This window comes from Sulfurospirillum sp. E15m (assembly GCF_059415145.1).
This window is the reverse complement of sequence record NZ_JCAHZS010000001.1, coordinates 1-230,686: the sequence shown is the minus strand read 5'-3', so window position 1 is coordinate 230,686 and position 230,686 is coordinate 1. Positions and strand designations below refer to the sequence as shown.

Sequence of the window (230,686 nt, the reverse complement as noted above, 5' to 3'; positions counted from 1 at the left end):
CTCCCATATAACAAGTGTCCCAGATTGATTATTTTCTAAATTTTGAACAAGAGGATAATGTTTATATTCTGAATACTCTGGTGTTAACAACTTCCATTCATTTTGCAATGATATATATTCTAAATCCCATTGTTTTATGTTGATCTCATTGTTTTTTTTGGAAATTAATGTTAATTTCATACATTGAGAAAAAGAAGCGGTTTTTAAACCCAAGCCAAATCTACCTAAATCATGCTTGTCTCTTTTTAAATCAGGATCTTTAGTTGCTAATCTCATAGCTTCCACAAGTTCTAATTCTGTCATACCGCAACCATTGTCTAACATACAAAATAATAACTCAGGTTGAGCGATTGCGTGTATATCAATTTGAGTTGCTCCTGCAGATATACTATTATCTAATACGTCTGCAACGGCTATTTCGAATGTATATCCTACATCCCGAAGTGATTTTATAAAATTATTTAAATTTGGACGAACAATAGTTGTTTTCATTTAAAACTTTACCAATTTCTTGTGCAATCTTTTCTACCATAGGGACGACAACAGAATTGCCAGCTTGTTTATACAAACTTGCACGTGAAATATTAGAAGGAAGTAAAAAAGTCTTTGGAAACCCTTGTAAGTTAAAACATTCTTTTGGAGTAAGTCGGCGAGGCATACCATCATCTAAAATAATCGGAATATTATGTCCTCCTCCACCCATATTTGCAGTTAAAGTTGGGCATACAGCTGATTTATTTGCGCGAACATAATAGCGTCTATATTGATAAACTATTTTTGAATTATTTACTGCTTCTTGAACTTTCTGATGAATAGGATTAGATAAGTCATTATAAAAGTCTGATTCTAAGATGGTTGTTTTATCTAAAAATTCGTGAACTTCTTTTCTCGGTCGCATTTCCTTCTTAGGGATAACAAATGAAGATGAGAATGGAGCATAGAGTGAAAGATCAAGTTGTATGTTTTCTTTAACAGGCTTTTTAAAACTGTAATCAGGCTCATCTCTGAATCCAACAATATAAATTCTTTCTCTACCTTGTGGGATATCAGTATGTTCTGCTGCATTCAAAATAAATGGTATAAATGAGTATCCAACTTCTTTCAATTTATCTCTAATAATGGCAAATGTTTTTCCATTATTGTGAGTTGCCAAAGTTTTGACATTTTCTAAAAAGTATGCTTGTGGCTTCAGATCATCTAAAAACCGTATAACCTCAAAAAAAAGTTTTCCTCGTTCATCATCAAAGCCTTTTCCATGACCAGCTTGAGAAAATGGTTGACAAGGAAATCCTGCTGTTAAAACATCAATTGGAGATAGTGTCTTCGTATTTAAACTTTGCACATCATGCTCAAATAAAAGAGTATCATTGTGATTAAGTTTATATGTAATACATGCTTTATTATCAAATTCGTTTGACCATAAAATATTAAAAGAAGCGTTTTTAAAAGCTTGGCATACACCTCCAACGCCCGCAAATAAACTTCCTACTGAATAAGTGTTCATACTATATAACTTTATTAAAAATATTTTTTATTATTATAGTAGCTTTGTTGCTCCATAGCAATAAAAAAATTTGTAATAAAAAATTTTTACTCAAAACATCCCTTTTCATCTAAAATTCTTAAAAACATAGCAGAGATAGACATTCTGGGATAGTGTTGATCTCTAAATAGCTCTATCTTCTCTTTTTCCGCCTTAGTAAGCGATAAAGAGAGCTTGGCATAACGTTTCGTCTCGGTATTATGATTGGCTGGATTTAAGCCCTTATATCTATCATTGCTTCGATTTTTGCGAATAAATTCTGTATCTTGGAGTGATAATGTAGGTTCTTCTTTTTTCGTTTTTGCTTTTTCCATTGTTCGTTTTCCTATGGTTTTGAAGTGATAGCTTTGTTTTTGTTGCGCTTTAAGGATTTTTCTTTTGCTTCTTGATATACTCCCAAGGCACTTAACAGTAGGTACATGTCATGAATGGCTGACTTTGAGAACCTAATATTTTCTTGGTGTAAATTTTTTTGCACAATCCAATCATTGATTTTGTCTTCTTGTGTCGCATAGATTTTCTTCTTATATTTTTGATTGATGGGTTTATCATTTTGATTTTTTCTCTTGTAGGAGCGCTTTTGAGTCTGCTCGTTATCATACAATTTAATTTTCTCTTTTAGCTCTTCAAAGATTTCTTCGTTTTGAAAAATAGGCTCAAAATCATACGCTTTATTTTTATACAAATTCTCATAAAACATTTTGAGATAAACAGGATGCTCAATATCTTGTAAATCATACTTGTATCTTTCAAAAAACTCATTTTCTCTTTTAAAAAAGCTGTCCATAAAAAAATGTCCTTGATTCACATTGCGATAATAAACAAGGCTTGTGCGGATATATAGAAATGTAATGTTTAGATCTTCAATCGTTTGTAAAATAAGTTTTTTAGACACATCGGTGTATTTTTTCTCTCTATCAGCAGTTCCCATTTGTAAGCGATTAAAAACAACAAATACAGGGATAGTCTTATCTTCAAGTGCGTCATTAATTTTTTGGAGTGCGGCGATGGTTTTCAAAATATCAATATGGCTATTGTTGGTTAATACCATAATGGCACTTGCTTGATTTAACAAAGGCTTGTAAATTCTTTTTATGTCAAAGATGGCTGTTTCATTGCTTTCTACTTTTTTGTCACTTTCAAATTCATACTCATCAAAATACCTGACGGTATATCGAGATGGGTTTAAGATTTTTTTTAAATAATAGACCAAATCATCTTTTTGTTCTTGATAAAAATGTAACCTTAATAGCCTTGCTAATTGATACGCTATAGTTGAACTACCAACACCATTAATTAAAGAATAGAACACAATCTTATGCGGTATATCAACAAACATCTTTTTTCCTCAAATTGTAGTGTAATCGAGTGCATTATACTATATAAAAACTTTTGTTCAAAACTCCCACAATTAATGGGTTTTCAACTTTCATTTAAACTTATTCCCAAATTTTAGCCCTTTCAAACTTTTTATAAAGACCACCTAAATATAGCCATTTTTCTCAATTTCTCTCTTTTTTTTAGCCAGAAATTCGACCTATATACTGTCACTATCAAAACAAAATAAGGAGTCTATATGAAACCAAACTACATCAACGAAGTTATCTTACAAGACCTTGCAAAGCGCTACGACAAATCAGCCCTTACAAAAAAGGAGTTAGCCAAAGAACTTAGTGTGTCATTGAGCGCAATTAACAACTGCATTGTTAAAGGTTATGGCATTCCAGAATACATAAAACTTGGGCATCAAAGTAATGCCAGAGTGGTATTTCCAGTTGCCTGCGTGGCTCAGTTTTTAAGCAACACCGTTAAAGTCGCATAGATTTTACGTGAGTGCTCTAAGAGTCTTGACATAAAAATCTAAAAAACATAGGGAGAATACAATGAGAAACGGAACAATGAATAGAGGAACAAATAGAGGTCAAGGTAGTAGAAAAAGAGCCCATATCAGAATCGAGCATGAGAGAAATTTAGGTCATAGAGTGATTCATATTCGTGCAACAATCATTCATAAAGATCAATTTGATTTGAAAACCATGGATACAAAGCAACGCGTGAAATATTGTCTTTACTTCTCTACATTTGCATCAAATAACGTCATATATACCAATCCTAAACCAACCACACCTACCCTTCGTGTAGGAACGACATTTTCTGGTATTGGTGCTCCTGAATGGGCACTAAAACAGTTGGGAATTGAGCATACCAATGAGTTTATGGTGGAGATTGATAAAAACGCTCGAAAATCTTACCTTGCCAACTTCACCCCAAAACAAACATTTGAGGACATCACAAAAATTAACTACGAAGCAATGAATGACATCGATATCTTTTTCTTTGGTAGCCCTTGTCAAAGTTTTTCAATGCAAGGAAAACGTGGCGGGTTAGAAGACACTCGTGGCACCTTAGTCTATAATGGATTACAGGTTATCAAAGCAAAGCAACCTAAATACTTCGTTTATGAAAATGTGAAAGGGATGTTGAGTCACGATGGAGGAAATACGTTTAAAGTCATCAAAGAAGCATTTGATGAACTCAATTACAACATTCAATATAAGGTCTTAAATGCCAAACATTATGGTTCTCCCCAAAATAGAGAGCGTTTATTTATTGTAGGTATTCGCAAAAATATCAACCAAACTTTTGAATTTCCCAAGCCATTGCCTTATATTCCATGTGTAAATGATGTGATGAAAGAAGGTGAAGATTATTCGACCCTTTTATTAAGCACCAAAAACCTTGTCAAAAAAGTACCAAACCCACAAACAGACATCAAAATCGTAGCGGAATACTCACATCTAAACTACGCAAGTGACAAGCGCATTTGCTCAACCCAAGGAATTAGCCCATGCCTCACCAAAGGTGGCTCAAAAACTCGCTTCTTTGATACAAAGAATAATGTCTATCGTCGCCTTTCAGAAAAAGAACTCTCACGTATTCAAGGTTTCGGTGACGAATACATTTTTCCTGTTGCAAACACTCATATCAAACAGCAGCTTGGAAATAGTATGGCGGTGCAAGTGATGAAGTCTTTATTGAAAAACCTTGTGCCTAACTTATTGCCAAAAACACAAGAAGAGACCTTAATCCAAGCCGCATAGGTGTCTCTTTAAGTGCTCTTGGAGCATTTAAAGAAGTGTCTATATACATAAAAAAGGAGAAACAATGACGTAATTCTTGGATGAAAATATTTGGCAAACAGCAAGTGAGATTAATTGTTTAACCAAAACCAGAAGACAAAACAACAAGGAGTTTAAAAATGAAAACAAATCGAGAAAAAATTGCAAGTGTGTATATTGGTGGTGATGAGTATGTAGATTTTAAAAAAGAAACATATTTAATATTTAAAAAAAATGTTTTAGATGGTATCGAAAAAGCTAAAAAGAACCATGAAGATTTAAATGAGATAGCAATTGTAAGTTCTATGGGGCATGTGATCATTTTAAGTTATGCAAAATATATGGTTCAATATTTAGATGATTTTTATCAACACAAAAATTGAAATTTTTTAAAGGCTTGTACCCTTTAAAAAATTAATCTTGTAAATTATACTTATAATCCAATCATGCACTTTAAAAACACAACAAGGAGACCCTTATGAACATTACAACCCTATACATTATTTTAACAATTCTGGCAGTTGGAATTGTTTATGCAATCTACCAAATCAGTACTATGCAACAGTATTTAGTTCTCGTAGATAAAGCATTTGAATCTTATGATAAACAAATCACATCCCACCAAAAAGCCATAAAAACATTAGCTGATAAGCTTAGTGAATATGAAAAAAACCTCTCCACACTGAGACATACTATCACTTTCCAAGAAGCTGACTTCAAAGAAAAGCTTGCCCTTATAGATGAAAGATGGTCAATTATTGCGGATGATAGAATCACGTCTATTCCAAAAAATAACAAAGAGTGGTATGAAGCCAAGCTCATTATCCAACAACCTATTCAAAAGACTTGGAAAGCCCCAAAGAATTCTCAAACCAAACAATCATTGGTTAAAGCTTCGCATGAAAGTAATGATGAAGAGGATGACGATGGTGATGGCACTAACCAAGAATTTACAGAAATAGACAACCAACAGTTTGAAGAGATACTCAACACTAAAAGCCATGGCAAAAACGTCTATTATCACCCTTCTAAATTCTCTAATACTCCTCACTAATTCTTCTTTTTTGCTTCGCTCTTAGTCTCGTAAGAGCCTGCAATTTTCATCTTTCTAAAAGTGAAAATGTAAAGCAGGTTTTACACTTCATGAGTAAATAACCGCTTTAAAGTTCGAAAAAAAATATTTGTTTGATTTCGCTTATACTCCAATAAACGAGGTAAGGAGGCACATATGACAGCAGTAATGAGAATTGAGACCATCAATTTTGCTACCATGAAACGAGGCACTAAGGAGGTAAGAGGCATTGAGGATGGCGGAATGCTTGGATTACTCAAACACAATCAACGAAAACTTTACAATAAAACCCATGAGGTGAAATCCAAACAAGCCACCAATATTGATAAGATGCGAAGCCATCTGAACCACTATTTTAAAATAATGAGTGAAAGCGATATTGAAGCCTTAAAAGCGATACCCCATAGAACCAACCAAGTAGGAGCCTTTCAGATGGTCTTTGATTTTCAAGATTTAACAGAAGAGGATTTAGAGAAGTTTCATGATAAAAATTATGCTACCAAGCACGCTAAAATGATTTTATCCTATCTTAAAGAGCAAGGCATTTTAGAGCATTTTGAACTGTTGGAGTTGGTGTGTCACAATGATGAAAAGAACCCACATTTTCACCTCACTTTTTCAGCCTACGATAGCCTATCCAAGGAGTGGGGCTATAATGAATTTTTCTCTCCTATTGTAGGAAGTGAGCCTGTTAGAAAAAATGGTGAAGTAGTCTATCAAATTGAAAACCGTGGAAAAAATAAAGGCAAACCAAAGCTCGATGAAAATGGTAATAGAGTTCCAAAGACACAAGTGGTGCGTCAATCAATCTTGCAAACATTACAAGATAATTGGAATGATTTCTTAATCAAACACCATCAGCCTTATCGCAACAAGAAAGAATTTTCTTCATTGCTTCAATACACCAAAAGTATTTGGAGGGCATTTAGCCCAGAACTGAAAGAAAAAATCTATGCCATCAGAAAAAAAGAGACCGAACTCAATAAAGCATTGATGCTCAATAAAAGCACTTATTCGAAGTTAAAAAATGAGCTTGTATTGATGTTTAACGACATCCAAGAAAAAACAGATGCCATTAAAAAGAAGCTCTTTCACCAGCACATTCACTAAGCCACTTTGGGGGCATGGTGTTTAAAGCGCCCCATCTTTTTATCCTCCTTTTGAACTTGTGTGTTCTTGTTTGCTAAATGCGATATATAGGAAGCACTTTTAGAAGCGTGTGTGGAAACCGAAAAGAGGATATAAGGCTTTTCTTTTAACATTTTAACCCAATGGTTCATATATTCAGCATGAGCTGTATTTTTCATTGAGATAGTGTGTTTAGCACATAAAAAGGCACTTGATAATTCTGCAATCAGTTCTTCAAAGGCATAGACATCATCATACTTCTTTACATGGTTAGCTCTGTTTAATCTTGTCTCGTGCCCACTCCAATGCGATAATTCATGAAAAAGTGTGGAGTAGTAATTCTCTTTATCCACAAACTCGTCAATATGGGGCATAAAAATAGCATCGTCTTTGGGTGAATATGCCGGTGAGCCCCTGTATATTTGAGCTTTGGTGGCAGCTATCATTTTTTCCACTTCATCAATCTTTTCATTTTTAGAAAGTGGTAGCTCTTCTTCAAAGTTAATGCCTTCAACTTGGTCAATGTTATAAACCTTGTAATTTTTTAAGACCGTGTGTTTCTCATCCATCTCTTTTTCTTCCCCACTCTCTTCATCTTCTTTAGTGATGGTTTTTACAATGTTTTTTAAAAAGAAAATATCACGGGCATTATCTAACTCTTCTTTTTTAATAGTGCCTCCAAGTTGCTCTACTTGCTTAGCGGTGATCCATTGGTTGCTTTGGAATTTGTGTCTCATAAGCGATAAGATATTAATACCACTATACTCACCACCTGATACTGCACTTCGTGGCATTCCATTGTTTAGTTTCCATGATTGCTTCCAAGGCTGAACACCTTGTTCTAATTCAGCAATAAAGTTCTCTACTAATTGCTTATAGTTATTGTATGGATTTGTGGTTTGGGGTTTAATTTCTTCATTCATGCTATCACCTCGCTGTTTGGATATATAATTCATTATAATAAAAAATTATCAAACGCAGGATTATTTTGCGAAACAAATGAAAAATAGTGCATCTTTTTTTGAAGCCTAAAATACGTTAAAAACAAAGGATAAAAAAAAGAAAAACCACATGATGATTCAGAGATATTTTTAGGATAAAACCACCCAAGAGAGGTAATATACTATCCCAGCAGAGGGTAAAACTTAGCCTGATAGGGGTAATGAAGAGCTTTGAAACCCTTATGGTGTGGGGCTAAGATTTTCTATACTTTATACTTATACTCTCAAAGGAGCGTCTATCACGCTCCCCTTGGGTAACAAGGGAGGGTTAAGAGGTTAGTTGTTTTTTAGAAACCAGAAGGGTGGGGGTTGTGGTGTTTCCTAAGATAAGGGTGTATTCACTATTATCATTTAAACTTTTAATGGCACTTCTAAGTTTAGAGCTTTGGTTATAGAGGGTTCGTTGTGAGGTAGATGGTAAGAAAAGTTGCTCTCTTAATTCATTAAATCCCATGGTAAAATTTTTATGAGCCATGGAAGCAAACTTGTACTGTATCTTGGTATATAAGAGTTGCTCTAAATCACTTCGCTCTTTAAAATAATGGGTATTATCAATCTGGTAATAGGGTTGCTTGTATTTGAAGAGATTTGTCTCATTGTTAGTTGTGAATTGAAAACTCATCACACATGGATGCACTTGAAAGGTAAGCATGGCTTCATTTTTAGCATAGATGAGTAATGGGGCTGTAATGATTTTACTCTTGTTCTTGGTGTAAAAAGACAAAGTAGTGGATGCTAAGCGTTGTAAGCTTTTAAATATTTTTCCAAAAATATCATTACTGGATCGGTTGTGGCTTTGGTTGTTGAGCAAGGTGTAAAAATTGGCAAGGCTAAGGGTTGCTTGGTTGCTATACACTTGCCTCTCAATGGGCAAATATTCCTCATTGGGGCTTTTTGCACTAATGGCAATAAAGGGTTCCTCATTTTGTTTTTGGAGGGCTTGGAGAATGGATCGAAGGATTTTTTGATCATAAGCACATAGGTATTGCCCGCTTATTTCCACATAATCAAACCCTGTAAGATTTCTATCAAGTGGTTTCTTGAATGTTTGGGAAGATTGTTTTTTCACACGGATAGTGTTATCCTCTAATTTTTCTTCCTTCTCAATGTAATAAGAAGAAGGTACAGCTTTAAAAAAGTGAAACAACATCTCAATGCTTGCCATGCGGCTCTCTTTAAAATAATTTATACAAGAAGGCATCTTATTCTCCATCTAAAAATAAGACACCTTTATACAGCCTTGAATAAGTCGTTGGCTTGATAGAGGTAAAGTTCATCTTAATGGCTTCACACACAACATGAATATCATCTTGTTTTTTTAATGAAATCACCCATCTGCTATTATCCACTATGGCACTTGCTCCTCTTGAATTGGTTTGAGAGGTAGCATTTTCAGAATTGATGGCAGCTTTATTGGTATGGTGGAGTAATAAAATAGAACAGTTGTGTTCCATGGCTAATTCATTGAAGAAGCTTAATACCTTTGCCATGTCTGGGTTGGAGTTTTCTTCATAACCTTCATAACACTTAATAAGTGTGTCAAGAATGACTAAATCGGGTTTAGAGGTAGTAATTCTTTCTTTGAGGCTTTGCCAAAGGGGATTCTCTTTTTGAGGAATGTGTTTTGAGATAAGGCGTTGCGAACCTTTATAAGCAATGATTTCAAAATTGTTCTCATGCTTTTGAATGTCACTTTCCATAATCAAATTGCCCATCATATAAGCATGTAATCTTCGTTGTATATCTTCTAATCTATCCTCCAAGGATAGATATAAAATGCGTATTGGTTTTACAATCAGATGGTTTTTCACAACAGCATTGCAGGAAGCTAAAAGCATATTCAAAACAAAAAATGACTTGCCAGTAGCTCCGGGAGCTACCAATACTCCAACCTCTCCACGAGGTAATCCTTTTAGGGTTTCATCTAATTCTTGGGGTTGGGTGAAGATATCAAATTTTGTGAGGGTTTTTTCAAAATAGTTCATGGTCTTATTCTCCTTAGTAATTTTTAAAGGATTGATTATCCTTTGGAAGGAGTATAAGAATTAAAACGAGATTTCACGGGAATTTTTGAATTTGTTGAAAGATTTGGTGATTTTTACGATTACTTAGTAAAGTTGCATTCGCGAAAGATAAGAATTTTTAAAAGTATAAGCTATGTTACTTCCAATAAGTTGTTGGAAGTAACTTGTACTGTAAAAATAAAAAGTGCTAAAATTCACCTATGGATTCAATAGAAGAGATTACCGGAAATAAGGCTATTTAGCCACATAATAGTAGCAATTCGATGGAAACCAGCCTAAAAAATTTCTCTTGTTGGAAGTTGGTTGGAAGTAACTTTATTTTTGAAACTTTAAATATGATTTAAAATTGCTTGAAAGTCCATATTTTAGGGGAATAAAGAGTGGCTCCGAATGCTGGATTCGAACCAGCGACCAAGTGATTAACAGTCACCTACTCTACCGCTGAGCTAATTCGGAACACCAATGAATGAGGTCGAAATTATAGTGAAAAAAAAATCTATTGTCAAGGTATATTTTAACAATAATACAAAAAAAGTTTTTATTCACTCTATTTTAAGAGTAACATAAATTCAAAGCTCTCGTGCAGAATCATTCAAGGAAAAGTAAGAAGAAAGGTTGTAGGATAATATGACATTTACATCTTAAGGAGTTAGTATGCATAAAAAACTTGCTACATTGGCACTTGCTGGGGCATTAACTGTTCCTATGTTCGCTGCTGAATTTATCACGATTGGTACGGGCGGTGTTACAGGAACATATTATCCAACAGGTGGCGCTATCTGTCAAATGGTCAATAAAAACAAAAAAGAGACCAATATTCGTTGTTCAGTCGAATCAACAGGTGGTTCAGTTTACAATGTCAATACCATCAAAGCAGGCGAGCTTGATTTTGGTATTTCACAAAGTGATACAGCATATCAAGCTTATAAAGGTGAAGGAAAGTTCAAGGAATCTCCCGTTCCTGAGTTAAGAAGTGCTATTGCTATTTATCCAGAATTACTTGCGCTTGTTGTGAGTAAAAAATCTGGCATTGAAAAAATCACAGACCTTAAAGGCAAAAGAATCAATATGGATTCTCCAGGTTCAGGCACAAGTATGACAGCAGATGTTGTATTTGAAGCATTTGGCATCAAACGTTCAGATTTAGCGTTGGCAAATGAACTCAAATCAAGTGAAGGACCAACATTACTCCAAGACAATAACGTAGATGGTTATTTCTTTGTTGCAGGTCATCCAACAGCAAATATCAAAGATGCAGCAAACTCTGTAGATATCAACATCGTTCCTATTGCTGGACCACAAATCGATGCATTAATCGCAAAATACCCATACTATGCAAAAGGTACTATTTCAGGTACATTCTACAAAGGTGTTCCCAATGATGTTCCAAGTATTGGTGTTAAAGCCGTTCTTGTAACCAGTTCAAAAGTAAAAGATGAAGTGGTTTACCAAGTTGTAAAAACCATTTTAGACAATTTTGACAAATTTAAAGAACTACACCCTGCCTATAAAACAATTACAAAAGAGAGCCTACTTGAAGGTTTAAGCGTACCTCAACATCCTGGTGCGATTAGAGCATTTAAAGAAGCAGGTCTTCTAAAATAATTTTACACGTAAAGCTCCAAAAGGTTTGGAGCTTTACTTCCATTTCTACACAAAGGGACTTATTTGAAAACACTCGTTGAACGTTTAGATGATGAAAAGCTCATCAATGAATTTGAAGGACAAAGAGACTTTGAAAAAGGAAGTTGGCAGTATTGGTTTGTTTCTATTATTGCTTTTTCATGGTCGCTCTATCAACTCTATATTGTTCTAGACCCTAGCAATAGCGCTTATATTCGCTCTATTCACCTTGCATTTGCAATGCTTTTAGCTTTTTCAATGTATCCTATATACAAAAGTAACAAACTCAAATCCGTTATTACGTGGTACGATTTATTTTTTGCCGCTATCGCCGTTACGGCGGTTCTTTATCAATGGTATGCTTATACTGATCTTGCAATGCACTCTGGTAACTGGACGAAGCTTGATGTTATCGTTGGTGTTGTAACTATTATTGCTGTTTTAGAAGCTTCAAGACGCGTTATGGGCTTGCCGCTCATGTGTGTTGCTATTGTTTTTTTAGCTTATGACCATTTTGGTCCTTATCTTCCAGATATTATTGCCCATAAAGGCGCAAGTCTTAATAAAATTGTCGGCCAAATGGTACTCACTACCGAAGGTATTTTTGGCGTTCCATTAGGCGTTAGTGCTAGTTTTGTCTTTTTATTCGTCTTATTTGGCTCTTTATTAGATAAAGCAGGAGCAGGTGAGTATTTTATTCGCCTTGCTTATACCATTGTTGGACGTTATGACGGTGGCCCTGCAAAAGCAGCAGTAGCGGCTTCAGGAATGATGGGAATGATTTCAGGCTCTTCTATCGCCAATTCTGTTACTGTCGGAACATTTACGATTCCTTTGATGAAACGTTTGGGTTTTAGTGCGCATAAAGCGGCGGCAGTCGAAACAGCAGCTTCCGTTAATGGGCAGTTAATGCCTCCAATTATGGGTGCAGCAGCATTTATCATGGCAGAATTTTTGGGATTGGATTATACCGATATTATTTTTGCAGCATTTATCCCAGCATTTACATGTTATATCGCATTGTTCTATATTGTCCATCTCGAAGCTAAAAAGCAAGGACTAAAAGGAGAAGACCCCGATAAACTTGGTCGTGTCTGGGATATGTTTATCAAAGGTATTCACTATTTTATTCCTATTATCTTTTTGATGTACACGTTAATCGTCCTTCGCCAATCAGCCCAAAGTGCGGCATTTAGCGCCATAGCGTTTATGATGTTAATTATGGTTGTTCAAAAACCAATTAAAGCGATGATTCACAAAGAGAAAGTCACACTAGACCTCATTGTGTCTGGCTTTGCAGATATTGGAAATGGCATGATTGCAGGTGCCAAAAATATGGTCTCTGTAGCAGTCGCAACATCCGTTGCAGGTATTATTGTAGGGTCCGTAACCTTGACAGGTGTTGGGTTAATCTTAGCAGAAGTCATCGATAATTTATCCGGTGGATACATTTTAGCCGTTTTATTTTTAACGATGTTTGTTTCGCTTATTTTAGGTATGGGGCTTCCAACAACAGCAAACTATATCGTTATGGCGGCACTTACTGCTCCAGTCATTATGGATTTAGCTGGTAATAATGGTTATATTATCCCTACTATCGCGGCACATATGTTTGTCTTCTATTTTGGTATTTTAGCGGATGATACGCCACCCGTTGGTATGGCGGCTTATGCCTCGGCGGCTATTGCAAAAAGTGATCCGATTGTCACGGGTATTCAAGCATTTATTTATGATATTCGAACAGCACTTTTACCGTTTATGTTCTTTTTCAACAATGAACTTCTTCTCATTGGTGGCGTCGATCCGGCTGATCCAAATGATGCGAAAAGCTGGGTTTGGATTACCAATCCTTTTGAAATTGCCATTATTTTCGGGGGAGCGATTTTAGGTATGTTTGCCTTCACTTCAGCAACGCAAAGCTTTGTACTGACTAGAATCAATACCATTGAACGCATTATGCTCATAGCCGTCATCCCTTTTATGATGCTTCCGAAAATTGTCGCAGCAAAATTAGGACTTCCTAGCCATTATCTCTCTTATGTCATTGGCTTAATCATTTATGGCATTGTCTATTTTGGACAAAGAGTCAAATATAAAAAACAACAGCTTGCACACGTAGCAGCGTAACCAGTGGGATTTCCCACTGGTTTTTTACTGATTTGTTTTATAAAAATCCACCCCTGCAATTTTTTTTACATGTAAAACTTTTTGTTTCAAAAGTTTTTGTAAATTTTGTAGACTTTGAGCATCGAAACACAACTCAATATCTTCAAAGCTTTGAGGTCGTCGCTTTAAAAGCTCAAGGATTTCTGCTTCATTAAAAGAGCGTTTTTCGGGAATGTAATTTTTTTTGTAAGCAATAGCAACGGGCAAATTTTCCAAATAGTGTGAAAGCTCCACTAAGGTATCGATACTCACACCTTTCACATCATAAGCAGGAGGACGGTCAATCGTTCCTACATCAATCCGATCAGGCTTAATTGCTTGTAAGACTTCATTTAACAACTTAAACTCCTCAAAAGTATCGTTTAAGCCTTCCACCACTAATATCTCAACAATCAGCTCACCATGGTATCGTTTTCGAAACGTTTTCATACCTTCAATAATCGAATCAATGCGAATGTCTTTATGTGCGCGATCCAAGCGCTTAAAGCACTTTTCACTGACACAATCCAGTGAAAGTTTAACGATATCTAAATGGCTTAAACTCTCTTGTATAGAAGGTTGCATAATCGTAGAACCATTGGAGAGAATCAATAGTTTTGGGTGGTTTTTAATCTCGTGAATTTTGTGAATCAGCTCATCAAGATTTGGGTAAAGTGTGGGTTCTCCATTAGCCGTTAGTGTCACGACATCAAGATGGTGGTACTTGTCTAATGCTTGCTTGAGTTCATGAATAATATCATCCACAGGAGGCGTATTGTGTGCTTGATTGACCGTTTTTGCACCTTTAAGCTCACAATAAAGACAATCAAAATTACACTGTTTTGAAGAGGGACTAAGGTCGATGCCAAGAGATTGCCCAAAACGCCGTGACGTAATAGGTCCAAAAATAATCTGGCTGATAGGAAATCCTTTTACATGTAAAGCAGTTTGCCCTTATAAGAAGGACAAACTATGAGATTTTCGTGCGAGTTTGAACTTGTTTGATGAAATACTGTGCGTTTTCAACTGGAATGTCAGGCAAGATACCATGTCCCAAATTGAAAACATGACGTTTATTTTGCATGACAGAGACAATATGAGAAATTCCATCATCAATTGCCGTTTTACTGTAAAGACGTGTCGGTTCCATATTGCCTTGAAGCACATATTTGTCACCTAATTTCTCTTTAGCCAATTCAATCGGTGTGGACCAATCCACGCCAAATACATCAAAATCACCATCAATTTTATCAAGGTAACCACTAATACCTTTTGGGAACAAAATCACAGGCACATGAGGATATTTCGCTTTTAAATACGCACTAATCTCTTTCATATACGCCCAACTAAATTCAAAATAGGCACTCTCTTCAAGAGCCGCTGCCCAAGAATCAAAAACCATAACAACATTGGCACCATTTTGAATTTGGCGTTCCATATAGCCTTTAATCACTTCTGTCACTTTTTTCAAGAGAGCGTGCATAAAGGAAGGCTCAGAATAAATGAGCTTTTTGACTAAGGCATATGTTTTTGTACCTTGCCCTTCAATCATATATGTCGCAAGCGTCCAAGGAGCACCACAAAAACCAATGAGTGCTTTATCGGCTGCTAATTTGCCTCGAATCAATCGAATCGCCTCATACACATACTCTAAGCCATCAATCGCTTTTTGAACATCCAATTTATCAAGGTCTGCTTGATTTTTAATGGGGTGTGAAAAAACAGGACCTTCACCTTTTAAAAACTGAAGCTCCATACCCATTTCTAAAGGCACGACTAAAATATCGCTAAATAAAATTGCCGCATCAACCCCTAAAATATCAACCGGTTGAAGCGTGACTTCACACGCTTTTTCAGGGTCTTTACACAAGGACAAAAAATCGCCTGCTTTAGCTCTTACTTCCATATATTCAGGCAAGTAACGCCCCGCTTGACGCATCATCCACACAGGTGTATACGGCGTTTTTTTGCCGAAACAAGCATCTACAAAAATCATCAGTGATTTCCACCTTTATGTAACAAATATAAGCCTGAGGCAAGCGCTAAAATTGAAATTGAAAGATATAACATCTCTAATGCGCCTTGGTATTCTGCATGAAGTACGCGCTGAAAAAAGCTGACAATCAACACCATAACAATCACTTTTCCAATTTTATCTTTCAGCTCGTCCAATGAACTAACGTATAAAATCTTATTGCTTCCTGAGCCTTTAGCAACGTCTATTTCAGAGATAAAAAGCTCATAAATACCAAAGCCAAAAATCAATAAAACAACCGCAATCAAGTAAAGATCAATCGCGCCAATAATATTGGCAACAATATCTTCATGAAAATTGGCAGGATGCACAGCTGTAAAAAAATACTGGTACGTTGAAACCAAGACATAATATAAATCAGAACTGGCGACACAGAACAATGCAAATGCCGCCAAGATACTAAATATTACAGCAGTTAATGTGATAAATCGACTTGACCATAATGCTGATTCAAACAATTTTTCAATCATTAGGCTTCTTCTCTTTTAATCCATTTTTGAGCAATTCTAACCGCATTGGTTGCAGCACCGACACGAATTTGGTCAGCAACACACCACAAATGAAGTACATTATCACGGTTCAAATCTTTTCTAATTCTTCCTACATAAGTCTCATTCGTATCTGTTGAAATAATTGGCATCGGATACTCTTTTTTAGCCGGCTCATCTATGACAACAACATTTTCTGCATTTTTCAACGCTTCGACTGCCTTTTCAACATTCACATCTTTTTCAAAATGAATGGTAATGGCTTCTGAATGGCTTCTCATGACGGGAACTCGAACACATGTTGCACTGATTTCCATTGTTTTACCCAAGATTTTTTGGGTTTCATTGACCATTTTCATCTCTTCTTTTGTGTAATCATTATCCATGAACACATCAATATGCGGGATAACATTGAGTGCAATTTGATACGGGAATGTTTTAGGTTCACATTGGTCTAATTTAAAAGCAAAAAAGTCTTGCATTTGATTGACGAGTTCTTCCATTCCACCTTTGCCTGCACCACTGACCGCTTGGTAGGTTGCTACATCGACACGTGTAATATTAAATAACTCATCCAACGGTTTTAAAACTTGTACCATTTGAATCGTTGAACAGTTTGGATTTGCGATAATACCTCTGTTTTGCCATTGGTCAATATCATTCGGATTGCACTCCGGAACCACAAGAGGAACTTCTGGATCCATTCTAAAGTGGCTGGTATTATCGATAACAACAGCGCCAGCCTCTGCTGCAAACGGTGCAAAATACGCAGAGATATCTCCACCTGCACTGAAAAAGGCAATCTCAACATCATTCTCTTCAAAAGCTTTTTCTGTGAGTTCTAATACTTTGTATGTTTTACCTTTAAATTCTATCTCGATACCAACACTTTTGCTACTCGCTAAAGGGACAAGATTATTCACAGGAAAATCAACTTCTTCAAGAACTCTAAAAAGTTCTTCACCTACCGCACCAGTAGCGCCTACGATTGCTACATTGTACTTTTTCATTACTATTTACCTTTTTATAATGTGAGACTTTTTTAATAACCCAATAAAACCGTATTAAGTTATCAAAAAAGTCTATTTTTTATGAATATTATGAACTAAACCAATTACGACTCTCTAAGAAAAGGTCCTCTTTACTGATTGCTTCACTGTCACTTAAAATGACTGCGCGTTCTACGACGGAAATCAACTCTCTAATATTACCTGGCCAGCGATAATACATCAACGATTCAATCGCTTCCTCAGAGAAATAGCGTTTTTCAAGTCCGTATTTTTTAATGACACGGGCTAAAACAACTTCACAAATCGGCAAAATTTCCTCTTTCCTTTGACGCAAGGGGGGAATTTCAACAGGAATCGTATTGAGTCTATAATAAAGGTCTTCTCGAAACAGACCCTCTTTAATACTTTTTTTAATATCGGCATTCGTTGCCGATACAATGCGTACATCAATAGGAATCTCTTTTGTACCACCCACTCTCACCATAACACGCTCTTGAATCACTCGTAAGAGCTTTGCTTGCAACGTAATAGGCATCTCACCAATTTCATCTAGAAAAAGTGTTCCACCATGTGCCACTTCAAAATAGCCTTTTTTCTCACTGGTTGCATCCGTAAAAGCGCCTTTTTCATATCCGAACAATTCACTTTCTAGGAGATTTTCAGGGATGGCAGCCATATTAATTGCAACAAAAGGATTTTTAGCCCTTGGAGAGTTTTTATGCACGTAGTTGGCAAAGAGCTCTTTTCCAACGCCACTCTCACCTAAAAGCAGTACACTCACATCTGTTTTTGCAGCTTTTCTGGCAATATTGAGTGCTTTATCTAGCTCTGGAGAAGTCGCTATAAAATCACCGTTGTCTTCTTTGGCACTCTCAATTTTTTCAAAGCTTTCTTTCACTTTGGTACGAATTTTATCATGACGTTTAATCGCTTCAACCAATGTCTCAATTTCAAAGGGTTTGGTTAAAAAGTCTTTAACGCCCAGGCGGACAGATTCAATTGCACGACTGAGTGTTGCATTGCCTGTTATTACGATAATATCGTATGCACCATCAAGTTTTTTAATAAACTCTATACCATCCATTCCGGGCATATTAATATCGGTCACAATTAAATCAACACTTGTGTCAATCTTTTTTAATGCATCAAGCGCACTTTTGTAAGTAGATATTTTAAATTCTTCATATTCCCCTAGAGCAATCTCTAAGGATTTTCGCATATTAATATCGTCTTCAACAATCGCAACGTGCATGCTTTTCGTGTCCTAGCAAAAAATTTACCTAACGGCATTTATAGTAGCGAATTCATCTTTAAAATCTACTGTGAAGCGTACAGGTTCAATGATGAGCTCAATCCTGTCATTGCCATTTTTCAAATACTGTTCATTGCGAGAAAGAAGGTGCGTTGATAGAGAATAAAAGCAAGGTAAAATCGTATCAAAGTGCTGTTTGAGAAACTGATGAACCGTTATGGTATCAGGCTTGTGAAGTGACAGTTTGCAGAGTTGTTGTGATGTCCCTTCAAAGGGAATCATCACAGGTGTAATATTCTTTTCTTCAAAGATAACAACACTATTTGCAGTGACGATTTTGTATGAAAACCAAAAAAGTTCACTGCAAAATAGCGATTGCAATAGTCCTAAAATGATTAGTAGGCGAAAAGCTCTTGCCACCTACGTCCGCTCATTGAGATTTCCATTCTAACGCTATACAAGCCGTCTTTAAATGTTGCATCCGTTATGGCAGCATCTTTAATTAAAGCATTTACTTGTGCAGTCACACGAGAATCTTTCAACATGGCATCTTTAACAGTCTCTGTTGAGTTAATTTTTACGCCATAGAGTTTTTCTCCAAGTTGGCGATACCCGTCTGTAATAGCTGCTCGTTTAGCAAGCGCAATCGCTTGTGCAGGAGAAACTGTATGCATTGGTGCAATACCTTCACCATACACAACAAATGATTTTTCATTGCTGAAATCATACATTGCTGCTTTTGGATCTTTAGGTGGCTCATCTTTTTTTGCGGAACATCCTAAAACCATAAACATTAATCCTAAACTTGCTAAAAGTACTACAAATTTTTTATTCATAGTGACACCTTAATGTAATTTTTATATTTCAAAGCAACTACTATTCCAACTCTTCGCCAGACGGTGTTTCATCAACAATAAGTGATGATTCAGAGGCTGGTGTATTTTCACCTTCTTCTAATCCTTCAATTTCTGGCTCTTCCTCTTCTTCTTTAGGGCAACGAGCGAGACTTTGTACGACATCTTTACCATCGACAGAAACCACTTTAACACCACTGGTATTACGTCCTGCTTTACGGATGGTCTCCATATCAACACGAATCATTTTACCACTACTGGTGAGCGCCATCAGGTCTTTATCTTCATCGACAATAACAACACCGACTAAATCGGCAGTTTTTGGAGTAAGTTTCATAGCGATAACTCCTTTACCACCACGATTTTGTAAACGATACTCTTCTGCAGTGGTTCGTTTACCGATACCTTTTTCCGTTACCGTTAAAAGCTCTTCTTGGTCATTATAAATAACAGCAGCGCCTACTACTCTATCGTTTTCTTCTTTAAAACGAATACCGGTGACACCCCGTGCCGTTCTTCCGATCTCTCTTGCATCGCCTACTTCAAAACGGATACACATACCTTTTTTCGTAACGATAAAGAGATATTTTGTGTCATGTGTGACGACTTTTGCTGTGACTAATTCATCATCTTCATCCAGTGTAATTGCTCTGACGCCAACGGAGCGAATATTTTTAAATTCACTGAGGTTCGTACGTTTAATAACACCGTTTTTAGTAAAGAATGCCAGCGATTTTGTTTCATCAAAATCCGTTGTTGGGATAATTGCCATAATCTTTTCATCGGCTTGCAACTGGATGAGATTCACAACTGCTTTCCCTTTAGCGGTACGACTTCCTTCAGGAATTCTGTACACTTTTAACCAGTAAAGCTGTCCACGATCTGTTACAAACATCAGTGTATCATGGGTATCGGAGACGAAGAAACTTTCAATAAAATCATCATCGTATGTTGTGACTGCAATTTTACCTTTACCGCCACGTTTTTGTTTTTCATACTGTTTTACGGGAACACGTTTAATATAACCACGGTGTGTAATGGTCACAACCATTGGCTCATTCGCAATCAAATCTTCCACATCAATATCATCATAATCATCTACAATTTCAGTGATACGTTTTGATTTAAATTTATCTTTTAGCTCGACTAATTCTTCTTTAATTAAATTATTGAGTAATGCTTCGCTACGCAAGATATCGCTTAAGCGTTGAATCTCTTTTAAGAGTTCAGCTAACTCATTTTCAATCTTATCGCGTTCTAGTCCTGTTAAACGTTGTAAACGCATATCCAAGATTGCCCCAGCTTGGACTTCAGAGAGACTAAAGCGCTCCATCAAACCGTCTTTAGCTGTCTTGGTATCGGCACTGCCTTTAATAAGCGCAATAATCTCATCGATATTATCAAGCGCTATTTTAAGACCCTCTAAAATATGTGCTTTTGCTTTTGCTTTTTCAAGGTCAAAAATCGTACGACGAATAATAACGGTCTTTCTGTGACGTAAGAAAAGCTGTAAAAGTTCAATCAACGTAAATATTTTGGGTTCTTTATTGTGGATAGCCAGCAAAATAACACCAAAGGTTACTTCTAGGTTTGTCGATTTGTAAAGATTATTTAAAACAATATCGCTCATCGCTTCACGTTTAAGTTCAATCACAAGACGAATACCATCACGGTCACTCTCGTCACGAATTTCGCTGATACCTTCAATCATCTTTTCTTTAACAAGACCAACAATTTGTTCGATTAAACGTACTTTATTGACTTGGTATGGAAGTTCATCAATAACAATGATATCTTTATTGCCTTTTTTCTCGATATGCACTTTTGAGCGAATTCTAACGCGTCCACGCCCTGTTCGATATGCTTCTAATATCCCTTTTTTACCAAAGATAATACCGCTGGTTGGGAAATCTGGACCTTTGATAAACTCCATCACTTCATCAAGTGTTGCTTCTGGATTATCAATCAACAAAAGTAGAGCATCTAAAAGCTCATCCAAACAGTGTGGAGGAATGTTCGTTGCCATACCAACCGCGATACCGCTTGAACCATTTAAAAGCAAGTTTGGTACACGACTTGGTAAAACATCAGGCTCAATCATACTATCATCATAGTTAGGCACAAAATCAACGGTGTCCTTATCTAAATCACGAAGAAGCTCTTCTGCTAAAACAGTCATACGAGCTTCCGTATAACGCATCGCTGCCGCGCTATCGCCATCAATCGAACCAAAGTTTCCTTGACCATCGACCATTGGGATACGCATTGAAAACGGTTGCGCCATACGGACAAGCGCATCATAAACGGCTGTATCACCATGAGGGTGGTACTTACCGATAACATCACCGACAATACGAGCAGATTTTTTATAGGGGCTGCGTGAAGAGACCGCAAGGTCATTCATCGCATACAAAATTCTTCGATGAACGGGTTTAAGTCCATCTCTAGCATCAGGAAGCGCACGACCAATAATAACACTCATTGAGTAGTCAAGATAACTGGTCTTGATCGACTCTTCAATGCTTATTGATTTAATGTCTTGGTTAGAATCAAAAATATTATCCATCAATTAACCTTACAAATGTAAATTATTTCATTATACTTTAGTTTTCTTTTGTATCAGCTTAGTCCTCTAAAAGGGGTCAGGGCTAAACTTTTAACTTTTTGAGTATTTTACTTACACCAGCAACGCTTAGAGAAAGTTCTCTTGCAATATCACTTTTCGTATGACCACCGATATACGCTTTTTGTATGGCATCATTTCGTTCTGATTTGTTTTTTACATGTAAAAAAAGGTGCGATAGTTTTTCTTGATGCAAAGGCACTATTTGCCCATCTTCTTGCTTGTACTTTGTTTTATGAAATGTGTCTATCTGTAAACACTCTGTGGCACTTAAAGGCACATTTAAACACTCTAGTAACTCTTTCATATTGTAGTCTCGTAGAACAAATGCGTTTTGAAGAAACGGGGGTACGGCATCTTTTAATATACTGTATGTTGCGCAGTAAAGATACTCGCCAATTTTGTGGGTTATTTTAGCTTTGATAGGGTTGGATTCAATGTATTTAAAAAGAGTTAAGAGATACTTCTCATCTAAAACATACCATGACTTAAACCTATCTTGCCATAGATGCCCTACTCTGCAATGGCGTTTATTGAAGTAACTGGCGTATTGTGCACCCAGTTGGCGCATCCCTGATGAGAGGTTTTCACGCGTATTTTGGACTAAAATGTGATAGTGGTTATCCATCAGGCAGAATGCATGAATGTTAAATTTGAACTCTTTCGCGACACTTGCCATCAGTTCTATAAACTTTGCTTTATCTTTTTCATCTTCAAAGACAGTGCTTTTTGCAACACCTCTATTATAAACATGATGATAGCCCAAATGTTCAATGCGTAATCTTCGTGGCATACTTACCATCTTTTTTTGCTAGAATTATAGCATAGAAGGTTAAAAAGTTAAAAGTTTAGCCCTGACCCCTTTTGAAGGAATTTTTGTGTTTGCACGTTTTAATGAAACCATTTTAAAAGTCATAATTATTATAGCAATCCTTGTGATGTTCATTGTTCTTTATACGACAGGTATCGCTTTTGTATTGGGTATTCATACCCATTTTATTTTCATTTTGCATAAGCTTTCTGCGCTTATTATTATTGGGCTTTTAGGCGTCCATGCATGGTTGAGAAGGTGTACGATTCGAAGACTTCTACAAGAATGTGTTGCGATTATTTCAAACAAGCATATTCACCATGAAGACAACATCGAATTTTTAATTCATAACACTAAAAATCAATCTTTCCAAGAGTTATGTAGCTTGCTTAACTTTGACGCTTCTTTTCTTCAAGCAAAGCTACTGGAAAATCATGTGAACGTTGAAAAGAATGAAGATACTTTAAAAACGATTGCTAAATATAACGACAAAGACATGTATGAAATACTGTTATTGATGATGAAATTACATGTAGAAAAGAACAGTGCCTCTCCTGTTTATATCAATTCGTGTCGAAACGCGTAGATGGAGTTTGATTTTTAGTTTTCTTTCGCATCTGCCAAAACAAGTGCAAACACAACATTTACATTCTGCTCTTTTAGTAGATGATGTGCTTCTTCTAACGTGCTTCCCGTTGTGATTATATCGTCAATTAAAATGACATCTATTTTACGTTTACATGTAAAAGTAAAATCACGTTTATTGGCTTGCCTATAAGCTCTGCTTTTCCCCGAATAGCTCTCATGATTTTTCGCTCTTAAACTTCCGTACAATGGCGTTAAAAATGGCTGTGTGGCTTTGGCTAAAATGGCACTGTGTGAATAGCCGTGTCTCACATGATCGTCAATGGGAATGGCACAAACGCCTTTGGGAAGTTCAAAGGTTTTTAAAAATTCAAAAAATGTGTGTTTCCCAAGCTGTGCGAAAATCTTTGCGCCGATGTAGGTGTGTTTAGTGTGAAGCAGTGGCGCTATGTCAGTGTAGTTGTAAAACGAGTAGACTTTTAACCCGCTCTCTAACACTCTAAAAGCAGGCGTTGGCGCTAAAATGGTTTGCAGACAGGTTTTGCAAAGTGGTTGCCAACTAAGGTTTAAACAAAGATGGCAACGCATTTACATGTAAAGATTAGTCGATTTTGAGAATGGTGAGAAACGCCTCTTGCGGCAGTTGCACTTTACCGATAGATTTCATCCGTTTCTTACCCTCTTTTTGTTTATCAAGCAGTTTTCGTTTTCTGGTAATATCGCCACCGTAACACTTCGCGGTGACGTTTTTACCCATGGATTTGACCGTTTCTCTTGCAATGACTTTGGTACCGATGCTCGCTTGAATCGCCACTTCAAAAAGCTGACGTGGAACGATTTCTTTCATCGCTTTCACAAAGTCGCGTCCTCTTGTTTGCGCACTCACACGAGGCACAATGATGGAAAGTGCATCCACAGGCTCGCCTGCGACTAACAAATCAAGTTTAACCAAATCACCCACTTGATACCCAATCGGTTCGTAATCAAAGCTTGCGTAGCCTTTGCTGACCGATTTTAGCTTGTCGTAAAAGTCCATCACGATTTCATTGAGGGGAATCTCATACTCTAACAGTACGCGCTCTGGGCTTAAATAGTCCATCTTTTTTTGAATACCGCGTTTGTTATTCATCAAAATGATAATGTTGCCCAAAAATTCAGTCGGCGTTAAAACCGTCGCTTTAACGTAGGGTTCTTGAATCTCTTCAAATTCATTGACTGGAGGCAGTTGGCTTGGATTTTGAATGTCCAAAACCGTTCCTTTGGTCGTTTTGACTTTATAGGTAACCGTTGGTGCTGTTGCAATGAGGTCCAAGTCAAACTCTCTCTCCAACCGCTCTTTAATGACTTCCATATGTAAAAGCCCTAGGAAACCAACCCTAAAACCAAAACCAAGGGCAGCGGATGTTTCTGGCTCATACGAAATACTTGAATCATTTAATCTTAATTTGTCCAAAGCATCACGAAGTTCTTCAAATTTATCGGTTTCTATTGGGTAAAGTCCTGCAAAAACAAACTGTTTTACTTCTTTAAAACCACCGACTGCTTCAGCTGTTTTGTTACGAGCATCCGTAATCGTGTCACCAACTCTGACATCTCCCACGTTTTTAAGACCTAAAACGACAATGCCCACTTCACCTGTTTTAATCATAGGGGTTTTTTCTAAAACGAGTGGATGTGGATACATAAGGTTTAAAACTTCATGTTTCTTGCCTGTACCCATAACGTAAACTTCTTGCCCTTTTTTAATTGCGCCATCATAGACTCGAACCAGTGCAAGTGCGCCTAAATAATTATCGAACCAACTATCGTAAATAAGTGCTTTGGTTGGAGCATTTTCATCACCTTTGGGTGGAGGGATTTTATCGACAAGGGTATCAAGAAGTTCTCGGATACCGATACCACTTTTAGCGCTAACATTCAGAGCCTCCGAACAATCCAATCCAATCGTATGCTCAATCTCATCTTTCACGCGCTCAGGATCAGCGGCAGGAAGGTCAATTTTATTAATAACAGGAATAATTTCTAAATTATTTTCTAACGCGATATAGACGTTTGCAATCGTTTGTGCTTCAACACCTTGGCTTGCATCAACAACCAATAATGCTCCATCACTGGAAGCCAAAGAACGGCTCACTTCATACGAAAAGTCCACGTGACCTGGAGTGTCAATAAGGTTGAGAATATAAGGCTGTCCATCTTTAACGTAGGTTAAACGGACACTTTGTGCTTTAATAGTAATGCCACGTTCTTTTTCGATGTCCATGGTGTCCATCATTTGCGTGGTCATTTCACGTTCACTAACAGCGCCACACTCTTGGATCAAACGATCTGCTAGCGTGCTTTTACCATGGTCAATATGGGCGATGATTGAAAAGTTACGAATATTTTTCTGCATGCGTTATACAAATAACCCATTAACACTTTCATTGTGATAAACACGACGAATGACTTCTGCAAACACAGGAGCAACACTGAGCACTTTAATTTTATCGCTAGTCTCTTTCAAAGGAATGGTATCTGTGACGATTAATTCATCCAATTCACCTTTAGCAAGGCGCTCATAGGCTGGACCACTTAAAACAGCGTGTGTACAACATGCCATAACGCTGGTTGCACCTTTTTTCTTCAAGACTTCAGCCGCTTTAACAATCGTACCTGCGGTATCAATCATGTCATCGACTAAGATAACATCTTTGCCATTCACATCACCAATGATATTCATCACTTCAGACTCATTGGCTTTTTCACGGCGTTTATCAACAATAACCATATCCACGCCAAGGAGTTTTGCGAAGCTTCTTGCACGAGCCACACCACCGATATCGGGACTTGCAATAATTGGGTTTTTGAGATTTTTTGCTTTGACATAGTCGTTAAAGATAATAGAACCATAGAGGTTATCTACGGGGATATCAAAGAAACCTTGAATTTGACCAGCATGAAGATCAATCGTCACAACACGATCAACACCGGCTGTTTGAATCATATTGGCAACGAGTTTAGCAGTAATTGGAACGCGAGGTGCTGCCTTTCTATCTTGCCTTGCATAACCAAAATAAGGCATAACAGCGGTAATACTATTTGCCGAACTTCGTCTAAGTGCATCGGTTAAAATAAGTAATTCCATTAAATTTATATTTGCGGGTGCACACGTTGATTGGATGATAAACACATCTTTTCCACGAACACTTTCACTGACTTGAACACTGATTTCTCCATCACTAAAGCGCTTGATTTCAGCCGCCGATAGAGGAAGAGAAAGATGTTTTGCAACACGTTTAGCAAACTCTGGATTTGCTGTTCCTGCAAAGACTTTATAGCCTCTCATATTCTATATCCTTTAACATCAAAAAGTTCTCTATTTTAGCGCAAAGGGACTTAAGATAGCGTTAAGATTATAAAATGCATCGCCTCTTTGGGAGCTCTACTTGCCCTCCTCTAATATTCATTCTTAACACTCCTTTAACACTTAAGTGTCATAATACGTTTAATTATAGTTAATATTGAGGTGGCTTATGAATAGTTTACGTCGTTTTACATCATTGTGTATCGGCTTTTCATTTTTAGTGATGAGTTATACAGGCATTTTACTGTTTATTGCCCCCAAAGGAAGAGTTGCTAATTGGACGAATTGGGAACTTTTGGGATTAGATAAAACACAATACACTAATTTACATGTCAGTTTTATGGTTCTTTTTTTAGTGGGAATGATTGTGCATATTTATCTTAATTGGAATATTCTAATCAATTATCTTAAAAATAAAACACGCGCTTTTTCACTACTGACCAAAGAGTTTCTTTTGGCCTTTGGCTTTAACCTTCTCTTTTTAATTGGCACGCTCTATTACTGGTCTCCTTTTGATGAATTTCTTAATTTTGAAGATGATATTAAGAGTTCATGGGAGAACAAAACCCTGTCAAAGGCACCTTACGGACATGCAGAACTCTCAACCCTTCAAGAATTCGCACTGCGTACTAACACTGATATTAAGACGCTGATGCAAAAACTATCCTCTGCAAAATTACAAGGAGTGCAAGAAGATCAGACTATTGCTGAAATTGCTAAACTCAACCATTATTCACCGGCTCAAATGTTTGATATTATGAATGCTCAACCAACAACACCTACCTTAAAAGAGGGAGGAGGCTATGGAAGAATGACACTAAAAGATGCATCTAGCACGTATGCCTTTTCTTATGAAATAGCTGTAAAATCGCTTCAAGAAAAAGGCTATAATGCAACAGAAACTTCGACATTGCGAGACATTGCTGATGCTTTACATGTAAAGCCTATTGATCTATTAGAATCGTTAAAATCATCCACGACAAAGGAGTAAAGATGAAACGAATGTTATGCTTTTTAGCATTGATATCCAGTGTGAGTTTGGGACTATACGCTACGGATTTACCAGCGCGCGGACCTTTAACATTTGAAGCATACGATAAAAACAAAGATGGCGTTATTACCGAAGATGAATTTAATAGCGTTAAAAGCGAACGCATGAGTGCTATGGCAAATGCGGGCATGCCAATGCGAAATGCCGCTAATTCACCCGATTTTTCGTATTTTGATGCCAATAAAGACGGAAAAGTAACCAAAGATGAGTTCCAACAAGGGCAACTCAAACGTATGCAAGAAAACAGACAAGGCAGAGGAAGAATGCAATAGTCTTAAGAGGCGACCAAGTCGCCTCTTTCTATCCTCTGCTCGAGATAAAAATACCCAGTACAATCAGTGCTAGTCCGAAAATTTTATAAAGCGTTACACTCTCACTAAACAGATAAACCGATGAAATAAAAACAACAACAAAGGTTAATCCCATAAACGGATAAGCATAGCTTAGCTCAAATTTTGTCATTGCCGCCATCCAACACAAAGATGCCACAAACGCAGAGACAAATCCACTTAAGATAAACGGATCTAAAAAGAGTTTCAATAAAAAGATGAGTTTCTCAGCAGATGCGTCAGGTAAATGACCATGAAAAGGGATACGCCATTTAATAACAAGTTGTCCGTATACCGTAAAAAAAATCGTTCCAAAGATATATAAATGTGCCATTAACATTCGCTCCATTTCATTAAAACTTCACAGACTTCATCCACTTCTTCTAGCGTGATACCATAATACATTGGCAAGCGCACTAAGCGTTCACTCTCTTTTGTGGTATAGATATCTTCTTGAAACATATGTCCGTATTTAAGGCCTGCTGGTGCACTGTGCAAGGGGATATAATGAAAAACGGCACCAATACTTGCCTCTTTGAATTTTTCTAAAAGGGCTGTTCGCTCTTCTAAATTTTTTACTTTGAGATAGAACATATGTGCGTTATGAACGCATTCATTTGGAATCGTTGCTAGTTCCAAAAGACCTTTCTTCGCCAAAGGTTCTAATCGTTCAAAATAGGCTTTCCAGGTATTGAGTCTATGGGTTTGAATGGCATCGACCATCTCCAAATTTCCCCATAAATAGGCTGCTTGAAGTTCACTTGGCAAGTAGCTACTGCCTATATCCATCCAACCGTATTTATCGACCATGCCTCTAAAAAATTGACTACGATTGGTTCCTTTTTCACGAATAATTTCAGCTCTTTGAGAAAAACGCTCATCATTAATCAAGAGCAATCCGCCTTCACCACCGCTAGTGATATTTTTAGTCTCGTGGAAACTAAACGCACCTAAATGTCCTATCGTACCAAGCGGTCTTCCTTTATAGGTTGCTTCAAACCCTTGTGCAGCGTCTTCAACAACATAAAGATTGTGACGTGTTGCAATATCCATAATCGTATCCATATCGCATCCCACACCTGCATAGTGAACAGGAACAATGGCTTTTGTTTTAAGTGTAATTGCCGCTTCAATCAGACGCTCGTCGATATTCATGGTATCTGCTCTTACATCCACAAAAATAATTTTAGCCCCACGCAAGGCAAATGCATCAGCTGTGCTTACAAAGGTGTAGCTAGGCATAATGACTTCATCGCCCGCTTGAATATCTAAAAGAAGGGCCGCCATCTCTAATGCATGCGTACACGAAGGCGTTAAAAGTGTTTTACAACAGTGATATCGCTCTTCAAACCATTTTTGACAGCGTTTACCAAAAGGGCCGTCCCCTGACATTTTAAGGCTATTCATGGCTTCTAAAACATATTTTTCTTCATTACCGGTTCTTGGAGGTTTATTAAAATGAATCATCTTGATGTTCTCTTCATCTAATTTATAGAGCTTTTTAAACTCTTAGGCTACGTTCAAAACACTGTTTTAAACGTAGCATTGACGCTTGGCTTCTTATCGAAATTTGCGCACCTTGATAGTTATTTTACTGTTTTACATGTCAATTTAAAAAAGCGGATTAACGTATCGTACTTTTGAGGAAATTTTTGGCATTTTCACCCTCATTTAAAATCACATCAATAACACTCACGCCATGTTCAAACGGTGGAAAAAGCTGATGATACTCGTGATATCCACTATAATCCATCCATTCTACATCAATTCCCGCCGCTTTGAAAATGGATTCATCCAAATAATCTCGTGCCGCAGGGCCGCTTAGATACGTCGTTGCCCCTAAATCTTGACATAACGCTAAAAGACGTTCACTTTTCCCTTCCGCTAAAACGAACTCTCTGGAATCTCGAATGATGGTTTTAATTCCGAGCATTCCGCAGATTGCGTCAATAAAATGGCGGTTAATCTCGCTGATGTATTCTGAGGTAGCGTTAAGATATAAGGCTTCAAATTGCTCTTTATAGGCCTTAAAATGCGGTGCTTTTGCATAATTTTGAGCGATACTTTTCCAATGGTTCACGTTCCATTTGGTATCTGTGATCTTTGTTTCATTAATCTTCTGATGCAAACTCTCTTGGCGCACAGGGATACTTAACCATTGAAGCCCATTTTGTGTTTTGATTTTATTGCGATTACGCCAATCATTTTTGGTATACTGCATATCATCATAAAGCACAAATTCATCGACACTGCCGATGATATCAAAATACCCTTTCCAAGGTATATAATTAGACTGTAAAATAGCGATTTTTTTCATAAATTAATCATCTCTTGAATAATATAAAGTGGCCTTCGTTTAACTTCATCAAAGATTTTTCCAATATATAAACCGGTAATGCCAATAATGGCAAATAAGAGACCGAACATAAAAAACATTGATACCATTAAACTGGTCCAACCCTCAGCAGGGGTGTGAAAGAAAAAGTAACGAATCACAAGCCATCCAGCAAAAATCAAGCTTATAAAAGCGATACCAAAGCCAAGTTGAATCGATAAACGAAGGGGTTTGTTGGAATGCGAAATAATCGAATCTGTCGCAAGACGAATCAATTTTGAAAGATTGTAGGAGGATTGTCCATACGCTCGCGGTGCGTGCTCAATATCAATTTCCGTTTTCTTAAAACCGACCATTTTCGCGAACAACAAGAAATCACGACTGTGTTCACGGTAACGATTGATAGTTGCTATCACTTTATGGGCATAAATCCCAAAGTTAGCAATACTGTTATCATGCTTATTGTCTGTGAAATATTCTAAGACACGATTAAAAGCACGTGAACCTAAACGCTTAAAAAAGCTATCTTGTCTTTGTGCACGTCTTCCAAAAACAATGTCATAACCTTCGATTGCTTTATTATAAAGTTTAATAATCTCCTCAGGGCGATCTTGTAAATCGCAGTCCATGACGACGACCCATTCGCCTTTGGCATGATCAAGTCCTGCCGTAATAGCATAATGCTGTCCAAAATTCCGAGAAAGGTTAATGCCTTTGACTCTTTCATCCCGTGCACACAACATCACAATTCGCTCCCACGAGCCTTGTGGGCACGCATCGTTTACTAAAATAATTTCAAACTGTTCTGTAATTTGAGAAAGCGTTTTGACTAAACGTTCATACAGCTCAAACAAGCACTCTTTACAGCCATAAATTGGAGAAACCACACTGATCTTAACAGACTCCACGCACGACCTTTACATGTAATTTAAGGAGCGGTCATTATACGCTTTTTCTTCCTTGCTTCCGCTTTAGTTTTTTTCTCATAAAGTGGGTTTTTTTCAAAAACAACAACACTGTATTCACCGATATAAAACTGATCAATCGGATCAGGCATATTCATATGTTTCATCGCTGAATAGAAGTCATCTATATCTTCAGGTTTTAGCATAAAAAAGACTTTTCCATCGGTTGAATCTTTCTGATACCACCTATCACTCGAAAGCCATTTTTCCAGCGTTACATTCTCATCGCTAATTTCTATTGGACGAATATCAATATCGCCATCACTAAAAACGGTGTAAATGTGTGAATCCCAATACTCTGCATAACCAAAATGAAGTCCCTTACTTTTGAGCTCTTCAACTAAGGCGATTCGCTTATCGACAATCGCTCTCCAACCATCTGGTGAGACATAATTCCATGACAAACCCATTGCCATTACGAGTGACAAAGAGAGAAGCAATTTAATAAACAAAGAGAAGAATCGCCACATAATCACATTACAGATTAAAATCATCATCAAAAATGGTGAAATATAGCGTATATTATTGCGCGCTGCCCATGCATTTTCATGCAAAGAGGTTGTCGCATACAAAGTAAAAATAAGCGCAAATCCCACATAGGAAAATAAGACGAACAGTCGTTCCGTCGCACTCATTTGATAATATGCTCTTTTGATATACAAAGCTGGTACAATCAATACAAAAGGGAAAAGCCCAAATTTTAAAAGGGAAACCACCCCTTCAAGAGAAGAGATACGCACATTGGCATTCCATTCTGCCCCTATAAAATTGAGTAACCCTAAGAGGGCATGGATGGCATGCACGGGCAAATCTTCCAAGGGCACCAACACAGCATTGTTTGCACCGCCTGCAAAATGTAACCGCTCAAAAAGATTATAGTGGGTCACTGTTCCAATTGCCATAATAATACAAGCAAATGCAAAAATGACCATTCTTTTGACCGTAAGCATACGTAACAGCGTCGCTTTAAACGTTTTAAGACTATCGCGTGCAAAATAGATCATCAATGCTAACGCCCCAAAGAAAGGAGTAATATAATAAACAAAAAAGCGAATAGGGTTGGCTAAAACGAGCAAGTAGAGTAAAATCATAAAGAAAATAAAGGCTTTAATTTGTGTGCTTTTACTAATGACGTGAGGACTGAGTTTTCGAAAAATAAACATAAAAGCTATCATAAAAATAAAGTACCATGTATAAGCAGCTTCACCGTACAATTCTCTTAAATACATCGGTGAATAGGCAATACAAACGACCACACCGCCCATAATAGATGAAGCGCGTGAAAGCATTAATGAACGTAAAAACCAGTAAATAAAAACGACCATAAATATACTAACTTCAAATACCGTAAACGCATGCGCAAAATAACCATTTTTATCGGCTAAAACCCAAGGAATAACTAAAAGTTGTTTATAAAAAACCCATAAATCATTATTGACGTACCACCAATGACTTGGGAAGAATGTTCCTGCTAATACGATCTCTTCTGCTAAAATGTTTGCAATGGCAGCATCAGAACTGAAGAATGCGCGATAGGTTTTAAAAATATAAAAACTGATTTCGTACAAAACAACGCTTAGAAGCAACAAAGCGCCTAAAAGAGGAAGGTGCTTTTTGAGGAGGTATTTGAAATGCATCTTTTTTGTCATGCTTACTCTCGGTTAGATAAGAATTCAATCGCTTTTTGGTAGTAACGGCTATGTTCTAACCCTTCTGCTTTTAACTCATTAATATATAAAACCAATCGTTCATCGATTTTCGTGACGATTTCATCTAAATCATCGGTCAATGTAATCAGTTCTATATCTTCAGGGCGAATTGTATGATGCTCTACCATCGTCGTTTTGATAAAATCATAGAGTTTTTCCCAATAGCATTTACCGTACAAGAAAATACTAATTTTTGTAATTTTTCCTGTTTGTGTTAATGTTAAGGCTTCAAAAAGCTCATCGAGCGTACCAAAACCACCCGGAAAGATAACATAAGAAAGTGAATATTTTATTAACATCACTTTGCGAACAAAAAAATAATCGAAGCTAAGATGTTTCGTTGTATAAGCATTACCCGATTGTTCATGCGGAAGATTGATATTTAAACCGATGGATTCACATTTTTGGGTATCAAAGGCTCCTTTATTCGCTGCTTCCATGATACCATGTGAGCCACCGGTGACGATAGAATACCCTCTTTGCCCTAATCGATTAGCAAGGGCATACGCTTCTTTATAATAATGGTTGTTAGGGTGGAAACGCGCACTGCCAAAAAAAGTAACAGAAGGACCTAAGTCTTGAAGCTCATCAAACCCTTTCACGAAGTCTGACATAATACGTAGCACACTCCATTCATTGGTATGTGCTGTGTCCTTAATACGCTTAAATTGCTCCATGCGATGTTATCGAAGCTTTTCTAAACGTTCACGTTTAGTGCCAATTTCTCCGATTTGAACACCAAAGTTTCCATCCACTATCACAACTTCGCCCATAGCAATGACTTTATCACCGACTAAAATTTCAAGGGGATCATTTGCCAATTGGTCCAGCTCAATAACAGAGCCAATGTCCATACTGAGCACATCTTTAAGGAGCATTTTTTTTGAACCAATTCGTACACGAATAGGCAGTTTAACATCTTTAATAAGTTCAATATTGCTTAATTCTTCTGGACTCATATTGGTCGTTGTTTTACGAGGTTCTTCAACCATGATTTCTGGAACAGACACGGATGGACTTGATGCCATAACGGTAGGCTCTTCACCGATAAGTGGGACTAATTCATGGGTAATTGCAAACGAGATAACATCATGGGAATGATGAATAGCAAGATGATAAATAAAGAGTTTTTCATACCCTTTAAAATCAACTTCGCTGTTTGCATCAATATACTCAACACTGTTGATTTCAAACTCTAATTTTGGCATATTTTTTTGACTGCCAAGGGAACGTGAAAAAGCACTTAAAATATTAGAAATAATCTCTTTGATGGCATCTAAATCTTCAGAATCCATCTCCTCTTTTTCATTACCTTCTCCCCCAAGCATCATATCGCCTATTGCTGTCGCGATAGATGTTGCTACCGTAACCCGCATGCGCCCGTTCATTTGTCCGCCAACGGTAACATCGAGCTTGGCTAGAGGAGGGCTGAGTTTGAGCTTACTCTCTCCACTCTCTTCTTTATTTAATTCAACAGTAGGTGCGACACCCGTTAATCCCTCAATGGTTGAGACAATTTCTTGTTCTAATAATTGTACAAATGTATTATTCACACCTTACCCCTGTTGTTGTATATCAAAGGATGAAATTTTTGACATTCTCACTTGTTCAAGTTTTTCAAGTGCGCTTTTAACTTCATCTTTATCCGTTTTAACGAGTTCTTCAATTTTTATAGATTTTCGAAATCGATGCAAACCAATTTCTGCTAAAAAGAGCTCTTTTTTATCAATCATTACGATTGCTTTATCATCGGCGGCACGATCCAGTCTAATAATGTCACCTTTTTTCAAATCCAATAAGTCACCTACACTAAGCTCTGCTCTACCGATAATAGCTTCATTAAAGACTTCCGCACGTGAGATGAGGGTATTAAGCTCTTTATTTCGGCTTTTTTTCGCACTGGTTTCACCCAACATAATATCACGATTTGCCAAACGTGACAAGATAGGTTCCAAATAGATAACCGGATAACATAAGTTAATCATCCCGCTAGAATTTCCAATGATAATCTCCATAACGACCATAATAACAATCTCATTTTGAGAAACAATCTGTACAACGTTAGGGCTGGATTCTTTGGTTTCTACCGTTGGATACATATCAGTAATGGGTGCCCAACCTTCCTTAAGACGCTGCATAATAATACGTAAAATGGCATCCAGAAGATTAAGTTCAATATCGGTAAGTTCACGCGTTGCTTCGTAGGCCTCACCCATACCGCCTAAAAGTCTATCAATCATTGGAAACGCGATGGAAGGGTTAATCTCGATAATACAATTGCCATCCAACGGTTTAATAGAGAAGACGTTAAAACTAGTAGGGCTAGGAAGTGACATCAAAAATTCGCCATACGTCATCTGATCGACTGAATGGAGTTGGATTTCAACGATACTACGCATAATAGAGGAGATTTGCGACGCAAGATTTCTCGCCATTTTATCGTGAATACCTTTAACCGCACGAAGCTGCTCTTTTGAAACACGATTGGGGCGTTTAAAATCATAAAGGATTACTTGTCGTGTGTCATTGCCTTCGCTTTCGCTAACAAGCGTATCGCCCTCTTCTTCAACAACTTCTAATAATGCGTCAATCTCTTCTTGACTTAGAATATCAGCCATTGTATAGTCCCAACTGTTCTTTTATCTTCGTTAAAAGTTTTTTATGGATTTGAGAAATTCTCGACTCACTTATCTCTAATATTTCACTGATTTCTTTTAAATTCAACTCTTCAAAATAGTAAAGCTGAATAATCATCTGCTCTCGTTCGCTAAAGGTTGATAAGATGGCATGAATCATCTCCAACAATTCATCTTTTTCAACTTTTTGAGCGGTGTCTTCACCGGAAAGAATAGTAACTTGTTCGTTTAATGACATCACGGAAACAATCATCGAGCTGTTTCTAGCTTCTGCTACTTTTTCGATATCTTCGCCTAAAACTTTTGCTAAATAAGCATCGTCAGGCTCATTACCATGCTCACTTAAATACGCCGTAATTTCTTGATCAACCATTTTAATGAGGCGTCTATTTGACCGACTCATCGTATCCAAAGAGCGTAAAAAATCAAGCATTGAGCCGTAAACACGTTTTTTACCGTATCCCCAAAAAGAGTCATTTTGGTCTTTGTCATAACGGCGGGACAGTTTAATCATCTCTTCCGTGCCAATAGAGATAAGATCATTGACATCCACAGAAGCAGGAAGCCTTTCACGTAAACGATAGGCCATCGCTCTTACAGCAGGTAAATACTGAAGAACAAGTTCATCCTGCTCTTTTTTAAGATTTTGGCTATAAGGATTAGGCTGCTTTTTTAACGTAGGATTCATTACTCTCTGTTGAGCCTTTCATTAACTTTTCATAGTGCTGGTTCATATTTTCAATACTGCTTAAAAGATTTTCCATCACTTTTTCTCTGTTTTCAAGTTCATGGATAAAATAATCACCAATATTTTCATGCTCTTTTTTGTTAAAGATAAATGTACTCATACGCTCTAAGTCAAAGAAGTTCATGATAGCCAAATGGATGATCAAATAAAAAACCAACGTAATCTCTAATGTATAAAAGAGAATCTCTTCTGGCTCAGAAAAATTCAATATGGAAAACGCCAACCCTATAAAAAAACCACTAATGGTAAAAAAATAGATAAAATTTTCTGATTTGACCATACAATATACCTTTGTGAAATGTATCTAAAATTGTTCAATAATACGCTTAAAAAAGCTCCCGAAGCTCTTTCCTGTATCACTTTTAAGCACTTTTCGTTCCAATTTATACACAAGGTTGTTCACAATTCGCTTCATATCCAAGGATGCCATAGAATTTGGGGCATCATTGGTAAAGAGCGTTCGCTGTTTGATACTCTTTGAAACCACTTTATCTTCAGGTAATTTTCCGATTAAATTCAGTTTCAATCCATTGCCAATGTTTGCTTGCGCTACTTTATTAATTTTATCAAAAATGAGCTGCGCCTCTTTTTCGCTTTTGGTCATATTGAGAATAAGATGAATGTTAGACTGTGTTTTACTGGTGATTTTAATCGTTGCATACGCATCCGTAATCGCCGCTGGGTCAGGGACAGTCACAACAATCACTTCATCCGCCGCTTCTAAGAACAGTTGAATATGCTCTCCAATACCTGCCCCCGTATCAATAATCATAAAATCTAAATCATCAAGCACTTTTGTCTCTTCCAAAAAGCGTTCAAATAAAAACTGCTCAGAGTATTTTAATATCTCATCACCGCTTTCACCCGGAATAAGCAGTAAATTCTTTTTAATAGGGACGATGACATCTTTTAGGGAACATTCTCCTTTTAAAACATGGAGAATATTTTTATCGATGCGGACATTAAGGATGACATCAAGATTGGCAAGTCCAATATCTGCATCAAATAACGCCACCTTGTAGCCATTATTGGACAAGATATTTGCCATATTTGCACTAATGGTGCTTTTACCAACGCCACCTTTACCGCTGGTAATAGCAATGAACTTCGTACTACTGTGTTCTTTATTGGACGCCCCGACCAATTCTTGAAGTTTATTCGCCTGTGTTTCCATGTTCACCTCTTTTTTTCTCAAAACCATCAAGAATACATTCAACCAAAAAGTCACTGGACGCTGGAACAATATCATCAGGGACTTCTTGACCGATGGAAAAATAGCTCACGGGTTTATCGGTATCATAAATTAAAGAAAATATCGTTCCAAAAACCTTGGTCTCATCAAATTTTGTAAAAATAAGCGTATCGATATTTAAAAATGAGAAGTTTTTGAAAACCTCTTTTAAATCTTCTAGTTTACTTCCTGCCGATAAAACCAAATTGACATCGATTTGAAAATTGCTACTTTGGATAAACTTATTGAGTTTAATCAATTTCTCTTTGTCGTATTGTGAACTTCCTACGGTATCGATTAAAATCACATCGCAATGCGCTAAAGAAGAGAGCGCGTTATTAAAATCACTTGGTTCAACCACATCTTCAATAGGTAAACGCATCATTTTTGCGTACTGAAACAGCTGTTCAACCGCGCCAATACGATACGTATCGAGGGTAATAATGCCCACTTTAGAACGTTTTTCTTGAATGTACGAGTAACGTGCCGCCAACTTTGCAATCGTTGTCGTTTTACCCACTCCCGTAGGTCCTACAAACATCATTACCCGTTTGGAGCCTTTGGAAAGTTCTTCCTCCATCCTGACAGGAATAAGTTTGCGAAGTAACACTTGGAAATAGCGTTTAATGGTCTCACTGCTGTTTTTCATACGACTAGGCATGTGCTCTAGCGTTAAGTTCATAATATTTTCAAGATGATCTTCGCCCATACCGCTGGTTTTTGCCAGTTTATAAATTTCGGCAAATTCAGAAGGAATCGCTAAATGATTACGGTGGTGCGCTTTTTCTTCCCAAAACATCTCTTGAATCAACTTAATTTTATCAGCGAGCTTATTAATTTCACACTTAATCTCGCCCATACTTTCATTGTTCTGATTGCGCTCTGCTTGCCTAAGTGTCGTATTGGTACTGCCACCTATATCACTTGTCGCTTGCGCAATTTGAGAGATTTGTTTGGCAGCTTCGGAAAGGCTAAAGAGAACATCTTCGCCGCTTTTGTATTTAGGCTCAACTCTACTAGGCTCCATTTTGGGTGCAATCGGCGGCGTAGGTTGATCTTCTTCAATCGCAACAACCACTTCATACAGCGCTGATGTGCTGATTGTTTTTTTGCGAATTTGTTTGGTACTAATCACCAAAGCATTTTCACCACACTCATGTTGAGCGAGTTTCAGTGCTTCTGCTGGTGTTTCTCCACTAAACGTATGAAATTTCACCCATTATCCTTTGAAACTTTTTAGCATAAAAAGTGGAACGACAACGGACAAACGCTCACTCCACTTGGGGTGTGGAACGATTAAGTTGTGTTGATTGCGTTTGAGATTATCGAAAAATATTATATCTAAATCAAGCGTTCTTGGTCCATTTTTAAAGAGCCTCACACGCCCAAATTGATCTTCTACATGTAAAAGTATTTTGAGCAATGCTTTTACATGTAAAGATGTCTCCAAGACCATCACGGCATTGTGAAAGTCATTTTGCTCGGTATAGCCAAAAGCTGGGTTTTGCAAAATGGGTGATGTTTCACGTACATGAAACCGTCTGTCATTAAGTAACCGACGATACAATGCAACAAATCGCTTTTTAACATCGCCCTCATTGCCACCAAGACCAATCACCGCTTCATAACGAAATGCCTTGGCATGACATTTACGAACAGGAAAAAAAGAAATTTTTTCTAATTTCACCCCATAACCTCAGCGCCATGACTTCGTACGACAATCGTATCTTCGATGCGAACGCCAAATTGCTCTGGCAAATAAATTCCCGGCTCAATGGTGAAAACCATATTTTCTTCGATAATGGTTTCACTTCGTGCGCCAATCACAGGAAGTTCGTGAATATCAAGTCCCACGCCATGCCCTGTTGAGTGAATAAAAAATGCTCCAAAACCTGCGTGTTCAATCACATCGCGTGCCGCTTTATCAATCTCTTTGGCTTTGACACCCACTTTAACGGCATTTAGTGCTGCTTCTTGCGCTCGCAAAACCGTATCATACACTTTTTGCTGGAAGGTATTTTTGAAGTATTGCTCTTTACTAAAATTAAAGTGTTCATCAAAAGAGCTTGTGCGTGTTCTATCAGAACAGTAGCGTGCATACTTAACCCCAGCATCCAAAAGCACCAATTCGCCGTGTTGTAAGACTTTTGATGTTGGAAGCGCATGTGGTTTAGCAGCATTTTCACCCAAGGCTACAATGGGAGAAAAGCTAAGGTCCAAAGCACCTTTGTATTTAAAAATCGACTCTGCTTCAAAATGAGCCATCTTTTCATCCAGCCCTAAACCGCTCTCTTTTAAAAATTCCCCAAAGCGTGTAAATGCATCTCGGCCAAACAACGCGGCTTTTTTCAGTATTTGAAGTTCCGCTTCGCTTTTAATCATACGTTTTTTTTGTGAAAAATTGGGTTTTTCTTGAAAATGGATACTAAGCTTATCACTGAGTCTTGCATAAGCATCCACACTCCATTCACTAGGATTGTACGCCAAGGATTTAATACCGCTTTTACGAATAAGCAAACGTGCTGTTTTAAGCAAATCACGTCTGTCGCCTTCAATCACAGAAGCACCGTGAATCACTTCAGAAGCCTCTGTGGTATAACGTGGATCGGTAATAAAAAATGCTTCGCTTCCTAGTTTCAAAAAAACGGCATTATCGCATGAAAAACCACACTCAAAATAGAGCGCATTTTCATCTTTGAGGATATAATTCACGTTATGCTTTTGCTTGTTGTTGTGCCGCTTGTGCTTTACGAATCGCATCGATTTCGCCAAGCATTTGCATCATGGAAATCATCGCCAAGTGGTAACCAAATGGTCCAAAACCGCTAATTTGTCCTGTACAAACAGGTGCAATCATACTTTTTTGGCGGAACTCTTCACGTCTGTAAATATTGCTGATATGTACTTCAATTGCAGGTAATGATACCGCACTAATGGCATCACGAATCGCGATAGACGTATGTGTGTACGCGGCTGGATTGATGATGATACCATCTGCGTCACCTAAGCATTCTTGGATTTTATCAACCATTTCACCCTCTAAATTGGATTGGAAAAATTCGATTTCGAAATCATTTTGTTTTGCAACCGCTTCCATTTGAGAATGAATCTCTTCAAGTTTCATCGCACCATAGACGCTTTGTTCACGGTGACCGAGCATATTAAGATTTGGACCTTGAATGACAACTATTTTCATCTTTTACCTTTTGTTTAAAATTTAGTCTTATTATATCAATAGACTTCTTGCATAACCCTTGAAGCAATAAGGAGTTAGTTCAAAAAGTGATGTACTATAAGCGATACTCTTTTTTTTAATGCGTTTATAAAAGGAGTCTCAAGTTTAGTTTAGGATATAATCACGGCATCATTTATCCTTTTTCAAACGTCAATTATTGAAAAAAAACGCTATCAACTTTGCCTGTAAATCTCCCGCAAGTATTGAGACACGCTCTATCTCAAAAGCTCTCTTTTGTGCATGACAGTCTTAATCTATAATATGCAATTTTTACATCATGTTAGCGGATATCGCATTATTTTAAAGGAGAATCGTGAAACTTTTAATCGCTGATTTTGTCCTCGTGTGCAATGACACATTTGAAATCATTGAACACGGTGGCGTTTTATTTGACACAACCATCGTTGAAGTGGGTAACGGTGAAGATTTACGTGCCAAGCACCCTACCGCAACCCTTATTACTACACCTAAGAACAGCGTTATTCTGCCTGGACTCATTAACACGCACGTTCATTTAGAGTTTAGCGCCAACCAGAGTATGCTTCACTATGGCGACTTCATTCCTTGGCTTCAATCAGTCATCAAACACCGTGAAGAACTTAGCGCACTTGCCACAACAGAACTGATTACATGTAAACTTCAAGAGATGCTCCAAAGCGGTACCACAACCCTTGGCGCGATTAGTAGTTTTGGAGCTGATTTAGAAGCGTGTACGCAAACACCGCAACGTGTCGTTTATTTTAATGAAGTGTTAGGTTCAGTTCCAAGCGCGGTAGATGCAATGTACAATGATTTTGTAGGACGCTTAGAGGCTTCAAAAGAATTGACATCTCATCGCTTTATCCCTGCGATTTCGGTGCATTCACCCTACTCAACGCATCCAATTTTGGCAAAAAAAGCTCTGCAATTAGCACGTGATGAAGGATGTGTGGTTTCAACGCATTTTATGGAGAGCCCAGCAGAGCGACGTTGGTTAGATGAAGGTGCGGGAGATTTTCAGACATTTTTTAATGCGTTTAATCCTCATGCTAAACCCATGTGCAGTGCGATGGAGTATTTAGCGCTTTTTGAACACAACGACACACTTTTTACGCACGGTGTTCAAGCATCTGAGCAGGAGTTAAATGTCATCGCAACACAAAAAGCGACTTTGACGCATTGCCCTGTTTCCAACCGACTTTTAGGTGTGGGGAAACTAGCCCTTGCAACGGTTAAAGAACAGAACATCAACCTTACCATTGGTACCGATGGTCTGAGTTCGAACATCTCTTTGAACCTTTGGGATGAATTACGATGCGCTTTAATGATGCATACGCAAGAAGAACTTTCAACGCTTGCCATCACGCTGTTACGAAGTATTACATGTAATGCTGCAAAGGCACTCAAACTTCCATGTGGAGCACTTCACACAGGCAATTATGCCGATATCATCGTCGCAACGTTGCCACAACCTTGTGAAATAAAAGACGTGGCATTACAGCTTATTTTACAAACAAAACAAACGCATATGACGTTTATTGATGGAGAAAAACTATGTTAGATTTGATTAAAAAACCGTTTCTTTGGGTGGGCGCACTTTTAAATTACATCCAAAATCATTTTAAAGCACTGCTTTTTATTTTGATTGTCGTACTGATTTATGGTTCTCAAGAAGAGCTTAAAACGCCTAATCTTGCTGTCGTTAAAATCGAAGGGGAAATCACACAAATTGATGACATCTTAGAGACAATTAACAAAGCAGATAAAGACGAGCATATCAAAGGGGTGCTTTTACATGTAAACTCTCCCGGAGGAGCGCTAGCACCGTCTATTGAGCTTTCGATGGCTATCAAACGTTTGGCACTGCACAAGCCTGTTGTTGCTTATGCCGCAGGCAGTATGACCAGCGGTAGCTATTACGCATCCATTTGGTCCAATTATATCGTGGCAAATCCGGGTGCGTTTATTGGCTCTATCGGTGTTCTTTTTCAAGCACCCAATGTCGCTGAATTGGCTAAAAAACTGGGAATTTCTGAGCAAATTATCACCGCAGGCGATTACAAACAGATGGGAACGTTTACGCGTGAATGGACGCCAAAAGAGCGAGGTGCTTTAAAGGGTCTCATTGATGATGCGTATGGTTTGTTTGTCCATGACGTAGCCACAGCACGTGGTCTTGATGAAACCAAACCCAATGAGTTTGCAAATGCACAAGTTTTCATCGCTAGTAAAGCATTACATGTAAAACTGATTGACGAGGTTGGCTCAATCAATGAGGCTAAAGAGAAAGTTGAAGAACTTGCGCAAGTCAAACAACCCATCTGGCAAAAACCAGACCCGATGGACAAGTGGATGAAAAAACTTGAAAGCAGCAGTCAATTGCCCATTTTTAATTTGATGGGATATTTAAAATAAATGAAAAAATCAACGCTTTCGCTTCAGCTTTTACAATCGTTTTATGTGCTTCTAGGCACGATGTCAATGGCATTTGCCGTTGTTTGCTTTCTCTCTCCTAATAACATGGTGACAGGTGGTGGCATCGGCATTGCTCTAATTTTGCATTTTTTTATGACAAAATTAACGCTTGGAACGTTACTTGTTATCGTCAGTGCGCCTTTTGTTCTTTTGGGATTTATCTATTTTGGAAAACTTTATACGATGAAAACCTTTATGGCGCTTCTTGCAACATCGTTTTTTACTGACCTTTTTCGAGAGTTTTTACATCTTAAACCACTCACCGATGATATTTTATTGGCCGCTATTTTTGGGGGTATTTTTATAGGACTTGGTGTTGGACTGGTCATTAAAGGTCGCTCTTCCACAGGTAGCACCTCCGTCGTCGGCGAAATTGTTGCGATGAAGACAAAACTAAAAGCCGCTGAAGTTTTGCTCATCATTGATGTCACCATTATGGTTGTCTATATTTTTGCCTATGGCGACATGAAAAAAGCACTCTACAGTATGCTTGGCGTGTATGTGACATCCAAAGTTATTGATATGATTCTAACAGGACGACCTTCTAAAAAAGTCGTCAATATTGTTTCCAATAATGTCGAAGCCTTAACCGAACAAATTCGTGAACGTATCGAAGAGCATGGTACCATTTTTACAGGTGTTGGCTTGCATCATCAAAAGCAGATAAAAACGGTTATTTTGCTCTCGGTTGAAACCTCTAAAATTCAACTGTTAAAAGATATTATCAGGGAGTATGACCCAGAAGCGTTTCTCATTATTTCAGAGGCTTCTGAGTTTTTAGGAAGAGATTAAGCACACACGAGAAAGCCTAAAAAGCTTTCTCATGTTTAAACCATCAACGAGAGTTTCACAATATAAAATCCACCAAATATCAACCATAAAAATAGAATTGCCGCTAAATAAATAGGCTTCATCCCTACATTTTTGAACTTACTCGTACTGGTTTCCATACCAAGCGCTGTCATTGCCATCGTGAGCATAAAGGTATCAATGGCATTGATATCTGCAACAACTACAGAAGGCAAAAGATGCAATGAATTAAATCCAGCCACGACAATAAAGAAGACCGCAAACCAAGGAATCGTAATTTTTGTTTTGGTTTTAGAAAGCGTACTTTTTGAACTACGCATCAACCAAAAGCCCAAAATCACTAAAAAAGGCGCTAAAAGCATCACACGAATCATTTTAACGATAACCGCACTTTGCGCCGTCTCTTGGTCGATGGCATTACCAGCAGCCACGACATGTGCGACCTCATGAATCGTACCTCCGATATATATACCCATTTCAGAAGGTGTTAAAGGGACCAACCCTAATTTATATAAAAAAGGATACAAAAACATCGCAATGGTTCCAAACACCACAACCGTTGAAACGGCGACTGTACTTTTATACGCTTCCGCATTGACGACAGGTTCAGTGGCAAGTACCGCCGCCGCACCACAAATAGAACTACCCGCTGCCGTTAAAATCGTTGTCTCTTTGTCGAGTTTCAGTACTTTTGTTCCTACAATATAACCAATAATAAAGGTTAAACTAACAACAGCAACACTGGTTATAATGCCAGCAAGCCCCACTTCCTCGATATTTTGAAACGTTAGTCTAAACCCATACAGCACAATGCCTGCTCGTAAAATCGTTTTGGTGGAAAAAAAGATACCCGGAACCCACTCTTTAGGCAACTTTTGACGTAAGGTATTGGCATACACCATACCCAAGAGAATGCCGATAATCAAAGGGCTAATGCCAAGATGCTTAAACACTGCAAATTCACCAATATACGTCGCACTGGTTGCAAATAGTGCCACGAAGAGAATTCCGCTTAACGTGTTGTGTCTATTTTCTTTTTGAAACATACACATCCTTCAAATTTTTAGCGTATTATAAAACTCTCAACATAATAAGTAAAATAAATTATATTTGCTATAATCATAAATATTACTCATCAAAGGAAGTGCATGACCCTAAAAGAATTGAACATTTTTTACCACTTGTGCGATGATGCGCATCTTTCAAATTTAGCTCAAAAACTTGGTATCACTCAGTCTGCCATCTCATTAGCCATCAAATCTTTAGAGCAAAAAATTGGTGAGCCATTGTTTGATCGTATCGGAAAAAAATTTGTTTTGAATGAAACAGGACGGCTTTTTAAAGAGAGAACGTATCTTCATTTTATGGCACTCAATGACGCACAAAATTTTTTTATTAGCAATACCTTATCGGGTATTTTAAAAATTGCTTCGAGTAAAACCATCGGTAACTTCGTAACTTCCAAAATAATTTTTGATTTTTTACAGCACAATGAACGCGTTCAAATTCAAAAAGAGAGTCACAACTCCGCACAGATTATTCATATGGTAAAAAATGCTATTATCGATGTTGGATTTATTGAATCGACATGCGATGACCCAGATATTATGAAAGAAGCCATCGGAAATGATGAGCTTATTGTCGTCACAAGTGATAAAAGCCTTGCCAATAAAACCGTTTATGTTGATGAGTTGTTCTCAAAAAAGTGGATTTTACGCGAAAAAGGCTCTGGAACGCGGGAAGTTTTTTTAGAAGCATTAGGCGACATTGCTCAAAACATACACCTGTGCATGGAATTTAGTGAATTTGAAGAGGCAAAAATACTTCTACACGCTTACCCACAAGCTATTACATGTGTTTCACGCGTTGTGGTAAAAGAAGAGTTGGAGCGAGGAGAACTGTTTGAAGTGAGGCTCAAAAATTTAACCATTAAGCGTACATTTCACCTTATCTATCATAAAAATAAATACCCCAGTAAACTCTTTAGCGAATTTAAACAGTTTGTCCTGCAACACACACACCACTAGAGCAGTGTCACCTCTGCTTTGAGGTAACACTGTACTCTTTAGAGGGTGTGTTCTTTGCGATATGCGATAATTTCATCAATACTGACAATCGGTAAATTGTGTTTTTGGGCAAATTTTACAATTTGCTCACCTTTACTCATCGTCCCATCAGGATTGGTGAGTTCACACAAAACGCCATAAGGAGAAAGACCTGCAAGACGCATTAAATCCACCGTCGCTTCGGTATGCCCATCGCGTTCTAAAACACCATTGGCTTTGGCGCGCAAAGGAAACACATGCCCGGGAGAGACTATTTTCATTTTACCCTCAGGGTGAATCGCCGCATGAACGGTGGTACGTCTGTCTTTAGCACTCACTCCTGTAGTGACACCCTCTTTAGCTTCAATGGAAATGGTAAAACCTGTTTGAAACTTGGACTGATTGTGGGTTACCATCATGGGAAGTTCAAGTGCATCCGCTTTTTCAGGAGGCAAGCACAAACAGACAATCCCACTGCATTCACGAATCAGTAGTGCCATTTGTTCGGTAGTCAGAGACTCTGCATGGAAGATGATATCGGCTTCGTTTTCACGATCATGGTTATCCATCACGATAACACCGTTTTGAGTTTGTAATGCGCGCAAAGCTTGCATTACGGAGCTGTTGAGCGAAGAATTCGCACAGATTTGATTCATGGGTTACTCCTAAAAATTGAGTAAACTTACCAGAATCAGGGCATCTTTAAATATAGACACACGATTTTGTCATCAACAATGGCAATATGCACTACATTCTCTCTCATCCGGACTTTAACCGTTGGTTTTGGAATCACACCAAATCTGCTGACCTTTTACATGTAATAGACTTCTTACATGTAAAAGCGCTCGCGGACTCTCTTTGTTACAAGATTACCGCCAGTAGGGAATCACACCCTGCCCTGAGAAATAAGTTTCACAAAAATTATACTGCAATATTCTTAAAAAATAAAATTACTTTAGGAAATACGTACTAAATTTTGTTTCATGAGTTTAATATCTAAAGATGGTGCGTTTCCAAACACTCTGGAATATTCTCTGCTAAATTGCGAAGGGCTCTCGTATCCCACTAAAAAAGCGGCTTCCCCTATTTCATTCACTTCGCCAAGGAGCAACTGGCGTGCTTGCTGAAGCCGCAATAGCTTTTGATACTGTATCGGACTCATAGTGGTTATAGTTTTAAAATGCCTATGAAACGATGCCACACTCATTCCCACTTTTTTACACAACACATCCACGCGCAAAGGAGCTGCGACATCGTTATTGATAGACTCGATCGATTTTGCAATACGATACGCATTGCTACCGCGTAAGACAAACTGATGCAACATCGCGCCATATTCACCTTGCAACACGCGATACAGCATCTCTTTGATGATTAAAGAAGCAAGGGCAGGTATCTCTTCTGGTTGATTCCATAGGCGTATGAGACGCCGTGCAGCATCCAAAAGCTCAACAGTGGTATATCCAACCCCTATACTGTGAGCTTCATGCTTCGCCTGCGTTTGCAAAACCGTCGCATACTGCATCATCTCAATCATCTGCTCTGGCTCGAACATCAGTTGCAGTGATAAAAAAGGCTTTTGTGCAGACGCTTCAATAATCTGCCCTGTAACGGGCAAATGCAAAGAAGAGACTAAATACGATGTTGCATCATACGCATACGTATGTGGCCCTAACATCACCACTTTAGCCCCTTGAAGGATGATGAATAAAGAGGGCTCATAGACCGTGTGCAACATCTGGGAAAGTGAGGATGCTTTAAACACATTCATGTGTGCAATCGGTGTTGAATTAAGTCCTTCATGCAATTTCTTTTGCGATAACAGCATGACCAACTCGTCTATTAAGCCTTCTTTACTGACTGGCATCATTACTCCTTTTATAATCGCATACCGCCTGAGACTTCAATGCGTTGTCCGTTAATCCATGAGGCATCATCACTGACCAGCAAAGAGACCGCCGCACCAATATCTTCAGGCAATCCCACGCGCCCTAAGGCAATTTGAGAAGCGATGTATTCGTTAATCTTGGGATTATCCCGATTGACACCCCCTGCAAAATCCGTTTCAATGGCACCAGGGGCTACCACATTCACACTGATACGACGTTTTCCAAGTTCCAATGCCAAATAATGCGTCAAAACCTCAATACCCCCTTTCATCATGGCATACGCGGCATACCCAGGGATACTAAAGCGTGTCAGCCCCGTTGAAATATTGAGAATTTTACCGCCATCTGCGATGAGAGGCAATAATGTTTGTGTCAGAAAAAAAGGACCTTTTAGATGAATATTCATCAAGGTATCAAACGCTTCCACACTCGTTTGTTCAAAAGATTGGTTGATACCAATACCCGCATTATTAATGAGAATATCAAACTGCTCTTTGTGCCAAACGGTATCTAAAAGCAATGTCAGCTCTTCGCTAAATGTTGAAAAAGTGTCGCTTTTTGAGACATCCAAGGATAGTGCTGCCGATTGACGTCCGTAGTGTTTGATTTCTTCCACAACCTTCAGTGCTTCTTGCTCAGACGTTTGATAGGTAATGATCACGTCAAATCCCTTTTGTGCGAGAAACAACGCCATACTTTTGCCTAAACCTCTACTACCACCAGTGATAAGCACTGTTTTCATATCTTTTTCCTTTGAAGTTATTTGATATGAAAGTCTATAATGAATTGTATCTTTTAGGTTAGCACAAAATGCTTATAGATTTGCCTATTTCTATCAATTAACGTTTTTTAAGGCTATTGGCAAGTCCAGAGGAGACAATGAGCGCAAGCCCGATAAAGTAAACCGGTAAAATGGGTTCATCAAAGACAATAATAATCGATGTTGCCGATAAAATAGGTGTGATAAAAATAAATGGCGCAACAAACGAAGCATCTCCATTTTGCAGTGCTTTAATCCAAAAGAGATAGGAAATGCCATTGAGAAAAATACCATTGATGAGAATATAAAACCACTCACGCGCACTTGGTAAAACAAACGAAGAGAATGTTTGCATGGAGATGAACGAGTAAATAATGGCAGTGAAAAAGTAAAGAGTGACCGCATTGGAAAGCGTGATACTCACTTTCTTACTCAAAACAGAAAACAACGCAAACGAGAGTGCGCCTATTAAAACCATCGCAATGACACGGATATTGGAAAAATCAATCGATGCAAAATTACCCTTGGTGATGACGATAGTAACCCCTAAAAAACCTAAAATGAGTGATGCCGCTTTGTTTGCGGTGAGTTTTTCTTTGAGAATGACTAAGGAGAGTAGGACAATAAAAATTGGCCATGTGTATTGCATCACTAACACTTCTAAGCCATTGGATTTTTCATACCCAAAATAGAGCATAAGGTAGTAAAAAAAGTCTAGAAACCCAAGGACAATTAAAGAGCCATACATTTTAGCCGAGTATTTGAAAAGTTCGTGAGTTTTTTTCGTGTAAAGAGCCACAGCCAAAAGCGAAAGAAACGAGACGACACTGGAGTAGAAAAGATACTGATGGTGATCCAAGCTCGATTGCCCCAATTTGGCAAAAACGGGAATTAATGACCACAAAACAATACACAGTGCGACATAAAAAATACTTTGTACCTTTTTAGAAAACCGTTGCATCACCACCCTTTTGAAAAGACTATTATAACCCATTTTCAATCTTTGCTATAATTTCACAAAAAGTAGACTTATGAAAGAACTCATCGCCAAGCTCCCCAAAACTGAATTGCACCTTCATATTGAAGGAACGTTAGAACCTGAACTCATGTTTGCGTTGGCTCAAAAAAACAACATCGCCATTCCCTACAAAAATGTCGAAGAGGTTAAAAACGCCTATAATTTTACCTCGCTTCAATCGTTTTTAGATATTTACTATGCAGGGGCGAATGTGCTCGTCACTGAGTCTGATTTTTTCGATCTGACGTGGGCCTACCTTCTTACATGTAAAGCGCAAAATGTTGTGCATGTGGAGATTTTTTTCGACCCTCAAACCCATACAAAGCGTGGCATTGCATTTGAAACCGTTCTGAATGGCATTTGCAAAGCACTTGAGAAAGGCGAAACAGAGCTTGGTATTAGCTCGTTTCTCATTATGAGCTTTTTACGCCATCTTAGCGAAGCAGAGGCATTTGAAACGTTGGAGCAATCCTTACCGTTTAAAGAGAAAATTATCGGGGTCGGGCTTGATTCAAGTGAAGTCGGACATCCACCTTCCAAATTTGAACGCGTCTTTGCAGCCAGCGCCAAAGAAGGGTATAAAATCGTTGCGCATGCGGGCGAAGAAGGCGATAGTTCGTACATTTGGGAAGCGATTAACCTTTTACATGTAAACCGCATTGACCATGGCATTGCTTGTGATGAAGATGCCAAACTGGTGCAGTTTCTCATTGAAAAACAGATTCCTTTGACCGTTTGCCCACTCTCCAATGTCAAGCTCAAAGCGGTCAAATGCATGCAAGAACACAACATCGCAGCACTTCTGCGCCAAGGTGTTTTAGTCACCGTCAATTCCGATGACCCTGCTTATTTTGGAGGGTATGTCAATGAGAATTATGAAGCCATTGTGGACGCTTTATCACTAAGCGAAGCGGAGCTAAAAGAGCTTGTTAAAAACTCTTTTAAAGCATCCTTCTTAAGTGCAGAACAAAAAGAAAATTATATCGCTTCTCTTTAAATAGAGCGTTTTGCAAGACCTCCTAGCGAGGTCTCTTTATAATTGGTGTTCATATCGCGCCCTGTTTCAACCATGGTTTTAATGACTTCATCAAAACTGACTCGATGACTTCCATCCGTATAGGAAGCATATTCTGCCGCACTGATAGCACGAATCGCCGCTATTGCGTTACGTTCAATGCAAGGTACTTGCACATACCCACCAATGGGATCACACGTCATACCAAGATGGTGCTCTAGCCCCATCTCAGCGGCATAATCTATTTGCTGAAGATTACCGCCAAAGATATACGCCGCCATACCTGCGGCCATCGAGCACGCTACGCCAACTTCGCCTTGACAGCCCACTTCTGCGCCTGAGATGGAGCCGTTAAACTTCACTAAATTTCCCAGTAAACCTGCAATGGCAAGCGCGCGCAAACACTCTGTTTCATCTAAATCATATGCTTCTTTGAGGTAACGTAGTACGGAGGGAACAACACCCGAAGCCCCACAGGTAGGTGCGGTGACCACGACGTGCCCACTGGCATTCTCTTCACTGACCGCTAAAGCGTAAGCAAACATTAAACCGTGTGCTTTTTTATCTTCTTTGCGCGCTTTGGAAAAAAACATTTTTGCTTTTCGGGGATACTGCAAGGTTCCAGGTAAAACGCCTGTTTGTTTGAGTCCTCGCTCAATCGTCTCTTGCATGGTATCCCAGACCTCTTTGAGGTAAGGCCAAAGGGTTTCATCTTCGTAACGTTCAACGTATTGCCAGAGTTCTTGATGCTCATTTTCACACCACGCCATAATCTCTTTCATAGACGTAAGTGGATAAATGGACGCTTTTGTGAGAGCTTCACCCTCTTCTTTAAGCGCACTTCCACCTACACTATACACTTCCCAAGACTCTTTACATGTAAAATGTTCATCCAAGGCTTCAAAGAGCATTCCGTTGGAGTGAAAAGGTTTCATAATATCCATCCGAAAGACGACTTCAGTGGGTGTTGGCGCTAAAGTTTCGATAATAGTCACATCGGTTAAGTGTCCTTTGCCTGTTAAGGCTAAAGAGCCATACAACGTTACACGATAGGAAATAGCATCCGGAGTTTTTTGTTTAAATTGAAGGGCTGCTTTTTGAGGACCCATCGTATGACTCGAAGAGGGCCCATGCCCTATGCAGAAAAGTTCTTTAATCGAGTCCATGAGATTCCTTATGGGAAGAGTTCAAAGTATTTACAACTTTTCGTCTTAAAGTATGTGTTCTATTTTTCATATTAAAAAGACTCTCATGTAAAGACATATCAACAGGTGAACTTTGCCAATTTACGGGTGATGAAGTACCTTTTTTTGATAATGTTGGTTTCATCGATAACCTTTTCTAGAAATTTGGCACGTATTGTATTGAATCTGAACTTAGAAGTATGCAACGTGAAACTACCGTTAAGAAAGAGAGTCTTTTTCGTAAAACTGTATCGTATTTTTTCCAGCGCTTTTGGCTTTATACATGGCTTTATCAGCTTTTTTCAAGAGCTCATCCTTGGAATCATTATCGCTCTTAAACAATGCAATACCAATACTTGTCGTACAATAATGCTCAATAATGGTGCTTTTAGACTCAGAGAGTGTATGTCTGAGTCGATACGGCTCTGATAAAGAGATTCGAATGGTCTCTGCGATACTTTTTACTTGATGTTTCACATGATTTCTATCTTCAGCAAGGTCTTGGAGAATAACCACAAATTCATCACCTCCAAAACGTGACACCGTATCTATCTCCCTAATGCATCCTATCAATCTACTAGCGACTTCAACCAAAAGGACATCGCCCATACTATGTCCATAGGTATCATTTAAAGACTTAAAATTATCGAGGTCAAGGAATAACAAGGCACAATATTTATTGCTACGCTTACTGCTTGCCATAGAAAGGGTAAGTCGTTCCGATAATAAAAGCCGGTTGGGCAATTTGGTTAAAACATCGTAAAAAGCTAATTGTTCAACATTGGCTTGCATCATTTTTCGCGAAGTAATTTCTCTCGTGACACCGTGATAACCTATAATTTCGCCTTTTTTATTGCGCTCAGGCTTGGATATAATTTCACCCCAAAGGAGTCTTCCATCTTTGCAACGATGTTCCATCTCAAAGGCAATAAATTCATTATAAATGCCTCTGCTCTCCTCTTCTTGTCGCTGCTTTAATTTTTCTACAATAATTTTCACCCCCTCAGGTGTAAACATTTCAAAAACACTGTGTCCTATCACTTCAGAAGCTTTATAGCCTCGCAATCGCTCATCCGCCGGGCTAATATAGGTGATGTTTAAATCTTTATCTGTTCTCCAGATAACATCTCGTACCTCTTCTGTCAAGTGCCTATAAAGCTCTTCGCTCTCCTTAAGTTTTGTCGTAACAATGCTCTTTTCAATGGCGATACTGGTAAGATTGGCAGATTGTTCTATAACGGCAATATCTGTTTTTACAGGAGCTAATGCACAGGCATGATAAATCGCAAATGTTCCTAAGACATCCCCATTGGATGAAAAAATTGGTTCTGACCAACACGATTTAAGCCCTGCTTTAAAGGCTAACGCTTTATAGGGTTGCCAGTAAGGATGGGTATCGATACTTTCAGCCACAACACGCTTTTTTAGATACGCAGCACTTCCACAAGAACCCACACTTTCACCGATACAAAGACCTTTGACAGCATCATTGTAAAAGGCAGGCAAGCTAGGAGCAATCACCTGTGAAAAAGATTTACCCTCAGAATCGAGTAAAAGGATACTGCAAAGCATTTTTGGATTTTGTTCTTCCACATTTTTGACAATGGATTCAAGAATGGTCGGTAAAGGAAGCATTTTAGCGATCATTTCGAGAATATCGTTACGATGACGTTCACGCATCTCAGCCGCTTCTCGATTTTTAATCTCCCGTCCCAAGCGATAATACCAATACACAAACAGGATAAACAAACAGACAATACCCACACTGTATTGCAGAATGGTTTTTGCTTGAATTCCTTGCTCAATTCGCATCCCAATCCACCGATTAAAAATTGTATCGGATTCCTCTTTGGAGATGGATGCCATTGCTTTTGTCATGATGGAAGCTAATTCTGTATGGTTTTTTGGAAAAGCAAAACGATGCTGGCTTGAAAATTCGGTTTGCCCTGAGATACGAAGTTTTTCAAGGCCATTGTTTTTAATCGTATAGTTTATGGCACTCATATCACCGACATAAGCATCTGCTTTTCCTTCCATCACAAAAGTTAAAGCTTCTAAAATATTATTAGCCAAGACCAAATGAATGTTTGGATATTTTGTTGCGAGCATCTCTTGCGTAAAATAACTTTTTTCGACGGCAACACGTTTCTTTGATAAACGATCTAAACTCCCTATAAATTGCCCTTCTCCATTATCAACGATCATCGTCTGAGTGTCGCGATACGGCTCAGAAAAGGAAAAATATTTTAAGCGCTCTGGGGTTTTAACAATGCTGGTTAAGACATCTATGTCACCTTTTTTAGCCAGCTCAACCAATTCAGACCACGATTTTCCTTTCATAATTTCAAACGTAACACCTAATTTTTGCTCTAAAAGACGCAGATAGTCCACTGCCATACCCACGTAGGTTCCATTTTTATTGAGCCATTCATAAGGAGCATATTCAGAGTCCATTCCAACCCGAATGGAAGGATGAGAAAGAAGCCACGCTTTTTCGTTATCGGTCAGATTGAGTGTTGGTTGAGAAAGAGAAGGAGGTTCTGCAAAAATCAATACGGGATTGAGCAGAAAAAGAAAGAAATAAAAAAGAAAAAAACATCTGTTTTTTTGAGTCTTTATGGAAGGCTCCTTATTCAAAATAAATACACCTATTTTTCATTCCCATTTGATTAATTGTACTTGTCAAATAATTTAATAAACCTGAATTTAAATGCACCATCTTTGAAAGCCCTATTCGTCGCTGTATTCTCCTTCATCCAACTTTTTATGACACAAGGAATACTCCTTGCATCTGCAACAATAATGTCACGCAAGGAGAACGCACTATGGATGAAAAAGAACTTAAAAAAGAGTTAGCAAGATTAAAACGTTTAGCCGTTGAAATCGCAGGCGAAATTCACGATATCGTTGAAGATACCTTATGGGTAAAGTACAACGAATTACCCATACTTTCAGCCAAAGTCGTAGAAGCCGTTAAAGAAGCAGAGCGCTTTAAAGCCCAACACAATCTTTAATGACGCACTATCCAATCAGAAATTTTTGAAACAATCTCTTGCTCAACACCATTATATCCATGGTAAGCAAACGCTAAGCACGGCTCGCCTTTACTTTGACCGCCATGAATGAGCATCAGCTCTTTTGCAGAACTTAAAGTGAGCTTTTCCATCAACAAAGGAGCAAGCGCACCATGCCATGATGCTAAAGAAGAGCATCATCGTAAGAGATTTCATACAATTTCTCGCTTACTCACGGCTTTTGCAGTTAAAATGGTATGCGGTGTTTGCAGCTCGAACATATCGTCTATTTTAATTTTTTCCAGAGCAATTTTTTTACCCTCTTTGACAATTTGAGCATAACACTCTTTTTGTTCCAGACTCGGCTCTTTAGCATTTAAAGTGTTGAGATACGTTTTTAGTAATTGCTCTTTGGATGCTAGATTTTGGCGTGTTTGAAAAATAATTTGCTCACGAAAAGAGGTAATGAGATAGGTTTTATCACGAAAAAGTCTTTGTAAACGCTCGTTAAATTGTGACTCAAGTAAACCAATCTCACTTTTCCATAACGCGATTTTTTGGTCCATCGAGCGTTGAGAAAAGGCACGTTTTAGATGCACCAAGCCCTCCTCTTTGCTGTGAATGATTCGGCGTGCAAGAAGATGACAGTTCTCCATCATCGTATCAAGGCGCTGAAGCATTTCAAATTGGTCTGGCAAAAGCATTTCTATCGCAGCAGAGGGCGTTGGAGCGCGCAAATCCGCAACAAAATCGCTAATCACATAGTCGATTTCATGCCCAACCGCAGAGATGATGGGCGTTTTACATGTAAAAATAGCATCGGCAACGATTTCCTCGTTAAATGCCCATAAATCTTCAATACTTCCACCACCTCGTCCTACAATAATCGCATCGGCTTTTAGACTATCGGCTCGAGCGATATTAGCGGCAATGGCAAACTTAGCATTCTCACCTTGCACTAAAGTATCTAGCAGTGTAATCTCAACCAACGGCCAGCGTTTTTGCGCCACACGAAGCATGTCTTGTAGCGCGGCTCCCGTGCCTGATGTGATGATAGCAAGATGACGAATAAATTTAGGCAGGCTTTTTTTATGAGCCACCTCAAAATAACCTTTTGCGCCAAGTTTTGTTTTGAGTTGCTCGTACGCTTTGGCTAACGCACCGCTCCCTGAGGGCTCCATGCTCAAACAGTTAATCTGATAGGTTCCACGAGGAGAAAAAACGGAGATAGAACCATGGATAATGACTGCCATGCCCTCTTCAACTTGGAATTTTAACGATTTTGTATTGCCTTTAAACATCACGCACGAGATAGAAGAGTCGGCATCTTTGAGCGTAAAATACAGATGCCCGGAGCTGTGATACGTGGGTCTGGAAACCTCCCCTTCGACACTGACATGTAAAAAGGTAGTCTCCAGTAGAGATTTAATTTGATTGTTTAAACTCGAAACACTTAATGTTTGACTCATCGTTTTCGAGCAATCACCAGTGTGGAGATGTCCATGGAGAAGCTTTTGCAAAATTCTGTCTCGAGACCTGCGGCATCCAACTCTTTTTGAAGCATTGACGCCGTTAAAAATCCTTCAATAGAATTTGGTAAATATTCATACGCTTCTTTGTTTTTAGAGATGATCCCACCTAAAATAGGTAAAACTTTATTCAAATAAAAATCTTTAATCGCAAAGAAAAGACCTTTTTTATCATCTTTGGTGAATTCTAAAATAACAACATATCCGCCTTGTTTGAGAACACGCGCAAACTCGCGAAACGCCTCTTGACGTTTAACGACATTGCGAATACCATAACTAATACTCAATACATCCGCACTCTCATCGGGTAAAGGAAGCTCCGTTGCTTCTGAGATCACAAACTCAAATTCCGGGAACTTTTGTTTGCCCACATTGGTCATGCCCACAGAAGGGTCAATACCTAAGATTTTGCCGATATCGCGTCCCGCTTTTTTAGCCTGCTTTGCCCAATAGCCCATCATATCGCCGGTACCGCAAGCGACGTCCACGATAAGTTCTATCGGTTTGTTATAACGTGCAAAGGTTTCATCGCACGCTGTTTTACGCCATTGGATATCAATGCCCATACTTAAAACGCGATTGGCCGTATCGTATGTTCCAGCGATGTCATCAAACATCTGAACAATTTTTTGTTGCTTGTTGTCGTTATTCTCCAAAACAATTCCTAACTTGTAAAATATTTTGCCCGAAAATGAGACAAATTCTATAAACATAATGTCTAAAAAATATTTCTGCCTCACAAGAGGCAAACTTTAGTACCTAGTGTAACGTAGTACCAAAAGCTTTGCCCTTGGTGCGTGTAAAAAATTAAAACAATCCTGCGATTTGTTGTGCAATTTTATCTTCTAAAATAGGTGTAGCCTCAGAAAGTGTTAAATCCATTTTAGTCGCTTCAGCAAACATCATTGTTTTATGTTCAATAAAATCACTCTCATAAGATTGGCTACTGTTATTATAGGTATTGGAGTTTATTCTTCCTGTAGTATCATCTCGGACAGGTCCACCAAAGCTATTTTGGAAACCACTTTTTTGACCATCTCTAATATAAGCTTGTCCTCCAACACTTCCTGTACTTGCCATAACTTTACCTTTGGCTTTCTCACGAATCACAATATCCACTTGCATTTGATAGATAGTATCTTCGGTTGCTTTACCGATTAAACCACCCACAACTGCACCAGCTAGACCAGCAGCTGCCATACTTCTTCCGTTACTTCCAGAGTTAGCAATCGCACCGGCTGCACCACCCATTAAAGCACCACTGGCAACATTGTTTTCGCTTTTTTTGTTGCAGAATAAAATGTTGGTCATTAAGACATACGTTGCCATTTCAGGATCATCCACAATCGTATATCCTTTTGCATACAATGCTTGAACGATACGGTTTTCAAGATTGATTGGAGCGCCACTGGTGTTTTTAGTCGAAACAAAAACGGTTCGCTTCTCTTTGGCAACAGGATTAATAAAAACGCTTTGTGTCATACGTGCACTGGTTTGTAATTGTGATGTTGCACAACCACTCATCAAAACTAAAGCAGCACTAAGCGCTAATCCTACTTGTAAAGTTTTTTTCATCGTAAATCCTTTATTCGCTTGTAAATTAAGTGTGTTATTGTACCCAATTATGTTAAATTCTTTGTAACAATGGCTTTGTAGACGTCTTTAATACTGTCTTAAACTATCTCGTCTCAACTCAATTTCTTAAGCATCAATCGAATGATTTCTTGAGTTTTTGAGCAATTTTAAAATCTTCTTTTTTAAGCTCTTTTTTCACAAAAAACAAGATGGGCATCTCACTTTTTTTGAGCAGGTAAAAACCGCTCTCTTCCATTAAAAAAAAGTGCATATCCAACAAAAGCGTTTGATAAGAAGAGCTTTGCACGAATTTAAGAAGCTTTTCTCTGTCTTTGCAAAGAAGAGGATGGAGTGCTTGCGTCAATGCCGCGAGCATAGTATTATCAAAAATAGATTGACTGCATCGTAGCAAAGAGATACTATTGTGCACTATCTTAAAAATGGTTTTAGGAGCGCTTGCCCCATCTTCCAATAAATCCGCAACCGCTCTTTCAAAACAGAGCATCTCATAATAGAACAAAACCTTAAGAACTTTTTGAGTGCTCATACCGCCAAGCAAGGAAAGCTCTAATTCATCGGTTGTCAATTTATCGCATTTGGCAAAGACCTCTTTCAACGAGAAATCATAATTTTGAGGTAATCCAAATAATGAGAGGTATCGATTTTTATACCGTTTGTCTTGACTCACGTCTAAGAGGATAAACGATGCCAAATCTTTTTCAAAAGCATCTTGTTCTTGAATGGATGTAAATCGTACGCTCACAACACCAAACCGTTCAGAAACGGCTTGCTCATTTTCAATGTAGAGCTGATGAAGCGTTTTTTTATAAAAAGGAAAGGTGGTAAGGATACACTTTACCACCTCTTTAGGAGCAAGAATCAGATACCGTCTTTTAATTGTGCTTTTTTTCACACTAAGACTTTTAAAATTGCTTTTCCATGACAGGAATGACCTGTTTTTTACGGCTTAACACGCCATCTACCCACATTTCGTGGTTGGTTAATTTTTGATTGAAAGCATTTTCAATTTTGCTTTCATCATCACTAACAACTAAAAATTGAGAACCCTCAATCATGATATCGGTTAAAAGAAGCATGACAGTGTGACGGCCACCCTCTTCTTTGTACGCTTTCATATCGGCAAATAACGCCTCTTTCATCGTATCGAAAACTTTTAAGTCTACGACTTCAAGCTGACCGATACCGATTTTATTGCCGCCCATTTCAAAGTCTTTGTAATCACGAAGTAAGAGTGTACGCGGGCTTGCACCAATCACGGCTGATTTTACTAAGAACATCTCCATACCAAGGGCTTTAAAATCTTCCACGCCTGCTATTTTTGCTAGTTCTTTGACCGCTTTTGTATCTGCTTTTGTACACGTTGGCGATTTGAATAAAACCGTGTCACTTAAAATAGCAAGCATCATTGCACCCGCAATATTTTTAGGGATTTCAATTTTGTAATGGTCATACATCTCTTTAACAATCGTATTGGTACAACCCACAGGGCGTATCCAACACTCAAGAGGTGTCGTCGTTGTGATATCTCCTAATTTATGGTGATCGACAATCCCTAAAATTGTCGTCTCTTTGAGATTGTGAGGCGCTTGAGCAAGGTCTGAATAATCGGTGATATAAAGATTATCTCCTGAAAAATCATTTTTAAGCATCGGCTTTTCAAGACCAAACGTTTTTAAAATAAATTCTGTCTCTGGACTCAGCTCACCTTGACGTGCAGGAGTACAAGGCTCTCCCAATTGTGTTTTGAGATACGAGAGTGAAATGGCTGAACAAATAGAGTCAGAATCGGGATTAATATGTCCGCAAGCATAGGTTTGCATTAAAATTCCTTATGTGTTTTTACATGTAATTATAGCCGATTGTTCCTCATTTTGAAATACCCTATCATTAAAAGTATCTCTTCATTTTTTTAATACAAATTTAACACTCCTTTGCAAAAATCGCTTCTTAGAGTCTTTTATATGATAGTCATGTTTATTTTTTCAAAGGTTTTCAATGATACCCATTGCTTTACTACAAAACATCGTTGATTACGGTGTGATTGGCTTATTAGGCATCATGAGTTTTATCACACTCTTTTTTTGGATTGAGCGGTTGTTATTTTACCGCTCTTTAAACATTCAAGCGTATTCGTGTAAAGAAAAACTCGAAATGGATGTGAGCAATCACATCCACATTCTCTCTACATTTGGCTCAAATGCTCCATACATTGGGCTTTTAGGAACAGTCTGTGGCATTATTATCACGTTTTATACGATGGGACAAAGCGGACAGATTGATGTAAAGATTATTATGTCTTCACTGGCACTTGCCCTCAAAGCGACGGCAATGGGTCTAGTCGTAGCCATTCCTGCAATTTTTTTCTATAACCATTTGGTGCGAAAAATTGAGAAAATTTTAATGCTTTGGGACATACACGCGCATGAAAATACATCGCTTTGAAACCATCAATGTCGTGCCTTTTATCGACATTATGCTTGTTCTGCTTGTGATTGTTTTGACCACAGCCTCTTTTGTGGCGAAGGGAATTATACCGGTGGATTTAAGCCAAGCAAAATCTGCGCAACCTTTTACGCCCAAAGAGGAGCTTATTGTCACAATTGATGCACACAATCAATTTTATTTTAACGATAAAGCTATTGAAAAATCAGAAATTGAAGCAGAACTTTCACACTTTGAGCCAACATTGCCTATTCTTATCAATGTCGATAAACAGATTGCCTTTGAGCATTTTGTCTTTTTTTTAGACCTGCTGAAACAGCATCACTATGAGCATATTGGGATTATGGCAAAAGAATGAGACGTTATGGCACCGCTTTCATTCTCTCTTGTAGTGTTTATGCTTTGATAGGATGTGCATTTTTCTACCAACACACGCACTGCTTTGTACCACAAAAAAGCACCGCACCTTCTTTCATGGCCATGACACTTTATGCACCACTTAAAAAAGAAGTTCCTCAGACAGTGAATTCTGTTAAAGAGCTTGAAAAAAAGGTGGAGCCTTTGAAACCTCAGCCAGAAGTTCACCCAAAAAAGCCGCGTATAAAAGAGAGTAGTGTTCCAAAACGTGTTGTGCCAAAAGAACCTCTCAACCAAAGTTTAGACGAAGTTTCAAAAACCGAGTCAATCGTCGCGTCAGAGGAAATATCTCATAAAGAAGAGAATACGGCTACATCGGTGAGCGAAGAGCCTTTACATGTAAAACAAAAAGCGTATTTAGAAGCATTAATCAAGCGCATTAATGCGCACAAAATTTACCCCAAAGCAGCGCAAAAAGGGCAAATAGAAGGGGATGTACTGGTCGAATTTACGATATCGCCTAAAGGAGAACTCATCTCTTGTGTCATCCTAGAGGGAAAAAATATCTTTTCTAAAGCGACAGAAAAAGCTATTTATCAAAGCTTTCCCTACACATCTGACGAGACTCTTTTCACCTCGAATATGACATTTCAAATCACATTAAAGTATTCATTGCTTTAATGTGATTTTTTCCCGTGTTCTTTCTCTGGCTTTTTGTCGTTATCGTGATGTTTAATGTCTTTGTCATCAAAATCACGTAAATCATGACCATTTTTTAATGCTTTAAAATCATTGGAACCTGGTTTAATTCCTAAGTTTTTAGCCATCACACCCCAACCTTGTCCATGCGAGCGTTGATACTCTTTGAGAACAAAATTGGGTGATTTATGAGACATCTCAGACAAACGTAAAATCATGTAAGCATCTGCAGGTGCAGCAACACTTTTGAAAATCACATCTAACTGCGCTTGAGGCGTATTAAAACGTGACACCAGACGGGATTGATACGTTTGTGGGTCTATATTTGAACGAAGGTTTAACGTTGCCATCCAATCAAAATCGGCACCGATTAATAAGGACCCACTTAAAACCATCATCATTACTATTAACTTCTTTCGCATGCGCGCTCCTTCAATTTTTAATGTCTGTCTCTATCATTATTGTCTCTATCGTCTCTGTGTGAGTCGTGTTTTTGGTCATACCGTTTCGTGTTTGGGGAGACGTTTCTATTATCTGGCTGTGATGGTGGATACGGTTGTTTTTGAGTAACCGTATGGCTTTGAGTATGTTGTTGTTCTTGCCTTGGTTCAACGATCACATGCTTTTCCGGATACACTTTATGGTGTGGCTCTACATAATGATGCTCTTCATAACGTACTTGTGGTTTTTTACGATAGACAATATCATGATGATAATGAAGTTCTCGATAGGATGGCCTATCCCGAATTCCCAGAAAAAATGCGTAATCATCCCAATACACAAAGCGTCGCTCACGATATAAGCCCAAAATATACTCTGGTGGGCGATTGGATAGTTCAGCTAAGCGAAAAATCATATACGCATCCGCAGGTTCCCTCACGCTGTCTAAAATATAAATGACTTCAGATTCTCTGTATCCAAAACGGTCTATTAACCCGTAGCGATAACTGTAAGGATCAGAATGCGAACGAAGATTTAAGCTTACCATCCAATCAAAATCCGAGGCAATAAGTGCTGATGATGTAAAAAGTGTACTCAGTGTTAAAAAAGTCATCATGCTTTGTTTTAATTTCATGCTATACTCCCTTTATTTTGGAATTAAAGCATTATTATCCATAAAAGTGGATTGATTGTGAAGAATCCCCCTCATTTTCTCACATTTGATGTGTATAATTTTCGAGTTACCAAATATTTACATAAAAATTACATTTATTTTTTATAATTTTAAAATAAGATATATATAAAGAAAGGTTAATGATGCGCTATCAACAATCAAAAATTATCACAAGCGCTGCAAGTTATTTTATGCACCACTATACGAAACACTATCTCAATGTTACAGACCCCTCCTTAGGCTTGCCTCCCCCTCCAGAGGCAAAGCCTTATTTACTTTATATTCATGTGCCTTTTTGCTCCATGTTTTGTCCTTATTGCTCTTTCAATAAATTTACCTACACCAAAGAGGCGGCAACGATTTATTTTAAACGCTTACGCGAAGAGATTTTACATGTAAAAGCATTGGGCTATTCGTTTGATTATCTGGTCATTGGAGGCGGTACGCCTTTAATAGATGAAGAAGAGCTTATCAAAACCATAGAATTGGTTAAAAAACACTTCAAAATTGAGCATGTTTCATGCGAGACAGACCCCAACCATATTCAGCCGCAAACCATTGAAAAACTCAAAGGACTCGTCGATAGACTCTCCATTGGAGTGCAAACGTTTGACGATACTCTGCTCAAAAAACTAGGTCGTTATGAAAAATTTGGCTCAAGTGAAGTGGTATATGAGAAAATTGCCTCGATGATTGGACTCCTTCCTATCACCAGTGTTGATTTGATTTTCAATTTTCCAACCCAAAAAGAGGCAGGGTTAATTCGTGATTTAGAGCTGTTAAAACAATTATCGCCTGAACAAACCAGCGTCTATCCACTCATGACCTCTTCGTTAGTCAAAAACAGTGTGAAAAAAAGCTTGGGCGAATTTAGTATGACCAATGAATTTAACTTTTTTTCTCTTATCAAAGAGAGCCTCAAAGAGAGATACCCATCACGTCACGGTTGGTCATTTTCTAAAGAACACAACATCATTATTGATGAGTATATTATCGACCACGAAGAGTATGTCGGTGTGGGTTCGGGTTCATTTAGTTTTCTCAAAGACACCCTTTACCTCAACGATTTTGCGCTCGATAGTTATGACTCTTTAATTCAAGAGAAGCGAACAGCAGTCATTAAGCAACGAACATTTCCTGCGAATAGCCAGATGTACTATCGTTTAATGGTTGATTTATTTAATGGAAGTTTGTCTAAAAAACACTTTGAAACAATGTTTAATACGCCTATCGAAAGCGCGTTAGGCAAAGAGTTGATGTTATTGCGTTTTGCCAAAGCCATAGAAGAGCATACAGAGAAAATCACCACCACAGAATTTGGCGATTATCTCTTTTTAGTGTTAATGAAAGAGTTTTATATGGGAATGGACCGTATTCGTAATGAAGCGCGAAAGCACCTTAGCCTTTAAAAGAGGCTAAGGAGAGGCTCTCGCTCCATGTCAAGACAAAAAACCCAATGTGCTCGCCGTTAATATCAATAATAGGTGTGTACAAGACATACTGATCCCCTCGCTTAAGATACCCCGTACCTTGAAAATTAACCTCTTTGATAAAATGAAGTCCATTCATCTTCTGGTTGATAATCGTATAATTATCCAACATCAGCTTCGGGTCATATTGAACAGCATTGGCTATTGTGCGGTATTCATTTTTCATCAAAACATACAACACAACCCCGTCTTTTTCAAAATAGGTACTCAGTGCTTTAAAATCAACAACCGTTTCAATCGTACCAAGGTACGTCTCTTTATCGAACACAGGCGAAATTGCACGCATAAACATTCCATGGCGACCTATCTCAATCCCTTTAATTGGATGTTTGGTGCTTTTTACTTTTTCGAGGGCATGACGAAAACCGCTTAAGTCATCATTGCTCTGATTATGATAATCCCACAAACGCATAAAACTTTTAAACTCTTTTGTATGCAAGTGCAACCGTGCATTTTCAAAAACATTGGCGAGTGCCATCGCGTTTTTGATACTTAAAAGATAATCCACGCACAATGCCCGATCTTGTTTTCCCAAACAATCAACCACATAAGGGCTTTTGGCTAAAATAACCGAACTAGCAAGCGAAACACGCGTCGTCTCTTCGATTTTATTGTGCAACGTTAGCAATAACGCATCCATCTGTTTTTTAAGAGTTTCTTCTTCTTCAAATGAGATTGATTTATTGTACAAAAACAGAATAATAAGTCCAAAAGAGAGCATGATGACTGCACTAAAGAAAAAACGTCTCTCTTTCATTGCACACCTTCTTCGTGGTCATTTTCAACGTTATCCAAAAGCTTTTTCTTATCCAATTTGAAAATATACGTAAACCGTGACCCTTTATCTTCATACGACTCTATGTCAATATCAATATCATTTTTATTGCAAATATTTTGCACAATATTTAACCCCAAACCAAATCCTCCTTGAACTCCATCTTCTCGTTCAAACCGTTCAAATACTTTATACAAATCTTTAATACCTTGTCCATGATCGATAAAACTCAATACGCAGCTACTCTCATCTTTTTGCTGAAGCGATATTTCCACAATGCCTTGAAAATAAGAGTACTTAATCGCATTAGAGAGCGTATTGTCAATAATACGTTGTAATTCCACTTTGTTCACATATATTTGCATATTCTCTTCAATATGGGATTGAAGCGTAATGGCTTTTGAAATCGCAATATCCTCAAAAAATGAGACCCGCAATCCTAAATATTCTGAAAGATTGATAGGCTCTTTAGCATACATCACTTTGTTATGCTTGATATAATACTCCACATCTTCATACGTCATTTGCATCTGTTTAGTAGCAGCTTTAATGCGTTGAAGATGTTTAGAAGAGGTCACATAATGAGAAAGCAGTTCCACATTGATGTTGATAACCCCCAGTGGTGTTTTGAGCTCATGCATTGAATCATTAAAAAAATCATTCATATATCGTTGCATTTTTTTATAAGGATAGATGCTTGAATTGACAAAAACATTACTCATCAAATAGACCAAAAAAAGGACAATAAAAAACAGCATTGTTGTCACAAAAATAATTTTTGCGTAATTGAGTCTTACTTGTACCACAATATAAAAAAGACGGCTATCGCTTGTCTTAACCTCTTTTTGATAATACAAATAAGGATAAACCACCAAGACTTTAAAATAGAGTTTTTCTAAATGATGTTCAATTCCTTCGTATAAAAGGGTATGCTGATTATCATAGATATTAAGGTGAAACCTCACACTGCGAGGAATATCAAACTCTTCTTTGGAAAAAATACTTTTTTCATGAGCATCGACCCATTCAAAAAGCTCTTGGGAGGCTTTATACTTCTCTTCGGTAATCGTACTTTGAATCGCAAAATAACTTGGCACGCAAAACAGTGCCATGACAATTAGGGTATAGGCTAAAACAGAACGAAGAGGATTAAGCGATAACATCGATTTTATACCCGAGTCCGCGTGAAGATTTGATAAAATCCTCTTCGCCTACTTTGAGTCTTATTTTTCGTATGTACATTCTAATATCGGCATAACTAATCTCTTTGCCTTCCCAAACATTCTCACGAATCATCTCAATATCGCAAAATGTATTTTTACGGCGTATCAAGAATCGTACCAATTCTTGCTCTTTGGAGGTTAAGATGATGTTTTCATCTGCCTTTTTGAGTTCGCCCGTTTCAAAATTAAACAAACAGCCGCAACTGAGTTTAAATGCACCTTCCATGGACGTTTGATAATGCTTTTTAATCAACTCTTTGACACGAAGTTCTAACTCTTTCAGCTCAAAAGGCTTTTTCAAATAATCATTACAACCAAGCTCATACCCAATGGCAATATTATCAATATCCACCAATGATGTAGTGATAATAATCGGCGTTGTAATATTGGCCTCTTTAATATACTTGATGAGTTCGTGTCCATTGAGTTTGGGTACTTTGACATCCAATAAAAAAAGATAATAACACTTTTGCATAATAGCATCCAGCGCACTCTCTCCATCAAAAAAGGCATCGACTTCGTATCCCAAGAGCTCTAAATACTCTTTGATACTTTCATTATAGTTGTAATCATCTTCCAACAATAAAATTTTCATACCTTTCCTTATCCTAAATAAATCTGACCCGCATAAATAATATAATAGCGTAGCATTAATACCCCTAAAAGAACTACCGCTGCATTGGTAATAATATAAACAACCCGGTAAATATGGTTCCTAAGTGCCAAAATAACCGTTACGAGAGGTAGTAGCAGTCCTAGTCCAATGACGCCACCCCAAAAAATAAGCGCTAACCCACCGCTACTCAGTGCTGCTTTAGCCGCCATAGGCGCATCACCGCCTGCGTAAAAGAGTCCAATAAAAAAGATACCTAGCAAAGGAAGTTCTGTCAAAATAACCCGTAAGTCGAGCACTAAAAGATACTTAATGCTCTCTTCATTGAGTGTGCTTTTAAAAAACAAAAGTCCAATTAAAATATTCACAGCAATACCCGATGAGACACTGGAAGTTAAAAATAAAATAGGCAGTACGGGGCTATTCCACAAAGGAATGGCATACAATGCCGAGAGTAAAAATCCAGTGTAAGAACCAATGCATAACGCTGCGATTAATAAAAAATATTCAATCATTTTTGCATAAGAATGAAGCCCTTTTACCCATCCAATTAGCCCCTCAAGCGGTGCAAGCCATGCATATTTTAAAAGGCTTCTCTCAAAAACCAGTAATGTAAACACTAAAACGATAGGGGTATAAATAAATAAAAAAAGTACGCCCAAACTCATCACCGAACTTGGATTGTAACGTATTAAGAGCCAATAAAAGGAGAGAGGTCTTCCTAAGTCTGCCACAAGAAGTAAAAGCCCCAAAATAATTGAAATGGGAGCCACGACAACGCCTGATTTAATCATGGCATCCCAAATAGAAGAGTTACTACGTTCATGCCTGTTCCATTTCACCAATAAGGCGACAATGATAGAACCCGAACTAAGCCCTGCTAAAAAAAGATATACTGCAACAGCCCACGACCAATGAATGGCACTATACTGCTCAACACTTCCCCACATTGGACTCATGCTTTTATCCCTTTTCGGTTGGGCACAAACGCCACTTTAGGCTTTGTTCCTAAATGCTCTTTTGGAAAAACCAGCACCTCTTGCAGTGATTTTTGATACACATCAGAATGCGTTTGCTTCATATCGCCAAAGCTTAATGCCTCAGTGGCGCAAATACTGACACACGCGGGCAATAGCTCTTTAGAAACCCTATTTTCATAACAAAACGTACACTTTTCTACGACGTTTTTAAGGGGGTTTACAAAACGTGCATGGTAAGGACACGCCAAAATACAATATTTACATGTAATGCACACTTTTTCATTGATGTGTACTAAGCCATCTTTACTCTGAAAAGAGGCATTGGTTGGACAAACCTTCACACAAGGTGGATTTTCGCACATCATACACGAAAGCCTTTCAAACTGCATGCCAAGATTGGGGAAAATGCCTTTGGTTGCCACATGAACTTGTAACCGAAACAAATCATCAGGAACATTGTTTTCCAAACGACACGCCACACTGCATGCTTGACATCCGATACACAGGTTTTCATCATAAATCAAACGGTATTTTTTTGACATCGGATTCTACGCTTTCACAATCGATACACCCGTATTGGTGATCATGGCACCACAAATGGGAGCATTCTTTAAAGAGAGTAACATGGAAGGGTTGAGCCCAATGTGATGCGCACGATGCATTAAAGGAGCTTCTCTTCCAAATCCCATATACGCGAATAAGGTATCTGGGCGAATCCCTTCTGTGATAAATACATGGACTTTTTCTTTGGAAATATGATTTTGTAAATAACACGCATCGCCTTGTTTTAAACCGTGTTTTTGTGCCGTACTAGGATGCATCCAGACTGGATTATCAGGCATTAGCATGTGTAAATAGGGCACATTATGCGTATGTCCGTTTGTATGAATAGCACTTTTTCCGCTAATGAGTGTGTAAGGAAATTGAGCATTGACGTTCATATCCATTTTACTTGGAACACCAAATCCTTTAAAGTGAGATTCTACTGTTTCGCTGAACAATTCAATTTTACCCGAAGGTGTTTTTAGATGCTCTAGCATGAAACTCATGACTCCTTTTTCATCCACAAATGTTTTTGAGCGAGAATAACGCTCACAAAAACGCTCTACCGATGCTGTTTCAAGTGCAAATAACGAAGGAATTTCATACGAAACGTAACCGCGTTTGAGTAAATTTTCTAAAAATTCTCCATTACCTTTTGCTTGATACGCTCTTAATTGTGTCATTGTTTTCCACGCATACACTTTGCCAAACCCCATACGTTCAGCCAAGTTTCGTAAAATCTCAAAACTACTTTGCGTATTATTAATAGGAGCAACGGCGCGATTACGCATTGCATATGAGGGCGTAGAGGAAGCATAAAGCGAAATGCCTTCGTCCCGTTCTAGATACGTTGCTTCAGGCAAGATAACATCAGCCATCATCGCTGTATCACTGACATAGATATCATTGACCACAATAAAATCTAACGTCTCCATAGCTTCTTTCATCTTTTTAGGATTAGCCACCGTCACAAGAGGATTATGACGAGAAATAAACCATCCGTGAATAGCATACGGTTTTTTTGTTAAGATAGCCTCTGGTATGGCGGTTAAAACACCGTGTTTTTTAAAGACAAGAGCATTGTCTCCTTCTTCCCCTGCACCATCAACACGCGGGATGGATAATGAAGGAGTTGGGAAAGGGTCATTTAAAAGAGGAATAATGTTCTCGTGTACAAGCGTATTAATACGTGTAGGAGTTTTAGCAAAATAGATACCACCCTCTTTTTCAACATTGCCCATTAAAACATTAGCGATAATAATTGAGCGTGAACGTTGATACTCCGCAGGTGAAGTGGTTGCCTTATGCCCCCAATCTAATAGGCATTTTGGAGCGGCACGGTACAACTCATCGGCAATGCGTTCTACCACGTGTGCGTCAATGCCCGTATAGGGCTGTTGCCACTGCGGTGTTGTCTCTTTGGTTGATTTTTTAAGAGCATCTAATCCTATACAATAGCGCTCAACAAAAGGTTTATTGTATTTTCCATCGCGAAGCCATATATGAATGAGGCTTAACACAAATGCCAAATCACTGCCCGGTTTAATGGGATACCACTCATTGGCTTTGGACGCAATCAGTGAAAAACGCGGGTCAAACACGACAAGCTTTTTGGAAGTATTTGCCGCAAACTGTGCCATGGATTTTGTAAGCGCTATATCCAACCCTTCAAAAAGATTATGACCAAAATTGACAATGTAGTTGGTATTTTCAAAATCGCGGTGTAATTTTTCCCCAAAAGTGTGTTCAAAAGCACTTTCAATGGCAATAGGGCAAGAGCTCCAATGCGAAAAAACATTGGGTGAACCAAAGTTCGCCGCAAAAGAACGTAAGAAATTATAATGCATTCCCGTTTTAGAAGAAAAAATAACACTCTGTGCGCCATAACGTTTTTTCAGTTCATTCAATTTAGTAGCAATAAGCTCTTGTGCTTCATCATAACTGGCTTCGCGCCACTTATTTTCGCCGCGTTTTCCAACGCGAATCAATGGTGTGACAAGCCTGTCTTTATCATACAGTTGTGATACACCTGCCACACCTCGTGCACACAAACTACTGCCTATCTCTTTCGCGTAGGCATTGCCTTGTAACCAAACGGGTTTACCATTGACCACACGCACTTCAATGGGACACCTACTACTGCACATTTCGCAGATAGAACGTACAAATTTATCTTCTAAAGGCAAAGTAAAATTCTCCAAAGCGCCAAGGCTACCAGGAATAAAAAATGATGCACCTGCAACAACAGCGCTTTGTTTTAAAAACTCTCTTCGCTCTTGGCTACATGCCATTGTATGACCTTTTGAAAACATTAATGCTCTATACTGGCACTTGGCTTACTAAAAAGATAGCCTTGTGAAAAATCCACATGCAATCGTTCAAGTTTTTTTTGAACGCTTGGTTTATCAACAAATTCTGCAACAATTTCGTAATTCATTTTATGTGCAAACGAGATAATTGTCTCGACGGTCATAGACGTTGTACGATTGGTATCAATCTCTTTGATGAGGGAACCATCTATCTTGATAAAATCAACCAATAATTGCGCAAGATACGCAAAATTAGAATACCCTGTTCCAAAATCATCAATAGCGATTTTACAGCCTAAACGTTTTACCTCTTTGATAAACGCTGCAATCTCCTCAAAATTTTCAATGCCTTCTGATTCTACAATTTCTAAAATCACGCGATGTCCGCATTGGTATTTTCGAATATTTTCATACAAGCACTCTTTGACGGAATTAGAGAGAATATCACCTTTGGTGAGGTTAATCGAAAAATCATAAGGCTTGTCTTGAAAATATGCAAATGATTTCATGATGATAATTTTGGTGAGTTTTTCATACAAACGTGTCTTTTTGGCCTGTTCTAAAAAGTAATAAGGCGCAAGATAACTGCCGTCTTCCTCTTGTAAACGCATCAATACTTCATATTTAGTGATTTTTTGAAGCTTATTATTATAAATGCCTTGGAAAAAAGGAATAATGCGATCATTTTCAATCGCTTGCTTAATTTTTTGAATAATCTGAATATTATGTTCCGTTTGTGTTTTGAGCGCTTCTGTATCGTCATAAGAGACCATGATTTGATTGCTTCTTTTTGCCTCTTTAAGCGCTACGTGTGATTGCATGTAAATATCATCTAAACATCCTTGTGCCACCCCGACATTAAACCGCACGGCAACTTCATAACCTTTAATATTAAAAATATACTTCTCAAGATACTGGATAATACGTTGGACTTTTTCATAGACCAATTTTTTCCAAGCAGTATCGTTTTCTTTCAATAACAACGCAAATTCATCCCCGTTGATGCGAAATGCAACTTGATGGTTTTCATCAAAACTGTGCGACAACAACGCTCCGATTTGTTTTAACAATTCATCACCAACATCGTAACCCAAATAGTCATTAATCTCCGAAAACCCCACTAAATTGATCAGAACTAAAAGCTTTTCTCTATTATCAAGGCGAATTTCATGAAAAAGGGCTTGACGGTTTCCTAAACCTGTTAGTTCATCTAACCACTGTTCTTGTATAATTTTGTCTTTTAAAATGACCTCTGTAATATCCATACTACTGGAAATATATTCGAGTAAAGCGCCCTCTTCATCAAAAAGAGGCATCACCATGCTTTTGATGTAGAACTTTTCACCGCTCTTGTTCCTATAAGGTAAGATGCCTCGCCAAATCTTGTTCGCATGAAGGCTTTTCCAAACAGCCATATAGGTTTGAGTATCCACATCTAGTGCTCTAAACATGCTGTGCTTTGAACCGATAATCTCTTCGCGTGGGTATCCCGTAATCGTACAAAATGCATCATTGACATACGTGATGGTTCCGTCTTTATCCATTTTTGAAAAAATGGCACTTTGATCCATTGCGATTTTGTATTGATTTAAAAAATTGATACTTTCATCTAACTCATCTTGTGTCGTATTGACAAGATGGGTAAGTGATTTTAAAACGGACGTATGCACGGGATGAGGCAGTATCGTCAGTTGTTTCGGCTCTTGCAAAGATTCACTTAAGCAGAGTGTAGTCGTTGTGACATTGAGCAAGTGATTTTGCGCATTAGAGTGAAAAAATTCTCCATAGGTAAAAAAGCCAACAGTAGGTGCGATTTCCTCTAACAGTTTAAATTCATACTGCAAATGCTCTTTGAGAAAGAGATTTCTAACACTGCACGAATAGATAAAAACAGCTTCGGGAACATAGCGATGGACTGTGCGTTGCAGTGTGTTTGCCGTTTGCATAATCTCTTCGATATTGCCAATGGCAAAACGCACTTTATCCCCTTCTTGAAAATGCCCTGCAAAGACAAATGAATGGTCGGGATTGACCGCAATCATCGAACGGCACACTTCGGTATAATCACACACATTTACCAACGGAAACGCAATCGTACTGGTGGGTAAGTTTTGCAAAATTTCTTCGCCAAAATAGTGCTTATAGACATCAATGATCGGCACCCCATCTAGCGCATAAATCGTATTGTTGTCGCATTTACTCACACGCATTTCTTTGCCAATTTGCGTCCACCCAAAAGAATAATCGTGGTGGACCTGTAATACGTTACTTTGAATCGTTGCGATGACAATACCTTCATTTTCAATGGAGTTCCCGTGAATAATCAATGTCTTAGTAAACGTAAAATCATCTCCCGCGTTTCCCCCAGCGACAATCAAATGTGGCGCAACGGTATTAAACGCTTTTAAAAACGATTCGCTATCACCTCCACGCAATGCCTCTGCAAAAGCAATACACACTTTTGTATTTTTTTTAACAATTTCATGAGCAACGCTTTTACCACTTTTGGCATCTACCACAGGGAAATAATAGACGTGTGCTTGGCTTTTTTCAAGAACACAAAAAGAGAGAACAATGCTTTGATGCTGGATATGGCTTTGATAAATTTCGCCCGCGGTTGTTGAGCCGATGATGACACTATTGGGTAAGGTGTGGTGAAGGTAATCAAGAATCGTTTGAATTTTATTCGGATTAATCTCACCACAAAAGAGTTGAATAAGCATATGTTCTTTACATGTAAACGTCTCTTGAACAAACGTTTCAAGCCCTTTTTGGCTCTCATACAAATAGTTAAATAGCTTCACGACCTATGCCTTGCTATCGATTTGATCTTTTTTACATGTAAATACATTAAAAGGCTTTTCATACCATAAACGATTTTATCAAGCTCATTTTTACAGTGTTATGGATGTAAGGATAACGCGTAATGCTCTTTTATGGTTCTAAGGTTTTATTGACATCATCGCGCGCATTTTTGACTTGCCACTTTAAACGACGATAGCGCAACCTACTACGAATGCGTTTAATGCGCTCAATATCTTCCATATTGACACTAATTGGCGTGTGTTCAATATCGGCACCCTCTCCAATATTGATTTTTTCCGCTTTTTTGAGCGCTAGTTTTTGCGACTGGAAGACACTTCGGTGTCCTGTAATCAAAAAGGCAATCACAACACTTAAAGCCGCATAATTGGCCATGTGTACCCCAAAAAGTTCTACCGCCATAATAATCGACGCTATCGGCGAATTCGTGGTTCCTGCAAGAACACTCACAAAACCAAGAGCAGCAAAAAGAGCGACATGCTCACCCATCATATGTCCAAAAGTTACGCCGCTGGTTGCTCCTACGAAAAAGATAGGCGTAATCACACCACCACTGCCTCCAACGCCAAGCGTAATAGAGGTGAAAAGCGTCTTCATGATAAAGTCATACCAATGAATACTTTGTGAGCCATAGGCCACAGGGTCAAGGGCACTGCTAATGGTATTAAGTCCCAAACCTAAATATTTAGGCGTAAGTATCAATGAAAAAGCAATCATAATCATACCGCCAACAAAGGCTTTAAGATAGCGGTTGTAGGGAACGTGTTTAATCCACGTTTCTATTTTATTGACAATGGTAATAAAGCTATCGGAGACGATACCAAAGAAAATTCCCGCGATAACCACTTGCCCAATTAAAACCAAATCTAAATTCAGCGTGCGGTAAAAATTGATGTCATAATACACATACTTCACGCCTAAAAACTGAGCGGTTGTAAATGCCGCAAACCCAGCAATAAAGGAAGGTAGTAAAACATCGTACATAATAACGCCGATAATAAGCACTTCAATTCCAAAGATGGCTCCTGCGATTGGTGTTCCAAACACCGAAGCAAATCCCGCGCTAATACCGCAAATAACAAGTTTTTTACGATCTTCTTTTGAGAAACGAAGCAATGTAGCGATAAAAGAAGCTGCTCCCGCACCAATTTGTGCACCAGGACCTTCTTTTCCCACAGAACCACCTGAAAAGATGGTCAAAACCGTTGCAACCAGTTTGACAGGAATGACTTTAACGTTAATAAGCCCTTCATTTTTATGAACAGCCTCAATGACTTTTTCCGTTCCATGTCCTGTTGCGCTTTTATCAAATGTTCGAACAATCCAAATGGTTAGCATCAATCCTAATGGCAGTGTAAAATAATAAGCAAAGGGCAAGTCTGAACGACTTTGTTCAGCATAGAATAAAATTTTGATAAACCCTGAGATTAAACACCCAATGATAATTCCCACACTGGATGAGAGCACCAACCATTTAGAGACACTAAAGAAGATAATCATCTGTTCTGCAATATGTTTTCGCATTCTTGTTCTTTCGATTTAAGCTGGTTTTTATTATAACCCTTTTCTCTTAAATGGCTATTACAAAATCCCTATATTGCGCATATTTTAACAAAAAAATTTAACAATTGGTGAGAAAACCTAAGAGTCTTTTTTCAAAGACTCTTAGGCAGCCTTTTAACTGACGAATGTTTGTCCAGCATAAAGCATATAATAACGCAGTGCTAATACGCCAATAAGTACCATAAGCGCATTAAAAATCACAAAGCCTTGTGAGTGTTTGACACCGTGCGGTAATGCAAAATTGAGTCCGACAGGAAGGACTAAACCCAACCCCACAACGCCAATCCATAGAAGGCTTGCTAACCCACCACTACTGAGAGCTTCTTTTGCAACATGGGCTGTTACACCGCCTTGGTACATCATGCCTACGAAGAGGATGAATAAGAAGAAAAGTTCCGCAAAAATGACTTTCACATCAAGCCCATGCAAGTAACTGATGTTCTCGCCTTTGACACTGCTATTGAAAAATAAAAGCCCAACTACTAAGTTGGCAGAAATACCCGCTGAGACACCAGAAGCCAAGAAAAGCGCTGGTAAAACAGGTGTATTTAGAAGTGGAAAACTGTTCATTGCTGAAAGTAAGAACCCTGTATACGCTCCCACGCCCACTGCTAAAATGAGTGTAATCACTTCTAAAGCTTTCGCATAATCCAAGGCAATATTGGCAAAAACACTCAAAAATTTAAACGGCCCTTCGTCGATTAACTCTTTTTTAAACACACCGAGTAAGAAGAGTAAGACAACAGGGAAATACGCGAACAACGCCAAAACACCTATGGTCATAACAGAGCCAAAGTTATAATGAATCAACAATCTCCAAAAAACAAGCGGACGAGTTAAATCTGTAATTAATAAGAGCAAACCCGCACCGATGGTAACCGGCGCTAAAATAGCACCTGCTTTAATGATTCCATCCCATGGCGTGACTTCGTTTCCTTTCATCCATTTAATCACAATTGCCGAAATGATAGCACCTGCAGATAATCCTGCAAGGAACAGATAGACCGCTATTGGCCAATGCCATACGACTGTGTTATATTGCTCCATTGAGCCCCATATTTGATTCATGATTTGATCCCCCCTTTATGGTTAGGTACAATAAACATTTTTGGATTCGTTCCAAGTCTCTCTTTTGGACGATACGTTGGTCGCTCTGAGAGCACTTGATTGATTTTACTTTTTGGATCGTTTAAATCGCCAAAAACCAATGCGTCTGTTGGACATACGGTGACACAAGCTGGTTCTTCACCTCTACCTAAGCGCGATTCATGACAAAATGTACATTTATCAGGTGCTTTGGTGACAGGATGAACGTAACGTGCTTGATAAGGACATGCCGCAACACAGTATAAACAGCCGACACATAAGTTGTTATCAACTAAAACGATACCATCGTCATTCACATACGATGCTTGTGTAGGACAGACACTCACACAAGGCGTATTTTCACAATGCACACATGACTGACGGTGATATTCATACCCTAAACTTCCGTTAGGATACTCTTCTTGTTTGACCCATACTTGTAAGCGGTAAACGGATTCTGGTATTTTATTTTCAGACCTGCACGCAACATTGCACGCTTGACAGCCGATGCACAAGTTGTTATCGTGGATCATTGCATATTTTTTTGACATGGTTTTTCCCTCCCCTTACGCTTTTTTGACTTTGACGCCAATAACATGCAGATTCATACCGCAGTTAGCTGACACATGCGGTGAATAAAGCGCATTACTATGTACACCTTTGCCATAAGCACGTTTGAGAGCTTTACTCACATGCCCAAATCCAAAGTATGCAAACACCGTATCTTCTCTCACACCTTTGGTGACAAGGGCTTTGCCTTTTTGAGTGCTGTATTTATTATAGACTTCAATGTTATCACCGTTTTTAATGCCAAGACGTTCTGCCGTTTTTGGATGAATCCAGACTGCTGCATCATCTAAAAGATTGTTAAGCCATGCATTGTTACCGTTATGACCGTTCGTACGAACAGCAGATTTTCCATTGATAAAATAGAGTTCATCTGCTTCTTTGTATTTAAACGACTCATAACTTAAGCCACCTTTTTTAGAAACGGCTTCGAGTTCTGGGCTAAAGAGTTTAATTTTATGTGGGAAATCAAACAAGCCCTCATCATTAACTTTACTGGCCGCACTTGGGAATTTTTTGACAAATGCCGCAACGCTTTTTTTATCTTGTAACAATAGCGGTACACCAAAACTAGCACTACCGGTAGCTTTGAGTTTTGCAAGTAAATCTAGATTATCTCCCACTTGTTGTAAACGATAATCTTCGATATCTTTGTAAGGGAAATACGCTTCCAATCCCATTTTAGCGGCTAACTCTTTTGCGATTCTCCAACCTGGGCGTGACTCGCCAATTGGTTCAACCACTTTTTGACGTCCAACACCGTAACTTGGATTTTTACTGCCACCTGCGGTAAACTCCTCGTCTCTCTCAAGATACGTTGTATCAGGAAGGACAATATCTGCAAACCATGCAGTATCAGAAACTTGAATATCCACAACCACAACCAAATCCATCGCTTTAATCGCTTTAATGACATGTTCCATATTCGATTGTGTCATCACTGGATTGTTACGGGCAATAAACCAACCGTGGAGTTTATAAGGTACGCCTGGTAATTCGTTCAATGCCGCATGTGGAATCAACGTAACGACACCTTGACCTTTTTTGACTAAGAAAAATTCGCTGTCTTTTTCGCCGATACGATCAATCCTTGGCACATCAACTTTCGGATAAGCTGGAATTTTTGGTTTTTTAAGGGTTGGGGCTTTTGGATCACCCTCACCGATAAATTTATTGTAAAAACCTGCATTTTTATTGAAGTAATAACCACCTTCTTGCTCGATTGCTCCGACTAAAACGTTACACATCATAATCGCACGGCGAAGTTCAAGTTCTTGTGGTGTTAGCGCTACCCTGTGGCAAAAATCAAAAATCGCTTTAGGGGCCGCTTTGGCAAACTCATGTGCCATACGTTTAATCACATCAGCGGAAATATCACATTCAACGGCCATTTTCTCAGGAGTATATGAAGCGATACTGGCTTTTAACTCTTCAAAACCTTCACAATGTTTTTCAACAAATTTTTTATTATAAAGGTTGTCGTTAATTAAAACATGCATAAAACCAAGAACAAACGCTAAATCGTGACCCGGTTTAATCGGATGCCACTCTGTCGCTTTAGCTGCCATGGTTGAAAAACGTGGGTCAAGAGAGACAACTTTCGCACCATGAGCCATTGCATCCATGTATTGACGGGCATAAGAGATAACAATACCTTCAAAAACGTTATGGCTTGGGTTAATGATGTATTTTGCTTTGGCAAAATCACGTGTGACGCCATTTTCAAACACATCATCCATGGCTAAGTCATACGCTAATGGACAGGTTGCTTCGTGTCCAAAGATGTTGTTTGAACCATACGCTTGCGCTAAATTGTGAAACCATGTTTTATTCCAACCACTACGCGCCGTAAAAGCAACCGTATGTGCGCCGTATTTTTGTTTGATTTCACCCAATTTTGTAGCAATGAAAGTGTATGCTTCGTCCCAACTGACCTCTTTCCACTTTCCTTCACCACGCTCACCTACACGCATAATCGGCTTGACTAAACGTTGTGGATCATACAATTGATTGAAACCTGAGCTTCCTCTTGCGCATACTTTACCACCACGACTTTTATCGGCTGGATTACCTCTGATAAACACACCTTTTCCATCTTCCACACGTGCTTCAATGGTACACGAACTGGTACACATTTCGCAAATGCTCGGTGTAAACTTCGTGTTGCCTTTGTATTGCTTTTTACTTTCATCCATGGCCCCTAAGGTTCCAGGGATGCTAGAAAATCCAGCAATAGCCGCAGCAGTTGAAGAGAGTTTTAAAAAGCCCCTTCTGCTAAGCATTTGAGTCATCTTTCATCCTTTTTCTAAGATTTCTATGCGAGTATCTTAGAAAACGTATGTAAATTTTATGTAAATATTTAGATTAATTTGCAGTTTAGTTTGACGATTTTTGATGAAGTGTTTCAATTGTCTTATCGTTATATACACCGTATATATCACGATAAGGCTTCCCAATCTCTTTTGGCGCCGACGAAGAAATGGTAGCCACTAATCCTTTGATATCGCTCGTATCGTCATTGGCTAGCGTTATTTCAAAGCCAGCAAGGTTTAAAGCACTTTGAACGGCAAGGAGTGACGTTGAAGCTACTAAAACGCCCTTGGGCTTTAAAAGTGTACGCAGTGTTTGAAAAAATTCCAATGTAACCAATGAAGCGTTGTTGCTCTCAAGAAACGGGTCTAAAAATATCACATCAAAAGTTTCATGCAACTGACGCAGTGCATAGCGCGCTTCGGCTATCACTAATGTTACCCAAGCAAACTCACTCTGATAGGTTTTCGTCTCACAAAGGCTTTGAAGCATTTTTACATGTAAAGTATCTTGCAAGAGCTTCTGGCTCGCATGTAAGAGCATAAAATCTTGGTCGATTGCTTTTACATGTAAATGATGTTTCGCATACTCATTGGCAAGTTTGACACTGTGATATGTGTTATATCCCATCCCAAAACCTATCTCTAAAAGAGTCACATCACCTGTTTCAAGGCGTTTTTTTAGACCCGATTTTTCAATAAAGAGTTCTTTCGCTTGACGATATGCTCCCGCTTTTGGGTGATAATAATCACGGTACAACGCGTTCCATAACGTCACACTACCGTCTTCTAAAACGATTGCTTGAGGCGTAGGTGCATCATGCATCTTTTTAGTTTCTACCTTATCTCCTTGATAAATGCCTCTGTACCGCATGGAATGTAGTACATATTCGCCAAATTGCCCTTTTGCCATATGCCATTTAGGTGCAATCAATTCATGTTCAGGTGTATCGGTGGCAAGTCGAATGATAGGAATGGAAGAAGGAACATAACGGAGAAGTTCTATCAAGGCTTCTGCATATTCATACTCGCTTAAAAGATGAAACGGTTTTATCGCATATTCACGCGCCAAGTCGGTACCTGAAATTACATGTAAATTGTGAAATTTTATCCCATCGATTTTCGCATCAATCACACCTTGAAGACTTTGCTTCCACAATGCAGGTGTTTCATCTGGCAATCCAATAATAAGATGTGCATAAACCTTTAAGCCTTTGGCATGCAACCGTTCAATGGCGTTAAGAGAACAAGCCGCATCATGTCCGCGGTTGATACGTTCTAAACTTGCATCATGCAAACTTTGTACGCCTAATTCAATGACAACATCAATGTGCTGATTTAATTCACTCAGATACGCTAACGTCGCTTCACTTAAGCAATCAGGACGCGTTCCAATATGCAATGCCTTAAAAGGATAAAGGCTTAAGAGTTTTGCATAAGTCTCTTTTTGTGTGAGTAAAGAAGCGAACGTTCCAGTGTAGGCTTGAATGTATAAAGCAAACGCTTGAGCGTTATAACGCCTTTTGGCAAAAAAGAGTGCTTTTTGTATCTGCTCTTCCACACTCTTAGCATCTGCTATTTGTGCGGCGCGCGCACCATGCTCTGGGCAAAAAGAACAACCACCTTGCCCTTCACTGTTGCGATTTGGGCAGCCAAATTCAAGATTGACAGGGATACTAAAAAGAGCTTCCCCATAGCGCTCTTTCATGTATGCTTTATGCGTGAGGTACGGTAGCATTATTTGGTGAAAAATTTGCGAATTTTCGTGAGTCCTAGCTGCATACCGCTATACATCATCACTTTTGCCATCTTTTTCCACATCGGTTTATCGTAACACGGATTAGGGCATTTGCGACAGCTTGGTTTATCATCATGCGGACAATTTTTGAGTCTTCCATACGAATAAAAAAGAAGTGTTTCGCACTCTTCACAAAGATGGTAGGGTAGTTCACATAAAGCTGTTTCTTGAAAACTCACTTCAAAGACACCCTCTTTTTTAGAAACATCGTGGTGTTTTTTAGAACAATTAAGCTGAATAAACTTATGGAGCGTTTGGCTATCGGTGTGTAATTTTTCAGGTGTCATAAGAACTCTTTACATGTTTGATAGGCCTATTATAGAAAAAAAGTATAAATAAAGAGTTTTACATGTAAAAGAAGTGGCAAATTTTTATCTGCCACTTCTTAGTAAATGTCCTTATTTGGCAGGAATAATGATACCTTTGTATGGTCCAAATTTGTGTTGATGGCGATTTTTGTCATCATTGTATGGTCCAACATCGCTGTCAGCCGCTTTGACAATAAGGTCTGGAAAATCTTTTTCTTTATTCGCTTTGATTGGGCGAACTTTATCATAATCATTGATATATGCGGCTACATCATACGCTTGATCATCGCTTAAGATTTTCGCATCGCTGGTTGCGCCAAGAGGCATATTGGCGATAATCCAATCGGCTGCTTTAATGACTCTAAACATACCAGCCCCTGTATTGTACGTATCTTTTCCCCATAGTGGTGGGAATTCATAGCCATTGGCTTTACCGTCACGTTTAACACCTTGACCGTTGTCACCATGGCATGAGGCACAAAACTCTTTATAGACTTTTTCACCCGCAATTGGATCAGCAGCGCGACTCATAATGATTTTACGATTGACTTTCATTAATGAAGTGCCTTCTACTTTAGCCCCCACAGGAACACCTTGACCCAACCAGTACATATACGCAACCATTGCTTTCATCTCTTTAGAGTTTTCAGGCAATGGCTTACCATTCATGCTACGTTGCATACATCCATTAATACGCTCTTCAATCGTACCAATCGCATTTTCACGTGGGCGATATTGTGGGAAGTTTGCAAAAACACCCATAAAGCCTGCAGAGTATTTTTTCGTACCTGCATCTAAGTGACAACTATTACAGGCGAGATTATTGCCTGCATAACGCATTTTTTTATCCGCTACTTCAGGTCCAATGTATTTGTACGTTTCAGAAACCAATGACTTACCATAGCGTACATAATCACCAAACATATTATTGGGAATTGTTTTTTCATCAGGTGCTTGCCAATCTTTCACTACAACTGGCTTAAATCCTTGGTTACTTCGCTTAGCAAGTTCCCCTACATCAAATGCAAAAAGCCCGCTTGCATATGTTAGAAATGTTGCTGCCAACACTAAAGACATCTTTTTCATCGATTTCCTCCTTAGAAATTTATTATGCTGTAATCATAATCTTTCATCGTCAATTTAACGTCAATTCTGGGAGAAATATTTTTAGATATAATGCGTGTGATGTTACGAAAAGGAGTTACTATCAAATCCGTTCGCATCTTTGCACTTCTCTTCGGTTTATTTGTTCTCTCGATGCTCACTTTAGGCTTTCTGATTTATAAAGCAAACAGCAATCTTTATATCGAAGATGCCCAAAATAGCGTTGAAAGTGTCTTAAATCTGACGCAAGAGCTCATTTCCCACGAAAAACAACTTGCACTCAGCGTCGCCTTGATGCTCTCACAAAACGAAGCTATTAAAGAGGCGTATCGTACGCAAAACCGACATATCCTTTTTGAAATCGTACAACAAGAAATAAAAAAAACCAAACAGTACCTGCAAATGGAGCATCTTGAAGCACAATTTCACACACGCGAGGGAAATGCTTGGGTCAGAAGTTGGGATTTTGCGAGTTACGGCAACGAATTGGCATCGTGGCGTAAAGGGATTGCTCTTTTACACCAAACCAAAGTTCCTTTAGTTGCTATTGAACTGGGAAAGCGCCTCAATATTAAGGCATTAGCCCCTATATTTGATAAGAATGATTTTATCGGTTCATTAGAAGTCATTACTGGTTTTGACGACATTGCACAAAACCTTAAAGATAAAAAAATTAATTTCGTTGTGTTAATGAACGACCAATTTTTAGACATTGGTTCGTGGATGAAAGAGTATGAACAAATCAACCATTTTGTTGTCGTCAATAGTAGCTGTGTTGCCAAATGCGCCAATATGCTCCAAAATGTCGTCACTCCCGAAATTCTTTCGCAAGGGTTTGCGAGAGAAAATGGCACATTGTTCGGTTTTATGCCATTGTTTGACATCGAATCGAAACAGATAGGTTACATTGGTGTTTGGTTCGATGAGGCTCTACTCAAAGAGTCCTTGTTACTTCGCGCCACACTTGTTCCCCCACCACAAGGTACACACATTAAAACATTAATGCCTTCATCGCATCAACCGCAACAGGAGATTATGATTCGATGAAAATTTTACTCCTAGAAGACGATTACACCTATAAAGAGAGTATTCAAGACTCTTTAGAAGAGATGGGATATGTCGTCGATGCATTTGAAGATGGGCAAAAAGCCTTAGACGCGCTGTTTGAAAACCAATACCATCTGGCACTGTTGGATATTCGCGTGCCGCATATCGATGGATATGAAATTCTAAAACAAATTCGTAAAGCCAAACTCGATTTACCGATTATTTTTATTACGTCATTGACGGACATTAACAATTTAAGCCTTGGTTATGAGCTTGGCTGTAACGACTACATCCGAAAACCTTTTTCGCTCAAAGAGTTGCAATACCGTGTTTCGCAAACCCTCAATGCTTATCATCTAAAAACGACACTTGAAAACATAAAACTCTCACAAGGCTTTACCTACCGTCTGAGCGACCATTCATTGTGGTTTGAAGAGATGCAAATCCTTCTTAGTGCATTTGAAAGTAAATTGCTTTTTTTATTGGTTAAGAACCGCGGCAATTTTATTTCCACCGAGCTCATTCACGAATACGTTTGGGATGGGAAGACCGTGGGCGATAATGACATTCGTATGCTCATCAAAAAACTCCGAGACAAAACCGATAAAGATTTCATTATTACGGCAAAAGGAATAGGATACAAAATTGAAAAATGCCACCCATAACGCTCTTGTTTTTGCCCTAATTTTAACATTCTTAACCTTACTCGTTGTCTCGTTTCCAACGCTCAATTATATTTCAGCCTCATTGCGCTTGGCACAATTTAATCAAGAAAGAGAGCTTCGTTTGTATGCCAATGAAATCGAAAAAATTATTCACGACATTTCACCCATGCAAAAAACGTTTCTTTTTCCTCGCTCAATTTTGTATAAGTCCGCTTTGCTTGATGCCTCGAACCGTGTCGTTTTTTCTTTGATTCAAGAACCAATCCCCTCTTTTGACGATGCCTTCTTTTATAAAAATGACCATTCGCTCTTTTACAAACAAGCCTTAAGAGAAAATCCTTTACATGTCAGCTATTTGATCGTACAAAAAAAACTCTCCTACTCACAAGTGATTTTCGATATTTTAGTGATTATCGGCATTGTTCTAGCAGGAATGTTTATTATCTCCTATATCCTCATCAAAATGCTTTTAAAACCTTACATCGAAACATCCACACGCATGAATAATTTTTTTACCGATGTGATGCACGAGCTTAAAACCCCATTGGGCATCATGCAACTCAATATCGAAGGGCTAAGCACAAAATACAAAGACAAACGACTCAACCGTTCTCTGGCTGCCCTTTCGACGCTTTCAACACTTTACGATGATTTAGAATACCTCATCAAAAACAAAACCATCACCTACACGCAAGAAAGTCTTGATTTTTCATTTTTTTTAGAAGATCGCATTCGCTATTTTGAATCTCTGAGCTCGTCTAAAGGAATCACGATGATGCGCTATATCGAACCTGATCTGTTTATCACCATGAACCGCATTGAGTTACAGCGCATTGTCGATAATAACCTTACTAATGCTATTAAGTATTCTCACCCTCAAAGTATCATCGAAATTACGCTGATGCATCAGCACGATGCCATTTTGCTAAGTATTAAAGATCAAGGAGTGGGCATTAAAGAGGTTGATAAAATTTTTGAACGTCATTACAGAGGCGATATTTTTAAAGGTGGATTTGGTATTGGTCTGAGTATTGTCAAAAGTATCTGTGATAAGTATGGAATTAAAATTGAAGTGAATTCAAAAGAAGAGGAAGGCAGTGAGTTTATTTATACATTTGCAGAGGAGAAAAATCTCCCCTACGAAACATTATAGTGCTGTAACGTTCTCAGCTTGTGGGCCTTTTGGACCTTCACCAAGTTCATATGTTACTTTTTGGCCTTCTGCCAAAGATACACGACCATATCCTGATCTATTTACTTGGCGAAAGTGTACGAATACATCTTTGCTGCCATCATTTGGTTGGATAAAACCAAAACCTTTTTCGTTGTTAAACCATTTAACGGTTCCCTCTAATAAAGCCATTCTAAGCTCCTTTTTGAAAATACACCCCATTACGGTAGTGGTCGAAAAGTAGAAAATTGAGTATTTTTGGAGTGTTTTAGAGAGCCTATTTAACGAGCCGTAACAAAATACTACCAAAGATGAACTCGAACCTCATCTTTCTGGAGAAAAAGTGTATCCTATTTTTAAAAATAAAGCAAATTTAAAAACGCTTTTGATTATACTCGTAACATGAAGATAGCAAAAACGTATGCATTTTACAGTGCAATCATCCTATGTTTCGTTACTATTTTAATCACAAGTGTGTGGTTTGGTAAAAAAACAGACGAACAACATCAAATCCAAATCGAACAAAAAAGTGTGTTCGAACACTACCAAGCAGTCCTAAAACTCGAGTCTACACTCATTAAGAAGACTGTTTATGATTATTCCATTTGGAATGAGTTGGTTGAATTTATCCAAACAAAAGAGACTACATGGAGCAAACTCAATTTAGAGCCTATTTTAAAAACATTTAATGTAGATGCTGTGTATGTTTATGCGCCCGATAAAACATTAGTTTTTTCAAAAACAGACAATTCTCTCACTTCAATCACACCAGACTTGACAATATTGAATATAGACAAGCCTTTATTCCAAGATTTTTTTCAATACCATGACAAAGAATTTATTCAATTTTTCTTAGCACCCATTCATGCATCATCCGATATTGAACGAACGGGTAAACCCTTTGGATTTTTGCTTTTAGCCCGAAAATGGGATCACACTTTTTTAGATTCGATAGCAAAAATTACTTTAGGTAAAACAACACTTGTCCCTGTGGATAAAAGTAACACTATAAACAATGATTCATTTTCTTTACCGCTTCAATCGCTTGATAATCATACGATTGGCTACATCTCTTTTGCCTATACGCCTTCTGTGCTACTTTTTATCTCTGATATCCAAAATTATAGTGCTGTCGCAGGATTTTTCATTATCTTCTTAGCACTTTTTCTTTTTTACCTCTTAACCCAAAGAGTCCTTTTTAAACCTATCCATTACATCTCTATGGCCCTTAGAACACACAATCTCAATTATATTCATGCTCTCTCAAAGCAACAGCATGAATTGGGTGAAATTGCTGAACTTATCTGTGAGCATGAACAACAAGCACTTTTGTTGGAGCATTATAGAGACGCGATTGATGAAAGTACAATTGTTTCCAAAACCAATCCTCAAGGTATCATTACCTATGCCAATGAACAATTCGTTGCTATTTCAGGCTATGCAAAAGAAGAGCTTGTAGGCAAACCTCACAACATCATTCGCCATCCAGACAATCCTCCAAGCTTTTTTAAAGAGATATGGAATACGTTGCATGATAGAAAAACATGGAAAGGCATTGTCAAAAACAGACGAAAAGATGGCTCTTCGTATTATGTTAAGTCTGTTATCATGCCATTGATGGATGCGGAAGGAAATATTGAAGAGTATATTGCGATTCGCTACGATATTACAGAGCTCTTCGAACAAGTTGAACATCTACGCAAAGAGACATTTGCAGAACTTCCAAGCCGCAAAACATTGTTGGAAAGTATTGAACATGCACATAACCCTCATTTGGCAATTCTCAATATTTGCGGATTCCGCGATATTAATACTCTGCATGGGCAACATTTTGGCGATCTTTTCTTGCAACAGCTTGCCATTAAAACGAAAGAGCTTTTACCCGTTGAATTTCAGCTCTTTCATCTGCAAGCCGATGAATTTGCTATCTTCTGTGATCATGTCTTAGCGTATGATGTTTTTACCCAAGAATGTCAAAATCTTATGAATACTCTCAACAATGAGGGACTGTTAATTGAGAACAAATACTACCCGCTTACGCTTCGTATCGGTATTGCCAATGGAGCGGAATACCTTTATAATCGAGCGGAAATTGCACTCAAAGAAGCTAGAAATACCCATAAGTTTTTTGTAATTTATGATGATAATGAAGGCTTTCAAAAGCGCCTTCAACAAGATATAGAATGGAATCAAACGCTCAGAGATGCACTCATTAACAATCGTTTTACCATTTTTTTGCAAGAAATTGTTCCTCTATTTAAAAGTGCTTCTAAGCGTAAAAAATATGAAGTTTTAATCCGCTTAATTGATGCCAATGGCCGCATCATCTCTCCATTTCATTTTATTGACCTTGCCAAGCGTATGCACATTTATCATCAATTAACACGATTTGTCATTCAAGAAGGGATTCGAGCCGCTTTTGAACTCAATTGTGATATTTCCATCAACATCACAAAAGAGGATATTCTCAACCAAGAGACAACGACCTTTTTACTCAATACCTTGCAGCAATACGCCTTATTAAAAAATCGCATTACCCTGGAACTTGTAGAATCAGAAGGTATCGAAGATTCCAAAGAGGTGCAAACATTTTTACAAACAGTGCGTAGTCACGGTTGTTTATTGGCTATTGATGATTTTGGCGCTGGTTATTCTAACTTTGAATATCTTTTACGCTTGAATGTGGATTTCATTAAAATAGATGGCTCGTTGATTAAAAATCTTGATACCGATGATAACGCCCTCGCAACGGTAAAAGCCATTACGCATTTTGCGAAAAACTTAGGTGTGGCCATTGTTGCAGAATTTGTCCATAAAAAAGAGATTCTTGATATCGTTAAAGAGTTAGGAATTGATTACGCACAAGGATTTTATCTCCATGAACCAGCCCCAAAACCAAAACTCAAATAATGCCTTAGCCATTGAGGACTTTTTAACCGTTGTCGCAAACGATGCGTTCGTAGAAGGACATGAAGTCTTAGAAATTGAGTGGCATCGGCTTAAAAAGCTACCCGAGTATTCTGATGAAGCTAAAATTCTTAAAGGCTTAATTAACGCATCAACGGCTTTAGCTTTGGCATGTAAAGGTAAATATGAAGGAGCAAAGCAAGTGTGGCAAACTTATGAAAAATATGCACCTTTAATTGCAACAACTCCTTCGCCTCACACTGCACTCTACCAACAAGCACAAGTGCTTTTAGCTCAAAAATATACGCGTTACATGTAAAAAGTTGCGTAAACTAGATAGAATGATAATATCCATAAAAGAGCATGTAATAATTTTTTATACATCCCTTCATCAATTTTATCTTGAATAAAACTTCCCATTTTAAATCCGATAACAGACATGATGACAAACAGAAACATTAATCCAAGATTATCGACGCTAAAACTTCCATGAACACCAAACAGAAGAACTTGTAAACTTTTATTGGTAATAAAACAAAAATTCATCACTCCAATAAAGCGCTTTTTTTCTAAATTGAGCTCTAGGAGCAATATGACAAGCACAGGTACCATAATGTTCGAAATTCCGCCAATAAACCCGCTTAAAACACCCATAATAAAGATCATACTTTGGCGGTAGTCTCTCACCCAATGTGAGATTGAAATTTTAAGACGTGTTTTATTGAGATACAATAAAATGACGGCAACTAAAATTAATTTGTAATATGGACTATTAGAGAGAATTAAAAGATTTGTCCCAATTAAACTACCGCCAATGACACCTACAATTAATAGCTTATACTCTTTCCAAATATCACTAAAAGAATTATCTTTTTTGAGGCTAAAGATGTTAGTAGCAATCGTTGGGAAAAGTGTATATAATACTGCTCTTTTTAAGTCTACAAAGAGAGCAAACAAAGGTGTTGCAATGATAGGGAACCCAAATCCAAATACACCATGCACCACGCCAGCAACGAATGCGACACTTATTTCAAAAAAGAACAAAGCATCAAACATGTTTGTAGTACCAACTCATCGTATCTTCGCCAATATGTTGCGAAAATACTTTCGTTAATCCCTTTGGAAGTGTTATCGCTTCACCTTCTTTGGAATGAGGTGATTGAAAGATGAGATACCAAGCAACTTCTTGGTGCAACGCATTTAACATCTGTTGTCCACCCTCAATCATTACCATCTGATAAGTTTGAAGGAGGCTTAAAGAAGTCTCTACTCTAACGTTTCGTTGAGGCACGCTAAACAGGGGAATCGTCTTATCAAAATCTTTCTGATGGGAATAGATAAGAATATCAGGTGCTTTCCCATTGCATAACCTTGCATCTAGCGTAGGTTTATCTAAACGAACCGTATTACCGCCAATCACCAACAAATCACAACGGTCTCGTAAACAGTGAACCATTTTTCGAGAATCAAGCGATGTAATAATTCCACCCGTTGCTACATTATTAGCGCTCAAAGCTATTTTAAAAAAGACAAAAGGACGTTTTTGTTCTTTACATGTAAAAGGTGTGAGCAACAGCGCACACGCATCTTTTAAGCACCCAAAGCTGACATCAACACCTTGACTCGCCAAGAAAGTACCGCCACCTTGTGCTTGTGTACTTGAATCATATTCTCCTATTACAACGCGCTTAATGCCAAGCGTATGAATCAGCTGTGAACAAGGAGGTGTTTTACCATAATGATGGCAGGGTTCTAGCGTTACATGTAATGTTAAATGATGAAACAGATTTTTGTGATGTTTGGATAAATAAACATGAATTTGCGTAGAATCTTCGACTAAAGAGAGTGTAGTATCGCCACTTAAAAGTATATAAGCTTCTTTAAGTGCCATCACTTCAGCATGGGCAAAACCTGCCTTATGATGTGCTCCAATTGCAATAATTTCACCTAAATCATTGCTCACTACCGCCCCAACAGCAGGATTTGGGAAGGTAAGCACTTGGCATGCCCATGCGGCATCCAGTGCTTTTTGCATCAGAAATGTATCAGATGCACTTACCATTCAAAATAAGTTCGTACTTTATCGATTGACTCAAGAGGAATTTCTTTTAACTCTCCCTCGACAAGAACATACAGTACATTGTTTTCAAATTTTTTGAGTATTCCAATAAATTTCTCTTTATCTTTAAGCTTGAGTTTGATTTTTTCACCCAATGAAGCTTCAAAATGTTCAGGTTTTGTCAGTTTACGCTCGATACCCGGTGAACTAACTTCAAAAAAATATTCACCATCAAGAGGTGGCTCCACATCAAAGATAGGAGATAAAATACGGCTAATCTCTTCACATTTATCCAGACTAATGCCCTCTTTAGATGTAATAAAAATACGAAAGATTCGTTTATCAAATTCTGTTGCCACTTCAGTATCATACAAAGAGACTCCGCAGCTTTCTACAATTTTCGTAATTTGTTCTACATTAATCATCGTTTTTCTTACCTTTTGTGAGCTCTTCTTCTACTTTTGCAAACAACGCATCCATTTTGTTCTGTCTCTCTAAACTATCATCGAAACGAAACCTAAAATTAGGACAACGAAACCATCCTTCTGTTTGCATACAATGTGTTTGAATATGGCGTTTGACTCTATCAAGATGCGAGACAATATAATTTTTTTCTTTTTCATCGTACATAGAACCGTCAAGATAAACAATTGCATCGTACTTGCCGCGACTGCATTCAACATCGACAACACAGACTCCGCGCAACATCTCATCTTGAAGTGTACTGAGTGCCTCAGGGATAAGCTCCCTTAAGACGCTCTCTGTTCGTTGGATTTTAATACTTTTATCCATCATAGTTTCGCTTTTTCTTCAACCTCTTTAAAGCTCTCGATATAATCGCCTACCTTAATATCTGTGTAGCCTTCAATACCGACACCACACTCATAACCTTTACCCACTTCTTTCACATCATCTTTAAAGCGTTTAAGAGAGGAGACACTGCCTTCATAAATAATAACACCATCACGAATAACTCTGATTTTAACACCGCGATTAATAGTACCATCCGTAACGATACATCCTGCAATATGCCCAAGTTTTGGCACTGCAAAAACTTCTCGAACCATTGCTTGACCAATATTTTCTTCACGAATTACAGGCGCCATCATACCCGTTACAAGATTGGTGACATCATCAATTAAATCATAAATTATATTATACGTTTTGATTTCAACACCAAGGCTTCTTGCTTTTTCTTTTACAACACCTGTTGGACGAACATGAAAGCCTAAAATCACGCAATTTGAACTAGCACCAGCTAGCGCAACATCGCTCTCAGTAATACCACCAATACCCGCACTTACGATATTGACTTTTGTTTCAGAATTTCTAATTTTTTCAAGACTTCCTTTAATGGCTTCAAGACTTCCTTGAACATCCGCTTTAATAATAACTGGAAGCGTTTTTAAAGCACCCTCGGCAATCATATCGCTTAATTCATCTAAGCTGACTTTGGTTGATTTTGAAAGCTCTTTTTGACGTAAGTATTCCGCTTTTTTCTTCGCATATTCACGGGCAATTTTGTCGGTTTTGACACTAATCAGTGTTTCTCCAGCACCAGGAACTTCACTGAGGCCTAATACAACCACTGGCTCACCCGGTTTCGCCTCTTTCACAGAGTTACCACGATCATTCAGAAGAGCTTTTACTTTACCAAAGGCAATACCAGCAACAACAATGTCACCTACTCTCATTGTACCGTCTTCAATCACAACGGTTGCAACAGGACCTCTACCTTTTTCTAATGAACTCTCAATAACCGTTGCTTTTACATCACGTGTTGGGTCAGCTTTTAGCTCTAAAAGATCCGCTTGAAGTAAAATAACCTCTAAGAGTTCATCAATGCCCATACCTGTTTTTGCAGACACTGGGACAAATTCGTGCTCTCCACCCCAGTCAATTGGTGTAATGCCTAATTCTGCAAGCTGTGCTTTCACAAGATCAGGATTGGCAGATTCTTTATCCATTTTATTGACAGCAATGATAATAGGTACGCCTGCCGCTTTTGCATGTTCGACAGCCTCTTTTGTTTGTGGTTTGACACCATCATCCGCGGCAACAACAACGATAACAATGTCGGTTACTTTAGCACCACGTGAACGCATTTCTGTAAAAGCTTCGTGACCCGGAGTATCAATGAAAGTGATATTGCGTCCATTTTTTTCGACCATATACGCACCAACGTGCTGCGTAATACCACCCGCTTCACCCGCTGCCACTTTTGCATTTCGAATATAATCGAGTAAAGAAGTTTTACCATGATCAACATGCCCCATAATGGTAATAACCGGTGCACGCTCAACAAAGGTTTGCTCACTCGCATCAATTTCTTCGTCGTATGCTTTCACATAATCAAAAGACTCTTGATCGTTTACTGTTGTCACATTAACGCCAAATGTCTCGGCTAAAATTTCAATCGAATCTTTATCTAAAAAGTCATTTTTGGTAAACATAACACCCAAGGAGAAAAGTTCTTTAATGACTTCGCCAACGGGTTTATTGATTTTTTCAGCAAATTCATACACTCTGATCTCTTCAGGAATTTCAATAGCGCTAATAACTTCACTCTCTTGAACCTGAGTAGGACGACGACGACGCTTACGACCTACACGCTGAATACCTTGCATAACAAAATTTGTTTTTTTAGTGGTTCGAATTTGACTAGGATCGATCTGTTTTTTCTTCCTATTATCTTCATTAACGGGTAACCCCATATTGAGATCAGGAAGCACAATCATCTCTTCTTCTTCTGCATCAATATTCGTATCTGCCATTTCAATATTTAAAGCGATATCTATTTTTTCAGTATTTGATTTTTTCTCAGCAGGTACTTTTTTGATTTTCTTTTTCTTTTTTTGCAATTCGCTGGCTGCAAAATTTGATGCAAACATTGCCTCAATATTTTTAGCCGTACTTTTTTCATTATAAGAGCGTGGAGATTCGTTTTCACTTTCATCGGCTTCGATTTCTTTAGCTTCTGGTCTTTTTTTCTTAACAATTACAAGACCTCTACGCTTTCTGACGTTGGTAGCATCAAGCTTTTCTTCGCTTTCATCACTCTCGTCGCTATCAGCGTTCATAGAAGATTTCGATAATGCTTCTGCTTTAGGTTCACTATTGCCTAGCTCAAGTTCTTTTTCTTTGAGTGTCTTTGTTTTAGGGAGAGTTGCTTCTACGGCTTTAGGCTTTTCAATCACAGGAATTTCTTGTACCTCAACTTTTTTAACTTCTGCAACTTTGACAGGTGCTGTTTCTACGGCGGGCTTTACAGTTTGTGCAGTAGTATTGTCTCCTGTTAAAACGTAGTTAATTAATTTCTCGGCATCTTCCGTACTGATTGAACTTGAAGGGGCTTTTGCATCAAGTCCGATATCCATCGCTTTTTCGATAATATCTTTATTTTTCATCCCCAATTCTTTTGCTATCTCGGTTATGCGAACCTTATCCATTCGTGCCTATCTCCTTAAAAATTTTACCAAATTCCATCATTGTCTTGTGATTTGTTTTGCATTTATTGTTGAGTATTTTCACAACTTTCTTTTCATTGCTTTCCATACATGCCTTGCAGATATAAAAACTTCTTCCTATCTTGGAAAAGAGTACGAGTTCACCACTAATGATCTGCAATCTTTGTAATTTTTCTTGTAAAGCTCTTTGCCTACAAACAATGCACATTCGTATTGGTTGACTCATTTTTGCGCCTGATTATATCAAAATTTAGCTGTTTTTCAGCTTTGTACAATTTCAAAGCCGTTATTATCCAGCTCAAAAATTTCCACTCTAAACATTTCAAAACTTTTTTTAAGTACCGTAGCAACTTTTGTTGCATCTTCTGCTTTCACTAAATTAAAAAAAGATGACCCACTGCCAGAAAGAGTACTCATCAAAGCACCATTTTTTAGTGCCATATCCCTTACATCAAAAAGTTCCCGCATTTGCTTCATTCGACGATGCTCATGCATACAATCTTTTGAAGCAACCCTTAAATACTCCCAATTTTCACTAAAAAAAGCCGCACACAACATTGAGGCGCGTGAAAGATTGTAAACAACATTTTTCATCATATATGACTTGGGTAACAATGTTCTTGAATGCGCTGTAGACATGGGACGATCGGGAATCACCATCACTACTTTCAATTTATCACTGAGCTTCTTTTGAAGTGTTTTTACTTTATTGTTCTCGACAACAGAACTTGTAAAACCACCATACACGGCTGGAGCGATATTGTCAGGATGTGTTTCATAAATCAGCGCTTTATTTAAGATAGTCTCTCTACTGGCTTTAATCCCTGCCATTTCATAGGCGCTTGCAATAGCACCCACAATCACAGCCGAGCTACTACCAAGCCCTCTTGAAAATGGTATATTGTTATAAAACTCAAATCGGAAAGGATCTTTTTTACCGACCAGTTCTTGATAAATTTCATAAAAAATGGAAACAAAAATATTGTTATTTTTAAGCTTGACGTTCTCTTCACCTTCGCCTTTCACAGAGATACTCTGATAACTAGCAGGTTTTATAGATACCTCATTGTAAAGTGCAATCGCAAGACCCAAACAATCAAATCCTGGTCCTAGATTAGCACTGGTTGCTGGTATTTTTATCTTCACCTATTTTTCTCCTAAACTGCTGGTAACATATAAAGAGGCTCTATCTCATCACTAAATTGTGAAGGATTTAACTCAGTAGGTAACTGAAAATTTTGCTCAATATTATCATCAAAATGCCGTGTCACAATCTCATGATTCTCTTTAACAAAATAGAGATTTCGCATTGCTTTAATGGGTTTATTATTATTCAGTACAAATCCATCACAGGCAAATAGTGGAATATTAAGACTCAAACTGAGTGTTTTTAAAAAAATATAACTAATTTTAATCGCCATAAAACTTCCAGGCCCTCGTGCGAAAAAGAGTCTAGCTGGGCTATAATCTTCGAGGATCGTTGCAAAAAGAATAGGGAGTACTTCACTGGTTTGTTCTGTCGTTTGATAATTTTTAATTAAATGGTTATCACTATAGACGCCAATTTGCAAAGGAGATGCAAGTGAAATAACAACAATATCAACAATTTTTTTTATGCGTAGACCTTTTCAAATTCTTGTGCTTTTTCTGGACTGAGTGCTCTAATTTCATAATTACTTGGATCTCTTAATATAGCCTTAGTCAATTCATGATTCAGATTGTGGCTACCTGCAAAAGAGCTATAATCACCCACAAAAGGTGCTCCGAGCAATGATAAATCACCAATGGCGTCCAAAATTTTATGGCGAACAAACTCATTGGAAAAACGCAACCCTTCTGGATTAAGAATTTTATGATCATCCATAACCACAGCGTTGTCTAATGAACCGCCAAGAGCAAGTCCTCTTGAACGTAGCATTTGTGCGTCTTTTAGAAATCCAAATGTTCGTGCACGTGCTATCTCTTCAATAAAATTCTTTTTGCTAAACTCAAAACCGTACTCTTGTCTGCCAATAGCAGGATGATTAAATTCAATCACAAAACTATAACTTGGTTTCAAACTAGGAGTGACTCGCGCAAATTTTTTGCCATCGGATACTTCAATTTCTTTTTTAATAATAAGCACATGCTTTGTTTCATCCAGCTTTCTAATACCTGCTTCATCAAGCATCATACAAAAGCTAGCACTACTTCCGTCCATTACAGGAACTTCAGGACCATCTAGAACAACACGTACATTATCAATACCATAGGCATAAATTGCTGAGAGCAAATGCTCAATTGTTGAAATATAGGCACTTGAATTACCAATGACCGTTGCCATCTGAGTATTAACAACATTCTCAGGTGTTGCTTTGACTAAGAGACCAACATCACTTCTGTAAAAAAGTATTCCATTATTTGCTTCAAGTGGCTCTAAGTGCATTTGAATAGGCTCACCTTTATGAAGCCCTATGCCGATGCCACTTACAGCTCTAGCCAATGTTGTTTGTTTCACACAACTTCCTTTATCTCCAACACATGTTCACGCATAACAATTTTTTGAAGAATATTTTCTTTCAGCATCTCTCGTTCCACAATCTCCCCATTAAAAATGAGGTGACCTCGTGGACTGATGCCATTGAGTACGATATAATCGCCATCACATTGTACTAATCCGTCAATAATACCATAAATACTTAAGCTCTCTTCACAAAAAACTTTCGCACCACTATTCACACGGCCAAAAATAACCATCGGGAGGCTTTCATGAATTTCTTCACCGGAGCGTATAGGTCTATCGTACAATTTTAATTTTCGATTCTGCTTCGTATCGTTCGTCTGAATTGCAATCTCTTGAGTGGCTTCTTTTTGAATAGGTTCATCAACGAAAGCCGCTTCTTTTTTTATACCTGCGAAACGTATGTTACACTGATTAATGTCTTTATAACATACCCCACTCTGCTCTAATAAGAAGCCTATTTTGGGTGTAATATTCCCTTCTATAAGCAAAAAGAATTCCTTCAAAAGGAGGCTGTTTTTTTTAAAATAATCAAGAAATGCTGCTTCATCATCAATTTCGATGTGAAACACTCTGACATTTTTTTGCGTTACTTTCATCTGTCAATCATCTTCTTTGCTGAATCAATAATATTGTAGATACTCTCTTTCAACCACACTTCATCCATCCACTCCTCAGGTCTTACATCAACCCCTTGAACATACATTCCAAAGTGAAGATGATCTCCCAAAGCCAAACCTGTTAAACCGGTTTTTGCTATCACATCGCCTGCTTTGACAACATCGCCCTCTTTTACCAAGAAGCTTGAACAGTGACCGTAAAGAGAATAAACGCCTAACCCATGTGAGATGATAATATTATTACCGTAAATACCATTTTCTCGCGCTAAAACAACAACACCATCGTTTGATGTTTGAATAGGTGCTTGAGCATTACTTGCCAAATCTAAACCTAGATGATAAGACTCACTTGTAGGCTGTTTTTCATACTCGTAAAAACGATGATCTCCAAAACTTGCAACAACTTTGCCATTGCGTAATGGGTAAAATGGTTTTAAGAAAAATCCATTAATTAGGTCGGTTTGAATCGTCGATGTTACTTTTAATATGACATCTTCATTGCCATCACGCATCGTTTCATTAACAAATTTAAATTTTTCCAATCTTCCCAATGATGAGCGTTCTGGTGCGACTTCCGAAATAAGGTCGGCAATTTTACCATCTAAGAAACGATCTTCAAGTTGAATCGTTGATGTCTTGTATTTACGATCTTGAAGAAAATATGGAATATGTGCTTTTGTGATATTACCGGCTCTATCAATAGCAACCACCGCTGCGCTAAAGTTTTCAGCACGAGTCGGCCATGCAACTAAAGAGATATAATAACCCTCTTTATAAAAAGGTGTTGGATAAAACTTTTTGCCAAAACTTGTCTCAATATACAGCGATTTCATCGCTTCGTCTTGAGCTTTGAAAATAACAGTAGCAACGCCACCTTTCATAATTTTATACGAACTTCCAACAATGGTTACCTCAGGTCTTCTAGTATCGACTTTAATAATGGCTTTAGCACTTGCATGATTTCCTGAAAAGAAATTCCATTTACTGGCATCCACAGCTTCAATACTGAGTTCAAACAGTTTTTTATTTGCACCAAAACCTGTTTTTGGAAAAGAAAGATTAAGATCGACAATTTGCTCAGGCGTTTTAAGTACCTTACTCTCTAAATCCACACTCTTTTCACCATCATACAGAGATGCTTTAACCATTTTTATGCCGCTTTCGTCGCCTACTTGAACATGGATTGGGTCTTTTAAATTCCATTCGATTTCTTTTTGAAGCATAATCTTTGGAGCTTCTCTTTCAAATAAACTCGAATTATAGACATAAGCCAATCCACCGACTAAAATTAAAAAAATCAGCCCTAAAAGAAGTGCCGCTACTGAGGATTTTCGTTGTTTTTTCATTTCTAATTTATCCTTTTAATTTTCTCAACAATTTCGTCTCGAAGTATTGTGGGGTCACAAGCTGGCACTTCAAATCCTGCCGCTGTTTTATGACCTCCACCATGATACTCCAAAGCAATTTTTGAGACATTAATATCTTTACTACGTAATGAGACTTTATAGCCTCCCTCATTCTCTTCCAAAATCATAATTGCAACTGTCACATTGACAATACTGCGTAGCATATTGACGATATTTTTAGTATCGTGTCTTTTTGCACCGGTTGCCTCTAGCGTTGCTCTATCAAAAATAATTGTTGCAATTGTACCATGCTCATACACATCAAAGTGATTGAGCATATACCCCATCAACCTGATTTTTGAGAGTGGCTCACGACGTTTTACTTTTGAAGCAATATCTTGAGGATTGGCTCCACATTTCACTAATTGCGACACAATAGTAAATGTTTGTTCATCCATATCACCGTACAAAAAGAAACCAGTATCATCAGCTATTGCCGTATAAAGACATATTGCGCACGCTTTTGTTATCTCAACTTTGTTAGCTTTTAGAAGTTCATACACGACCATACCTGCGCTACTAAAACGATCAACAACAACGTTTATCGTACCAAAATAGCGATTGGTTATATGATGGTCAATGTTGATAATCTCATAATCGCCTTCTGGAATTTTTAGGCGATCTTGGGTTGAGCAATCGCAACTTACAACCAAATCAAATTGCTTAGGCAATTCATGTTTAATTTTTGAAAAACCAGGTAAAAAGTCGTATACCGTTGGTAATTCTTTATTTTTGTTGTAATGCGTTACTTTTTTTCCAACTCGGATTAAAACTTCATAGAGTGCTAAAGCGCTACCTAGCGTATCTCCATCAGGATGTACATGCGAAACAATAACGATATGATTTGCTTCAAGCATCTTTTTCCACGCTTGTTGATACATTCTCGATACCACCTTGAGATAAAAGGGCGATTATACTTAATTTTAGCTGATATGTATATTATCTTGCTTTTTTAGAGCTTTTGTAAACAAAGGCTAAAACTTCAGCAACTGCCTTATAAAGATTTTCAGGAATCAACTCTCCAAGATTGCATTTTTTGTAGAGTTCGCGCGCTAAAGGCGGGTTTTCAACAATTTGAATATTATAATTCATGGCCACTTCTTTAATGCGCAAAGCCACATAATCTGTCCCTTTGGCAATCACTTTGGGCGCCGCCTCTTTATCTTGATTATAGCGAATCGCAATGGCATAGTGCGTTGGATTGGTAATCACAACATCTGCTTGCGGAATCTCTTGCATCATACGCTTTCGTGTCATTTGCATTTGAATTTGCCGAATCTTTGCTTTAATTTTAGGGTCACCTTCCATCTGTTTATACTCATCTTTAATCTCTTGTTTACTCATACGTAAGCTTTTAAAATAGGTATAGCGAACAAACAATAAATCCATTAAGGCCAAAATTAAAAAGATAAGTAGAATCACTGCGGCTAAAATCAGTACCTTTGACTTTAACCAGGCTAACTGTTCATAAAGCGGAAAATAGATCACCGTAGGAAGTTCTTTGGTAAATTCAAGTAGAAAATAATAACTCACCCACATTACAACGGTTACTTTTAAAATAGTTTTGATCGTTTCGACTAGTTTTTTAATAGATAAAAGGTTTTTCAGTCCTTTAATAGGATCTAGCTTGCTAAAATCCGGCATGAGTGGTTTGGTTGTAAAAATAAACCCTGTTTGTAGAATATTGGCAAGTAAGCCAGCAATAGCAACGGACAAGGCAAGGGGAATGACCATATAAATAATTTCACGAAATGTAACTATGGAGACTTGAAGCGTGACTTCTTTGGTTATTTCACTGCCAATAAGGGACTGATAATAGTAGTATAAATAGACAACACGTGACTCAATCCAAGAAAGCATTGCCAAAAAAGCCACCAAAGCAACCACCAACGTGACAAAAGCGCTGGTGTCCATACTTTTAGGGACATTACCGTCTTTTCGGGCGTCTTCTATTTTCTTGGAGGTGGCTTCTTCGGTCTTTTCTTGATCATCAGCCACGCATCATCCTTTGTGGTTAGATGAGCGTTTTGTGCGTGATTTTCATTGAAAAATCAAGCCATACGGCTTGATGAATCAAACTACCACTGCTGATAGCATCCACACCCGTTTGAGCATATGCCACAATATTTTCTTTGGTAATATTGCCACTGGCTTCTAAAAGAACATGCGAAAAATAATCATTTTTGTAAGCAACCACTTCAGAAATAGCCACATGAGACATGTTATCGCACATAATAATATCCGCACCGCATTGCATTGCAAACTTTGCAAATTCGACATCTTCGCACTCAATTTCTATTTTACATGTAAAAGGGAGTTTCTCTCTGGCTTCCTCAATAAAAAGTTTTAAATCATCAATGGTTTGAAGATGAGTGTCTTTAATCATCAAACAATCATCGAGGCCCATACGGTGATTATTGCCTCCGCCACAACGAATAGCGTATTTTTCAAACACACGCAAATGAGGTCTTGTTTTACGCGTATCGAGCAATTTGACACTGTGCCCTTCCAATGCTTTTTTATACGATGCCACATTCGTGGCAATTCCACTTGCATGTTGCATCAAGTTCAAAATCACACGTTCGCATCGTAAAATATTTTTTGATTTTCCTTCAATAAGGGCTACCAAATCACCTTTTTTGAGCGCATCACCATCATCAAAGTAAAACGTAATGTCTAGCTTATTCATTTTGCAGAGTGTTTTGACATAATCGCGTCCGGCAAAAATGCCTGTATCTTTACAGATAATATTGGCACTTGCAAAACTGTCTTTTCCCACTAAGGCAAATAAATCGCCTCTGCCAACATCCTCTGCCAATGCTTTTTTAACAAATGTTTTAATCATAGCTCAAACATCCTATTCAACGCCGCATGCGCCCATATACGCGTATCTTCAGAAATAGTAATTTCGTTTTCAAAACGCCCTTCTTGGATACTAAGAAGAACATTATAAACATCTTGAAGGGTCGTTTCATTCATCGTCGGACATTCTGGTTTGGTAGATGAGAGGATATAAGTATTTTCTTGACGCAACCGTTTCACCATATTGTATTCCGTACCAATAGCTACTTTCTGTTCCGGTGGCAATTTTTTCACATAATCAATAATTTGACTGGTTGAACCAACAAAATCGGAAAGCTCACACACTTCGGGTTTGCATTCAGGGTGTGTTACAATCAAAATATCAGGGTATTTTTCACGATAAAAAGCGATATCATCGACATCAAAAAGTTGATGAACCGAACAAAATCCATTGTAACAAATGATATCTGCTTCTTTTGGGTCTGTACCATCTGCCACAACACATGATTTCAGTCCCATCTCTTTTGCGATATTTTGTCCTAAACAACGGTCAGGAACAAACAGTATTTTTTTATTGCTCTCCAGTGCTTTTGTGATGATTTTCTTCGCATTAGAGCTCGTGCATACATAGCCACCCATTTTACCAACAGCCGCTTTCACTTCAGCAGAACAGTTGATATATGTAACAGGCAAGATATCTTCTTTTGTGAGTCCTTCTTTTTCTAAAAGCGCTATATTTTGGTTGTAATAATCCACATCAATCATTCTAGCCATTGCACAGCAAGCAATTTTTGGCATCAAAACACGCTTATTAGGTGCTAAAATCTTAACACTTTGCCCCATAAAACCTACGCCACAAAACAGTAAATTGGGATTGGCATCGTTAGCTGCCCATTGAGCAAGTTGTAATGAATCACCTTTATAATCCGCGAGTTCAAACACTTCATCTTTTTGATAAAAATGCGCCACAATACTGACTTGCAACTCTTTTTTGAGCTTTAAAATGGCCTCTTTGAGAGCTTGATTATCCACTGTAAAATCCTTTGGTTATATCACAATTTCGCATTATAGCGTTAAAGAAATAATAACAAAATTATTGCTATACTGCCTTATTTCAACAAAGGATTCTATGTGGATTTTCTCTTTAATATTAACGTCCAATTCTATATTTTAAGCTATCTTGTCGGCGGTATTCCGTTTGGGTTATTGCTCGCTAAACAATTTACGGGCAAAGACATCAGAGAAAGTGGTAGTGGCAGTATTGGAGCAACCAATGTTTTAAGAGTGCTCAAAGAGACCAATCCATCACTTGCTAAAAAATTGGCAATTACTACTGTCGTTTTAGATGCGCTCAAAGGTATTGTTGTTTTATTGGTTGCTAAATTAATGGGCTTAAGTATTGAGACACTTTGGAGTATTGCTGTTCTTGCCGTTATCGGTCACTGTTACAGTCCTTATTTAAAATTTGAAGGCGGCAAAGGTGTTGCGACAGGGGCAGGTGTTTTACTGATGATGTTGCCTATTGAGACTTTTATCGCTTTTATCACATGGTTTGTAGCAGGGAAAGTTCTTAAAATATCTTCACTCTCTTCATTACTAGCGCTTATTGCACTTATTGGATCATCGTTTATCATTCATCCAAATCTTGAAGGCATCAAAACACATGCGCCTTTATTTTTAATTGCGTTTGTTATTGTCTATAAACATATTCCAAATATTATGCGTCTATTTCAAGGCAAAGAGGCAAAAGTTATCTAAAATGATGCAAATTATCATCAAAGATTTAACGTTTGAGACGATTATCGGTATTTTAGAAGAGGAGCGTTTGTCTCCTCAAAAAGTTATTTTACATGTAAAAATAAATTATAACTACAGTCAAAAAAACTTTATTGATTATGCTCAAATCGCCTTCTATCTTGAAGAACAAATGAAAAAAGAGGCCTATTTTTTGATTGAAGATGCCTTAGAAGATTTAAGTCAAAAATTGCTTCATCTCTATCCTCAAATTCTTAAATTAAAGATAAAAATTTATAAACCTTCCATCCTGCCAAATGCGATAGTTGGGGTTGCGCGTAAAGTCAGCCGTAATAAAAATTAAAATTTCATTAAAAAAACTTTAAATCTAGCTAAAGTTGTGGTATAATCCCGTTTAAATTTTAGCAATTAAGGATTTTATAATGCGAATTTTAATCGTAGAAGATGAAGTAACCCTCAATAAGACTATTGCAGAAGGCTTACAAGAGTTTGGTTATCAAACAGATAGTTCCGAAAATTATAAAGATGCAGAATACTACATTGGTATTCGAAATTATGACCTCGTATTAACAGATTGGATGTTACCAGATGGTGATGGCGTTGATTTGATCAACCTCATTAAACAAAAATCTCCTCGTACAGCAGCAGTTATTATCTCTGCAAAAGATGACAAAGAGAGCGAAATTAAAGCACTTAAAGCAGGTGCAGATGATTATATTCGTAAACCATTTGATTTTGATATTTTAGTTGCACGTATCGAAGCAAGACTTCGTTTTGGCGGCACAAATGTGATCAAAATTGATGACCTTACGATTGATCCAGATGAAGAAAAAATTACCTATAAGGGTCAAGAGATTGAACTAAAAGGTAAACCGTTTGAAGTCTTAACACACCTTGCTCGTCACAGTGACCAAATCGTATCTAAAGAACAACTTTTAGATGCTATCTGGGAAGAGCCAGAACTTGTTACACCAAACGTTATTGAAGTTGCTATTAACCAAATTCGTCAAAAAATGGACAAACCACTTGAAATCTCTACCATTGAAACAGTAAGACGAAGAGGTTATAGATTTTGCTTTCCCAAAAAAGTATAAGAGATAGTTTTATATTACAATTAGTGTCTGCTTCGGCGACACTAATTGTCATCTTCTCCGTCATCCTGTATAACTACATCAAAATTTCTATTTTTGAAGATATCATACAAGAACTTACAAAACAAGCTCAAATGATCGCAACATCGCGTACCAGCTCGGTTGAACGTATGGGCATTAATATTTTTGATCCTTCTTTAAGTTCCATCAATAATCCCGCTGACGTGCATGTCAGTGTTGCGATACGTGTCAATCAACAAAACATTCCTTCCTTTGAGCAAAGTGAAAATAATGGTGAATACTTTTTAACGATTTACTATCCGCTTGAAAAACGTTTACATCATTTTATTTCCATTACAAAAAACATCTCTAATACGTATGTGCTTCTGGATAAAATTCTCAAGAATATTTTGATTATTAATCTAACGGCCATCTTTTTGATTCTCTTTTATGCCCTATTTCTTTCACGCATGCTTGTCTTGCCTATACGCTCCTTAACGACAAAATTGGCAACTATGAATGAAAACTTTCTACAAATAATTGATATACAAAAATTACCCAATGAGTTTCAACCATTAGGCAATAGTATTAATAAACTCGTTGAGCGTATCCAAATTTTTGTGAATTCTCAAAAAGAACTTTTTATTGGTGCCGCGCATGAACTTAAAACGCCTCTTGCCGTTATGAAAACAAAAAATGAAGTGACACTTTTAAAACCACGCGAATCTGAAAAGTATATTGATACTCTAAAAAGCAATAACCAAACGATTAATGATATGAACAAAATGATTGGCAACATTTTAGAAATTGGACGGCAAGAAGGAGCTCAATTTGAAAAGCCTGTTGAGATTGATTTGGTACTTTTTTTAAAAGAACAGATCAATAATTATACAATTCTTTCGAAGATGGAAGAGAAAAATATCATTGAAGAAATTACTCCAAAACACTATAAAATTATTATCCAACCTACTCTTTTAGTACATATTTTGCAAAATTTTGTTCAAAATGCCATTAAGTTCACTCCGATTGGTGGCAAAATAACTATCCAAGCCTATCTTAACAAAGATGGGTTTTATATTCATGTCATTGATGAAGGCATTGGTATTGATGAGAGTAAAGACCTCTTTGCACCCTTTAAACGCTATGGAAATCAAACAGGCGCTGGACTTGGACTTTTCCTAGCAAAAAATGCTGCAGATGCAATCGGCGCTAAAATATCACTCAAAAACCGTGAAGATATGCAAGGTACTCGTGCAACACTTTTTATTCCCCTACGCAAACACACTATTTAAATTTCGTTAAAGTATTTTTAGTGTATAAACTCGTCAAGAAAATTGACTTTAACGAAGGAAAGTAAGCATGTCTTTAATGATAACGGAAGAATGTATCGCATGTGACGCATGTCGCGACGAATGTCCCAATGGCGCTATAGAAGAGTCTGATCCGATTTATATTATTGATCCAGATGTCTGTACAGAATGTGTGGGCCACTATGATGAGCCTGCTTGTATTTCTGTTTGCCCGGTTGAATGTATTATCCCTGATCCTGATAACATTGAGAGTGTTGAAGAACTCAAGCTAAAATACGAACAACTCAACAGCGACAATTAATGTCTAAACGAACAGCCATTATAGATATAGGGTCTAACTCCGCTCGAATGGCTATCTTTGAGAAAAGTAGTCGCTTTGCATTTCATTTAGTTAATGAAACCAAAAGTCGTGTTCGTATTGGAGAAGGTGCCTATAATGATGGCGGAATTTTACAAGAACCCGCCCTCAAGCGTGCCTATACTGCTTTAGAAGAGTTTGGGCATATTATTAAGAGCTTTCAATGCTCTAAAACACTTTGCATAGCAACTTCAGCACTACGAGACGCGCCTAATGCTTCAGAGTTCATCAATCAAATACGCAATGACCTTAATATTCATATTAAAATTATTGAAGGTACGAAAGAAGCTTATTTTGGTGCCGTAGGTGCACTGAACTATCTTAAAGAAATCAAAGAAGCTGTCACAATTGACATTGGTGGAGGTTCAACAGAACTCGCCAAAATTGAGAATGGCCTCATTGTTGAGACTATCTCTTTAAATATTGGTACGGTACGCCTTAAAGAGCTTTTCTTTGACAAAAAAGTTCCATTAGATAAAGTTCGTTCATTCATTGATAATGAAATTTCTAAGATTCCAGAACGTTTTACATGTAATACCATCATCGGCATTGGAGGAACATTACGTTCTCTTTCAAAAATCATTATGGAACGCACGAACTACCCTTTAAAAACGGTGCATGGATTTGAATATGAAATCTCTAAACACGAATCTTTTGTCAATGCAATTGTTACTTCAGATGTCTTAGGTCTTAAGAATCTTGGTATTCGCAAAGACAGATACGACACCATGCGTGAAGGGTGTATTATTTTTCAATCTATCTCCAAAAGACTCTCCAACCAAATCATGATAACGAGTGGAGCGGGGGTAAGAGAAGGCGCTTATTTATGTGATTTGCTACGTTCTCACCATCATAAATTTAGCCCCGAGTTTAAGCTCAGTTTGAGAAGCCTCAAAGATCGTTTTAGTATGATGGGAAAAGAGAATTTACATGTAAAAAAAATTGCGCTCTCTTTGTTCGATACATTAGCGCCTATTCACATGATTGATCCTTGTTTTAAACATGAGTTAGGTGTTGCAGCTGAACTTTACAATATTGGTATAAAGCTAGGTTTTTATCAGAATCAATTGCACAGTTTTTACTTTATTTTGAATAATCTCAACTATGGTTTTTCACACGAACAGAAAATACTGATTGCTATGCTTATAAAGTATCATGTTAATAAATTACCCAGTGAAGAAGATATACAAACCTATAAAATGCTGCTTCCTGACACTGCAACGCTGCATTGGTTAAGTTTCTTACTCTCTTTAGCTAAAGCTATCAATACTGATTTACATCAAAGTTATACCTCTTTTAGCTACCAAAACCATACGCTGACCATTCAAAGTGAATCAAAGCTTTTCCTCGCCAGAGAACAAATTAAACAGCTCCTTAAACCTGCTTCATTTGCTATTATTATTAAATCACTGTAAAAAGAGTTATTGAGTTTATTTAGAAGAAAGAAGATTCAAGAGAGCATCAAAAGCTCTCTTGAGAGAAGGTACTATTAGAATTTTTGACCGATTGTAAATTCAAAAGAAGCCGTTCTATCGCCTGCTTTATCCATAACTGGTTGTGAAAAAATCAAGCCGATTGGTCCAAGAGGCGATGTCCATTCTAGAGCAACACCCGTACCGCCACGTTTAATATCAAGATTATCTTCACCAATCATACCGTAATCAAAAAAGATTGCTCCACGCATTTTCAGACGCTCAATCAATGGAAAACTCATTTCAACGGTATTGACGAGCATTGTATTACCACCAATGAGTGTACCATTGGCATTAACAGGAGAAATCGAATTAGATTCATATCCACGTAATGTTCTCACACCACCCATATAAAATCTCTCACCGTATGAATATTTCTCATCGGCAGAGTCAATGGCAAGGTATTTAAACTGTGCTTTATAACGTAAAATTAAATCGTAATCAATCAAATCTTGTAATCCATAGTAGATAGCAAATTTATTAATACTACTCATGAATTTTTCATCGCCACCAAGTCCCGCAATTTCCAAACTTGTGCTAGCTGCGATACCACTGCGTGGTAAATAGTAATCATCTGTGTTGTTAAATGAAATTGCAGGAACTACAGAACTTTTAATTGTTGTATCTAGGGTATAAAGGTCTGTATCAATTGTTGAATCTACATTAGAGAGTTTGTTTTGTTCCAAAATATAACCTAATGATACGCCCCAGTTACGTGCAATTTTACGACCTAGGACAACATTAATTCCATATTTTTTTTCATCATAATAGTAGTAATCGTTGTCCGCTGCGTAAATTTTTCCACCTAAGCTGTAAACAGAATCGAACAATCGTGGATTTGATAGCGATAATGCACCATTCAGTTCACTATCAGAACGCTCTACATCAATACCTGCTCTTAGACCTGAACCAAAAATATTGCCATCAGAAACACTTGCACTTAAAAGGAGACCATCGGATGAACCATAACCAATACCACCACCAATAGAGCCAGTCGCAGCTTCTTTGACGTTAATAACAAGATCCATCTTGTCTTTGCTAAGACGTTCTTCTTTAATCTCAACATCTTCAAAATAACCTGTACGTTTTAATGCACTCTTCGTATCTGTGACATCTGTTCTGCTGTATAAATCGCCATTAGCCAAATATACTTCACGTCTTACAACTCTATCAATTGTTCGACTATTTCCAGCAATACGTACATTATTAATATACACTTTTTCACCAGGAATAACATGATACGTAATGTTTGCTATATGATTTTTTTTGTCATTTTTGACATCGGGGATAATTCTAACAAAAGCATAACCAAGGTCAGCTATTTTTGTTTCAATCAATGTCATATCTTTGCGAAGCTTTGCAACATTGAATACTTTCCCACTATGCAGAAACATGGATTCGATAATTGCTTGTGTGTCAATCATCCCTTCAGGAACATCAATGGCGATATCTCCCACTTGATATTGTTCACCCTCATTAATGCTGTACACCAAATCCGCTGTATAGCTATCAAGATACGTTTTTAAAAAAGGTTGGCTCACTTCACAATCAAGGTAACCTTTTTGCATATAGGTGTCTTTTATACGAGCTGAATCATGTTCCAAGTCGTTAGTTCGAAGCTTTCCATCGTTAAAACCCCACATCCAAGGTAACCATTCTGCCGCTTTATTTGCAATGTTTGGTTCAATATCATTATATTTTAACTCTTTAGAGCCACATAATGTGACATTTTTAATAACAATATTCTCGCCACGATTAATAATAAAATCAAGCGACATCGAAAGCTTTTCAGTAAGAGGCTCTGTTTTCGTTTCTACAACGGTATCAAAATACCCTTTATCTTCATAAAATTTAATGATTTTTTGTTTTGTAGCTTCAGCACGTTCAGGGTCATACACTTCGCCTTTTTTAATGCCTGATATTTTAGTAATCTCATCTTTATCGCTATCACTAATACCTAAAAAATCAATTTTGGCTACTACAGGTTTTTCTTTTACATGAAAAACAAGAGCACCATCGCTAACTTCTTCAACCCACACATCTTCAAAATAATTTTGTTTATAAAGTGTTTTGATCGCTTTATCAATTTTTTCCATATCGACTGAGTCACCGGATCTCATATCGATCATTTCCGAAGCCATCTCAGGGGAGAGGTGGATCAAACCATCAAACTGGAGGCTTTTTAACTGAGCCGCACACAGTGAAGTTGCGACAACGAGAGACAACGCAGTTATTTTTTTCATACTGATTAGCCCTAGAATATAATTTTTAGATATTTTGAAATATAATACCATCTCTAGAATTAAGTGCCTATTAAACCTAACTATAGGCAATATTAGGGTACTTAACGTCGTGAAAGAAGGAGACAAAATGGTTGTTGGTATTGTAGGGCTTGGCTTAATGGGAGGCTCTTTAGGTTTAGCGCTTCAAAATACAAAATTGGTGTCAAAGATTGTAGGCTTTGATCACAATTTAAGTCACTGCGAAGAAGCTCTAAAATTGGGCTTAGTGGCAGATATTGTCTCATTTGCTGAAATAAAAAAGTGCGACGTCATCTTTTTAGCAATTCCTGTTGAAGGTATTATTAAGACTCTTCAAGAGATGCAAGATGTTTCAAACAAAACAACGATTATTGAACTGGGTAGTACAAAAGCGGAAATTATTGCCTCTGTGCCAAAATGTATTCGAGACCGTTTTATTGCTGCGCATCCTATGACAGGAACCGAGAAATTTGGTCCAAGTGCTGCCATTCAAAATCTATATCACGATAAAGTTGTTGTGCTTTGCGATACAGATAATAGTGGAGATTTACATAAAAACAGAGCTATTCAGATATTCTCTCATATTGGTATGAAAATTGTTTTTATGGATCCTATTGCGCATGATGACCATGCTTCCTTTATCTCCCATTTACCTCACGTGATCAGTTATGCATTGGCTAATACTGTGATGGGACAAGAAGATCCAAAAAGTATTTTATCGCTTGCGGCAGGTGGTTTTAGGGATATGAGTCGTATTGCCAAAAGCTCCCCGCACATGTGGTCTGATATTTTTAAACAAAATAGAAAAAATCTTTTGCATTCTATTGACATTTTTGAAAAAGAGCTTGAAAAATCTAAAAAAATGATTGAGGAAGAGGATTGGGGCAGTTTGGAAGCATGGATGAGCAAAGCAACCACACTTCATAAAATTTTATAAAGAATCTTTACATGTAAAGATTCTAAGTTTCTTTCAAACGTATTTTTACAAAAGATATTTTTGAATTGACATGTAAAACCGTTTTAGACTATTCCCCGCCAAATCGGACTAAGGCACTTGCCCATGTAAAACCACCACCAAAGGTATCCAAAAGCATTAAATCACCTTTTTTGATACGTCCCTCTTCATAGGCTTCATTGATTGCCATAGGAATTGATGCAGCAGAAGTATTCCCATATTTTGCAACGGTTAGAACGGTTTTTTCAATAGGAAAATCAAGCTTTTCACGAACAGCTTCTATGATTCGAAAGTTAGCTTGATGGGGAATGAAATGATCAATTTGAGAAGATTTAAGATTATTTGTTTCTAAAATATCAATCACATCTTTTGTCAAAGTTTTCACTGCTATTTTATAAACGTCGTTGCCTTTCATTTTAATGAAATTGAGTTTATTATCTAATGTTTCTTGGGAACACGGAAACTTTGAACCACAACCGGGTGTAATTAAATAATCTCCATAGCGACCATCAGCAGAAGCATGTATATCAATAATTGCTTCATTCTGCTCGGTTGTCGCACTGATAATAGCAGCACCTGCACCATCTCCAAAGAGGATACATGTACCACGGTCAGTGTAATCAATAACGCTACTCACTTTTTCAGCGCCAACAATCAAAATATTTTTTTTCATGCCAGATTCAATATAAGCTTTCGCCATGGAAAGCATATATACAAATCCGCTACATGCGGCACTAATATCATACGCCATAACATTATTGATACCTAATTTTGCTGCAATAATACATGCCGTTGAAGGCATACAAAGATGATCAGGGGAGAGTGTCGCACAAATAACCAAATCAATATCTTCTGTAGCAAGACCTGAGCGTTCTATGGCTATTTGCGCTGCTTTTACACCTAAATCACTGGTTGCTTCTTCATCACTTGCGATACGTCGTTCTTTAATACCTGTTCGTTTTTCTATCCACTCATCACTCGTATCAACCATTTTTTCAAGATCAAAATTACTTAAAATACGAGATGGAGCATAAGCTCCGATAGATTTTAAAGATGCGTACACAAATCTCCTTTATTGCGCTAAAAATGCCAATTTATGCTCAATATCAGTGTTGATATTAGAACTTGAAAAATTGATAGCCTGAAATATAGCATTTTTGACTGCTTTGGAATTACTTTTTCCATGTCCTATAATAGCACAACCATTAATGCCAATCAAGGGTGCTCCGCCATATTCTGCATAATCTACTTGCTTCTTAAGTACTGTAAATACTTTGCGCATTAATACAGCGCCAGCGATTGCAAGAGGTGAGCGTCTAACATTTTGTTTAATGATTTTTGTGATAGATTCTGCTACGCCTTCACTGGTTTTAAGTAAAATATTTCCCACAAATCCATCACAAACGATAACATCAACAGAACCATCAAAAATATTATTGCCTTCCATATTCCCAACAAAGCTATCTAACTTTTTAAGCTCGAAAAAGGCTTCTTTGGTGATTTCATTGCCTTTACTTTCCTCTTCACCATTGGAGAGTAAACCAACTTTTGGTTTTGCAATTTTTAGGACATCTTTTGCATAGGTTTCACCCATAACAGCAAACTGTACTAAATGTTCTGCTTTACAATCCACATTAGCACCAACATCAAGCACCAAACTCAATTTCCCAGGAACTGCTGTTGGCATGATCGTTGCGATAGCAGGTCTTAGAACCCCTTTTAATCGTCCAATTCTTAATGTTGCTAAACTCATCGTAGCACCACTATGTCCCATTGAGACAACGGCATCGGCTTGTTTGTCTCTCACAAGATCAACTGCTTTATAGATAGATGTTTCTTTTCGCTTTAAAGCATTTGTTGCTGCTTCATGCATATCTAAAACATCTGTCGCTTCAATGAGAGTAATACTATCTAAATATTCATCGGGGATTAGAGGTTTAAGCGCATTAGTATCCCCAACAAGTAGGGCTTTAAACTTGCGCTCTTTTAGCGCGTGCAGAGTTCCTTCAACAATAGGAGTGGGACCAAAGTCCCCTCCCATGGCGTCAATCGCTATGGTTAGCATTTAGTTTTTATATTCGCCTGTTGTTTTGTTCACTCTATGAGGCATTTTCCATGTGCCATCACTGTCTTTTACTGGCATAGGAAGGGTTACTTTATAGTGCGTTCTTCTTTTTGCAGCTCTTGTTTTACTTACACGTCTCTTAGGTACAGCCATTTTATTCTCCTTTTAGTTGTTCGCATTGTCCACAATAGTGGTAATCACTCTTGAAAGCTTCTATTTCACTTTGAAGCATGACTTCAAAATCAATTGAACCTTCAAAAAATTCTATTACATTTAAAAGTTCTTCCCCTTCAGTATCAACATACAGACCATCACTGGCAAAAACTTCAACACATTCATCCATACTCAATTTAAAATCTTCAGCACAACGGTCACAAGCATGCATCAGAGTACCTTGAATACGTCCTTCGCACTTGATTAATGATTTGCCTATCTTTTGAGCATTTCCGGAAAATCTAATCTCACCTAATTTCGTTTCAAAATGAATTCCACTTGAAGGAATTTTTTTGAATTCAACAATCATAGGAATTAAAGAATTTCTCGTCTTGCAAAAAAGAAATCAATTTCAATTTTTGCATTCTCTAAACTATCACTACCATGTACAGCATTCGCATCAATACTCTCAGCAAAATCTGCACGAATTGTACCTTTTGCAGCTTCTTTAGGATTAGTTGCACCCATGAGATCACGGTTTTTAGAGACGGCATTTTCACCTTCTAACACCATAACAACGACTGGCCCACTAATCATAAATTTTACAAGTTCACCGAAAAAAGGTCTGCTTGCATGAACTGCGTAAAAAGCTTCAGCATCTGCTTGGCTTAATTGTACTTTTTTCATTGCCGCAATTTTTAATCCGTTTGATTCAAATCTATCAACAATTTTTCCAATAACATTTTTCGCAACTGCATCTGGTTTAATAATGGATAATGTGCTTTCCACAACTCTCTCCTATGTATTTAATATTTTTAGAATTTCATAATTTGTAGGGAATTAGAACGGGGGAGTATAGCAGAATTTTTTTTTAATATCAATTAAACCAGCACTTAAATTTTAAAAAAATAGAGGAGCGAACTCCTCTATTAAAATTTATTCAGCACAAGGAGTTGTGCCTTTTCTCATATCTGCACCAATTTCATCACGACTAGGCTGTCCTGGATATGGAGCATCCCATACGATACAACCTTCTGTTGGACAGGCTTCTGCACATGCAGGAGCATCATGATGACCAACGCATTCTACACATTTGTCAGCATATACATAATAAATATCTGCACCTGTTGGGTTATCACTATCATCTACAATTGCTTCAACAGGACATTCATCAATACATGCACCACATGCGATACAAATATCGGTAATTTTTACTGCCATTATTTCTCCTTCACTTAGTGTTTTTTACTCGTAGAAAACTATATCGAAACTAAATTAAAATTGGTATTAAACCCAAATTGCTAGTTCAAAATTAGGCTAATGATTTAATTTAGTAAATTCACACTCAAACTTTCTTACTTATGTTTCATTCAAATAAAATAATAACTATATTTTTCTCTTAATTCTTTAGCAATATCTAAAAAAGGTCAATAAAGATTTAACTTTTGTTTTTTATTTAACTTTACCAAAGCGTTTTTTTCATACTATTATTCAAACACAACTATACGCGGGGTTATGAATGAATTCTTTAGCAAAAAAAGTAACAATTTTACAAGTTTTAATCGTTTCGCTCTCTATCTTTGCTTTTATCTTTTACATCAATTTATATCTTAGTAATTACATTAAACAAGAAACGGAACAAAAGATTAATGCAAATATCATGGAACAAGTGCAGACGGTTAAAGTCTACAACAGCGCATTAGAGGATACTGCATTAAAACTCTTTACCATTTTTGAATCACGCTTTGGTAGCTTTTATTTAAATCCTGATGAAAAAATAAAAGTCAATGGCGTAGAGACACCCCTTATCTCTTCAGGTGGTTTTACACTCAATAATAATTTTGCTAAAGTAGAATCTTTTACAGACTTAACAGGAGCTGTTGCTACTGTTTTTGCTTTAAGCGGTGATGACTTTGTTCGCGTTTCAACATCCTTAAAAAAAGAAGATGGCTCACGGGCAATGGGAACCTATCTTGGTAAAAAAAGTCCCGCATATGAACCCATTATGAAAAAACAAAAGTATGTTGGGAATGCACGTCTTTTTGGAAAAGATTATATTACCGTTTATTCTCCTATCATTGAAGATGATAAAATTTTAGGAATTTTATTTATAGGTTACAACTTCACCGATGGGTTAAAAACACTTAAAGAACAAATTAATAAAATGAAAATTGGTGAAAATGGCTATTTCTACGCTTTAAATACTAAAAGTGAAGCATACGATATCCATCCAAATCTAGATGGCGCAAAGGTTACATCAGAAATTGATAAAAAGATTTTGGCACAAAAAAAGGGGATGCTGCATATTACAGAAGAAGGAGCTGACAAAATTTTGAGTTTTCAACCATTTGATAAATGGAACTGGGTTTTGGTAGCTAAAGCTAATGAAAAAGACTTCCAAGCAGCCAACGATAAATTACGTACGAATCTTATTATTGCTTCATTAATTATGACCATGATTATTTTAGTAATTATTTGGCTCATTATCAACCAAATCATTACAAAACCTCTTTTAAACCTCATTATTAAAGCGAAAGAACTTTCAAGCGGAGACGGAGATCTTACACGTAAATTAGAAATCAAAGGCAAAGATGAAATCGCACAAGCAAGTGAACAAATTAATCATTTTATTGAAAAAGTACGCGTTCTCATTTGCAATGCAAAATCCCTCTCTAGTGAAAACTCCTCTATTTCACATGAACTTTCAACAACCTCGTTACAAGTTGAAAAACTTGTTGAGAAATCAACGAGCATTGTCCTTGATACAACCACACAAGCCAATCAAGTACGTGAAGAGATGAATGGATCCATTGATCAAGCTAAAAATAGCAAAGAAGACATGATTAAAGCAAATGATTCTTTGCATTCTGCAAGTAATGCTGTTATTGCGCTTACTAAGGAGATTCAACAAAGTTCAGTCACTGAAATTGAGTTAGCACAAAGATTAAACCAATTAAGCGTTGATGCGGAGCAAGTTAAAAATGTTCTAACAGTGATTAGTGATATTGCAGATCAAACCAATTTATTAGCATTGAATGCTGCTATTGAAGCAGCGCGAGCAGGCGAGCATGGTCGTGGATTTGCTGTGGTTGCGGATGAAGTTAGAAAGTTAGCAGAGCGCACTCAAAAAAGCTTAATAGAAATTAATGCGACTATTAATGTCATCGTGCAATCTATTGTGAATTCGAGTGAACAAATGGGCAATAATTCAAAAAAAATCGAAGAGCTCGCAATGACAGCACATGAAGTGGAAAGTCGTTTGCATGAAAGCTTTACGATTATAGATTCCGTTACTAAAATTACAGAAAACACTGTGGATAGTTACATTCTAACCGGTCGTGAAATTGAAACGATTATTACAAAAATTAGTGAAATCAATAAAATTTCCACTGAAAATAGCCGTAGCGTTGAAGAAATTGCTGGAGCGGCAGAACACTTAAGTCAAATGACTGAAAATCTCAACCATAAATTAGGAGAATTTAGAACATAACTTAGATTAAAACTTATTGGATAGAATTAGTCTTATTAGTTAAAATAGTTATATATATTTAATTGTATAATTTCTGTATCAATAAAAATTCTTAATTAAAGGATCAACTATGTTAGTAACCAATAAGGCACCAAACTTTACAGCTACCGCTGTTTTAGGTGACAATCAAATTGTCGATAATTTTAATCTATATGAAAATTTTGGAGATAAGGGTACAGTTCTGTTCTTTTACCCTTTAGACTTTACATTTGTCTGCCCTTCAGAAATTATTGCATTTGATAAAAGACTTGAAGAGTTTAAAAATCGTGGTATCAATGTAATTGGTGTTTCTATTGACTCACAATTTTCTCACTTTGCATGGAAAAACACTCCTATTAACCAAGGAGGAATTGGACAAGTGAGATTTCCTTTAGTAGCAGATATTACAAAACAAATCTCTCGTGATTATGATGTTCTTTTTAAAGATGGTGTTGCTCTTCGTGGCTCATTTTTAATTGACAAAGATGGTACTGTAAGACATGCTGTTATTAATGACTTACCACTTGGTAGAAATATTGACGAAATGCTAAGAATGATAGACACTATGCTCTTTACAAATGAGTACGGAGAAGTATGCCCTGCTGGATGGCAAAAAGGCGACAAAGGTATGACTGCAAGCACTGAAGGTGTAGCAGATTATTTAGCCCATAACTCTGACAAGCTTTAATCTTTTCAATGCTTTAGATTCAAGAGAATAGAACCTCTTGAATCTAAAGACTTAATACGTTACGAACACAAAACGCATTTATCAACAGATGCTATTACGTCCATACGCGAAACTCTAATCCCCTGCTGTTTTTCTAAAGCAGTCTGATACTCATAAAGATTTTGATCATAATCTACATCATGAATTGCCCCACAATGAGAGCATACAAGATGAATATGCGGTTTTGAATAGATATCATAACGCATTTTTCCATCGGCAACATTAACTTCAATAACAACACCTTTTTCTTTAAGCGTTGCAAGATTTTTATAAACCGTTGCTAAAGACATTGAAGGATTTTCTATTCTCAAAGCTTCATACAGATCATCAATCGTTGGATGTGTTTTTCTATCAAGTTCTTTAAGAACAGAAATTCTTTGGGGTGTTGCTTTAAGTTCTTTTGTTTTAAGAAGATTAATGAAATCATTCATAAATTATTCCCCCTTTCTTGAAATATTTTACAAATAATTCCATAATATAAATCAATTTAGCTAAAAAAAACTCAACTAATATTTTTTATTAATTAACTATTTTCTTTGCTAATGATGTGAGCGAGTTGCTGACTGCTAATTCCCAATCGTTCTTCAATAAGATGCGTAGCCCCATGCGTTATAAATGCATCGTCATATTCAAACGTTTTAATCATTACATGTAATGCGTTTTTTTCTTTTAAAGCCATTAGCAAGGAGCCTACCCCTCCTATTTTTGCACTATCGCTAAAAATATACCATTTGATGTATTTTTGCGCAAGTGATGTTAAGAATTGTTCATCTAAGGGCTTAACAAAACGCAAATCGATAATGGCCGTTTCAATGCCTTTTTCTGCCAAAATAGTTGCTGTTTCAATAGCTTTTCCAACACCACTACCATACCCAATCAACGCGATTTCACTCTTACCATCTTGTAGCAGTTGTGCTTTCCCATATTCAAATTCTGGCGATTCATAGGCGCTACAATTGCTAAAAGCACCCCTTGGATAACGAATGGCTAAAGGGCCTTGATGCGTATAAGCATATTCAATAGCAGCATGCATACTCTTTTCATCACGAGGAGCCATTAACGTCATATGAGGGATGGCACTTAAATACGAAATGTCGAAAGCACCTTGATGTGTTTCGCCATCTTCACCAACAATGCCGGCTCGATCAATGGCAAACACGACATTCAAATTTAAAATACAGGCGTCATGAATAACTTGATCATACGCTCTTTGCAAAAATGTTGAATAAATACTAATAAAAGGTTTAAATCCTTCTTTTGCCATAGCACACATAGATGTTACAGCGTGTTGTTCCGCAATAGCAACATCCCAAAATCGATTTGGATAGGCTTGAATTAAAGGCGTTAGTCCTGTACCACTTGGCATTGCAGCTGTAACGCCTACAACATTTTCGTGTTTTTTTGCTAACTCCATCAATGCTTCAGAATACATTGTCGTTGCATTTTTACTGACACCTTTTTTAATAGCTTCACCGCTTGCCACATCAAAAGGTCCGACCCCATGCCATTTTTCGTAGTATCCTTCGGCCATTTCATACCCTTTGCCTTTAAGGGTTTGCGCATGTACGATTACAGGTTTTTTTAAACTTTTAGCCGATTGAAATGCACGAATGAGACTCTCTAAGTCATGCCCATCAATAGGCCCAATATAATCAATCCCTAATTCTTCAAATAACATGCCAGGGGTTATTAGCTTGATACTCTCTTCAAATTTCTTTGCCATATAGGTTGCACTTTCTGGCAAATACTGTAAAATTTGTTCGGTTGTTTTTTTAATTTTTTGATAAAACGTTCCTGCCATAGCCTGTGAAAGAAACTTACTAATGGCACCAATAGGTTTTGCGATACTCATTTTGTTGTCATTAAGAATAATCACGACGGGATAGCGTCTATCGCCTAGCTCATTGAGTGCTTCGTACACCATACCTGCACTTAACGAGCCATCGCCAATTAAAGCAACAGGAATACGTTTATTTTGTTCATTTTTAAGTGCAATTGCTTTTGCTGCACCCACAGCTAAAGAAATGGATGTTGAACTATGCCCTGCTACAAAAAAATCATAAGGAGATTCATCAGGCCTTGTATACCCGCTGATACCATCTAGCGTGCGTAATGTCTCAAACGTATCCCATCGATCTGTCAGCAATTTATGGGTATAAGCTTGATGGCTTACGTCAAAAATAAACGGGTCATTATTAACATCGAAGACATAATGCATCGCAACGATCAGTTCAACAGCACCCACATTGCTACTAAGGTGCCCTCCATTATGACTGACGGTTTGAATGATTTTTTGCCTAATTTCTTCACAAAATAGATTTAATTCTTCAATAGATTGTTCGCGTAACTGTTTCATATTTCCCAATACTTTTTTAATTTTCTTGTAATAGATATTTCACTTTTTCAAGACGCATTGCCAAATTACCATCAAGGTTGCCAACATCACTTAAAATAACAACGCCTCCGAGTGTAATTGCATCATCGGATGTTACCTTAATTTTCTCTTCATTAGCATAAAGTTCTTTCAGTGCATCCAAATCTTTAGGATTCACTTTTAATTCAATCTTACTGGCATCTTTCACCTCTTTGAGGAGTGCTTTAGAAAGCGCAACGGCAATTTGTGTACTAGAACTATTGACCTCTTTTTTTATCACCTCTTTTGCAATTTCAAATGCAGTGACACTGATTTCCGTTTCCATTTTACTTAAACGTTCATCAATACTTTTATAAAGGGTATCCAAATGCATAATAGATTTCAAATAATGCGATTTCACATCACTAACAGATGCTTCACTCTCTTCTTTAGCTTTTTGATACCCTTGAGTGTAAGCATTTTCTCGCTCTCGTGTTAATTCTTCTGTCAATCGGTTATTAAAATCTTGTTCTTGCTTTTCTATTTGAATTTGCAATTTAACAACATTCGATGTCAGCTCGTCCGTTTTTTTAAGTAACTCTTCTATAAATTGGTTTTGCGCACCTTCCTCAATACGTGTGATATTTACAATTTCATCAGGGACTTTTTGAGGCTCGTCCGTATAGAGTATCTCTTGAGAAAGATCATCACCTAAATGTGACGTCATTGTCGCATCTGCAACATTGGATCCTAAAACTTTAAAGCGATAACGTTGAACGGCATGTTCGTCAACTTGTCCTTTATCAATAATGTTATCTGCCATATGCTTAACCTATCATCTCTTCTGCTTCACCAATTTGAAGGATTCCTTGTTCTGCAAGTTTTTGCACCTCTTCAACAATTTTACGCTGAGACTCTTCCACATCTTTGACTCTTACAGCACCTAAAAAGCTCATCTCTTCATCAAAAGCTTCTTGCGCACGCTGTGACATATTCTCAAAGAATTTACGTTTTAAATCATCCGCAGCACCCTTCAGAGCAACCATTAAATCACGCTTGTCTGCTACTTTGAGAATTTCGCGTACCGCGTTACCATCTAGTTTCATAATATCTTCAAACGTAAACATCATATCTTTAATAACTGAGGCGAGTTTTTCGTCAGCTTGTTCAATATAAGCAATCGTTGTTTTAGACGCTTTTTGACCCAAGCGGTTGAGGATTTCAGCCACGGCTCTTGGACCACCCACTTCAACTTTATACGAGGTCAAGGATTCAAGTTTATTCTCTAAAACGGCGGAGACTCTTTTGACAACCGAAGGTGAAATTTCACCCAAATTTGCCATTCTAATCGTTACTTCACTACGAAGTTGATCTGGGAAGAAAGAGAGTGTTTCAGCCGCACTGGTTGGATCCATATGCGCTAAAATAAGCGCCACCGTTTGTGGGTGCTCATTAATAATAAAATCACCTAATTGCTGAGGCTTAATTTGTGACAAATAGCCAAAGCTTTGAGAATTTTCCATTGACTTAGAGAGCTTATCAAGAATCTTTTGAGCGCCTTCGGCACCAAAGGTTCGGTACAAAATCTCTTTGGCATACTCCATACCGCCGCTTCTGATGTATTGGTTCGATTGCAAAATAACATAGAATTCTTCAAGTACTGCATTGGCAACAGATTTATCAATATTTTTGGCTGTGGCAATGAATTTTGAAATATCGGTTACGACATCAATTTCCATATGTGAAAAAAGATTTGCCGTTGCATCTTCACCAAGTTGTATGAGCAAAATAGCAGATTTCTCTGCCATTGTCAGTTCATTGTAAAGGGTTTTTTGCTCTTCAGTCAGTTTCATTTTATCCAAGGTCCTTTGAACTATTGCGGGTATCAAAATCACCCTCATTGCGAATCATTGATTGTAAAAGTGCCGCAAATTCTTCGCTTCTTTGTTCAGCAAGGTGTTTCAGCTTTTCAAGAAGGACATCGTATTTTAGTGTCTCTTCATTAAAGTCTTGTCCAATACCCAACTGATCTTCAACTTTTTTACGCGCCTGCTTGAACTTCTCTAATGTATCTTCTACGCTATCTTCATCTTCTAGCTTAACTGGTTCAACTTCATCTTCGAAATCATCCAGTTTTGTTTCAACCATTTTTTGGCTGAAGGGGATGATGACTTTTTTGTAGAAAATAAACAACAAAAAGGCTACCACGAGGTATTTTAAGATAGGAACCAATGGTCCGACGTAATTTGAAACTTTTTCGACAAAATCTTTTGTTGGAGCTCTTGTACCATCACTGGAAAGAGGTTTAAACTCAAAATTACTTACCGTAACTTCATCACCTCTAGCTTGGTTGTATCCTACGGTTTGTTTGACAACATCTCGAATGGCATCCATCTGCTCTTTTGTAAGAGGTGTATATTCAAGCTCACTTTTTTTATTACCTTGCGCATCAACACCATATTTATAGCTACCATCAACAACAACCGCGGCGCTTAAACGTTTAATCTTAGCAAATTCATCTTTAGAATTAATAACTTTTTTTGATATCTCATAATTTGTTGTCGTCGAACTTTTTTGATAGGTCTCACTTTTTTTAGTACTTTCCAAGCCTTGAACAGGACCTATATTACTAATCGCACCTGGTACCCCACCAACATCCTGAGGCTCTTTACCCTCGCGTTTTTCTTCAACGCTTTGTTCACTGCGTGGCACTGAATTTGGATCATAAATTTCACTTACGGTGTCTTGTTGTGAAAAATCAAAGTCAATAGTGACTTTGGCATTGACTTTATCGACACCACCAATAACAGGTGCCAAAACATTCATAATTTTTTGTTCAACGTTATGTTCAAATTCTTTTTTATAACGCATCTGACTCTTAACAAGTTCGCCTTGGAAAATATTGCTGTCGTTATCCCCTAATGGTTCACCATCTTGATTTACAATGGAAACATTTTCAGCTGTAAGATTAGAGATAGATGACGAAACAAGATTTTTGATACCCAGAATTTGTTTGGCAGAAAGACTCATACCAGAGCGAATATTTAAAACAATAGAAGCTGTCGGTGTAGCTTGCTTTTGTGCAAAAACCGTCTCTTTAGGAATGGCAATATGCACACTCGCATTTGCTATGGGCCCTAAGCTTTCAATCGTGCGAGCCAATTCACCTTCTAGAGCACGAACATATTTAATTTTTTGTTCAAAATCAGTAGCGCCAAACTCGGTTTTATCAAAAATTTCAAACCCGACTTTGCTGTTTTTAGGAATACCGAGTGCGGCGATAGCAATTCGCTCTTTATGCACAACATCGCTTGGAACAGCAATCGTTCCATCGTTCACAATTTTGTAGGGAACCTTCTCTTTTTCCAATTGTTGAATGATGAGTGCAGAATCACCGGCAGTAGTGTTTTCAAATAAAACACTGTAACCATTTGCCATAGTGGAGTTTGTATTTTTATAGAGCATAAGAAACACTAAAAAGCCAATCAAAACAATAATTGAAACGGCGGCGACAATCTTCTGACGTAACGTCAAATTTTGAATGAGTGTTGCTATCTGATTTAAAAGTGTTCTAAACTCCATATGACTTTCTCTTATTTGTAAATTGTTTTAAAGAGTTCAAAAAAACGTGCGTTTTGCTCTGGTGTTCCAATAGTGACACGAATGGCGTTCATACCGTATGAGCCCAAATTTCTAACGATTATACCTTTTTCCATCAATTTTTGGGCAATTTCACCCGAATTTTTACTCGCATCAAACTCTAAAACAATAAAATTTGTGTAACTTTCAATCGTTTTGAAACCAAGTTCTTTTGCAAATTGTTCATAGACTTTCATCTCTTCAAAATTCTCTTTCACCGAAGCATCCACAAATGCTTGATCGCTTAGAGCGACAATTGCTGCTTTTAGCGTAAGATTGGTAATATTAAACGGTGCTCTTAATTTTAGAAGCGATTTTATAATTTCTGGTTGTGCGATACCATAACCACAGCGCATTCCGCCTAAACCATACGCTTTAGAAAATGTACCCGTATAAATAGCGTTAGGGTATTGAGTAATAATATCACTTGGAACAATTCTTTTGGCCTCATCTTTATGGGCTGCATACTCTTGGTACGCTCCATCAATGATAACTAACGTTTCAGGACTAATTTGATCTAAAAATGCATACACATCTTTGGTATCTAAACATTCGCCTAAAGGATTATTGGGAATACACAAAATAACAATGGATATATCGTTATTTGCTTTATAAATCTCTAACATTTCTTTAAGATTATGCTGTGAAGAAGGTGTTTTAAGAACTTTTGCTCCCGTTTGGAGGGTATAAATTTCATACATTGCAAATGTAATTCCCGCCATCAAAACTTTTGTCGTAGCATTGGCTTTAGCATGAATTGCAAACTCAATCACTTGATCGCTTCCTGAGCCGATGATTATATTTCTTTCTTCTACATTGTATTTTCGAGCCAATGCCTCTTTGAGTTCGTACATACTATCATCGGGGTAAAGATTCATTTTAGCGGCTTCTTCACGTACGGCTTCAATGACTTTAGGGCTACAGCCTCTTGGATTCTCATTGCTCGCTAGCTTAATAACATCTTTAGGTTCAATACCGTATTCACGTACAACAAGTTCAATAGGCTTGCCTGCCTCGTATGTTTTTAAATTGTCTAAAACACTGTTAAATTGCATCCATCATCCTCCGCAAATATAGCTTCCAAGCCATTTAATATCGTATCGATCTTTGTTCTCTTCAAGAACGCGTTGAACATTATCATCATCAATATGCCCTTCAAAATCCATATAGAAAATGGATTGAAAACCCTTCTCTTTGGTTGGACGCGATTCAATTTTCGTTAAATTGACTTTTTGTGCTTGGAACGTTTGTAAGAACTCTACGAGTCCACCTGGTTTATCATCTGTTTTTGCCAAAATAGAGGTTTTATTATGTACCCCTTTTTTGTTTTTAAAATCACTTAAAATTAAAAAGCGTGTTTGATTTGCCATATTGTCTTCAATTTTGCCAAACAAAATAGGAAGATTACAAAGCTTCGCGGCAATGTGTGAGCAAATCGCGGCTGCATCTGGATCAAGACTTGCTTTTTGCGCTGCTTCTGCTGTTGATTTGGTTGGAATAAACTCCACACCTAAAAGCATATGTTCTTCTAAAAATCTACGGCACTGATTGTAACCTTGAGGATGGGAATAAATACGTTTAATTTTTTTAACATCCTCACATATCGTTGCAAACGAATGATGAATATCCATGTAAATTTCAGCCACAATTTTAGAACTAAATTTTCCCAAACAATCTAATGTTGCACCCACAGCACCTTCGGTATTGTTTTCGACAGGGACAACACCGTATTTTGCTTCACCATTTTCTAAAACATGAAAAACAGCTTCAATAGAGCTCACACCAATATAATTGCCCATAGCTCCAAAACGACTTTCAGCTACTTGATGCGTATAGCTTCCTTCAGGCCCAAGATAAGCAATCTTTTCAGGAAATTCAAGGTTTCGACTAACAGCAAATACTTCAAGAAAAATAGCATCAATCGCTTTATTATTCAAAGCGCCTTTATTGAGCCCTTTTAAACGGTCTAATATCTCTTTTTCGCGCTCAGGTCTATAAATCGCTGTCCCACTGGTTTGTTTAACGCGACCTATCTCTTTGACAAAATCCATACGCTCATTCAAGAGCTTCAAAATTTGGTTATCAACCAGATCGATTTCTTTTCGGTACTTATCAATTTCTTGCATACATTTACCTTTGTACATGTCCAATTGTCGGTATAATCGCATCTAAAGAAGCTTTTACATGTAAAACTTCTTCCTCGCTTTGACACTTACCACTCAAAACTAAAATCGTTTTCATTCCAAGTTTTTTAGCACCCAAAAGGTCCCCAATCGCATCATCACTGATCATGGTCACTTCATCAAAATTTTTCACATTCCTTTGCTTTTGCAAAAGCGATAATGCCTCTTGATAGAACAGCGTACTGGGCTTTCCAACCACACTATACTCTGCGCCAGTGGCATAATGCAGCATCTCTAAAATAGCACCCACGCCAGGATAACGTCGTTTATCTTTTGCGTAAATACTCGTAGCGTGCATCCCTACAATTTTCGCACCACCCATCACAAGCTCAATCATGCTCGCATAATCATCGGCGGTAAAATCTTTCTTACTGGCAATGACAATGGCCTCTGGACTTTTGGCATCTAGTTCAAATCCCAATTGTGCCATAACATCAACAAATTCCTCTGCCCCAAAGCAACGAACCGCTTTTACATGTAAAACTTTCTCTAATGCCATAAAAGGATCAAGATAGTTATTTTGTGGGATAGCAAACCCTAAATCACATAAAAATTGATGAAACTTTTGACTGGGTATTTTGGTATTGTTCGTAACCACCACATACGGAATCTTTGCTTCATTTAAAGCGTCTATAAAAGCAATAGAGCCTTCTATCGGTTTTTTATGCACATCATCAATGAGTGTGCCTTGTACGTCGATGAGATAACTCATAAATACTCTTTTTCTAATTCAATCAAATCTTCAAAAGTTTCGCGCTTACGAATTAAACGGTCACTGCCTGCTTCAAGGGCAACCTCAGCCACACGCGAACGAGAATTATAATTACTGCTCATTGTAAAACCATAGGCACCCGCACTTTTAACCACTAAAAGGTCATCATGCTCCAAAGGAGGCAATGCAATGTTTTTAGCAAAAAAATCACCACTTTCACAAATAGGCCCTACAACATCACATAAAGATGCATTGTCGCCTGTTTTTCCTTCTACTTCGATACCATGATATGCATTGTAAAGGCTCGGACGGATCAAATCGTTCATCGCTCCATCTACAATGACAAAACGTTTATGACCATTGTTTTTTTCATACAGCACGCGCGTTAAGAAAAAACCTGAATCACCCACTAAGTAGCGACCCGGTTCGCAAACAAGCGTGATATCAAGCCCACTGAGTGCGCTAAAAATTGCTTGCGCATATTCATAAGGAGGAATCACTTCCTCTTCTTTGTATTGAATGCCAATACCGCCGCCGACATCAAAAAATTTAATATCAATATTTAACGCCTTGAGGTTACGTAATAAATTAGCTAAAACATTCGCCGCTTCTTTAAAAGGTGTCACATCCGTGATTTGACTACCGATATGAAAATGAATTCCTACAGGATCAAGCGATGGACTGTTTTTTGCATGAATATACATACGTTTTGCGCTTTCAATATCCACGCCAAATTTATTTTCATGCAACCCTGTTGAAATATACGGATGCGTTTTAGGGTCAATGTTTGGATTAACGCGAATACTAATACGTGCTACAATACCTAGTTTTTGAGCAATCAGTTCCACGCGATTCATCTCTTCTTCGCTTTCGAGATTGAGCATTAAAATATCATTTTTTAACGCTTCTTCAATCTCTTCATCTTTTTTGCCCACACCGCTAAAAATAATTTTATATTTTGGAATACCTGCATAAAGGGCGCGTTTCACTTCGCCAATAGAGACACAGTCGCATCCTGCTCCAAGCTGAGCCATATGTTTTAAAACGGAAAGGTTGGAATTTGCTTTTGCAGCAAAGCAGATAAGTGATTTTCGTGCTTTGAAAACTTCTTTAAGGCTATTAAACTTTTGCGCTATCGTATCAAAATCATAAACGTATAAAGGAGTACCATATTTTTGTGCTAATGCAGAGAATTTCGTCATTTTGAACCTTATCTAAGATAACAATATTTATACATTCTATCAAAAAGTTCAACAAAAAATGATTAAATGTGTCCTTATATTAGCGTTTGGAGTAAAAATACAGTGCAACAAAAAAGATAAGAACGATAGGAAGTAAAATAGCAACTTCGGAAAAAAGAACACCATTGGCAGCTAAACGACTTAATAAAAAGAGTCCACTCCACACAACCAATGTGACAAAGGCAAAGGCAGTCGCAATCAATGCACTGTTATAGTAACGCCCCATCATAGGTGCTTTAAAATATAAAATGATAATGAGAAAAGGAGCGAAAAAGGGAAAGAAAATTTGATAAAACAGGGTTGCTTTAATTTTACTGGTGTTAATCCCTTGAGAATCAAAAAAACGTAAAGCATCAATACCATCACTAATGGAGAGTGCATATTCACTCTGATAAACATTGTCCATAATTTTGGGTTTAAAGTCTTCCATCGTTTCCATTTTTGCAATGTGCTCAACATTAAAACCCGGGTCATCCAATGAACTGACGTGCGGTTTATTGGTAATGGTTACGTTATCTAAAATCCAACGATTATGTGCAAAAGTTGCAACCGTAGCACGAATGATTTTTGTAACATCAATACTATTCACTTCAAAAATAGTGACATCATAGGCAACTTGTTTTAAAGGGTCCAATTTTTTAAAGTAGATATATTCGTTATTGTGTTTTAAAAAAAGGTCTTCAGAGTTATTAGAGATACGATTGTATTTTTTCAAATTTGCACTGTATTCATACGCATACGCAAACTCTGTACAATTGAGCCCGATGTAAATTAGTGTAATAACCAATGACGTTAAGAAGAAGGGTTTAATAAAAGCTCTTTGGCTGATACTAGAAGCATACATACAAATAAGCTCATTGGTTTTTAACATACTAAAATACGAGACAATCATACCAAAAACAATTGAAAGAGGTAAGACATAATTCACGGCATTCATGCCTTGAAAAAGTGCATATAAAATTTGTAAATTGGCAGAATCAGGAATGTTATTGTAGTTGGTAAGAAGATCAACACCGACATAAAACAGGTCTAAAGCGATAAAGATAACAAAAAAGTTTTTGAGATAATTACGAACAATATATTTCTCAAAAAGTCTCATACTTTATCCCCACTACACAATGTTTGTTTGAGGGAGTATTGTAGCGAAACTTCTTTTAAATCCTCCGAGAGTAGCGCTTTAATGCTTTTTTTGACATGGTTAATCATTTCGGGTAAAAATTCACGTTGCGCACTGGAAAAATCTGAAAGTACGTACTTTGCAACATCACTTTTGTGCTCAGGCTTTCCAATCCCTATACGTACTCTAATGTATTCTGTTCCGATATGAGCATCAATAGAGCGAAGCCCATTATGACCACCATGACCACCACCAATCTTAAAACGAAGTGTTCCGAAGGGTAAATCTAAATCATCGTGCACAACGATAATCTGATCGGGTTTAAAGTAATCATCCACAGCGCGTACACTTTCTCCTGAGAGATTCATATACGTTAAGGGTTTAAGAAGAAGCATAGAAGGGGCTTTAAAAAGCTCGCCTTTGAAATTTACTTTTGTGATTTTTTCAACAGAAGGGAGGTCATCGAGCAGAGCATCGATGACCATAAAACCGATATTATGTCGGTTGTTTTTATACAATAAATCTGGATTTCCTAACCCAACGATTAGTGTCATAAAGCGTTACTTCGCTTTAATAACTCCGGCGACAGAAACACGTGTTTCATCGACAATAATGACGTTTGCAGGAACGGGAATATCACGTACCAAGATTGTGTCACCTACATCAAGATTACTAACATCAACTGTAAAATCATTTGGTAAGTTTTCTGCTGTACATTTAACGGTTAAACGTTTTTTAGATTGAATCAAAACACCTTTGTTTTTTGTACCTACTGGAAGACCAACAAGTTTTACAGGAACAAGATATTTTGTTAAAACACCTGGAAGTGCTATACGTAAATCGACATGTAAAAGGTTGCTATTTACAGGGTCTCTTTGGTAATCTTGGATAACAACATTGTACTCTTTACCCGCAACTTTCACTGGGAAAATAAGAGTCTCTTTGTTCTTTGCTGCTTTAATGAATTCGTTTGCTTTAAATGCAGCATTGATGTTTTCTTCACCCTTACCGTAAATATTAGCAATTAGATATCCATCTCTACGAAGCGCTTTAGTAGCCTTTTTTTCGATACTATCTCTAATGATGCCTTCTAACATAGTTTTCCTTTATAAAAAATAAGGGTGCTATTATATACAAATAAACCTAAAAACTCTTTAAAGTCATTTTTTGAGGCTAATAATGTCTTTATCGTATTCTCGAAGCTCTTGTACATTGGTTGGTGCTTCGCTCTTTCGTATCTCTTTTTGGCTTTTATCTGCATCGTAGAAATCAAGTGCCATCGTAATATCATTACGACTTGTCGCCGCCCGAATCGCTTCTTCGCGCTCAATTTTACCTTCGGCATATAATCCTAAAAGCGCTTGGTCAAACGTTTGCGTTTTGTAAACATCTTTTCCCTCTTTAATCGCGTCAGGGATTTCGCCTTCTCTGCCTTCTAAAATCAATGCTTCAATACGTGCATTTTTGACTAAAATTTCAACGGCTGCTGTTCGCCCTTTATCTACTGTTTTAACTAAACGTTGAGCCACAACACCTTGTAAAACAGAGGATAATGACATTTTGATACGATTTTGCTCACTACCAGGGAACATCCCGATGATACGACCAATGGTCTCTTTGGCATCAACGGTATGTAAAGTCGAAAGCACTAAGTGACCTGTTTCAGCTGCATGCATCGCTGTTTCAATGGTTTCAAGATCACGCATCTCGCCCACTAAAATAACATCAGGGTCTTCACGAAGTGCAGCACGTAGGGCATCCGAAAACGAAAGAGCATCTTGCCCAATCGCACGCTGGTTTACAACGCATGATTCATCTTTATAGATAAATTCAACAGGGTCTTCAATCGTAATAATATGCTTACGCTGTAATTTATTGATACGATTAATCATGGAAGCCAAGGTGGTTGTTTTACCACTTCCCGTAGGCCCTGTGACTAATATAAGACCACGCGAGAGGTCACACAGTGAGTTAATAACAGGCGGAAGATTTAAGGATTCTACGGTAGGAAGTACCATAGGAATCGTTCTAAAAACCGCTGAAACACCATCGACTTGGAAAAACATATTGACACGAAAGCGATAATCATCGTTGAGCTTGAAGGTAAAGTCGATATTTTTTCTCTCAACAAGCTCGCCAAATCGACTGCGCAACAGCTCTTTTGCAAGGGTTAATCCATCTCCATGACTTAAGGCTTCTTTGGAAAATGAAACAATTTCTCCATTGATACGACCTCGTATCGTCGTTCCTGTTTTTACATGTAAATCACTTCCTTTGTGTTCCACCAGCTTACTCAAATAAAATTTGAGCTTTTTGGTCATCTCAAAGGTGAGTTCACTCACATTGACTTCAGCTGTTGCCATAGGAATCCTTTGTTATTTCAGTTCGTCCAAAATCTCTACAAAAGCTTCTTTGAAAGCACTAAGGCCTTCATCCATCAATTCATCACATACGACATTCATTTTAATACCATTTGCTGCCAAAGAGTTAAAGAAATTCTCAATTAAATCATTACGTAATTCAATACTTTGTGCTTTTTTCTTAGAAGCAATAAATGCTTTAATTGTTCCAAGAGGTGCTGTATTAATAGCATTTTCCACCAAAAGTTCTTTAATATAATAATCAGGGCTTAAACTATCGCCCTTCACGCCTGTACTTGCAAACAACGCTCGCACGTTTGGAAGCGCTTCTTTTTGAATCAACGCATAGCAACGTAAGGCATTCATAATACCGACACGTCCTGTTACAAAATCAATTTTCTGCAACTGTTCGTCCAATTTTCGATCAAATCGGCTTACAAAAATACTAATGACGGCTTTGGGAAGCACAGAAATTGATTTTTGTTCCAATGCTTGGTTGGCTTTTTTAAAAGCTTCTAAACATTTTTGGGTTTGACTATCAGAAAAAATGAGCGTCGCATTGACGTTGATGCCCTCTTTTAACAAAGCTTCCATGGCAATAAAACCTGCTTCTGTCGCGGGAACTTTTATCATCACATTGGGATAACCAATAGCGTGAAAAAGTCGTTTACCCTCTTCAATCGTTTCATGCGCATCGTCACACAAGAAAGGGTCCACTTCAATGCTGATAAAGCCATCATCACCTTTTTTATACGAAGGAAGCAGTTTTTGAGCCGCTAATTGAATATCACTAATTGCTAAAGCTTCGTAAATCTCTTTCGAGGATTTGCCTTGCAATTTTGCTTTATCTTCGCTATAAGCCGTAGAGCCTAAAAAAGCCGATTTAAAAATAGAAGGGTTGCTGGTTGCCGCATTGACAATATTTTTTTCAATCAACTCACCAAATTCGCCTTCTAAAAAACTTCGTTCAACAAAATCACACCACAATGAAAATTTTAAATCATCTCTGTACATACATTACTCTTTTAAATAAATTGGAGGAGATTGCGCATATCTTTCTCGTCAATAACAATATTGGCCGCATTTTTTAGAATCGGTTTTGCGCAAAACGCCACTTTTTTAGCGGCACATTCAAACATAGAGATGTCATTCGCTCCATCTCCCACGGCAATGGTATCTTCATAGCTTACATGTAAAAGATTTTGTATTCGTTTTAACATATCGCCCTTGGAAAATCCAAACATCATATCACCGCCCACCAGACCACTTAAATGACCATCACGGGCATGCAATACGTTGGCGAAATCGGCATCAAAGCCTAAAATTTCTTTAGCAGGCGTGGTTGCTATGCGAAATCCTCCACTAAAAACAACCACCGTATATCCTTTTGCTTTTAACCCAGCAATGGCCTCTTTTGCTCCATTCATTAACGGCAAATTAGCACAAATAGCTTCTGCTTTTCTAGCGTTCATTCCTTTTAAGAGTCCTACACGAGTGCTTAAGCTCTCAAAAAAATCAAGCTCACCTCGCATTGCGGCTTCAGTAATCGCTGATACTTCTTTAACAACCCCATGTTCTTTTGCTAAAAAGTCGATTGTTTCACCATCCATGAGTGTTGAATCAAAGTCAAAAACACACAATTTCATCCACATAACTCCTTGTTCTATTCATGTTCTTATTATAACACTAACTTGCTTAGTCAAAAAAATTGGCTTGGAAATGATAGGAAAAGACTCAAAAGGTACTTAATACGTGCAATCATTTTGAAGTTTGTTCTAAACGGAAGAGATAAATCACATTACATGTAAAAGTGCGTCTTTAAAAAAATGTATCGACTAAGCCTTTTAGCCATCCCTCTTGTGCCGTATTTTTAGCAGCGACAATCTCTCTTTTTTCGAGCATTGCAATCACGCTTTGTTTATAATCTTTATCATCATGTTGAATGTGATTGAGCAACCACACTTGCAACTCCGTCATCAACTGACGTGTGATATTTTCACCGTTAAAAAGTCTCTCTTTAAAAAAATCTATCCGTTTGATAAAAGCTTCATGCACTTTTTTATGAGATTCAAACATGGCATAACCCGCTTGTTCCATCAAATTTTCTTCAAAACTAAAGTGTGAAAGGGTGTAATCAATAAGAGAGGAGAGAACTTTTTCAACTTTTTGCGTATCGTTATAACGCAATGCGCTGTTTAACTCATTGATATACTCGATTAATTGTTTGTGTTGATTATCGATCACAGCAATACCAACTGAAAATACAGGATCCCACACCCAATATGCCATAGCAGTTCCTTAAGGCGATTCTAAATAGTAATATAAATGGCGAAAACTATACCACAGGAAACGCTATTTTTCATAAAACTCATAAACCTAATTTTTTCATTTACCATGATTAAGTCGTTTTCATTATCAATTCGTTATAATAATCAAAAGTTAAATTTACGATGGATACGCTTATGATTGAACACGTGATAGAGAAACTTCGGCATGAGGCCTTTTTGAGCTTAGAAACAACGCCTATGCATGAACCAACCTTTGAGCCCATTATTGAGAAGATTGCCCATTTTCAACTGGATAAAAAAGTCGATGCCTTTAGTACAACTGACAATCCTCTTGCACGACTCAAATACAATGCGCTTTTTGGCGCACTTAAATTGCAAAATAGATTTTCAAAGCCTGTTATTACTACCATGAGTATGCGTGATCGCAATAAAGTTGCACTTCAATCAGACTTATTGGGTGCAAATGAACATGAGTTAAGAACTATTTTATGCCTGACAGGAGACCCTGCTAGTGCCAGTGACCAACCCTTGTTAAAAGGTGTTTTTGAAGGTAACAGCACACTTCTTTTGGATATTATCAAGTGCTTTAATGCAGGAATTGACTATTCAGGAAAACCTTTTAAAACACAACCAAAGCCTATTTACCCTTTTGCCGTCTGTAATGCGCATGCCAATACCCCTAAGCACCTTATGAAAAAAATGGCAACTAAAATTTCACATGGAGCGATTGGTCTTATCACGCAACCGGTCTATAGCCTTGAAAATGCTTCAATGCTTTTAGAAATTTTTGAAGAGGCAAAAAATGTTGCCGATAAGAAAGAGCAACAAACGCAACTGATTTTGGGATTTTTCCCGATTGTTCGCTTACGTACCGCGCAATTTTTAGCAGCGCACGTTCCTGGCGTTCATGTACCAGAAATATGGATGGAAAAGCTTTCCAATGCAAAAAAAATCAATGAAGAAGAGGAGAAAAAAGTCGGTTTTGAACTATCGTTAGATGCGTTTAAAACGATTCAGAAAATTCATCCTAAAATGCATATTATGAGTGCAAACAACTTTGAGTTAGTTGCTGATTTACTCAATTCTTAAGATTACATGTAAAAGAGCCAAACAAACATTTGGCTCTTCACACATCCTTTAGAAATCTCTTTTGAGCAGTGCTTCAACTTTTAAAATCGTTAGAATATTCTCTTCACGCATACCAATTCCATAGACCAAACCTTTTTCTGCATGAATTGTTTCAGGCGGTGGTCCAATACGGCTACTTTTAATTCGAATGGCTTCTGTCAAACGATCAATCACAAATCCTGCCGTATTATCTTTGCCTTTCATCACAATATAACGTGTATCTTCCGTTACTTTTGAAGGGTCCATCTTAAATTTGCGTCTAAGATCAATTAAGGGGATGACACTCCCTCTTAAGTTAAACACACCAAGAATATAATCAGGAACACTTGGAACCCTTGTATATTCAATCGGTTTAATGATCTCTTGAATACTCAAAATGGGCACTGCATACTCTTCTTGTCCGATAATAAATCCTACAAGTTGGACAACATCATCCTCTTTTTTCTGAGGCTCTTCGACCTGTTTTTGTTGCTTTTGGATAATTTGATTGAGTTTATCGTTCATCGTCCGCCCCACTTATAGTTTTATATTTTTTCGTACAACACTCTCAAGGTATTCAGGAGAGTATGGTTTCGTGATATATTCGCTCATACCAGACTCAACACCGCGTAATCTGTCCGATTTTGAGGTACGAGACGTTACGGCAATCAATGGTAAATTCTTATATTTTGAATATTTACGAATTTCACTAGCAAGCGTATAACCATCCATTCTAGGCATCTCAATATCAATTAAAACGGCATCAATGCTGTATTCAGCAGATTTAAGCATATTAAGGGCTTCTTGTCCATTGCTTGCTTCAATCGCTGTAAGACCGATAGGCTCCATTGATTTTTTCATGATATTTCTATCCATCGCGCTATCGTCCACAACCAGTACCACATAATCACTTGGAACTGTTTTTGTTTTCACAGTCGTCTCAGCGCTCGCTCTAATATCAACGGTAATGCCTTTAGCCAGATTCATGAGTGCTGCAACATCCACGATGAGTGTGACACGACCATCGCCTCTAATCGTTGCACCTGCAATGCCTTCGATACCTTGGAGATAATCACCCAGTGATTTAATAACAATCTCTTCTTGACCGACCAGCGTATCCACCACAACGCCCAGTTTTGATTCAGCAAGACCGATAACGACAACGTACGTATGTTCGCCACCTTCATACACTTGCTTAACGCCAAAAATATCAGAAAGACGGACTAAAGAGAGTACTTCATCTCTTAATCGTAAAACATTTTTACCTTCAATCGTATAAATCTCATCCAGAGGAATACGTACAGTCTCTAAAACAGAGGCCAAAGGAATCGCATAATACTCTTCTTGCGCACCAACAAGTAACGCTTGAATAATTGCTAACGTTAGAGGGATTTTGAGTTTAATTACTGTACCCTGACCGACTTCACTATCGACATCGATAATACCGTTGAGTTTTTCAATATTGGTTTTAACCACGTCCATTCCAACACCACGACCTGATACGTTCGTGACTACTTTTGCTGTGGATAAGGAAGGTCTAAAGATAAGTGCGAAAGCTTCTTTATCACTCATGCCATCAGCTTCACGCTCACTAATCATACCTTTTTCAATTGCTTTAGAACGAAGCAAATCAGGATCAAGTCCCTTACCATCATCGGTAATTTCAATAACAATGTGATTGCCTTCGTTGTACGCTTTGAGTTGGATAAGCCCACCTTCAGGCTTACCTTTGGCACGTCTTGTTGCACCATCTTCGATACCATGGTCACATGAATTACGAATAATATGAACTAACGGGTCGCCAATCTCTTCGACAATCGATTTGTCAAGTTCAGTCTCTTCACCTGAAATTTCAAGTTCGATTTGTTTACCAAGTTCACGTGAAAGATCTCTAACCATTCTTGGGAATTTATTAAAGACTTTTGCAATTGGCAACATTCTGGTTTTCATAACCGCAATTTGTAAATCGGTTGTTACCAATGAGATAGACGATACGACTTGATTGAGCTCTTCAAGGAATTTTTCACCTTCATAGCGTTCTTCAACATCATCGTAAATTTTTAAAAGTCTATTTTTACCAAGAACCAACTCACCAATTAAATTCATTAAATGGTCAAGTCGTTTAACCTCAACACGAATGGTTTGTTCCATAGAGCTTGCTGCTTCTTTTTTTGCCGGAGCATTTGTGTTATCCGCTCCACTTCTTCTGGCAGCTGGCTTTTCAACAGGTGCTTCATCACTATCATCGCTCTCACTCAAGCCCTCAAAAGAAGGTGTTGCGACAGGAGAAGGTGTTGCTGCAATAGCTGGTTGAGCTTTACCTGTACTCTCTTTACGTTTACGGTCTTCTTCTTTACGGATTTTGAGCAAACGTTCGATTTCAGCTTCAACTTCTTGATCGCTGAGTTTTGAATAATCGGTATTGTCTTCTACAGCAATTTCACTTGGTGTGCTAGATTCTTCAACAGCTGGCTCTGCACTTTCAGCCTCTTCGCCGTTTGAAATGATGTCTAAACGACGACAGATATCTGTGATATCAATGCCAACAGACGTATCATTTCCATTATCACGAATTGCATGAAGTAAGCTTTTCATCAAATCAATCGACTCTAGAACAACATCCATAACATCCGGTGTCAGCTTCAAATCACCATGGCGCGCTTTATTGAGGACATCTTCCATATGATGTGTTAAGCGTGTCAAAACATCAAAATTTAAAAAAGATGATGACCCTTTAATCGTATGCGCTACCCTAAAGATACTGTTGAGCAATTCCAAATCATCGGGATTGCCTTCGAGCTCCACTAAGTTTTGATCAAGTTGTTCAATAAGTTCGAACGCTTCGACCAAAAAATCTTCTAAAATTTCTTGAATATCTTCCATCGTTCTACCCCTATTGTGCTGATTTCACGTGCGCTTTAATTACTTTAGAAACTTCTTTGTAAAAAATCGACGCATCAAATTTTGTTAAATAGGCTTCACCGCCCGCCTCTTTGCCTCTGATCTCACTAAAGTGATCACTAATCGATGAGTTAAAGACGATAGGGATATTTTTAAACCTAGGATCTTCTTTAACATTGGCTGCAAAATGAAATCCGTCCATTTGAGGCATTTCAACATCGCTAATGATGATTTTAAGTTCATCTGTCAAGCGGTCATGGTATGTATTATAAAGATCATTCAAACGCTCTAATCCTTCAACACCGTCTTTTGCCTCGATGACACGCATACCCATTTTCTTAAGTGCATCGCTTACGAGCTTTCGAGCGGTCATACTGTCATCTAAAATCAGCGCTGTTCCTTCGACTTTGTGAATTTCATTGTCTTCTAAATCAATTTTAGGCTGATAAATTCCGAGCGCTTGAACCACGCTTTCTAAATCTAAGATAAGAAGCACGTCATCATTTTCAATACGCGTTACACCCGTAATTTGACTTTTATCAAGTGAGCCCATACCCGCCACAAACGATGCAGGTTCGATGTCTTTCCAGCTAATACGTCTGATACGTTTTGCCTCATGAACAACGAAACCAATCAGAATGTCACTAAATTCAGTAATGATGATACGCGGTTTGATAGACCCATCATCAGGTTCTTGAATATTCATCCACTTAGCAAGATTTACCACGGGAATAACAATACCACGAAGATCAAAAATACCTTCGATGTATTCAGGTACACCTGGGAGTTCTGTTAGATTAGGGATTTTGATAATCTCGCGAACTTTGGCGACATTCACGCCATAAATTCCCTCATACACACCCTTCTCTTCCTTTTTAAAAATACGGAAGTCCACTAGCTCCATTTCATTGGAGCCTACTTTTAAAATACTTTCTTTAGCCATTGCTGCCCCTTATTGAGTTGGACATGACCTAAATTGCTTTTGTGCAAATTCTGTCTCTGGTGAGGATTGTACACTAAAATAGCTTTGATTGCACGCAAAAGAAGGAAAATTTACATAATGGACGTTAGATACCATAAAATCGACGTTCTGATGGTAATGCCCCTCGGCAATGACATCTGTTTTTGGGTATAAAGTAAGCTTCTGTTGTATTTGCGTTGTAAAATTTTCAATACGCTTACACAATTTTTTAGTTTTCTGCTCTCTTTGAATCTTTTTGGAGATTGAAGACTGCATTTTTTCATCGATAGAATTGAGTAGTTTTAAAATCGTTTGATTGCGAATCATTGTTGTATAAACACGGTTCATAAGCGTCATGCCATATTTATCACCGTGCAACAACAAACACGTTTTACCACTGGGAAGTTTACATGTAAGCGGTTGTGCCTCAATGGGAATCACCTTTACATAGTGAAAAAGTCTTGAGAGATCAAAATCATGATTGCCTTCAAAATAGTAAATTTCACAGCTTTTTCCTATTTCATCAATCAGGTCAATGTAGCATTGATATTGTTGAACCCCATGCGTAACACCACCAACCAAAAGGTCGAACATGTCGCCCATTAAAAAAAGTTGGGGTGGAGGATTTTGCTTTACATGTAAAAGGAAATCAAAGAAGAAAGAACGCTCATCTGAGTCATGAGCATCAGCAATAAAAAGCGCTCCTTCTTGAATAATCAAATTAGGGGACATACGCGATAATAGGAATACCTGCGGCTTCATCGAAACCACACATCAGATTGGCATTGACGACTGCTTGAGAAGAAGCACCGCGCAAAAGGTTGTCGATACTGGAAGAGACAAAAATGGATTTGCCTTTTTGAGTGACAAAAATATCGCAAAAATTGGTACCGGCTGTGGACTTGATATCGACAGGATTTTCACGTAAACGGACAAAACGTGCTTCACTATAAAATGCACTTAAAACCGCTTTTGCATCAATCACTTCATTGGTCTGTAAATAAGAACTCACTAACATTCCACGACTAACAGGCAACAAATGAGGTATAAAATTGACCTCAAAAGGATGACCGCTGACCAAACGCAATTTCTCTGCAATTTCAGGTTCGTGGCGATGTTTGAGAGGATTGTAGGCAAAAATATTTTCATTGATCGTCACAAAATGTGCTGTTTGTGTTGGTTTTTTGCCAGCACCAGAAACGCCACTTTTCGCATCAATAAAAATAGGTGCATCCTTCTTAAGATAGCTTAAAAATGGCAAAATTCCCAAAATGGAAGCGGTGGGATAACATCCAGGATTGGCGATTAAGCGTGCTTGTTTGATTTTTTCACGATTGATTTCAGGAAGACCATACACGGCTTCACTTAAATGCTCTTTATCTTCATGTTCACAATAGTGTTTTTCGTACGCTTCAAGCTCCAAACGATAGTCTGCTGAGAGGTCCACCACTTTTACATGTAAATCCAAAAGCTCTTTTGCAAAACCCATTGCCGCTTTGTGTGGCAATGCTAAAAAAGCAAGCTTAGCACGTTTTGCCACTTCTTTGGCATCGGCTTTGGAAACATCGTGTTCAAAAACACCCAAAAGGCTTGGATGCAATTCACTTGAAGTCACACCACCTTCTGTTGTGGCGATATAATTAATATTAAAATGCGGATGGTTCATTAAAATTTTGATCAGTTCTAGTCCGGTATAACCACTCGCTCCAATAATAGCAACATCTATTTTCGACATCTCTTATTCCTCGAATTTAATCTCGCGGTATGCGATCTCCAAAATCTCATACGTCTGTTTTCCAGCAGGCAATTGAATCGTAACCTCTTCGCCTTCGCTGTGACCCATTAACTGTTTGGCCAACGGTGTGTGATAAGAGATAAGCCCTTGTTCAGGATTACTCTCCGTACTTCCGACAATACTGTATGTCAGTTCTTCATTGGTCTCTAAGTTTTCAAGCATAATTGTTGAGCCAAAACGCACTTTGTCATGTTCGTAAGAGCTAGGATCAATAACATGTGCGCGTGACACCAAATCACTTAATTCGCCGATACGCCCATCAATAAAGGCTAAACGCTCTTTTGCCGCATGGTATTCAGCATTTTCTTTCAAATCGCCATGGCTGCGTGCGATATCGAGTTCTATTACGGTTTCAGGACGTTGGTGTTTTTTTAAATCTTGCAATTCGTTAAATAATTTTTTATAGCCGTATTCGGTCATTGGCTCTTTTTCATTCATTCTTCTCTCCTTGTATGGCTACTATTATAGCTTCATTATGCTTATCATTGCCTCTTGACTGCCATGCCCTAAAATATTTCGTAATGTTTTTGCATGGTTAAAAAAGGCTTCTTTGTCTACCGCATGATAGGCTTGGAGCAAATTATCGGCATACACCTCTTCTTGCAACAACTCTACATGTAAAGGTTCCATTTTTTCAAAATCAAACAAGATATTTGCCAGTCCAACATGCTTAAGTTTCACAAAATGGCTTGCAAGCCAATAATCAAACGCTTTGGCTTTATACGCTAATACAAAAGGCACACCCACCAAAGCGGCTTCTAGTGTTGCTGTACCTGAACAAACAAACGCAAACTCACTCTGTAAAAAAGCGTCGTATGCGTTACGGGAAATTTTAAACTCTCCCAAATCACCGTATATTTCAACAATTTCTCGATAACTAAAATGAGGAGGAATCACTAACAGTTTGACTTTATCCTCAATATGAGAAGCAACTTCTCGATAAATCGGCAAGAGCGCCTTAATCTCACTTTTACGACTCCCTGGTAAAAATGCGACAACCCCTGTCTCCTCAGCGCGCAATTTAAACTGCGGTATTTCATCCAAAAGCGGATGCCCCACATAGGTTGCTTTGGAGTAATATTTTTGCTCAAACGGTAAAATAGACGCCAAAACATCGCAATACTTTTGTACCTTTGCAACACGTTTTGGCTTCCATGCCCAGACTTGTGGCAAAATATAATAGATAATTTGCACATTGGGATTAATCGTTTTAATGGCTTTGGCAAGCGGAAGATTAAATGCTGGCGAATCAATCAACACCACTTTATCGACAAAAAAACTCATTCGCGCCATGATTTTAATGGCTTTTTTCGCTCTGCTTATTTTAGGAATGGCATCTAAAAAGCCCATGATTGAAAAAGCACGGCTTGGCATCAGAGGCTTTCCAAAACGTTCATCAAAAATTCCAAACAACTCACAATTCTCTAAAGCCTTTAATATGGGTTCTAAATGTAAATTTGCGGATGGCTCTAGAGCAGAAACTAATAATTTCAAAACGGCACCTTTTCAAATTGTTCAAACTAAACTAAAAGTTTATCCTAAAAGTCTATACAAAAATCTCTTAAAAATATAAGGCACTTTCGTTATAATTATTCAAAAATTAGGTTACCTTATGAAACGCATTTTAATTACCAACGATGATGGCTTTGAAAGTCCGGGCCTTCACGCCCTCGCACGCGCACTTCGTCCACTAGGACATGTCACCATTGTCGCCCCAACAACGGAAAAATCTGCTTGTGGTCATTCTCTCACATTAACACGTCCGCTTCGCTTTATCTGCCTTGAAGATGATTTTTTCAAACTTGACGATGGTACGCCTACTGATTGTATCTATCTGTCACTTAACGCTCTTTTCGAAGGAGATTCAAAACCTGACTTAGTGGTCAGTGGTATCAATAAAGGCTCAAACCTCGGAGAAGACATTACCTACAGCGGTACGGCTAGTGCGGCTATGGAAGCAGCTTTGCATGGCGTTCCTGCTATCGCCATTTCCCAGGTTTATGTTGGAAGCCCTCAAAATATTGAAAATCACGGATACGATTTAGCAGAGCAGACAATTTATATGCTTGCTAAAAAAATTTTAGAAGGCTCTTTTCCTTTGGCAGAACGCCGCTTTTTAAATGTCAATATTCCGCCTTTAAAACCTCATGAATGTAAAGGCTATAAAATCACGCGCGCAGGATACCGCATGTATGGAAATGACGCACACTTACATCGAAACCCACGGGGTGAAGAGTACTACTGGCTTGGCGTACATACGCTAGAGTGGAAAAAAGGCGCAAAAGCAGATTGTGACCTAAGCGCGATTGATGAGGGGTATATTTCTATCACGCCTATCAAACTTGACATGACTGCCCACGAAGAACTAGACAATTTAGATAAATGGATGCAAAATGGATGATCGCTACTCACGCGTTAGAAAAATTTTAGGTGAGGATTTTGAAACACTTCAAAAAGCCAAAGTTTTGCTTTTTGGTGTTGGTGGCGTTGGCAGTGTCTGTTTAGATGCGCTTTTTCGCTCAGGCGTCAATGACATTACTCTCGTTGATTTTGACTGTTATGACATCACCAATCAAAACCGCCAGTTAGGTAGCGAAGCTGTGGGAGAAGTGAAAGTAAAACGTATGAAAACGCTTTATCCAACGGTGACACCTATTGAGCAAAAAGTGACGCCCGCGTGGATTGAAACGTTTGATTTTACACCCTATGATTTAGTCATTGATGCTATTGATGATATGCCATCCAAAGTAGCCATTGCACATTGTGCCAGTGAAAAACTGATTAGTTCAAGCGGCGGGGCTAAAAAAATCGACCCAACACGTGTTCGTTACTGCTCCGTATGGAAAACTCACGGCGATGCTTTAGCAAAAAAGTTTCGTTATGAACTCAAAAAGAGCGGATTTAACAAAGATTTTCTGACTGTTTTTTCAGATGAAGAACCCAACTGCAAAGACTTAGGAAGTTTGATGTGCGTCACAGGAACGTTTGGTTTTACCCTTGCATCCCTTGCCATTCGCACATTGACACACAGACTTTAATGCATTATACGATTATGATAAAAGGTGGTTTGAGATGAATTTTACAAAAGTGGTTTTATTCACGTTGTTGCTTTTTCTAAGTGGATGCGCACAACATAATACAGAAAAAACATTTGACAATGCAGACAACGCTTCTGATGACCTATCAAAAAATCAAGTTCTCTATACATTTTCAGGCACAAAAGACCCTGCATTATCTGCTGAATTTATCCTAACCTATATTGCAACAAGCACAGATGAGCACTGTGTCAAAAAGCAAGGCACGATGTCCGTTCCTATCACAAAAGTAGAAAAGTTTATCATTAAAAAAGAGTCGTATATTCAAAGAATTTATATTAATGTCACACCACCCAAAGATGATATTTGTGCTTTTAAATTTACGTCATTAAACTTAAATATCAAAAAAACATCCATACCAGATGCTTACAACCGTTTTCCTATTTTAGGTTCTTATCCCTCTTTCATTCAAGGAAAAACGGGAAATTGGGCTCACCCAATCTATAATGGCAATAAGTATGATGCAGGCACGCTCTTGCCAATTTGGAGCCAAACGTATAGCATTCCTTCCTCTTATCGCTCCAATAAATACTATTTTCGCATTGCAGACACAACGCAATTTAAGTGCATCACCTCTGGAAGTAAAAATGCTAAAAGTCCCCATTTTCTCTGTTTGATGGATATTGAAGATGAAGCGTATCGTTATAAGCCCTGTGACGCGCAAACGCTAAAATCCAATGAAGAGTGTAATACGCTCTATCACCCAGAATTTGAAATTGATGCATTGCAAAACTCAAAGATTACGCTTGATATTTTGACAGATAAAAGTACAAAGTAACTAAAGACAGAAGCTATTAGTTTTACATGTAAAACTTTAGAATAAAGGAATTATGGTGATGTATCATCAAAAATATCAAACGACGATTATTGTAATTCTTGTTCTTTCTATGATTTTATTGTCTATTTTAATCCCTGGAGGGCCTATTGAGACACGCGATTTTTCACATATTTCGCCATTTATTTTAGGTCTTTTCAATACCTTCTTGACTCTCCTTGGCATGATTAGCTTACCCGTAGCATACTTCGTTTACCACTCACAAAAATGGGCATATTACAGCACTATTATTATTGGCGTAGCCTATTTTTTAGTGTATGTCTTAGATTTGGCACATATCTTTCCTCGCTCACCAAGCCCAATGCCTACTCTTTTAATGGCCATCGAGATTATAGGAACCCTTCTGGCACTTCCTTTAATCTTCTTACCTAAACGTATGAGCTCACTAGATGTAGAGAGCCAACATCACTCTTTACACTTTAATGCCAAAGTTTTGATGCTCATCGCATTAATTGCCATCGTCTCGCTTGCAATCATACTATTTGCTACGCGTGCGGCTATGGGTGAATAAATAATAGATATGTAATAAAAGTTAAGAGAGAACATGAATCAAAAACTACCTATACAAACTGATTCGCAAAGTCTTGGTGATATTGGTGCGACAACGGTACAATTAATTTTACAAAAATTTAAATGGACTGCTGATATTATCAAAAGTGATTTTGGTGAAGATATTGACTGTAATATTTTTATTGATAACATACGAACAAACTATCACTTTAGGTGCCAAGTAAAATCTTCAAGTAAAGATAGCCAATATATACGAAAATTAAAAAATGGGGATTTTAGTATATCAATTGAAGCAACTCACTTGAGAGCATGGCAAACTAGTTATTTTCCGGTTTTTTTGATAATCTATGAAGAAGAAACAGACAAATGTTATTGGGCTATGCCTATTGAACAAATCTTTCAAAATCCAAAAAAATTAAATGCCAAAACTCCAACGGTTAATGTCTCTAAAAAAAATATTTTTGATACGACAACCAAAGATAGCATTTTAAATGAAACAATAAACTTTTATAGTAAGTTTCTAAGAGTAGATGAATCAACTATGGAATGTAATGTAGTACCTGTTTTGATGCCAGATTATAAAGTTATACCAACATTTGATTACTATGATTTTATTCATAGCAAAAGTAACCTTCAGATTGATTTTAATTATAATTTAATTGAAAATTTACCATCTTGGATGATGGTATTAAAGCGGATTGATCCTTCAAGTATTCATACCTTTTTAAAAATATCTTCAACAGTTAAAGTAGAGTTGGAAGAATTTATTAAAAAATTAAAACAGAAGTTATTATTATTTGATTACTCAACCAAAAATAATGAATGGATTTCTTTTATTATTAGTCCAATCAAAATATCTTCACGCAAATCAAATTGGGAAAACGAGTTGACTTCTTGGCTTTCATTTTCTAAAATAAATAATCACATAGTCGATGATTTTAATTATACATTTGAGTCTCCTAACAATTTCTTGAGACAAATCACTAGGCGCTCTATGAGTTGGGATTCATCTTATTGTATAGAACCTGAAAAAGATATAGCAATTAGATTTTTTTGTACTAATAAAACTACACCTGCCATTTTAAATATTAATCAAATTCATTTGAACAATATAAAAGGTCAATATCTTTTATGGGAGTGCAAAAAAGAAGATATTGAGACATTGCACAATAAAATTTCTACTCTTGAATTACAAATCCAAATACTTGAAAATACAAATGAAAAATGCTTAGTAGCTATAGCGATGGCTATGTTTGATCCAACCATAGGTATATACACGCAAGCTAGAGATTGGGAAAGTTATGAAAATGGCAATGTGAAGAACATTTTAGAAAAAAATAATATGATGCAAGCTTTACCAGGGAATAAATATAAAGGTAAAACGCCAGCATTATTAAAAGAACTATTAAAACCATATAGTGAATCAAACTATACAATGCCTCCAGTCAATACAGATAGCTACATTTGGGGATTCCCATTAATGCAAAATCAAAGAGAAATATACATTTCAAGGTTTCAAGAAATTTCACAAGACAAAGCCGAGGAGATTAAATTAAAAATCAAAAAATATAAACATAATTTTCAAATAGAGTTGATTTTAAGAGATGATACATTTAGAAACTCTATTTATGAATTGCTAATAGGTTTTATACCTAATTTAGAAAAATCTTCTAAAGATGCTTATTTGGAAAAAGAAATTGAAATCCTAAAAGTATTTGATGATATATTGCCAACTCAAACATATAGTGATTCAGCATTTAAAAATTCTTTTAATATTTTGCATATTGCAGGACAAATTGAATTTGAAAAGCACACAAAATAGTTTTCTCATTCTTTTATAGTCATCATCAAGGGCGGGAGTGTTCAAAATTCTGTGTCAGCATCCAGTAGCTCCTAAAATTGTATCATAAATTTAAAGCGTGATTGAGTCTGCCCTCGAAATAAATCGAGAGTTGTGAGAGGGTTAGACTCCAGTTTCGTATAGGCATTGTCCATTTTTTCTCTGCATTTTTAATACCCATAAAAAGAAGTTTGAGTAAACTATCATCATTAGGAAAAGCACCTTTGGTCTTTGTCAATGTTCTAAACTGGCGATGTACCGATTCAATGATATTAGTGGTATAAATAACCCGTCTAATATCTTCAGGATACTGAAAGTACAGTGAGAGATTATCGCATTTATTACGCCAAGATTGAAACACAATAGGATACTTTTTACCCCATTTTTCTTCCAGTTTATCCAGTTCATTTTCAGCCTCTTCTTTGGAAAATGCTTGATAAACAGATTTGAGTTCACTGGCAAATTGCTTTTGATTGGAAGAACCTATAAATCTGAGGGAATTGCGTATTTGATGGACAATGCAGAGTTGTACCTCTGTGTCGGGAAAAACGGAAGTAATGGCTTCAGGGAATCCTTTAAGTCCATCGACTGAGGCAATCAGTATATCTTTAACGCCACGATTTTGCAGATCGGTGAGCACTTGTAACCAGAACTTTGCTCCTTCACTTTCACCCAAATAAAGCCCTAATACTTCTTTTTTGCCATCGGTTTTAACACCAAGGACGGTATAAAAGGCTTTAGAGATATATTTACCTTCATCTTTGACTTTATAGTGAATAGCATCCAAGAATATAAAGGGATAGAGTTCTTCCAAGGGACGAACGCGCCACTCCTGTAACATGGGGAGGATTTTATCAGTTACAGCGCTTATAGTGGCTTTAGAGAAGCCTACACCGTATATCTCTTCAATATGGTCTGCTATTTGACTATAACTGTTTCCAAGAGCATACAGTGAGAGTATCTTTTGCTCAATCTGATCGGACATATGGGTCTGATTTTTCTTTACGATTTGGGGCTCAAATGTGCCTGCTCGATCTCGTGGAACATCTAGCTCAAAACTGCCTACTTCACTCTTCATTGTTTTAGAACTAGTACCATTTTTACGGTTTTTTGCTAAATCTTGTGTGAGATGTGATTCTATCTCTGCTTGGAGCGCTGCTTCTGTGAGTTGTTTGATAAGTGGAGCAAGTGCTCCATCTTTTCCGCCAAGGGCTTTACCCTCACGAATATGTTGTAATATTGCCTCTGTATCTATCTGAAATTCCATTGTTCAATCCTTGTGTATGTGAAATACTACCTGATTGACACAGATTTTCTAACGCTCCCTCAAGGGCCCAATAATTCCCATATCATCAAAAGGATTTGTCGCCTAAACCAAGCGAAGTTATATGCTTGGTTTAAACAACAATAGATGAAACATAAACGATTGATATAGCCTTTACTTTTTGATTAAAAGGGAATAGACTTAAATCTTTTAATTCAAATCATCATCTTTCCAGTATTTTGTGCCTTGTATGGTTGCTTGAAGTGCTAACCCATTTTTTGTGAGCTTGTAGAGTCTAAGGCCTGGTTGAACGGTCACGGCTCCTTCAAATGCACCGCCTTTTTTATCGGATTTCGCGGCAGCGTCGGCTTGGGCGTTGGCTTCCCAACCACTGTTGACAAAAGAATCCATAACCTCTTTATTCTCAAAAACAAAAATGGCTCGAAAATCTTTAACACCTAAACCGATACCTACGCCACCTGATGCCATCTTCATGTAGGTTTTTTTGCCTGTTTTATTATTCACAGCAACGCCACTTCCACCTTCGGCGGAAAGGAAAATAAGATTGACCCCTATATTACTAAATGTTGCGTAACCATACGCTTGTTTAATGCCATTTTTTGAGCTTGGATACGCTTTATAAAGCAGGCTAAGCGTCTCTTGACTATCCGTGTTGATAGATTTTCGTTTCTCAGAGGCAGACTCCGCATACGATAAAGAAACACACAGAAACAGACACAGTAAAATTTTCACTACTTTCATCTTTGCTCCTTTTTTATTTTCTCTTTACATCTTCACCGTCATTGTATAGCATATTTGCTCAAATAGGTGTTTGAATCTATCATTTTGTTAGTAAAGCAATCAGGAGGTATGCAGATAATAAGCGGGTTGTGTAAAATTTTCTCTTTTAAAATTGCAAGGAGTCACTTCAAAGATTTTTACATGTAAAAAGAAAGCTTTATTTGAAACGTAGTTATTCTTCCATCGCTATCATTAAGAAACCCGTAAATCCTGCGTTATCATGAGGACTTATCTTCTTGCTAACTTTTTTTTTCATCTCTTTGAGGACGTTGGTGTACTGCACGTAAAATTCATAACTAGGGCGTGGTTTATACACTAAACCCTCTATCTCAAAAAAAGCAATAACGTTTTTTGTGGTCATAGGTTTAACGAAAAACTCTTTGTCTCTGTAAAAATAATAAGGAATGAGTGTTACAAGTGACCATTTTGCCAATGTATAATAAGAAAGTATCTCGACCACGATATCAAAACCCTCTTTTTGGTTGCCATACAGCATTTCGTACAGACCAATACTAAACATATCTCTTCGCTCCATACGCATCTCTTTTATCATATCGCGCACTTTTGGTTTTTCAAAAAGAGAGATAAGAGTTGATTTTGAGACGATTTTGGCAAAGTTTTCACAGATAAGCTCAGGCTGTGAGAAATTCTCTTTGGCAAACATCTCACGCACTTGCTCGCCGATTTTGGCAGTATTGTGACGTTTGATGATGGGCAAAAGCGCTACGTCTTCAAATCCATCAGGGTAAAGTTCAAAAAAATAGTCTTCCGCATTTTTAAGTTTGTGTAGATTCATTAGCGTAATTTCCTCATTTTTTGTTTACCAAGTTTTAAAATGGAAGAGGGCTTGGATTCAAAAAAACCTTTACATGTAAAAACAATGACATCGGCTTTTTCGACAGCGAAAGCCCTATCAAAACCTTTTCCGCTAGGATTGGACGAAGTGGAGTAACTCCATTTAAGTTTTTGTAAAAACTGCAAATGCTCTTTGTCTTGAATCACGCGCATGGCTAAACCGCATGGGTAAACAAATGTGGTTTTTTTGGCTCTCCGAATCAATGATTTATGGGCTTTAGGAACACGTGTAAATGTCTGCAACGTTTTGAGAGAATCAACGCTCATTAAAAATGATTTGCTACTAGGGCGATTTTTTGTTTTTACGAGGGCTTCTGCATTTTGGGAGAGAAACCCCGCCGTTGTTTCTGTTTGTGCTAAATAAACAAGGTCGGGGTTCATGGTTTTAGTTAAGATAATCTTGTAAGGCGCGAGGCTCAAGCGCACTTTTATCTTGAATGTACTCTATCGCTGTGGTTGCTGCGGCGGCGGCTGCAACAGTTGTAAAGTATGGAATTTTAAAACGAAGAACCGCTTGGCGAATTTTCTTGGCGTCGTCTTTACTTGATTTTGCATCGCTGGTATTAATTACCAGAGAAATGTCTCCATTTTTAAGTTTATCTTCGATATTTGGTCTGCCTTCAGAGATTTTATATACAAATTCAGCATCAACACCCGCATCACGTAAGGCTTTGTGCGTTCCGCCTGTTGCAACCACTTTAAAACCAAGTGCTTCAAATTTCGTACCTATCTCTTTGGCATAACTTTTATCAATATCAACCAAAGAAATAAATACGGCACCACTTTTTGGCAAAATATTGGCCGATGCAATTTGACTTTTTGCAAACGATGCTGGGAAGTTTTTACTGATACCCATAACTTCACCCGTTGATTTCATTTCAGGTCCTAAAATGAGATCAGCTCCTTGGAGTTTATTGAATGGAAATACCGCTTCTTTTACGGCAACATGGTTCAACTTTTTAGGTTTTAATAACCCATTGACTTCCGTGACCATATTGAATTTATCATAGAATTTAAGCGCTTCTCTTAGATTGCCCTGGAACATCACGCGTGTGGCTACTTTTGCCATTGGTACACCTGTCGCTTTACTGACAAATGGAACCGTACGACTTGCACGTGGATTGACCTCAATCATATACACATCGTCTTGATAAATCGCGTATTGGATATTCATAAGTCCTACAACACCTAAATTAAGTGCAATTTGTTGTGTCTGTTTTTCAATTTTAGCGATAATCGCATCACTTAGGCTGATAGAAGGTAAAGAACATGCGCTATCCCCACTATGAATACCCGCTTCTTCAATGTGTTGCATAATGCCACCGATGTAAACGTCTTTACCGTCACAAATTGCATCGACATCTACTTCGATAGCTCGGTCTAAGAATTGGTCGATAAGAACAGGAGAATTGTGACTGACGCTTACCGCTTCGTTCATATACGTTCTTAATTCACTCTCATTATAAACAATACGCATTGCACGTCCACCTAGAACATAGCTTGGGCGCACTAAAACAGGATAGCCAATTTCTTTTGCTCTTTCTATCGCTTCTTCTTCGCTTGTCGCGGTTGCGTTGTTAGGCTGTTTAATGTTGTTTTCTGTAATAAATTTTGAAAACTTTTCTCTATCTTCTGCCATATCGATAACACGTGCTGTGGTACCAATAATTTTTGCACCAATCACAGTTAAACGTTTAGCAAGTTTTAACGGTGTTTGTCCGCCAAAATGAACGATAATGCCATCTGGGTTCTCTTTTTCAACCACACTTCTAACGTGTTCAAAATCAATCGGTTCAAAATAGAGAATATCGCTCGTGTCATAGTCCGTCGAAACGGTTTCAGGGTTACAGTTATACATAATGGTTTTAACACCCATATCGTTAAGTGCATAAGCCGCATGTACACAGCAGTAATCAAACTCAATACCTTGACCGATACGATTTGGACCACCACCGATAATCATCACTTTTTTCTTGTTATCAACTTCTTGCGCTACTAAAGGCATCTTGTTAATATTGGTTGTTGAGTAAAGATACGGTGTTAAGGCTTTAAATTCTGCCGCACACGTATCGACTTCATTATATTCAAAGTCAATGCCAAGTTTATTGCGTGCAAAATAGATATCATTCGTTGTTAATTCTAAGTTATCTTCTTTATTGATAAGTTTTGCAATCATCTTGTCAGAAAAACCATACGTTTTTGCTTGACGGAGAAGTTTTTCATCATTGAGTATAAACATATCAATCTTTTTTTCAAAATCCACAATCTCTTTGATTTGATTTAAAAACCATGGATCAATCTTACTGAGATTGTACACATCTTCAACGCCATAACCTCGTCTAAATGCTTCTGCAAGGTACAATGCTCTATCGCAGTTGGGTCTTCTAATTTCATTTTTAAGCTTATCATCGTCTACTTTGAGTGACTCAAAACCACTTAAATTGGTTTCCAATGAACAAAGCGCTTTTTGGAATGACTCTTTAAATGTACGTCCGATTGCCATCACTTCACCCACACTTTTCATCGATGTTGTTAGTGTTGAATCAGCAATTGGAAATTTTTCAAACGTAAACCTTGGAATTTTCGTCACAATATAATCAATAACAGGCTCAAAACTTGCCGCCGTTCCCGTAATATCGTTTTTAATTTCATCTAGTGTAAAGCCAACCGCCAAAAGTGTCGCAACTTTAGCGATAGGGTATCCTGTTGCTTTTGAAGCAAGAGCTGAACTTCGGCTAACACGCGGATTCATCTCAATAACGGTCATTCTTCCTGTTTGCGGACAGATAGAAAACTGGACGTTACTTCCGCCTGTATCGACACCAATTTCACGTAAAATCGCAAACGAAGCGTTACGCATACGTTGATACTCTTTATCTGTCAAAGTTAATGCAGGCGCTATTGTGATACTATCTCCCGTATGAACACCCATAGGATCAAAATTTTCGATGGAACAAACGATGATACAGTTATCTGCACTATCACGAATAACTTCCATCTCATACTCTTTCCAACCTAGCAGAGATTCTTCAATCAAAATTTCATTGATTGGGCTTGCATCTAAGCCTGCTGAAGCGAGTTCTTTGAATTCATCAATATTATAAGCAACACCGCTACCCCCACCTGCTAGTGTATAAGAAGCACGGATAATTAGAGGAAAACCGATTTTTTCTGCCGCAATAAAAGCTTCTTCTAAATTGTAAGCATATGCGCTGACAGGTAAATCCATACCGATTTTAATCATTGCCTCTTTAAAGGCTTGTCTGTCTTCGCCTTTTTTAATGGCTTCTGGATTTGCGCCTAAAAATTTAATACCTTTAAGTAGTCCTTGCTCATGCATTCGCATGGCAACATTTAGCGCTGTTTGTCCTCCCATCGTGGGTAAAACGGCATCAACATTTTCTTTTTCAATAATGCGTGCGATCACTTCTTCAGTAATAGGTTCAATATAGGTGCGATCTGCAAATTCAGGGTCTGTCATAATCGTTGCTGGATTTGAGTTTACAAGAACAACTCTGTATCCTAGTTCTTTCAGTGTTTTAGCAGCTTGCGTTCCAGAATAGTCAAATTCACATGCCTGTCCGATTACAATAGGACCTGATCCAATGAGTAATATGGTTTTAATATCTTGACGTTTTGGCATCTTTTTCCTTTAATCTACGGGTAGTATTCAAACCAATATCTTGCATCAGAGAAATTGGGTTCAATACTAATTTTGTAAAATGACATGCATATAAGCAGGAACATGCGAGCTTACATACGGTTGAACAACAACGGTTTTGGAGGATTCTTCATCAATTACTTGCGTAACCGTACCAACTTTTATTCCTTCGAAAAAAATTCCATCCAGCCCACTGGTCACAACTTCATCTCCAATTTGAGGTTGTAGCCATTGTGAAATGTATCTTACAAGGACTTCTTTACGATTCCCTTGCAAAACACCTTGCATTTTTGAAGCACCAATATAAACCGAAAAAATCGATTTAGGATCACTGAGTAGCAAGCCTTGAGGGTTGCCATCATTTGAAACCACAATACCTGCGGCATAGCCTTGTTCTAAAAGACCATAAATTTTGCTTTGATTAAAATCGTTAAAACTTAGCCACACTTTACCGTAGTCATTCAAGTCGGTATATCCAATTGATTTCACTAAAGCAACATCAGGATGGTAGGCTGTACTGTTCTGTTCTTTTAAAAGATCATTCAGCTTGCTTGCAAAAGCGATGGAGAGTACCGCTGACTTTTGCAAATTTTGATTTTCTGCACGTAGACGATCAATCTCTTCTTTTTGAGCAATATGTTCGTTGATTTTTGACTCAATATTCATTTTAAAATCAACATAGGTGGATAATATTTTTGTATTAATCCCCCCTAAAAGATGCCTAGCTTCTGTCCCGTATCGAAACGATACGAAGACAAAGATAGCTAGCAAAAAAAATATTTTAAGTTTACTCATTCGATAATTGTTGTAATAACTCAATCTCTTCAAGTGCTTTACCCGTACCTTTAGCAACTGCTAAAAGAGGCTCGTCAGCAACAAATACTGGCAATTTAACAATATCAGAGAGGTATTTATCAAATCCACGAATCAATGCACCACCACCGGTTAAGACGATACCATTTTCAACAATATCACCTGCAAGGTCAGGAGGCATCACTTCAAGGACATCTTTCAGTGCATCTGCAATCTCTTTAAGAGGCTCTTTAATCGCGTCCCTTACATCTTCACTCGTAAGCTCAATGCGGCTTAAAAGTCCGCTAACTTGGTCACGTCCTTTGACCATCATAGAGAGAGGTTCATCCATAGGAACAGCTGTTCCAATAGCTATTTTAATCTCTTCGCCCGTTCTCTCACCAATGAGGAGGTTATATTTTTTCTTAACATAATCCACAATGGCAAGGTCGATTTTATCACCTGCAACCCGAATCGATTTACTGATAACCAAACCACCAAGTGAAACAACGCCAATTTCTGTGGTACCACCACCAATATCAACAACCAAACTTCCTTGTGGCTCACGAACTGGGAGACCTGCACCAATTGCAGCTGCCATTGGCTCTTCGATCAAAAATACTTCACGTGCACCTGCACTCATTGCAGATTCACGTACAGCTTTACGTTCAACTTGCGTCAATCCATAAGGTACACAGATAATAATGCGAGGTCTTAAAAAGCTTTTTCTACGATGTGCTTTTTCAATGAAATAGCGAATCATTTTTTCAGTCATATCAAAGTCGGCGATCACACCATCGCGCATAGGGCGGATCGCTTCAATGTCACCCGGCGTTTTTCCCACCATATTTTTGGCTTCTTTACCCACAGCCAAGATATTTTGTTTTCCATAACGATTACGCTGAACAGCAACAACCGAAGGCTCATTGATAATAATACCTTTGCCTTTAACCAATACCAAGGTATTGGCAGTTCCTAAGTCAATGCTCATATCGCTTGAGAAAAACCCTATCACTTTGTCCAAAATCATCTCTTTAATCCTTTATTACGCACTTTTTTTGTCTTTTTTAATATAAAGTGGTTTTTCACCTTTTGTGACAACATCTTTACTAATCATCACTTCATAGCCTTCAAGTTCAGGAAGCTCATACATGATATCAACCATAATATCTTCCATAATACTTCGAAGTCCTCTCGCGCCTGTTTTACGTTTAATTGCAAGTTCAGCTACAGCCTCTAAAGCCTCTTTATCAAATGTCAATTCAACATTATCGATTGCAAAAAGTTTTTGATACTGTTTATAAATGGCATTTTTAGGTTCTGTCAGAATTCTTACCATATCTTCTTTCGTAATGGCTGAGAGTTTTGCAGTTACATGTAAACGTCCGATGAGTTCAGGAATAAGTCCATAATGGACTAAGTCATCTGGCTCTACTAATTCAAAAAGGCTCTCATCTTGACTTTTGGTACGTTTCTCTTGCTCAAAGCCCAAAACGTTTTTACCGATACGGCGTTTAATAATCTCATCGAGTCCGTCAAAAGCACCTGCACACACAAAAAGAATATTCGTGGTATCGATTTGAATAAAATCTTGATTAGGGTGTTTACGACCACCTTTAGGTGGGATATTGACAATACTACCTTCAATAATTTTCAAAAGTGCTTGCTGAACGCCTTCACCTGAAACATCTCTGGTAATAGAGCGGTTTTCACTCATACGTGCAATTTTATCGATTTCATCAATAAACACGATGCCTTGTTCTGCTTTTTTGATATCGCCATTGGCGCATTGAAGCAATTTCGTTAAAATATTTTCAACATCTTCTCCGACATAACCTGCTTCGGTTAAGCTGGTTGCATCCGAAATCGCAATAGGCACATCTAAAAAACGCGCCAATGTTTGCGCCATCAATGTTTTACCACTACCCGTTGGTCCAATCAATAAGATATTGGACTTTGAAATCTCTGTATCGTCTTGGATGGTGCTTTGTTTGAAAATACGTTTATAGTGATTATACACACCAACGGAAAAGATCTTTTTGGCTTGATCTTGCCCAATGACAAAATCATCCAATACTTTTTTAAGCTCTTTAGGAGCTAAAAGTTCTTGGTCAAAGGCTTCTTCATGACTTCCAACAGACGTTTCTGGAACATCACCAAAAAAGATTTTGTGGGCAGAAATGACACAGTGCTCACAAATAAAAACATCATCGCCTGCGATCAGTCTTGTATCATTGCTCTCTTTAGTTCCACAAAAACTACACTCTCTATTAACCATTATTTTTCCTCTCATATGGAATACCTCGTTTGGATTCCATGATAAAATTGCACATCTGCAATACTTTTTCGTTTGTCTCACTCACTAATAACTTAGCAGCTGTCTCTTTGATGGAAGTTTCACTTCTAAAAAGTTGTCTAAACGCATTTTGAATGGCAGTAATGTCATCTTTTTCAAAACGACGTTTGAGTCCCACGCTGTTCAAACCTCTTACAACAGCACGATTACCTTCAGCCAAACAAAAATCAGGAATATCTTGACTGATAGCACTTGCGCCACCGATCATAACACCTTCCCCGATATGCACAAACTGATGAATAGGCGTCATACCGCCAATAACTGTAAAAGAGCCAACATGAACATGACCTGCAAGGGTAGCATTGTTTGCCATAATGACATTATTACCCACTTGACAATCATGTGCGATATGAGAATAAATCATAATGAAACAGTTATTGCCAATTTTAGTTAATCCACCGCCTTTTTGCGTCCCTGCATTAATCGTTACAAACTCTCGAATCGTGACATTGCGGCCAATTTCAACACGCACATCATCTTCGGGCTTATACCCCGTATCTTGAGGAGGCATTCCAATAACAGCATAAGGATAAATTTTTGTATCTTCTCCAATTTTTGTAATGCCATATATTTGCGCTCCTTGCATCACTTCAACGCCGTTTTTTAATACAGCGCCTTTAGATACAAATGCGTAAGCTCCGATTTTAACATCGTCGGCTAAACTCGCTCCCTCTTCTACGATGGCGGTTGGGTGAATTTCTGACATATTATTTATCCACAATCATTGCTTTGAGTTCTGCTTCAGCGACAAGTTTATCATCCACGTACGCTTTAGCATCTAAGACCCAAATATTTCCTCTATGTTTAATCACACTGAGTTTGTACACCAGTTGATCGCCTGGTCGAACCGGGTTTCTAAACTTTGCATTATCAATGCTCATAAAGTAAACCACTTTGTTTTTTGTTTCATCTTGATTTTCTGCATCCATACTTTTAAAAGCAAGTACGCCGCCAGCTTGCGCCATACCTTCAATAATCATAACACCAGGATAAATTGGATGATCGGGGAAATGTCCTTGAAAGATTTGTTCACCAATTGTTACATTTTTAAAACCCTCAATCGATTCTCCTGGAACAAGTGCTGTTATACGATCAACAAGCAAAAAAGGGAAACGGTGAGGAAGTATTTTTTGAATCTCTACAACATCAATTAACATCTTTGAAACCTTCTAACAAAATTCAAATATTTTAGCTAATAAATACTAAATTTTCTCTAATGTCAGGATATGTTTTACTGGATAAATAGAGTTCATATGTGGGAGAGACAACCTCATCAAGAATGATAATAGGGGTTAAAGAGCTCAAAAAATTCTTTGAAAAGTGATTTCTAAACAAAATCTCTTGTTCAACGGATGGGGGATTTTGTAGCATTTCTTTCACAGAAGTGTAGTGAGTTTTCATCAACATGTTAAAAAAGGCTAACGGAACAAAACGTATCTCTTCTTTTGCACTATAACCGATGGTATTGTTTATCAATTCAAGCTTTGTTTTCACATACTCTTTTTTACATGTAGAATAAAAAACGATATAACTTGGTATCACCTCTTGGCTACTATCTTTAATCCACGCGCGTACCAAACGATAGTTTAAAAACTTTTCGCGCACCAAACGAAATGTTAAGCGTTTCTTTTCCGCTGCAATCACATTTTGATAAAGCTCAATGCGCTCTTCAATGGAACTCGGTAAAATTTGAGGTCGCACAGGACAACAGAGTTCATCGGCAAAACGATGTTGTTGATCTCGTTGTTTTTCAAGGGCAAACAAACACCCACAATAGTCTTGATGGTATAACATCGCTTCTTTTGCCAATGCAAATTGTTCTTGGGTTCCACCGTGTTGTCTAAAATCAGGAGCGACGATTTGCAACTGGTATTTTTGTGCAATTTCTAATAACGATTTCTCTAACTGTTGTAGAGATTTTTTAGGACTTGTTAGTAACGTGGTTGTAATGATATTTTCGCCAATTTCAAGCGCTTTTTTAGCACTTTCTTCTAACCTGTTATCAAAACATACGGAACATCGTTTGCCCTTTTCTGGTTCATTTTCCAACCCTCTTACGGCTTCAATCCATGCTTCATAATTGTAATCGCCTTCCACCAATTCAATACCTAGATTGTGACAACTTCGTTTGACATCTAAGAGTCGTAGCTGATATTCACTATAAGGATGAATATTAGGGTCATAAAAAAAACCAATCAATCTTTCATGAGGGTACTGATTGCGTAATTTTTGCAGAAAAAAATGGCTATCAACGGAGCAGCAGATATGAACTAACATAGACCTTCTTTTATAGTTTTACATGTAAAAAATTATAGCACATGTCACTTATGACAAAAATGACTTAAAAAACTAATCTCTCTTTGAAATATTACTCTAATACGCAAGACGTTTTGTTGTATAATAAATTAAAGCCCATAGTAAGGAGTTAATATGCTAAAAAAATACGTCAAAAATGTGTTGTTTTGGTTGATTTTTCTCCCCATTTTTTATGCATTGTGTGGATTTGTTATTCTACCATGGTGGATCAGAACACAACTTCCTTCAACCCTTCAAAAAGAGCTTAACCTCACAGTTTCGATGGAACAAGTGCGTTTCAACCCTTTTACATTTGAGCTCGATATTAACGCCTTTTCCTTACTGGACCCAACTGCCAATAAAGTAGTAACGGTTGATCATCTTTATCTCAATTACGAACCCTCTTCCCTTTTCAAAAAAGAATTTTTTGTCAAAACATTGCTCCTTGACAAGCCTTTTATCGACATGACGATAGATACACAAGGCTCACTCAAATTACTACAACTTTTTGCTTACAAAAGTACTGCTCCAGATCAAAACACAACTTCAAAAGATGACCTTGCCATCCCTTTTGCTATCGAACATGCCGAAATAGATAATGCAAGAATCTCTTTTAAAGATGAACGTTCTAGCACCCCTTTTGCTTTGGACATAGGACCTATTAATTATTCTGTCAATAATCTTAGTTTTTTCAAAGACGATTTGAGCATTCACGCACTTAAAATAGCCCTTCAAAATGAAGATAAAATTTCACTGGCAACCAGTGCAACAATTGAACCTCTCAAATTTTATGGAGAACTTAAAGTCAATCAACTGGCACTTTCCTCTTTTTGGAAATACCTTTTACCTACTATGCCTGCGACATTGGCACAAGGCGATTTCTCACTGACACTGCCTTTCTTGTTGGATTTAGGCAAAGAAAAACCTCTTTTCACGATTGAAAATGCAACAGCATCTTTAGAAAATGTACGCTTTGAAGATGCGCAGAAAAAAACGGTTATCAACATTCCTTTGGTAAAAACTGAAGCGATTAATTTCGACCTTCAAGACTCAAGTATAAATATCAAAGAAGCAACGCTTCTCAAGCCTGATGTTTATCTTGCTTTAGAGAAAGGGTATTCAACCAATCTGGAACAACTGTTTCAATTACCTAACGAAACCAACAGCACCAAACATGCGAATACCACCAACACAGAACCCGCAACGTTGTGGAAACTTTCACTGAAACGTTTTTTAGTCGATACGGCGCAAATTCACATTGACGATCACAATGTGAAAGCTGCCCCAATGATACTTTCACCACTAAGTGTCACTGTTTCTAATATCACAAACGATGCCACTAAAAGCATTGCCTTTGACCTTAACAGTACACTGGATAAAACAGCCTCATTAGCGCTTACAGGAACTTTCATTCCTAAAAGTGCGACTTTAAATATGGATATTCGTACCAAAGCGCTCTCCTTTGAAAAAGCGCAACCTTATATCAAACCTTTTACGACTATTTTAATTCAAGATGGAGCACTCTCCTCTTCTCTTGCATTGCAGGCATCTTTTGCAAAACAGTTGGCTATTAATATCAAGGGAACAGCCAATATTTCAAAATTTTCATTAGGAGATAAAGATCACAAGTCACTTGTTGCGTGGGAAACGCTCAATATTGATAACTTCGCTTATAATCTTTCACCTGCCAAACTTACTATCCAAAATGTTACGCTTGATAAGCCTTATATCAATTTGGACATTAAAAAAGATAGCAGTACCAATTTTACAAGGCTTATGAAAACAACAACACCTTCGACCAAAAGCACTAAAAAGGTTGCAACACATACCAAGCAAACCAAAGCGAATGACACGATGGATATTTACATCAAACATATTGCGTTTAAAAGAGGAACGGCACATTTTCAAGATGCCTCTTTACTCCTTCCTTTTGCGACATTTGCCGATAAATTAAATGGTTCTATCTCAACGCTCGATAGTAAAAGCACCAAACCTTCGGTTCTAAAACTCGAAGGGAAAGTGGCGAAATATGGCTACGCTAAAGTTGATGGTTCCTTATTGCCACTTGATTTTAAAAATAAAGCAAATGTTAAAATTCTCTTTAAAAATATTGATATGCCTTCTCTCACACCCTATTCCGGTAAGTTTGTTGGATATGCCATTAAAGAGGGCAAACTCTCTATGGATTTGAACTATAAAATTAAAAAAGGATTGATGGAAGGTTCCAATAAAATCAATCTTGACGCACTCACACTAGGCGAAAAAATAGAAAGTAAAGATGCTGTCAATTTACCGCTCGATCTTGCTATCGCACTTTTAAAAGATTCAAAGGGTCAAATTGACATCGATCTTCCTGTCAGTGGCGATCTTAACGACCCAGATTTTCGTTATGGAAGTATTGTATGGAAAGCCATTGGTAACCTTATCACAGGTATTGTAACGTCTCCATTTAAGCTCTTAGGCTCCATTTTAGGCATTGAAACTGAAAACCTGAAAAGTATTGACTTTGCCGCAGGCGAATCTGCGCTTATCGGTTCTGAAGAAGAAAAAATGGTTCAGTATCAGCAAATTTTAGAGAAGCGTGATGCGCTAAAACTTCACATCACACCGAGTTATAGCGAAGCCATTGATACCCAAGCACTGAGAGAAAATAATATCACTGCGCAAATTGAACAAATGATTCCTAAGAAAAGCAAAGAAGACGATAGTTACAGCAGAGCGATTAAAAAACTTTTCATTCAAAAATACTCCAGTGATGCCTACAACAAGCTCATAAAAACGTATGAAGAAGAAAAACTTGACGCTGCGGCAATTAACGATAATTTGATTGCAGAGATTGCTAAAACAGTGATAATCGAGCCTGCCTCATTAGAACAACTTGCCCAAAAACGTGCGGATACGATTATTCAAAATTTAAGTACTAAATATCACATTGCACCTGAGCGCCTCATCAAAGATGAGTTGAAACCAAGTGATGCCATTCGTGAAGAGTGGGTAGGATGTACAATTTCCGTGAGTAATTAAGAAGCGCTCCTTATTGGAGTGCTTCTAATACTTTTTTAACCTCAGCCGCATGGTCTTTGACTTTGACATTTGACCAAATGTGAGCAATCTCCCCTTCTGGATTAATCAAAAAAGTTGAGCGAACGATACCCATATACTCTTTACCACAAAACTTTTTCAGTTGCCATACGCCATAGCTTTGCGCTGTTTCTGTTGTGGGGTCTGAAAGAAGCGTAATCTCTAACTTTTGCTTTGCAATAAATTTCTGATGTGAAGTGGTGCTATCAGGACTGACGCCTAAGACAACCGCACCTAAATTTTCAAATTGTGGCAACGTTGCTGTAAAATCACACGCTTCGGTTGTACAACCAGGTGTACTGTCTTTAGGATAAAAGTAAAGAACAACCCATTTGCCTTCTAAATCTCTAAGTGAAATCTCAACATTGTCTTGATTTGGGAGTGTGAGGGTAGGAGCTTTATCGCCTATATTTAACATACTATTTCCTTTATTCATTGTATTGATCTATTTTTAGCATATTACCACAGATTTGATTTGCGTGTAGTCATCTAGCAGTGCAAAATAAGGACCTTCTTTCCCTACGCCGCTTTGTTTAATGCCACCATAAGGCTGTAAGTCAAACCTGAGCGTTGGAATATCATTAATCACAATGCCACCCGCTTCTAATGTCTCAATAGCATCTTGCGCCATCGCTAAGTCGTTGCAAAAAAGAGAGTATTGAAGCCCATACGCCGAGTGGTTCATCTTCGCTTTTGCTTCTTCGTAACTATCCACTTTTATCAATGAAACAATAGGAGCAAACACCTCTTCACAAACGATATTCATCTCCTCTGTGACATCGGCCATAATGGTTGGGGTAAACAGTAAATCTTTACATGTAAAACCGCATAAAAGCCTTGCGCCTTCATCAATGGCACTTTGTACCCATGCTTTGGCTTTTTCTACGGCTGAAGCATTCACCATGGGACCAATGAACGTTTCATCTTCATACGGAGAGCCTACCGCTAAGGCGTGGGTCTCTTTGACCAACGCATGTGCAAACGTTTCATAAACCTCTTTATGCACATAAATGCGCTGTAACGAAATACAAACTTGCCCAGAGTTAATAAATGCTCCTACAACGCATTTTTGTGCAGCTAAAGCGATATTGGCTGAAATATCAATGTACGTTGCAGCATTACCGCCAAGCTCTAACGCTACTTTTTTGATGCCTGCTTTTTGCATAATCTCTTTGCCAACACTGACGCTGCCTGTAAAGCTAATAGTGCGTGGAATTTCACTGCTAACAAGTGTTTCATTGACACCTGCTCCGCTGTAAATGAGACTTAAAGCATCGCTAGAGGCAAAAGGACTTTCGATAAAAAGTTTAGCCAAAGTGTATGCTGTGCGCGGGGCTTGTGATGTTGGTTTTAAAATAACGCAATTTCCTGCAACCAAAGCAGGGGCAATTTTGTGAGCCACGAGATTTAGAGGGAAATTAAACGGCGTAATTGCAAGAACTACGCCCACAGGCTCGCGTTTATAAAACGCCAAACTCTTTTTACCACTTGGCATAGCTGCTGTATCAAAAGTTTCGCCATTAACATGTTGCATGGCATATGCGGATAATCGAATTGTCTCAACACAGCGATCCACTTCGCTGCGTGAAAAACGAATGGGTTTACCCACCTCTTCTGTGATGATTAACGCCATTTCTTCTCGTATATTTTCCAGTTTTTGAGCAACATCCAGCAACCAATTCATACGCTGATGCAGAGGAATTTTTTTTACGTGTAAAAACGCTTCTTGTGCCTTTAACAGCATTGCATGTGCATCATTTTTATCACAAAGACTCACCGTGGATACCACGCGTCCATCGTATGGACTTAAAACATTTTTCGTGACCTCTGTGCTCTTACATGTAGAACCCAAATAGAGCTTCGCTTCCATGTTTCATCTCCTTTAATGTCACTTTATTATAACGCATTTATCATACTAAAACTATCTTTAATCAAATTTTGGCTAACATAGTATCTCTTTACAAAATGACTTTACAATAAGGTAAAACAATGGATAAAGCACAGTATATTTGGATGGATGGCAAACTTGTCGCATGGGACGAAGCAAAAATACATATTTTAACCCATACACTTCACTATGGTAACGGTGTTTTTGAAGGAACGCGCGCTTATATGACTGAAAATGGCCTTGCAATTTTTAAACTCAGAGAACACACAAAACGTCTTTTGAATTCAGCAAAAATTACACGCATCAAGCCAACATTTACACTAGAAGAGTTGGAAAAAGCGCAACTTGAACTTTTAAAATCAAACCACTTTACTTCAAATGTCTATATCAGACCACTGATCTATTTAGGCTATGGCATTATGGGTCTTAATCATGCTCAAGCACCTGTTAATACAGCTATTGCGGCATGGCAGTGGGGAAGCTATCTTGGAGATGACGGTATTGAAAACGGTATCCGTGTTAAAATTTCATCGTTTGCACGCAACCCTGTTCGCTCGATGATGGGCAAAGCAAAAGCAGCTGCAAACTATCTTAACTCTCAAATGGCAAAATACGAAGCATTAGAAGCGGGATATGAAGAAGCGTTGTTACTCGATGAAGATGGATTTATCGCCGAAGGAAGTGGAGAGTGCTTCTTTATCGTACGCGATGGTGTTTTAATTACGCCTCCTAACGATACTTCATTAGAGAGTATTACCCAAGCAACCGTTCTTGAATTGGCTCGTGAAGCAGGTATCGTGATTGAACGCAGACGCATCACTCGCGATGAAGCATATATTGCGGATGAAGCGTTTTTTACAGGAACAGCCGCAGAAGTCACTCCAATTAAAGATATTGACAATTATGTTATTGGAACTGGCAAACGTGGACCTATCACCAAACAACTTCAAGATGCCTATTTTGATGTCGTTTACGGACGAAATCCAAAATACAAACATCTCTTAACATTTATCTAACCAAAGGAAAATTATGCCAGCAGATTTGAATGACTATTTTAAGAAAAAGAATGGCGGAAGCAATAACAGTGGAGGTGATAACGATAATAGACCTTCTTTCAATATGGAACCACCTGAATTTTTCAAAAATTTAGGCAAGAAAGCAGGGATTCTCTATCTTCTTATTGCTCTAGTGGTCATCGCTGTTGTCGCAAAACCATTTGTCATTATTAATTCCGGTGAAATGGGAATTAAAGCAACAACCGGTAAGTTTGAACCTATCCCGATGGAACCTGGTTTTCACATTTTTATTCCATTTATTCAACAAGTGTTTATCGTGGATACAAAAGTACGTGTTATGAATTACTCTTCCAATGAAGATTTAGGGGAAGTGATTCAACGAGGTTCAGGCATCAAGCGTAACGCTGCCATTTCAGTCCTAGACGCAAGAGGACTTCCTGTTTCCATTGAACTGACAGTTCAATACAAACTAGAGCCTTCAACCGCTCCTCAAACGATTGCAACATGGGGCATGTCATGGGAAGATAAGATTATTAATCCTGTCGTTCGTGATGTGACAAGAAGTGTTATTGGTAAATTTAATGCCGAAGAACTTCCTCAGAAACGTAATGAAATTGCCGTTAATATTGAAGAGGGAATTCGTAAAGCCATTGATGCACAACCAGGCAAACCTGTTGAGCTTTTGACCATGCAGCTTCGTGAAATTGTGCTTCCGGCAAAAATTAAAGAGCAAATTGAAAAAGTTCAAGTAGCAAAACAAGAAGTTGAACGTACCCGTTATGAAGTTGAAATAGCGAATCAACAAGCACTAAAACGTGCTGCTGAAGCAGAAGGTCAAGCAAAAGCGAGAGAAATCAATGCGCAAGGTCAAGCCAACGCAATTAAAATTGAAGCTGATGCCGATGCCTATGCCAACAAAAAAATCAGTGATAGCATCTCCTCTCCTCTTTTAACCCTTCGTCAGATTGAAGTACAAGGTAAATTTAATGAGGCCCTCAAAGAGAACAAAGATGCTAAAATTTTCTTAACACCTGGCGGTGCAGTCCCCAATATTTGGGTTGATACCAAAGATGCACAAAAAGCCGTTAGTATCAGTAAATGAAATCTGCATTATTAACGTCAATCGATTGGGTGAAAACACCTCTTTTACCTGTCATTGCACAAGACTATCTATCACATGAAGTCTTAATGCTTGCCTATATGAATGAAGAGGCCTTAACGTTAAGTCTAGAGACAGGTGTCGTCCACTATTTTTCCAGAAGCCGACAAAGCCTCTGGAAAAAAGGTGAGACTAGCGGACATTTTCAATACCTCAAAGAGGCTTTTTTAGACTGTGACAGCGACACACTTCTTCTCAAAGTGGAACAAATTGGGGTTGCATGCCATACGGGAAGAAATTCATGTTTTTTCAACCGTATCGACCTGGAAGAAAAACCTTGTGAACCTCAAAAAGTGATTGATTCATACTCTATCACTGACCAACTTTATCATATTATCCAAGAGCGTAAACATGCCGATCCTAAAACATCGTATGTTGCCTCTTTATTGCAAAAAGGCGATAATTCTATTTTAAAAAAAGTTGTTGAAGAGGCTGGAGAATTTTGTTTTGCCTGCAAAGATGGAGAGCAAAAAGAGATTGTATATGAAGCAGCTGATTTAATGTTTCATACGTTAGTCGCATTGGGTGCTAAGAATGTTCATCCCGATCTTATATCGACAGAACTCAAACGCCGCTTTGGACTCAGCGGTATAGAAGAGAAAAATAACCGTAATGATCATTGATGCTTTAAAATTATCATTATTGACCTATTTTAAACATATGGGTTTGTATGATTATCTAGCATTTATTTGGTTGTTCGTTACATTTTTCGTACTGATTGTCTTAGCCATTATTGTGGCTAAGCGATCATCCGTTGCTGCTCTTTTATTGATTATTTTTGCTCTCATTTTATTCACTATTACTCCTCTTATGATTGAATATAAACTCAATTCGCTTTTACGTACTACTTCAACGGAAGTATCCATGGTTAAAAAACTTGTTTTTTCTGACTCATTAATCGTTGAAGCAAACATATACAATCATGCATCAAAACCTTTTAACATTTGCCTTGTTCATACGTACGTAACGAAGCAAACCAATGCAACGGGAATAAAAGCGTTACCTATTCTATTAAAGCCTATTGCTGTTCAGTCGATACTAGTTCGAGAAAACATTCAAAAAGATGATTTTATTAACTATAAAGCAGTGTTTGATGATTTTACCTATACAGGGGAAGTCAATGCAACTGTGAAAGCAGAATGTTATTAAGGAGTAAGCATTGCCTTATTTTACACTCTTACATTGGATCGCGATCATTGTTATTGTGATGCTTTTTTCTCTTTTTCTTTTTTTAACCATTCAAAACCAAGATGGTAAATCTTCATTACTGCCTCCTATTTTAACCAATATTCTTGTCATGTCAATTTTAGCTGTCTTTAGCATTTATGTACTTGATAAATATACAAAAATTGCTAGACTGGAGAATATTGTTCAGAAAAAAATACTTGTTAATGAATCATTTGCGATTAGTGGACAAATTCGCAATATTGGCAATTTTCAGATAGGAAAATGTGTTTTAGAAGTGAAAATCTCGAATAATTCAATTGAAAAGACAGGAACAGACAGTGCTATTTTTGTTCCAAAATCAGCATTTGATGGTCTTTTTAATCGGGATAAAGAGAATGTCGTTGAAACGACAAAAGAGTTTGTCATCGCTGAAAATCTTCATAAAGGAGAAATGCGCAATTTCACTGTGTTTATGCGTTATCCTCCCTCTTTTAGTAAGCCTTATACTCGTTATGAATTATTTTGCCATTAATAGGCTAAGCCTTCTTTTGCTAGCGCTTGGCGTAAATTAAACATTTGTTGATGCTTGGTATAACACCATTGCGGTGATAATAATGACTCATCTTGAATTCCTGCACTAATGCGCTGGACCATCACGTTTTCAGGTAAAAGTTTCATTGCTTCAACAACGGTCTGGATATACTCTTCTTCATTTATGGGCAAAAAGAGCGCTTTATGATAATCATTTGCTAGTGCTGTTCGCTTGACAACATATAGTGGATGAAATTTAAACGATTGTACATTGAGACTCAACGCAAACTTAACACTTTCAAGCATCATTGCACGTGTTTCATTCGGTAATCCAAAAATCATATGGGCACATACATTTAACCCATATTGTCTTGTTAAATGAATATAATAAGCTACATTGGCACTATCATGCCCCCGATTGATACGTTGTAATGTTTCATCGAAAGATGATTGTACACCATACTCAACCCATATTTCATGCTTTGTCGATAATTCAGCAAGATATGCAAGCACCTCTTCATTAATACTATCAGTACGAGTTCCAATACTCAGCCCTATTACATCCTCAAAGCTCAGTGCTTTACTGTACAAAGCTTTGAGAGTGTCCAATGGGGCATACGTGTTCGTAAAGGATTGAAAATAGACGATAAATTTTTTTGCACCAAACTTTTTACGTAATTTTTGTTGGGTTTTTTTATATTGCGCTTCGAGTTGGAGAAGCTGAAAATCCAAATAGGGATTATGGGAGTGAGGATTAAGAAAAAACCGTTTCGGTTGCTGTTGCTTATGTTCTAAATTAGGGCTAAAAGATTCGTTTTCGCAAAAAACACATCCTCCTTTAGCCACAGTACCATCAATATTAGGACATGTAAATCCAGAAATAGAGATAGGTACTTTATAAACGTTTACCCCAAACTTATTTCTAAAATACCGTCCTGCGGTCAATATCTCACGCATTATTTGATGAAATAATTTCCATCAAAGCTAACGAGTGAATAGTTCATATCATTGCCAATACTCTCTTTTAGCGCATCGATACTTAAAAAAGCCAGTGAATCTGCTTCAATATATTCTCTCACTTCCTCGACACTTTTATTGGCACTGATAAGCTCTTTATAACTTGGTGTATCAATACCATATAAACATGGGTGTTCAATGGTAGGAGAAGCTATACGCATATGCACTTCTGCGGCTCCTGCTCGTTTGAGCATTTTAACAATTTGACGTGATGTGGTACCTCTTACAATACTATCATCAATCACAACAATTTTTTTACCTTCTAAAATTTTATGAATTGGAGAGAGTTTGAGTTTGACTTTAAGGTCACGTACGGCTTGGGTCGGTTCAATGAAGGTACGTCCAACATAATGATTTCGCACAATAGCCATTTCAAAAGGGATGCCACTTGCTTGCGCATACCCAAGAGCTGCACTGACTCCACTATCCGGTACAGGGATTACAAAATCTGCTTCAACAGGAGAGAGTTCTGCGAGTTTCATTCCCATTTTTTTACGAATAGCATAAACATTTTTACCTTCTATTACACTATCAGGGCGTGCAAAATAGATAAATTCGAACGCACAAATATGTGGATCTGGTTCAAAAAGTTGAATACTCTCAAATCCTTCTTTACCGTGCTCAAAAATAACCATTTCACCGGGTTTTACATCTCGGACAAATTCAGCATCTACAAGATCAAGCGCACATGTCTCGCTTGCAACGATATAGCCGCCTTCTTTTAATTTTCCAATAGAAAGAGGACGAACACCATAACGATCACGAACTGCAAACATCTTTGATCTGCTTTGAATTAAAAGGCAATAAGCACCCTTAATCACATTGAGAGCCTCAACGATACGGTCTCTTAATTTCCCTTGTTGTGAACGCGCAATTAAATGAATAATATTTTCAGTATCCATAGAAGATTGAAAAATCGCACCTTGCTCGACCAGTTTACTTCTTACTTCATGTTTATTAATCAAATTTCCATTATGAACAATCGAAATGTCACCTAATTTATAACTAGCAGCAACGGGTTGAGCGTCTCTCACTGAGTCACTTCCAGCCGTAGAATAGCGATTATGACCTATAGCCATATCACCATATAAAAAAGCAAGTTTATCTTCATTAAAGACTTCAGTTACTAGCCCATTATCTTTAATCGTTCTAATTTTTTTGCCATCACTGGCACTAATTCCTGTTGCTTCTTGCCCACGATGTTGCATCGCGAAAAGAGCATAATACGCGATTTTAGAAGCATGTTTTACGTCAAATACACCAACAATTGCACACATAAGTTCATATCACCTTTTATGAAAGACCTAAACAGTCACTAATCGTATAAAGACCATTAGGTTGATTAATGATCCACTTTGCGGCTTTAATTGCGCCTTTGGCAAAGGTATCACGACTGGTTGCAGTATGATTCATTTCAATAAATTCACCATCATTATAAAAACCTACCGTATGACGACCTACAATATCGCCACCTCGAAGTGCCATAATAGCAATTTCATCTTTGGTTCGCTCACCAATGAGGCCATTACGTCCACTGATACGAACATCATCTAAATTAAGCCCTCGTCCACGAGCAGCGTGCTCTCCAAGCGTTAATGCCGTACCACTTGGAGCATCTTTTTTATAACGATGATGTTGTTCAACGATTTCAATATCAAAGTCACTTAAACTCTTAGAAGCAAGTTCCACTAAGCGATTTAATACGGCCACACCTAAAGACATATTGGTAGAATAAAGAATAGGCATATTATTAGCAGCTTCTTTTAGAAGATTATGCTGATGCTCGTTCAAACCTGTCGTGCCGATAACAAGAGGCGTTGGATATTTCAATGCATTCTCAAGTAAAGCTTCTGTCCCTATGGAAATTGTAAAATCGATGACAACATCACTTTTCTGAAGTAATACAGCAACATCATCCGTAATGATTGCATCTTTTGGAGGAGTAAATGCAAATTCTTCAATTGCATGAAGTGTCGTAATTTTAGCTTCTTTATCTTTAGCCAAATTATCAATCAATAACCTGCCAACCCTACCTGTTGAGCCATGAATTCCAACTTGTATCATTCGTGTTCTATCCTTATTTAATGGTTCACATATTCAAGTGCTTGGATACCAGCAGTTGCACCATCACCTGCTGCACAAACAACTTGTTTAGAAGCTTTTGTTCTTAGATCGCCTGCTGCGAATAATCCAGGAATATTCGTTTTCATGTTTAAATCAACAATGACATTCCCATTTTCATCCATTTCACATAAAAAACTGCCATCTTCTTGTTTCAAAATACTATTATTAACATTCATACCAACAAAAACAAAGACACCAGGGACATGAAGGTCTCTTTCTTCTCCATTGCTATCTGTAATGAGAAGTCCATTCAATCCCATTTTATCACCATATGCTTTTTTGACAGTTGCATTTAAAATAAGTTCGATTTTTGGATTATTTTTTACTTTTTCTACAGTACTTGGACTCGCTCTAAAAGTATCTCGTCGATGTACTAAATAAACTTTTGAACAGATGTGTGAAAGATACAATGCTTCTTCCAAAGCAGTATCGCCACCACCAAGGGCAACAACTTCTTTATTCTTGTAAAAAAAACCGTCGCAAGTAGCGCATGTACTAATGCCTTTACCAAATAAATCTGCTTCGCCTTCAAAGTTTGCACGCTTAGGTGTACTTCCTGTGCACACGATAACACTTTTTGCCTGCTCGCTTTTGCCGCCAGCTAGGGAAATCTGAAATGTTCCATCTGAATTTCTAGAAACCCTTTGAACTTCTTCCATTGCATGTTTGAGTCCAAAACGCATGCATTGTTCAGACCAAGGGGCCATAAAATCTAAACCACTGAGTATCTGCGCAGAACCTGGATAGTTTTCAATTTCACTACTACTAGTAATTTGTCCACCAGGAAGGCCTTTTTCAAACATAACTACATTTTTTAAACCACCGCGTGTTGCATATAATCCAGCACTCAGTCCTGCGGGGCCCCCACCTATAATTGCGAGATCTAACATGATTTTTCCTTATCTTTTTTTAGACTGTTGTATTAAGACACTATCAAACAGCAATAAAGCCATATTTATAGTCCAAAAGAGGTAATTTGTAGTCAAGGAAGCTTATACACTTCCTTGATGAATGTTCATTAAAGGAGTGAATTAACTTTATCAGCTAAAACTTGTTTTGACGATGCACCAATCATTTGGTCCACCAATTCACCATTTTTAAAGAAAAGAATCGTTGGAATAGAACGGATACCATATTTAATCGCAACATCTTGCTCTTCATCTGTATTGACTTTACAAATTTTTGCTTTACCATCAAAATCACCAGCAAGTTCATCAATAACTGGAGCGATCATACGGCAAGGTCCACACCAAGGTGCCCAAAAATCTACTAAAGCTACACCCTCAGCTACTGTGCTATCAAAATTAGCAGCGTTCAACTCTAAATATTTTCCCATAGTTATTCCCCTAAATTATTATATATAGTCTCTATTATACTCCCCGTAACTTTAAAATTTCCATAGCGAGTTAAGTTATTTTTTTAGTAACTAATATTTTTTATTATTTCAATATTCTCAGGAGTAACGAGAATCGCATCCATCTGGTAATCAAGAGAAGAAGGATTTTTCAAAAAATAATAATTGATTGTTTTAATCAATTTTGTCATTTTAGAAGGTGTGATTCGGGTAACGGGATCATACTTTTTTGAAAATTTAACTTCGCAAAAATGTAAAATATTATCTTTTAGAGCAATAATATCTATCTCTCCGAATTTTGAATGAAAATTTCGAGCAACAATATGATAGCCCAATTTTTGAAGGTACAAAGAGGCATTTTCTTCTGCCTCTTTTCCTTCAATAAGTGACATTATGACTCGATTCGAATCATGGCAGGTTTTAATTCAACAAATTCTAAACTACGGAGTTCACAAAGTGCATTTTGAATATCTTTTTCTTTACACGTATGTGTAGAGAACAGCAAAACAGCACTCTCTTCTTTCAATGCATCTTGTTTCTGTAAAAAGCTACTAATAGAAATTGAATGTTTACCTAACACTTCAGAAATTTTTGATAAAACACCAATCTTATCGGCTACTTTAACGCGAATATAATATTTAGTAGCTATTTCATCTTTTGGCATTAATGTTAGCCCACTTTTCTCAAGAGGTTTTATAAAACCAAGCATTGGTGAATTTTGAGTATGGCGTGCGATATCGATCAAATCAGAAACAACGGCACTTGCCGTAGCGCTTCCACCTGCTCCTGGGCCATAATACATCGTCTCTCCAACACGATCTCCTATCACACTAATACCATTCATAACACCATCAACTTTTGCGATCATTTGCTTTGTTGGAACCAATGCAGGATGAACGCGAAGTTCTACTTGGTCACCGCATTTTTTTGCAATCGTTAGTAGCTTGATGTTGTACCCGAATTCTTTTGCGAAATAAATATCTTCGCTATTAATGTGCTCAATTCCTTCAATGAGAATTTCTTCTGGTTTTACATCAATTCCATAGGCAATACTGGCCAAAATTAAAAGCTTATGCGCAGCATCATAGCCGCCTACATCAAATGTCGGGTCTGCTTCGGCATAGCCTAATGCTTGTGCCTCTTTTAACACATCAGCAAATTCTGCTTTTTCGTTCATCATTTTGGTCAATATAAAATTACATGTACCATTCATAATGCCTTTTATCGCTTCAATATGATTGGCACTTAACCCTTCACGAAGCGCTTTAATAATAGGAATACCTCCAGCAACGCTGGCCTCATAGCCAATAGGAGTATCGCCTGCCAAGTCACGTAGTTCATAACGATGATATGCCAATAAAGCCTTATTTGCGGTAACAACTGCTTTTTTATTTTTGAGCGCCTTGGTAACAATTTGGTAGGCTTCATCAACACCACCCATAAGCTCAACAACTACATCAATTTCTGGATTTTCTAATATAGCATCTAGGTTATCACTCAGAGGGATAGTGATATCCCTCTTCTTTTTCAAATTTTTAACCACACCCAGTATAGGAACAATTTTTTTGCCACTACGTGCTGTAATAATATCTTCGTTTTCTTGCAATATTTTAACAACGTGGCTTCCAACAGTTCCAACACCAATGATTCCAACTTTTATCATTCTTTTAAACCTTCTAAACTCTTCAAATACTTCTTAATATTGCGTGCAGCTTGGCGAATTCTATTTTCATTTTCAATGAGTGCAATTCTGACATATCCATCGCCACTCTCGCCAAAACCAATACCAGGACTAACCGCTATCTTTGCTTCTTGTAAAAGTTGCTTTGCAAATTCCATACTTCCTAAATGCTCTGCAACTTTAGGAATTTTTGCCCAAACAAACATGGTAGATTGCGGTTTTTCCATCGGCCAACCTGCATTATTAAAACTTTCAACTAAAACATCTCTTCGTTTTTTATACGTAGCGCGAATTTCATCCACACACTCTTGCGGACCATCCAGTGCCACCGTTGAAGCAACTTGGATAGGGGTAAACATGCCGTAATCAAACCATGATTTAATTTTTTGAAGTGCCCCAACAAGTTTTTTATTTCCAACAACAAAGCCAACACGCCAGCCTGCCATATTGTAACTTTTTGAAAGTGTATAGCATTCGACAGCAACATCTTTTGCGCCCTCAACTTGAAAAATTGAAGGTGTTTCGTAACCATCAAAAGAGAGGTCCGCATAGGCAATATCGCTAATAATATAAAAACGTTCTTCTTTTGCGTAAGCCACGAGTTCTTCATAAAACGAAACATCTGTTGTTACGCAGGTAGGATTGTGTGGAAAATTCACCACAACAAATTTTGGTTTCGGTGCAGATTCTTTAAATACTTTTTTGAGCTTTGCAAAAAATTGCTCTTTATCAAGTTCATATTTTTCATTATAATCTAAGCCGAATTTATGGACATTCCCGCCCGCAATCATAAAAGCATAGGCATGAATTGGATACGCAGGATCGGGGACAACTGCAACATCCCCTGGGTTCATAATAGCTTGTGCTAGATGGACAAAGCCTTCTTTACTTCCTAATGTAGCAACTGCTTCTGTATTTGGGTCAAGCGTTACTCCATATTTACGTGCATACCAATTGCAAATTGCAAGGCGAAGTTTATAAATGCCTTTACTCACAGAATAGCCATGTGTACCATCTTTTTGAGCAGACTCTACCAATTTGTCAATAATATGTTGAGGCGTTCTACCGTCAGGATTCCCCATAGAAAAATCTATAATATCTTCGCCAGCACGACGCGCAGCAAGTTTTAATTCATTAATCTCTGCAAAAACATATCCTGGTAATCTATCAATTGTATTAAATCTAATCTCATCAAACATTTTTAGTCCTTTAGTCTTTTACGGATAAAGATAATCCATGCTTAATGTTCTCTAATAAAAATGCATCGCTCATTTTAAGATACGCTGCACCACTTGGAACTTTAAGCTTAAGTGTTCTTGTTGACTCTTCTGATTTGATATCGCTTAAAAGGTGTAAGTGTTCGTCAAAAAAGACAACATCCGGAAACCATCTGTCACCTGCATGCACCGTTACTGTAATTTCTTTTATGTTCTTTACATCAATCCAATAAGGTTTTAACGGCTTTCCTAAGTTGGTATTCACACCTACTTCTAAGGATCGTGCCGCTAAATACGCATTTTCTGAATTAATATCATAAAACCAGTAATGGTCATCATTTTTTACAATATTAGTTATAGTACATCCTCTAGCCTCAAGGGCTCGTGCGAATGATTCAGGATCGACGACATGTTCGGTTTGAAGGTAAATTTCCCAAACAAATCCTGCGCTATCACGTAATGCATTATTCGTTAGAAAATAGTTATATCCCATTGTCTCGAGCGATTCATTAATAATTTTTAAAAAGATAAGAGGATCTTGTTGCGTACGAAATGCCAAGCGTAATTGAATGGGTTTATCGTATAAAAGTTGTAACAATCCATTTTTTTTCAAAACAGAAACAACTTTAATGCTATCAACTTCACCGTTAGGTTTTAAAAAATTATTGGTTTGTGCAAAAAGAACTTGAATGAGATTAATTTGTTTCTCATACTTTGCTGCACCAACAAAACTTTTTATCTTCTCTTGCAATGTTTGTGCCCCAAATAATGAGAGCGCCATAATTAAAATAAGGACTAATTTTTTCACCAGTTTTTGCCTCGATTTAACTCAATAAATTTTTCTTCAGAGATTTTTTTAATCGCACCATTTTCAACAAGGAATCGTGTAGAACCTTGCTCTGTAAAATCTTCAACACTACCATCGTACGAAAGTTTAAAGTATCCGTTACCCGTTTTAATCAATTGACGTTTAGTAAGGTCAATCGTTATATTTTGGTCACTTGCTCCATCTTTTCGACTAAAATCATCTAAAGAAATTGTACCAATCCAAATACGTCTTGTGGGCATAATGATTGCTTTATTTTGTGGTACATCTTTTATTAATGAAACATTAGCATCGGGTAAAGTAGGTAGATTGCTTGGAATAGACACATTGCTATCGTTGGTATCATTAGCTTCTCGTGTACGCGTTAGATTTTCATCAATCCGTACAACAACAGCTTCAACCGTTGCATTACTGCTATTATTATCAATGACTCTTTCTTCGACTTTTACTCCTAAAGAATTTGCCGCTTCTTGCACGATAGGAGCACTTTGGTAAGCTGTTGTTTGATTGGTGTCTGATTTGACTTTATCTAAAAGACTTAAAATATCAATATTCACTTGAAAAACAGAGCCAACGCCAAATACACCTGCGATAAAGACAAGAATTAGAAATAACCATGCTGCTTTTTTATAGCTACGATCACTTTTTGCCTGTATAAAAATCTTTTCTTTGTGCGCATCTTCTTCTGCTTTATGCTCAGTCCAATAGTCGTGAAAGCCTTCAAGCCAATCGGTCAAATCAAGCTTATATTCACGAGAAAGAATCTTGACAAACCCTAACGTATTAATTTTATTCAGCTTGTCATATTGATTGTTGATCATGTATTCTAGTTGCTTAACTTCGATATGTGTTCGCTTACAAACTTCTTGTAAACCGATTTTTTCCAATACCCTGATATCATTATCCATTGGCTATCCTATCACACAGTACTGCAGCTGCCGCACTCACATTTAAAGAGTCAAAAGCTCTCGCCATTTTGATTGATACAACTGTATCCAAACGCTCTTTTACTTTAGGGGACAAACCTTTACCTTCACTTCCCATAATCAAAACTTTTTTAGAAGCAAAAGTGACTTCATTCACATTCACACCATTCATATCAGCACCATAAAGTGTAAAGCCCATCTGTTTTAATTCATTGATCATATCGCGTGTTGAAGGGCACAAAGCGATAGGTAGTTCAAAAGCTGCGGCACTGCTGGTACGTAAAATGGCTTCTAGGTTGCATGTTTTCATGCCACTTAAAATCAATCCATCTGCACCAAAAGCATATGCACTACGTACAATGGCACCAATATTGCCAACGTCTGTCACTTCATCTAACACCACTAAAAAAGAACCGTGTTTAATTTCAGTAAAAGGAGTTAATTCCAAATCAGAAATTTCTGCAATAAAACCTTGATGATTTCCGCCATGACTCATTGCTTGGGCTTTACGCTCATCAATACTACAGATCTTTTGTGTCACTTTTGCGATTTGCGAAAATAATTTTGGATCGCATTTCTTTGACAAAAAGACGGTTTGAATCCTTGATGGATAATGATTTAACAGATGTAAAAATAGTTGTTTGCCATAAATTATCATGGCAATTATTGTATCCAAAATGGCTTAAAATAATACAAGTTTGCTACAAAAAGGTATTTTTAGAATTTTTACATGTAACGAAAAAGAATAGAAATTTTTAAAGTGCGTTATACCACTCTTTAACACTCATTCCCGTTAATTTGGAGAGCAGTTTAGCTTTTTGCTTAGGAGGGAGATCTAGAGCCAAAATATCTTCTTTCGTAATTGCTTCACCATCTCGCTTTGCTTCAGGAGTGATAACAATAACCCATTCCCCTTTAAGATTAGCATTCTTAAAAGCGGCATGGACTTCAAGAGAGGTTCCCAAGAAGCGTTTTTCGTATAATTTTGTGGCTTCTTTGATAGCAAAAATTGTCCGATTGGGCGCATAGTTGGCTAATTCTTCGATGAGTTTTTCAATACGATGGGGTGATTCATACACAATAACAGCATACGGGGCATTGAGTGCTTCAAAAAGTTCATTTTGACGCTCACTTCCTTTATGCGATAAAAAGCCATAAAATAAAAATTGATGTGTTTGGATTCCACTGGTGACATAAGCAAGCAAGGCAGCATTTGCTCCTGGAAGCACTTCATAGTCAATTTTATGGTCTTGACAAAAACGTATCAATGCATTGCCAGGGTCACTAATGCCAGGCATCCCTGCGTCGCTCAAATACCCAACGGTTTCATTAAAAATAGCATGATTAATCGTTGATAAGACTGCTGTTTCGTTATGAGAATGCATAGAAATAAAATTTGTAATTTGAAACGTAACGTTATGTCTTTGGGAAAGAAGATTAAGAAGTTTTTTGGTAATACGTGTATCTTCGCAAAAAAGCGTTTTACATTCGGCAAGAAGTTTTAGGCTTCTTACCGATATATCATCTAAGTTTCCTATAGGAGTAGGAATAAAATAGACCAATGGTTTTAAGAACTATTTTAAGCTATATTTTTTCTTAAATTTCTCAACACGACCCGCAGCATCAACAATCTTCTCACTGCCCGTGAAGAAAGGATGGCATGAACTGCAAATATCGATTCTTAACTCAGACTTGTTTGACATAGTCTCAAAGCTATTACCACATGCGCAGGTTACGACACATGGTACATATTCTGGATGAATATCTTTTTTCATAATGTTTTTCCTTAATTATTTATCATAAAAATAAAATCTATTATTTGGCATGTTTTGCCAAAGGGTGCAAATTATAGCACAAAAGATTCATTATTTCAAGTCATGCCAAAATTTTGGAAACAGTGGCTATCACTGCTGTTTCACTTCTTAAAATTGTGTTACATTTTAGCCCAAAAACAACCATTTTTTTAAAGAATAATCGCTCTTTTTCGCTAAAGCCACCTTCGGGACCAATGATGACTGAATCTATATTATTCTCATGACTTAAGACCGATTCAGAAAAATCAATGACAACACTTTTGGGGTATTTTTCGATGAAATGTTGTAACGTTGGTAAATATTCAACACGCATTTGGTTACTTCGACCACATTGTTGTGATGAATTAATTAAAATACGCTCCATTCTTTCAAAATCCAATTTATGCTGTTTTTGAGAAAAATCGGCATAGAAAAACGTAAGGGTAGTAACGCCTAGTTCGTTTAGCATCGGCAGACTTTTTTCAATAATTTTTGGGTCAATAATGCTCCAACCCACGCGTAAGATTTTGGAAGGAACGATAGGCATTATACGTGTTTCATTTAACTCAAGGATGGCTTCTTTTTTACCAATTTGCGTAATCTGATATTGATACAAGCACTCATCAACCAAATTACGCCAAAAAAGTTTTTCTCCAACACTGATACGCCTTACTTTGAAAATATGTTCATACGCTCTTGTATCAATAGTTAATACAGCAGCTCCTGCTTGCGGATGATAAACAAACTGCATATTAATGTGCCGTATAAAACAGTAATATCGTAATAGCCACTAAAGCAAGGTCCAGTAAATATTTACGAAAGGCTAACGCTTTATACGCATTTTGTGACCCTGCATCAAGGCGTGCTTTTTTATAAAGCTTATGGTTTTTAATTCCTAATCCTACCATCACAACCCAAGCAAGGATCATTTCCCACACTATAAGTGAAAATGAAAATTGACGTACTGCCATCACAATCAAGCCTGTGAAAAAAATAGCAGAAAGAACAATATAATATTGTGGCGCTATAAGTTCTAACCTTTTAGAAAGATTAAAAAACGTTTTATCACTTTTTAGTAGATAAAGATTAATGAAAATGAGCCCTATTAGTACCACGATAAAAATCAAGTGGAGCTGAACAGAGAGTTCAATCAATTCGTTCATGATGAAAAATCCTTCACAAAAATAATCTAAGATTGTATCCATTTTAGTATAATATTACCCATAAATTAAAAGGTTCACTGATGCCCATTTTATACCAAGAAGCACTTAAAATTATTCAAACATCTATTTTGCCAATCACTCAAACACAAACGCTCCCTCTTTTAAAAGCACTTCATCGTATTTCTAGCGCTGATGTGTATGCGAAATTTGCACTACCAAAACATGCAATGAGCCTTAAGGAGGGTTATGCCATTTCCTTTCAAAACACGCTACCTCAACACCGCTATGTCCTGACACAAAACAATGAAGCGATTGCTGAAGGAGAAGCCATTAGGGTATCCACAGGTGATTTTATACCAGAGGGCATCAATGCCGTTGTCGCAGAAGAAGAAACACGTTTTAATGAAGCAACACAAACCGTAGAATGCGCTACACTCCCTTATGAATCACAACATATCAAACATCAAGGTGAAGACATCGCGCAAGGAGAGCTTTTACTCCATAAGTTTGATCCTATCAGTGCTTACAAAATTACAGCCCTCTCCTCTCAAGGAATTCATCGCATTAAAGTATTAAAAAAACCTATCGTCAGTATTTTAAGTATCGGAGAAGCTTTGGCATCGGGCTTGATTGCCAATTCAAATGCCATGAGTTTGGCAGCAAGAGTCGTTGAATTGGGTGGGAAAATAGATAAAATTATAACGTGCAGAGAAGTACATGCAACCATTTTGGAAAATCTTCAAAAATTGGCAGAGACTTCTGATTTAGTGATTACAACAGGCGCCTTAAGCAGCCATGATGCGATGCGTTATCTTTTAAGTAACAGCGTGCTTCAACCTTTATTCCATACTGTACGCATTGCTCCTGCTAAACCAAGTGCTTTAACACTTTTAGACAAAACACCTATTCTACATCTTCCAGGACTTCCACTTTCGTGCATGCTCGGCTTTGAGATGCTAGGCGTGCCTCTTTTAAGACAATTGCAACATCACAGTTGTATTTTGCCAGATTTTGTCACGTGCATTAATCAAAAACGTTTTACATGTAAAACAGATTGTATGAGCGCAATTCCAGGATACAGTGATGGTAAAGGGTTTATCCACGCGCCTTTTTATGAAGCAGGCAGGCTTAATATTTTAAGCCAATGCAATGGTTATACTTTGATTGAGGAAAAAGAGGTGATAGAAGAAGGGGAAGAAATCGCCTTCTTCTTTTTTACTTATCCACCGGTTTCATAAAATGCGCGATTTGATGTTTCATTTTGATCATCATCGCTCCATTTATTCTTTTCAGGTTTGTTACGTAGCACCTCTTTGAGTACTTCTGCTGCACCTGCAATGTCACCTTTACTCACAGCATCTTTAATGCTCATTGCTTCATCAAAATAAAGACAAGGAATAAGCATACCTTCTGCTGTTAAACGGATACGATTGCAATCTTCACAGAAATCATGTTTGTGTGGATCAATGATACCAAAAATATACCCGTCGTCTAATTCAAAGAGATGAGCAGGACTTGGCCCAACACGACCAATTTCCGTAAAATGGTACTTTTTGGCAATCATCTCTTGTACTTCATTCCCACTAAGACCTTGCAATTTTTCTTTTGCGTGTGTATTTTCCATGTACTCAATAAAACGTACACTCATACCGTGCTCTTTTGCAAATTCTAAAATATCTAGCACTTCATCGGCATTGATACCTTTAATCGGCACCATATTGATTTTGACGTTTAAACCAACTTTGAGAGCTTCTTCGATACCTGCTTTTACTTTCCCCAGCACATCTTTTTGAGCCATTTTGGCAGCAACATCTGCTTTTAAGCTATCTAAAGAGATATTCACACGTTGCAATCCAGCATTTTTGAGTTTTTGTGCACAATCTTTCAGTAAAAATCCGTTTGTGGTCAGTGCCAAATCAAGCCCGCTTTTGTGGTTATTGATCATAGCAATAAAATGATCTAAATCTGTACGAAGAAGAGGTTCGCCACCCGTAATTCGGATTTTAGTAATGCCTTCGTCAATGGCAACTTTAATAAATAAAAACAGTTCTTCAAAACTAAGAAGATTTTCTTTGGGAACCCATGAAAAAGGTTTTTCTGGCATGCAATATTGGCATCTAAAATTACATCGTTCCGTAACAGAAACTCTTAAATAAGTTACTTCTCTTCCAAATCCATCTACTAACATTTTCATCCTCTCTCTTGATTGCGAAAATGTATTATACATAAAATGTCACTTTGAAGCTATTTATAAAAATCATTGGGCTAAAATAGTGTGACATTACATTAAGGAGTCTAGTATGCAAAAACCTACACCTACGACCAAAGAACATAGTGTAAGTGCCAATGCGTTTTTAGTCTCAAAGACAGACATTCACGGCAAAATCACTTATTGCAATGAGCCTTTTATCCAAATTGTTGGCGCGAGCGAACAAGAAATTTTAGGGAAACCGCACAATATCATTCGTCATCCCGACATGCCACGTGTTATTTTTAAACTGCTTTGGGGAAAAATTCAGAATCAAGAAGAAATTTTTGCCTACGTTAAAAATATGAGCTTTGACGGCGGTTATTATTGGGTCTATGCCAATATCACTGCATCAACGGATGAACAAGGAAAAACCATTGGGTATTATTCGGTACGCCGTAAAGCCAATGCCAAAGCACTAGAAATTATCAAACCCCTGTATGAAAAACTCATTTCCATTGAACAAACAGGTGGGATCGATGCATCATTAGCATACCTCAATGATGTCTTGCATGAAAAAGGAGTAAGCTATGACGAGTTTTCTAACACGCTTCAAAGATTATAAATTCATCATTGTAACACTCGTCATTTTTGCGGGTATTGCAATGTATAACTGGCATTTTGAAGGAGCACTTGGCTCTTCCACACTTCTTTGTGGCGTTGCGATAGGTTCTTTTTTTGGTAGTCGTTCTACCATGCAGTGCGATGCGCAACTGCATGAAAAAATACTCAATGTAATTCGTGAAGCCGCTCATGGCAATTTAGAGCCTCGCGTTGTAAATATTGACGCAACAAAGCCTTTAGGTAAAATTGCATTAGAAATCAACGACCTACTCGACCAAATGGAAGCGTTGATGCGCGAAACCAAAACGTCTATTGAATCTGCAAGGCAGGGAAAAAACTATCGCAATATTTTCAATGAGGGCTTTCGTGGTCTTTTTGCGGTTAATGCGCGGTACATATCATCCGGTGTTCAAGGCATCTTAGATGGACAAAAAGGAAAAGCCAGAGGTGTGCTCTCCTCGGCATTCTCAGACCTTGGAAACGGAAACAACGGCGTGTTAAACATTCAGCAAGATTTGATGAAAAGCATCGAAGAGATGAGTCAAATTACCGATGTTGCAAACTCAACAGCAGAAAAATCTGATGAAAGCCTTCAAACAGTTACAGACCTTGCTGAAGGCATTAAAGAGCTCTTAGAACTTTTAACCAGCACCAATGAAGCGATTACATCACTTAGTGAGCGAACTTCTGAAATTTCTTCTGTCGTCAATCTTATCAAAGACATTGCAGATCAGACGAATTTACTTGCTTTAAATGCAGCTATTGAGGCGGCGCGCGCAGGAGAACATGGACGTGGCTTTGCTGTTGTTGCCGATGAAGTACGAAAACTAGCAGAACGAACACAAAAAGCAACGCAAGAAATTGCAATGACCATTCAAACTCTGCAACAAGAAACCAATGGGATTCACTCTAACTCGGATCGTATCAGCGTCATTGCCAATCATAGTGGCGATAATGTCATCCATTTTGAGCATGCGCTTAAAGAGTTTAATAAAGATGCCAACGATACGGCAGATATCTCATACAAACTTAAGAATAAAATCTTTACTATCTTGGCTAAAATTGATCATATCGTGTACAAAACCAATGCTTATTCGGCTATTTTAAATGAAAAAGCTGATACAGCATTTGCAGACAGTGAACATTGTAGGCTAGGGAAATGGTATCAAGACCCTATGACGAAAGAGCGTTTTGCAAAAGCAAAATCGTATGCATTGCTCGCTGAACCTCATAAGATGGTTCATCAATGCGTCATGGATAATCTTGAGCATATTAAAGAAGGATATACCGATGATACATTACATCTGTATATTGACAATTTTAAAAAGATGGAACAAGCTAGCGTTTCTCTCTTTGCTCTTCTTGATTCTATGATTCAAGAAACCGCATCAGAGTGTCGTTCTAAACGTCTATAACATACTTTCAAACGGGTTTACATGTAAACCCGTTACTTGAGATTTGCCAACTTTAACACTAAATCGACTTCACCAATTCCGATACGTAAATCTTTTGCGATTTCTGCTTCACTGCGTCCTCGCGCAAATTGAGAAAGAATCATCTTCTCATTAGAACTTGAAGGAGCACTCGATGCTAAGGTCATCTCTTTAGTACGGCTTTCAATTCGGTCTATTCTAGCACTTTGCTCATCTCTAAAGTGCTGCATAATTTTTTCAACATCTTTCAAAGAGGCAACAACCGGCAAGAGACTGTGTTGAATTTCTTGTTTGGTTTGGTCTAAAACCCTTTTTTCTAAACTTTGAAAATCAATAGGTTCTTGTGTTTTTTGTTCGCCAAGCATTTTATTAAGGACATGGTTTTGATAATTGAGCTCTTCAATACTTTTTTCAAAAATAAGAAGTTTTTTATTGACTTCTACATCGCGAATATAAACCATCAAAAAGATGATCACCACTAAAGCAGCCAATGCAATAAATGCTAACGTCTCAATACTCACCGTTACTTCCTTTCATTTGACGAATCATCGCCCGCTCGCATGCAACCATATAGGCGCTCCAATCTTTTTCATCATCTTCATGCATTTGTGTTATCTTACCTAGAGAAGGCGACAACGCTTCAAAAAAAATAGGCATGAAACGTCTTGGAAATGTTGGCATATCAATGCGTGCATAGTAGCTTTGCCCTTCAACTAAAACACTACTTGCATGTTGAATATAGCCATGCCCAATAGCATTTAACGAACCATGGTGCGCTAAGGGTAAATGTAATGGTACATCTTTGTGATGGACCATGTGTGTTAGCGCATCTACTTTACGGTGCAAATCAATCAAAAGAGTGAGAATCACCTGATCGCTTTGCTCTACATCTTTACGTACTTTAGAGGATTTCAGCCACATGCCTAGAGGGTCATCGTTAAGAAGGGATAAGGTATAGTATTCTTTCAAAAAAGAAGCATCTTCAAAGCTACCTTCTTCAAAAACAATATTCAGTGATGCATTAACGAGGCGAATGGCTTCCATGATTACATCCTATCAATCAAAATAAACCCAAAAAAGATAACACCCAAATAGCCGTTTAGTGTAAAAAACGCTCGGTCAATTTTTGAAAAATCTTTAAGAACAATACGGTGCTCAAAGAAAAGCACAACCGCAGATACGGCAACACCGATGTAAGCAAAAAGTCCTAAGTGTGCACTGAGCGCAAAAAGTAACCAAAAAAGAATGGTTTGTGCATGAAACAATCTGGATATAAAAAAAGTCGCCTCTTTCCCAAAACGAGAAGGAATGGAAAAAAGACCATTGGTTTTATCATAGTCCATATCTTGCAACGAATACAAAAGATCAAATCCTGCGACCCAATACATGACTCCGATTGAGAGTAAAATGGACCACAACGGAATAGATTCTTGTACAGCAACCACCCCTGCAATCGGAGCTAACCCCAAAGAGACGCCCAAGACAAGGTGGGCATAAGGAGAAAAACGCTTAAAAAGCGAATAGCCCCCTAAAATAATCAAAATAGGCACGCTCATATGAAAAGCTAAATCATTAATTAAAGAGGCAACCGCTATAAAAACAAGTGCATTTAACAGAATAAAAAGCTGCATATTAAGCGCACCAATTCTCCCATCAACACTAGGGCGATTTGCCGTTCTTGGATTGTTTTTATCGATATCACGGTCTGCATAACGATTAAAAGCCATTGCAAAATTACGTGCACTAACGGCGGCTAATAGCCCTAAGATTAAAAGTTTAAAACCAAACCAGAGTGACCCACTTTGCGCTTTAGAGGAGACAATCATTGCCACAAATATAAAAGGAAGTGCGAAAACGGAATGTTTAAATACGATCAAATCGCTAATATCTTTAAGTTTTTGCCAAAATTGTTGCAATACAAACCTTTCGTTTAAGATGGGTAGATTTTACAACAAAACCCTTTAAAAGTGTTATAATTGCCTCTATTCTAATGCTTAATTAAAGAGAAAATGATTGAAAACGATTGCTATTTTAGGACCAACTGCATCTGGTAAAACAGCCTTGGCTATTGAACTAGCCCTTCGCTATGATGCCTTGATTGTATCACTTGATTCACTGAGTATTTACAAAGAAATTGATATTGCATCTGCCAAACCAACGCTCGCTGAAAGAAGGGGTATTCCACATTTTGGGATGGATGTACTCTACCCTAACGAACATTTTGATGTTACCATGTTTTTCACACTTTTTCGTGAAGCAAAAGAGAGGGCTTTGAGAGAAAATAAAAATCTTATTATCGTGGGTGGCACAGGTTTTTATCTCAAAGCAATGATGGAAGGACTTAGTCAAAAGCCTGAGATAGCGTTACATGTAAAAGAACACATCAAGCAGTATTTATGCAATCTCTCGTCAGCTTATGAAATGATTTGTAAATTCGATGCTCCTTACGCAGATAAAATAGCATCCAGTGATCGCTATCGCATTGAAAAATGGCTAGAGATTTTTTTAACGACCCACCGTATACCATCGGATTACTTAAGCCAATCAAAACAACCTCCCATTTTAGAAGATGTCAGTCTTTTTGAAATAGATATGCCAAAAGAAGAGCTAGCACAAAAAATCGCACTTAGAACAAAAGGAATGATTGCTCAAGGGCTTATTGATGAAGTGTTTAGTCTTGAGAAGCGTTACACCAGAACGCCTCAGTGCATGAAAGCGATTGGAATCAAAGAGGTGTTGGATTATTTTGACGGACAGCTTAAACTTGCAGAGCTTGATGAAAAAATCACAATCAATACCTTGCATTTAGCCAAACGCCAACGTACTTTTAATACATCACAGTTTCCAGCACATCCCAAACTAACTCTCTGTGAGCTCAAGCCGCTTATTGAAACAGTATTACATGTAAAATAAATCAGCGTGTTTTTTTAATAACCTCGCATCGTTAAAATAGTTTTAGATTTTCTTCACAAATGTTTTTCCATGAGCTATTGTCATTCACTTGGATACATTTCGTAAAGTAATCTTTCGCTTTGGTGTCCTCTTTGAGTTTAAGACTGAGTTCTCCGGCTTGATAGAAAAGGCGTATTTTATCTTTACTTCCTAAGTTTTTAAGGAGTAAGGATTCAGCAATACTTAACGCTTCTTTATCACGACCTAACCGTTTAAGTGCCTCGATATAATTAAACTCAAGATGAGGTGTCAGCGCTGTAGAGTTAAATTTCTTCTGCATATCCATTGCTGCTTGTGCGTACGTTACCAATAAAAGATCATTTTTAGCATCATCTGCCATTGTGACAATGGCATCATAAATATCTAAATTACTCGCTTCATTTGGATACAAAATTTTAATGCTCTCCGCAAGAGAAGCAGCACCTTCAAGGTTTTTGAGATTCACCAAGGAGAAGAAAAGATCACGTATCGTTTCTAATCCGATTTTTTCACGCAATGAAAAAGAGAGTGTTTTAAGGTCTTCCTTATACGCAAGGGCTTCTTTATATTTTCCCATTTGATAGAGTGCTTGTACTTCTCTTTGTGCCCAAGCGTAACGACTGGCTAATGAAGTATCTTTCAAGTGAGTGCTTGAGATTTCTCGCGCGCGATCAAAACGCGATACACGCATAAAACACTGAAACAGTTTTTCTTCGTGTTCTGGCTCGTTAATTTGGAGTTTATACGTTTCAATCAAATCAACCACACCTTGGCAGCCATCTTTTTGCAACTGCTGTAACGCCAAAGATTTTGCAGCTTCATAGATTAACTCTTCAGGTTTTATCTCAAAACGATCAGGTACTTTTGCCAAGGCATCTTGAAGCGCCAAAACATCTTCATAGCGCTTTTGTTTAAGCAATAAACTTGCTTTTTCCAAAAGTGCTTTTTGACCAATCTCATTATCATACGTATTAATTAATTTATCGTAATAATTTGCTAGCTTTGTCTCATTGTTTTCTTTGAGTTTAAAGAATAATGCATCTAAACTTTCTGTCACTTCTTGAACATAGTCACCGTCATTTTTATACTCACTGAGGTACTCTTGATAACGTTTATGTGCGGCTTCAACTTCATTGGCTTTTGCATGCCAGTCTCCGCTTTCTTTTAAAAGAAGCTCTCTGTTATCCGCTTTTTTAGGCAAGTTTTCCAATAAAAGGTCTGAAATACGCGCTGCTAAATCATACAACTTATGTTCGTACAATCGTTTGGCCAATTTGTAACTGGCATCAGGGTCTTTTAGCAAATAGTGTTCGTTAACATTGAGGACTTTGAGCAAATATTCTTTTGCTTCTTTCATTTTGCCCGCATCCATTTGATGGTCGCTTAAACGAATCGCCGCTTCTGAGGCGACATCCAAATCTTGCGCGCTGTACAATACATCTAAATAAAGCTTCATCGCCTTATCTTTTTCTTTTTTAATAAAAAGATTATCGGCAAAAAGAAGTATGGCTTTTTTCGTATAAAGATTATCAGGATGTTCGCTCACTAAGATATCGAGGAAATAGTTCGCATCCGATTTGGAACCCATTTTAAGATACGATTTTGTCATTAGCATAAACACTTCTGGAATGTTTTCATCACTCGTAAACTCTTTTGTCCAACGTTTGGCTATTTCGACAATATCGTTTTCATTAAAATTCAATGTGCCCGTATCTTCTGAGCGTGCGCTTAGAATCTTATCCATTGAACGCATTTCGTAGAGCTCTAGCTCACTGCGAAAAATTGAATTGGGGAAGGCACTTAAAACACGCTTGACGTTTTTGACAACACTCTCATAATCGCCGTGTTCATAATCTTTTTTAATATCTAAATAGAGCTGAATATCTTTACTTTGTGCATAAGAGATAGGTTTACCATTAAGGTCCAAAGCACCAATAGAAGGCATCTCATTTTTTTCATACGTGATGGGAAAATCAATTTGGTCATACAATGATTTTTTTTCATACAGAGGCTTTTCCTGAAACAAAATCATCCAATGTGCATAAAGTGTCTCTTTGGGCTTTGCTAAGACATCTGTTGTTTCATAGAGGCTGTCTTCGACAGGAATCAATTTGGAATCAATTTTTGGCTCCACGGCAATGTAAAACTCACCATCTTTATCGAAAAAATTTAGTTCGGCATATTGCATTTTTTTGGGTTCAATAGGTTTGTTAATGGGACGTTCTATTTTACACAAATACCGTTTTTTATCAAAAGCATCGGGAATCATTTCACAATAAAATGGTTTAGCATCCATAATATGCAAAATAGCATAATTCACTTTACTCTCTTTACCACTGTTGAAAACAATCTCAAGTGCGAGTAGTTGTACCGATGCAATCAGAAGGAATAAAATGTATTTCATGGGCACATTATAGCAAAATAAGGGGTATTTCACCCCTTATTTAATAACCGCTAGCAGAAACGTATTGCGTAATAATCCTCAGCAATGGTTCAATAAATACGATGGCAAACATTGTCACCATAGCAGCAAAACCAACAATAACCTTCAAAGGCGTGGACGCATTGGTTTTATATAAGCTAGCATCTGCCGTGACAGGTTCTTTTAAAAACATATAAATGACAAGTTTCATGTAGTAATAAACGGCAACAGCACTATTAAGAGCAATAATAACCGCTAAAAAGACGTATTCACTGTTAATGGCTGCACTAATTAAATAAAGTTTTCCCCAAAAAACGGAAAACGGAGGCATCCCCGCAAGTGCAAACATAAAGATACCCATAATCGTAGCCGTTGTTGGCATAATTTTGACAAGCCCAGAAAACTTTGTAAAAGGGTGTTGGTAACGTTCATCCCAAAGATTTCTACGGTGTCTTACAATCCAAAGCATGGTAAAGGCACCAAGGTTTGTAAACATAAAAAGTGTCCAATACAAGAAAAGTGCCGTATTGGCTTGGGTTGTACCAATTAAAATAGCCGCCATCATAAACCCTGCGTGGGAAATGGAACTAAAGGCAAGCATTCTTTTGACATCTTCTTGAACCAGTGCCGTCAAGTTTGCTAATGTCATGGTCAAAACAACCGCCACGTATAAAACATGTTCAATCCATGTGACACCTGAGGCAACTAACATTTCAAATAAACGCATTGCCACAACAAAACCAGCAATTTTTGGCACAACTGACATGTAACCTGCTAATGGGGCAGAGCTTCCTTCATACACATCTGGAGTCCATGTATGCGATGGAACTAATGAAAGTTTAAAGCCAAGAGCGCCTAGCATAAAAATCGTTGCGGCAAGCACACCTAAGAGAGGCTCAAATTGACGTTGTTGCAATACATGCTCAATCTGATGAATTTCAACGCTTCCGGTCATCGCATAAAAAAGAAGTGCTGAAAGACCATAAAATCCAGCCGCGAGTGCACCCATCGTAAAGTATTTAATTGCTGCTTCAAAGGCTTTTGCACGATTATGAAGTGCTATCAACGTATAAAGAGCCAAACTTGACGTCTCTAAGCCAATGAAAATCAAAATTAGGTTATCGCTTACAACCATAAATTGAAATCCGACAATCATAAACATAAAAAGTGCGTAAAATTCTGCCATTTTGAATTCTCTAAAATGGCGATGACTCATAGAAAGTGGCAAGAACAGTGCCGATGCAACTAAAATAATGACTTGTGCAATCACAGAAATACCATCAATTAACAAGACATCAAAAAATCCTCGAGCAGGACCATTGTAACCCACAACAGCACCACAATCTAAAATAATAAATAAAATAGTGACCATGGTTAAAAAGCTACGGTTCAGCCCTTTTACCGCCAAATCAACACAAATAATTGCCAAAGCACCGATGGTCATAATTGCCATAGGAAGAAGTGCATGTAAATTAAGTGCTGTTATATCAATTGAAATAGGATCCATTAGTTGGTCCCTCCTATTGTGTTGGCTTTAACAAGGACTTCTTTCGTTTTATTGATAATTGCTTTTTGTTCCATCAAGACCAAAACCTTTTGCACACTCATGTCAATGGTATTAAGAACCGGTTTAGGATAGATACCTAAAATAGCAACCAATGCGACTAAAGGAATGAGTGCGGTTAATTCTCTTGCATTGAGGTCTTTGAGTGTTTTATTTTCATCATGAACAACAGCGCCAAAAAATGATTTTTTATACAATACGAGCATATACACTGCCCCTAAAATAATGCCTGTTCCTGCAAGCAGTGTCATGACCCAATTGATACGATAAAATCCTACCAAAGATAAAAATTCTCCCACGAAACCAATGGTAAGCGGCAATCCAATGGACGCCATTAACATGATGCCGTAAATCGTTGCAAAATTTGGCATGACTGAAGCTAGCCCTCCAAAATCTGCCATAAGCTTGGTATGGCGTCTGTCATAAATAACGCCCACCAACATGAACAGTGCCCCACTCACGATACCATGACTGAGCATTAAGAAAATAGAGCCTGTTATGCCTTCCGCATTCATCGCGAAGGTACCTAAAATAACAATACCCATGTGTGAAATCGAACTATAGGCGATGACTTGTTTCATGTCTTCTTGTGCATATGCTATCATTGCCGCATAAATCACCATAATGATACAGATGATTGCGACTGGAATTAAAAAATAGATAGACGCATCAGGAAAGAGTGGTAATGAAAAACGAACAAAACCATAACTGCCCATTTTAAGAAGAACGGCTGCAAGAATGACTGAACCGATGGTCGGTGCTTGGCCATGCGCATAAGGAAGCCATGTATGAAATGGAAACATCGGTACTTTGATAGCAAAACCTAAGAAGAAAGCACCAAATAACCACAGTTGCGTTTCAAATGGAATTTGGAGTAAATACCAATCAGGCAACGAAAAGCTCCAAATACCTGTTTCATCATGGTATAAAAATCCCATATACAAGATACCCACGAGCATTAACACGGAGCCTGCAAACGTATAAAGGAAAAATTTAATGGCTGCGTACATTCTACGAGCACTACCCCATGCACCAATGATATAGAGCATTGGAACCAAAGAGAGTTCCCAAAAGGCATAAAACCAAATAACATCTAAAATAAGAAAAACTCCCACCATGGTCATTTCAAGAAACAATACGGAGATAATCAAGTTTTTAATATCTTTTTCAATGCTAAGACCAATTAATGCAATCATCGTAATAAATGTCGATAAGATTACAAGAAAAAGAGAAATGCCATCCACACCTAAATAATAGCTCATACCATAACTTGGAATAAACGCAAAATATTCAACAAATTGATACCCTGCATTCCCTGAGTCAAAACCAATCCATAAAATAATGGATAAGCAAAATTCAATGGCACTGACACTAATGCCATAAGCTCTAATACCCTCTTTAGCGACCAAAAAGCCTAAGAGTCCCGCCATCGCTGGGAAAAATACGAGAAGTGATAAAATATGTTCCATGCTCTAGCTCCTACACCATTGGTCTATAGACAATTGCAAGTGCAAGCAATACAACAATACCCACGATCATCCATCGTAACATATCGGAGAGATTTCCACTTTGCATTTTTCGGCTTCTTTGCCCCGTTGCATAAACCATTTTAGCAATCATATCAACGGTAAAATCCACCACTTTCATATCAAGTTTTTGCCATGCAAATTGTGATAACACGGTAAACGGCCTCATGATATAAAGCTCATATAACTTTGGAATATAGTATTGGTTGCTGAGTAATTTGTAACAAAACGTCTCTTCCAACGACTTTGCAAAGCCACCGTGCTTGTATTTGTACACTGCAAATCCAATGCCACTAAGTGCGATACCCAAGGTTGCCGCAATCAAAATGTATTCTGTTGCATGAGGGATATGAATCTCATATTCACTCAGAAGTCGTGTCACAAAACCTTCAAACGTATGCTCAAAGAAACCTGCAATCACAGCTAAAAGGCCTAATGGAAGCAAAGCATAAATCACAAACGGTTGTGCTTCATGCGGATGAAATCCATGTTTTACATACTCCTTCTCACCAAAAAAGACCAACATGACTAAACGGAAGCTATAAAAGGCTGTCATACCTGCACCCAAGAAGAGTGCAAACCAAAGAAAATAGGCACCTTCATTAAATGCTACTTCCAAAATTTTATCTTTTGAGAAAAAACCCGCAAACGGATAAATACCTGCGAGTGCTACGGAAGCTACGCTCATTAAAATCGCTGTGGCTTTCATAGAACCATACAAACCACCCATTTTTTTGATATTAAGTTCATCGTGCATTGCGTGCATAACATTTCCTGCACCTAAAAAGAGAAGTGATTTAAAGAAAGCATGTGTCATCAAGTGAAACAGTGCAATCCAATAAGCTCCAAGTCCTGCTGCGACAAACATATACCCTAATTGTGAAAGGGTTGAATACGCGATAATACGTTTTAGGTCGTTATTGACCAATGCCATTGAAGCGGCAAAAACTGCCACAAAAGCGCCTAAGGAAGCAATAGCAAAACCCATTTCAGGAATTAAGCTATAAAGTTCCCCACAACGAATGACCAAATAAACACCCGCTGTTACCATGGTCGCCGCATGAATCAAAGCAGAAACAGGCGTTGGACCTTCCATAGCATCGGCAAGCCATGTGTGCAGTGGAAATTGTGCTGATTTACCCATAGCACCGATAAATAAAAATGCTCCAATTAAAATGACAATGCCAAGAGGCATCTCTTTAACCGCAGCAAAAACTTCATCGTACTGAAAAGAACCAACATTCCAATAAATTAAAAACAGACCCATCAGCATTCCAAGGTCAGCAATTCTATTCATAATAAAGGCTTCGTTTGCTGCCCATGAGGCAGAGTGTTTATGGTACCAAAATCCTATCAGTAACCATGAACATAGACCAACGCCTTCCCAACCAATAAAAAGTCCTACAAAGTTATCGCTCATGACTAAAATCATCATGGAGAACACAAACGCTGAGAGGTAAGAGAAAAAACGGTTAAAGCTTTTATCGTGATCCATGTAACCGATAGAATAAATATGAACAATGGTTGAAACAAGGGTAACCGTCACCATCATAATCACTGAAACTTCATCTACAACGAAGCCAAAAGGTATCTCTAAATTACCCGCGGCAATCCAATCCATCATCGTTACATGTAAAGGTCCATACGTATTGACATCCACTAGCAAAATAAGCGATGCAATAAACGAAAGAGAGATAAGCATGGAAGCAACGATACCGGTAAAAATCATTTTAGGACGTGCCGCGAATAGTGCAACAAACAATGAACTTGCCAGTGGCGCAAACAGTGCTAAATAAAGAATTCTTTCCATCCCTTAGCCTTTCATCATTTGAATACTATTCAAATCAACAGAACCATTACGCTTATACCATAAGATAAGCAGTCCCAGACCCACAGCAACTTCACTAGCGGCAACGGCAATGATGAAAAATGCAAACATTTGTCCTGTTAAGTCACCATAATATTTTGAAACCGCAACAAAACCAATATTAATGGCATTGAGTAAAATTTCTGTTGAGAAAAAAAGCATTAAAAGGTTTGTTCTCTTCATCACACCCACAAGTCCAATAGCAAACAAAATACCCGTTAATACAAGATAGTGTGTTAGCGTGATCATTTGGCCTCCTTAACATCTTCTAATTCTTCATCTTCAATCGCTAAATTCTCGTCCATTTTTTTGCTAGCAAGGACAATCCCTGCAATCATCGCAACTAAAAGCATAATGGCCGCAAGCTCAAACGGTACGAGGTATTTCGTAAACAAGACAAGACCTATCATCTGAACATTGCCCATATTTTCAATGATAGGATAATTTGCTTTCACCGTATGTGATACCATTGGTGCCGCAAGAATAATAACAATTAAGATAGCACTGAGCACAAAAAGCGTATACGCAATTTTTTTAGAACGTACTTTTTCCGTAACATCACGTGTCGTATCAAAAAACATCATACCAAATGCGTACAATGCCATAATAGCGCCCGAATAAACGACAATTTGAACAACGCCTAAAAACTCTGCATCAAGAAGGAAAAAGAATCCTGAGATAAAAATCATACCTCCGGCTAACGCACTCATTGCATAGAGTGCATTTTTGCTTGTGACGACAATTGCAAACATGGCAATAGTGAGCGTAGCAAAGATATAAAATGCTATAACTTCATACATGACAACCTCAATACGCTAATGGTGTTTGTTTCACGGCTTCATCGGCATTATCACTCAATGCACCAAAACCTGGAAACTCTTTTTGTTGTTTGGCTTTAAAGGTATCAAGAGGGGTTAGCATATCCTCTTTGAGCCCAAAATGAGCACGTTGTTCACTGGCATTTTCATACTCAACACCATGCACAATCGCAAGCTCTGGACATACCTCAGCACAATACCCGCAGAAAATACAACGCCCGAAATTTATACTGTATTCACTGATGACTTTACGGCTCTTTTCATCCACATGTGTGTCCATACGGATACAATTTGAAATACAAATTTTTTCACACAAGCCACATCCAATGCAGCGCTCACTTCCACTTTCAAATAAACGAAGTAAACGATGAATTGCACGATAGCGTGGGCTCATTTCCATTTTTTCCAGTGGATATTGCACCGTGTGAATATCGAAACGAATCATCTCTCTTAAAACAATCCAAAGGCCAACGAAAAGCTCACCTTTAACGGTACGCTTAGCGAAACGTTTAAAGGCTTGCCAACCATTTTCAGGTTTTTCCTCACCATCAAAAAAGATATAATTTGAACCAATGTCCCTACGTTTAAAATCTTTTAGTTCCATCGTTTCCCCCTAAATTAACGCAAAGCCGGTAATTAAAATGTTAATAACCGCTAGAGGCATTAACACTTTCCAGCAAACCCACATCAACTGATCCGGTCTAATGTGTGGCCAAGCAGCTCTGACCCATAAGAAAAGAAAAACCCAAAATGAAACTTTTAAGAGCATGACCAAAGCACCGGGTATAAACCAAATAGGGTTGTAGCCACCAAGAAAGATAATGCTTACCAAAACAGAAATCGTAATCATATTGGCATATTCACCAACAAAAAAGAGTCCCCAACGCATGCCTGAATACTCTGTGGCATATCCGGCAACGACTTCTGCTTCAAATTCAATGGTATCAAACGGCGCACGGTTGGTTTCCATAAAGCCAGCCATCGCAAATAAAATAAATGCTAGGGGTTGTTTCCAAATCAACCAATGGGTAACCCCCTCACCTTGAAAATCGTTAATATCAATTAAAGATAAAGACCCTATCATCATAATAGGAGCCAATACCGAAAGACCTGTAACCACTTCAAAAGAGAGCATCTGCACTACCGCACGTGCCGCACCTAAGAGGGACCATTTATTAGAACTACTCATACCCGCAAGCAGTGGTCCATAAATCCCAACAGACGCTACACCCATGACATACAAAAGTGCTACGTTAATATCTGAAACGATGGGATGGATTTTATACCCAAAGAGTGTAAATTCAGGGAAATAGGGTACCGCCGCCATCGCAACAAACGCTGTAGTTGCAGCAATTACTGGTGCTATCATAAAAATAGGCTTCACTGCATTTTGCGGGATAATGTCTTCTTTTGTAAAAAGCTTAATACCATCCGCTGCTAATTGCAATAACCCATAAGGTCCCACATGCATTGGTCCAAGACGACGTTGCATAAACGCTAAAACTTTTCGCTCAATAAAGGTTGCAAATGCACCCATACCTGCAGTCACAGCTAGGACAATAACTGCTTTAACGATTGTTTCAATAATCACAGCTGTTTCATTCATGACTGACTCCTTTTAATACAACCTGAGCGAATCGGTAGCCATTTTCAAAAAACGGTGCAGTATCAATTTTTGTATCAAACGTTGGCAGATAAGGAATCATACCACCTAGATGTTGGTCTTCTTTAATGGCAATGGCCAATTTTGCACCTGCTTCATTACTTAAGCTTACCATGTCGCCATCTTTAAGATTTTGACTTTCCAAAAACTGTGCAGAAGCGTAAAGTGCACCCGCTTCATTTAGTTGATGCGCTTTGTTGGTGAACGCACTGAATTGATGTACAGGGTTGGCACGGTACACCATCAAAGTATCTTTACATGTAAAAGGTTCCAATGGCTCTACTTCATCGCTATACTCACTGGTTTGTGTCACAAGGGAATAGCCTCTGTTTTCGGTGCCGTCATTTTCATAACGATTCGGCAAAGCGTCAAATTTTTCAGACGTAAAGCCTTTGTGCGTCGGAAGTGCAGAGGTATAATCAATCGTCCATTCTGCTTCAAGCCCTAACGCATTTGCAAGATCATTAAGGCAGTACCCTTTAAAACCAACAGCCACATTGGTAGGAACAACGCGTTTGTTCATTGACGTAAACGTTCCTTCTTGCTGATTGAGTGCAGGCATTGCTAAATCGCCTTTACCCAGTGCACTTAATGTGAAGTCGCCTTTTGCATTGTATCCTAATGTAAAATTACCTTTAGTGTCGTCTAATTCACAAATCAATGCAACACCCAACGTATTGGTTCGTGAAGGGATAATCACCAAATCAAACGGTGTGAAACGCTCAATCAAGCCCAAAAGCTTTGCAATATTTTCAGCCCTTGGATGCATATAAAGGTCTTCCCCTGCGATAAGGCTAAAGCTATCTTTTTTATCTAAGAGTTTAGTAATTTTTTCAATCACATCTGCTTCAGCGCCAATCATATCAACAAGGGCATTTGTATCAATCTCTATCTCTTTATCCACTAGCTTTGTGATGGATGTGACAACTTCTTTTTCTTCGCCGCTCTCTTCATCTTTGACCATCTCTTTCACATCTTCCTTGATGCTCTCTTGAATGGTTTTTTTCTCCACCGTATGAAAGCTTGCAAGATATTCAACAACGCTTTTTGGCATCTGCTCTTTATCGCCAAAGAGGTCAAGCAGTAAATACGCAATGGCTTCTTCACTTCCTACTTTATGATGAATGCTCAATAAATTTTTTGAATACGCTTCAACAATCGGATCGGCAATCGGATGAAAATAAAGACCCGCACCTTTATTCATGCCTATGGCGTTGTTCATTGCGTACCCCGCATTTGGGCTATCGGTTTTGATTGCTGTTCCAAAACTCACGACAAAATTACTCTCACGAATCGTATTTAAATCTCCACTATACAGCGATGTCCCTGCCGTACTGGCATAAGCTTTTAAAAACTGTTGATAGGCTTTCGCATCAGCATTGATCAATCGATAGCCAAATTTTTCTTTGAGTTTTTGTAAAATCAACGCTTCTTCGTTCGTAATATAGCTGTCAAAAGTAATGGTATCGACTTTCGTTTTTAGAAGCTCAACGGCTTTGGCAAAAGCGGCTTCGTCTTTGCCTGCAACATCATTTTGGAAATCAAATCCGTAGCGAGCCGCTGCATGCAGAGGTGCATAATTGTGGTCGCTATTGACACGATAGATTTTGGGTTCAGGATTTGCGATGCTTGTATGCTTGACATCATAATACATCAAGGAACAGTCGCTGCTGTGTGGGTTAGAAGCTGGAATTTTTTTCAGTTCCCATGCGTTTGACGTGTACTGAAAATCACTGCCGACCAATGCGCCCACAGGACAAACTGCCGTACATTCACCGCACTGTGTACAGTCTAAGCTCTCAGCGCCACTCGCCACACCAATAATAGATTTTTGAAGCTTATTCCACATGGCATAAGCATCTTTTTCCGTTTTATCTTTCCATGCCTTATCCAGTTCCATACCACCACGAGGAACCGTTTTAAGCGCAGATTCGCCGATCATGTCTTTACAAACGGTTACACAACGCTCACAGACGATACACAAAGAGGCATCGTAATGAATTTTGCCCCAGTTTTTCGTTGGTCGATGCGTATCTGCGATACAATGGTGTTGGCTATCTACACCCATTTCTAATGTATAATTTTGCAATTCACATTCACCGCTTTGATCGCATACTCCGCACTCCAATGGATGATTAATGTCATAAATCTCCATAATTGCGCGACGTTCTTTTTCGATTTCTTCGCTTTTGGTGATAACATTCATGCCCTCTTTTGCACGTGCATTACAGCTGTAAGCGCGTTTACCATCAATATCGACTAAGCATAAACGACATGCTAAGGTTGGTGAACAGTTTGTTACATAACACAATGCTGGTATAAAAATACCATTTTTGCGGGCAACACCCAAAACATATTCTCCCTCTTTAGCAACACATTGTTTTCCATCAATCGTAATAACTACATCGCTCATTGCTCTGCCTTCACTATTTTTGCTACATGATAAGGATAGACGGCACTTGCTTTGTCACAAGGCATTAAAGCAATGACGCCTTTTAAGCTATCATCACGCACAAACGTACGGGGATAGACCTCTTGGTTAATGGTTACGTTGATTGTCTCATTATTTTGAACGCGAGCCGCCATTTGAAATTGAGGCGAACCCATCAATAATTGCGCTTCGGTATCTTGAACCACTGGGCATTGATAAACCACAACACCATCAAAACTTGGAATATTGTCAATTTCATGCATCATTTCATTAGGAGTTGCTGTACGCAAATCGTCTTGGCGTGCGCCTACCACATAAAGTGAAACATTGCTCGCGTGGTTGGCAATCAGTCCTGCAAAATTAGCAATCTGTATAGCACAAGGATGAGACATCAAATCTTCGCCTAAAACTAAAAGAATTTTGGTTGCGTTTGAGCAAATCGCTTCAATCTCCTCAATTTCTTCCTCTCCAATATTACTTTCAGCACTGACATAGCCTTCATCAAGCTCTTCAAAATAGGTTTTAAGCGGTTCTGGAAGTTTTACATGTAATAAAAAACTTTTGGCCAAAAGAGCAAAAACACCCTCTTCTGAGCCAACTTCGTAACGGCTAAAAAATGCACTTTTGGAACTTAATTTTGGATCTTCCATCGTAAAAAGATAGATCAATTTTGATCCTAAATCCACACATGCTTCAATCTCCTGAGCAAGCGCAACATCATTGCGCGAAGGTAATGTACCGATGGCAAGAATAACATCAGCCCCTTTACATGTCATCGCAAAATGTTCTTTATGGGTTTGTCCTAATGCATGAATAAATTTCTCTTTTTGGCTCACAGTTCTTCACCTTTGACTTTCTTGACGACAATCGTCCAGTCTGCCTCATTAAATTTTAATGAGTTCATCAACGTCCATCCAGCTTCTTTAATCACATCGGCACTTTTTTGCACAGAAGAAAAATCACCGATTTCAAACATAAAAATAGACACTTCGCCCTCACTGGTCTCATCAATAATTTCAAGCATGCGTCCGTAAAAATCATCTTTCAAGTGGCGTAAATCATAACGTTGCATTGATTTCTCCTATCTATCAATTTCGCCAAAGACGATGTTAGCATTACCAATAATCGCTACAACGTCGGCTAAATATTCACCCACTAACAGCTCTTGCAAGAAAGCGGTATGAAAGAAACTAGGGGTTCGGAGTTTTAATCGATACGGGTACGGATCACCTTGCGAGTTAATATAAAAACCAAGTTCCCCCTTAGGAGATTCCGTCGCGACATACACTTCTCCAACAGGAGGACGCATACCTTGCGTTACCAAAACAAAATGCTGCATTAAAGAGTAGTTTTGTGTCATAATCTGCTCTTTAGGTGCAGAGATATAATGCGGTGCATGTGCCATAAGTTCTGGCGTTGTGTCATCATACATTGGAATCAGTTGTTTTAAAATGCGAATGCTTTGACGCATCTCTTCCATATGCAATTTATACCTTCCGTAACTATCACATGTTGTACTCACCGGAACATCAAATTCGACTTCATCATACAGTTCGTACGGCTCTTCTTTACGAATATCCCATGCGATACCACTGCCTCTTAGCATCGGACCGCTGCATCCCCAGCTTTGCGCTTGCTCAGGCGTTACGACACCGACATCTTCCAAACGCATTTTCCAAATTCTGTTTTGATCCAACAATCCTTCGTAATCACCAATATCAAGGGGAAGATGGTTGATAAATTTATTAAGATTGTCTAACCATCCTTTTGGCAAATCAAGAGGCACACCACCAATTCTTACAGAAGAATGGGTCAAACGCGCACCACAATAATCTTCAATCAAATCAAGCGTGTACTCTCTTTCTCGAAACGCATAAAGAAAAATAGTCATTGCCCCCACATCCAAAGCGTGCGTTGCAAGCCAAAAAAGATGTGAAGAGATTCGGTTAAGTTCTAGGAGGAGCATACGAATAACTTTCGCACGACGAGGTACTTCAAGACCAATGAGTTTTTCAACAGCCAGTGCAAAGCCATAATTATTAGCACTTGCCGCGATATAATCCATCCTATCGGTGGTTGGCAAAAACTCATTGTAAATCATATTTTCTGCCATCTTTTCCATACCGCGGTGAAGATACCCGATATCAGGTGTTGATTTAACAACTTTTTCACCATCTAGCTCTAAAATCAAACGCAATTGGCCGTGTGAACTTGGGTGTTGAGGCCCAAAATTCACAATCATATGATTGTCTTCGCGTTCAAAGACCACGTTTTCAAAAAATGGTTTAAGTCGATTCACTTTTTGCATGGTTATGGTCTCTCTTTCAAGATTTTAGCATCTGCTTTTTTCAATTTTTTGACAATGAAAACGCCACCTTCTTCTTGATAATCTGTGATCGTTTTTTCTTTGCTAGGTTCTGCACCAAAAGGAACTTCATGCTCAAGACGCGCAAAACGGTACGTGTCACTTTCATCAACACGTGCACCATCACGCTCTTCAGGTCCGATGATATCACGGTACTCTTTACCAAAGATTTTGTCAATTTCATACCAACGTGCAGCTTCATCTCCATGCAATGGATAGGTTTTTCGCAGTGGATGGTCATACCAATCATCTGGCATTAAAAGACGCTTCATGTAAGGATGTCCACTAATAATCACACCAAACATATCGTACATCTCGCGTTCAGCCCAATCAGCGCTTTTATAGAGGCTGGTAACACTTTTAAGCGTCTCTTTTTCTTTTAGAAAACACTTGATGCGTAAACGCTTACGCTTAGACGTTGAAAGCATTTGGTAAAAAATCTCAAACTCACCACGTTTTGCCAACCAGTCAATGGCACTGTGCTCTGATAAAAAATTGTAACCAAGTTCATCTCTTAAACAGCGTAAGACTTCTACGTTATCGTTTGGATGAATATAAACGACCAATTGACCTCGTTGGATATAAGCGTCTTGAATCTCAAATTTTGCCTTAAGTGTCATCATGTCACTCGCAAAAATATCATCGCTTTCAACAGGCTCTTTTTGAATGAGTGGTGCAACGTAGTAGCGGTCGCTGTAATAGGGTTTTTTTTGTACGTTTTGTTTTTCGCTATAAGGTCTCATCATACCAACCTTTTAGGTGCTAGTTTTCGTGATGCTTTTTCTGTTCTAATTTTCTTTTGCAAAAGCATCAATGCGTATTGGAGTGTTTCAGGGCGTGGGGCACAACCGGGAAGATAAATATCCACCGGTACGATTCTATCAGCACCTTGAACCGTTGCATAGGTATTAAACATACCACCCGTATTGGCACAGCTTCCCATACTAATGACCCATTTTGGATCAGGCATCTGGTCATACAAACGGCGCATAAAAGGGGCATGTTTTTTCGTGAGAGTCCCTGCGATGACAATAACATCCGCTTGTCTGGGGCTGGCTCTAAAAATCGTTCCAAAACGGTCAAAGTCATAACGACTTGCACCCGTTGCCATCATCTCAATCGCACAACAGGCCAATCCATAAGTAAGTGGCCAAAGAGAGTTACTGCGCCCCCATTGCACCAATTTATCCACCGTTGTCAGTGCAACAGGAAGTCCCGCTTCTTGAAGGTAATTTATTTTATGCTGTGCCATTCAAGTGCTCCTTTTCTCCATGCATATACAAACCCGATAGCCAAAACGATCACAAATAAAATCATCTCAACAAAACCAAACATTCCAAGAACCTTAAAATTCACCGCCCATGGGAACATAAAAATAACTTCCACGTCAAACAAAATAAATAAAACGGCAAAAAGATAAAAATGCGCAGAAATTTTATTGGGTTGTTTGGTGACTTCTGGTCCACATTCATAAATGGTTAGCTTTAATTTTTCCGTATCGAGTCGTGCCATATTACGGCTAATAGAGCGCGCTAATACCGTAATACCGTAAAAAACGACTGCACCAAATACGACAAGAAAAAAAGATCCAAAGTATGGATGTGCAAAATCCATATGTGACAAAGGGGTCATACGAAATCCTTCGATATTTTTTCAAGACAAATCTATCTCAAAGTTTTTGAGAAAACTCTAAGATAGGCTTACTATATAATTTTTTTAATGCATAAATCCGACAGATTTTGCATCGCCAAACGCGCCTTTTGTTTCTCTATCAATTGCTAATTTAAAATCTTCAAATGTAAAGATTGGCTCGCTCTTCGTTGCGACTTTAAGGGCTGCATTTTTCAGAACAACACGAATTTGCCCACCGGTTAGAGGATAGAATGCTAGTTTTTCAATATCTAAATCTTTTTCATACGTTGCGTTTTCAGGAAGTAATTTTTTCCATAAAGAAACACGTTGTGAAAAATCTGGTTTTTCAAATGCGATTTTATAATCAAAACGTCTTGAGAATGCAGGATCTATCGTCTCTAAAAGGTTTGTCGTTGCAATAAGTAGTCCATCGAAGCGTTCAATCTGCTCTAAAAAAATATTTTGCATTTGATTGTGCATTTTATCGGCACTTGCTCCACTATCGGTTGAACGCGCGCTTAAAAACTGGTCTGCCTCGTTTAAAAGCAAAAGTGGCTCACTCTTTGTCTTTTTACACAACTCTTTATAGGTATCAAAGATATTACGAACATTTTTTTCACTCTCTCCGACATACTTTGATAAAATTTTTGAACAATCAAAACTAAGCACTCTTTTCTTCATTGACTTGGCTAAGGATAGAGCTGTCATCGTTTTACCTGTTCCTGGAGGTCCGTATAAAATAATCTTCGCATCAATACCGCTACGTCGCTCTTTAATACCCCATTCACGCAGTAGCTTCACGACATTTTTATCAATTTGCTTTAATAGATTGTCTAAAACTTCTTTTGTCTTTGGATGCAAAACAACATCATCCAAATTGGTTTTAGGGTCAATAAGCTCAAATAATTCTTGCTCACCAATGAGCATGTCAAGTTTTATTTTTTTACTTTTTTTCTCTTTATTAGGGTGCATAATCTTTTGTAAAATCTCTTCAGAGATAAAAAAGCTTCGCGTCACACCACCAAAAGTACTAAGCATCTCATCGTAGTCAATAATCATATTTTCAATAAGTTTTGAGCCCTCTTCCAATAAAGAACGATTTTTGATTTTCTCATAATCATCAATACTAATCAAACTAATGAGTGTATTCATATCCCGTAAACTCTCAAATTCACCAGCATATTCTTCTTTAAGCAGGGCTAGGAAAATGAGTTGCTCTTTGGCACTGAGTTCGTTTTCTTTAAAAATTGTCTCGACGACAATCTCATTTTGTGTTACTTTTATACGCTCAGATATTCTGCTTTCTAAAAGGTCCAATTTGTTCTTAATGCGTCCCATACTAGGTGAATTTTCTGCTGCACCATGATTGGTTTGACTAAATTTTTGATACAGCTCAATACGAAAAAATTGGTCTTTTAAATATTCTAGATGATCAGCATAAGGCGTAACATCTGGTAACACTACTTCAAGTGTGCCCTCTTCCAAAAGCTTTAAAAAGGCTGAACTAAGAGAAACACTACTATTTAAGAGCTCTAAGTTTGAGACATCCACTATCTTAGAATTTAAAAAACTATTTTGAACAATCCATCCTTGTTCAATTAAATCTTTCACTAACGAGAGGTGATGTAAATGTGCATAGTTTTTTTCGCCAAACAATTTGATAAGAATGTCTGATATACCGATGTCTACTGAGCCTATCACGTACTCTTTTGTCATCATTTGTAGAAACTTTACTTCATCAAGTGAGCATTTTAAATGCTCATAAATTTGGCATGTCTGTACGTCTTTACTCTCTAGAAAATCAACCAAATACTGCAATAGTGAACCTTTTATCCATGTGAAAAAATTATATGACTCTTACATGAGAAATGTATAATGACAAGATGATAATAAAATAACCCTTTGGTTATGAAGTTAATTCTGCTTTTTGCGCAAGATTCCACCCGCTTGAACTTTCTCTTTTAGTACTCGTTTTAAAACTTTACCCGTAGCATTTTTGGGAAGTTCTTCAACAAAATAGATATGCTTTGGCAACTTGAAATTTGCTAAATGATTTTTAAGATAGTGACGTAATTCAACCTCTTGAAGAGTGACACCTTCTTTAGGTTGTATAAACGCTAAAACATCTTCATCTTTGGTTTCATCTCTAAGCCCAATAACAGCAACAGCATCAACCCCTTCGTATTTGTAGATAATTTCCTCAATTTCTCTAGGATAAATATTAATTCCTTTAGAGATAATCAAATCTTTTTTGCGATCTACAATATAGATAAAACCATCTTCGTCTTTTTTACCCAAATCACCGCTTAAAAGCCATCCATTCACAATCGTTTCATCCGTTGCGTCAGAATGCCCCAAATAGCCTTGCATGACACAATCGCCCTTAATCATAATTTCGCCAACTTCACCCGTTTTAACTTCCATTCGTTCTTCATTGACTATTTTAATTTCATAGCTTGGAAGTGGTAATCCAACAGAGAGAGGTTTTTGATGGTTAAGACGATTGACACATACCGCAGGGGAACATTCACTCAACCCATAACCTTCCAACAGTTTTGCTTTTTTAAATTTAGCATTAAAATCATTGAGAGCTTGCTCACTGAGTGGTGCACTACCAGAAATAAAAATACGTACTTTATTAAACCACATAAAATACCAAGGAATTTTTGCTTTTAACAATGCAGTGTACAGTGTGGGGACACCTAAAAATATGGTTACTTGCTTTAATAACGTCTGTTTAAGCACATTGGCAAAAGGAAAAACAGAGCGTACAATGACAACGCTTGAACACGTGTACATAGGAAGGAGTACCATAATAGAAAGCGTAAAAGAGTGAAACATCGGTAAAAAAACAATAAAGCGATCTTTTTCCGTAATTTGAAATGAGATAGAACCAGCAATGGCATTTGAAAAGAAATTACGATACGAGAGCATCGCACCTTTAGGTTTGCCTGTTGTGCCTGACGTATAAACGATACACGCTAAATCATCCAATAAAGGTTTATTGCTCAAACGCTCATGTGTTTCTAAATTAGCATCAATTTCAGTAAAGCTATAATTGCGCTCATCTAAGCGTTCGTATTTGTCCGTCCATACAATTTTTTCAACTTTCGTTGTATCAAGTAACCCTTGAGTCTCTTTCGCATAAGCAGCTGAAGAGATAAGCATACGAGCACCGCAGTCATTTAGAATATATTCAAATTCTTCTTTTTTTAAGAAGGTATTTAGAGGAACGGCAATCGCACCTATTTTAGTGATAGCAAAAAGTGAAACGATAAATTCTTCAGAGTTGCCAACGATCATGGCAACTCTGTCTTTGCTTTTAATACCACTAAATTCCAAGAAACGCGCAAATGTATCAATATTTTGTTTTAATTTTAAATACGTGACTTTGCGGTCATCTATAAAAATAGCTGTCTTTTTAGGAGCTTTTTTAGCGTTCGCTTCTATTACCTCGTAAAAATTCTGGTACGTATATTCAAGCATCGTTAAAACTTATATTTAAAAGATGCAGTCACTAAATGGGCTGAAGAGTCTGTAAATGTTCCATTTACTGTTCCGTTATTAACAGTTCTGTCTTCTTTATCATCATACAAGTATGCTAGACCAACACTCGTTTTATCATTCACTTTGTATTCAAAACCAATGGAATAAAGCTTCGCATCGGAATCTGGAAGTTCAAAGCCTAATGTCGAATCTGGAGCAGGTGATTTATCAATAGCAAAACCTACCATCATTTTAAGAGCATCGGTACATTGGTGAGACAAACCAATACGATAAGCATTAGCATCTTTCCAATTTTTGTTTTTTGGATTGTCAAATGCAGCTGTTAATATTGCATTTGACAATGCTCCATCATACTGAAAATCTAATTGATCATATGAAGACCAATATGTACGTTCAAACACAAACTCAACTACTGTTTTATCAAATGTATATGCAGCAGCTAAAGCTAAAGAGGCAGGTAAAGGAATACTAACTTTCGCTCCTCCTGAGTAAGTTCCTAAATTAGTACTTGTTAAGACAGCTGTACTTGTTAAAGTTGCATCTCCTTTAACGGTTAAGTCTACTTTTGAACGATATGTAGCTGCCAAAGTTAAATCATTAGTTGGCTTATAGCTCAAAGCTAAGTTGTATCCAAAATCTATTGAATCACCTGTTAAATCTCTACTTGCATTAATAATTGTTGGCGTAGTTGTCACAATACCATCACTCTTAACTGTGCCATCTGTATACACTCCACGTAATCCAAAAGCCATAGCAAATTGATCGCTTACTTTATAACTAACAGTCGGATTGACTTCGATTACTTTTAAAGAAAATTCTTCTGCAAATGTTTTAGCATACGCTTCATCCCAACGTTTTGAAAGCCCTGCTGGTGCTGTAATGGATAAACCAAAACGCCAATTACCAACACTTGGAGAAACATAATGTAAGTTCGGCATTAAAAATTCTTCTTGCTTTGAATCACCATCAAATCCACTGCCTGAATTATCCGTATAGCCAACTTTAGGTAAATTAATATAGGTTAATGCCATTTCGGTATATGCACCTTGTGCCATAAATGCCATATTGGCGGGGTTATAATAACTGGCGTCTGCGCCGTTAGCTCCCGCTACATAAGCAGCACTGAGCGCTACGGAGTTAAGGGATTGTTCAGGGATACGGTATCCTGAGGCTAGAAGCGTTGCCGCACTAAGACTTAGTAACGTGGCGATGCGTACGGTTTGTTTCATACATGTTCCTTGAAATGTTTATTTTATGAGACTATAAAGGAGTTTAATCTCTTGTGCCCATATTGTGTCATCGATTGTTTCAAGCACTAAAGGTATATCATTCATACGTTCATCATTCATGATGAATCCAAATGGTTCTACCCCTAATTTTCCTTTACCAATTGAATCATGTCGATCAACACGAGCGCCAAGATCAGGCTTAGAATCATTAAGATGCATTCCCTTAAGGTACTTAAATCCAACGATTGTATCAAATTTTGCCATCGTTTGACTATAAGCTTCTTTGGTTCTAATGTCATAACCTGAGCTAAAAAGATGGCATGTATCGATGCAAACACCGACACGTTCTTTATCAATGCTGTTTTCCATTAGGGCGTGCAAATGTTCCATTTTGTAACCAAGATTACTTCCTTGTCCTGCTGTATTTTCTACAACCAATGTCACACCTTCTGTTTTTCGTAACACTTCATTCATGGAAGCGCTAATCAGTTCTAAACAAGCATCCTCACTTATTTGCTTCAAATGACTGCCCGGATGAAAATTGAGCCTATCAAGCCCTAATGCTTCACAACGTTTGACCTCATCAATAAAAGCATGAAGGGATTTTTCCCTTGCTTCTTGTTCAGGATGCCCTAAATTAATAAGATAACTATCGTGTGGCAAGACATGCTTTGGTAAGATTTCTGCACGCTCTAGTTCTTCTTTAAAACGGTCAATCTCTGCTTGACTCAGCGCTTTGCCTTCCCATTGACGTTGATTTTTTGTAAAAAGTGCGAACGCTTTTGCGCCAATCGCCGTTGCGTTAATCGGTGCATTAAAAACACCGCCACTTGCGCTAACATGTGCGCCAACATATTTCATTGTGTTATCCTTTATTTCAGTGGTTTAAATCGAATCAAAATATTGTTTTTGGTATCTTTAAAAAGCAGTGTACCATTTTCAATTTTATAGACAATATGGCTTTGGGGAAAGTCAAATTCTTGTTCAAAGCCTGAAGGGGTAGTGCGAAGATGTTCCCCATAATAAATAGGCTCTTTATTGATAATATCCTTTAACAGCTCTGCATAATGTTCTTGATGAAAAAATTGCTGATTAAAGTTCAATTTATCTAAACATTTACCATCCAAACAAATATAATCCCCCATCATTTCAAGATTGAAAAGGACATTGCCTGCTGCAAAAATTTGTACATTTGCGTAGTTTTTCCCACGATTTAAAAACCCTGTATCAGAAAGTGCTATCGTCGGTGTTTTAATCGTAACAATATATGCTTCAGAAGAGGTAATCTCTTTCTTAATGGCACATCCGCTCAGTAAAAATAGCAAAATAAGATTTACATGTAAAAGTCTTTTCATGAGTGACACTCCTTACATGTTCCTTTTAAGACAATGCTTTTGACTTCACCTTCGACCTTGCCTAAATCAACATTCATACAGATAATCTGATGGCACTGCTCACAAATAAAATGGGCATGTGTCGTGGTTGAGAGTTCAAAATACCATTTACGATCATCAGACTCAAATTTATGTACAATGCCCAACTCTTCAAACTTAGCAATGTTGCGGTAAAACGTTGCTTTGTCCATGGCAACACTCATCTGTTCTTTGATCTGCTCATAATTTAGCGGATGTTTCGCTGCTTTTAAAACATCTAAAATTGAAGCACGTGCTGTGGTAAATTTAATTTCGTACTCATCACACAATGCTTTCGTTTGCTCGCTCATACGTCACCTCACACTCAAATCTATACATCTGCGAATAGTAGCAAATTTTTATTAAGTTACAACTAAGTTGCATTTGATTAAGATTTCACAAATTTTATGCAACTTAGTCGCAAAGGATATTTATTATGAATCGTTTTATTCTTTTTCTTGCCGGTTTGAGCGTAACGCTTTTTGGTGCAACTCCCGTTGTTACAGTTAGCATTGCTCCTCAAAAATATTTTGTCGAGCAAATTGCTAAAGGCTTAGTAAACGTTAATGTTATGGTCGAGCCAGGAAGTAGCCCACATACATATGAGCCAAAACCTTCCCAAATGAAGCAGTTAGCCCATTCAGATGCTTACTTTAGAGTAGGCGATGGTTTTGAAAATGCTTGGATTCCTAAATTTCAAAGTATCAATCCTAAAATGCTTATCGTTGATACCTCTAAAGATATTACGAAAATTGCCATGGTAGAACATCATCATGAAGGAGAAAATAAGCAGGCACACGATGATGACGATGATGGAGGACTTGATCCACACATTTGGCTTGATCCACTCTTAGTTAAAATTCAAGCTAAAACTATTTTTGAAACATTAAGTACACTTTATCCTTTACATGTAAAAGAATTTAGTGCAAATTATGAATCATTTCTATTGAGTTTAGACAACCTTGATGCAACAATTAAATCTACTCTCAGTGGACTTCAAAATCGTAAATTTATTGTTTTTCACCCTTCGTTTGGGTATTTTGCTAAACGTTACGATTTAGAACAGATTGCTATAGAAATGAGCGGGAAAGAACCAAAACCCAGTGAACTGGCTATGATTATCAAAGAGGCAAAAGAAGAAGGAGCTAAAGTTGTGTTCATCGCACCTCAATTTTCACAAAAAAGTGCTCAAACCATTGCAAAGCAAATTGGTGGAAAAACGGTGGTAATTGACCCTCTTGCTCTTGCGTGGAAAGAGAATCTTCTTTTAATCGCTCAAACATTTCAATCAGTTTTAAAATGATATAATGGCGCTATGCAACATGACCTTGAAATAACTAATCTTTCTTTTCAATATGACGGTACAAATGTCCTAGAGGACATTAACCTTACGTACGATAAAAATGAATTTCTCGCCATCATTGGTCCTAATGGTGGCGGAAAAAGTACTCTCCTAAAAATCATGATAGGGCTTTTAGAACCCTCTCATGGTTCTGTGCATTTATTTGGTGAAAATCCATTACATGTCAGCCATAAAATTGCTTATGTCCCTCAAGACACTCTAGGCAATAAAGATTTTCCTATCCGTGTCATTGACGTTGTCCTCATGGGAAGGCTGACTCCATCAAAAAAATTTTCACACTATACAGCAGAAGATAAGACCATTGCGCAAGATGCTCTTAAACGCGTGGGAATGCAAGGATTTGAAACATCTAAAATCAATGCGCTTTCTGGCGGACAACGGCAACGTGTTTTTATTGCACGTGCTTTGGCATGTGACGCGCAAATTATCTTTTTAGATGAACCGACAGCCAGTATTGATACTGCTGGTCAAATAGATATTTTCAAACTCCTTAAAACCCTCAATCGCCATGTCGGTATCGTTGTCATTAGTCATGATATTAACGTCGCACTCAACTATGCAACCAAAGTGGTTCATGTCCATAAATCACTCTTTATCCATGATGTTCCTAACCCACATAATTTGCGGGCATTTGAAAAGCCTAGAGAACATTTATGTGAGATTGAACTCATCAGCGCAACCCAGTGCAACCATATTCATCCTAAAGAGAAACTTTGATTGAGATTTTGTCCTTCGAATTTATGCAACATGCTGCGATTGCCTCTATCCTTGTTAGTTTGATATGCGGTATTATCGGCTCGCTCATCGTCATCAATCGCATGGTATTTATAGCAGGAGGTATTGCTCACGGTTCGTATGGGGGCATAGGCTTAGCTCTTTATTTAGGCATTGCTCCTTTATTGGGTGCCTCATTATTTGCACTTTTTTTAGGGGGTATCATCGCTTACTTAACCCATAAAAACAATGCAAGGCTTGACTCACTCATTGGCGTATTATGGGCATTTGGTATGGCATTTGGCATCATTATGACCGATTTAACGCCCGGCTACAATGTTGATTTGATGAGTTACCTTTTTGGCGCTATCTTGTCAGTTTCTGGCGATGACCTTTTATATATGGGTTTTATTTTTGTTATGGTTTTAGCATTTGTTTTGTTCAATTACAAACAACTGATTGCGATGAGTTTTGATGCTCAATTTGCAAAATTAAGAGGTGTGAATACAACGTTACTGTACACACTGCTCATTTTAATGATAGCATTAAGCGTTGTGATGAGTATTCGAGCAGTTGGTCTCATTTTAGTCATAGCCCTTTTAACCATTCCGCCTTATATGGCAGAAAAGCTCACAACGTCTATTCAGGGGATGATGATTGTCTCTAGTCTTTTATCGGTTGTTTTTTGTTTTATTGGACTTTTATTGTCGTACTATCTCAATCTGAGTGCAGGTGCCGCCATCATTTTAGTAGCAACGTCTGCTTTTTTCATTCAGTTTGCAGCCATGCGCTTTATCAAACATTAGACTTCGTGCAAAACAGCAAAAAGTCTTCTATCTCAAAAAAAGGTTAGCTTTAGCTAAAAAGCGAGATGCCTATCGTTCAGAACCTTATGAAGAGAGACTTACGCGTTGTTTATACCACACATAAGCATATGACCCAACTTCTGCAATCAACATTCCACCTAAGATTAGCCCTGCACCACACAGTTGTGAAAAACTCAACATTTCATTAGCAAATAAATACCCAAATATACCCGCACTCACGGGCTCCATTGTAAATATAATGGCTGTTTTAGCTGCCGTTGTAAATCGTTGCATCGCCGTTTGTACCCAAAAAGCAAAAATGGTTGCGAAAATGACAGTAATGGCAATCGCATTCACAAAAACACCATCTAATAGGGGAGGTACAATACTGCCCTCGCTTATCATACCACCAAGGAAAGAGCAAAAAGAAACGGTTAAAAACTGTAAAGTCACAAGCAGATAGATGTTATGTTTCCTTGAAAGATGTCCTGTACAGACGATGTGTAAAGCAAACATAATGGCACAAATAAAGGCATAGAGTTCGCCCCATGAAAATCCAATTTCACTGTTAAGCGTTAAAAAATAAAGCCCAATAGCAGCCGTTAATGCTCCTGCAACGGAGAAAAAGGATGCCTTGTGTTTAAAAATAAGATAAGAACCAAAAGGCACAATAATCACACTCAATCCTGTAATAAACCCTACCGTGGAAGAGTATGTATAGGTTAATGCAAATGTCTGAAAAGCATACCCCAAGAACATAAAGAGCCCCAGTAAAACACCTGCTTTTAAAACCTCTTTGTTAAAATTTTTGAACTGTTTGAATGAGATAAGTGCCATCAATATACCTGCAAAGAAAAATCTCCAAAACAAAAATGTATATACGGGGGTTTCATCTACCGCTGTTTGAACAACAACAAACGTACTGCCCCAAGCAACAGCAACAAGAAGCAATAAAAAGTCTGCTCCAATCTCTTTAAATCTATAATTGATCACACTTAAACCTTTAGAAAATGATAGAGTCGAAATTGTAGCACAATGAAATGTGAAAATATAGCGATTAAAAATTGAAAATTGAACCAAAAAGGAAAATTTTTATTTATCAATGCAAGAATAACATGCTATAATCCAAAGTTAGTAAAATATTTTTATACTCATTTAATATTGGAGGGTTTTAATGTTTCGTATGATAATAGCCTCATTTCCAACACTTCTTATATTAAGTTCTCTAATCTATGCACAAGAACCATCCACAAATCGGGGCGAAACATTATTTAAACAGTGTGCAGGGTGTCATGGTGCGGATGGACACAACAAAGCTTTTGGGAAAAGTGGCATTATTGCAGGGCAAAGTACTGAAGAACTTTTAGAAAGTATCAAATTTTATCGTGAAAGCGAATTCAAAACACACAGCACCTCTTTAGTAATGTCAAAGCAAGTAAAAAACATGAGTATGCAAGATATCACAGACGTTGTTAATTACATTTCAAAACTTCCAAAATAGACATTTCTCTCTCCAAGGGATACACCAATGAAAAAGGCCTTTTTTATAATGACAGCCACAGTTGTGGCTCTTACGATGTTGCCCTCTACATTAATGGCAAGCACGGTTAAAGGAAAAATCTTTTATGCCCATAATCTCAAAAATATCTGCGGCTTTAATGGAGATGTTATGGGGAAAAAGCATACAGTGAGTGAATGGAAAAGCTTTTACGACAAAAACCAATTAAGTCTTGCTATCAAAGTTTTCTGTCCAAAAGCTCCTGATATAACAGACCCAAAAGACTTAACAAATCTCTACCACTTTTTAAGTTCATTTGCAAGCGATAGCGGTAATGTTCCCTCTTGTAATTAGAGCTTTTTAGAGAGATTTTGGCTTTATCTTACTTTTATATTCTACTGCTACAATTATGGTTCACGCCACATAAATCCAAGAAAGGTTTGAATGAGTCAAGCTATTGTGCGCATGGAAAATGTCGATAAATATTACGGCGATTTTCATGTTTTAAAAAATATTAATTTTTCCGTTACCGAAGGTGAAATCGTTGTCATTTGTGGACCCAGTGGTAGCGGTAAATCTACGCTAATCCGTTGTATCAATAGACTCGAAGAAATTGATAGCGGTGATATCTTTGTTGATGGGTTTAACCTCTATGAAAAAAAAGTTGATATTAATCAAATTCGTGCAGAAACAGGTATGGTTTTTCAACATTTTAATCTTTTCCCTCATTTAACTATTTTAGAAAATATCACGATTGCTCAACGCAAAGTAAAAAACACTACAAAACATGACGCGAATGAAATGGCTCTTAAGCTTTTGGAGCGCGTTGGGTTAGTTCACAAAGCAGAAGGCTATCCTAATGAGCTTAGCGGTGGGCAGAAACAACGTGTTGCAATTGCGCGAACGCTTGCAATGAAGCCTAAAATTATTTTATTTGATGAACCAACAAGCGCCCTTGATCCTGAAATGATTGGCGGTGTTTTGGATGTTATGCGCGAACTTGCGCATGAAAACTTTACTATTGTTTGCGTAACCCATGAGATGGGCTTTGCAAAAGAAGTGAGTGATCGCATCATTTTTATGGATGAAGGGACCATTATCGAAGAAGCAAGTCCCGAAGCTTTTTTTGCCAATCCAGCAACGGAGCGCGCTCAGAAGTTTTTACAAGAAGTCTTAACGCACTAAAATAAAGATATCAAATTCCTTAAGGAGCAACAATGAAAAAAATTCTCGCTGCATTACTTATAATGCTAGGGTTGAATGCTATGGCTGATGACATCAACCTTTGGCAAAAATCTACACTCAACAGCATCTTACAAAAAGGAGAATTAACCGTTGGTTTAGAGCCTGGTTATATGCCTTTTGAGATGAAAGACAAACAAGGAAACATCATCGGTTTTGATGTTGATTTAGCAAACGAAATGGCAAAAGCCATGGGTGTCAAGCTTAAGCTTGTTCCAACAGCATGGGATGGTATTATTGCAGGTCTTCTAACAGGCAAATATGACATCATCATGTCTGGTATGACCATTACGCAAGAGAGAAACCTCAAAATCAATTTTGCAAACCCTTACATTAGTGTAGGACAAACCGTTTTAGCAGCTAAAAAACATGCGGGTAAAAAATGGAATGATTTAGATAAACCAGAATATACTATCGTCACTAAAATTGGTGTTACTGGTGAAATCGCTACGCGTAAAATGTTTAAAAAAGCTAAAATTAGAACGTTTGAAACAGAAGCAGATGCAGCACAAGAAGTCCTTAACGGCAATGCAGATGCAATGGTTTATGATAAACCATACAATGCTATTTTCTATGCAGAAAAAGGTGCTGGTAAATTGGTCCACATGAGTGATGAACTTACTTATGAACCTCTTGGTTTTGCTGTTCGTAAAGGTGACCCAGATTTTCTTAACTGGATTAACAACTTCTTGAACCAAACACAACATGATGGTACATACCAAAAAATTTATGACAGATGGTTCAATGAAACATCTTGGCAAAAAAAGGTAATGTAAGCAGTGGCTAAAGAAAAATTACCACTTTTACACAATAAAGCATTCGGTCACTTTGTGGCCGTTGCTTTTTATCTGACAGTCGGATATTTACTGTTTATGGCTGCTTCACATATGAATTATATTTGGAAGTGGACCAGCGTACCACAATATTTTGCCTATGAAAAAACAGAGACGATCACGTCGCCTCTTGATGGAACAATTCAAATTCAGGGTGACAAGATTATTGTACAAGGAAGTAGCGATAGTAAAGAAATAGCTCTTGAAAAAGGCTATAATCTAAAAGTACACGATGGCGATAGTGTCTATGAAAATGATCCTGTTGCATTTAAAACCTATATGAAATTAGGACCATTAATTCAAGGTCTATTTGTGACCCTTGAGATTTCAGGTCTTGCTGCTATTTTAGCTTTTGGTATTGGCTCATTATTAGCCTTTATGCGTATCTCTAGTTTCCAGTTTTTAAAAGATATTGCAACAGTTTATATTGCTATCATAAGAGGAACCCCTCTTCTTGTTCAAATCTTTATTTTTTATTTTATTATCGCAACTATTTTTGAATTAGAACGTTTTCTAGCGGGTGCGGTCTCATTAGGGCTCTTTTTTGGAGCTTATATAGCTGAAGTCTTGCGTGGTGCTATTCAGTCTATTGACAAAGGACAATATGAAGCGGCTAAATCGCTTGGTATGAATTATCCACAAACCATGATTTATATCATTATGCCTCAAGCACTTAAACGTGCATTACCGACATTGGTAGGTGAAATGATTGCTCTTGTAAAAGACTCTTCTTTAGTTTCCGTTATTTCCATTACAGATTTAACGAAAGTCGGGCGTGAAATCGTGGCTAATACGTTCTCCCCTTTTGAAACATGGCTCATTATTGCAGCGGTCTATTTTGCAATTACATTTACACTAACCGCTCTTGGACACAAAATCGAAACTCGTATGAAAAAACAAGGTGGTATGTAAGCTTTTTGCTTATATACCATCACACAATATACTCTTTTAACTCCGTATGTAAGTCTTCTAAAATTTCTTTTTCTCGCAACGTAATGTAGTGTAAAATTTTCTCGCTCATAGCGCGATTAGGAAAGATACGCATGCAATATCGAAATGAATCATTGTACTCGATGATATTGATTACCTCGCCTTGAACTTCTATCTTTTTATCACCATGACTCGGAACAGACGGACTGTTTAGTTCAAACTCGATTAAAACTTTTGCTCCTACAAAAACACCATTATTTTCATTGCTCACGACACCTAAACCATTCATTGACAAATCATACAATCTGCCACTGGTTTGAAGATTTCCAAACTGATGTAAAAAGACTTTCGCAATGATATCTGGATGAACGCGAATAAATTCTCGTTGCAATGCAGGCATATTAAGAAGATAAATAAAGTTGGTTAAAACGACTGTACCATTTTGGAAATTACTGTAAACAATATCGGCTTTAAGATGTTTGGAAAAATACTCGTTTTTGACAATAAAGGCTTGTCCATCAAGCTTCATTGCAATTTCTTGAAGTTGGTCGATTTTAAAAGTAACATTTTCTCCATCTATTTCAACAACAGATGCTTCTGAACTTATTGGAACACCCTTGTAAAGATTAAGAAAAATGATATTTTGATGGTTTTCTTGCATTTTTGCAAAAACATCAATAATATTGTTATTCGGAGTAAAGAGGACATCATCACTAAAGCTAACATCAAAGGCTGCTGTTGATTGTGAGACTTTAGGCGTGATATCACTTTCGAGTAAATTAATAAAGCGACTAATACATTCAATTAAAAGCTCAAGTTGAGGAGAGAGGTCATGTTTTCTGGCGAAAACCAAATACTCTTCCATGAGAAAAAACATACTGCGATTGATTAAAAAGCCTATCATAACACCATCTTGGCGCATACGAATGAAAATATCTTCTTTTAAATCACCAATATCACTCTCGCATTTAAAAAGGCACTGATAAATTGATAAAGCGATGCTTTTTGCTTCTTCTTTATCAATAGCACTATCATAACTCACACATAAACTTGCAAAATAGTCCGCGAAAGGTTTTTCAAACTCTTTCAAAAAAAGTGAAGAATTAACTAAAAAATTCTCTTTATCTTGCTTCGAAGCACTTTCTCTTTCCATAAGACATATCCCTAATGGTTTAGTTTTCTATTATATCATGTTTTGGGTATGAGCCGTGCAATATCTAATATGACTTCCGTTCCTTCATTTTTTTGTGAATTGATACGCATAAAAATTTTAGATTCGTCGCAATATGCCTTTACAAGACTCAATCCAATACCATACCCTTCTTTGGTTGTATCTGCTTGATAGTAACGATCAAACGCCAAGAAGAGCTCAGCCTCACTCATTCCTATTCCTTGGTCTTTGATGCTCAAATAATTTTCATGCAAAACTATATGAATCGGACGGTGATTATGGTTGTATTTAATTGCGTTATGTAGAAGATTTGAAAGAACCTTACTGAATCCATGTTTATCACCAAACAGTTCTACATGTAAAACGTCCATGTGGATATCAACCTCATGCACAATCTCTTTTTGCTTATTAATCACATGTTGAATTAAATCATCTAAAAAGAAATGCTCTTTCACATCTTCGTGAATCTCTTTTTTGATGTAATAATCTACCTCTTTATAAAGTGCATATAAATCATCACTGGCTAAAGCGATACGCTCTAAACGTTTTTGCTTTTTTGTGTCATGTTCATCAATTTGCAGCATTTGCAAGTTTGCTTTAATGACAGAGAGTGGAATATTGAGTTCATGTAAGGTGTCTTTGAGCAAGATATCTAAAAAACGATTGGTTCGAAATAATGAAGAAAGCGTATAAGAGACAACGATGTACCCCATACTAAATGCAAGAAATATACACAAGAGAATTATCCATAAACGATAACTACTGAATGATTCCCATAAAAGAATACTGAGTGCAATTGAGCTTAAAATCGTGATGCCAAAGCCAATAATTGCGCGAATAAAAAAACGTTTGTCGTTACTTCTCAAAGCGGTATCCAATACCTCGTAAATTTGAGATACTCTCTTTACCAAAAATCTTTTTAAGATTATTGATATAGACGCGAATTGATCCCTCATTGATCTCTTCTGAACTGCTCCAAAGCGTTTCATGAATCATCTCTTTCGTGACAACTTTTCCACGCTCTTTGACTAATAAATACAGCAACTCAAAGTCTTTAAGATGGATATCTAGCTCTTCGCTTCCATAGAAAAGGCGTTTGCGAGCAAGATTGAGTTTATAAAGCGGGTCAATCACCAACCAATCATCCACAATCCCTTTAGTACGTGTTAAAATAGCCTTGATTCGAAGCAGCAATTCACCTAGGTCAAATGGTTTTTTAATATAATCATCGCCTCCAAGCATAAACCCTTTTGTCAAACTCTCTTGATCATTAAGAGAAGTCACAAAAATGGCTGGCGTATAATCACCTGATGCTCGAAGTTCTCTTAAAAAATCAAATCCATTCATATCAGGGACTTTTACATCAAGAAGATAAAGATCAAACTTACCTTCATAACACCGTTTCAAAGCCTCTTTGCCGTTTTTAACAAGCATACACTCATAACCATGCCCGGATAGAAAATCTTCTAATGTATTGAGCAAAAGAGTATTGTCTTCTAATATTAAGAGTTTATACGACACGCTTGATACTCCATTGTAAAATTTGGTTAGCAAACATAGGAACAACGTCTGCATAACTGTGTGTTACCGTAAATGGCATTTTTTCTAAAATAACCTCTTTATAAGGCGCTTTGTAATGATAAATTGTTTGTGCATTGTTACTCACAAACGCTTGTAATGAAGCTAATGCGTTATGTTTTTCAAACAGTTCAACGAGAGCTTGCAAAGCAATTGGTGCGGTAAAAACACCTGCGGCACAACCGCAACACTCTTTTTTGTGAATAGGATGTGGAGCAGAATCAGAACCAAACATAACTTTGGGATGCGCATTCAAACTTACATGTAAAAGTGCATCACGATCTTCATAACGTTTTGCAATGGGTTTGCAAAAAAGATGTGGTTGCAGCATACCACCTGCTACGTCATCAAGGGTTATTAAAAGATGGTGAAGGGTAATGGTTGCGTAAAGATTTTCGTATTGGTCTAAAAGTGCTACACTCTCTTTTGTCGTGATATGTTCCATCACAATTTTGAGCTTTGGAAATGACGAAGCTAAGCTTTCATAAATAGAGCCAAACTCTTTCTCTCGATCCATAACAAAACCATTCGTTTCTCCATGAACACATAAGATAAGCCCCAAATCACTCATCGCCTCTAAAACCGGTCTTAATGTTTCGATATCCATACTCGAAACACCCCCTTCAGAATTGGTTGTAATGCCTGAAGGATAGAGTTTTAATGCTTTTACATGTAAAGCGGCTTTTTCTAAAAATTCTCTTGTATAATCGGCTCTAAAAAATAGGGTCATTAAAGGATCAAACAGATTATTGCCCATTGCATCTAGAATTCTTTGTTTGTATGCTTCAACAGCTTCTATCGTTGAAATAGGTGGAACAAGATTAGGCATAACGATTCCACCAGCAAAGCTATATGCACTCAGTGGTGCAACGACTTTGAGCATCGCTTCGTCTCGTAAATGCAAGTGCATATCTAGGGGAGAAATCAATGTATGCGTCATAGAAGAAAACCTTTTTAGTTTTATTATATCAAAGCCACACCAAAAAGATAATGCTATACTATAGAATTAAAAACAAACAAAGGTTCAGTGATGGAATATCGTTACATAGGTAAAAGTGGTCTTAGAGTAACACCTATTTGTATGGGTACAATGAGTTTTGGTAGTTGGAGTGATAAAAAAGAGTCCTTCAAAATTCTTGATTCTGCTTATGATAGAGGTATCAACTTCTTTGATACGGCAGAGCTTTATCCTGTTCCCCCACGTGAAGATTATGCAGGACTGACTGAAACAATTATCAGTGAATGGCTCGCTTCAAAACCTAGGGAAAGTATTATTCTAGCGACTAAAGTCGCAGGTGCTGCTAGTGGTTGGTTTGTACCACCCATTCGTTATGGGTATACCGCTATTGATCGTTTTCATATTCAAAAAGCAGTTGAGGGAAGTTTAAAACGCCTTAAGACAGATTATATCGACTTATATCAAATCCATTGGCCTGATGAAATTGTCCCTAAAGAAGAATCTATGCGTGCAATGGATGAGCTGGTAAAATCAGGTAAAGTGCGCTACATCGGTACTTCCAACGATACAGCGTATGGACTCACAAAATCAAATACAATCGCAGGGTATGAAAAGCTCGCACGGTTTGAATCGATTCAAAATAACTTTTCGTTACTCAACCCTCGTTTTTTAGATGAACTCTCAACAGTGTGTCGCAAAGAAAAAATTTCTTTACTTCCATATTCTCCTATGGGTGGAGGTGTGCTAAGCGGAAAATACAATCAAAGTTTTATCGACCCTAAAAGTCGATTTGGTGAATATTTACAAGCGGGCGAAGCCAGACAAAAGGCAATGTATAAACGCTTTGTCAATGACAAATCTTTAGCCGCAACAGCCAAATACATAGAAATTGCTAAAAAATACAATATGAGTCCTGTGACATTAGCCGTGGCTTGGAGTATGCATTTTGATTTTGTTGCTTCAACCATCATTGGTGCGCGGTATGCAACACAACTTGAAGAGAGTTTTAAAGCACTGGAAATAAAACTAAGCACTGAAATATTAAATGAGTGTGAGAAAGTTCAAAAAGAGATTTTATACCCGTTAGGGTGAAACTTCTTCATTTAATCCATAAAAGGTAATTTTCTCTGATTTTCCCTTAGGCGCAATCGAAGAGAGATAGATGAAGCGTTGCTGTAATGTTTTTTCCAGTAGAAGATAGCACGCTTCACTAATCACTAAAGAACAGTGAAACTGCTTGCACAATCCTTCCAAACGAGTTGTCGTATTCACTGCATCCCCAATTAATGTGTAATCTTTGCGCTCTCCTCCAATATCGCCTAAAATCACTTCACCAAAATGAATACCAATGCCGATGCCATCTAACTTTGGTAATCCTTGCTCTTCTAAGCAATGATTGATTGTTTCTAATGATGCACGCATATTTAGTGCCGCTTGAACGGCATTATTGGCATTGTTTGTATCTTGTTTCGCACGATCAAAATATGCAAGCAACGCATCTCCAATAAATTTATTGATAGTACCTTCTTGCTTTTTAATGATTTGATGCCACATCCCATAATAATAGTTTAACATCGCAACAACATTAGAAGCATCATGTTTTTCACTGAGCGTTGTAAAATTGCGAATATCTGCATACAAGAGTGCAACATTTATTTTTGCAGAAAAGACATCAAGATTTTTTTCAACCAAAGTATCGCGCGCTTCCTCACCGATGTAACGTACCAGTAAGGCGTCAATCTTTTCGGTTAGCAGTAATATTTTTATTCTACTGTACGCAATGGTAAATGAGAGAAAAATACCGCCCAAAATAATATAAACATGTGCGGGATCATCGACAAACTCACGAAAACCATCAAAAAGACGCCAAATAAACAACTCTTCTTTTGCATACATTGCTGAAATTGCTCCAGCTGCTAAATCTTCTTGTAGCTTTAATTTCAAATCAAAAAAGAAGTAGATGAAAATGAAAATGAAAATATTAATATTAGAAACCAAGAACTCAACAATAAATCGTACATTTTTTCTTGGCATTTTATACGATATATATTGGAGTGAGACGAGTAGTAAAGTTGAAACCCAAAAGAAAAGATGCCCTATATTGACGAGGGAATCAATCCCATCTTCACGCCATTCAAAAAAGGAATAAACCGCTAAAGAGAGAAAAGAGAGCATAACGCGGTATTGTATTTTATCACCCCATTGTACTAACGCACTGGTTTGAATCAGTAAGGCACCAAGAAGAACAACATGCCCCATATTATTCCAAAAGCTATCATGTGTACTCATTTGCATAAAAAGATAAAAAAGGGCATATTGACCTGAATAAAGCGCTATTTCATTAAAAAACCGAATGATAAAAGAAGATGATTTTGAATGGGATGAATAGATCACTCACATGCCTTTGGTAAATATTTGAGCCATTATAGCAAAGCTTCATTATTACATGTAAAACATCCAAAGAAGAAATCTTCTTTGGATTAATAGGTTATACTTTTGATTTCACGAACTCTGGATATGCTTCCAAACCACACTCTTCCAAATCAAGTCCAACATATTCATGCTCTTCATCACTTCTAAGACCAATCATCTTTTTAATGATTAAAAAGGCAATATAAGAAACAGGAAACGTGAAAAGTCCTGTTAAAGCAATACCTTTAAGTTGTGTGAGCAGTGAATAGTTTGCAAAAAGAGCGACGGAAATTGTTCCCCAAATACCATTTACCAAGTGAACGGAAAGCGCACCCACAGGGTCATCAATACGGAGTTTATCAAACACAGGAATAGCAAAGACAACTAAGGCACCGCCAACAGCGCCAATGATCATAGGCTCCCACAATCCTACGACATCCGCACCAGCGGTAATAGCAACAAGTCCACCTAATGCACCGTTTAAAATCATAGTAATATCCAGCTTGCGATATTGCAAATAAACGATTAAAGCTGCAATAATAGCCCCAGCAAGACCTGCCGTATTGGTATTAACAATAATCAGCCCTACTAAATCTGCTGCATCTTTATCCGTAGCAATATGAAAAGCACTCCCACCATTAAATCCAAACCAACCGATCCACAGCAACATCGCACCAAGCGTCACTAATGGAATATTGGATGCAGGGATCGCACGTACTTGTCCCTCTTTACCATAGCGCCCACGTCTTGCACCAAGCACTAAGATACCTGCCAATAATGCCCAACCACCTACAGAATGGATAACCGTACATCCTGCCAAATCGTGTACTTCTTTCAAAAAACCGCCACCCCAAATGGCATGACCCACTAACGGATAAATCAATCCACTCATTAAAATGGCAAAAATCATAAAAGGAATGATGCGTATTCGCTCACTCACACCACCGCTCATAATAGAAACTGTTTTACTCACAAACGCCATTTGGAAGAAGAAATAAGCGTAAGGACTGTAGCCCTCCACACTAACACCGTGTAAAAAGATACCTGTGCCCCCAAACATAACATTATAACCCCAGAGTAAAAAAACAAATGACGTAATGGCATAGAGTAAAACGTTCCCTGTTAAAACGGCTGAAACGTTCTTTGTACGTACAAGACCTGCCTCAAGCATTGCAAAGCCAGGAACCATTAAGATAATCAAAACAGCTGTAAAAAGCAAAAAGAGAGTGTCAATAATATATTGAATGTGAGATAAATCCATTACATGTGCCCTTTGTAATAAAATAAAATGTAACGGATGATTTTACAAAAAAGTAGCGTGGTCTAGTGATTAAAATTTAATCACTAGACGTTATTTTCTAGATGGCATCTTCGTTTTGCTCACCTGTTCTAATACGAATAATACGTTCAACTTCACTAATAAATATCTTTCCATCGCCTATTTTACCGGTCTTTGCGGCTTCTGTGATGGTTGCAATTACTTTGTCTACATTTTCATCAGCAACAACAATATCAATCTTAATTTTTGGTAAAAAATCGACCACATACTCAGCCCCTCGATACAATTCAGAGTGTCCTTGTTGTCTACCATAACCTTTAACTTCATGAACAGTCATACCTGTGATTTCAATGCTTCCTAAAGCATCTTTGACCTCTTCAAGTTTGAATGGTTTAATGATTGCTTCGATCTTTTTCATTGTATATTCCCCTTAACTTTCAAAATTGGAACTATTTTACCTTAAATTATTTTAAATATGCTTTGAGAATGACTTGTTTTTCAACGGGCATATCTCTGCCATTGGTTGCAACATTTTCCAATTTTCGAACAACATCCATACCCTCGGTTACTTCACCAAAAATAGTGTGCCTACCATTCAACCAAGGGGTTGGAACGGTTGTAATAAAAAATTGACTTCCGTTGGTGTTTTTTCCAGCATTGGCCATCGCCAAAATACCCGCCTTATTAAAAACAACATTGGGCTTAAATTCATCTTCAAAAGGCTTACCAAAAATAGACTCCCCACCACGTCCTGTTCCTGTGGGGTCACCACCTTGAATCATAAAATTTTTTATAATGCGATGAAACACAACCCCATTGTAATAGCCCTTTTTAACGAGCCCTTCAAAATTCTCACATGCTTTAGGAGCAATTTCGGGGTTAAGCGTAAAAACGATTGTGCCTTGATTGGTTTCAAAAATAACTTGATTTGCACCCCACAGTGTAGCCCATGCACCTATTAAAAGAAGTAGAAAAAGTTTTTTCATGGTTATTGATCTCCAATGAGTTTTGTATTGCGGAAACGATACATTTTATTTTTCACTTTTTCCAAAATACCTACTTTAATAAGTTGTTGGAACATGTGAACTACAGTTGGTTTACTTACACCGATATTGTCAATAATATCTTGATATGAACCATTAAAAATTTTATTTTCATCCAAATGATTGATGATGTATTTTAAGATTTCAATTTTTTTGCCACCAATAAGTGCCGCTAATCCTTCAATAATAAACGAACATCCTTGAATCTCTTTATTATGGAGTTTTGGAAGCATCGCCGTATAAATATTGCTAATCAAGTCTTTTACGTTAATCGGCTTCATAATAAAACCATCGACTTTAAGTGCAATCGCTTCCATCAAATATTCTGTTTCTGTAAAGGCGGTTGTAATAATCGTCGGTATCTCGCGATTGTGCTCTCTTTTAAGTTTTTTGAGCATTTCAATGCCATTCATTTCTGGCATTAAAATATCTGTCACGATAATATCTACCTGCTTTTCAAGCGCTATTTTGAGTCCTTCTACTCCATTTGATGCTAAATACACCTCTTTAACAAAGTCTTTTAGAATCATTTGAGTTTGCATCTGTACGGTTTTCTCATCTTCTACATATAAGACTACAATGTCTTTCAGCCCATTAAAATCCATCTTACTTCTCCTCTTTTTTATCAAGTGGTACTAAAATTGTGATGATGGCACACTTTTCAAAATAGGTGCCGTTTTGAAAAGTATACGCGATATTTGTGCCACTGATAGTTCCTCGCATTTGCTTTTCAATAATTTGTTTGGACATATAAAGTCCAATACCTGTGCCTGAGGATTTATGTTTTGTTGTGAAATAGGGTTCGAACATCCTATCTAAAACTTCCTCGCTGATTCCACCGCCATCATCAATAACGCTGACGATAGCATTTCCTGCCTCTTTGCTCATAACGACTTCTATATACTTTTGCTCTATACCTCTTTCTTCAAGTGCGTCTTTTGCGTTTGAAAGTAAATTCATAATCACTTGTGAAAATTCATTAGGATAACCGCTGATTTCAATATCTTGTGCACAATTGAGGAAGATTTCAATTCCCGATTTGTTATAGTAGTCTTTGACAAGATTGATCGTGTAGTGCAGTAATGATTTCACACTAAATTGTTCTTCATTGTGGTTAGGTTTAAAGAAATTTCGAAAATCATCAATAGTATGTGACATCAATGATGCAAGCTCAATTCCTTCTTTGACCTGTTTATCAATAAATTCATCACTTAATTCAAGTCCCGCCATACGCTTCATCTGAAAACTTTGAATAATTAACACAATCGCATTTAAGGGCTGTCGCCATTGATGAGCAATATTTCCAATCATTTCACCCATAGAAGCCAGTCTGCTTTGTCGAAACATAATCTGATCTTTTTGGCGGCTTTGCTCAACTTCATACTGGACTTTTAGTTCAAGATTACGATTGAGTTGTTGAAGTTCTTGTGTTTTGGCATCAACCATCTTAGCAAGTCTGGTATGCAATAAACGAATATTTTGCAATAAAACAATCGCTAAAAGTGCGGCAAAAGCAATTGTCCCAATTGTTGCGACGACGATCCACTCAAACGTGTTATCATAAACCATCTCGGTTCGAGCATATCCATCCTTTGCCCCTTCTAAGTTCATATTGATAAGGCCTGTTAAGTCAATGTTGATCGAATAAACACTGGGATAGAGTTCATTTTGTAACGTATCAATTGCTTTCATGGCTTGTCTGGTTTCATAATAGCTGAACATTTTAAGCAAAATACCATCAATCGTATGGATTTTTTGTTCTATTTTAGACGTTAAGATGTCATCTTCTTTTGTATTCAACGCACTCGGACGACTCTCTTTCATAAAACCCCATGAACGCGCTAATTTGACCAGCCAATCGCTTTCGTCAATGCTTAAACTATTTTTATATTCATTAAGCTCAATTTTGATGAGCTCTTGCGCCAGAACAATAACAACTTTACCGTCTTTTGCCGAAATACTGCCTTTTTCAATATCGCGAATTGTATCTAAGATATTAACCGTATAGATGTCTTTTAGATTTTCAAGACGAATGGTAGGCAACATTCGCTTTGTATATAAAATATCGAAATTGTTTTTGATACGATTAATACTCATATGCGCAAAACTACCAATAAATAACATACCTACAACCATGATGAGAAAAAGAAGTGTTGTCTTTTTCGCGATGGTCATCTCATCGATGCTACCCATAAAATCGCTCAGAGGACTGTTACTCATTGCTTTGACCTACGGAATAAAAATCATCATCCACATATTCACTTAAATGTACGCGATGTAAACATTTACAACGCTCATCTCTATTTTTTGATACAGCATTTGCGTCCAGTGTGTTTGAAAACTCGCCCAAAGCTTTAATAAACTCTTCTTTGGTAAATTCCGGACCTACACTTTTAAAAACTTGTACAATCATACGCGCCGCAAAATACCCTTCCAATGAAACATGGCTAAGCGCTTCTTTGGGATAATACTTATGCATTAAAACACGATAATTTTCGACTTCTTCGACTTCTGATGTCCAAGGTGAAGGAACAACTTGAGCAAAGGTAATGCCCTTGCCATCTCCTTGTAAAATATCAATCAATGGTTTAGGTTCAACAAAAGAAGAGAGTCCAAACTGAATTTCTTGTCTAATTTTATTACTTTTACGTGCACGTTTAATAAATTCTGCTACGGCATTTGTAGAGCCTATCATCAAAATAACTTCAGGATTACATTGTTCAATTTCATACAATGCATTTCCTACAGAAAGCGTATTTCGTTTGTAGCTACCCTCACCGACTAAGACTAAATTACGTTTTGCAAGCGCTGTTTTAACGCCATTGAGTCCTGCACGCCCATAACCGTCATTTTGATAAAAAAGAGCAAATCGTTTATATTTAAGGTCTTCCGCATAATATTTGACGAGTTTTTCTATTTCATCAAGATCGCTTGCTCTTGCGTTTAAAACGATGGGGTTAGGAGGATTTCGTAAAAACTCTGCTCCTGAGTATGTCCCAACAAAAGGAATGCGTTTTTCTTTGGCAATCGGAAAAACAGCCTCGGCGATAGGTGTTCCTATAATGCCAAAAAGGGCAAAAATTTTATCTTTTGCAATCAAATCATGGACATTTTCAACAGCAATTTTCGGCTCATAACGATCATCTTTAGCAATAATTTCAATTTTTCGACCAAAAACACCGCCATGGTCATTAAGATTCTGTAGGTAAATTTCGGCACCTAATAAAAACTGATTGCCAACACTATTTAATCCACCACTAAAAGGACCACTCATGCCCAAACGTATCACATTGCCTTCAAATTTAGTATTGGAGAGATAGTAAGGTAAAAATAGAAGAGACGCTAGAATCATAACGCCAATAAGTCTACGCATGTGTTTTTATATCCATAAAAATATATTTTACAGATATAATATCAATTATTTTTTATAAAAATGCTTAATTAGTAAAAAATTGTTTACTTAAATAATTTTTTCAGAAAAATCAAATGAGAGTTAAAAAATGACCTGTAAAATTTGTAATTTTGACACTATTCCTTGGGAAGATTCACAGACAAAAAAAACGTATCACTATTGCCAAAACTGCGAATGCATTAGTCTTGACTCTATTTATTATCTTTCACCAACCGATGAAAAAAAAGCCTATGGGAACCATCATAATTCCTTAGAAAATGAGGGATATGTACAGATGTTTGAAAATTTTTTAGATTTTTTTTGGGAAGAGATTACATGTAAAAAGTGTCTTGATTTTGGCTCAGGACCAACGCCTGTGTTGAGTGAACTTTTGATGAGGCGAGGTGCTCAAGTTACGTGTTACGATAAATTCTATCATCCTGATACAAGTTTTGAGCAACACCGTTATGATTTTATCACGTCTACAGAAGTTTTTGAGCATTTAAGTGACCCCCTGAGCATATTATCACTGTTTCATCGTATTTTAACCCCGAATGGTATTGTGGCGCTAATGACACTTTTTCATCAAAACAACGCATCTCACTTTGAAGGGTGGTGGTATAAAAGAGACCATACACATATCACGTTTTATACACCAAAAACAATCGCTATGATGGCTGAAAAGTGTGGATTTGACATTATAAAGTGTGATAATAAGCGGATAGTGGTTTTACGTAAGAGGTAGCAATGGGTGTTGCTACCTCCTTTTGAACTTTGGGTCTTATCGGTAAGAACGGTAATATCTATCATCGTAATCGTGATGATGTCGCGGTGGGTAATAGTATCGTGGTGGTGGATTGTCGATAATAATGACTCTCTCTTGCACATAAGGCTCTCTATACACGACCGTTGGTCTTGGTTCAACATAAGTTGTCGTTGTATAGGTTCTCTCACGATTTCCACCAAATAAATTGCCTGCACCTTCAATTAAGGATGGTAACAAGAGCACAGCTCCCGCTCCCATAAGAGCACCCCGTTCTCTATCGCCCATTGCATTAGCGCTTGTAACACCGCTAATAACCAATAAAATAGAGGCTAAAACAGTTTTTATCATTTTCATTTGGGACTCCTTCTTCGTTTTATGAAAGAATAGTAATAGAAAATTGTGAAGCGTTTGTGAAGTATTAAAGTGTTTGTATCCATTTCCAATAAAAGGCAAAAAAGATAAATAAAAATCCCAAGAAACACGTAATCATCCACAAAGGCATACCCCAATCAAACAGCGCACCAATCATAAATGACACTAAGGTACTGACACCCATAAAAACCATGTCATTATAGGCGATTACTCGACCATAATACCGCTCATCGGTTTCATACTGCAGGAGAGTATACGTATAAGACCATAATGTTGTTGTAAAGAGTCCACATAAAATAATGCCAAGAAAACTGATATAAAAATTAAATTGCAACATGCCCCAAACCATGATACTCAGGCCTTGTGCAAGTAAAAGATAAAACAGTGTTTTAGGATTAATATGCCGGCTCAAAATAAATTGTCCTAAAACCAACGAGAGCGCTCTCGTTGCATTGATAAAACCCATCACTAAAGGAATGGATAAAAGATGCTTGTATTGATGGTCTGCCAAAAGTGCGATTAACGCATCATAAGCAGTTAATCCAACACTCGCATGTAAAAAAATCAAATGAACAATTTTAGAATTTTCTTTTAAATACGCAAATCCACTGTAAATCATCGCTTTTACATGTAATGTATGTTGCGTCACTAAAGAAGGAATATTCAACCCCGTAAGTAAGTAAAATCCGATACCATACAGCAACATATCAGCAATAAACGCGCTGGTTGTCCCAAAATAATGTATATAAAATCCAGCGATTGCCATTCCCATTGCATAGGAGATAGACCAAATAATTGAATGAATTTCATTGGCCATTTTAAGCTCAGTATTGCCTAAAAGCTTGGGCAACAGTGACATCTCTGTCTGAAAGTAGATACTTCCAACACCCATACGAATAAAAATAAGGGCTAAAAGCCACCAAAGCGCATTTAATGAATCAATAAAAAGCAACCCAAAGACAGTCACAATCTCAATTGCCGTTAAAGTGAGCATAAATGTTTTGGTGTTCACTTTGTCAATAATCGCGCCACTAAAAGGAGCTAAAAGCATCGAAGGTAAAAACGTAAATGCCGCCGCCGTACTGAGTGCCCAAACAGGCGCATTCAGCTCAATCAACAATGTAAAAATAGCCATATGACTAAACCATGCTCCAAAATAACAAATAAGTTGAATGGTGCTTAATCGTTTTAAAGCTACATTGCCTTTCAATAAAGCTATATACTGTTTCATTCCTACCCTTTTACGTTAAAAGGTATTATTGTACCTCTTTTATGATTAGCTCTCGTAATACGCTTTTTATGCTAAAATGTATTAAAACTAATAAATCTAATAAGGAGGCGATGATGAAAATTTCAACGCGAATTTTGATATCGCTCATACTATCGTTGATAGTTTTAGGTAGTTGTATTATTGGCATTTCTTATGTCAATACAAACAACAATGCCCAAATGTTTATCTCAGAGTATGAAAAAAGTGCTTACCAATTCCATGAAAATGAACTCAAACACATTATGGATATTATGGAACAAACAGTGCAATCCATTTATAAAGCCCAAAAAGCAAAAGGTGTTTCTGATGACAAAATCAAAGAAACCATTTTAGAAAAACTCAATGACCCACGTTTTTTTGACGATAAAAGCGGTTATTTTTTTATTTATCAATACGATGGTACCAATGTTCTGTTCCCGACGAATAAAGCGCAAGAAGGTAAAAATCTCATTGGATTGCAAGATAGTAATGGCGTCTATCTCATTAAAGAGCTTATTGAAGTAGCTAAAAAAGGCGGAGGTCTTGTAAAGTACAGTTTTCCTAAAGTAAAGGATGGTAAACCACTTCCAAAGTTCTCTTATGCCGTTCCCTTTGCACCTTACAATTGGATGATGGGAACAGGTATTTATGTTGATAATGTTCAAAAAAATGTCAATATCTTGGAAAACAGAATTAGCAACAATATTGCTTCACAAATTCAAACATTTTTATCTATTTCGCTTGCATTGGTTCTTTTAAGTCTTGGAGCCACATTTCTGAGTATTAAGAAGACGATTTCTAAACCTTTGAATGATCTTATCCTAAGAGCCGATAATCTTTCAAGCGGAGATGGGGACTTAACACGAAAATTGGATGTTATTGGCAATGATGAAATTGCGCAAGCGAGTAACAGCATCAACCGCTTTATTGAAAAAGTACGCATCTTAATCA

The 230,686-nt window shown here is 37.6% G+C and carries 237 protein-coding genes, 1 tRNA gene and 1 riboswitch (1 of these 239 cut by a window edge); of the genes, 61 read left to right on the top strand and 177 right to left on the bottom strand.

The window, feature by feature from the left end:
- The 4 genes from AC5SLP_RS01190 to AC5SLP_RS01175 all read right to left on the bottom strand — a co-directional run.
- On the bottom strand, positions 1 to 492 hold the start of the coding sequence (locus tag AC5SLP_RS01190; protein ID WP_495253309.1) for an ATP-binding protein. It extends 921 nt beyond the left edge of the window; only the first 492 of its 1,413 coding nucleotides appear in the window; its start codon is at positions 490 to 492; its stop codon lies off the left edge, out of view.
- Positions 458 to 1,504, bottom strand: a complete 1,047-nt coding sequence (locus tag AC5SLP_RS01185) for a DNA cytosine methyltransferase (RefSeq protein ID WP_495253308.1) — start codon at positions 1,502 to 1,504, stop codon at positions 458 to 460. Before AC5SLP_RS01185 ends, AC5SLP_RS01190 begins: the two co-directional genes overlap by 35 nt.
- Before the next feature lie 86 nt (positions 1,505 to 1,590).
- A complete protein-coding gene (locus AC5SLP_RS01180) occupies positions 1,591 to 1,857 on the bottom strand; it encodes a hypothetical protein (RefSeq protein ID WP_495253307.1) in 267 nt (88 codons plus the stop codon).
- Between the two features lie 11 nt (positions 1,858 to 1,868).
- A complete protein-coding gene (locus AC5SLP_RS01175) occupies positions 1,869 to 2,882 on the bottom strand; it encodes a hypothetical protein (RefSeq protein ID WP_495253306.1) in 1,014 nt (337 codons plus the stop codon).
- Positions 2,883 to 3,119: 237 nt separating this feature from the next.
- Between AC5SLP_RS01175 and AC5SLP_RS01170 the strand changes: the two genes are divergently transcribed.
- The 5 genes from AC5SLP_RS01170 (at position 3,120) to AC5SLP_RS01150 (ending at position 6,844) form a co-directional block, all read left to right on the top strand.
- Complete coding sequence (locus tag AC5SLP_RS01170; protein WP_495253305.1) at positions 3,120 to 3,365, top strand: hypothetical protein; 246 nt, start codon at positions 3,120 to 3,122, stop codon at positions 3,363 to 3,365.
- Between the two features lie 61 nt (positions 3,366 to 3,426).
- Complete coding sequence (locus AC5SLP_RS01165; RefSeq protein ID WP_495253304.1) at positions 3,427 to 4,644, top strand: DNA cytosine methyltransferase; 1,218 nt, start codon at positions 3,427 to 3,429, stop codon at positions 4,642 to 4,644.
- Between the two features lie 158 nt (positions 4,645 to 4,802).
- Positions 4,803 to 5,045 carry a hypothetical protein gene (locus AC5SLP_RS01160; protein ID WP_495253303.1) on the top strand — a complete coding sequence of 81 codons (243 nt, stop codon included), beginning with the start codon at positions 4,803 to 4,805 and terminating at the stop codon, positions 5,043 to 5,045.
- A gap of 95 nt (positions 5,046 to 5,140) precedes the next feature.
- The gene (locus tag AC5SLP_RS01155; RefSeq protein ID WP_495253302.1) at positions 5,141 to 5,716 is read left to right on the top strand and encodes a hypothetical protein; all 576 of its coding nucleotides are present in this window, start codon (positions 5,141 to 5,143) and stop codon (positions 5,714 to 5,716) included.
- A 174-nt stretch (positions 5,717 to 5,890) separates the two neighbouring features.
- The gene (locus AC5SLP_RS01150; protein WP_495253301.1) at positions 5,891 to 6,844 is read left to right on the top strand and encodes a plasmid recombination protein; all 954 of its coding nucleotides are present in this window, start codon (positions 5,891 to 5,893) and stop codon (positions 6,842 to 6,844) included.
- On the opposite strand, the gene AC5SLP_RS01145 is transcribed toward AC5SLP_RS01150, so the two are convergent.
- From AC5SLP_RS01145 to AC5SLP_RS01130, 4 genes are all read right to left on the bottom strand, one after another.
- Positions 6,841 to 7,785, bottom strand: a complete 945-nt coding sequence (locus AC5SLP_RS01145; protein WP_495253300.1) for an ArdC family protein — start codon at positions 7,783 to 7,785, stop codon at positions 6,841 to 6,843. The genes AC5SLP_RS01150 and AC5SLP_RS01145 overlap by 4 nt on opposite strands.
- Before the next feature lie 346 nt (positions 7,786 to 8,131).
- Complete coding sequence (locus AC5SLP_RS01140; RefSeq protein ID WP_495253299.1) at positions 8,132 to 9,028, bottom strand: hypothetical protein; 897 nt, start codon at positions 9,026 to 9,028, stop codon at positions 8,132 to 8,134.
- Between the two features lie 37 nt (positions 9,029 to 9,065).
- Positions 9,066 to 9,848: an AAA family ATPase gene (locus AC5SLP_RS01135; protein WP_495253298.1), complete on the bottom strand. Its 783-nt coding sequence runs from the start codon at positions 9,846 to 9,848 to the stop codon at positions 9,066 to 9,068.
- A 420-nt stretch (positions 9,849 to 10,268) separates the two neighbouring features.
- Positions 10,269 to 10,343, bottom strand: a tRNA-Asn gene (locus AC5SLP_RS01130).
- 198 nt (positions 10,344 to 10,541) lie between these two features.
- On the opposite strand from AC5SLP_RS01130, the gene AC5SLP_RS01125 reads away from it, so the two are divergent.
- Both AC5SLP_RS01125 and AC5SLP_RS01120 read left to right on the top strand, forming a co-directional pair.
- A complete protein-coding gene (locus AC5SLP_RS01125; RefSeq protein WP_495253297.1) occupies positions 10,542 to 11,492 on the top strand; it encodes a TAXI family TRAP transporter solute-binding subunit in 951 nt (316 codons plus the stop codon).
- Positions 11,493 to 11,555: 63 nt separating this feature from the next.
- Positions 11,556 to 13,637 (top strand): TRAP transporter permease, encoded by a 2,082-nt coding sequence (locus AC5SLP_RS01120; RefSeq protein ID WP_495253296.1) that lies wholly within the window; start codon positions 11,556 to 11,558, stop codon positions 13,635 to 13,637.
- A gap of 24 nt (positions 13,638 to 13,661) precedes the next feature.
- Here the strand turns inward: AC5SLP_RS01120 and AC5SLP_RS01115 are convergent, their stop codons facing one another.
- From AC5SLP_RS01115 to AC5SLP_RS01075, 9 genes are all read right to left on the bottom strand, one after another.
- A complete protein-coding gene (locus tag AC5SLP_RS01115) occupies positions 13,662 to 14,576 on the bottom strand; it encodes a radical SAM protein (RefSeq protein ID WP_495253861.1) in 915 nt (304 codons plus the stop codon).
- A gap of 49 nt (positions 14,577 to 14,625) precedes the next feature.
- A complete protein-coding gene (gene hemE, locus AC5SLP_RS01110) occupies positions 14,626 to 15,651 on the bottom strand; it encodes a uroporphyrinogen decarboxylase (RefSeq protein WP_495253295.1) in 1,026 nt (341 codons plus the stop codon).
- Positions 15,651 to 16,160 carry a YqhA family protein gene (locus AC5SLP_RS01105; protein ID WP_495253294.1) on the bottom strand — a complete coding sequence of 170 codons (510 nt, stop codon included), beginning with the start codon at positions 16,158 to 16,160 and terminating at the stop codon, positions 15,651 to 15,653. Before AC5SLP_RS01105 ends, hemE begins: the two co-directional genes overlap by 1 nt.
- Positions 16,160 to 17,188, bottom strand: coding sequence for an aspartate-semialdehyde dehydrogenase (locus tag AC5SLP_RS01100; protein ID WP_495253293.1), 1,029 nt, complete (start codon positions 17,186 to 17,188; stop codon positions 16,160 to 16,162). Before AC5SLP_RS01100 ends, AC5SLP_RS01105 begins: the two co-directional genes overlap by 1 nt.
- A gap of 88 nt (positions 17,189 to 17,276) precedes the next feature.
- Positions 17,277 to 18,440 (bottom strand): sigma-54-dependent transcriptional regulator, encoded by a 1,164-nt coding sequence (locus AC5SLP_RS01095; protein WP_495253292.1) that lies wholly within the window; start codon positions 18,438 to 18,440, stop codon positions 17,277 to 17,279.
- Positions 18,441 to 18,464: 24 nt separating this feature from the next.
- On the bottom strand, positions 18,465 to 18,860 hold the full coding sequence (locus tag AC5SLP_RS01090; RefSeq protein WP_495253291.1) for a hypothetical protein: 396 nt from the start codon (positions 18,858 to 18,860) through the stop codon (positions 18,465 to 18,467).
- A complete protein-coding gene (locus tag AC5SLP_RS01085) occupies positions 18,836 to 19,276 on the bottom strand; it encodes an LPP20 family lipoprotein (RefSeq protein ID WP_495253290.1) in 441 nt (146 codons plus the stop codon). The genes AC5SLP_RS01090 and AC5SLP_RS01085 overlap by 25 nt, the downstream gene beginning before the upstream one ends.
- Positions 19,277 to 19,316: 40 nt before the next feature.
- Positions 19,317 to 21,860, bottom strand: a complete 2,544-nt coding sequence (gyrA, locus tag AC5SLP_RS01080; RefSeq protein WP_495253289.1) for a DNA gyrase subunit A — start codon at positions 21,858 to 21,860, stop codon at positions 19,317 to 19,319.
- Positions 21,861 to 21,942: 82 nt separating this feature from the next.
- A complete protein-coding gene (locus tag AC5SLP_RS01075; protein ID WP_495253288.1) occupies positions 21,943 to 22,710 on the bottom strand; it encodes a transposase in 768 nt (255 codons plus the stop codon).
- Between the two features lie 85 nt (positions 22,711 to 22,795).
- On the opposite strand from AC5SLP_RS01075, the gene AC5SLP_RS01070 reads away from it, so the two are divergent.
- Complete coding sequence (locus AC5SLP_RS01070; RefSeq protein WP_495253287.1) at positions 22,796 to 23,314, top strand: hypothetical protein; 519 nt, start codon at positions 22,796 to 22,798, stop codon at positions 23,312 to 23,314.
- Positions 23,315 to 23,328: 14 nt separating this feature from the next.
- Here the strand turns inward: AC5SLP_RS01070 and AC5SLP_RS01065 are convergent, their stop codons facing one another.
- Genes AC5SLP_RS01065 through AC5SLP_RS01055 form a run of 3 tightly spaced genes read right to left on the bottom strand, consistent with a single transcriptional unit; the run spans position 23,329 to position 26,641 of the window.
- Positions 23,329 to 23,901 carry a ComF family protein gene (locus AC5SLP_RS01065; RefSeq protein WP_495253286.1) on the bottom strand — a complete coding sequence of 191 codons (573 nt, stop codon included), beginning with the start codon at positions 23,899 to 23,901 and terminating at the stop codon, positions 23,329 to 23,331.
- A 13-nt stretch (positions 23,902 to 23,914) separates the two neighbouring features.
- Positions 23,915 to 25,708, bottom strand: a complete 1,794-nt coding sequence (gene lepA, locus AC5SLP_RS01060) for a translation elongation factor 4 (RefSeq protein ID WP_495253285.1) — start codon at positions 25,706 to 25,708, stop codon at positions 23,915 to 23,917.
- A gap of 3 nt (positions 25,709 to 25,711) precedes the next feature.
- Positions 25,712 to 26,641, bottom strand: a complete 930-nt coding sequence (locus AC5SLP_RS01055) for a ribose-phosphate pyrophosphokinase (RefSeq protein ID WP_495253284.1) — start codon at positions 26,639 to 26,641, stop codon at positions 25,712 to 25,714.
- Between the two features lie 187 nt (positions 26,642 to 26,828).
- Between AC5SLP_RS01055 and AC5SLP_RS01050 the strand changes: the two genes are divergently transcribed.
- A complete protein-coding gene (locus tag AC5SLP_RS01050) occupies positions 26,829 to 27,650 on the top strand; it encodes a DUF4405 domain-containing protein (RefSeq protein WP_495253283.1) in 822 nt (273 codons plus the stop codon).
- Between the two features lie 2 nt (positions 27,651 to 27,652).
- A complete protein-coding gene (locus AC5SLP_RS01045) occupies positions 27,653 to 27,982 on the top strand; it encodes an EF-hand domain-containing protein (RefSeq protein ID WP_495253282.1) in 330 nt (109 codons plus the stop codon).
- Between the two features lie 28 nt (positions 27,983 to 28,010).
- Here AC5SLP_RS01045 and AC5SLP_RS01040 read toward each other — a convergent pair whose 3' ends face one another.
- The 15 genes from AC5SLP_RS01040 to aroQ all read right to left on the bottom strand — a co-directional run bounded on the left by AC5SLP_RS01040 (position 28,011) and on the right by aroQ (position 40,859).
- Positions 28,011 to 28,373: an EamA family transporter gene (locus tag AC5SLP_RS01040; protein ID WP_495253281.1), complete on the bottom strand. Its 363-nt coding sequence runs from the start codon at positions 28,371 to 28,373 to the stop codon at positions 28,011 to 28,013.
- Complete coding sequence (gene rffA / locus AC5SLP_RS01035) at positions 28,373 to 29,506, bottom strand: dTDP-4-amino-4,6-dideoxygalactose transaminase (protein WP_495253280.1); 1,134 nt, start codon at positions 29,504 to 29,506, stop codon at positions 28,373 to 28,375. The genes AC5SLP_RS01040 and rffA overlap by 1 nt, the downstream gene beginning before the upstream one ends.
- Positions 29,507 to 29,663: 157 nt before the next feature.
- Positions 29,664 to 30,356, bottom strand: a complete 693-nt coding sequence (locus tag AC5SLP_RS01030) for a WbqC family protein (protein ID WP_495253279.1) — start codon at positions 30,354 to 30,356, stop codon at positions 29,664 to 29,666.
- Positions 30,353 to 31,282 (bottom strand): glycosyltransferase family 2 protein, encoded by a 930-nt coding sequence (locus AC5SLP_RS01025; RefSeq protein WP_495253278.1) that lies wholly within the window; start codon positions 31,280 to 31,282, stop codon positions 30,353 to 30,355. The genes AC5SLP_RS01030 and AC5SLP_RS01025 overlap by 4 nt, the downstream gene beginning before the upstream one ends.
- Positions 31,283 to 31,302: 20 nt before the next feature.
- Positions 31,303 to 32,988, bottom strand: a complete 1,686-nt coding sequence (locus AC5SLP_RS01020; protein WP_495253277.1) for a hypothetical protein — start codon at positions 32,986 to 32,988, stop codon at positions 31,303 to 31,305.
- A gap of 2 nt (positions 32,989 to 32,990) precedes the next feature.
- Positions 32,991 to 33,662 carry an LOG family protein gene (locus tag AC5SLP_RS01015; protein WP_495253276.1) on the bottom strand — a complete coding sequence of 224 codons (672 nt, stop codon included), beginning with the start codon at positions 33,660 to 33,662 and terminating at the stop codon, positions 32,991 to 32,993.
- A gap of 69 nt (positions 33,663 to 33,731) precedes the next feature.
- On the bottom strand, positions 33,732 to 34,601 hold the full coding sequence (gene fliY, locus AC5SLP_RS01010; RefSeq protein ID WP_495253275.1) for a flagellar motor switch protein FliY: 870 nt from the start codon (positions 34,599 to 34,601) through the stop codon (positions 33,732 to 33,734).
- Between the two features lie 3 nt (positions 34,602 to 34,604).
- Complete coding sequence (gene fliM / locus AC5SLP_RS01005) at positions 34,605 to 35,666, bottom strand: flagellar motor switch protein FliM (protein ID WP_495253274.1); 1,062 nt, start codon at positions 35,664 to 35,666, stop codon at positions 34,605 to 34,607.
- The gene (locus AC5SLP_RS01000) at positions 35,659 to 36,372 is read right to left on the bottom strand and encodes an RNA polymerase sigma factor FliA (RefSeq protein ID WP_495253273.1); all 714 of its coding nucleotides are present in this window, start codon (positions 36,370 to 36,372) and stop codon (positions 35,659 to 35,661) included. The genes fliM and AC5SLP_RS01000 overlap by 8 nt, the downstream gene beginning before the upstream one ends.
- Positions 36,344 to 36,712, bottom strand: a complete 369-nt coding sequence (locus AC5SLP_RS00995) for a hypothetical protein (protein ID WP_495253272.1) — start codon at positions 36,710 to 36,712, stop codon at positions 36,344 to 36,346. Before AC5SLP_RS00995 ends, AC5SLP_RS01000 begins: the two co-directional genes overlap by 29 nt.
- Positions 36,713 to 36,736: 24 nt before the next feature.
- Positions 36,737 to 37,606, bottom strand: a complete 870-nt coding sequence (locus AC5SLP_RS00990; RefSeq protein WP_495253271.1) for a MinD/ParA family protein — start codon at positions 37,604 to 37,606, stop codon at positions 36,737 to 36,739.
- Positions 37,587 to 38,879 carry a flagellar biosynthesis GTPase FlhF gene (gene flhF / locus AC5SLP_RS00985; protein ID WP_495253270.1) on the bottom strand — a complete coding sequence of 431 codons (1,293 nt, stop codon included), beginning with the start codon at positions 38,877 to 38,879 and terminating at the stop codon, positions 37,587 to 37,589. The genes AC5SLP_RS00990 and flhF overlap by 20 nt, the downstream gene beginning before the upstream one ends.
- 3 nt (positions 38,880 to 38,882) lie before the next feature.
- Positions 38,883 to 39,350 (bottom strand): 2-amino-4-hydroxy-6-hydroxymethyldihydropteridine diphosphokinase, encoded by a 468-nt coding sequence (folK, locus tag AC5SLP_RS00980; protein WP_495253269.1) that lies wholly within the window; start codon positions 39,348 to 39,350, stop codon positions 38,883 to 38,885.
- The gene (locus AC5SLP_RS00975) at positions 39,347 to 40,375 is read right to left on the bottom strand and encodes a M24 family metallopeptidase (protein ID WP_495253268.1); all 1,029 of its coding nucleotides are present in this window, start codon (positions 40,373 to 40,375) and stop codon (positions 39,347 to 39,349) included. The genes folK and AC5SLP_RS00975 overlap by 4 nt, the downstream gene beginning before the upstream one ends.
- A 1-nt stretch (position 40,376) precedes the next feature.
- Positions 40,377 to 40,859, bottom strand: a complete 483-nt coding sequence (gene aroQ, locus AC5SLP_RS00970; protein ID WP_495253267.1) for a type II 3-dehydroquinate dehydratase — start codon at positions 40,857 to 40,859, stop codon at positions 40,377 to 40,379.
- A 352-nt stretch (positions 40,860 to 41,211) separates the two neighbouring features.
- Here aroQ and mqnF point away from each other — a divergent pair, with 352 nt between their 5' ends.
- Genes mqnF through AC5SLP_RS00955 form a run of 3 tightly spaced genes read left to right on the top strand, consistent with a single transcriptional unit; the run spans position 41,212 to position 44,144 of the window.
- Positions 41,212 to 42,438 (top strand): aminofutalosine deaminase family hydrolase, encoded by a 1,227-nt coding sequence (mqnF, locus tag AC5SLP_RS00965; protein ID WP_495253266.1) that lies wholly within the window; start codon positions 41,212 to 41,214, stop codon positions 42,436 to 42,438.
- Positions 42,432 to 43,292, top strand: a complete 861-nt coding sequence (sppA, locus tag AC5SLP_RS00960) for a signal peptide peptidase SppA (protein WP_495253265.1) — start codon at positions 42,432 to 42,434, stop codon at positions 43,290 to 43,292. The genes mqnF and sppA overlap by 7 nt, the downstream gene beginning before the upstream one ends.
- Positions 43,293 to 44,144, top strand: a complete 852-nt coding sequence (locus AC5SLP_RS00955; RefSeq protein WP_495253264.1) for a YitT family protein — start codon at positions 43,293 to 43,295, stop codon at positions 44,142 to 44,144.
- 35 nt (positions 44,145 to 44,179) lie between these two features.
- On the opposite strand, the gene AC5SLP_RS00950 is transcribed toward AC5SLP_RS00955, so the two are convergent.
- Complete coding sequence (locus tag AC5SLP_RS00950; protein WP_495253263.1) at positions 44,180 to 45,208, bottom strand: YeiH family protein; 1,029 nt, start codon at positions 45,206 to 45,208, stop codon at positions 44,180 to 44,182.
- Positions 45,209 to 45,310: 102 nt separating this feature from the next.
- Here AC5SLP_RS00950 and AC5SLP_RS00945 point away from each other — a divergent pair, with 102 nt between their 5' ends.
- A complete protein-coding gene (locus tag AC5SLP_RS00945; protein WP_495253262.1) occupies positions 45,311 to 46,189 on the top strand; it encodes a LysR family transcriptional regulator in 879 nt (292 codons plus the stop codon).
- Between the two features lie 38 nt (positions 46,190 to 46,227).
- Here AC5SLP_RS00945 and ribB read toward each other — a convergent pair whose 3' ends face one another.
- From ribB to AC5SLP_RS00925, 4 genes are all read right to left on the bottom strand, one after another.
- On the bottom strand, positions 46,228 to 46,863 hold the full coding sequence (ribB, locus tag AC5SLP_RS00940; RefSeq protein WP_495253261.1) for a 3,4-dihydroxy-2-butanone-4-phosphate synthase: 636 nt from the start codon (positions 46,861 to 46,863) through the stop codon (positions 46,228 to 46,230).
- A gap of 91 nt (positions 46,864 to 46,954) precedes the next feature.
- Positions 46,955 to 47,117, bottom strand: a riboswitch (FMN riboswitch).
- A gap of 45 nt (positions 47,118 to 47,162) precedes the next feature.
- A complete protein-coding gene (locus AC5SLP_RS00935) occupies positions 47,163 to 48,074 on the bottom strand; it encodes an AraC family transcriptional regulator (protein WP_495253260.1) in 912 nt (303 codons plus the stop codon).
- Between the two features lie 11 nt (positions 48,075 to 48,085).
- The gene (locus AC5SLP_RS00930; protein WP_495253259.1) at positions 48,086 to 48,838 is read right to left on the bottom strand and encodes an SDR family NAD(P)-dependent oxidoreductase; all 753 of its coding nucleotides are present in this window, start codon (positions 48,836 to 48,838) and stop codon (positions 48,086 to 48,088) included.
- 97 nt (positions 48,839 to 48,935) lie between these two features.
- Entirely contained in the window at positions 48,936 to 49,817 is an 882-nt protein-coding gene (locus tag AC5SLP_RS00925) for a DMT family transporter (protein ID WP_495253258.1), read from the bottom strand.
- Positions 49,818 to 49,887: 70 nt separating this feature from the next.
- On the opposite strand from AC5SLP_RS00925, the gene AC5SLP_RS00920 reads away from it, so the two are divergent.
- A complete protein-coding gene (locus AC5SLP_RS00920; protein ID WP_495253257.1) occupies positions 49,888 to 50,871 on the top strand; it encodes an adenosine deaminase in 984 nt (327 codons plus the stop codon).
- On the opposite strand, the gene AC5SLP_RS00915 is transcribed toward AC5SLP_RS00920, so the two are convergent.
- The 3 genes from AC5SLP_RS00915 to AC5SLP_RS00905 all read right to left on the bottom strand — a co-directional run bounded on the left by AC5SLP_RS00915 (position 50,868) and on the right by AC5SLP_RS00905 (position 54,710).
- Positions 50,868 to 52,055, bottom strand: coding sequence for an L-serine ammonia-lyase (locus AC5SLP_RS00915; RefSeq protein WP_495253256.1), 1,188 nt, complete (start codon positions 52,053 to 52,055; stop codon positions 50,868 to 50,870). The genes AC5SLP_RS00920 and AC5SLP_RS00915 overlap by 4 nt on opposite strands.
- Positions 52,042 to 52,218, bottom strand: a complete 177-nt coding sequence (locus AC5SLP_RS00910) for a hypothetical protein (RefSeq protein ID WP_495253255.1) — start codon at positions 52,216 to 52,218, stop codon at positions 52,042 to 52,044. Before AC5SLP_RS00910 ends, AC5SLP_RS00915 begins: the two co-directional genes overlap by 14 nt.
- Positions 52,219 to 52,292: 74 nt before the next feature.
- The gene (locus AC5SLP_RS00905) at positions 52,293 to 54,710 is read right to left on the bottom strand and encodes a diguanylate cyclase domain-containing protein (RefSeq protein WP_495253254.1); all 2,418 of its coding nucleotides are present in this window, start codon (positions 54,708 to 54,710) and stop codon (positions 52,293 to 52,295) included.
- Between the two features lie 188 nt (positions 54,711 to 54,898).
- Between AC5SLP_RS00905 and AC5SLP_RS00900 the strand changes: the two genes are divergently transcribed.
- Positions 54,899 to 55,087 carry a CCE_0567 family metalloprotein gene (locus AC5SLP_RS00900; protein WP_495253253.1) on the top strand — a complete coding sequence of 63 codons (189 nt, stop codon included), beginning with the start codon at positions 54,899 to 54,901 and terminating at the stop codon, positions 55,085 to 55,087.
- Here AC5SLP_RS00900 and AC5SLP_RS00895 read toward each other — a convergent pair.
- From AC5SLP_RS00895 to AC5SLP_RS00870, 6 genes are all read right to left on the bottom strand, one after another.
- Positions 55,084 to 55,242, bottom strand: coding sequence for a hypothetical protein (locus AC5SLP_RS00895; protein ID WP_495253252.1), 159 nt, complete (start codon positions 55,240 to 55,242; stop codon positions 55,084 to 55,086). The two genes, AC5SLP_RS00900 and AC5SLP_RS00895, sit on opposite strands and share 4 nt — an antisense overlap.
- A 57-nt stretch (positions 55,243 to 55,299) precedes the next feature.
- Positions 55,300 to 56,556 carry an exodeoxyribonuclease VII large subunit gene (xseA, locus tag AC5SLP_RS00890; protein ID WP_495253251.1) on the bottom strand — a complete coding sequence of 419 codons (1,257 nt, stop codon included), beginning with the start codon at positions 56,554 to 56,556 and terminating at the stop codon, positions 55,300 to 55,302.
- Entirely contained in the window at positions 56,553 to 57,272 is a 720-nt protein-coding gene (ubiE, locus tag AC5SLP_RS00885; RefSeq protein ID WP_495253250.1) for a bifunctional demethylmenaquinone methyltransferase/2-methoxy-6-polyprenyl-1,4-benzoquinol methylase UbiE, read from the bottom strand. Before ubiE ends, xseA begins: the two co-directional genes overlap by 4 nt.
- A 151-nt stretch (positions 57,273 to 57,423) precedes the next feature.
- Positions 57,424 to 58,191: a complement resistance protein TraT gene (locus AC5SLP_RS00880; protein ID WP_495253249.1), complete on the bottom strand. Its 768-nt coding sequence runs from the start codon at positions 58,189 to 58,191 to the stop codon at positions 57,424 to 57,426.
- A 133-nt stretch (positions 58,192 to 58,324) separates the two neighbouring features.
- Positions 58,325 to 59,104 (bottom strand): hypothetical protein, encoded by a 780-nt coding sequence (locus AC5SLP_RS00875; RefSeq protein WP_495253248.1) that lies wholly within the window; start codon positions 59,102 to 59,104, stop codon positions 58,325 to 58,327.
- Between the two features lie 10 nt (positions 59,105 to 59,114).
- Positions 59,115 to 60,032, bottom strand: a complete 918-nt coding sequence (locus AC5SLP_RS00870; protein ID WP_495253247.1) for a manganese-dependent inorganic pyrophosphatase — start codon at positions 60,030 to 60,032, stop codon at positions 59,115 to 59,117.
- Between the two features lie 175 nt (positions 60,033 to 60,207).
- Here AC5SLP_RS00870 and exbB point away from each other — a divergent pair, with 175 nt between their 5' ends.
- From exbB to AC5SLP_RS00855, 3 genes are read left to right on the top strand one after another with little or no spacing between them, the layout of a single operon-like run.
- Positions 60,208 to 60,654: a TonB-system energizer ExbB gene (gene exbB, locus AC5SLP_RS00865; protein ID WP_495253246.1), complete on the top strand. Its 447-nt coding sequence runs from the start codon at positions 60,208 to 60,210 to the stop codon at positions 60,652 to 60,654.
- Positions 60,635 to 61,012, top strand: a complete 378-nt coding sequence (locus AC5SLP_RS00860) for an ExbD/TolR family protein (RefSeq protein WP_495253245.1) — start codon at positions 60,635 to 60,637, stop codon at positions 61,010 to 61,012. The genes exbB and AC5SLP_RS00860 overlap by 20 nt, the downstream gene beginning before the upstream one ends.
- Positions 61,009 to 61,692, top strand: coding sequence for a TonB family protein (locus tag AC5SLP_RS00855; RefSeq protein WP_495253244.1), 684 nt, complete (start codon positions 61,009 to 61,011; stop codon positions 61,690 to 61,692). The genes AC5SLP_RS00860 and AC5SLP_RS00855 overlap by 4 nt, the downstream gene beginning before the upstream one ends.
- Here AC5SLP_RS00855 and AC5SLP_RS00850 read toward each other — a convergent pair.
- Both AC5SLP_RS00850 and AC5SLP_RS00845 read right to left on the bottom strand, forming a co-directional pair.
- Positions 61,689 to 62,132 (bottom strand): hypothetical protein, encoded by a 444-nt coding sequence (locus tag AC5SLP_RS00850; protein ID WP_495253243.1) that lies wholly within the window; start codon positions 62,130 to 62,132, stop codon positions 61,689 to 61,691. The two genes, AC5SLP_RS00855 and AC5SLP_RS00850, sit on opposite strands and share 4 nt — an antisense overlap.
- Positions 62,133 to 62,149: 17 nt before the next feature.
- On the bottom strand, positions 62,150 to 62,785 hold the full coding sequence (locus tag AC5SLP_RS00845) for a hypothetical protein (protein WP_495253242.1): 636 nt from the start codon (positions 62,783 to 62,785) through the stop codon (positions 62,150 to 62,152).
- A gap of 182 nt (positions 62,786 to 62,967) precedes the next feature.
- On the opposite strand from AC5SLP_RS00845, the gene AC5SLP_RS00840 reads away from it, so the two are divergent.
- On the top strand, positions 62,968 to 64,233 hold the full coding sequence (locus AC5SLP_RS00840; protein ID WP_495253241.1) for a coproporphyrinogen III oxidase family protein: 1,266 nt from the start codon (positions 62,968 to 62,970) through the stop codon (positions 64,231 to 64,233).
- Here the strand turns inward: AC5SLP_RS00840 and AC5SLP_RS00835 are convergent.
- From AC5SLP_RS00835 to AC5SLP_RS00770, 14 genes are all read right to left on the bottom strand, one after another.
- Complete coding sequence (locus AC5SLP_RS00835; RefSeq protein ID WP_495253240.1) at positions 64,223 to 65,071, bottom strand: cache domain-containing protein; 849 nt, start codon at positions 65,069 to 65,071, stop codon at positions 64,223 to 64,225. The two genes, AC5SLP_RS00840 and AC5SLP_RS00835, sit on opposite strands and share 11 nt — an antisense overlap.
- Positions 65,068 to 66,252, bottom strand: a complete 1,185-nt coding sequence (locus AC5SLP_RS00830; RefSeq protein WP_495253239.1) for a sensor histidine kinase — start codon at positions 66,250 to 66,252, stop codon at positions 65,068 to 65,070. The genes AC5SLP_RS00835 and AC5SLP_RS00830 overlap by 4 nt, the downstream gene beginning before the upstream one ends.
- The gene (locus AC5SLP_RS00825; RefSeq protein ID WP_495253238.1) at positions 66,239 to 66,907 is read right to left on the bottom strand and encodes a response regulator transcription factor; all 669 of its coding nucleotides are present in this window, start codon (positions 66,905 to 66,907) and stop codon (positions 66,239 to 66,241) included. The genes AC5SLP_RS00830 and AC5SLP_RS00825 overlap by 14 nt, the downstream gene beginning before the upstream one ends.
- Before the next feature lie 8 nt (positions 66,908 to 66,915).
- Positions 66,916 to 67,884, bottom strand: coding sequence for an NrfD/PsrC family molybdoenzyme membrane anchor subunit (gene nrfD, locus AC5SLP_RS00820; RefSeq protein ID WP_495253237.1), 969 nt, complete (start codon positions 67,882 to 67,884; stop codon positions 66,916 to 66,918).
- A complete protein-coding gene (locus AC5SLP_RS00815; protein WP_495253236.1) occupies positions 67,881 to 68,447 on the bottom strand; it encodes a 4Fe-4S dicluster domain-containing protein in 567 nt (188 codons plus the stop codon). Before AC5SLP_RS00815 ends, nrfD (AC5SLP_RS00820) begins: the two co-directional genes overlap by 4 nt.
- A gap of 6 nt (positions 68,448 to 68,453) precedes the next feature.
- Entirely contained in the window at positions 68,454 to 70,739 is a 2,286-nt protein-coding gene (phsA, locus tag AC5SLP_RS00810) for a thiosulfate reductase PhsA (protein ID WP_495253235.1), read from the bottom strand.
- A gap of 20 nt (positions 70,740 to 70,759) precedes the next feature.
- Positions 70,760 to 73,561 (bottom strand): EAL domain-containing protein, encoded by a 2,802-nt coding sequence (locus tag AC5SLP_RS00805; RefSeq protein WP_495253234.1) that lies wholly within the window; start codon positions 73,559 to 73,561, stop codon positions 70,760 to 70,762.
- 130 nt (positions 73,562 to 73,691) lie between these two features.
- A complete protein-coding gene (locus AC5SLP_RS00800) occupies positions 73,692 to 75,104 on the bottom strand; it encodes a chloride channel protein (RefSeq protein ID WP_495253233.1) in 1,413 nt (470 codons plus the stop codon).
- 153 nt (positions 75,105 to 75,257) lie between these two features.
- Positions 75,258 to 76,211, bottom strand: coding sequence for an NrfD/PsrC family molybdoenzyme membrane anchor subunit (gene nrfD, locus AC5SLP_RS00795; protein ID WP_495253232.1), 954 nt, complete (start codon positions 76,209 to 76,211; stop codon positions 75,258 to 75,260).
- Positions 76,208 to 76,780: a 4Fe-4S dicluster domain-containing protein gene (locus tag AC5SLP_RS00790; protein ID WP_495253231.1), complete on the bottom strand. Its 573-nt coding sequence runs from the start codon at positions 76,778 to 76,780 to the stop codon at positions 76,208 to 76,210. The genes nrfD (AC5SLP_RS00795) and AC5SLP_RS00790 overlap by 4 nt, the downstream gene beginning before the upstream one ends.
- A 15-nt stretch (positions 76,781 to 76,795) precedes the next feature.
- Positions 76,796 to 79,087, bottom strand: a complete 2,292-nt coding sequence (gene phsA, locus AC5SLP_RS00785) for a thiosulfate reductase PhsA (protein ID WP_495253230.1) — start codon at positions 79,085 to 79,087, stop codon at positions 76,796 to 76,798.
- 85 nt (positions 79,088 to 79,172) lie between these two features.
- Complete coding sequence (gene mnmL, locus AC5SLP_RS00780) at positions 79,173 to 80,843, bottom strand: tRNA modification radical SAM protein MnmL/YtqA (RefSeq protein ID WP_495253229.1); 1,671 nt, start codon at positions 80,841 to 80,843, stop codon at positions 79,173 to 79,175.
- Entirely contained in the window at positions 80,843 to 81,190 is a 348-nt protein-coding gene (locus tag AC5SLP_RS00775) for a nitrous oxide-stimulated promoter family protein (RefSeq protein ID WP_495253228.1), read from the bottom strand. The genes mnmL (AC5SLP_RS00780) and AC5SLP_RS00775 overlap by 1 nt, the downstream gene beginning before the upstream one ends.
- Before the next feature lie 111 nt (positions 81,191 to 81,301).
- Positions 81,302 to 82,297, bottom strand: a complete 996-nt coding sequence (locus AC5SLP_RS00770; RefSeq protein ID WP_495253227.1) for a c-type cytochrome — start codon at positions 82,295 to 82,297, stop codon at positions 81,302 to 81,304.
- A 99-nt stretch (positions 82,298 to 82,396) separates the two neighbouring features.
- Here AC5SLP_RS00770 and AC5SLP_RS00765 point away from each other — a divergent pair, with 99 nt between their 5' ends.
- The 3 genes from AC5SLP_RS00765 to AC5SLP_RS00755 are packed head-to-tail and all read left to right on the top strand — an operon-like array spanning position 82,397 to position 85,180.
- Entirely contained in the window at positions 82,397 to 83,362 is a 966-nt protein-coding gene (locus AC5SLP_RS00765; protein ID WP_495253226.1) for a cache domain-containing protein, read from the top strand.
- Positions 83,359 to 84,027: a response regulator transcription factor gene (locus AC5SLP_RS00760; protein WP_495253225.1), complete on the top strand. Its 669-nt coding sequence runs from the start codon at positions 83,359 to 83,361 to the stop codon at positions 84,025 to 84,027. The genes AC5SLP_RS00765 and AC5SLP_RS00760 overlap by 4 nt, the downstream gene beginning before the upstream one ends.
- Positions 84,008 to 85,180, top strand: a complete 1,173-nt coding sequence (locus AC5SLP_RS00755) for a sensor histidine kinase (protein WP_495253224.1) — start codon at positions 84,008 to 84,010, stop codon at positions 85,178 to 85,180. The genes AC5SLP_RS00760 and AC5SLP_RS00755 overlap by 20 nt, the downstream gene beginning before the upstream one ends.
- Here AC5SLP_RS00755 and AC5SLP_RS00750 read toward each other — a convergent pair.
- Positions 85,175 to 85,390, bottom strand: a complete 216-nt coding sequence (locus tag AC5SLP_RS00750) for a cold-shock protein (protein WP_495253223.1) — start codon at positions 85,388 to 85,390, stop codon at positions 85,175 to 85,177. The genes AC5SLP_RS00755 and AC5SLP_RS00750 overlap by 6 nt on opposite strands.
- 210 nt (positions 85,391 to 85,600) lie before the next feature.
- Between AC5SLP_RS00750 and AC5SLP_RS00745 the strand changes: the two genes are divergently transcribed.
- Both AC5SLP_RS00745 and AC5SLP_RS00740 read left to right on the top strand, forming a co-directional pair.
- A complete protein-coding gene (locus tag AC5SLP_RS00745) occupies positions 85,601 to 88,108 on the top strand; it encodes an EAL domain-containing protein (RefSeq protein ID WP_495253222.1) in 2,508 nt (835 codons plus the stop codon).
- A complete protein-coding gene (locus tag AC5SLP_RS00740) occupies positions 88,077 to 88,424 on the top strand; it encodes a DUF309 domain-containing protein (protein ID WP_495253221.1) in 348 nt (115 codons plus the stop codon). The genes AC5SLP_RS00745 and AC5SLP_RS00740 overlap by 32 nt, the downstream gene beginning before the upstream one ends.
- Here AC5SLP_RS00740 and AC5SLP_RS00735 read toward each other — a convergent pair.
- The 14 genes from AC5SLP_RS00735 to nadA all read right to left on the bottom strand — a co-directional run bounded on the left by AC5SLP_RS00735 (position 88,415) and on the right by nadA (position 101,991).
- Positions 88,415 to 89,161, bottom strand: coding sequence for a sulfite exporter TauE/SafE family protein (locus tag AC5SLP_RS00735; RefSeq protein ID WP_495253220.1), 747 nt, complete (start codon positions 89,159 to 89,161; stop codon positions 88,415 to 88,417). The genes AC5SLP_RS00740 and AC5SLP_RS00735 overlap by 10 nt on opposite strands.
- Positions 89,154 to 90,167: a bifunctional diaminohydroxyphosphoribosylaminopyrimidine deaminase/5-amino-6-(5-phosphoribosylamino)uracil reductase RibD gene (gene ribD, locus AC5SLP_RS00730; RefSeq protein ID WP_495253219.1), complete on the bottom strand. Its 1,014-nt coding sequence runs from the start codon at positions 90,165 to 90,167 to the stop codon at positions 89,154 to 89,156. Before ribD ends, AC5SLP_RS00735 begins: the two co-directional genes overlap by 8 nt.
- A complete protein-coding gene (locus tag AC5SLP_RS00725) occupies positions 90,161 to 90,589 on the bottom strand; it encodes an LSm family protein (RefSeq protein ID WP_495253218.1) in 429 nt (142 codons plus the stop codon). Before AC5SLP_RS00725 ends, ribD begins: the two co-directional genes overlap by 7 nt.
- Positions 90,582 to 90,959: a 30S ribosome-binding factor RbfA gene (rbfA, locus tag AC5SLP_RS00720; RefSeq protein ID WP_495253217.1), complete on the bottom strand. Its 378-nt coding sequence runs from the start codon at positions 90,957 to 90,959 to the stop codon at positions 90,582 to 90,584. Before rbfA ends, AC5SLP_RS00725 begins: the two co-directional genes overlap by 8 nt.
- Positions 90,956 to 93,613, bottom strand: coding sequence for a translation initiation factor IF-2 (gene infB, locus AC5SLP_RS00715; protein ID WP_495253216.1), 2,658 nt, complete (start codon positions 93,611 to 93,613; stop codon positions 90,956 to 90,958). The genes rbfA and infB overlap by 4 nt, the downstream gene beginning before the upstream one ends.
- 279 nt (positions 93,614 to 93,892) lie before the next feature.
- Entirely contained in the window at positions 93,893 to 94,777 is an 885-nt protein-coding gene (gene thrB, locus AC5SLP_RS00710) for a homoserine kinase (protein ID WP_495253215.1), read from the bottom strand.
- A gap of 11 nt (positions 94,778 to 94,788) precedes the next feature.
- Positions 94,789 to 95,202, bottom strand: coding sequence for a hypothetical protein (locus AC5SLP_RS00705; protein WP_495253214.1), 414 nt, complete (start codon positions 95,200 to 95,202; stop codon positions 94,789 to 94,791).
- A gap of 41 nt (positions 95,203 to 95,243) precedes the next feature.
- Positions 95,244 to 96,128, bottom strand: a complete 885-nt coding sequence (gene lpxC / locus AC5SLP_RS00700) for a UDP-3-O-acyl-N-acetylglucosamine deacetylase (protein ID WP_495253213.1) — start codon at positions 96,126 to 96,128, stop codon at positions 95,244 to 95,246.
- Positions 96,125 to 96,730, bottom strand: coding sequence for a septum site-determining protein MinC (minC, locus tag AC5SLP_RS00695; protein ID WP_495253212.1), 606 nt, complete (start codon positions 96,728 to 96,730; stop codon positions 96,125 to 96,127). The genes lpxC and minC overlap by 4 nt, the downstream gene beginning before the upstream one ends.
- Positions 96,727 to 98,097: a peptidoglycan metallopeptidase Pgp6 gene (pgp6, locus tag AC5SLP_RS00690; protein WP_495253211.1), complete on the bottom strand. Its 1,371-nt coding sequence runs from the start codon at positions 98,095 to 98,097 to the stop codon at positions 96,727 to 96,729. Before pgp6 ends, minC begins: the two co-directional genes overlap by 4 nt.
- 2 nt (positions 98,098 to 98,099) lie before the next feature.
- On the bottom strand, positions 98,100 to 99,038 hold the full coding sequence (locus AC5SLP_RS00685) for a DHH family phosphoesterase (RefSeq protein WP_495253210.1): 939 nt from the start codon (positions 99,036 to 99,038) through the stop codon (positions 98,100 to 98,102).
- Between the two features lie 58 nt (positions 99,039 to 99,096).
- On the bottom strand, positions 99,097 to 100,155 hold the full coding sequence (gene flhB, locus AC5SLP_RS00680) for a flagellar biosynthesis protein FlhB (RefSeq protein ID WP_495253209.1): 1,059 nt from the start codon (positions 100,153 to 100,155) through the stop codon (positions 99,097 to 99,099).
- Between the two features lie 16 nt (positions 100,156 to 100,171).
- Entirely contained in the window at positions 100,172 to 101,002 is an 831-nt protein-coding gene (gene nadC / locus AC5SLP_RS00675) for a carboxylating nicotinate-nucleotide diphosphorylase (RefSeq protein WP_495253208.1), read from the bottom strand.
- A complete protein-coding gene (gene nadA / locus AC5SLP_RS00670; protein ID WP_495253207.1) occupies positions 100,999 to 101,991 on the bottom strand; it encodes a quinolinate synthase NadA in 993 nt (330 codons plus the stop codon). Before nadA ends, nadC begins: the two co-directional genes overlap by 4 nt.
- 99 nt (positions 101,992 to 102,090) lie before the next feature.
- Between nadA and plsY the strand changes: the two genes are divergently transcribed.
- From plsY to AC5SLP_RS00640, 6 genes are all read left to right on the top strand, one after another.
- Positions 102,091 to 102,717: a glycerol-3-phosphate 1-O-acyltransferase PlsY gene (gene plsY, locus AC5SLP_RS00665; RefSeq protein WP_495253206.1), complete on the top strand. Its 627-nt coding sequence runs from the start codon at positions 102,091 to 102,093 to the stop codon at positions 102,715 to 102,717.
- A 1-nt stretch (position 102,718) separates the two neighbouring features.
- Positions 102,719 to 103,057 carry a dihydroneopterin aldolase gene (locus AC5SLP_RS00660; RefSeq protein WP_495253205.1) on the top strand — a complete coding sequence of 113 codons (339 nt, stop codon included), beginning with the start codon at positions 102,719 to 102,721 and terminating at the stop codon, positions 103,055 to 103,057.
- Positions 103,058 to 103,136: 79 nt separating this feature from the next.
- Positions 103,137 to 103,808: a homeostatic response regulator transcription factor HsrA gene (hsrA, locus tag AC5SLP_RS00655; RefSeq protein ID WP_012856039.1), complete on the top strand. Its 672-nt coding sequence runs from the start codon at positions 103,137 to 103,139 to the stop codon at positions 103,806 to 103,808.
- Positions 103,787 to 105,097, top strand: coding sequence for a sensor histidine kinase (locus AC5SLP_RS00650; RefSeq protein WP_495253204.1), 1,311 nt, complete (start codon positions 103,787 to 103,789; stop codon positions 105,095 to 105,097). The genes hsrA and AC5SLP_RS00650 overlap by 22 nt, the downstream gene beginning before the upstream one ends.
- Before the next feature lie 67 nt (positions 105,098 to 105,164).
- A complete protein-coding gene (locus AC5SLP_RS00645; protein WP_012856037.1) occupies positions 105,165 to 105,416 on the top strand; it encodes a YfhL family 4Fe-4S dicluster ferredoxin in 252 nt (83 codons plus the stop codon).
- Positions 105,416 to 106,888, top strand: coding sequence for a Ppx/GppA phosphatase family protein (locus AC5SLP_RS00640; protein WP_495253203.1), 1,473 nt, complete (start codon positions 105,416 to 105,418; stop codon positions 106,886 to 106,888). Before AC5SLP_RS00645 ends, AC5SLP_RS00640 begins: the two co-directional genes overlap by 1 nt.
- 74 nt (positions 106,889 to 106,962) lie before the next feature.
- Here the strand turns inward: AC5SLP_RS00640 and bamA are convergent, their stop codons facing one another.
- Positions 106,963 to 109,188, bottom strand: a complete 2,226-nt coding sequence (bamA, locus tag AC5SLP_RS00635; RefSeq protein ID WP_495253202.1) for an outer membrane protein assembly factor BamA — start codon at positions 109,186 to 109,188, stop codon at positions 106,963 to 106,965.
- A gap of 127 nt (positions 109,189 to 109,315) precedes the next feature.
- On the opposite strand from bamA, the gene AC5SLP_RS00630 reads away from it, so the two are divergent.
- Positions 109,316 to 110,143 carry a prephenate dehydrogenase gene (locus AC5SLP_RS00630; protein ID WP_495253201.1) on the top strand — a complete coding sequence of 276 codons (828 nt, stop codon included), beginning with the start codon at positions 109,316 to 109,318 and terminating at the stop codon, positions 110,141 to 110,143.
- An 88-nt stretch (positions 110,144 to 110,231) separates the two neighbouring features.
- On the opposite strand, the gene AC5SLP_RS00625 is transcribed toward AC5SLP_RS00630, so the two are convergent.
- The 6 genes from AC5SLP_RS00625 to AC5SLP_RS00600 form a co-directional block, all read right to left on the bottom strand.
- On the bottom strand, positions 110,232 to 111,224 hold the full coding sequence (locus AC5SLP_RS00625) for a beta-ketoacyl-ACP synthase III (protein WP_495253200.1): 993 nt from the start codon (positions 111,222 to 111,224) through the stop codon (positions 110,232 to 110,234).
- Positions 111,225 to 111,233: 9 nt separating this feature from the next.
- Positions 111,234 to 112,226, bottom strand: coding sequence for a phosphate acyltransferase PlsX (gene plsX / locus AC5SLP_RS00620; RefSeq protein WP_495253199.1), 993 nt, complete (start codon positions 112,224 to 112,226; stop codon positions 111,234 to 111,236).
- Positions 112,227 to 112,379 carry a 50S ribosomal protein L32 gene (rpmF, locus tag AC5SLP_RS00615; protein ID WP_012856031.1) on the bottom strand — a complete coding sequence of 51 codons (153 nt, stop codon included), beginning with the start codon at positions 112,377 to 112,379 and terminating at the stop codon, positions 112,227 to 112,229.
- Between the two features lies 1 nt (position 112,380).
- Positions 112,381 to 112,611 (bottom strand): hypothetical protein, encoded by a 231-nt coding sequence (locus tag AC5SLP_RS00610; RefSeq protein ID WP_495253198.1) that lies wholly within the window; start codon positions 112,609 to 112,611, stop codon positions 112,381 to 112,383.
- 143 nt (positions 112,612 to 112,754) lie between these two features.
- On the bottom strand, positions 112,755 to 113,168 hold the full coding sequence (ndk, locus tag AC5SLP_RS00605; RefSeq protein ID WP_495253197.1) for a nucleoside-diphosphate kinase: 414 nt from the start codon (positions 113,166 to 113,168) through the stop codon (positions 112,755 to 112,757).
- A gap of 147 nt (positions 113,169 to 113,315) precedes the next feature.
- Positions 113,316 to 113,600: a DUF362 domain-containing protein gene (locus AC5SLP_RS00600; protein WP_067173230.1), complete on the bottom strand. Its 285-nt coding sequence runs from the start codon at positions 113,598 to 113,600 to the stop codon at positions 113,316 to 113,318.
- Between the two features lie 298 nt (positions 113,601 to 113,898).
- Here AC5SLP_RS00600 and AC5SLP_RS00595 point away from each other — a divergent pair, with 298 nt between their 5' ends.
- Positions 113,899 to 115,869: a methyl-accepting chemotaxis protein gene (locus AC5SLP_RS00595; protein ID WP_495253196.1), complete on the top strand. Its 1,971-nt coding sequence runs from the start codon at positions 113,899 to 113,901 to the stop codon at positions 115,867 to 115,869.
- Between the two features lie 109 nt (positions 115,870 to 115,978).
- Complete coding sequence (locus AC5SLP_RS00590) at positions 115,979 to 116,575, top strand: peroxiredoxin (RefSeq protein ID WP_495253195.1); 597 nt, start codon at positions 115,979 to 115,981, stop codon at positions 116,573 to 116,575.
- Between the two features lie 59 nt (positions 116,576 to 116,634).
- On the opposite strand, the gene AC5SLP_RS00585 is transcribed toward AC5SLP_RS00590, so the two are convergent.
- The 16 genes from AC5SLP_RS00585 to AC5SLP_RS00510 all read right to left on the bottom strand — a co-directional run bounded on the left by AC5SLP_RS00585 (position 116,635) and on the right by AC5SLP_RS00510 (position 132,508).
- Entirely contained in the window at positions 116,635 to 117,045 is a 411-nt protein-coding gene (locus tag AC5SLP_RS00585) for a Fur family transcriptional regulator (protein ID WP_495253194.1), read from the bottom strand.
- Between the two features lie 92 nt (positions 117,046 to 117,137).
- Complete coding sequence (dxs, locus tag AC5SLP_RS00580; RefSeq protein ID WP_495253193.1) at positions 117,138 to 118,970, bottom strand: 1-deoxy-D-xylulose-5-phosphate synthase; 1,833 nt, start codon at positions 118,968 to 118,970, stop codon at positions 117,138 to 117,140.
- Between the two features lie 16 nt (positions 118,971 to 118,986).
- Entirely contained in the window at positions 118,987 to 119,790 is an 804-nt protein-coding gene (gene fliH, locus AC5SLP_RS00575; protein ID WP_495253192.1) for a flagellar assembly protein FliH, read from the bottom strand.
- A gap of 4 nt (positions 119,791 to 119,794) precedes the next feature.
- Complete coding sequence (fliG, locus tag AC5SLP_RS00570; protein WP_495253191.1) at positions 119,795 to 120,820, bottom strand: flagellar motor switch protein FliG; 1,026 nt, start codon at positions 120,818 to 120,820, stop codon at positions 119,795 to 119,797.
- A gap of 1 nt (position 120,821) precedes the next feature.
- The gene (gene fliF, locus AC5SLP_RS00565; protein WP_495253190.1) at positions 120,822 to 122,549 is read right to left on the bottom strand and encodes a flagellar basal-body MS-ring/collar protein FliF; all 1,728 of its coding nucleotides are present in this window, start codon (positions 122,547 to 122,549) and stop codon (positions 120,822 to 120,824) included.
- An 11-nt stretch (positions 122,550 to 122,560) separates the two neighbouring features.
- Positions 122,561 to 123,661 carry a histidinol-phosphate transaminase gene (gene hisC / locus AC5SLP_RS00560; RefSeq protein WP_495253189.1) on the bottom strand — a complete coding sequence of 367 codons (1,101 nt, stop codon included), beginning with the start codon at positions 123,659 to 123,661 and terminating at the stop codon, positions 122,561 to 122,563.
- 3 nt (positions 123,662 to 123,664) lie between these two features.
- Positions 123,665 to 124,732, bottom strand: coding sequence for a prephenate dehydratase (pheA, locus tag AC5SLP_RS00555; protein ID WP_495253188.1), 1,068 nt, complete (start codon positions 124,730 to 124,732; stop codon positions 123,665 to 123,667).
- Between the two features lie 4 nt (positions 124,733 to 124,736).
- Positions 124,737 to 125,501, bottom strand: coding sequence for an HAD-IIA family hydrolase (locus AC5SLP_RS00550; RefSeq protein WP_495253187.1), 765 nt, complete (start codon positions 125,499 to 125,501; stop codon positions 124,737 to 124,739).
- A complete protein-coding gene (gene lysA, locus AC5SLP_RS00545; RefSeq protein ID WP_495253186.1) occupies positions 125,498 to 126,703 on the bottom strand; it encodes a diaminopimelate decarboxylase in 1,206 nt (401 codons plus the stop codon). The genes AC5SLP_RS00550 and lysA overlap by 4 nt, the downstream gene beginning before the upstream one ends.
- Before the next feature lie 79 nt (positions 126,704 to 126,782).
- Positions 126,783 to 127,841 carry an LptF/LptG family permease gene (locus AC5SLP_RS00540; protein WP_495253185.1) on the bottom strand — a complete coding sequence of 353 codons (1,059 nt, stop codon included), beginning with the start codon at positions 127,839 to 127,841 and terminating at the stop codon, positions 126,783 to 126,785.
- On the bottom strand, positions 127,838 to 128,413 hold the full coding sequence (gene pth / locus AC5SLP_RS00535) for an aminoacyl-tRNA hydrolase (RefSeq protein WP_495253184.1): 576 nt from the start codon (positions 128,411 to 128,413) through the stop codon (positions 127,838 to 127,840). Before pth ends, AC5SLP_RS00540 begins: the two co-directional genes overlap by 4 nt.
- Before the next feature lie 6 nt (positions 128,414 to 128,419).
- Positions 128,420 to 128,956: a 50S ribosomal protein L25/general stress protein Ctc gene (locus AC5SLP_RS00530; RefSeq protein ID WP_495253183.1), complete on the bottom strand. Its 537-nt coding sequence runs from the start codon at positions 128,954 to 128,956 to the stop codon at positions 128,420 to 128,422.
- 63 nt (positions 128,957 to 129,019) lie between these two features.
- Entirely contained in the window at positions 129,020 to 130,222 is a 1,203-nt protein-coding gene (locus tag AC5SLP_RS00525) for a type IV pilus twitching motility protein PilT (RefSeq protein WP_495253182.1), read from the bottom strand.
- A gap of 12 nt (positions 130,223 to 130,234) precedes the next feature.
- Positions 130,235 to 131,233: a transaldolase gene (locus AC5SLP_RS00520; protein WP_495253181.1), complete on the bottom strand. Its 999-nt coding sequence runs from the start codon at positions 131,231 to 131,233 to the stop codon at positions 130,235 to 130,237.
- A gap of 11 nt (positions 131,234 to 131,244) precedes the next feature.
- A complete protein-coding gene (gene serB, locus AC5SLP_RS00515) occupies positions 131,245 to 131,865 on the bottom strand; it encodes a phosphoserine phosphatase SerB (protein WP_495253180.1) in 621 nt (206 codons plus the stop codon).
- A 172-nt stretch (positions 131,866 to 132,037) separates the two neighbouring features.
- Positions 132,038 to 132,508 (bottom strand): bacteriohemerythrin, encoded by a 471-nt coding sequence (locus AC5SLP_RS00510; RefSeq protein ID WP_495253179.1) that lies wholly within the window; start codon positions 132,506 to 132,508, stop codon positions 132,038 to 132,040.
- 173 nt (positions 132,509 to 132,681) lie between these two features.
- Here AC5SLP_RS00510 and AC5SLP_RS00505 point away from each other — a divergent pair, with 173 nt between their 5' ends.
- Positions 132,682 to 133,596: a methylenetetrahydrofolate reductase gene (locus AC5SLP_RS00505; protein ID WP_495253178.1), complete on the top strand. Its 915-nt coding sequence runs from the start codon at positions 132,682 to 132,684 to the stop codon at positions 133,594 to 133,596.
- Positions 133,597 to 133,644: 48 nt separating this feature from the next.
- On the opposite strand, the gene AC5SLP_RS00500 is transcribed toward AC5SLP_RS00505, so the two are convergent.
- The 7 genes from AC5SLP_RS00500 to lpxB are packed head-to-tail and all read right to left on the bottom strand — an operon-like array spanning position 133,645 to position 140,765.
- A complete protein-coding gene (locus tag AC5SLP_RS00500) occupies positions 133,645 to 134,139 on the bottom strand; it encodes a chemotaxis protein CheW (RefSeq protein WP_495253177.1) in 495 nt (164 codons plus the stop codon).
- 12 nt (positions 134,140 to 134,151) lie between these two features.
- On the bottom strand, positions 134,152 to 136,497 hold the full coding sequence (locus AC5SLP_RS00495) for a hybrid sensor histidine kinase/response regulator (protein WP_495253176.1): 2,346 nt from the start codon (positions 136,495 to 136,497) through the stop codon (positions 134,152 to 134,154).
- Positions 136,498 to 136,507: 10 nt separating this feature from the next.
- The gene (locus AC5SLP_RS00490) at positions 136,508 to 137,458 is read right to left on the bottom strand and encodes a chemotaxis protein (protein ID WP_495253175.1); all 951 of its coding nucleotides are present in this window, start codon (positions 137,456 to 137,458) and stop codon (positions 136,508 to 136,510) included.
- 9 nt (positions 137,459 to 137,467) lie between these two features.
- Positions 137,468 to 138,208, bottom strand: coding sequence for a UDP-2,3-diacylglucosamine diphosphatase (locus AC5SLP_RS00485; protein WP_495253174.1), 741 nt, complete (start codon positions 138,206 to 138,208; stop codon positions 137,468 to 137,470).
- Positions 138,198 to 139,211 carry an N-acetyl-gamma-glutamyl-phosphate reductase gene (gene argC / locus AC5SLP_RS00480; RefSeq protein ID WP_495253173.1) on the bottom strand — a complete coding sequence of 338 codons (1,014 nt, stop codon included), beginning with the start codon at positions 139,209 to 139,211 and terminating at the stop codon, positions 138,198 to 138,200. The genes AC5SLP_RS00485 and argC overlap by 11 nt, the downstream gene beginning before the upstream one ends.
- Before the next feature lie 3 nt (positions 139,212 to 139,214).
- Entirely contained in the window at positions 139,215 to 139,709 is a 495-nt protein-coding gene (gene greA / locus AC5SLP_RS00475; RefSeq protein WP_495253172.1) for a transcription elongation factor GreA, read from the bottom strand.
- A gap of 24 nt (positions 139,710 to 139,733) precedes the next feature.
- The gene (lpxB, locus tag AC5SLP_RS00470; RefSeq protein WP_495253171.1) at positions 139,734 to 140,765 is read right to left on the bottom strand and encodes a lipid-A-disaccharide synthase; all 1,032 of its coding nucleotides are present in this window, start codon (positions 140,763 to 140,765) and stop codon (positions 139,734 to 139,736) included.
- 118 nt (positions 140,766 to 140,883) lie between these two features.
- Here lpxB and surE point away from each other — a divergent pair, with 118 nt between their 5' ends.
- From surE to AC5SLP_RS00445, 5 genes are read left to right on the top strand one after another with little or no spacing between them, the layout of a single operon-like run.
- Complete coding sequence (gene surE / locus AC5SLP_RS00465) at positions 140,884 to 141,672, top strand: 5'/3'-nucleotidase SurE (RefSeq protein ID WP_495253170.1); 789 nt, start codon at positions 140,884 to 140,886, stop codon at positions 141,670 to 141,672.
- On the top strand, positions 141,665 to 142,309 hold the full coding sequence (locus AC5SLP_RS00460; protein WP_495253169.1) for a tRNA threonylcarbamoyladenosine dehydratase: 645 nt from the start codon (positions 141,665 to 141,667) through the stop codon (positions 142,307 to 142,309). Before surE ends, AC5SLP_RS00460 begins: the two co-directional genes overlap by 8 nt.
- Before the next feature lie 34 nt (positions 142,310 to 142,343).
- Positions 142,344 to 143,144 (top strand): hypothetical protein, encoded by an 801-nt coding sequence (locus AC5SLP_RS00455; RefSeq protein ID WP_495253168.1) that lies wholly within the window; start codon positions 142,344 to 142,346, stop codon positions 143,142 to 143,144.
- Positions 143,145 to 143,202: 58 nt separating this feature from the next.
- Positions 143,203 to 143,712: a DUF8051 family protein gene (locus tag AC5SLP_RS00450; RefSeq protein WP_495253860.1), complete on the top strand. Its 510-nt coding sequence runs from the start codon at positions 143,203 to 143,205 to the stop codon at positions 143,710 to 143,712.
- Between the two features lie 33 nt (positions 143,713 to 143,745).
- Positions 143,746 to 145,533, top strand: coding sequence for a DUF4365 domain-containing protein (locus AC5SLP_RS00445; RefSeq protein ID WP_495253167.1), 1,788 nt, complete (start codon positions 143,746 to 143,748; stop codon positions 145,531 to 145,533).
- 82 nt (positions 145,534 to 145,615) lie between these two features.
- Here the strand turns inward: AC5SLP_RS00445 and AC5SLP_RS00440 are convergent, their stop codons facing one another.
- From AC5SLP_RS00440 to AC5SLP_RS00390, 11 genes are all read right to left on the bottom strand, one after another.
- Entirely contained in the window at positions 145,616 to 146,818 is a 1,203-nt protein-coding gene (locus tag AC5SLP_RS00440) for an IS256 family transposase (RefSeq protein ID WP_495253166.1), read from the bottom strand.
- 207 nt (positions 146,819 to 147,025) lie between these two features.
- Positions 147,026 to 147,577, bottom strand: coding sequence for a lipid-binding SYLF domain-containing protein (locus AC5SLP_RS00435; RefSeq protein ID WP_495253165.1), 552 nt, complete (start codon positions 147,575 to 147,577; stop codon positions 147,026 to 147,028).
- 211 nt (positions 147,578 to 147,788) lie between these two features.
- The gene (locus AC5SLP_RS00430; RefSeq protein ID WP_495253164.1) at positions 147,789 to 148,412 is read right to left on the bottom strand and encodes a hypothetical protein; all 624 of its coding nucleotides are present in this window, start codon (positions 148,410 to 148,412) and stop codon (positions 147,789 to 147,791) included.
- Entirely contained in the window at positions 148,412 to 148,897 is a 486-nt protein-coding gene (locus AC5SLP_RS00425) for a Sua5 YciO YrdC YwlC family protein (RefSeq protein WP_495253163.1), read from the bottom strand. Before AC5SLP_RS00425 ends, AC5SLP_RS00430 begins: the two co-directional genes overlap by 1 nt.
- A complete protein-coding gene (carB, locus tag AC5SLP_RS00420; RefSeq protein ID WP_495253162.1) occupies positions 148,857 to 152,114 on the bottom strand; it encodes a carbamoyl-phosphate synthase large subunit in 3,258 nt (1,085 codons plus the stop codon). Before carB ends, AC5SLP_RS00425 begins: the two co-directional genes overlap by 41 nt.
- 66 nt (positions 152,115 to 152,180) lie before the next feature.
- A complete protein-coding gene (gene mreC / locus AC5SLP_RS00415; RefSeq protein ID WP_495253161.1) occupies positions 152,181 to 152,927 on the bottom strand; it encodes a rod shape-determining protein MreC in 747 nt (248 codons plus the stop codon).
- Complete coding sequence (locus tag AC5SLP_RS00410; RefSeq protein WP_495253160.1) at positions 152,920 to 153,954, bottom strand: rod shape-determining protein; 1,035 nt, start codon at positions 153,952 to 153,954, stop codon at positions 152,920 to 152,922. Before AC5SLP_RS00410 ends, mreC begins: the two co-directional genes overlap by 8 nt.
- A 15-nt stretch (positions 153,955 to 153,969) precedes the next feature.
- Positions 153,970 to 155,202, bottom strand: coding sequence for an ATP-dependent Clp protease ATP-binding subunit ClpX (gene clpX, locus AC5SLP_RS00405; RefSeq protein WP_495253159.1), 1,233 nt, complete (start codon positions 155,200 to 155,202; stop codon positions 153,970 to 153,972).
- Positions 155,195 to 155,986 carry an acyl-ACP--UDP-N-acetylglucosamine O-acyltransferase gene (gene lpxA, locus AC5SLP_RS00400; RefSeq protein WP_495253158.1) on the bottom strand — a complete coding sequence of 264 codons (792 nt, stop codon included), beginning with the start codon at positions 155,984 to 155,986 and terminating at the stop codon, positions 155,195 to 155,197. The genes clpX and lpxA overlap by 8 nt, the downstream gene beginning before the upstream one ends.
- 1 nt (position 155,987) lies before the next feature.
- The gene (gene fabZ, locus AC5SLP_RS00395; RefSeq protein ID WP_495253157.1) at positions 155,988 to 156,437 is read right to left on the bottom strand and encodes a 3-hydroxyacyl-ACP dehydratase FabZ; all 450 of its coding nucleotides are present in this window, start codon (positions 156,435 to 156,437) and stop codon (positions 155,988 to 155,990) included.
- Between the two features lie 31 nt (positions 156,438 to 156,468).
- Complete coding sequence (locus AC5SLP_RS00390) at positions 156,469 to 157,557, bottom strand: epoxyqueuosine reductase QueH (RefSeq protein WP_495253156.1); 1,089 nt, start codon at positions 157,555 to 157,557, stop codon at positions 156,469 to 156,471.
- Between the two features lie 153 nt (positions 157,558 to 157,710).
- On the opposite strand from AC5SLP_RS00390, the gene AC5SLP_RS00385 reads away from it, so the two are divergent.
- Positions 157,711 to 160,599, top strand: coding sequence for a DUF748 domain-containing protein (locus AC5SLP_RS00385; RefSeq protein WP_495253155.1), 2,889 nt, complete (start codon positions 157,711 to 157,713; stop codon positions 160,597 to 160,599).
- 10 nt (positions 160,600 to 160,609) lie between these two features.
- Here AC5SLP_RS00385 and bcp read toward each other — a convergent pair whose 3' ends face one another.
- Together bcp and AC5SLP_RS00375 are read right to left on the bottom strand one after the other, a co-directional pair.
- Positions 160,610 to 161,074, bottom strand: coding sequence for a thioredoxin-dependent thiol peroxidase (gene bcp / locus AC5SLP_RS00380; protein ID WP_495253154.1), 465 nt, complete (start codon positions 161,072 to 161,074; stop codon positions 160,610 to 160,612).
- Positions 161,075 to 161,107: 33 nt separating this feature from the next.
- Positions 161,108 to 162,526 carry an aldehyde dehydrogenase family protein gene (locus tag AC5SLP_RS00375; protein WP_495253153.1) on the bottom strand — a complete coding sequence of 473 codons (1,419 nt, stop codon included), beginning with the start codon at positions 162,524 to 162,526 and terminating at the stop codon, positions 161,108 to 161,110.
- A 119-nt stretch (positions 162,527 to 162,645) separates the two neighbouring features.
- On the opposite strand from AC5SLP_RS00375, the gene AC5SLP_RS00370 reads away from it, so the two are divergent.
- From AC5SLP_RS00370 to AC5SLP_RS00350, 5 genes are read left to right on the top strand one after another with little or no spacing between them, the layout of a single operon-like run.
- Complete coding sequence (locus AC5SLP_RS00370; RefSeq protein WP_495253152.1) at positions 162,646 to 163,560, top strand: branched-chain amino acid transaminase; 915 nt, start codon at positions 162,646 to 162,648, stop codon at positions 163,558 to 163,560.
- 13 nt (positions 163,561 to 163,573) lie between these two features.
- Positions 163,574 to 164,662 carry a prohibitin family protein gene (locus tag AC5SLP_RS00365; protein ID WP_495253151.1) on the top strand — a complete coding sequence of 363 codons (1,089 nt, stop codon included), beginning with the start codon at positions 163,574 to 163,576 and terminating at the stop codon, positions 164,660 to 164,662.
- The gene (gene hisIE / locus AC5SLP_RS00360) at positions 164,659 to 165,342 is read left to right on the top strand and encodes a bifunctional phosphoribosyl-AMP cyclohydrolase/phosphoribosyl-ATP diphosphatase HisIE (RefSeq protein WP_495253150.1); all 684 of its coding nucleotides are present in this window, start codon (positions 164,659 to 164,661) and stop codon (positions 165,340 to 165,342) included. The genes AC5SLP_RS00365 and hisIE overlap by 4 nt, the downstream gene beginning before the upstream one ends.
- Positions 165,332 to 165,868, top strand: a complete 537-nt coding sequence (locus tag AC5SLP_RS00355; RefSeq protein ID WP_495253149.1) for a DUF2393 family protein — start codon at positions 165,332 to 165,334, stop codon at positions 165,866 to 165,868. The genes hisIE and AC5SLP_RS00355 overlap by 11 nt, the downstream gene beginning before the upstream one ends.
- 10 nt (positions 165,869 to 165,878) lie before the next feature.
- Positions 165,879 to 166,418, top strand: coding sequence for a DUF2393 family protein (locus AC5SLP_RS00350; protein WP_495253148.1), 540 nt, complete (start codon positions 165,879 to 165,881; stop codon positions 166,416 to 166,418).
- On the opposite strand, the gene mnmL (AC5SLP_RS00345) is transcribed toward AC5SLP_RS00350, so the two are convergent.
- The 15 genes from mnmL (AC5SLP_RS00345) to AC5SLP_RS00275 all read right to left on the bottom strand — a co-directional run bounded on the left by mnmL (AC5SLP_RS00345) (position 166,415) and on the right by AC5SLP_RS00275 (position 178,518).
- Positions 166,415 to 167,374, bottom strand: coding sequence for a tRNA modification radical SAM protein MnmL/YtqA (gene mnmL, locus AC5SLP_RS00345; RefSeq protein ID WP_495253147.1), 960 nt, complete (start codon positions 167,372 to 167,374; stop codon positions 166,415 to 166,417). The genes AC5SLP_RS00350 and mnmL (AC5SLP_RS00345) overlap by 4 nt on opposite strands.
- Positions 167,374 to 168,711 carry an amidophosphoribosyltransferase gene (gene purF / locus AC5SLP_RS00340; protein ID WP_495253146.1) on the bottom strand — a complete coding sequence of 446 codons (1,338 nt, stop codon included), beginning with the start codon at positions 168,709 to 168,711 and terminating at the stop codon, positions 167,374 to 167,376. The genes mnmL (AC5SLP_RS00345) and purF overlap by 1 nt, the downstream gene beginning before the upstream one ends.
- 16 nt (positions 168,712 to 168,727) lie before the next feature.
- Positions 168,728 to 169,498: a 4-hydroxy-tetrahydrodipicolinate reductase gene (gene dapB, locus AC5SLP_RS00335; RefSeq protein WP_495253145.1), complete on the bottom strand. Its 771-nt coding sequence runs from the start codon at positions 169,496 to 169,498 to the stop codon at positions 168,728 to 168,730.
- A gap of 17 nt (positions 169,499 to 169,515) precedes the next feature.
- On the bottom strand, positions 169,516 to 170,448 hold the full coding sequence (trxB, locus tag AC5SLP_RS00330) for a thioredoxin-disulfide reductase (protein WP_495253144.1): 933 nt from the start codon (positions 170,446 to 170,448) through the stop codon (positions 169,516 to 169,518).
- Positions 170,449 to 170,576: 128 nt separating this feature from the next.
- Positions 170,577 to 170,894, bottom strand: a complete 318-nt coding sequence (gene trxA, locus AC5SLP_RS00325) for a thioredoxin (protein ID WP_495253143.1) — start codon at positions 170,892 to 170,894, stop codon at positions 170,577 to 170,579.
- Positions 170,895 to 170,977: 83 nt separating this feature from the next.
- Positions 170,978 to 171,304, bottom strand: coding sequence for a YraN family protein (locus tag AC5SLP_RS00320; RefSeq protein WP_495253142.1), 327 nt, complete (start codon positions 171,302 to 171,304; stop codon positions 170,978 to 170,980).
- Positions 171,304 to 172,575: a homoserine dehydrogenase gene (locus AC5SLP_RS00315; protein WP_495253141.1), complete on the bottom strand. Its 1,272-nt coding sequence runs from the start codon at positions 172,573 to 172,575 to the stop codon at positions 171,304 to 171,306. Before AC5SLP_RS00315 ends, AC5SLP_RS00320 begins: the two co-directional genes overlap by 1 nt.
- Complete coding sequence (locus tag AC5SLP_RS00310; RefSeq protein WP_495253140.1) at positions 172,572 to 173,792, bottom strand: LL-diaminopimelate aminotransferase; 1,221 nt, start codon at positions 173,790 to 173,792, stop codon at positions 172,572 to 172,574. Before AC5SLP_RS00310 ends, AC5SLP_RS00315 begins: the two co-directional genes overlap by 4 nt.
- A gap of 10 nt (positions 173,793 to 173,802) precedes the next feature.
- Complete coding sequence (locus AC5SLP_RS00305) at positions 173,803 to 174,618, bottom strand: hypothetical protein (protein ID WP_495253139.1); 816 nt, start codon at positions 174,616 to 174,618, stop codon at positions 173,803 to 173,805.
- Positions 174,615 to 175,544, bottom strand: a complete 930-nt coding sequence (locus AC5SLP_RS00300; RefSeq protein ID WP_495253138.1) for a hypothetical protein — start codon at positions 175,542 to 175,544, stop codon at positions 174,615 to 174,617. The genes AC5SLP_RS00305 and AC5SLP_RS00300 overlap by 4 nt, the downstream gene beginning before the upstream one ends.
- On the bottom strand, positions 175,537 to 176,220 hold the full coding sequence (gene rlmB, locus AC5SLP_RS00295) for a 23S rRNA (guanosine(2251)-2'-O)-methyltransferase RlmB (RefSeq protein ID WP_495253137.1): 684 nt from the start codon (positions 176,218 to 176,220) through the stop codon (positions 175,537 to 175,539). Before rlmB ends, AC5SLP_RS00300 begins: the two co-directional genes overlap by 8 nt.
- 97 nt (positions 176,221 to 176,317) lie before the next feature.
- The gene (gene rsmI, locus AC5SLP_RS00290; RefSeq protein ID WP_495253136.1) at positions 176,318 to 177,124 is read right to left on the bottom strand and encodes a 16S rRNA (cytidine(1402)-2'-O)-methyltransferase; all 807 of its coding nucleotides are present in this window, start codon (positions 177,122 to 177,124) and stop codon (positions 176,318 to 176,320) included.
- 12 nt (positions 177,125 to 177,136) lie between these two features.
- Positions 177,137 to 177,337, bottom strand: a complete 201-nt coding sequence (rpmE, locus tag AC5SLP_RS00285; RefSeq protein ID WP_495253135.1) for a 50S ribosomal protein L31 — start codon at positions 177,335 to 177,337, stop codon at positions 177,137 to 177,139.
- A gap of 100 nt (positions 177,338 to 177,437) precedes the next feature.
- Positions 177,438 to 178,106, bottom strand: a complete 669-nt coding sequence (locus AC5SLP_RS00280; protein WP_495253134.1) for a 16S rRNA (uracil(1498)-N(3))-methyltransferase — start codon at positions 178,104 to 178,106, stop codon at positions 177,438 to 177,440.
- 1 nt (position 178,107) lies between these two features.
- Positions 178,108 to 178,518, bottom strand: a complete 411-nt coding sequence (locus AC5SLP_RS00275) for a hypothetical protein (protein ID WP_495253133.1) — start codon at positions 178,516 to 178,518, stop codon at positions 178,108 to 178,110.
- Positions 178,519 to 178,598: 80 nt separating this feature from the next.
- On the opposite strand from AC5SLP_RS00275, the gene AC5SLP_RS00270 reads away from it, so the two are divergent.
- Complete coding sequence (locus tag AC5SLP_RS00270) at positions 178,599 to 179,756, top strand: molybdopterin molybdotransferase MoeA (RefSeq protein WP_495253132.1); 1,158 nt, start codon at positions 178,599 to 178,601, stop codon at positions 179,754 to 179,756.
- Here AC5SLP_RS00270 and moaA read toward each other — a convergent pair.
- Entirely contained in the window at positions 179,738 to 180,706 is a 969-nt protein-coding gene (gene moaA, locus AC5SLP_RS00265; RefSeq protein WP_495253131.1) for a GTP 3',8-cyclase MoaA, read from the bottom strand. The genes AC5SLP_RS00270 and moaA overlap by 19 nt on opposite strands.
- Positions 180,707 to 180,818: 112 nt before the next feature.
- Between moaA and AC5SLP_RS00260 the strand changes: the two genes are divergently transcribed.
- Positions 180,819 to 181,331 (top strand): PAS domain-containing protein, encoded by a 513-nt coding sequence (locus AC5SLP_RS00260; RefSeq protein WP_495253130.1) that lies wholly within the window; start codon positions 180,819 to 180,821, stop codon positions 181,329 to 181,331.
- Positions 181,297 to 182,745 (top strand): methyl-accepting chemotaxis protein, encoded by a 1,449-nt coding sequence (locus AC5SLP_RS00255; RefSeq protein WP_495253129.1) that lies wholly within the window; start codon positions 181,297 to 181,299, stop codon positions 182,743 to 182,745. The genes AC5SLP_RS00260 and AC5SLP_RS00255 overlap by 35 nt, the downstream gene beginning before the upstream one ends.
- Before the next feature lie 32 nt (positions 182,746 to 182,777).
- Here AC5SLP_RS00255 and AC5SLP_RS00250 read toward each other — a convergent pair whose 3' ends face one another.
- Genes AC5SLP_RS00250 through mqnP form a run of 3 tightly spaced genes read right to left on the bottom strand, consistent with a single transcriptional unit; the run spans position 182,778 to position 184,679 of the window.
- The gene (locus AC5SLP_RS00250) at positions 182,778 to 183,284 is read right to left on the bottom strand and encodes a DUF6115 domain-containing protein (protein ID WP_495253128.1); all 507 of its coding nucleotides are present in this window, start codon (positions 183,282 to 183,284) and stop codon (positions 182,778 to 182,780) included.
- Positions 183,274 to 183,807 carry a hypothetical protein gene (locus AC5SLP_RS00245; RefSeq protein ID WP_495253127.1) on the bottom strand — a complete coding sequence of 178 codons (534 nt, stop codon included), beginning with the start codon at positions 183,805 to 183,807 and terminating at the stop codon, positions 183,274 to 183,276. Before AC5SLP_RS00245 ends, AC5SLP_RS00250 begins: the two co-directional genes overlap by 11 nt.
- A gap of 2 nt (positions 183,808 to 183,809) precedes the next feature.
- Positions 183,810 to 184,679, bottom strand: coding sequence for a menaquinone biosynthesis prenyltransferase MqnP (gene mqnP / locus AC5SLP_RS00240; protein WP_495253126.1), 870 nt, complete (start codon positions 184,677 to 184,679; stop codon positions 183,810 to 183,812).
- Between the two features lie 97 nt (positions 184,680 to 184,776).
- Here mqnP and miaA point away from each other — a divergent pair, with 97 nt between their 5' ends.
- The gene (gene miaA, locus AC5SLP_RS00235; protein WP_495253125.1) at positions 184,777 to 185,676 is read left to right on the top strand and encodes a tRNA (adenosine(37)-N6)-dimethylallyltransferase MiaA; all 900 of its coding nucleotides are present in this window, start codon (positions 184,777 to 184,779) and stop codon (positions 185,674 to 185,676) included.
- 31 nt (positions 185,677 to 185,707) lie between these two features.
- On the opposite strand, the gene AC5SLP_RS00230 is transcribed toward miaA, so the two are convergent.
- The 21 genes from AC5SLP_RS00230 to AC5SLP_RS00130 form a co-directional block, all read right to left on the bottom strand.
- Complete coding sequence (locus tag AC5SLP_RS00230) at positions 185,708 to 188,098, bottom strand: tetratricopeptide repeat protein (protein WP_495253124.1); 2,391 nt, start codon at positions 188,096 to 188,098, stop codon at positions 185,708 to 185,710.
- Positions 188,099 to 188,138: 40 nt separating this feature from the next.
- Complete coding sequence (gene nuoN / locus AC5SLP_RS00225; RefSeq protein ID WP_495253123.1) at positions 188,139 to 189,623, bottom strand: NADH-quinone oxidoreductase subunit NuoN; 1,485 nt, start codon at positions 189,621 to 189,623, stop codon at positions 188,139 to 188,141.
- Positions 189,623 to 191,149, bottom strand: coding sequence for an NADH-quinone oxidoreductase subunit M (locus AC5SLP_RS00220; RefSeq protein ID WP_495253122.1), 1,527 nt, complete (start codon positions 191,147 to 191,149; stop codon positions 189,623 to 189,625). The genes nuoN and AC5SLP_RS00220 overlap by 1 nt, the downstream gene beginning before the upstream one ends.
- Positions 191,150 to 191,159: 10 nt before the next feature.
- Complete coding sequence (gene nuoL, locus AC5SLP_RS00215) at positions 191,160 to 193,016, bottom strand: NADH-quinone oxidoreductase subunit L (RefSeq protein ID WP_495253121.1); 1,857 nt, start codon at positions 193,014 to 193,016, stop codon at positions 191,160 to 191,162.
- Between the two features lie 3 nt (positions 193,017 to 193,019).
- Positions 193,020 to 193,322, bottom strand: a complete 303-nt coding sequence (gene nuoK, locus AC5SLP_RS00210; RefSeq protein WP_495253120.1) for an NADH-quinone oxidoreductase subunit NuoK — start codon at positions 193,320 to 193,322, stop codon at positions 193,020 to 193,022.
- Positions 193,319 to 193,873 (bottom strand): NADH-quinone oxidoreductase subunit J, encoded by a 555-nt coding sequence (locus tag AC5SLP_RS00205; RefSeq protein WP_495253119.1) that lies wholly within the window; start codon positions 193,871 to 193,873, stop codon positions 193,319 to 193,321. Before AC5SLP_RS00205 ends, nuoK begins: the two co-directional genes overlap by 4 nt.
- A gap of 7 nt (positions 193,874 to 193,880) precedes the next feature.
- Positions 193,881 to 194,495, bottom strand: a complete 615-nt coding sequence (gene nuoI, locus AC5SLP_RS00200) for an NADH-quinone oxidoreductase subunit NuoI (protein WP_495253118.1) — start codon at positions 194,493 to 194,495, stop codon at positions 193,881 to 193,883.
- Positions 194,496 to 194,504: 9 nt separating this feature from the next.
- Positions 194,505 to 195,497 carry an NADH-quinone oxidoreductase subunit NuoH gene (nuoH, locus tag AC5SLP_RS00195; protein ID WP_495253117.1) on the bottom strand — a complete coding sequence of 331 codons (993 nt, stop codon included), beginning with the start codon at positions 195,495 to 195,497 and terminating at the stop codon, positions 194,505 to 194,507.
- Positions 195,490 to 197,967, bottom strand: coding sequence for an NADH-quinone oxidoreductase subunit G (locus AC5SLP_RS00190; protein ID WP_495253116.1), 2,478 nt, complete (start codon positions 197,965 to 197,967; stop codon positions 195,490 to 195,492). The genes nuoH and AC5SLP_RS00190 overlap by 8 nt, the downstream gene beginning before the upstream one ends.
- Positions 197,964 to 198,821, bottom strand: coding sequence for a hypothetical protein (locus AC5SLP_RS00185; protein ID WP_495253115.1), 858 nt, complete (start codon positions 198,819 to 198,821; stop codon positions 197,964 to 197,966). The genes AC5SLP_RS00190 and AC5SLP_RS00185 overlap by 4 nt, the downstream gene beginning before the upstream one ends.
- Complete coding sequence (locus tag AC5SLP_RS00180; protein ID WP_495253114.1) at positions 198,818 to 199,057, bottom strand: NADH-ubiquinone oxidoreductase subunit E family protein; 240 nt, start codon at positions 199,055 to 199,057, stop codon at positions 198,818 to 198,820. The genes AC5SLP_RS00185 and AC5SLP_RS00180 overlap by 4 nt, the downstream gene beginning before the upstream one ends.
- Before the next feature lie 9 nt (positions 199,058 to 199,066).
- Entirely contained in the window at positions 199,067 to 200,293 is a 1,227-nt protein-coding gene (gene nuoD, locus AC5SLP_RS00175; protein WP_495253113.1) for an NADH dehydrogenase (quinone) subunit D, read from the bottom strand.
- A 2-nt stretch (positions 200,294 to 200,295) separates the two neighbouring features.
- Positions 200,296 to 201,096: an NADH-quinone oxidoreductase subunit C gene (locus AC5SLP_RS00170; RefSeq protein ID WP_495253112.1), complete on the bottom strand. Its 801-nt coding sequence runs from the start codon at positions 201,094 to 201,096 to the stop codon at positions 200,296 to 200,298.
- On the bottom strand, positions 201,093 to 201,602 hold the full coding sequence (locus AC5SLP_RS00165; protein ID WP_012855943.1) for a NuoB/complex I 20 kDa subunit family protein: 510 nt from the start codon (positions 201,600 to 201,602) through the stop codon (positions 201,093 to 201,095). The genes AC5SLP_RS00170 and AC5SLP_RS00165 overlap by 4 nt, the downstream gene beginning before the upstream one ends.
- Entirely contained in the window at positions 201,584 to 201,982 is a 399-nt protein-coding gene (locus AC5SLP_RS00160; protein ID WP_495253111.1) for an NAD(P)H-quinone oxidoreductase subunit 3, read from the bottom strand. Before AC5SLP_RS00160 ends, AC5SLP_RS00165 begins: the two co-directional genes overlap by 19 nt.
- A gap of 84 nt (positions 201,983 to 202,066) precedes the next feature.
- Complete coding sequence (locus tag AC5SLP_RS00155; RefSeq protein ID WP_495253110.1) at positions 202,067 to 203,800, bottom strand: ATP-binding protein; 1,734 nt, start codon at positions 203,798 to 203,800, stop codon at positions 202,067 to 202,069.
- Positions 203,801 to 203,896: 96 nt separating this feature from the next.
- The gene (locus tag AC5SLP_RS00150; RefSeq protein WP_495253109.1) at positions 203,897 to 205,468 is read right to left on the bottom strand and encodes a fatty acid--CoA ligase; all 1,572 of its coding nucleotides are present in this window, start codon (positions 205,466 to 205,468) and stop codon (positions 203,897 to 203,899) included.
- A gap of 2 nt (positions 205,469 to 205,470) precedes the next feature.
- Entirely contained in the window at positions 205,471 to 206,718 is a 1,248-nt protein-coding gene (locus AC5SLP_RS00145; protein ID WP_495253108.1) for an OmpP1/FadL family transporter, read from the bottom strand.
- Positions 206,719 to 206,736: 18 nt separating this feature from the next.
- Entirely contained in the window at positions 206,737 to 207,579 is an 843-nt protein-coding gene (gene nfo, locus AC5SLP_RS00140; RefSeq protein WP_495253107.1) for a deoxyribonuclease IV, read from the bottom strand.
- An 11-nt stretch (positions 207,580 to 207,590) separates the two neighbouring features.
- Positions 207,591 to 208,073, bottom strand: coding sequence for a hypothetical protein (locus AC5SLP_RS00135; protein WP_495253106.1), 483 nt, complete (start codon positions 208,071 to 208,073; stop codon positions 207,591 to 207,593).
- Complete coding sequence (locus tag AC5SLP_RS00130) at positions 208,070 to 208,441, bottom strand: Fur family transcriptional regulator (RefSeq protein WP_495253105.1); 372 nt, start codon at positions 208,439 to 208,441, stop codon at positions 208,070 to 208,072. Before AC5SLP_RS00130 ends, AC5SLP_RS00135 begins: the two co-directional genes overlap by 4 nt.
- A 125-nt stretch (positions 208,442 to 208,566) precedes the next feature.
- Between AC5SLP_RS00130 and AC5SLP_RS00125 the strand changes: the two genes are divergently transcribed.
- From AC5SLP_RS00125 to AC5SLP_RS00115, 3 genes are read left to right on the top strand one after another with little or no spacing between them, the layout of a single operon-like run.
- Positions 208,567 to 209,433: a metal ABC transporter solute-binding protein, Zn/Mn family gene (locus tag AC5SLP_RS00125; RefSeq protein ID WP_495253104.1), complete on the top strand. Its 867-nt coding sequence runs from the start codon at positions 208,567 to 208,569 to the stop codon at positions 209,431 to 209,433.
- A gap of 12 nt (positions 209,434 to 209,445) precedes the next feature.
- On the top strand, positions 209,446 to 210,210 hold the full coding sequence (locus tag AC5SLP_RS00120; RefSeq protein WP_495253103.1) for a metal ABC transporter ATP-binding protein: 765 nt from the start codon (positions 209,446 to 209,448) through the stop codon (positions 210,208 to 210,210).
- Positions 210,207 to 211,013, top strand: coding sequence for a metal ABC transporter permease (locus AC5SLP_RS00115; RefSeq protein WP_495253102.1), 807 nt, complete (start codon positions 210,207 to 210,209; stop codon positions 211,011 to 211,013). Before AC5SLP_RS00120 ends, AC5SLP_RS00115 begins: the two co-directional genes overlap by 4 nt.
- Positions 211,014 to 211,097: 84 nt before the next feature.
- On the opposite strand, the gene AC5SLP_RS00110 is transcribed toward AC5SLP_RS00115, so the two are convergent.
- Entirely contained in the window at positions 211,098 to 212,006 is a 909-nt protein-coding gene (locus AC5SLP_RS00110) for a DMT family transporter (RefSeq protein ID WP_495253101.1), read from the bottom strand.
- Positions 212,007 to 212,187: 181 nt separating this feature from the next.
- Between AC5SLP_RS00110 and AC5SLP_RS00105 the strand changes: the two genes are divergently transcribed.
- The 5 genes from AC5SLP_RS00105 (at position 212,188) to AC5SLP_RS00085 (ending at position 215,498) form a co-directional block, all read left to right on the top strand.
- Complete coding sequence (locus AC5SLP_RS00105) at positions 212,188 to 212,514, top strand: c-type cytochrome (RefSeq protein WP_495253100.1); 327 nt, start codon at positions 212,188 to 212,190, stop codon at positions 212,512 to 212,514.
- A 48-nt stretch (positions 212,515 to 212,562) separates the two neighbouring features.
- Complete coding sequence (locus AC5SLP_RS00100; RefSeq protein ID WP_495253099.1) at positions 212,563 to 212,865, top strand: cytochrome C; 303 nt, start codon at positions 212,563 to 212,565, stop codon at positions 212,863 to 212,865.
- 90 nt (positions 212,866 to 212,955) lie between these two features.
- A complete protein-coding gene (locus tag AC5SLP_RS00095; RefSeq protein ID WP_495253098.1) occupies positions 212,956 to 213,696 on the top strand; it encodes an amino acid ABC transporter ATP-binding protein in 741 nt (246 codons plus the stop codon).
- Between the two features lie 32 nt (positions 213,697 to 213,728).
- The gene (locus AC5SLP_RS00090) at positions 213,729 to 214,529 is read left to right on the top strand and encodes a transporter substrate-binding domain-containing protein (RefSeq protein WP_495253097.1); all 801 of its coding nucleotides are present in this window, start codon (positions 213,729 to 213,731) and stop codon (positions 214,527 to 214,529) included.
- A 3-nt stretch (positions 214,530 to 214,532) separates the two neighbouring features.
- A complete protein-coding gene (locus AC5SLP_RS00085) occupies positions 214,533 to 215,498 on the top strand; it encodes an amino acid ABC transporter permease (protein WP_495253096.1) in 966 nt (321 codons plus the stop codon).
- A 19-nt stretch (positions 215,499 to 215,517) separates the two neighbouring features.
- Here the strand turns inward: AC5SLP_RS00085 and AC5SLP_RS00080 are convergent, their stop codons facing one another.
- Genes AC5SLP_RS00080 through pyrC form a run of 4 tightly spaced genes read right to left on the bottom strand, consistent with a single transcriptional unit; the run spans position 215,518 to position 219,205 of the window.
- Entirely contained in the window at positions 215,518 to 216,669 is a 1,152-nt protein-coding gene (locus tag AC5SLP_RS00080; protein WP_495253095.1) for a PilZ domain-containing protein, read from the bottom strand.
- A 35-nt stretch (positions 216,670 to 216,704) separates the two neighbouring features.
- On the bottom strand, positions 216,705 to 217,553 hold the full coding sequence (locus tag AC5SLP_RS00075) for a sensor histidine kinase (RefSeq protein ID WP_495253094.1): 849 nt from the start codon (positions 217,551 to 217,553) through the stop codon (positions 216,705 to 216,707).
- Positions 217,543 to 218,208 carry a response regulator transcription factor gene (locus tag AC5SLP_RS00070; protein WP_495253093.1) on the bottom strand — a complete coding sequence of 222 codons (666 nt, stop codon included), beginning with the start codon at positions 218,206 to 218,208 and terminating at the stop codon, positions 217,543 to 217,545. Before AC5SLP_RS00070 ends, AC5SLP_RS00075 begins: the two co-directional genes overlap by 11 nt.
- Positions 218,198 to 219,205, bottom strand: a complete 1,008-nt coding sequence (gene pyrC / locus AC5SLP_RS00065; RefSeq protein WP_495253092.1) for a dihydroorotase — start codon at positions 219,203 to 219,205, stop codon at positions 218,198 to 218,200. The genes AC5SLP_RS00070 and pyrC overlap by 11 nt, the downstream gene beginning before the upstream one ends.
- Positions 219,206 to 219,295: 90 nt before the next feature.
- Here pyrC and AC5SLP_RS00060 point away from each other — a divergent pair, with 90 nt between their 5' ends.
- On the top strand, positions 219,296 to 220,315 hold the full coding sequence (locus AC5SLP_RS00060; protein WP_495253091.1) for an aldo/keto reductase: 1,020 nt from the start codon (positions 219,296 to 219,298) through the stop codon (positions 220,313 to 220,315).
- On the opposite strand, the gene AC5SLP_RS00055 is transcribed toward AC5SLP_RS00060, so the two are convergent.
- The 7 genes from AC5SLP_RS00055 to AC5SLP_RS00025 all read right to left on the bottom strand — a co-directional run bounded on the left by AC5SLP_RS00055 (position 220,307) and on the right by AC5SLP_RS00025 (position 227,330).
- Positions 220,307 to 221,617 carry an adenylate/guanylate cyclase domain-containing protein gene (locus AC5SLP_RS00055; protein ID WP_495253090.1) on the bottom strand — a complete coding sequence of 437 codons (1,311 nt, stop codon included), beginning with the start codon at positions 221,615 to 221,617 and terminating at the stop codon, positions 220,307 to 220,309. The two genes, AC5SLP_RS00060 and AC5SLP_RS00055, sit on opposite strands and share 9 nt — an antisense overlap.
- A gap of 94 nt (positions 221,618 to 221,711) precedes the next feature.
- Positions 221,712 to 222,896: an ammonium transporter gene (locus tag AC5SLP_RS00050; RefSeq protein ID WP_495253089.1), complete on the bottom strand. Its 1,185-nt coding sequence runs from the start codon at positions 222,894 to 222,896 to the stop codon at positions 221,712 to 221,714.
- Between the two features lie 97 nt (positions 222,897 to 222,993).
- A complete protein-coding gene (locus tag AC5SLP_RS00045) occupies positions 222,994 to 223,332 on the bottom strand; it encodes a P-II family nitrogen regulator (protein ID WP_495253088.1) in 339 nt (112 codons plus the stop codon).
- 46 nt (positions 223,333 to 223,378) lie between these two features.
- On the bottom strand, positions 223,379 to 223,900 hold the full coding sequence (locus AC5SLP_RS00040; RefSeq protein ID WP_495253087.1) for a peptidylprolyl isomerase: 522 nt from the start codon (positions 223,898 to 223,900) through the stop codon (positions 223,379 to 223,381).
- Between the two features lie 2 nt (positions 223,901 to 223,902).
- Positions 223,903 to 224,562 (bottom strand): response regulator transcription factor, encoded by a 660-nt coding sequence (locus tag AC5SLP_RS00035; protein WP_495253086.1) that lies wholly within the window; start codon positions 224,560 to 224,562, stop codon positions 223,903 to 223,905.
- Between the two features lies 1 nt (position 224,563).
- Positions 224,564 to 226,177 carry an ATP-binding protein gene (locus AC5SLP_RS00030; protein WP_495253085.1) on the bottom strand — a complete coding sequence of 538 codons (1,614 nt, stop codon included), beginning with the start codon at positions 226,175 to 226,177 and terminating at the stop codon, positions 224,564 to 224,566.
- A complete protein-coding gene (locus AC5SLP_RS00025; RefSeq protein WP_495253084.1) occupies positions 226,170 to 227,330 on the bottom strand; it encodes an ABC transporter substrate-binding protein in 1,161 nt (386 codons plus the stop codon). Before AC5SLP_RS00025 ends, AC5SLP_RS00030 begins: the two co-directional genes overlap by 8 nt.
- A gap of 127 nt (positions 227,331 to 227,457) precedes the next feature.
- Between AC5SLP_RS00025 and AC5SLP_RS00020 the strand changes: the two genes are divergently transcribed.
- Positions 227,458 to 228,093, top strand: a complete 636-nt coding sequence (locus tag AC5SLP_RS00020) for a class I SAM-dependent methyltransferase (RefSeq protein ID WP_495253083.1) — start codon at positions 227,458 to 227,460, stop codon at positions 228,091 to 228,093.
- Between the two features lie 36 nt (positions 228,094 to 228,129).
- Here AC5SLP_RS00020 and AC5SLP_RS00015 read toward each other — a convergent pair whose 3' ends face one another.
- Together AC5SLP_RS00015 and AC5SLP_RS00010 are read right to left on the bottom strand one after the other, a co-directional pair.
- Positions 228,130 to 228,468, bottom strand: coding sequence for a hypothetical protein (locus AC5SLP_RS00015; protein WP_495253082.1), 339 nt, complete (start codon positions 228,466 to 228,468; stop codon positions 228,130 to 228,132).
- Between the two features lie 64 nt (positions 228,469 to 228,532).
- Positions 228,533 to 229,717, bottom strand: coding sequence for an MFS transporter (locus AC5SLP_RS00010; protein ID WP_495253081.1), 1,185 nt, complete (start codon positions 229,715 to 229,717; stop codon positions 228,533 to 228,535).
- Between the two features lie 113 nt (positions 229,718 to 229,830).
- Between AC5SLP_RS00010 and AC5SLP_RS00005 the strand changes: the two genes are divergently transcribed.
- A partial coding sequence (locus tag AC5SLP_RS00005; RefSeq protein WP_495253080.1) for a cache domain-containing protein occupies positions 229,831 to 230,686 on the top strand: 856 nt, incomplete at its 3' end.

What these genes read in the sequence shown, in the direction of transcription:
- AC5SLP_RS01185 (WP_495253308.1), bottom strand. Translation starts at nt 1,504, where the DNA reads ATGAACACTTATTCAGTAGGAAGTTTATTTGCGGGCGTTGGAGGTGTA.
- AC5SLP_RS01180 (WP_495253307.1), bottom strand. Translation starts at nt 1,857, where the DNA reads ATGGAAAAAGCAAAAACGAAAAAAGAAGAACCTACATTATCACTCCAA.
- AC5SLP_RS01175 (WP_495253306.1), bottom strand. Translation starts at nt 2,882, where the DNA reads ATGTTTGTTGATATACCGCATAAGATTGTGTTCTATTCTTTAATTAAT.
- AC5SLP_RS01170 (WP_495253305.1), top strand. Translation starts at nt 3,120, where the DNA reads ATGAAACCAAACTACATCAACGAAGTTATCTTACAAGACCTTGCAAAG.
- AC5SLP_RS01165 (WP_495253304.1), top strand. Translation starts at nt 3,427, where the DNA reads ATGAGAAACGGAACAATGAATAGAGGAACAAATAGAGGTCAAGGTAGT.
- AC5SLP_RS01160 (WP_495253303.1), top strand. Translation starts at nt 4,803, where the DNA reads ATGAAAACAAATCGAGAAAAAATTGCAAGTGTGTATATTGGTGGTGAT.
- AC5SLP_RS01155 (WP_495253302.1), top strand. Translation starts at nt 5,141, where the DNA reads ATGAACATTACAACCCTATACATTATTTTAACAATTCTGGCAGTTGGA.
- AC5SLP_RS01150 (WP_495253301.1), top strand. Translation starts at nt 5,891, where the DNA reads ATGACAGCAGTAATGAGAATTGAGACCATCAATTTTGCTACCATGAAA.
- AC5SLP_RS01145 (WP_495253300.1), bottom strand. Translation starts at nt 7,785, where the DNA reads ATGAATGAAGAAATTAAACCCCAAACCACAAATCCATACAATAACTAT.
- AC5SLP_RS01140 (WP_495253299.1), bottom strand. Translation starts at nt 9,028, where the DNA reads ATGGCAAGCATTGAGATGTTGTTTCACTTTTTTAAAGCTGTACCTTCT.
- AC5SLP_RS01135 (WP_495253298.1), bottom strand. Translation starts at nt 9,848, where the DNA reads ATGAACTATTTTGAAAAAACCCTCACAAAATTTGATATCTTCACCCAA.
- AC5SLP_RS01125 (WP_495253297.1), top strand. Translation starts at nt 10,542, where the DNA reads ATGCATAAAAAACTTGCTACATTGGCACTTGCTGGGGCATTAACTGTT.
- hemE (WP_495253295.1), bottom strand. Translation starts at nt 15,651, where the DNA reads ATGATTTTTGTAGATGCTTGTTTCGGCAAAAAAACGCCGTATACACCT.
- AC5SLP_RS01105 (WP_495253294.1), bottom strand. Translation starts at nt 16,160, where the DNA reads ATGATTGAAAAATTGTTTGAATCAGCATTATGGTCAAGTCGATTTATC.
- AC5SLP_RS01100 (WP_495253293.1), bottom strand. Translation starts at nt 17,188, where the DNA reads ATGAAAAAGTACAATGTAGCAATCGTAGGCGCTACTGGTGCGGTAGGT.
- AC5SLP_RS01095 (WP_495253292.1), bottom strand. Translation starts at nt 18,440, where the DNA reads ATGCACGTTGCGATTGTTGAAGACGATATTAATATGCGAAAATCCTTA.
- AC5SLP_RS01085 (WP_495253290.1), bottom strand. Translation starts at nt 19,276, where the DNA reads ATGAATAAAAAATTTGTAGTACTTTTAGCAAGTTTAGGATTAATGTTT.
- gyrA (WP_495253289.1), bottom strand. Translation starts at nt 21,860, where the DNA reads ATGGATAATATTTTTGATTCTAACCAAGACATTAAATCAATAAGCATT.
- AC5SLP_RS01075 (WP_495253288.1), bottom strand. Translation starts at nt 22,710, where the DNA reads ATGCCACGAAGATTACGCATTGAACATTTGGGCTATCATCATGTTTAT.
- AC5SLP_RS01065 (WP_495253286.1), bottom strand. Translation starts at nt 23,901, where the DNA reads ATGCGTTGCCATCTTTGTTTAAACCTTAGTTGGCAACCACTTTGCAAA.
- lepA (WP_495253285.1), bottom strand. Translation starts at nt 25,708, where the DNA reads ATGCAGAAAAATATTCGTAACTTTTCAATCATCGCCCATATTGACCAT.
- AC5SLP_RS01055 (WP_495253284.1), bottom strand. Translation starts at nt 26,641, where the DNA reads ATGAGAGGCTATAAAGTCTTTGCAGGAACAGCAAATCCAGAGTTTGCT.
- AC5SLP_RS01050 (WP_495253283.1), top strand. Translation starts at nt 26,829, where the DNA reads ATGAATAGTTTACGTCGTTTTACATCATTGTGTATCGGCTTTTCATTT.
- AC5SLP_RS01045 (WP_495253282.1), top strand. Translation starts at nt 27,653, where the DNA reads ATGAAACGAATGTTATGCTTTTTAGCATTGATATCCAGTGTGAGTTTG.
- AC5SLP_RS01040 (WP_495253281.1), bottom strand. Translation starts at nt 28,373, where the DNA reads ATGGCACATTTATATATCTTTGGAACGATTTTTTTTACGGTATACGGA.
- rffA (WP_495253280.1), bottom strand. Translation starts at nt 29,506, where the DNA reads ATGATTCATTTTAATAAACCTCCAAGAACCGGTAATGAAGAAAAATAT.
- AC5SLP_RS01030 (WP_495253279.1), bottom strand. Translation starts at nt 30,356, where the DNA reads ATGAAAAAAATCGCTATTTTACAGTCTAATTATATACCTTGGAAAGGG.
- AC5SLP_RS01020 (WP_495253277.1), bottom strand. Translation starts at nt 32,988, where the DNA reads ATGACAAAAAAGATGCATTTCAAATACCTCCTCAAAAAGCACCTTCCT.
- AC5SLP_RS01015 (WP_495253276.1), bottom strand. Translation starts at nt 33,662, where the DNA reads ATGTCAGACTTCGTGAAAGGGTTTGATGAGCTTCAAGACTTAGGTCCT.
- fliM (WP_495253274.1), bottom strand. Translation starts at nt 35,666, where the DNA reads ATGGCTGATATTCTAAGTCAAGAAGAGATTGACGCATTATTAGAAGTT.
- AC5SLP_RS01000 (WP_495253273.1), bottom strand. Translation starts at nt 36,372, where the DNA reads ATGAATCCTACGTTAAAAAAGCAGCCTAATCCTTATAGCCAAAATCTT.
- AC5SLP_RS00995 (WP_495253272.1), bottom strand. Translation starts at nt 36,712, where the DNA reads ATGGTCAAATCAGAAAATTTTATCTATTTTTTTACCATTAGTGGTTTT.
- AC5SLP_RS00990 (WP_495253271.1), bottom strand. Translation starts at nt 37,606, where the DNA reads ATGGAAACACAGGCGAATAAACTTCAAGAATTGGTCGGGGCGTCCAAT.
- aroQ (WP_495253267.1), bottom strand. Translation starts at nt 40,859, where the DNA reads ATGAAAATAGTTGTCATTCAAGGTCCAAATCTTAATATGCTCGGTCAC.
- sppA (WP_495253265.1), top strand. Translation starts at nt 42,432, where the DNA reads ATGTTAGATTTGATTAAAAAACCGTTTCTTTGGGTGGGCGCACTTTTA.
- AC5SLP_RS00955 (WP_495253264.1), top strand. Translation starts at nt 43,293, where the DNA reads ATGAAAAAATCAACGCTTTCGCTTCAGCTTTTACAATCGTTTTATGTG.
- AC5SLP_RS00950 (WP_495253263.1), bottom strand. Translation starts at nt 45,208, where the DNA reads ATGTTTCAAAAAGAAAATAGACACAACACGTTAAGCGGAATTCTCTTC.
- AC5SLP_RS00945 (WP_495253262.1), top strand. Translation starts at nt 45,311, where the DNA reads ATGACCCTAAAAGAATTGAACATTTTTTACCACTTGTGCGATGATGCG.
- ribB (WP_495253261.1), bottom strand. Translation starts at nt 46,863, where the DNA reads ATGAATCAAATCTGTGCGAATTCTTCGCTCAACAGCTCCGTAATGCAA.
- AC5SLP_RS00935 (WP_495253260.1), bottom strand. Translation starts at nt 48,074, where the DNA reads ATGCCAGTCAGTAAAGAAGGCTTAATAGACGAGTTGGTCATGCTGTTA.
- AC5SLP_RS00930 (WP_495253259.1), bottom strand. Translation starts at nt 48,838, where the DNA reads ATGAAAACAGTGCTTATCACTGGTGGTAGTAGAGGTTTAGGCAAAAGT.
- AC5SLP_RS00925 (WP_495253258.1), bottom strand. Translation starts at nt 49,817, where the DNA reads ATGCAACGGTTTTCTAAAAAGGTACAAAGTATTTTTTATGTCGCACTG.
- AC5SLP_RS00920 (WP_495253257.1), top strand. Translation starts at nt 49,888, where the DNA reads ATGAAAGAACTCATCGCCAAGCTCCCCAAAACTGAATTGCACCTTCAT.
- AC5SLP_RS00915 (WP_495253256.1), bottom strand. Translation starts at nt 52,055, where the DNA reads ATGGACTCGATTAAAGAACTTTTCTGCATAGGGCATGGGCCCTCTTCG.
- AC5SLP_RS00910 (WP_495253255.1), bottom strand. Translation starts at nt 52,218, where the DNA reads ATGAAACCAACATTATCAAAAAAAGGTACTTCATCACCCGTAAATTGG.
- AC5SLP_RS00900 (WP_495253253.1), top strand. Translation starts at nt 54,899, where the DNA reads ATGGATGAAAAAGAACTTAAAAAAGAGTTAGCAAGATTAAAACGTTTA.
- xseA (WP_495253251.1), bottom strand. Translation starts at nt 56,556, where the DNA reads ATGAGTCAAACATTAAGTGTTTCGAGTTTAAACAATCAAATTAAATCT.
- AC5SLP_RS00880 (WP_495253249.1), bottom strand. Translation starts at nt 58,191, where the DNA reads ATGAAAAAAACTTTACAAGTAGGATTAGCGCTTAGTGCTGCTTTAGTT.
- AC5SLP_RS00870 (WP_495253247.1), bottom strand. Translation starts at nt 60,032, where the DNA reads ATGCAAACCTATGCTTGCGGACATATTAATCCCGATTCTGACTCTATT.
- exbB (WP_495253246.1), top strand. Translation starts at nt 60,208, where the DNA reads ATGATACCCATTGCTTTACTACAAAACATCGTTGATTACGGTGTGATT.
- AC5SLP_RS00860 (WP_495253245.1), top strand. Translation starts at nt 60,635, where the DNA reads ATGAAAATACATCGCTTTGAAACCATCAATGTCGTGCCTTTTATCGAC.
- AC5SLP_RS00855 (WP_495253244.1), top strand. Translation starts at nt 61,009, where the DNA reads ATGAGACGTTATGGCACCGCTTTCATTCTCTCTTGTAGTGTTTATGCT.
- AC5SLP_RS00850 (WP_495253243.1), bottom strand. Translation starts at nt 62,132, where the DNA reads ATGCGAAAGAAGTTAATAGTAATGATGATGGTTTTAAGTGGGTCCTTA.
- AC5SLP_RS00845 (WP_495253242.1), bottom strand. Translation starts at nt 62,785, where the DNA reads ATGAAATTAAAACAAAGCATGATGACTTTTTTAACACTGAGTACACTT.
- AC5SLP_RS00840 (WP_495253241.1), top strand. Translation starts at nt 62,968, where the DNA reads ATGCGCTATCAACAATCAAAAATTATCACAAGCGCTGCAAGTTATTTT.
- AC5SLP_RS00835 (WP_495253240.1), bottom strand. Translation starts at nt 65,071, where the DNA reads ATGAAAGAGAGACGTTTTTTCTTTAGTGCAGTCATCATGCTCTCTTTT.
- AC5SLP_RS00830 (WP_495253239.1), bottom strand. Translation starts at nt 66,252, where the DNA reads ATGTTATCGCTTAATCCTCTTCGTTCTGTTTTAGCCTATACCCTAATT.
- AC5SLP_RS00825 (WP_495253238.1), bottom strand. Translation starts at nt 66,907, where the DNA reads ATGAAAATTTTATTGTTGGAAGATGATTACAACTATAATGAAAGTATC.
- nrfD (WP_495253237.1), bottom strand. Translation starts at nt 67,884, where the DNA reads ATGAGTCCAATGTGGGGAAGTGTTGAGCAGTATAGTGCCATTCATTGG.
- AC5SLP_RS00815 (WP_495253236.1), bottom strand. Translation starts at nt 68,447, where the DNA reads ATGTCAAAAAAATACCGTTTGATTTATGATGAAAACCTGTGTATCGGA.
- phsA (WP_495253235.1), bottom strand. Translation starts at nt 70,739, where the DNA reads ATGGCATGTAGCCAAGAGCGAAGAGAGTTTTTAAAACAAAGCGCTGTT.
- AC5SLP_RS00800 (WP_495253233.1), bottom strand. Translation starts at nt 75,104, where the DNA reads ATGCGAAAACATATTGCAGAACAGATGATTATCTTCTTTAGTGTCTCT.
- nrfD (WP_495253232.1), bottom strand. Translation starts at nt 76,211, where the DNA reads ATGAATCAAATATGGGGCTCAATGGAGCAATATAACACAGTCGTATGG.
- AC5SLP_RS00790 (WP_495253231.1), bottom strand. Translation starts at nt 76,780, where the DNA reads ATGTCAAAAAAATATGCAATGATCCACGATAACAACTTGTGCATCGGC.
- phsA (WP_495253230.1), bottom strand. Translation starts at nt 79,087, where the DNA reads ATGACTCAAATGCTTAGCAGAAGGGGCTTTTTAAAACTCTCTTCAACT.
- mnmL (WP_495253229.1), bottom strand. Translation starts at nt 80,843, where the DNA reads ATGCTACCGTACCTCACGCATAAAGCATACATGAAAGAGCGCTATGGG.
- AC5SLP_RS00775 (WP_495253228.1), bottom strand. Translation starts at nt 81,190, where the DNA reads ATGACACCTGAAAAATTACACACCGATAGCCAAACGCTCCATAAGTTT.
- AC5SLP_RS00770 (WP_495253227.1), bottom strand. Translation starts at nt 82,297, where the DNA reads ATGAAAAAGATGTCTTTAGTGTTGGCAGCAACATTTCTAACATATGCA.
- AC5SLP_RS00765 (WP_495253226.1), top strand. Translation starts at nt 82,397, where the DNA reads ATGTTACGAAAAGGAGTTACTATCAAATCCGTTCGCATCTTTGCACTT.
- AC5SLP_RS00760 (WP_495253225.1), top strand. Translation starts at nt 83,359, where the DNA reads ATGAAAATTTTACTCCTAGAAGACGATTACACCTATAAAGAGAGTATT.
- AC5SLP_RS00750 (WP_495253223.1), bottom strand. Translation starts at nt 85,390, where the DNA reads ATGGCTTTATTAGAGGGAACCGTTAAATGGTTTAACAACGAAAAAGGT.
- AC5SLP_RS00745 (WP_495253222.1), top strand. Translation starts at nt 85,601, where the DNA reads ATGAAGATAGCAAAAACGTATGCATTTTACAGTGCAATCATCCTATGT.
- AC5SLP_RS00740 (WP_495253221.1), top strand. Translation starts at nt 88,077, where the DNA reads ATGAACCAGCCCCAAAACCAAAACTCAAATAATGCCTTAGCCATTGAG.
- AC5SLP_RS00735 (WP_495253220.1), bottom strand. Translation starts at nt 89,161, where the DNA reads ATGTTTGATGCTTTGTTCTTTTTTGAAATAAGTGTCGCATTCGTTGCT.
- ribD (WP_495253219.1), bottom strand. Translation starts at nt 90,167, where the DNA reads ATGGTAAGTGCATCTGATACATTTCTGATGCAAAAAGCACTGGATGCC.
- AC5SLP_RS00725 (WP_495253218.1), bottom strand. Translation starts at nt 90,589, where the DNA reads ATGATTAATGTAGAACAAATTACGAAAATTGTAGAAAGCTGCGGAGTC.
- rbfA (WP_495253217.1), bottom strand. Translation starts at nt 90,959, where the DNA reads ATGATGGATAAAAGTATTAAAATCCAACGAACAGAGAGCGTCTTAAGG.
- infB (WP_495253216.1), bottom strand. Translation starts at nt 93,613, where the DNA reads ATGGATAAGGTTCGCATAACCGAGATAGCAAAAGAATTGGGGATGAAA.
- minC (WP_495253212.1), bottom strand. Translation starts at nt 96,730, where the DNA reads ATGAAAGTAACGCAAAAAAATGTCAGAGTGTTTCACATCGAAATTGAT.
- pgp6 (WP_495253211.1), bottom strand. Translation starts at nt 98,097, where the DNA reads ATGAAAAAACAACGAAAATCCTCAGTAGCGGCACTTCTTTTAGGGCTG.
- AC5SLP_RS00685 (WP_495253210.1), bottom strand. Translation starts at nt 99,038, where the DNA reads ATGTATCAACAAGCGTGGAAAAAGATGCTTGAAGCAAATCATATCGTT.
- nadC (WP_495253208.1), bottom strand. Translation starts at nt 101,002, where the DNA reads ATGATTAAAACATTTGTTAAAAAAGCATTGGCAGAGGATGTTGGCAGA.
- AC5SLP_RS00660 (WP_495253205.1), top strand. Translation starts at nt 102,719, where the DNA reads ATGATGCAAATTATCATCAAAGATTTAACGTTTGAGACGATTATCGGT.
- hsrA (WP_012856039.1), top strand. Translation starts at nt 103,137, where the DNA reads ATGCGAATTTTAATCGTAGAAGATGAAGTAACCCTCAATAAGACTATT.
- AC5SLP_RS00645 (WP_012856037.1), top strand. Translation starts at nt 105,165, where the DNA reads ATGTCTTTAATGATAACGGAAGAATGTATCGCATGTGACGCATGTCGC.
- AC5SLP_RS00640 (WP_495253203.1), top strand. Translation starts at nt 105,416, where the DNA reads ATGTCTAAACGAACAGCCATTATAGATATAGGGTCTAACTCCGCTCGA.
- bamA (WP_495253202.1), bottom strand. Translation starts at nt 109,188, where the DNA reads ATGAAAAAAATAACTGCGTTGTCTCTCGTTGTCGCAACTTCACTGTGT.
- AC5SLP_RS00630 (WP_495253201.1), top strand. Translation starts at nt 109,316, where the DNA reads ATGGTTGTTGGTATTGTAGGGCTTGGCTTAATGGGAGGCTCTTTAGGT.
- plsX (WP_495253199.1), bottom strand. Translation starts at nt 112,226, where the DNA reads ATGCTAACCATAGCGATTGACGCCATGGGAGGGGACTTTGGTCCCACT.
- rpmF (WP_012856031.1), bottom strand. Translation starts at nt 112,379, where the DNA reads ATGGCTGTACCTAAGAGACGTGTAAGTAAAACAAGAGCTGCAAAAAGA.
- AC5SLP_RS00610 (WP_495253198.1), bottom strand. Translation starts at nt 112,611, where the DNA reads ATGCATGCTTGTGACCGTTGTGCTGAAGATTTTAAATTGAGTATGGAT.
- AC5SLP_RS00600 (WP_067173230.1), bottom strand. Translation starts at nt 113,600, where the DNA reads ATGGCAGTAAAAATTACCGATATTTGTATCGCATGTGGTGCATGTATT.
- AC5SLP_RS00595 (WP_495253196.1), top strand. Translation starts at nt 113,899, where the DNA reads ATGAATTCTTTAGCAAAAAAAGTAACAATTTTACAAGTTTTAATCGTT.
- AC5SLP_RS00590 (WP_495253195.1), top strand. Translation starts at nt 115,979, where the DNA reads ATGTTAGTAACCAATAAGGCACCAAACTTTACAGCTACCGCTGTTTTA.
- AC5SLP_RS00585 (WP_495253194.1), bottom strand. Translation starts at nt 117,045, where the DNA reads ATGAATGATTTCATTAATCTTCTTAAAACAAAAGAACTTAAAGCAACA.
- dxs (WP_495253193.1), bottom strand. Translation starts at nt 118,970, where the DNA reads ATGAAACAGTTACGCGAACAATCTATTGAAGAATTAAATCTATTTTGT.
- fliH (WP_495253192.1), bottom strand. Translation starts at nt 119,790, where the DNA reads ATGGCAGATAACATTATTGATAAAGGACAAGTTGACGAACATGCCGTT.
- fliG (WP_495253191.1), bottom strand. Translation starts at nt 120,820, where the DNA reads ATGAAACTGACTGAAGAGCAAAAAACCCTTTACAATGAACTGACAATG.
- fliF (WP_495253190.1), bottom strand. Translation starts at nt 122,549, where the DNA reads ATGGAGTTTAGAACACTTTTAAATCAGATAGCAACACTCATTCAAAAT.
- hisC (WP_495253189.1), bottom strand. Translation starts at nt 123,661, where the DNA reads ATGCAATTTAACAGTGTTTTAGACAATTTAAAAACATACGAGGCAGGC.
- pheA (WP_495253188.1), bottom strand. Translation starts at nt 124,732, where the DNA reads ATGCAAGAAATTGATAAGTACCGAAAAGAAATCGATCTGGTTGATAAC.
- AC5SLP_RS00550 (WP_495253187.1), bottom strand. Translation starts at nt 125,501, where the DNA reads ATGAGTTATCTCATCGACGTACAAGGCACACTCATTGATGATGTGCAT.
- lysA (WP_495253186.1), bottom strand. Translation starts at nt 126,703, where the DNA reads ATGACGAAATTCTCTGCATTAGCACAAAAATATGGTACTCCTTTATAC.
- AC5SLP_RS00540 (WP_495253185.1), bottom strand. Translation starts at nt 127,841, where the DNA reads ATGAGACTTTTTGAGAAATATATTGTTCGTAATTATCTCAAAAACTTT.
- pth (WP_495253184.1), bottom strand. Translation starts at nt 128,413, where the DNA reads ATGACACTAATCGTTGGGTTAGGAAATCCAGATTTATTGTATAAAAAC.
- AC5SLP_RS00530 (WP_495253183.1), bottom strand. Translation starts at nt 128,956, where the DNA reads ATGTTAGAAGGCATCATTAGAGATAGTATCGAAAAAAAGGCTACTAAA.
- AC5SLP_RS00525 (WP_495253182.1), bottom strand. Translation starts at nt 130,222, where the DNA reads ATGGCAACAGCTGAAGTCAATGTGAGTGAACTCACCTTTGAGATGACC.
- AC5SLP_RS00520 (WP_495253181.1), bottom strand. Translation starts at nt 131,233, where the DNA reads ATGTACAGAGATGATTTAAAATTTTCATTGTGGTGTGATTTTGTTGAA.
- serB (WP_495253180.1), bottom strand. Translation starts at nt 131,865, where the DNA reads ATGAAATTGTGTGTTTTTGACTTTGATTCAACACTCATGGATGGTGAA.
- AC5SLP_RS00510 (WP_495253179.1), bottom strand. Translation starts at nt 132,508, where the DNA reads ATGGCATATTGGGTGTGGGATCCTGTATTTTCAGTTGGTATTGCTGTG.
- AC5SLP_RS00505 (WP_495253178.1), top strand. Translation starts at nt 132,682, where the DNA reads ATGATTGAACACGTGATAGAGAAACTTCGGCATGAGGCCTTTTTGAGC.
- AC5SLP_RS00500 (WP_495253177.1), bottom strand. Translation starts at nt 134,139, where the DNA reads ATGAACGATAAACTCAATCAAATTATCCAAAAGCAACAAAAACAGGTC.
- AC5SLP_RS00495 (WP_495253176.1), bottom strand. Translation starts at nt 136,497, where the DNA reads ATGGAAGATATTCAAGAAATTTTAGAAGATTTTTTGGTCGAAGCGTTC.
- AC5SLP_RS00490 (WP_495253175.1), bottom strand. Translation starts at nt 137,458, where the DNA reads ATGGCTAAAGAAAGTATTTTAAAAGTAGGCTCCAATGAAATGGAGCTA.
- AC5SLP_RS00485 (WP_495253174.1), bottom strand. Translation starts at nt 138,208, where the DNA reads ATGTCCCCTAATTTGATTATTCAAGAAGGAGCGCTTTTTATTGCTGAT.
- argC (WP_495253173.1), bottom strand. Translation starts at nt 139,211, where the DNA reads ATGTCGAAAATAGATGTTGCTATTATTGGAGCGAGTGGTTATACCGGA.
- greA (WP_495253172.1), bottom strand. Translation starts at nt 139,709, where the DNA reads ATGAATGAAAAAGAGCCAATGACCGAATACGGCTATAAAAAATTATTT.
- surE (WP_495253170.1), top strand. Translation starts at nt 140,884, where the DNA reads ATGAAACGCATTTTAATTACCAACGATGATGGCTTTGAAAGTCCGGGC.
- AC5SLP_RS00460 (WP_495253169.1), top strand. Translation starts at nt 141,665, where the DNA reads ATGGATGATCGCTACTCACGCGTTAGAAAAATTTTAGGTGAGGATTTT.
- AC5SLP_RS00455 (WP_495253168.1), top strand. Translation starts at nt 142,344, where the DNA reads ATGAATTTTACAAAAGTGGTTTTATTCACGTTGTTGCTTTTTCTAAGT.
- AC5SLP_RS00450 (WP_495253860.1), top strand. Translation starts at nt 143,203, where the DNA reads ATGTATCATCAAAAATATCAAACGACGATTATTGTAATTCTTGTTCTT.
- AC5SLP_RS00445 (WP_495253167.1), top strand. Translation starts at nt 143,746, where the DNA reads ATGAATCAAAAACTACCTATACAAACTGATTCGCAAAGTCTTGGTGAT.
- AC5SLP_RS00440 (WP_495253166.1), bottom strand. Translation starts at nt 146,818, where the DNA reads ATGGAATTTCAGATAGATACAGAGGCAATATTACAACATATTCGTGAG.
- AC5SLP_RS00435 (WP_495253165.1), bottom strand. Translation starts at nt 147,577, where the DNA reads ATGAAAGTAGTGAAAATTTTACTGTGTCTGTTTCTGTGTGTTTCTTTA.
- AC5SLP_RS00430 (WP_495253164.1), bottom strand. Translation starts at nt 148,412, where the DNA reads ATGAATCTACACAAACTTAAAAATGCGGAAGACTATTTTTTTGAACTT.
- carB (WP_495253162.1), bottom strand. Translation starts at nt 152,114, where the DNA reads ATGCCAAAACGTCAAGATATTAAAACCATATTACTCATTGGATCAGGT.
- mreC (WP_495253161.1), bottom strand. Translation starts at nt 152,927, where the DNA reads ATGAGTAAACTTAAAATATTTTTTTTGCTAGCTATCTTTGTCTTCGTA.
- AC5SLP_RS00410 (WP_495253160.1), bottom strand. Translation starts at nt 153,954, where the DNA reads ATGATTTTGGACAAAGTGATAGGGTTTTTCTCAAGCGATATGAGCATT.
- clpX (WP_495253159.1), bottom strand. Translation starts at nt 155,202, where the DNA reads ATGGTTAATAGAGAGTGTAGTTTTTGTGGAACTAAAGAGAGCAATGAT.
- lpxA (WP_495253158.1), bottom strand. Translation starts at nt 155,986, where the DNA reads ATGTCAGAAATTCACCCAACCGCCATCGTAGAAGAGGGAGCGAGTTTA.
- fabZ (WP_495253157.1), bottom strand. Translation starts at nt 156,437, where the DNA reads ATGTTAATTGATGTTGTAGAGATTCAAAAAATACTTCCTCACCGTTTC.
- AC5SLP_RS00390 (WP_495253156.1), bottom strand. Translation starts at nt 157,557, where the DNA reads ATGTTAGTTCATATCTGCTGCTCCGTTGATAGCCATTTTTTTCTGCAA.
- AC5SLP_RS00385 (WP_495253155.1), top strand. Translation starts at nt 157,711, where the DNA reads ATGCTAAAAAAATACGTCAAAAATGTGTTGTTTTGGTTGATTTTTCTC.
- bcp (WP_495253154.1), bottom strand. Translation starts at nt 161,074, where the DNA reads ATGTTAAATATAGGCGATAAAGCTCCTACCCTCACACTCCCAAATCAA.
- AC5SLP_RS00375 (WP_495253153.1), bottom strand. Translation starts at nt 162,526, where the DNA reads ATGGAAGCGAAGCTCTATTTGGGTTCTACATGTAAGAGCACAGAGGTC.
- AC5SLP_RS00370 (WP_495253152.1), top strand. Translation starts at nt 162,646, where the DNA reads ATGGATAAAGCACAGTATATTTGGATGGATGGCAAACTTGTCGCATGG.
- AC5SLP_RS00365 (WP_495253151.1), top strand. Translation starts at nt 163,574, where the DNA reads ATGCCAGCAGATTTGAATGACTATTTTAAGAAAAAGAATGGCGGAAGC.
- hisIE (WP_495253150.1), top strand. Translation starts at nt 164,659, where the DNA reads ATGAAATCTGCATTATTAACGTCAATCGATTGGGTGAAAACACCTCTT.
- AC5SLP_RS00355 (WP_495253149.1), top strand. Translation starts at nt 165,332, where the DNA reads ATGATCATTGATGCTTTAAAATTATCATTATTGACCTATTTTAAACAT.
- mnmL (WP_495253147.1), bottom strand. Translation starts at nt 167,374, where the DNA reads ATGCGTGAGATATTGACCGCAGGACGGTATTTTAGAAATAAGTTTGGG.
- purF (WP_495253146.1), bottom strand. Translation starts at nt 168,711, where the DNA reads ATGTGTGCAATTGTTGGTGTATTTGACGTAAAACATGCTTCTAAAATC.
- dapB (WP_495253145.1), bottom strand. Translation starts at nt 169,498, where the DNA reads ATGATACAAGTTGGAATTCATGGCTCAACAGGTAGGGTTGGCAGGTTA.
- trxB (WP_495253144.1), bottom strand. Translation starts at nt 170,448, where the DNA reads ATGTTAGATCTCGCAATTATAGGTGGGGGCCCCGCAGGACTGAGTGCT.
- trxA (WP_495253143.1), bottom strand. Translation starts at nt 170,894, where the DNA reads ATGGGAAAATATTTAGAGTTGAACGCTGCTAATTTTGATAGCACAGTA.
- AC5SLP_RS00320 (WP_495253142.1), bottom strand. Translation starts at nt 171,304, where the DNA reads ATGTCACTTATTGAAGGAAAAGAGGCAGAAGAAAATGCCTCTTTGTAC.
- AC5SLP_RS00315 (WP_495253141.1), bottom strand. Translation starts at nt 172,575, where the DNA reads ATGATAAAAGTTGGAATCATTGGTGTTGGAACTGTTGGAAGCCACGTT.
- AC5SLP_RS00310 (WP_495253140.1), bottom strand. Translation starts at nt 173,792, where the DNA reads ATGTTTGATGAGATTAGATTTAATACAATTGATAGATTACCAGGATAT.
- AC5SLP_RS00300 (WP_495253138.1), bottom strand. Translation starts at nt 175,544, where the DNA reads ATGGATAATGATATCAGGGTATTGGAAAAAATCGGTTTACAAGAAGTT.
- rlmB (WP_495253137.1), bottom strand. Translation starts at nt 176,220, where the DNA reads ATGATAATTTATGGCAAACAACTATTTTTACATCTGTTAAATCATTAT.
- rpmE (WP_495253135.1), bottom strand. Translation starts at nt 177,337, where the DNA reads ATGAAAAAAGATATTCATCCAGAATATGTACCATGTGTCGTAACCTGC.
- AC5SLP_RS00280 (WP_495253134.1), bottom strand. Translation starts at nt 178,106, where the DNA reads ATGCAGTTTGTTTATCATCCGCAAGCAGGAGCTGCTGTATTAACTATT.
- AC5SLP_RS00275 (WP_495253133.1), bottom strand. Translation starts at nt 178,518, where the DNA reads ATGAACGAATTGATTGAACTCTCTGTTCAGCTCCACTTGATTTTTATC.
- AC5SLP_RS00270 (WP_495253132.1), top strand. Translation starts at nt 178,599, where the DNA reads ATGCCCATTTTATACCAAGAAGCACTTAAAATTATTCAAACATCTATT.
- moaA (WP_495253131.1), bottom strand. Translation starts at nt 180,706, where the DNA reads ATGTTAGTAGATGGATTTGGAAGAGAAGTAACTTATTTAAGAGTTTCT.
- AC5SLP_RS00260 (WP_495253130.1), top strand. Translation starts at nt 180,819, where the DNA reads ATGCAAAAACCTACACCTACGACCAAAGAACATAGTGTAAGTGCCAAT.
- AC5SLP_RS00255 (WP_495253129.1), top strand. Translation starts at nt 181,297, where the DNA reads ATGACGAGTTTTCTAACACGCTTCAAAGATTATAAATTCATCATTGTA.
- AC5SLP_RS00245 (WP_495253127.1), bottom strand. Translation starts at nt 183,807, where the DNA reads ATGGAAGCCATTCGCCTCGTTAATGCATCACTGAATATTGTTTTTGAA.
- AC5SLP_RS00230 (WP_495253124.1), bottom strand. Translation starts at nt 188,098, where the DNA reads ATGAAATACATTTTATTCCTTCTGATTGCATCGGTACAACTACTCGCA.
- nuoN (WP_495253123.1), bottom strand. Translation starts at nt 189,623, where the DNA reads ATGGATCCTATTTCAATTGATATAACAGCACTTAATTTACATGCACTT.
- AC5SLP_RS00220 (WP_495253122.1), bottom strand. Translation starts at nt 191,149, where the DNA reads ATGGAACATATTTTATCACTTCTCGTATTTTTCCCAGCGATGGCGGGA.
- nuoL (WP_495253121.1), bottom strand. Translation starts at nt 193,016, where the DNA reads ATGGAAAGAATTCTTTATTTAGCACTGTTTGCGCCACTGGCAAGTTCA.
- nuoK (WP_495253120.1), bottom strand. Translation starts at nt 193,322, where the DNA reads ATGATCACGCTAACACACTATCTTGTATTAACGGGTATTTTGTTTGCT.
- AC5SLP_RS00205 (WP_495253119.1), bottom strand. Translation starts at nt 193,873, where the DNA reads ATGTATGAAGTTATAGCATTTTATATCTTTGCTACGCTCACTATTGCC.
- nuoI (WP_495253118.1), bottom strand. Translation starts at nt 194,495, where the DNA reads ATGGAACTAAAAGATTTTAAACGTAGGGACATTGGTTCAAATTATATC.
- nuoH (WP_495253117.1), bottom strand. Translation starts at nt 195,497, where the DNA reads ATGAATGAAACAGCTGTGATTATTGAAACAATCGTTAAAGCAGTTATT.
- AC5SLP_RS00190 (WP_495253116.1), bottom strand. Translation starts at nt 197,967, where the DNA reads ATGAGCGATGTAGTTATTACGATTGATGGAAAACAATGTGTTGCTAAA.
- AC5SLP_RS00180 (WP_495253114.1), bottom strand. Translation starts at nt 199,057, where the DNA reads ATGCAACGTTATGATTTACGCCACTTGAAAGATGATTTTTACGGACGC.
- nuoD (WP_495253113.1), bottom strand. Translation starts at nt 200,293, where the DNA reads ATGCAAAAAGTGAATCGACTTAAACCATTTTTTGAAAACGTGGTCTTT.
- AC5SLP_RS00170 (WP_495253112.1), bottom strand. Translation starts at nt 201,096, where the DNA reads ATGATGAGACCTTATAGCGAAAAACAAAACGTACAAAAAAAACCCTAT.
- AC5SLP_RS00165 (WP_012855943.1), bottom strand. Translation starts at nt 201,602, where the DNA reads ATGGCACAGCATAAAATAAATTACCTTCAAGAAGCGGGACTTCCTGTT.
- AC5SLP_RS00160 (WP_495253111.1), bottom strand. Translation starts at nt 201,982, where the DNA reads ATGACCCCTTTGTCACATATGGATTTTGCACATCCATACTTTGGATCT.
- AC5SLP_RS00150 (WP_495253109.1), bottom strand. Translation starts at nt 205,468, where the DNA reads ATGCTTGAATATACGTACCAGAATTTTTACGAGGTAATAGAAGCGAAC.
- AC5SLP_RS00145 (WP_495253108.1), bottom strand. Translation starts at nt 206,718, where the DNA reads ATGAAACAAACCGTACGCATCGCCACGTTACTAAGTCTTAGTGCGGCA.
- nfo (WP_495253107.1), bottom strand. Translation starts at nt 207,579, where the DNA reads ATGAAATATGTTGGCGCACATGTTAGCGCAAGTGGCGGTGTTTTTAAT.
- AC5SLP_RS00135 (WP_495253106.1), bottom strand. Translation starts at nt 208,073, where the DNA reads ATGAAAAGACTTTTACATGTAAATCTTATTTTGCTATTTTTACTGAGC.
- AC5SLP_RS00130 (WP_495253105.1), bottom strand. Translation starts at nt 208,441, where the DNA reads ATGAGCGAGCAAACGAAAGCATTGTGTGATGAGTACGAAATTAAATTT.
- AC5SLP_RS00125 (WP_495253104.1), top strand. Translation starts at nt 208,567, where the DNA reads ATGAATCGTTTTATTCTTTTTCTTGCCGGTTTGAGCGTAACGCTTTTT.
- AC5SLP_RS00120 (WP_495253103.1), top strand. Translation starts at nt 209,446, where the DNA reads ATGCAACATGACCTTGAAATAACTAATCTTTCTTTTCAATATGACGGT.
- AC5SLP_RS00105 (WP_495253100.1), top strand. Translation starts at nt 212,188, where the DNA reads ATGTTTCGTATGATAATAGCCTCATTTCCAACACTTCTTATATTAAGT.
- AC5SLP_RS00100 (WP_495253099.1), top strand. Translation starts at nt 212,563, where the DNA reads ATGACAGCCACAGTTGTGGCTCTTACGATGTTGCCCTCTACATTAATG.
- AC5SLP_RS00095 (WP_495253098.1), top strand. Translation starts at nt 212,956, where the DNA reads ATGAGTCAAGCTATTGTGCGCATGGAAAATGTCGATAAATATTACGGC.
- AC5SLP_RS00090 (WP_495253097.1), top strand. Translation starts at nt 213,729, where the DNA reads ATGAAAAAAATTCTCGCTGCATTACTTATAATGCTAGGGTTGAATGCT.
- AC5SLP_RS00080 (WP_495253095.1), bottom strand. Translation starts at nt 216,669, where the DNA reads ATGGAAAGAGAAAGTGCTTCGAAGCAAGATAAAGAGAATTTTTTAGTT.
- pyrC (WP_495253092.1), bottom strand. Translation starts at nt 219,205, where the DNA reads ATGACGCATACATTGATTTCTCCCCTAGATATGCACTTGCATTTACGA.
- AC5SLP_RS00060 (WP_495253091.1), top strand. Translation starts at nt 219,296, where the DNA reads ATGGAATATCGTTACATAGGTAAAAGTGGTCTTAGAGTAACACCTATT.
- AC5SLP_RS00050 (WP_495253089.1), bottom strand. Translation starts at nt 222,896, where the DNA reads ATGGATTTATCTCACATTCAATATATTATTGACACTCTCTTTTTGCTT.
- AC5SLP_RS00045 (WP_495253088.1), bottom strand. Translation starts at nt 223,332, where the DNA reads ATGAAAAAGATCGAAGCAATCATTAAACCATTCAAACTTGAAGAGGTC.
- AC5SLP_RS00040 (WP_495253087.1), bottom strand. Translation starts at nt 223,900, where the DNA reads ATGAAAAAACTTTTTCTACTTCTTTTAATAGGTGCATGGGCTACACTG.
- AC5SLP_RS00035 (WP_495253086.1), bottom strand. Translation starts at nt 224,562, where the DNA reads ATGGATTTTAATGGGCTGAAAGACATTGTAGTCTTATATGTAGAAGAT.
- AC5SLP_RS00030 (WP_495253085.1), bottom strand. Translation starts at nt 226,177, where the DNA reads ATGAGTAACAGTCCTCTGAGCGATTTTATGGGTAGCATCGATGAGATG.
- AC5SLP_RS00025 (WP_495253084.1), bottom strand. Translation starts at nt 227,330, where the DNA reads ATGCGTAGACTTATTGGCGTTATGATTCTAGCGTCTCTTCTATTTTTA.
- AC5SLP_RS00020 (WP_495253083.1), top strand. Translation starts at nt 227,458, where the DNA reads ATGACCTGTAAAATTTGTAATTTTGACACTATTCCTTGGGAAGATTCA.
- AC5SLP_RS00015 (WP_495253082.1), bottom strand. Translation starts at nt 228,468, where the DNA reads ATGAAAATGATAAAAACTGTTTTAGCCTCTATTTTATTGGTTATTAGC.
- AC5SLP_RS00010 (WP_495253081.1), bottom strand. Translation starts at nt 229,717, where the DNA reads ATGAAACAGTATATAGCTTTATTGAAAGGCAATGTAGCTTTAAAACGA.